The 230,245-nt window shown below is 44.4% G+C and carries 188 protein-coding genes and 9 pseudogenes; 95 read left to right on the forward strand and 102 right to left on the reverse strand.

The annotated features are described in order from the left end of the window. Window positions 1-38 precede the first annotated feature (38 nt). Complete coding sequence (locus AB4486_RS00755; RefSeq protein ID WP_004731883.1) at window positions 39-530, reverse strand: hypothetical protein; 492 nt, start codon at window positions 528-530, stop codon at window positions 39-41. Between the two features lie 22 nt (window positions 531-552). Next, a complete protein-coding gene (locus tag AB4486_RS00760; RefSeq protein WP_108192234.1) occupies window positions 553-1,074 on the reverse strand; it encodes a nicotinate-nicotinamide nucleotide adenylyltransferase in 522 nt (173 codons plus the stop codon). A gap of 109 nt (window positions 1,075-1,183) precedes the next feature. Here AB4486_RS00760 and nadE point away from each other — a divergent pair, with 109 nt between their 5' ends. Then, complete coding sequence (nadE, locus tag AB4486_RS00765) at window positions 1,184-2,014, forward strand: ammonia-dependent NAD(+) synthetase (RefSeq protein ID WP_372116182.1); 831 nt, start codon at window positions 1,184-1,186, stop codon at window positions 2,012-2,014. Between the two features lie 104 nt (window positions 2,015-2,118). On the opposite strand, the gene AB4486_RS00770 is transcribed toward nadE, so the two are convergent. Both AB4486_RS00770 and AB4486_RS00775 read right to left on the reverse strand, forming a co-directional pair. Further along, the gene (locus tag AB4486_RS00770; RefSeq protein ID WP_372116184.1) at window positions 2,119-3,990 is read right to left on the reverse strand and encodes an MOSC N-terminal beta barrel domain-containing protein; all 1,872 of its coding nucleotides are present in this window, start codon (window positions 3,988-3,990) and stop codon (window positions 2,119-2,121) included. Window positions 3,991-4,199: 209 nt separating this feature from the next. Further along, a complete protein-coding gene (locus AB4486_RS00775; RefSeq protein WP_102332685.1) occupies window positions 4,200-4,964 on the reverse strand; it encodes an EAL domain-containing protein in 765 nt (254 codons plus the stop codon). A gap of 269 nt (window positions 4,965-5,233) precedes the next feature. On the opposite strand from AB4486_RS00775, the gene AB4486_RS00780 reads away from it, so the two are divergent. After that, window positions 5,234-6,190, forward strand: a complete 957-nt coding sequence (locus AB4486_RS00780; protein WP_372116187.1) for a helix-turn-helix domain-containing protein — start codon at window positions 5,234-5,236, stop codon at window positions 6,188-6,190. A gap of 96 nt (window positions 6,191-6,286) precedes the next feature. Next, a complete protein-coding gene (locus AB4486_RS00785) occupies window positions 6,287-7,276 on the forward strand; it encodes a helix-turn-helix domain-containing protein (RefSeq protein WP_372116190.1) in 990 nt (329 codons plus the stop codon). Between the two features lie 276 nt (window positions 7,277-7,552). Here AB4486_RS00785 and AB4486_RS00790 read toward each other — a convergent pair whose 3' ends face one another. The 8 genes from AB4486_RS00790 to AB4486_RS00825 form a co-directional block, all read right to left on the reverse strand. Further along, complete coding sequence (locus AB4486_RS00790) at window positions 7,553-7,816, reverse strand: hypothetical protein (RefSeq protein ID WP_017062773.1); 264 nt, start codon at window positions 7,814-7,816, stop codon at window positions 7,553-7,555. A 533-nt stretch (window positions 7,817-8,349) separates the two neighbouring features. Beyond that, window positions 8,350-9,090: a LysM domain-containing protein gene (locus AB4486_RS00795; protein WP_017064302.1), complete on the reverse strand. Its 741-nt coding sequence runs from the start codon at window positions 9,088-9,090 to the stop codon at window positions 8,350-8,352. Then, window positions 9,087-10,214 (reverse strand): hypothetical protein, encoded by a 1,128-nt coding sequence (locus AB4486_RS00800; RefSeq protein WP_017059956.1) that lies wholly within the window; start codon window positions 10,212-10,214, stop codon window positions 9,087-9,089. The genes AB4486_RS00795 and AB4486_RS00800 overlap by 4 nt, the downstream gene beginning before the upstream one ends. Further along, window positions 10,171-10,875, reverse strand: a complete 705-nt coding sequence (locus AB4486_RS00805) for a hypothetical protein (protein ID WP_241910041.1) — start codon at window positions 10,873-10,875, stop codon at window positions 10,171-10,173. The genes AB4486_RS00800 and AB4486_RS00805 overlap by 44 nt, the downstream gene beginning before the upstream one ends. Window positions 10,876-10,888: 13 nt before the next feature. Continuing rightward, window positions 10,889-13,690, reverse strand: coding sequence for a CS1-pili formation C-terminal domain-containing protein (locus tag AB4486_RS00810; protein ID WP_372116194.1), 2,802 nt, complete (start codon window positions 13,688-13,690; stop codon window positions 10,889-10,891). Continuing rightward, on the reverse strand, window positions 13,690-14,217 hold the full coding sequence (locus AB4486_RS00815; RefSeq protein WP_240492705.1) for a hypothetical protein: 528 nt from the start codon (window positions 14,215-14,217) through the stop codon (window positions 13,690-13,692). The genes AB4486_RS00810 and AB4486_RS00815 overlap by 1 nt, the downstream gene beginning before the upstream one ends. 66 nt (window positions 14,218-14,283) lie before the next feature. Continuing rightward, on the reverse strand, window positions 14,284-14,814 hold the full coding sequence (locus tag AB4486_RS00820) for a hypothetical protein (RefSeq protein WP_372115245.1): 531 nt from the start codon (window positions 14,812-14,814) through the stop codon (window positions 14,284-14,286). 581 nt (window positions 14,815-15,395) lie between these two features. After that, a complete protein-coding gene (locus AB4486_RS00825; protein ID WP_372116197.1) occupies window positions 15,396-17,714 on the reverse strand; it encodes an adhesion domain-containing protein in 2,319 nt (772 codons plus the stop codon). 368 nt (window positions 17,715-18,082) lie between these two features. Between AB4486_RS00825 and AB4486_RS00830 the strand changes: the two genes are divergently transcribed. Both AB4486_RS00830 and pyrC read left to right on the forward strand, forming a co-directional pair. Next, complete coding sequence (locus AB4486_RS00830; RefSeq protein ID WP_017059962.1) at window positions 18,083-18,241, forward strand: YqaE/Pmp3 family membrane protein; 159 nt, start codon at window positions 18,083-18,085, stop codon at window positions 18,239-18,241. Between the two features lie 192 nt (window positions 18,242-18,433). Continuing rightward, window positions 18,434-19,462: a dihydroorotase gene (gene pyrC, locus AB4486_RS00835; protein ID WP_372116200.1), complete on the forward strand. Its 1,029-nt coding sequence runs from the start codon at window positions 18,434-18,436 to the stop codon at window positions 19,460-19,462. A 117-nt stretch (window positions 19,463-19,579) separates the two neighbouring features. Here the strand turns inward: pyrC and AB4486_RS00840 are convergent, their stop codons facing one another. Next, window positions 19,580-20,485, reverse strand: a complete 906-nt coding sequence (locus AB4486_RS00840) for a DUF808 domain-containing protein (RefSeq protein WP_017059964.1) — start codon at window positions 20,483-20,485, stop codon at window positions 19,580-19,582. 175 nt (window positions 20,486-20,660) lie between these two features. On the opposite strand from AB4486_RS00840, the gene AB4486_RS00845 reads away from it, so the two are divergent. After that, a complete protein-coding gene (locus AB4486_RS00845) occupies window positions 20,661-21,587 on the forward strand; it encodes a M14 family metallocarboxypeptidase (protein WP_372116202.1) in 927 nt (308 codons plus the stop codon). Window positions 21,588-21,790: 203 nt separating this feature from the next. Here AB4486_RS00845 and AB4486_RS00850 read toward each other — a convergent pair whose 3' ends face one another. The 6 genes and pseudogenes from AB4486_RS00850 to AB4486_RS00875 form a co-directional block, all read right to left on the reverse strand. Further along, on the reverse strand, window positions 21,791-23,398 hold the full coding sequence (locus tag AB4486_RS00850) for a BCCT family transporter (protein ID WP_372116204.1): 1,608 nt from the start codon (window positions 23,396-23,398) through the stop codon (window positions 21,791-21,793). Between the two features lie 486 nt (window positions 23,399-23,884). After that, window positions 23,885-24,457 (reverse strand): malate synthase, encoded by a 573-nt coding sequence (locus tag AB4486_RS00855; protein ID WP_017059967.1) that lies wholly within the window; start codon window positions 24,455-24,457, stop codon window positions 23,885-23,887. Between the two features lie 236 nt (window positions 24,458-24,693). After that, a pseudogene (locus tag AB4486_RS00860) lies at window positions 24,694-24,885 on the reverse strand (hypothetical protein); the annotation flags it as partial. After that, window positions 24,879-25,265, reverse strand: a complete 387-nt coding sequence (locus AB4486_RS00865; protein ID WP_372116206.1) for a nuclear transport factor 2 family protein — start codon at window positions 25,263-25,265, stop codon at window positions 24,879-24,881. The gene AB4486_RS00865 and the pseudogene AB4486_RS00860, both read right to left, overlap by 7 nt. 285 nt (window positions 25,266-25,550) lie before the next feature. Next, on the reverse strand, window positions 25,551-26,366 hold the full coding sequence (locus AB4486_RS00870; RefSeq protein ID WP_372116209.1) for an FRG domain-containing protein: 816 nt from the start codon (window positions 26,364-26,366) through the stop codon (window positions 25,551-25,553). Window positions 26,367-26,766: 400 nt separating this feature from the next. After that, window positions 26,767-28,034 (reverse strand): annotated as a pseudogene (locus AB4486_RS00875) (IS4 family transposase). A 99-nt stretch (window positions 28,035-28,133) separates the two neighbouring features. Here AB4486_RS00875 and AB4486_RS00880 point away from each other — a divergent pair. Next, window positions 28,134-28,775 (forward strand): annotated as a pseudogene (locus AB4486_RS00880) (aerobic cobaltochelatase subunit CobS); the annotation flags it as partial. A 3-nt stretch (window positions 28,776-28,778) separates the two neighbouring features. Then, window positions 28,779-30,500, forward strand: coding sequence for a cobaltochelatase CobT-related protein (locus AB4486_RS00885; protein ID WP_372116210.1), 1,722 nt, complete (start codon window positions 28,779-28,781; stop codon window positions 30,498-30,500). A gap of 51 nt (window positions 30,501-30,551) precedes the next feature. Here AB4486_RS00885 and AB4486_RS00890 read toward each other — a convergent pair whose 3' ends face one another. Further along, complete coding sequence (locus tag AB4486_RS00890; protein ID WP_372116213.1) at window positions 30,552-31,319, reverse strand: TSUP family transporter; 768 nt, start codon at window positions 31,317-31,319, stop codon at window positions 30,552-30,554. 71 nt (window positions 31,320-31,390) lie between these two features. Continuing rightward, window positions 31,391-32,464, reverse strand: a complete 1,074-nt coding sequence (gene pta, locus AB4486_RS00895) for a phosphate acetyltransferase (RefSeq protein ID WP_102332700.1) — start codon at window positions 32,462-32,464, stop codon at window positions 31,391-31,393. A gap of 154 nt (window positions 32,465-32,618) precedes the next feature. Here pta and AB4486_RS00900 point away from each other — a divergent pair, with 154 nt between their 5' ends. Together AB4486_RS00900 and AB4486_RS00905 are read left to right on the forward strand one after the other, a co-directional pair. Then, window positions 32,619-33,407: an IclR family transcriptional regulator gene (locus AB4486_RS00900; RefSeq protein ID WP_372116216.1), complete on the forward strand. Its 789-nt coding sequence runs from the start codon at window positions 32,619-32,621 to the stop codon at window positions 33,405-33,407. A 93-nt stretch (window positions 33,408-33,500) separates the two neighbouring features. Beyond that, on the forward strand, window positions 33,501-34,928 hold the full coding sequence (locus AB4486_RS00905) for an NAD-dependent succinate-semialdehyde dehydrogenase (RefSeq protein WP_136981764.1): 1,428 nt from the start codon (window positions 33,501-33,503) through the stop codon (window positions 34,926-34,928). 210 nt (window positions 34,929-35,138) lie between these two features. Here AB4486_RS00905 and AB4486_RS00910 read toward each other — a convergent pair whose 3' ends face one another. Both AB4486_RS00910 and AB4486_RS00915 read right to left on the reverse strand, forming a co-directional pair. Further along, window positions 35,139-37,322 (reverse strand): malate synthase G, encoded by a 2,184-nt coding sequence (locus tag AB4486_RS00910; RefSeq protein ID WP_065583554.1) that lies wholly within the window; start codon window positions 37,320-37,322, stop codon window positions 35,139-35,141. A 155-nt stretch (window positions 37,323-37,477) separates the two neighbouring features. Beyond that, window positions 37,478-38,431, reverse strand: a complete 954-nt coding sequence (locus AB4486_RS00915; protein ID WP_012600244.1) for a LysR family transcriptional regulator — start codon at window positions 38,429-38,431, stop codon at window positions 37,478-37,480. Window positions 38,432-38,572: 141 nt separating this feature from the next. On the opposite strand from AB4486_RS00915, the gene AB4486_RS00920 reads away from it, so the two are divergent. Together AB4486_RS00920 and AB4486_RS00925 are read left to right on the forward strand one after the other, a co-directional pair. After that, window positions 38,573-40,171 carry an isocitrate lyase gene (locus tag AB4486_RS00920; protein ID WP_012600243.1) on the forward strand — a complete coding sequence of 533 codons (1,599 nt, stop codon included), beginning with the start codon at window positions 38,573-38,575 and terminating at the stop codon, window positions 40,169-40,171. Window positions 40,172-40,383: 212 nt separating this feature from the next. Further along, the gene (locus AB4486_RS00925; protein WP_017059982.1) at window positions 40,384-40,962 is read left to right on the forward strand and encodes a hypothetical protein; all 579 of its coding nucleotides are present in this window, start codon (window positions 40,384-40,386) and stop codon (window positions 40,960-40,962) included. A 103-nt stretch (window positions 40,963-41,065) separates the two neighbouring features. Here AB4486_RS00925 and AB4486_RS00930 read toward each other — a convergent pair whose 3' ends face one another. Further along, complete coding sequence (locus tag AB4486_RS00930) at window positions 41,066-41,458, reverse strand: cystatin domain-containing protein (RefSeq protein ID WP_017066034.1); 393 nt, start codon at window positions 41,456-41,458, stop codon at window positions 41,066-41,068. Window positions 41,459-42,125: 667 nt separating this feature from the next. Here AB4486_RS00930 and AB4486_RS00935 point away from each other — a divergent pair. Then, window positions 42,126-43,355 (forward strand): acyl-homoserine-lactone synthase, encoded by a 1,230-nt coding sequence (locus tag AB4486_RS00935; RefSeq protein WP_017066033.1) that lies wholly within the window; start codon window positions 42,126-42,128, stop codon window positions 43,353-43,355. After that, window positions 43,348-45,957, forward strand: coding sequence for a response regulator (locus tag AB4486_RS00940; protein WP_372099882.1), 2,610 nt, complete (start codon window positions 43,348-43,350; stop codon window positions 45,955-45,957). The genes AB4486_RS00935 and AB4486_RS00940 overlap by 8 nt, the downstream gene beginning before the upstream one ends. 122 nt (window positions 45,958-46,079) lie before the next feature. Here AB4486_RS00940 and AB4486_RS00945 read toward each other — a convergent pair whose 3' ends face one another. Continuing rightward, window positions 46,080-46,718: an RpiB/LacA/LacB family sugar-phosphate isomerase gene (locus tag AB4486_RS00945; RefSeq protein ID WP_017059986.1), complete on the reverse strand. Its 639-nt coding sequence runs from the start codon at window positions 46,716-46,718 to the stop codon at window positions 46,080-46,082. 53 nt (window positions 46,719-46,771) lie between these two features. Continuing rightward, a complete protein-coding gene (gene kduD / locus AB4486_RS00950; RefSeq protein WP_017067926.1) occupies window positions 46,772-47,533 on the reverse strand; it encodes a 2-dehydro-3-deoxy-D-gluconate 5-dehydrogenase KduD in 762 nt (253 codons plus the stop codon). 317 nt (window positions 47,534-47,850) lie between these two features. Between kduD and AB4486_RS00955 the strand changes: the two genes are divergently transcribed. Both AB4486_RS00955 and AB4486_RS00960 read left to right on the forward strand, forming a co-directional pair. Then, entirely contained in the window at window positions 47,851-49,182 is a 1,332-nt protein-coding gene (locus AB4486_RS00955) for an MFS transporter (RefSeq protein WP_372116221.1), read from the forward strand. A 191-nt stretch (window positions 49,183-49,373) separates the two neighbouring features. Then, a complete protein-coding gene (locus AB4486_RS00960; RefSeq protein ID WP_371721016.1) occupies window positions 49,374-50,255 on the forward strand; it encodes a multidrug transporter in 882 nt (293 codons plus the stop codon). Here the strand turns inward: AB4486_RS00960 and AB4486_RS00965 are convergent. After that, the gene (locus AB4486_RS00965; protein WP_372116224.1) at window positions 50,242-51,432 is read right to left on the reverse strand and encodes a GGDEF domain-containing protein; all 1,191 of its coding nucleotides are present in this window, start codon (window positions 51,430-51,432) and stop codon (window positions 50,242-50,244) included. The two genes, AB4486_RS00960 and AB4486_RS00965, sit on opposite strands and share 14 nt — an antisense overlap. Before the next feature lie 321 nt (window positions 51,433-51,753). Between AB4486_RS00965 and AB4486_RS00970 the strand changes: the two genes are divergently transcribed. The 3 genes from AB4486_RS00970 to AB4486_RS00980 all read left to right on the forward strand — a co-directional run bounded on the left by AB4486_RS00970 (window position 51,754) and on the right by AB4486_RS00980 (window position 55,758). Next, window positions 51,754-52,542 carry a phytanoyl-CoA dioxygenase family protein gene (locus AB4486_RS00970; RefSeq protein ID WP_017059991.1) on the forward strand — a complete coding sequence of 263 codons (789 nt, stop codon included), beginning with the start codon at window positions 51,754-51,756 and terminating at the stop codon, window positions 52,540-52,542. A 20-nt stretch (window positions 52,543-52,562) separates the two neighbouring features. Next, window positions 52,563-53,552 carry a zinc-dependent alcohol dehydrogenase family protein gene (locus AB4486_RS00975; protein WP_372116227.1) on the forward strand — a complete coding sequence of 330 codons (990 nt, stop codon included), beginning with the start codon at window positions 52,563-52,565 and terminating at the stop codon, window positions 53,550-53,552. 301 nt (window positions 53,553-53,853) lie between these two features. Next, complete coding sequence (locus AB4486_RS00980) at window positions 53,854-55,758, forward strand: bifunctional UDP-sugar hydrolase/5'-nucleotidase (RefSeq protein WP_372116229.1); 1,905 nt, start codon at window positions 53,854-53,856, stop codon at window positions 55,756-55,758. Window positions 55,759-56,016: 258 nt separating this feature from the next. On the opposite strand, the gene AB4486_RS00985 is transcribed toward AB4486_RS00980, so the two are convergent. The 7 genes from AB4486_RS00985 to AB4486_RS01015 form a co-directional block, all read right to left on the reverse strand. After that, window positions 56,017-57,165, reverse strand: a complete 1,149-nt coding sequence (locus AB4486_RS00985; RefSeq protein ID WP_017059994.1) for an iron-containing alcohol dehydrogenase — start codon at window positions 57,163-57,165, stop codon at window positions 56,017-56,019. Between the two features lie 46 nt (window positions 57,166-57,211). Continuing rightward, a complete protein-coding gene (locus tag AB4486_RS00990) occupies window positions 57,212-57,859 on the reverse strand; it encodes an L-fuculose-phosphate aldolase (protein ID WP_029236427.1) in 648 nt (215 codons plus the stop codon). A gap of 18 nt (window positions 57,860-57,877) precedes the next feature. Beyond that, window positions 57,878-58,312 carry an L-fucose mutarotase gene (gene fucU / locus AB4486_RS00995; RefSeq protein WP_017059996.1) on the reverse strand — a complete coding sequence of 145 codons (435 nt, stop codon included), beginning with the start codon at window positions 58,310-58,312 and terminating at the stop codon, window positions 57,878-57,880. Then, window positions 58,305-59,753 (reverse strand): L-fuculokinase, encoded by a 1,449-nt coding sequence (gene fucK / locus AB4486_RS01000; protein ID WP_017059997.1) that lies wholly within the window; start codon window positions 59,751-59,753, stop codon window positions 58,305-58,307. Before fucK ends, fucU begins: the two co-directional genes overlap by 8 nt. Window positions 59,754-59,812: 59 nt before the next feature. Beyond that, a complete protein-coding gene (locus AB4486_RS01005; RefSeq protein ID WP_372116338.1) occupies window positions 59,813-61,561 on the reverse strand; it encodes an L-fucose isomerase in 1,749 nt (582 codons plus the stop codon). Window positions 61,562-61,627: 66 nt separating this feature from the next. Continuing rightward, entirely contained in the window at window positions 61,628-62,797 is a 1,170-nt protein-coding gene (gene fucP / locus AB4486_RS01010) for an L-fucose:H+ symporter permease (protein WP_017059999.1), read from the reverse strand. Between the two features lie 197 nt (window positions 62,798-62,994). Continuing rightward, window positions 62,995-63,681 (reverse strand): DeoR/GlpR family DNA-binding transcription regulator, encoded by a 687-nt coding sequence (locus AB4486_RS01015; RefSeq protein ID WP_048662208.1) that lies wholly within the window; start codon window positions 63,679-63,681, stop codon window positions 62,995-62,997. Between the two features lie 735 nt (window positions 63,682-64,416). On the opposite strand from AB4486_RS01015, the gene AB4486_RS01020 reads away from it, so the two are divergent. From AB4486_RS01020 to AB4486_RS01040, 5 genes are all read left to right on the forward strand, one after another. Continuing rightward, window positions 64,417-65,115 carry an ABC transporter ATP-binding protein gene (locus AB4486_RS01020; RefSeq protein WP_372115645.1) on the forward strand — a complete coding sequence of 233 codons (699 nt, stop codon included), beginning with the start codon at window positions 64,417-64,419 and terminating at the stop codon, window positions 65,113-65,115. Between the two features lie 8 nt (window positions 65,116-65,123). Further along, entirely contained in the window at window positions 65,124-67,658 is a 2,535-nt protein-coding gene (locus tag AB4486_RS01025) for an ABC transporter permease (protein WP_372116341.1), read from the forward strand. Further along, window positions 67,658-68,791, forward strand: a complete 1,134-nt coding sequence (locus AB4486_RS01030; RefSeq protein WP_372116233.1) for a lipocalin-like domain-containing protein — start codon at window positions 67,658-67,660, stop codon at window positions 68,789-68,791. Before AB4486_RS01025 ends, AB4486_RS01030 begins: the two co-directional genes overlap by 1 nt. Window positions 68,792-68,995: 204 nt before the next feature. Beyond that, window positions 68,996-69,205 carry a hypothetical protein gene (locus AB4486_RS01035; protein ID WP_048609786.1) on the forward strand — a complete coding sequence of 70 codons (210 nt, stop codon included), beginning with the start codon at window positions 68,996-68,998 and terminating at the stop codon, window positions 69,203-69,205. Continuing rightward, window positions 69,202-69,384, forward strand: a complete 183-nt coding sequence (locus AB4486_RS01040) for a hypothetical protein (protein ID WP_065583542.1) — start codon at window positions 69,202-69,204, stop codon at window positions 69,382-69,384. Before AB4486_RS01035 ends, AB4486_RS01040 begins: the two co-directional genes overlap by 4 nt. 100 nt (window positions 69,385-69,484) lie before the next feature. Here AB4486_RS01040 and AB4486_RS01045 read toward each other — a convergent pair whose 3' ends face one another. Beyond that, window positions 69,485-70,273 (reverse strand): helix-turn-helix domain-containing protein, encoded by a 789-nt coding sequence (locus AB4486_RS01045; protein WP_029235520.1) that lies wholly within the window; start codon window positions 70,271-70,273, stop codon window positions 69,485-69,487. A 98-nt stretch (window positions 70,274-70,371) separates the two neighbouring features. On the opposite strand from AB4486_RS01045, the gene AB4486_RS01050 reads away from it, so the two are divergent. The 4 genes and pseudogenes from AB4486_RS01050 (at window position 70,372) to AB4486_RS01065 (ending at window position 72,964) form a co-directional block, all read left to right on the forward strand. After that, complete coding sequence (locus AB4486_RS01050) at window positions 70,372-71,265, forward strand: DMT family transporter (protein WP_136981751.1); 894 nt, start codon at window positions 70,372-70,374, stop codon at window positions 71,263-71,265. 48 nt (window positions 71,266-71,313) lie between these two features. Beyond that, window positions 71,314-71,568: pseudogene (locus AB4486_RS01055) on the forward strand (peptide ABC transporter substrate-binding protein); the annotation flags it as partial. Window positions 71,569-71,950: 382 nt separating this feature from the next. Then, window positions 71,951-72,454, forward strand: a complete 504-nt coding sequence (locus AB4486_RS01060) for an acyl-CoA thioesterase (RefSeq protein WP_004737700.1) — start codon at window positions 71,951-71,953, stop codon at window positions 72,452-72,454. Window positions 72,455-72,691: 237 nt separating this feature from the next. Continuing rightward, the gene (locus AB4486_RS01065) at window positions 72,692-72,964 is read left to right on the forward strand and encodes a hypothetical protein (protein ID WP_019822928.1); all 273 of its coding nucleotides are present in this window, start codon (window positions 72,692-72,694) and stop codon (window positions 72,962-72,964) included. A 561-nt stretch (window positions 72,965-73,525) separates the two neighbouring features. Here the strand turns inward: AB4486_RS01065 and malG are convergent. The 3 genes from malG to malE form a co-directional block, all read right to left on the reverse strand. Beyond that, window positions 73,526-74,416 carry a maltose ABC transporter permease MalG gene (gene malG / locus AB4486_RS01070; RefSeq protein ID WP_017060050.1) on the reverse strand — a complete coding sequence of 297 codons (891 nt, stop codon included), beginning with the start codon at window positions 74,414-74,416 and terminating at the stop codon, window positions 73,526-73,528. 11 nt (window positions 74,417-74,427) lie between these two features. Further along, window positions 74,428-75,999 (reverse strand): maltose ABC transporter permease MalF, encoded by a 1,572-nt coding sequence (malF, locus tag AB4486_RS01075; RefSeq protein WP_017060049.1) that lies wholly within the window; start codon window positions 75,997-75,999, stop codon window positions 74,428-74,430. Between the two features lie 82 nt (window positions 76,000-76,081). Continuing rightward, window positions 76,082-77,266, reverse strand: coding sequence for a maltose/maltodextrin ABC transporter substrate-binding protein MalE (gene malE, locus AB4486_RS01080; RefSeq protein WP_017060048.1), 1,185 nt, complete (start codon window positions 77,264-77,266; stop codon window positions 76,082-76,084). A 664-nt stretch (window positions 77,267-77,930) separates the two neighbouring features. Here malE and malK point away from each other — a divergent pair. Beyond that, window positions 77,931-79,043: a maltose/maltodextrin ABC transporter ATP-binding protein MalK gene (malK, locus tag AB4486_RS01085; RefSeq protein WP_017060047.1), complete on the forward strand. Its 1,113-nt coding sequence runs from the start codon at window positions 77,931-77,933 to the stop codon at window positions 79,041-79,043. Window positions 79,044-79,301: 258 nt separating this feature from the next. On the opposite strand, the gene AB4486_RS01090 is transcribed toward malK, so the two are convergent. Further along, window positions 79,302-79,502 carry a hypothetical protein gene (locus AB4486_RS01090; RefSeq protein WP_010431457.1) on the reverse strand — a complete coding sequence of 67 codons (201 nt, stop codon included), beginning with the start codon at window positions 79,500-79,502 and terminating at the stop codon, window positions 79,302-79,304. Between the two features lie 208 nt (window positions 79,503-79,710). Beyond that, window positions 79,711-81,627: a methyl-accepting chemotaxis protein gene (locus tag AB4486_RS01095; protein WP_372116236.1), complete on the reverse strand. Its 1,917-nt coding sequence runs from the start codon at window positions 81,625-81,627 to the stop codon at window positions 79,711-79,713. A gap of 455 nt (window positions 81,628-82,082) precedes the next feature. Here AB4486_RS01095 and AB4486_RS01100 point away from each other — a divergent pair, with 455 nt between their 5' ends. From AB4486_RS01100 to AB4486_RS01125, 6 genes are read left to right on the forward strand one after another with little or no spacing between them, the layout of a single operon-like run. Continuing rightward, on the forward strand, window positions 82,083-83,039 hold the full coding sequence (locus AB4486_RS01100; RefSeq protein WP_372116239.1) for an AAA family ATPase: 957 nt from the start codon (window positions 82,083-82,085) through the stop codon (window positions 83,037-83,039). 11 nt (window positions 83,040-83,050) lie between these two features. Continuing rightward, window positions 83,051-83,977, forward strand: a complete 927-nt coding sequence (locus AB4486_RS01105; protein WP_372116241.1) for a DUF58 domain-containing protein — start codon at window positions 83,051-83,053, stop codon at window positions 83,975-83,977. Further along, on the forward strand, window positions 83,974-84,459 hold the full coding sequence (locus tag AB4486_RS01110) for a DUF4381 domain-containing protein (protein ID WP_372116244.1): 486 nt from the start codon (window positions 83,974-83,976) through the stop codon (window positions 84,457-84,459). Before AB4486_RS01105 ends, AB4486_RS01110 begins: the two co-directional genes overlap by 4 nt. Continuing rightward, complete coding sequence (locus AB4486_RS01115; protein ID WP_372116245.1) at window positions 84,452-85,444, forward strand: VWA domain-containing protein; 993 nt, start codon at window positions 84,452-84,454, stop codon at window positions 85,442-85,444. Before AB4486_RS01110 ends, AB4486_RS01115 begins: the two co-directional genes overlap by 8 nt. After that, window positions 85,437-87,314: a VWA domain-containing protein gene (locus AB4486_RS01120; protein ID WP_372116248.1), complete on the forward strand. Its 1,878-nt coding sequence runs from the start codon at window positions 85,437-85,439 to the stop codon at window positions 87,312-87,314. Before AB4486_RS01115 ends, AB4486_RS01120 begins: the two co-directional genes overlap by 8 nt. Before the next feature lie 2 nt (window positions 87,315-87,316). Next, a complete protein-coding gene (locus AB4486_RS01125) occupies window positions 87,317-88,999 on the forward strand; it encodes a BatD family protein (RefSeq protein WP_372116251.1) in 1,683 nt (560 codons plus the stop codon). Between the two features lie 136 nt (window positions 89,000-89,135). Here AB4486_RS01125 and AB4486_RS01130 read toward each other — a convergent pair whose 3' ends face one another. The 5 genes from AB4486_RS01130 to AB4486_RS01150 form a co-directional block, all read right to left on the reverse strand. Further along, window positions 89,136-91,280, reverse strand: a complete 2,145-nt coding sequence (locus tag AB4486_RS01130; RefSeq protein ID WP_372116253.1) for a GGDEF domain-containing protein — start codon at window positions 91,278-91,280, stop codon at window positions 89,136-89,138. Between the two features lie 336 nt (window positions 91,281-91,616). Further along, entirely contained in the window at window positions 91,617-92,366 is a 750-nt protein-coding gene (pstB, locus tag AB4486_RS01135) for a phosphate ABC transporter ATP-binding protein PstB (protein ID WP_004737715.1), read from the reverse strand. Window positions 92,367-92,456: 90 nt separating this feature from the next. After that, window positions 92,457-93,320, reverse strand: a complete 864-nt coding sequence (gene pstA / locus AB4486_RS01140) for a phosphate ABC transporter permease PstA (protein ID WP_017064256.1) — start codon at window positions 93,318-93,320, stop codon at window positions 92,457-92,459. Window positions 93,321-93,335: 15 nt separating this feature from the next. Continuing rightward, window positions 93,336-94,265 (reverse strand): phosphate ABC transporter permease subunit PstC, encoded by a 930-nt coding sequence (gene pstC, locus AB4486_RS01145; protein ID WP_372116254.1) that lies wholly within the window; start codon window positions 94,263-94,265, stop codon window positions 93,336-93,338. Between the two features lie 111 nt (window positions 94,266-94,376). After that, window positions 94,377-95,198 (reverse strand): phosphate ABC transporter substrate-binding protein, encoded by an 822-nt coding sequence (locus tag AB4486_RS01150; protein WP_017064254.1) that lies wholly within the window; start codon window positions 95,196-95,198, stop codon window positions 94,377-94,379. A 485-nt stretch (window positions 95,199-95,683) separates the two neighbouring features. Between AB4486_RS01150 and AB4486_RS01155 the strand changes: the two genes are divergently transcribed. Next, window positions 95,684-97,327, forward strand: a complete 1,644-nt coding sequence (locus tag AB4486_RS01155) for a methyl-accepting chemotaxis protein (RefSeq protein WP_372116256.1) — start codon at window positions 95,684-95,686, stop codon at window positions 97,325-97,327. A 107-nt stretch (window positions 97,328-97,434) separates the two neighbouring features. On the opposite strand, the gene AB4486_RS01160 is transcribed toward AB4486_RS01155, so the two are convergent. Next, the gene (locus tag AB4486_RS01160; protein WP_017064252.1) at window positions 97,435-98,322 is read right to left on the reverse strand and encodes a lipase secretion chaperone; all 888 of its coding nucleotides are present in this window, start codon (window positions 98,320-98,322) and stop codon (window positions 97,435-97,437) included. 38 nt (window positions 98,323-98,360) lie between these two features. Further along, window positions 98,361-99,302 (reverse strand): triacylglycerol lipase, encoded by a 942-nt coding sequence (locus AB4486_RS01165; RefSeq protein ID WP_050547032.1) that lies wholly within the window; start codon window positions 99,300-99,302, stop codon window positions 98,361-98,363. Window positions 99,303-99,814: 512 nt separating this feature from the next. Here AB4486_RS01165 and AB4486_RS01170 point away from each other — a divergent pair. Next, on the forward strand, window positions 99,815-101,062 hold the full coding sequence (locus AB4486_RS01170) for an SGNH/GDSL hydrolase family protein (protein WP_372116343.1): 1,248 nt from the start codon (window positions 99,815-99,817) through the stop codon (window positions 101,060-101,062). Between the two features lie 133 nt (window positions 101,063-101,195). On the opposite strand, the gene AB4486_RS01175 is transcribed toward AB4486_RS01170, so the two are convergent. Beyond that, entirely contained in the window at window positions 101,196-102,527 is a 1,332-nt protein-coding gene (locus AB4486_RS01175; protein ID WP_017061883.1) for a DEAD/DEAH box helicase, read from the reverse strand. 361 nt (window positions 102,528-102,888) lie between these two features. Here AB4486_RS01175 and AB4486_RS01180 point away from each other — a divergent pair, with 361 nt between their 5' ends. After that, on the forward strand, window positions 102,889-103,155 hold the full coding sequence (locus AB4486_RS01180; RefSeq protein ID WP_017064250.1) for an Lpp/OprI family alanine-zipper lipoprotein: 267 nt from the start codon (window positions 102,889-102,891) through the stop codon (window positions 103,153-103,155). 157 nt (window positions 103,156-103,312) lie between these two features. Here AB4486_RS01180 and AB4486_RS01185 read toward each other — a convergent pair whose 3' ends face one another. After that, the gene (locus AB4486_RS01185) at window positions 103,313-104,287 is read right to left on the reverse strand and encodes a L,D-transpeptidase family protein (protein WP_029235850.1); all 975 of its coding nucleotides are present in this window, start codon (window positions 104,285-104,287) and stop codon (window positions 103,313-103,315) included. Window positions 104,288-104,633: 346 nt separating this feature from the next. On the opposite strand from AB4486_RS01185, the gene deoD reads away from it, so the two are divergent. From deoD to AB4486_RS01205, 4 genes are all read left to right on the forward strand, one after another. After that, window positions 104,634-105,344, forward strand: coding sequence for a purine-nucleoside phosphorylase (gene deoD / locus AB4486_RS01190; RefSeq protein ID WP_017061880.1), 711 nt, complete (start codon window positions 104,634-104,636; stop codon window positions 105,342-105,344). A gap of 82 nt (window positions 105,345-105,426) precedes the next feature. Continuing rightward, window positions 105,427-106,896: a lactate dehydrogenase gene (locus tag AB4486_RS01195; protein ID WP_017064249.1), complete on the forward strand. Its 1,470-nt coding sequence runs from the start codon at window positions 105,427-105,429 to the stop codon at window positions 106,894-106,896. A gap of 186 nt (window positions 106,897-107,082) precedes the next feature. Further along, window positions 107,083-108,552: a hypothetical protein gene (locus AB4486_RS01200; protein WP_017061878.1), complete on the forward strand. Its 1,470-nt coding sequence runs from the start codon at window positions 107,083-107,085 to the stop codon at window positions 108,550-108,552. Continuing rightward, on the forward strand, window positions 108,552-110,132 hold the full coding sequence (locus AB4486_RS01205; protein ID WP_017072413.1) for a GGDEF domain-containing protein: 1,581 nt from the start codon (window positions 108,552-108,554) through the stop codon (window positions 110,130-110,132). Before AB4486_RS01200 ends, AB4486_RS01205 begins: the two co-directional genes overlap by 1 nt. A gap of 32 nt (window positions 110,133-110,164) precedes the next feature. Here AB4486_RS01205 and AB4486_RS01210 read toward each other — a convergent pair whose 3' ends face one another. Beyond that, window positions 110,165-111,067, reverse strand: coding sequence for a DMT family transporter (locus AB4486_RS01210; RefSeq protein ID WP_017061876.1), 903 nt, complete (start codon window positions 111,065-111,067; stop codon window positions 110,165-110,167). A gap of 250 nt (window positions 111,068-111,317) precedes the next feature. Between AB4486_RS01210 and AB4486_RS01215 the strand changes: the two genes are divergently transcribed. The 6 genes from AB4486_RS01215 to AB4486_RS01240 all read left to right on the forward strand — a co-directional run bounded on the left by AB4486_RS01215 (window position 111,318) and on the right by AB4486_RS01240 (window position 116,919). Then, window positions 111,318-111,713 carry a DUF3302 domain-containing protein gene (locus AB4486_RS01215; RefSeq protein WP_017064245.1) on the forward strand — a complete coding sequence of 132 codons (396 nt, stop codon included), beginning with the start codon at window positions 111,318-111,320 and terminating at the stop codon, window positions 111,711-111,713. Beyond that, window positions 111,713-112,843, forward strand: a complete 1,131-nt coding sequence (locus tag AB4486_RS01220) for an HlyD family secretion protein (protein WP_017064244.1) — start codon at window positions 111,713-111,715, stop codon at window positions 112,841-112,843. The genes AB4486_RS01215 and AB4486_RS01220 overlap by 1 nt, the downstream gene beginning before the upstream one ends. 302 nt (window positions 112,844-113,145) lie before the next feature. Further along, on the forward strand, window positions 113,146-113,694 hold the full coding sequence (locus AB4486_RS01225) for an ECF-type riboflavin transporter substrate-binding protein (protein ID WP_017066579.1): 549 nt from the start codon (window positions 113,146-113,148) through the stop codon (window positions 113,692-113,694). Between the two features lie 6 nt (window positions 113,695-113,700). Then, a complete protein-coding gene (locus tag AB4486_RS01230) occupies window positions 113,701-115,395 on the forward strand; it encodes an ABC transporter ATP-binding protein (RefSeq protein WP_017064242.1) in 1,695 nt (564 codons plus the stop codon). After that, a complete protein-coding gene (locus AB4486_RS01235; protein WP_017066577.1) occupies window positions 115,392-116,231 on the forward strand; it encodes an energy-coupling factor transporter transmembrane protein EcfT in 840 nt (279 codons plus the stop codon). The genes AB4486_RS01230 and AB4486_RS01235 overlap by 4 nt, the downstream gene beginning before the upstream one ends. A 223-nt stretch (window positions 116,232-116,454) precedes the next feature. Then, window positions 116,455-116,919 (forward strand): TetR/AcrR family transcriptional regulator, encoded by a 465-nt coding sequence (locus AB4486_RS01240; protein ID WP_017061871.1) that lies wholly within the window; start codon window positions 116,455-116,457, stop codon window positions 116,917-116,919. Between the two features lie 98 nt (window positions 116,920-117,017). On the opposite strand, the gene glgB is transcribed toward AB4486_RS01240, so the two are convergent. The 3 genes from glgB to AB4486_RS01255 form a co-directional block, all read right to left on the reverse strand. Next, window positions 117,018-119,198: a 1,4-alpha-glucan branching protein GlgB gene (glgB, locus tag AB4486_RS01245; RefSeq protein WP_017064240.1), complete on the reverse strand. Its 2,181-nt coding sequence runs from the start codon at window positions 119,196-119,198 to the stop codon at window positions 117,018-117,020. A gap of 174 nt (window positions 119,199-119,372) precedes the next feature. Beyond that, window positions 119,373-121,553, reverse strand: a complete 2,181-nt coding sequence (gene malQ, locus AB4486_RS01250; protein ID WP_017067441.1) for a 4-alpha-glucanotransferase — start codon at window positions 121,551-121,553, stop codon at window positions 119,373-119,375. Between the two features lie 185 nt (window positions 121,554-121,738). Further along, window positions 121,739-124,192, reverse strand: a complete 2,454-nt coding sequence (locus AB4486_RS01255; RefSeq protein WP_372116260.1) for a glycogen/starch/alpha-glucan phosphorylase — start codon at window positions 124,190-124,192, stop codon at window positions 121,739-121,741. 567 nt (window positions 124,193-124,759) lie between these two features. Here AB4486_RS01255 and malT point away from each other — a divergent pair. The 7 genes from malT to sstT all read left to right on the forward strand — a co-directional run bounded on the left by malT (window position 124,760) and on the right by sstT (window position 133,964). Further along, entirely contained in the window at window positions 124,760-127,468 is a 2,709-nt protein-coding gene (gene malT / locus AB4486_RS01260) for an HTH-type transcriptional regulator MalT (RefSeq protein WP_102428529.1), read from the forward strand. Between the two features lie 568 nt (window positions 127,469-128,036). Next, window positions 128,037-128,957, forward strand: coding sequence for a DUF368 domain-containing protein (locus AB4486_RS01265; protein ID WP_017064236.1), 921 nt, complete (start codon window positions 128,037-128,039; stop codon window positions 128,955-128,957). A gap of 203 nt (window positions 128,958-129,160) precedes the next feature. Further along, window positions 129,161-129,601 (forward strand): hypothetical protein, encoded by a 441-nt coding sequence (locus tag AB4486_RS01270; protein WP_372116263.1) that lies wholly within the window; start codon window positions 129,161-129,163, stop codon window positions 129,599-129,601. Then, window positions 129,598-130,194: an SCO family protein gene (locus AB4486_RS01275; protein ID WP_004732104.1), complete on the forward strand. Its 597-nt coding sequence runs from the start codon at window positions 129,598-129,600 to the stop codon at window positions 130,192-130,194. The genes AB4486_RS01270 and AB4486_RS01275 overlap by 4 nt, the downstream gene beginning before the upstream one ends. Window positions 130,195-130,279: 85 nt before the next feature. Further along, window positions 130,280-130,738, forward strand: coding sequence for a copper chaperone PCu(A)C (locus tag AB4486_RS01280; RefSeq protein WP_372116265.1), 459 nt, complete (start codon window positions 130,280-130,282; stop codon window positions 130,736-130,738). A gap of 507 nt (window positions 130,739-131,245) precedes the next feature. Continuing rightward, the gene (gene rsgA / locus AB4486_RS01285; RefSeq protein ID WP_372116267.1) at window positions 131,246-132,310 is read left to right on the forward strand and encodes a ribosome small subunit-dependent GTPase A; all 1,065 of its coding nucleotides are present in this window, start codon (window positions 131,246-131,248) and stop codon (window positions 132,308-132,310) included. 439 nt (window positions 132,311-132,749) lie between these two features. Further along, a complete protein-coding gene (gene sstT / locus AB4486_RS01290) occupies window positions 132,750-133,964 on the forward strand; it encodes a serine/threonine transporter SstT (protein WP_004732110.1) in 1,215 nt (404 codons plus the stop codon). A 237-nt stretch (window positions 133,965-134,201) separates the two neighbouring features. Here the strand turns inward: sstT and AB4486_RS01295 are convergent, their stop codons facing one another. From AB4486_RS01295 to AB4486_RS01305, 3 genes are all read right to left on the reverse strand, one after another. Then, window positions 134,202-135,446, reverse strand: coding sequence for a tetratricopeptide repeat protein (locus AB4486_RS01295; protein WP_102332388.1), 1,245 nt, complete (start codon window positions 135,444-135,446; stop codon window positions 134,202-134,204). A 352-nt stretch (window positions 135,447-135,798) separates the two neighbouring features. Further along, entirely contained in the window at window positions 135,799-136,401 is a 603-nt protein-coding gene (locus tag AB4486_RS01300) for a response regulator transcription factor (RefSeq protein ID WP_017064231.1), read from the reverse strand. Window positions 136,402-136,412: 11 nt separating this feature from the next. Beyond that, on the reverse strand, window positions 136,413-138,284 hold the full coding sequence (locus AB4486_RS01305) for a PhnD/SsuA/transferrin family substrate-binding protein (RefSeq protein WP_372116269.1): 1,872 nt from the start codon (window positions 138,282-138,284) through the stop codon (window positions 136,413-136,415). Between the two features lie 221 nt (window positions 138,285-138,505). On the opposite strand from AB4486_RS01305, the gene dsrO reads away from it, so the two are divergent. The 5 genes from dsrO (at window position 138,506) to AB4486_RS01330 (ending at window position 145,833) form a co-directional block, all read left to right on the forward strand. Next, window positions 138,506-139,342: a sulfate reduction electron transfer complex DsrMKJOP subunit DsrO gene (gene dsrO / locus AB4486_RS01310; RefSeq protein WP_372116272.1), complete on the forward strand. Its 837-nt coding sequence runs from the start codon at window positions 138,506-138,508 to the stop codon at window positions 139,340-139,342. Next, window positions 139,339-140,487, forward strand: a complete 1,149-nt coding sequence (gene nrfD / locus AB4486_RS01315) for an NrfD/PsrC family molybdoenzyme membrane anchor subunit (RefSeq protein WP_017078586.1) — start codon at window positions 139,339-139,341, stop codon at window positions 140,485-140,487. The genes dsrO and nrfD overlap by 4 nt, the downstream gene beginning before the upstream one ends. Before the next feature lie 14 nt (window positions 140,488-140,501). After that, window positions 140,502-143,594: a tetrathionate reductase subunit A gene (locus AB4486_RS01320; RefSeq protein ID WP_372116273.1), complete on the forward strand. Its 3,093-nt coding sequence runs from the start codon at window positions 140,502-140,504 to the stop codon at window positions 143,592-143,594. 526 nt (window positions 143,595-144,120) lie between these two features. Then, the gene (locus tag AB4486_RS01325) at window positions 144,121-144,762 is read left to right on the forward strand and encodes a c-type cytochrome (RefSeq protein WP_048610546.1); all 642 of its coding nucleotides are present in this window, start codon (window positions 144,121-144,123) and stop codon (window positions 144,760-144,762) included. Window positions 144,763-144,771: 9 nt separating this feature from the next. Then, window positions 144,772-145,833 (forward strand): c-type cytochrome, encoded by a 1,062-nt coding sequence (locus tag AB4486_RS01330; protein ID WP_065583779.1) that lies wholly within the window; start codon window positions 144,772-144,774, stop codon window positions 145,831-145,833. A gap of 142 nt (window positions 145,834-145,975) precedes the next feature. Here the strand turns inward: AB4486_RS01330 and AB4486_RS01335 are convergent, their stop codons facing one another. Further along, window positions 145,976-146,905, reverse strand: coding sequence for a LysR family transcriptional regulator (locus tag AB4486_RS01335; protein ID WP_065583778.1), 930 nt, complete (start codon window positions 146,903-146,905; stop codon window positions 145,976-145,978). A gap of 26 nt (window positions 146,906-146,931) precedes the next feature. Further along, on the reverse strand, window positions 146,932-147,372 hold the full coding sequence (locus AB4486_RS01340; protein WP_065583777.1) for an Lrp/AsnC family transcriptional regulator: 441 nt from the start codon (window positions 147,370-147,372) through the stop codon (window positions 146,932-146,934). 140 nt (window positions 147,373-147,512) lie between these two features. Between AB4486_RS01340 and AB4486_RS01345 the strand changes: the two genes are divergently transcribed. Further along, complete coding sequence (locus AB4486_RS01345; protein WP_017058847.1) at window positions 147,513-148,097, forward strand: LysE family translocator; 585 nt, start codon at window positions 147,513-147,515, stop codon at window positions 148,095-148,097. Window positions 148,098-148,152: 55 nt separating this feature from the next. Here the strand turns inward: AB4486_RS01345 and AB4486_RS01350 are convergent, their stop codons facing one another. Continuing rightward, window positions 148,153-148,542, reverse strand: coding sequence for a DUF1294 domain-containing protein (locus AB4486_RS01350; RefSeq protein ID WP_017064222.1), 390 nt, complete (start codon window positions 148,540-148,542; stop codon window positions 148,153-148,155). 156 nt (window positions 148,543-148,698) lie between these two features. Between AB4486_RS01350 and AB4486_RS01355 the strand changes: the two genes are divergently transcribed. Further along, window positions 148,699-150,468, forward strand: coding sequence for an alpha-amylase family glycosyl hydrolase (locus AB4486_RS01355; RefSeq protein WP_372116277.1), 1,770 nt, complete (start codon window positions 148,699-148,701; stop codon window positions 150,466-150,468). Between the two features lie 66 nt (window positions 150,469-150,534). Here AB4486_RS01355 and AB4486_RS01360 read toward each other — a convergent pair whose 3' ends face one another. Next, window positions 150,535-151,362, reverse strand: a complete 828-nt coding sequence (locus AB4486_RS01360; protein ID WP_069597277.1) for a MalM family protein — start codon at window positions 151,360-151,362, stop codon at window positions 150,535-150,537. 77 nt (window positions 151,363-151,439) lie between these two features. Beyond that, window positions 151,440-152,783: a maltoporin LamB gene (gene lamB / locus AB4486_RS01365; RefSeq protein WP_372098629.1), complete on the reverse strand. Its 1,344-nt coding sequence runs from the start codon at window positions 152,781-152,783 to the stop codon at window positions 151,440-151,442. Window positions 152,784-153,217: 434 nt separating this feature from the next. Between lamB and glgX the strand changes: the two genes are divergently transcribed. The 3 genes from glgX to AB4486_RS01380 all read left to right on the forward strand — a co-directional run bounded on the left by glgX (window position 153,218) and on the right by AB4486_RS01380 (window position 158,045). Continuing rightward, window positions 153,218-155,203, forward strand: a complete 1,986-nt coding sequence (gene glgX, locus AB4486_RS01370) for a glycogen debranching protein GlgX (protein WP_372116279.1) — start codon at window positions 153,218-153,220, stop codon at window positions 155,201-155,203. A 239-nt stretch (window positions 155,204-155,442) separates the two neighbouring features. Beyond that, window positions 155,443-157,185 (forward strand): diguanylate cyclase, encoded by a 1,743-nt coding sequence (locus tag AB4486_RS01375; RefSeq protein WP_065583771.1) that lies wholly within the window; start codon window positions 155,443-155,445, stop codon window positions 157,183-157,185. Window positions 157,186-157,316: 131 nt separating this feature from the next. Then, window positions 157,317-158,045, forward strand: a complete 729-nt coding sequence (locus tag AB4486_RS01380; RefSeq protein ID WP_017069730.1) for a tRNA (adenine(22)-N(1))-methyltransferase TrmK — start codon at window positions 157,317-157,319, stop codon at window positions 158,043-158,045. Window positions 158,046-158,150: 105 nt separating this feature from the next. Here the strand turns inward: AB4486_RS01380 and AB4486_RS01385 are convergent, their stop codons facing one another. After that, the gene (locus AB4486_RS01385) at window positions 158,151-159,095 is read right to left on the reverse strand and encodes an acyltransferase (RefSeq protein ID WP_017063993.1); all 945 of its coding nucleotides are present in this window, start codon (window positions 159,093-159,095) and stop codon (window positions 158,151-158,153) included. A gap of 332 nt (window positions 159,096-159,427) precedes the next feature. On the opposite strand from AB4486_RS01385, the gene AB4486_RS01390 reads away from it, so the two are divergent. The 3 genes and pseudogenes from AB4486_RS01390 to AB4486_RS01400 all read left to right on the forward strand — a co-directional run bounded on the left by AB4486_RS01390 (window position 159,428) and on the right by AB4486_RS01400 (window position 161,833). Beyond that, window positions 159,428-160,228: a ferredoxin--NADP reductase gene (locus AB4486_RS01390; RefSeq protein ID WP_372116282.1), complete on the forward strand. Its 801-nt coding sequence runs from the start codon at window positions 159,428-159,430 to the stop codon at window positions 160,226-160,228. A gap of 65 nt (window positions 160,229-160,293) precedes the next feature. Continuing rightward, window positions 160,294-160,374 (forward strand): annotated as a pseudogene (locus tag AB4486_RS01395) (cytoplasmic protein); the annotation flags it as partial. 466 nt (window positions 160,375-160,840) lie between these two features. Further along, on the forward strand, window positions 160,841-161,833 hold the full coding sequence (locus AB4486_RS01400) for a 2-hydroxyacid dehydrogenase (RefSeq protein ID WP_017058859.1): 993 nt from the start codon (window positions 160,841-160,843) through the stop codon (window positions 161,831-161,833). A 120-nt stretch (window positions 161,834-161,953) separates the two neighbouring features. Here AB4486_RS01400 and AB4486_RS01405 read toward each other — a convergent pair whose 3' ends face one another. The 8 genes from AB4486_RS01405 to ltnD form a co-directional block, all read right to left on the reverse strand. Further along, the gene (locus tag AB4486_RS01405) at window positions 161,954-162,826 is read right to left on the reverse strand and encodes a patatin family protein (RefSeq protein WP_017063996.1); all 873 of its coding nucleotides are present in this window, start codon (window positions 162,824-162,826) and stop codon (window positions 161,954-161,956) included. 217 nt (window positions 162,827-163,043) lie between these two features. After that, entirely contained in the window at window positions 163,044-164,495 is a 1,452-nt protein-coding gene (locus AB4486_RS01410) for a catalase (protein WP_017066332.1), read from the reverse strand. A 200-nt stretch (window positions 164,496-164,695) separates the two neighbouring features. Continuing rightward, window positions 164,696-165,880: a glycerate kinase gene (locus AB4486_RS01415; protein WP_372116284.1), complete on the reverse strand. Its 1,185-nt coding sequence runs from the start codon at window positions 165,878-165,880 to the stop codon at window positions 164,696-164,698. 113 nt (window positions 165,881-165,993) lie between these two features. After that, window positions 165,994-167,448 (reverse strand): GntP family permease, encoded by a 1,455-nt coding sequence (locus AB4486_RS01420; RefSeq protein WP_017086589.1) that lies wholly within the window; start codon window positions 167,446-167,448, stop codon window positions 165,994-165,996. Window positions 167,449-167,626: 178 nt separating this feature from the next. Beyond that, complete coding sequence (gene otnI / locus AB4486_RS01425) at window positions 167,627-168,403, reverse strand: 2-oxo-tetronate isomerase (RefSeq protein WP_371724882.1); 777 nt, start codon at window positions 168,401-168,403, stop codon at window positions 167,627-167,629. Then, window positions 168,403-169,050 (reverse strand): aldolase, encoded by a 648-nt coding sequence (locus AB4486_RS01430; RefSeq protein ID WP_171349682.1) that lies wholly within the window; start codon window positions 169,048-169,050, stop codon window positions 168,403-168,405. The genes otnI and AB4486_RS01430 overlap by 1 nt, the downstream gene beginning before the upstream one ends. Window positions 169,051-169,061: 11 nt before the next feature. Beyond that, complete coding sequence (gene otnK / locus AB4486_RS01435) at window positions 169,062-170,318, reverse strand: 3-oxo-tetronate kinase (RefSeq protein ID WP_136977419.1); 1,257 nt, start codon at window positions 170,316-170,318, stop codon at window positions 169,062-169,064. A gap of 2 nt (window positions 170,319-170,320) precedes the next feature. After that, on the reverse strand, window positions 170,321-171,235 hold the full coding sequence (gene ltnD / locus AB4486_RS01440; protein ID WP_371724880.1) for an L-threonate dehydrogenase: 915 nt from the start codon (window positions 171,233-171,235) through the stop codon (window positions 170,321-170,323). A gap of 280 nt (window positions 171,236-171,515) precedes the next feature. Between ltnD and AB4486_RS01445 the strand changes: the two genes are divergently transcribed. Together AB4486_RS01445 and AB4486_RS01450 are read left to right on the forward strand one after the other, a co-directional pair. Beyond that, window positions 171,516-172,274: a DeoR/GlpR family DNA-binding transcription regulator gene (locus AB4486_RS01445; protein WP_017072299.1), complete on the forward strand. Its 759-nt coding sequence runs from the start codon at window positions 171,516-171,518 to the stop codon at window positions 172,272-172,274. Window positions 172,275-172,454: 180 nt separating this feature from the next. After that, window positions 172,455-172,916, forward strand: coding sequence for a hypothetical protein (locus AB4486_RS01450; protein WP_017069722.1), 462 nt, complete (start codon window positions 172,455-172,457; stop codon window positions 172,914-172,916). Window positions 172,917-172,959: 43 nt separating this feature from the next. Here the strand turns inward: AB4486_RS01450 and AB4486_RS01455 are convergent, their stop codons facing one another. From AB4486_RS01455 to AB4486_RS01470, 4 genes and pseudogenes are all read right to left on the reverse strand, one after another. Then, window positions 172,960-175,191, reverse strand: coding sequence for a hypothetical protein (locus AB4486_RS01455; RefSeq protein ID WP_372116288.1), 2,232 nt, complete (start codon window positions 175,189-175,191; stop codon window positions 172,960-172,962). Between the two features lie 431 nt (window positions 175,192-175,622). Further along, window positions 175,623-175,961 carry a Fis family transcriptional regulator gene (locus AB4486_RS01460; protein WP_372116290.1) on the reverse strand — a complete coding sequence of 113 codons (339 nt, stop codon included), beginning with the start codon at window positions 175,959-175,961 and terminating at the stop codon, window positions 175,623-175,625. Between the two features lie 199 nt (window positions 175,962-176,160). After that, a pseudogene (locus AB4486_RS01465) lies at window positions 176,161-176,883 on the reverse strand (Gfo/Idh/MocA family protein); the annotation flags it as partial. Beyond that, window positions 176,864-177,034 (reverse strand): annotated as a pseudogene (locus tag AB4486_RS01470) (antibiotic biosynthesis monooxygenase); the annotation flags it as partial. The pseudogenes AB4486_RS01470 and AB4486_RS01465, both read right to left, overlap by 20 nt. A gap of 106 nt (window positions 177,035-177,140) precedes the next feature. On the opposite strand from AB4486_RS01470, the gene AB4486_RS01475 reads away from it, so the two are divergent. After that, complete coding sequence (locus AB4486_RS01475; protein ID WP_372116292.1) at window positions 177,141-177,998, forward strand: LysR family transcriptional regulator; 858 nt, start codon at window positions 177,141-177,143, stop codon at window positions 177,996-177,998. A gap of 28 nt (window positions 177,999-178,026) precedes the next feature. Here the strand turns inward: AB4486_RS01475 and AB4486_RS01480 are convergent, their stop codons facing one another. The 3 genes from AB4486_RS01480 to AB4486_RS01490 form a co-directional block, all read right to left on the reverse strand. Further along, window positions 178,027-179,235 (reverse strand): winged helix-turn-helix domain-containing protein, encoded by a 1,209-nt coding sequence (locus AB4486_RS01480; protein WP_372116294.1) that lies wholly within the window; start codon window positions 179,233-179,235, stop codon window positions 178,027-178,029. Between the two features lie 34 nt (window positions 179,236-179,269). Further along, window positions 179,270-179,917 carry a DsbA family oxidoreductase gene (locus AB4486_RS01485; RefSeq protein WP_017060931.1) on the reverse strand — a complete coding sequence of 216 codons (648 nt, stop codon included), beginning with the start codon at window positions 179,915-179,917 and terminating at the stop codon, window positions 179,270-179,272. Window positions 179,918-180,097: 180 nt separating this feature from the next. Beyond that, on the reverse strand, window positions 180,098-180,895 hold the full coding sequence (locus AB4486_RS01490) for a Cof-type HAD-IIB family hydrolase (RefSeq protein WP_017069716.1): 798 nt from the start codon (window positions 180,893-180,895) through the stop codon (window positions 180,098-180,100). A 262-nt stretch (window positions 180,896-181,157) separates the two neighbouring features. Here AB4486_RS01490 and AB4486_RS01495 point away from each other — a divergent pair, with 262 nt between their 5' ends. The 5 genes from AB4486_RS01495 (at window position 181,158) to arsB (ending at window position 185,110) form a co-directional block, all read left to right on the forward strand. Continuing rightward, window positions 181,158-182,321 carry a glycosyltransferase family 2 protein gene (locus AB4486_RS01495; RefSeq protein WP_017064013.1) on the forward strand — a complete coding sequence of 388 codons (1,164 nt, stop codon included), beginning with the start codon at window positions 181,158-181,160 and terminating at the stop codon, window positions 182,319-182,321. After that, window positions 182,318-182,980 carry an START domain-containing protein gene (locus AB4486_RS01500; RefSeq protein WP_017072305.1) on the forward strand — a complete coding sequence of 221 codons (663 nt, stop codon included), beginning with the start codon at window positions 182,318-182,320 and terminating at the stop codon, window positions 182,978-182,980. Before AB4486_RS01495 ends, AB4486_RS01500 begins: the two co-directional genes overlap by 4 nt. 31 nt (window positions 182,981-183,011) lie before the next feature. After that, window positions 183,012-183,419: a glycine zipper family protein gene (locus AB4486_RS01505; protein ID WP_029235181.1), complete on the forward strand. Its 408-nt coding sequence runs from the start codon at window positions 183,012-183,014 to the stop codon at window positions 183,417-183,419. A gap of 192 nt (window positions 183,420-183,611) precedes the next feature. Next, window positions 183,612-183,953, forward strand: a complete 342-nt coding sequence (locus AB4486_RS01510) for an ArsR/SmtB family transcription factor (RefSeq protein WP_372116296.1) — start codon at window positions 183,612-183,614, stop codon at window positions 183,951-183,953. 101 nt (window positions 183,954-184,054) lie between these two features. After that, window positions 184,055-185,110 (forward strand): ACR3 family arsenite efflux transporter, encoded by a 1,056-nt coding sequence (gene arsB / locus AB4486_RS01515; RefSeq protein WP_372116299.1) that lies wholly within the window; start codon window positions 184,055-184,057, stop codon window positions 185,108-185,110. Window positions 185,111-185,199: 89 nt separating this feature from the next. Here the strand turns inward: arsB and AB4486_RS01520 are convergent, their stop codons facing one another. Continuing rightward, window positions 185,200-186,090, reverse strand: coding sequence for a LysR family transcriptional regulator (locus tag AB4486_RS01520; protein WP_017066099.1), 891 nt, complete (start codon window positions 186,088-186,090; stop codon window positions 185,200-185,202). Window positions 186,091-186,220: 130 nt separating this feature from the next. Here AB4486_RS01520 and AB4486_RS01525 point away from each other — a divergent pair, with 130 nt between their 5' ends. The 5 genes from AB4486_RS01525 to glpD all read left to right on the forward strand — a co-directional run bounded on the left by AB4486_RS01525 (window position 186,221) and on the right by glpD (window position 192,411). Next, the gene (locus AB4486_RS01525) at window positions 186,221-186,652 is read left to right on the forward strand and encodes a PACE efflux transporter (protein WP_372116301.1); all 432 of its coding nucleotides are present in this window, start codon (window positions 186,221-186,223) and stop codon (window positions 186,650-186,652) included. Window positions 186,653-187,100: 448 nt separating this feature from the next. Continuing rightward, complete coding sequence (locus tag AB4486_RS01530) at window positions 187,101-187,955, forward strand: MIP/aquaporin family protein (RefSeq protein ID WP_004732234.1); 855 nt, start codon at window positions 187,101-187,103, stop codon at window positions 187,953-187,955. 59 nt (window positions 187,956-188,014) lie between these two features. Beyond that, window positions 188,015-189,535, forward strand: coding sequence for a glycerol kinase GlpK (gene glpK, locus AB4486_RS01535; RefSeq protein ID WP_102428456.1), 1,521 nt, complete (start codon window positions 188,015-188,017; stop codon window positions 189,533-189,535). Between the two features lie 260 nt (window positions 189,536-189,795). Beyond that, window positions 189,796-190,581: a DeoR/GlpR family transcriptional regulator gene (locus AB4486_RS01540; RefSeq protein WP_017066103.1), complete on the forward strand. Its 786-nt coding sequence runs from the start codon at window positions 189,796-189,798 to the stop codon at window positions 190,579-190,581. A 270-nt stretch (window positions 190,582-190,851) separates the two neighbouring features. Continuing rightward, entirely contained in the window at window positions 190,852-192,411 is a 1,560-nt protein-coding gene (gene glpD, locus AB4486_RS01545) for a glycerol-3-phosphate dehydrogenase (RefSeq protein WP_372116304.1), read from the forward strand. A gap of 291 nt (window positions 192,412-192,702) precedes the next feature. Here glpD and AB4486_RS01550 read toward each other — a convergent pair whose 3' ends face one another. The 5 genes from AB4486_RS01550 to AB4486_RS01570 form a co-directional block, all read right to left on the reverse strand. Further along, complete coding sequence (locus AB4486_RS01550; protein ID WP_372116307.1) at window positions 192,703-193,599, reverse strand: LysR family transcriptional regulator; 897 nt, start codon at window positions 193,597-193,599, stop codon at window positions 192,703-192,705. 192 nt (window positions 193,600-193,791) lie between these two features. After that, complete coding sequence (locus AB4486_RS01555) at window positions 193,792-194,028, reverse strand: YdcH family protein (protein ID WP_136975887.1); 237 nt, start codon at window positions 194,026-194,028, stop codon at window positions 193,792-193,794. A gap of 609 nt (window positions 194,029-194,637) precedes the next feature. After that, on the reverse strand, window positions 194,638-195,333 hold the full coding sequence (locus AB4486_RS01560; protein WP_102428073.1) for an aspartate/glutamate racemase family protein: 696 nt from the start codon (window positions 195,331-195,333) through the stop codon (window positions 194,638-194,640). Between the two features lie 208 nt (window positions 195,334-195,541). After that, window positions 195,542-196,525 (reverse strand): HAD family hydrolase, encoded by a 984-nt coding sequence (locus tag AB4486_RS01565; RefSeq protein ID WP_372116310.1) that lies wholly within the window; start codon window positions 196,523-196,525, stop codon window positions 195,542-195,544. 235 nt (window positions 196,526-196,760) lie between these two features. After that, window positions 196,761-198,005 carry an NADH:flavin oxidoreductase/NADH oxidase family protein gene (locus AB4486_RS01570; protein ID WP_372116313.1) on the reverse strand — a complete coding sequence of 415 codons (1,245 nt, stop codon included), beginning with the start codon at window positions 198,003-198,005 and terminating at the stop codon, window positions 196,761-196,763. A gap of 279 nt (window positions 198,006-198,284) precedes the next feature. Between AB4486_RS01570 and nfsA the strand changes: the two genes are divergently transcribed. Further along, window positions 198,285-199,007, forward strand: a complete 723-nt coding sequence (gene nfsA, locus AB4486_RS01575; protein ID WP_017066969.1) for an oxygen-insensitive NADPH nitroreductase — start codon at window positions 198,285-198,287, stop codon at window positions 199,005-199,007. Between the two features lie 107 nt (window positions 199,008-199,114). Here nfsA and AB4486_RS01580 read toward each other — a convergent pair whose 3' ends face one another. Then, window positions 199,115-200,647, reverse strand: coding sequence for a phospholipase D family protein (locus AB4486_RS01580; protein ID WP_372116316.1), 1,533 nt, complete (start codon window positions 200,645-200,647; stop codon window positions 199,115-199,117). A gap of 454 nt (window positions 200,648-201,101) precedes the next feature. Between AB4486_RS01580 and AB4486_RS01585 the strand changes: the two are divergent. Then, window positions 201,102-201,564: pseudogene (locus AB4486_RS01585) on the forward strand (hypothetical protein). Window positions 201,565-201,718: 154 nt separating this feature from the next. Here the strand turns inward: AB4486_RS01585 and AB4486_RS01590 are convergent. Then, window positions 201,719-202,600 carry a LysR family transcriptional regulator gene (locus tag AB4486_RS01590; RefSeq protein WP_017067576.1) on the reverse strand — a complete coding sequence of 294 codons (882 nt, stop codon included), beginning with the start codon at window positions 202,598-202,600 and terminating at the stop codon, window positions 201,719-201,721. Between the two features lie 281 nt (window positions 202,601-202,881). On the opposite strand from AB4486_RS01590, the gene AB4486_RS01595 reads away from it, so the two are divergent. After that, a complete protein-coding gene (locus AB4486_RS01595; protein ID WP_108176810.1) occupies window positions 202,882-204,069 on the forward strand; it encodes an MFS transporter in 1,188 nt (395 codons plus the stop codon). A 92-nt stretch (window positions 204,070-204,161) separates the two neighbouring features. Here the strand turns inward: AB4486_RS01595 and AB4486_RS01600 are convergent, their stop codons facing one another. The 5 genes from AB4486_RS01600 to AB4486_RS01620 all read right to left on the reverse strand — a co-directional run bounded on the left by AB4486_RS01600 (window position 204,162) and on the right by AB4486_RS01620 (window position 208,591). After that, window positions 204,162-204,725: a sugar O-acetyltransferase gene (locus tag AB4486_RS01600; protein WP_372116321.1), complete on the reverse strand. Its 564-nt coding sequence runs from the start codon at window positions 204,723-204,725 to the stop codon at window positions 204,162-204,164. 202 nt (window positions 204,726-204,927) lie between these two features. After that, window positions 204,928-205,926 carry a LacI family DNA-binding transcriptional regulator gene (locus tag AB4486_RS01605; protein WP_017064029.1) on the reverse strand — a complete coding sequence of 333 codons (999 nt, stop codon included), beginning with the start codon at window positions 205,924-205,926 and terminating at the stop codon, window positions 204,928-204,930. 99 nt (window positions 205,927-206,025) lie between these two features. Continuing rightward, window positions 206,026-207,456, reverse strand: a complete 1,431-nt coding sequence (locus AB4486_RS01610) for a 6-phospho-beta-glucosidase (protein ID WP_372116324.1) — start codon at window positions 207,454-207,456, stop codon at window positions 206,026-206,028. A gap of 169 nt (window positions 207,457-207,625) precedes the next feature. Further along, on the reverse strand, window positions 207,626-208,150 hold the full coding sequence (locus AB4486_RS01615) for a hypothetical protein (RefSeq protein WP_372116346.1): 525 nt from the start codon (window positions 208,148-208,150) through the stop codon (window positions 207,626-207,628). Between the two features lie 51 nt (window positions 208,151-208,201). Continuing rightward, entirely contained in the window at window positions 208,202-208,591 is a 390-nt protein-coding gene (locus AB4486_RS01620; protein WP_016794847.1) for a VOC family protein, read from the reverse strand. Between the two features lie 197 nt (window positions 208,592-208,788). Here AB4486_RS01620 and AB4486_RS01625 point away from each other — a divergent pair, with 197 nt between their 5' ends. Continuing rightward, window positions 208,789-209,688, forward strand: a complete 900-nt coding sequence (locus AB4486_RS01625) for a DMT family transporter (protein WP_017059463.1) — start codon at window positions 208,789-208,791, stop codon at window positions 209,686-209,688. Here the strand turns inward: AB4486_RS01625 and AB4486_RS01630 are convergent. Continuing rightward, window positions 209,685-210,587 (reverse strand): LysR family transcriptional regulator, encoded by a 903-nt coding sequence (locus AB4486_RS01630; RefSeq protein WP_017059462.1) that lies wholly within the window; start codon window positions 210,585-210,587, stop codon window positions 209,685-209,687. The two genes, AB4486_RS01625 and AB4486_RS01630, sit on opposite strands and share 4 nt — an antisense overlap. Before the next feature lie 188 nt (window positions 210,588-210,775). Between AB4486_RS01630 and AB4486_RS01635 the strand changes: the two genes are divergently transcribed. Beyond that, complete coding sequence (locus AB4486_RS01635; RefSeq protein ID WP_372116327.1) at window positions 210,776-212,848, forward strand: alkyl/aryl-sulfatase; 2,073 nt, start codon at window positions 210,776-210,778, stop codon at window positions 212,846-212,848. 127 nt (window positions 212,849-212,975) lie between these two features. Here the strand turns inward: AB4486_RS01635 and AB4486_RS01640 are convergent, their stop codons facing one another. Further along, on the reverse strand, window positions 212,976-213,386 hold the full coding sequence (locus AB4486_RS01640) for a LysR family transcriptional regulator (RefSeq protein WP_017059460.1): 411 nt from the start codon (window positions 213,384-213,386) through the stop codon (window positions 212,976-212,978). A gap of 9 nt (window positions 213,387-213,395) precedes the next feature. Continuing rightward, window positions 213,396-214,769 carry an MATE family efflux transporter gene (locus tag AB4486_RS01645; RefSeq protein ID WP_017064035.1) on the reverse strand — a complete coding sequence of 458 codons (1,374 nt, stop codon included), beginning with the start codon at window positions 214,767-214,769 and terminating at the stop codon, window positions 213,396-213,398. 446 nt (window positions 214,770-215,215) lie between these two features. Between AB4486_RS01645 and AB4486_RS01650 the strand changes: the two are divergent. The 4 genes and pseudogenes from AB4486_RS01650 to AB4486_RS01665 form a co-directional block, all read left to right on the forward strand. Then, window positions 215,216-215,374 (forward strand): annotated as a pseudogene (locus AB4486_RS01650) (enoyl-CoA hydratase/isomerase family protein); the annotation flags it as partial. Between the two features lie 210 nt (window positions 215,375-215,584). Then, window positions 215,585-216,406 carry an SDR family NAD(P)-dependent oxidoreductase gene (locus tag AB4486_RS01655; RefSeq protein ID WP_102320416.1) on the forward strand — a complete coding sequence of 274 codons (822 nt, stop codon included), beginning with the start codon at window positions 215,585-215,587 and terminating at the stop codon, window positions 216,404-216,406. Window positions 216,407-216,623: 217 nt separating this feature from the next. Then, window positions 216,624-216,776, forward strand: coding sequence for a hypothetical protein (locus AB4486_RS01660; RefSeq protein WP_372116330.1), 153 nt, complete (start codon window positions 216,624-216,626; stop codon window positions 216,774-216,776). Between the two features lie 3 nt (window positions 216,777-216,779). Beyond that, window positions 216,780-217,499, forward strand: coding sequence for a radical SAM protein (locus AB4486_RS01665; protein WP_372116349.1), 720 nt, complete (start codon window positions 216,780-216,782; stop codon window positions 217,497-217,499). Window positions 217,500-217,589: 90 nt separating this feature from the next. Here the strand turns inward: AB4486_RS01665 and AB4486_RS01670 are convergent, their stop codons facing one another. The 3 genes from AB4486_RS01670 to ascF form a co-directional block, all read right to left on the reverse strand. Beyond that, window positions 217,590-218,207: a bifunctional 4-hydroxy-2-oxoglutarate aldolase/2-dehydro-3-deoxy-phosphogluconate aldolase gene (locus AB4486_RS01670; RefSeq protein ID WP_065583747.1), complete on the reverse strand. Its 618-nt coding sequence runs from the start codon at window positions 218,205-218,207 to the stop codon at window positions 217,590-217,592. Window positions 218,208-218,238: 31 nt separating this feature from the next. Continuing rightward, entirely contained in the window at window positions 218,239-219,669 is a 1,431-nt protein-coding gene (ascB, locus tag AB4486_RS01675; RefSeq protein ID WP_372101129.1) for a 6-phospho-beta-glucosidase, read from the reverse strand. Window positions 219,670-219,740: 71 nt separating this feature from the next. Beyond that, complete coding sequence (gene ascF / locus AB4486_RS01680) at window positions 219,741-221,219, reverse strand: PTS cellobiose/arbutin/salicin transporter subunit IIBC (RefSeq protein WP_017064040.1); 1,479 nt, start codon at window positions 221,217-221,219, stop codon at window positions 219,741-219,743. Window positions 221,220-221,461: 242 nt separating this feature from the next. Between ascF and AB4486_RS01685 the strand changes: the two genes are divergently transcribed. Together AB4486_RS01685 and edd are read left to right on the forward strand one after the other, a co-directional pair. Continuing rightward, window positions 221,462-221,986, forward strand: coding sequence for a gluconokinase (locus tag AB4486_RS01685; protein WP_017059452.1), 525 nt, complete (start codon window positions 221,462-221,464; stop codon window positions 221,984-221,986). Further along, the gene (gene edd, locus AB4486_RS01690; protein ID WP_372116333.1) at window positions 221,983-223,779 is read left to right on the forward strand and encodes a phosphogluconate dehydratase; all 1,797 of its coding nucleotides are present in this window, start codon (window positions 221,983-221,985) and stop codon (window positions 223,777-223,779) included. The genes AB4486_RS01685 and edd overlap by 4 nt, the downstream gene beginning before the upstream one ends. Window positions 223,780-223,852: 73 nt before the next feature. Here edd and AB4486_RS01695 read toward each other — a convergent pair whose 3' ends face one another. Beyond that, window positions 223,853-224,860: a LacI family DNA-binding transcriptional regulator gene (locus AB4486_RS01695; protein ID WP_017059450.1), complete on the reverse strand. Its 1,008-nt coding sequence runs from the start codon at window positions 224,858-224,860 to the stop codon at window positions 223,853-223,855. A 144-nt stretch (window positions 224,861-225,004) separates the two neighbouring features. Next, window positions 225,005-225,706, reverse strand: coding sequence for a lipoyl protein ligase domain-containing protein (locus AB4486_RS01700; RefSeq protein WP_017059449.1), 702 nt, complete (start codon window positions 225,704-225,706; stop codon window positions 225,005-225,007). A 185-nt stretch (window positions 225,707-225,891) separates the two neighbouring features. Between AB4486_RS01700 and AB4486_RS01705 the strand changes: the two genes are divergently transcribed. Together AB4486_RS01705 and AB4486_RS01710 are read left to right on the forward strand one after the other, a co-directional pair. Further along, entirely contained in the window at window positions 225,892-226,176 is a 285-nt protein-coding gene (locus tag AB4486_RS01705) for a hypothetical protein (RefSeq protein ID WP_017059448.1), read from the forward strand. Next, window positions 226,173-226,451 carry a type II toxin-antitoxin system mRNA interferase toxin, RelE/StbE family gene (locus AB4486_RS01710; RefSeq protein ID WP_017064043.1) on the forward strand — a complete coding sequence of 93 codons (279 nt, stop codon included), beginning with the start codon at window positions 226,173-226,175 and terminating at the stop codon, window positions 226,449-226,451. The genes AB4486_RS01705 and AB4486_RS01710 overlap by 4 nt, the downstream gene beginning before the upstream one ends. Before the next feature lie 154 nt (window positions 226,452-226,605). Here AB4486_RS01710 and AB4486_RS01715 read toward each other — a convergent pair whose 3' ends face one another. The 4 genes from AB4486_RS01715 to AB4486_RS01730 all read right to left on the reverse strand — a co-directional run bounded on the left by AB4486_RS01715 (window position 226,606) and on the right by AB4486_RS01730 (window position 229,082). Next, the gene (locus AB4486_RS01715; RefSeq protein ID WP_017064044.1) at window positions 226,606-226,893 is read right to left on the reverse strand and encodes a type II toxin-antitoxin system RelE/ParE family toxin; all 288 of its coding nucleotides are present in this window, start codon (window positions 226,891-226,893) and stop codon (window positions 226,606-226,608) included. Beyond that, window positions 226,890-227,171 carry a type II toxin-antitoxin system Phd/YefM family antitoxin gene (locus AB4486_RS01720; protein ID WP_011080399.1) on the reverse strand — a complete coding sequence of 94 codons (282 nt, stop codon included), beginning with the start codon at window positions 227,169-227,171 and terminating at the stop codon, window positions 226,890-226,892. The genes AB4486_RS01715 and AB4486_RS01720 overlap by 4 nt, the downstream gene beginning before the upstream one ends. Before the next feature lie 199 nt (window positions 227,172-227,370). Next, window positions 227,371-228,000 (reverse strand): hypothetical protein, encoded by a 630-nt coding sequence (locus tag AB4486_RS01725; RefSeq protein WP_141707910.1) that lies wholly within the window; start codon window positions 227,998-228,000, stop codon window positions 227,371-227,373. 134 nt (window positions 228,001-228,134) lie between these two features. Next, on the reverse strand, window positions 228,135-229,082 hold the full coding sequence (locus AB4486_RS01730) for a hypothetical protein (RefSeq protein WP_141707911.1): 948 nt from the start codon (window positions 229,080-229,082) through the stop codon (window positions 228,135-228,137). Window positions 229,083-229,178: 96 nt separating this feature from the next. Between AB4486_RS01730 and AB4486_RS01735 the strand changes: the two genes are divergently transcribed. Then, window positions 229,179-230,204 carry an IS110-like element ISVisp6 family transposase gene (locus tag AB4486_RS01735; RefSeq protein ID WP_102332345.1) on the forward strand — a complete coding sequence of 342 codons (1,026 nt, stop codon included), beginning with the start codon at window positions 229,179-229,181 and terminating at the stop codon, window positions 230,202-230,204. Window positions 230,205-230,245: the final 41 nt, after the last annotated feature.

A 230,245-nucleotide genomic window follows, 5' to 3' on the forward strand; every position in this document is an offset into this window, starting at 1 on the left:
CATCTCAGCATCTCAGCATCAATTAGTAACCTAACGGTCTAGAACGGCAATTCAACCTGCATCATGAGGTCAGCGTCTCGTGAGTCATGCCAACGGTAATCAAATCGCATGCGTGGTTGCCCTTCTACTTTATCACCAAAGCCAATGCTTAATTGAAGGCCATGATTCATCAACCACTCTTCTGTCGACATATCATACTGATCATCTTCGAGATCTTCTGGGAACCACATACCTAATCCAACGTAGTTAGATTCAAGGCTTTGAGTTAATAGAGGCGCATCTTTGCTCTGAATAACCCAATCAGACCAATAGTCTGCCGTTGATTCAGGTTCATCTTCGCTTAATCCACTGAGCTCCATCATACGTTGACCGAAGGATTCAAGGCTCGTAGACAAGTCTAAACAGTTATTTTCATCGTCAGAAGTCAGCATGATCGAATCTAAGCTAAAGAAATCACAATCAGCGTGAGCAGGCATACTGCATGCTGCAATGATCATCGTCGCTGGTATCGCGCGCTTTAGCATAGTCATCAGACCTCTTAAATTAGTGAATCTACATTATTGTATACAGTTCACCATCTTGCAATATCTTTGTAACTGACTTTGTACTCAATTTCGCCACATTGCTCCCATTTTGCAAAGCAAGGCGGATATCGGTACTACGAATCTTTACTTTTTCAGGGCAAGCCATCACAGACCACTGCTTGGTAATCTCATCTGATTTATAGAAAGATGAGAATTTAAAGAAGTTATCTGGGCCAATAACAAACGTCAGTTCAGCGTCACGATGTAACTTTTGGAGTTCACTGAGCACTGCATAAGTCGTGACGCTTTCACCTGGAGTAAATAGGCTCTTTTCGATCAAAGAAAGCTCCACTTGATCCAGTGAAAGATCGCTAATAAATGCGTTAACTAACTGACATCTCGTATCAAAGTCTAGCATCTCTTTTCCCCAAGCATGGGAAATACTTGGAACAAGTAGAATTTTGTCAAAGTGAGCCAACGAATCAATCACACTTTTGTGCCCTAAGCTCGGCGGATTAAACGCACTACCGAAAATGGCTATTTTTTCCATTATTTATTACTGCCTTCTCTTTCTAAGCTTGTGCAAAGAGGTTTTTAAATCGGATGATTTAGGTATGATAACACTAGATTTTTAATTTGCTTGCAGGAAAGGAATACGAATGGAACAGTTAATTCGTGACGAAATGCGCGTACTACCTTCAATTGACCCTCACTTCGAAGTGACTCGTCGTGTGGACTTTATCAAAACGAAACTTCAGCAGTCAGGCTGCAAGTCTCTGATCCTTGGTATCAGTGGCGGTGTGGATTCGACAACTTGTGGCCGTTTAGCACAAATGGCAGTTAATAGCCTGAATGAAAGCGCTGGTAGCGACAACTACCAATTCATCGCCGTTCGCCTACCATACGGTGAACAAAAAGATGAAGACGAAGCACAACTTGCTCTCTCTTTCATCCAGCCTTCTCAATCTGTTTCTGTAAACATCAAAGCGGGTGTTGATGGGCTTCACGCAGCATCTCACGTTGCACTTGAAGGTACAGGTTTACTACCAACAGACTCAGCAAAAATCGACTTTGTTAAAGGTAATGTGAAAGCTCGCGCTCGCATGATCGCGCAATACGAAATTGCGGGTTACGTTGGTGGTCTTGTGATTGGTACTGACCACTCAGCAGAAAACATCACTGGCTTCTACACCAAACACGGTGACGGTGCATGTGATTTAGCGCCTTTGTTTGGCCTGAACAAGCGTCAAGTTCGTGAACTTGCAGCAACGCTAGGTGCGCCAGAGCTATTGGTTAAGAAAGTGCCTACTGCCGACCTAGAAGAGCTTGATCCACAGAAAGCCGACGAAGCAGCATTGAACCTTTCTTACGACCAAATCGATGATTTCCTTGAAGGTAAAGAAGTCCCTCAAGACGTGTCAGACCGCTTAGTAGGCATCTACAAAGCAACACAGCACAAGCGTCAACCGATCCCAACGATCTACGATTAATTGTTTGAATTAATCTTAGAATCAAAAAGGCCGGAAGTTCATTTCAGTGAACTTCCGGCCTTTTCTATTCAATGTGCTTTTCTTTCTGGCCTTCCGACACCGAGTTAGTCTACAACTTCGATATCAGTTTGAGGCACACTGCAACACGCCAGTATTTGCCCCATGTTGCGTTCATGCTCTTGCAACGCCGGTACATCAGGTTGATGAACTTGCCCAGACTCAAGGGTCACTTTACAAGCACCACAGAAACCCGCGCGACAGCTTGATGCGATAGACACACCTGCCGACTCAGCTTGCTCTAGTAGTGTTGATTGGTTGTTGCCTTCGAACAGGTAGCCGTTAACGCTCAACTGCAGTTGCTTCACCGCTTCTTCCGTTGATTGAGCAACACCAAACGCTTCTTGATGATAATGTTGAGGGTTAAGCCCCATTTGAATCAGTAGTTTCTTGGCATTGTCCATAAAGCCGTCAGGGCCACACACGAACGCTTGACGCTTGTGTAGCTCTTCAATTTTAGCGACATGCGACACGCTTAGACGCCCAGACAAACCATCCCACTCTTTGGTTGGTTGGCTTAATGAATAGATCACACGAAGACCCGCGTGCTCACTGGCGATCTTATCAATCTCAGCTTGATAAGGGATATCTTCTTCGCTGCTGCATTGATGATAGAAAACCACATCATCAATTTGACCATGGTCTGCCAAGTAACGAAGCATCGACAACATAGGGGTAATGCCGCTGCCTGCAGACAACAGCAGTAATGGGTGAGTTGGATTCGCTTCTAAGTAGAACGCACCATCTGGGTTTTGAGCAACTAGCGTATCGCCCACTTGGAAATGATCATTCAACCAATTAGAGATCTGGCCATCGTCCACTCGCTTCACGGAAATCGCCAAACGACCTGCGCGTGAAGGGCTAGAAGATAACGTGTAACGACGAGACACTTTCTCGCCATTAATCACCATTTCAATCGGTAGATGCTGCCCCGGCTGATAGCTTGGTAATAAATTGTTCTCTTTCGCTGGCTCTAGCCAAAAGGTTGTGAAGTCGCGAGCGATCTCTTCACGCTCGACGCAAGTTAAGTGCAGTGACTCGACCCAAGAGTCTTCGTAGTGTTCTTTCTCTTTGGTTTCAAGTACCTCAACAACGTCACCCGCTTTCACCAGACCTTCATTTTTCGCCACAAGGTTCTGACCAAAGAAAACGCCACCACGTTCATTGGCTCTGAACGTAGAAAAGGTATTGAGTGGCTCTTTTGTTGCTCTGAATTCGCCGCTCTCAACATCGACTGTCGTTAGGATACAGCGCTCACAAGGCTTCACCGCTTCGAATTCAACCTCACCAATTCGAATGCGCTTCCAACCATCTTCAGCAAACGCTTCAGTGTTTGAGACGACAAAATTGGTGCGGAACTGATCCATGGAATGCGTTTCAGGACTACGGCGATTCAACTCATCAAGCGAAGCTTGGCTGATGATTAACATCGGGTAACCATCGGCGAAACTGACATTCTGACCAAGCTTTTCTCGAACACGATTAGATTGCTCACCACAGAACAGAAGTTCTACGCGAACACCAAGCACATCGCTAAACCAATCATCCGCCTCGTCGTTGGTGGTATACGCAGTGAAGCTATCTTTCCACACTGTTGCAGGCGCTTCTTGCATCTTGAAGTTTGCATATTTTAGGCGCAGCGGTTCTTTGCCTTCGTAAGTAAAAATCAAACCGTCTGGCTGCAAGCTAGAAGACACATTGACCATTTTAGGGTACTTACGCGCCGTCACCATTGAGCCGTCAGCCAAGGCCAACATAAAACGTCTGTCGAAGGTAAGGCCCTGTTTTTCGACCCAAGCAGAAGAGAGTGCAATCCCACCTACTGATTTAACCGGAAACACATTAATTTGAGATAAGGAGGGCTGTTGACCTGAAAGCTCTTGCTCCAAAGCCTTTTGATCCAAAGGTGACTGCGACATAACGATTCCAATGTTTTGTTGTTTGTCCCAATGCTAACAAATGGTTATAAATAGATAAACTGGCAGGCATTAAACACTTGATACTAAGTAGGCATGATTAAACTAATAGAATGGCATTATGTTCCGGCAAACCTAAAACTCTTGAAACTAACGATGATGCTTTACACACTAAAAGTAACCCGAATTTATTCACGCTATTTTTAAGTAGATCAGCAATATGCTGCACCTTGTTTCGACAATTGACTCAATGAGCCAGGTTTGCCTAAGTGATAGCCCTGAAAATAATCTATGCCCTGCGATTGTGCAAAACGTAAATCTTCATGGTTTTCTATACCTTCAGATAACAATTCAATCTGATACTTCCGAGCTAAAAATCTAAGACGCTCCCAAAAGGTCGAATTATCACTCCGGTTTCTCATTAACGACCGATCTATTTTCACTATGTTCGGTTTAACAACCCTAATCAGTGCTTCACCAGTGTTATAACCACTGCCATAGTCGTCTATCGCGATTTTAATTCCAAGACCACGACATACTCCAAACTGGGACATCATCCTTTTCTCGTCAATGCCAACCGGGTATTGTTCATTCTCAGTAAGCTCAATCCATAAGGTTATACCCAACTTATTACATGCTTGCCAAATTGGGGAAATATCACGTAGAAAAGTGAAACTTAAAACGTGATCAGGGGAGATATTAATAGTCAGAAAATCAATCATTTTCTTCTGAGACAATAATTCCTCGGACACTCTTAACAAGAATATTTGAGTAAACCATGCAATCTTCTTAGAGTCTAACAGACAGCGAATTGACGATTCAACATCGTGCCCTTTTTCCCAACGTAACAAAACCTCAGCACCGACAGTTCCATTGCCATTAGTTATCGGTTGAAAAACAGGATAAAACAATCCCTGATTAACATCGTCAACAAGTGCTTCGGCTTGTAAATTTTCAGACAACATATTCGTATTCATAAACAAACCTCTTTTTGTGATTAATCCATACTACAGATCAATAACTAGCAAGGATTAGCATGAACAAATCATATGTAGCTTTACATGCCTACTTCTTAACCGTGAAGACAAACTGCATAAGTAGTTAAACGAACTCCTGTACAAATACACAATGCCGTTTCAAAACGGTAATCTCGAGTCTGTTACATTTAGATAGGTTATTAAAAATGCCATAAACTATCATAGATGCCTATACTTCAATTAGATCAAATTACGCTTAGGGATAATGTATGTTTGGTGACTATTTAAAGGAATTGAGAGTCTCACTAGGTCTTACTCAGAGTGAGCTTGCTGTTAAGTTAAACCTTGCAAATGAAGAGTTTCGCTCTGTAGACGTGGTAACTCTCAGTCGTTGGGAACGAGGAAAAACCAAACCAACACTTGCAAAATGCCTAAGAATCTTGCGTTGTTTACAGGTTGACCTGAGTGACTTTTATGAATTAATACCTAATCCAAACGAAACAAAGCTACTAGACGAGATTGAACAACTTCGTTTTAATAACAGGGTAACGAAGCTTTCATCATTAAGTTATGAAGAGCCACAAGAGCCACAATCAACTTTAATTACTGAGATGCCACTTCTTTTGAAAGATGATGACAAGATACTATCTAGCCTTAAAATCTTTTACGAAACAGCCATCCATACACCGAAGGGTTTTTTCGAAATTAATCTATATGACTACCAACAAAACAAACGAGCTATTTTAAAAAGATTTATAACAGAAAGCGGGCAGTTGGTAGGTCACTCAATTAGTTTTATATTCGAAAGTGACTATTTTGACAAAGTTACTCATTCAAAAATCATTGATATCGACCTGACAAAATCTGTCAGTTATAAAAATTCGACTAAGTTATCGGTTTGTAATTATAATCGTTACTCTTCTAATTTCCAGATATTTCGATGTATGTTAGTTTCTCAATTTATAAACCTAATTCACTATTCAAATGTTCAACGTTATTATTTCTTTACTGCATGGCCTGAAATCGGACAAATTTTAGAGCAACTTGGATTTAAGAAAATAGCATTTGATATTGAGTCAGAAAAAGGAGGTTTTAAATTAGGCAACCGCTCATTCGAACATTGCTTATACGAAATTGATACAGCGACACTTCTTTCTCAACCCGAAATAATAACCCTCATAAAAACAACCCAGTGGGATAACCAATACTCAATCAAAAATCATTAGGCATAGCCAAACAGACTTTAAATTAAGATGCCTACCATCTTAAGTTTCTACACATAATAATACTTCGCCTTATGCAAAAGATTGGAGAAAATTACTGTGTTTGGCGAATACTTAAAAAAATATCGAATCGCGAATAAACTAACACAAAGTCAAGCAGCTACAAAGCTCAACTTACTCGGAGGAGATCTATCGAACATTGATACCGTTACACTTAGTCGATGGGAAAGAGGAACAACTAAACCAACTCTTAGCCGTAGTATTCGTGTTTTGCGAGAATTTACCAACGATCTTGAGCCTTATCTATCTAAAGTTAGTCATTTACAACATCAAGACCCTAGTTCTAAAAATAGAGTTGATCAATTCAATACTCTGATGGAAGAGAAATACCGTAGTTTAAATAACTTGATCGCCAGAGCAAATTATCAGTCAACATCGATGATCGAACACAATCCTGTTTGTGAATATCCGATTGGAAATTCTAATGATAGTGAGATTGTAAATTCTGTACTTGTTTTTCATGAGAAAACCTCTGATGAGAATATTAAGCATGGACTCTATAAAATCGATTTTTTAAACTATTGCAATGAAAAACGTTTCATTGCCTATAAATATGTCGACAGCGTCACAGGGGAGCTATTAGGACATAACATAGGCACTATATTCACGACTGAAGGTATGATCTCCGAAATTGAAACACTTTCTCAAAAGTCGATTGATGAAATAGATTTAAGAAAAACCGTTCCTTATAATAAAAGCCGAAAATTAGCTTATTTTGCGGTGAGCCAGCATTCGCTGTACGAGCGACCTTTTCGTCTACAATTAAATAGAGAATTCAGGTTTCTAGCAAAACACGCTAACATTACCGACTACTACACAACAGTTGCTATAAAGAGCTCAGCAGAAGTACTCGAAAAAATGGGATTTTCTGTTGTTTCGTACGAGAAAAAATCAACCAACGGTGCAATCAAAATTGGTAAACACTATTATTCTAAAGCTTTAATGCACATAAAAACAAGCCAGCTATTTACTCAACCCGAGTTCTTGAACTTGCTTACAGGCTGTCAAACCTGTTCAAACCCATGCTAAATTAGCTCTCAGTGTTGCTAAGCGGTCTCTTTCCGCGCACATTAACAGGAGTACCAATCCATCGAAAGATAGTTCTGATGGATGAACTCCTGCTTGCTTCAATCTTTCAAAACACAGCTCTACAGTTTTGACATTCGTATTCGATATTATTGAACCAATATACCTCATTATTTTCCCACTTAAATTATCAGTACAATCTATATACTATGTAATTAAGCGATTGAGTATTAAAGCATATGGTAAAAAGTTAGAATCTAATATGCTATGTTCGCTTGACTACATGTCAACCTCACGAACAATTACATCATCTACTTCATTGTTTAGTAATGTTACATAACTGCTCTGAGTCATGCCTCTTACAGCTTTCGTGTTTTGCATGCCATCCACATTCGTTAGACTTTTGTCAGAATAAATTGCTCGTATATCTCCATCGACTCGGCCTGAAAACGTGACATCATCAGCACTAATAGAAGCAATCGCTGAGGTTGCAAAAAATAAAAACGAACATAAAACGACCTTAATATTGACAAACGACTTCATAAACACCTCAAATGTAATTGGTTACATATGAGAGTTTAGCTTATTCGCAGGAAAAAAGAAGTCTAATGCCTATCAGCCACTCTTGCATCCGTGATGTTAGATTTGTAAACATTAATTTGTTCAGAAAAGTCCATTCATAACGATCATGACATAGCATGGATACGGCCACATCAATTCACCAGACTTATGCATATTATGCACTGGTTAGCGATTTGATGGCAGTTAAACCTTAGGGAGAGACCGAAGAGTAAAACGCTAATACATATCTTGCAAGTCTTCATAGTAGTTTAATGGTTTTACATTAAGAGAATTAAATTTTATCTAACTTCGTAATATTTAATACCTGAACCTAAGATCTGGTATGTAAACCATGATTCTTGGCAACACTTGATTATTCACATCAACGTAAGCTATGTAAGATCATAGATGAATAGTTAGACAGATTTAATCGAGTGCAAAAAAAAAGCATCACCATACCTTATAAGAAATAGGTCTAGTAATACTTTAATATTGATCAGGTTACCGGTAAGAGCTTATTCTAATACTTGGCCAGGAATGAGCAAATCAGGATTTTCAATATCATTACTCTCAATGATCTCTTCTAAATCGAAGCCGAACTTTCTACGTAGTTCATATAACCAATCACCTTCTTGTACGACATAAGGTAATGTCGGCTTAACAGCAACTTCGGATATACTGTTAGACATAGTATCGAAGTCACAGTCCGTATCAGTTGGGTCAGATGTGCAATCCGGAGCTTTCGTAATTTCAAGTGACGAAGGGCGAGGTTCAACTTGGTCAGACTCAATCTTACGCTTGCTGTCATTGAAATAATAAGATAATCCAACCACGGCTTCTCGTTGATTTTGCCCAAAATCATCATTCAACGTTTGATTAAGTGCGATACTCGCACCGAAATATTCATTCAAAGCATACTCAGCAAGGTACTCTATTGTTGGATATTTATCTTCAAATCCGACTCCAACCTTTAAATCAATTTCTTCTCCATCATGTATACTATAAAGCAAACCTAAATCAGGTATGTACTCAGAATCATCTAATAATTTATAATGTTTGATACCTAGATTCAATTGAAGTCGGTTATATTGGTAGAGAAAATAAATAGATTGAGAATTCTCAAACATATCTCCATCAAAATTATAGCCATAGTTTGCCCCTACCCCCAAAATATGAGCAGTTGGCTTCTCAGCAACCGCTGCACCGCTGGTTAGTACTAGAAACATAAAAAAAATATTATTAATTAGTCGGTTCACAGGTTCACCTCATAAACAACATTAAACGACCCTTGGTAATTACCTGAACTGAGTGCATTTCCATCGACATCAAAACTAACATCGTATGCTACATCAACTTTGTTACTACCTTCTCCATTCACTGTAATCACTTCTGAATCAGGAAAAGATGCGGTATTAAGTACTCCGTCTTGGACAATCACCTTGTCAGGGCTTTCGCAGCCAATGGCACACGTGATTGTGTAGGGTATCTTTTCTAGCGAGTTATCAATATTTGTAAGCTCATAGTCACCTGACGTAGGGCTAAATGTCATAATAACGCCTGTAGGTAAAGTCCCTAACAAGCTAACATCATACCTCGTTGTACCAGAGATCCTTTTTGTTGCAGTATCATACTGGGGTTCAATATTCCCGTCTCCAAGTACCGTTAATGATTCAAGGATCGCAGCTTGATAATCAATCGTGATAATTAACGTCTCCGGCACTCTGGTATAAGTCATCGTACCGGTTTGACTTGTAAAAAAGTAAGTGGGTGAAAGGTTAATTGATGCCGTAAAAGTTCCAGATCCAACAGGGGCTGCGAACACATCATTACTGATATTAGGCAAAGCGAAAGCAGGTCGATAAAACTTAAAAGGCTCTATTCGGCTTGTTGCTGTGTAACCCATTCGCGACACACACAAAGTCGACTCTTGGCCCACTTTCGCACTCGAACCACTTATATTTGTAGCTGCACACTCATTGGCAACTCCCATTCCCACATTTGACCCGTAGTCTTTTGATGTGAAATAACTAGCCGAGCTACCCAAATTGTACTCAACGCCTAACAACTCCAGGCTGGTGTTAAAACTTTCGCCTGTAGAATGATTAACAAAGCTAACGTTATTAACGGGTTGGTTATCCATCGTTGCGGGATACCACTCTGCCGTTGGTTGCTCTTGCGCTATCGTCCATGCAGATGGAGATATAGCTTCACTACCGAAATAACTATTTGGCGCCGCATTGTTCCAAACCACAGAGTTGTTTGCTGTAATCGTTCCGTATACATCTGCAGCATGGCTACTATCTAAAGCCGTGAATAATAGCGCTATACTAATTAGGCTATTTCTTTTTAATAGTGATATTTTTGTTATAACTGTAATCATGGTTGGCTACCTTAACGGATAACGAATCGACATTTTGCAGGCCTTCTGCTAATTTTATGGTTTTCTTTCGACCAGATAGTATTGTATTAGTTTGTTTACATTTGTTACTAACAGAATTCGGTTTACAGTTATCAAACTGTATGTAGAAAAATGTGTTACCATTATTTTCCACATAAACTTCTGAACCGTTATATTTAACTTTGTAGTCAACATTGGTATTTTTTGCAGGTACAATATAATAAGGAGCATAACCATAATTAATACCAATTATACTTTCTTTTTTATCTCCATCGATAACGCTAGGCATGAAAGTCACTTGATAAACTTTGTCCTTCTCTAAATCATCACAATTAACCTGACATAAATTCTTTACTGATACACGACGTCTTTCCCCCGGATTTAATATCAGTTTATTGGGTAATAGCGCAAGATCCCATAAAGGTAAATTATCTTTTGTTAGCTCTACCTTTTCTAACTCTCCGTTTTCAACCTTTACTTGGCTAACGTTACCTTTTATATATTCAGGTTCAGTTTTCGAACTAGTCAGAGTAAAAACTTCATTACCATCTTCTCCAGCTATAAGAAGCATTTTATCTATGCTAAATGCATGGCTAAAAGAGGTCGTCATTAATAGTATCGAAGTAAATATTACACGTTGCATAATTTTCTCTATGTTAGTTATAAGCATATGGCGTCATCTCCATATGAACTGCATAATTAATGAGTTCATCAACATACAGTTTGTTTGCCGTAGTTAGTTGCTCAGGAGACTTAGCGAATATATACAAATAACCGCCAAGCTTTTTGTTTATAATTTCAACACCTGAGTTGTTCAGTTTGTTCTGATAGTTCAATACAATATTACTATCCTTGTATTGCCCTAAGTAGTAATAATAAACACCATCAACTAGGGCTATCTGATAACCTTCACTATTTTCTTCGAATGATGGCATACAGAAGTTATTACCTAAATTCAAATTATTAACCGATGATAACTCCGGTATTACACATTGGTTTTCCTTAGATATAATTTTGTAAGGTTGTTTATCTTTCACCTTAAATTGATACACACCTTCAACAAGCTTGTCAGTAGAAACACAACCTCCACCGATACATTCAACTCCGTCTATTGGATTTCCATTTATATCACTAAACGTCGATATAAATGATTTCAACTCAGACAACGACGTATCCAAACGGATAACAGTTCCTGGATAACTAGTAGCCGACGTATAAGACTCACCATTGTTGTAAAAATCAGAGGCTTCCGTATCAAGCTTGAATTCATATTCATAGAACTCTTTTAATGGATATACCGTCAAAGCATCTCCACTAACATAAGCATTGCTTTGTTTTCCATTCTGCTCGGAGTTAACTACCGCCAAGAATTTTCCATCCGAAGACAGTTCCCCTGTATCATTATTCGAAATAAAATAAGAAGATGACTTTTCACTCGTAAACTCTATTCCTTGAGAAGTTACGATATTACTTGTACCAATATATGCAGAAACACTTGTATTACTACTTGAATTGATATAGGCATAAGAGTTTGAGTCAATATATTTATTCTTATAATTTGCAGACAATGATAAATCGGCACTGCTTTGGTCTTCAGTAGAATCTTGATAATAAAGTCCCGCAGAGCTTGATACATTTAGATTGTTTCTGTTAATTAGACTACTTGAGACTGTATCTCTATGCGATAGCGCAACATCACCACTATCATCTATTTGTGCTTGTGTACTATGTGTGTATGTGTTTTCCTGGCCTATTGGAATAATTATTGAGGCCATAACACCATAATTTATATCACTCGATTCACTTGCTGATAACTCTAAGTTCACCTTTGAGTCAAGTGGTAATGATGATATCTGCACGCCACTTCTTGCAGACCAACTTTCTGATTCATTATTATAACCATTACTAAAATCTTTATATTGGTTTTTTGTTAATATACCCGATATATATGATGATATATTTCTCGTTAAGTACTTGTTGTAATTTACTGATAATGACGTATAGTTCGAGTTACTGAATAAAAGTTGAGACAAACTAATATCTCCAATACTATTATCATTTTCACTATCAAATTTTGTGTAAGATACACTTAAGTTATAAATCCCCACATCAAAATTATAAAAACTAGATCCATCGTCAAATAATCCTGTTACTGCCGATATTCTGGACACTTCCCCTAAAGATAAGTGACCACCAACATAATTATAATTATCTTCCCCTGTAATAAACGAACCTGCACCCAGTGCAAAAAAATCCGTAACTTGATAGCTCAATTTCCCATTGGTGAACATTGGACTTTCATAATTATCATAAGCAAAGTTGATGGATTTCTGGTCAAAATCGTCCTCTAGTCCCGTATTCGTCAGGTCTCTTGATAAATAACCGGCTGTAATATGATAATCTAGTTCGCCGGTTTTAATCGACGAAGAGCTTGTATTGACTATCAACCTATCTTCTGTGTAAAACTCTTCACTGCCATCAAATATTCGAATTGTCGCAGTATAAGTACCAAATGGTAGCTCGTTATAGTCAAAGTATTCTTGCCCTGCATCCACATTACGACTTAATAGAACACGGCCTCTATCATCATTAATTTCTAGTCGACCAGCTCTTGAAATGTTCAAATATACTCGTCTAGAATTAGGAGATGATTTTTTTACTAGCTCTCTCGTCGATCCAATCGACAACATGTAACCAGAAGTTTTGCTGCCATTTTCTAAAAACTGAGTACTATTCCAAGAGCGTTCTTGGTATTTATACCCGACAGAGAAACGAGTATTACCACCAACATAGTTATACGATGAGTCATCCGAACTGAAACCATTGACATCACTAAAGTTTAGATCATTATGCAAATAGCCATACTTGCCAAAACCTGCATAATTTTCATGTTGATAAGAATAAGACGATGTATAATCAGTGTTGTCGCTATAAGAACCAGATAGATTCAAACCATGTGACATAATGATCGCGTTTTGATCGATCTCTTCTTTTACAAATTTTATTTCTGACTCTTCTATTATCTCAGTTAAGAATTGTGAGTTAACATGAATAATCAATGATTGGCTATCTGGCACATAAACAAAATCATATAAATCAGGTAGTAGACCACATTCACTTCGATAACCTTTACAATCTAGGCTCGATTCAACCCCATTTACCAGTGTTGTTGCCATCGCATCGCTAACATCTTTCTCAATACCAAGTTCATTCGCCAATGCTTGTGCTACAAGTTGTTTTTGTGAAGTGGGAATTCTTACTTCATCACCCGAGATGAAAGCTTCCGAATAGAATAATTTGTTGTTATCAGCCGAGAGAATTAGTGGCATTCTTATCAACTTCTCTTCAAACATATCTTCAAATCCATCTGGAATATTTGCGACGGATTTTGAACTATATATTATGGCCAAGAAAAATATGATAATTAAGTTTAAACCAAACCAAAGTCTAATAAACATTATAGTTGAAGCTCCACATTGAACGTAATACGACCATTGCAATCTAATGGCTCATCACTCGGTATATTTTTATTTGTCACTAATTCAAATTCATTGGTAGAGTTTTCATATTCAGTATTTTTAATATTATTAAATTCAAAGTTTGGTATATCTAAAATATCAGAGTAATGTTTTCTATCGATATAGAGATCGACAAAATCATCATACATAGTCTCACCGCTATCGTTGAGAACACATTTAGAAGTGAACTCTGATATGTTATAACTGTATTCAAACGAATCCCCAGTGCTTGTTGGTATATTCGTTCTAATATAAGAATAAAAACGCCCATTTAGAAAGGTTTCGTTCTCACTATCATACTTCAGTGCAATAAACTCATCAGATAAATCTACACTTATAGAATAGTCATACAAATTCGCTCTATTTATTTGTGTATTTACTGGAAATGAATAGCTTTCATAGCCAAAGCTATTGAAACTAAAAATAACAAGCAATAATAGAAAGAAATAATTTATATAGATATTCATTTTCATCAGCCTCGAAAAACAAGGCACTCAATTAATTAAGTGCCTATCAAATAATGAGATTTTTTCTTATGGCAAAGTTGCAATCATATCAACGTTAACGATAACTTCTGTACCAGCAATATCATCTGGAGTTGAGTGTACTGTATCGTTAGCAACATACAGTTGAATCGTATCGCCTGGTGAAAGTAGAGTTGAAGCTAAGTAGTCAGCTGAAGTAAGTTCCGTCCCTGTAAGGTTATCGCCAACGACAATGTTAGGCTGTACTTCACCCATTGAAGCTGGAAGCACATTTACTTGTGATACCGTCCAGTTAGCTGGAGTTAAAGCCCCAAGCACAGCCCCCGTGTAGTCATGCGCTTCCAAAACAACTGGTTTAGTCGTTGCGAACGTACCGTCAGCGTTCACCTGTAACGTACCAACAAAAGAACTAGAGTCTTCACTACCGCCCGCACCAGTAACAATGATGTCACCGTTGGATACAAAACCAGGAACAAAGCCGCTGAATACTGCAGAACCAATAGAGGTATCGCCAGGTGCAGCAAAAGCCGGAACAACAGCAATTGCAGACAATAATGTAATGAGTGTTAATTTTTTCATGTTATTTCCTTTAATATAATATAAGCATTGCGTTAGCCTCTTGCTAAACAGCAGGCATATAATATTAAAATAACTACGTTTTAGGTTAGCACGTTGGAATTATTTATAGTTAAATATGCCTAGTCGATATATCGCCGACTAGTTCATTTATCTAGGGAATAAGATCTGTACAATAAATACTTTCAGTTACACTAAATTGGATATCATAATAACCATTATCAAACTTTGAGAAAGGTGTTTCAATTGGATATGAGAAGGGGTAACGCTGGTGACTATCTGAGTTATAAAAATGAGCATCATAACTATTTTATTATATTGCTTTATATAATATTAATTATGACCATCACAAGTTAAACTACCTAAATCGTGACCTAAGTTATTATAATCTAGCGTTTAATTTACAAGTGATGTCTTTAGTTGGGGAAATAGAGTGAGACGGAGAATTTACCTTTCGGTTATTAATTAATAAATATCAACATGACAATAACACGTAAATAATTCGCATTAAAAATGCCAGTAACATCGCTACTGGCTTACTAAAGATTTTCAACCTACTTTAAAGGAAGACAGACTCATAACTATCATCTATAGCATGATAAAAAAACGTGTACTTGGACACCAAGGTAATTATAGGTGGCCTCATAAGTATCTTCAGGACCTCTATAATACGTGATACCACCGTTTCCCCCACTTGGGTCCGAGTAATTATTAATGTAAAACTTATAGAGATAACCACCTCCTCGGAACCAAAACTCATCTAGGTAATCGGCATGTGAATATATACGACCTGCAGGTATGGCTTTATATGCAGGGTCTTCATTCCAAGCGCTAGCAAACCGAAGTGCAATAGTTGACGAGTCAAATTCTTTCCACCCACCACCATCGAAGTTTATTGATGAGCAGTAATATTGAGTCTGGCTGCTATTATATCCAGACTCTATAAAGTTCGTGTCATCTGCGTTATACCCATCACCTCCGATTATCGAATACGTAAAATCGGCAGTATCATTCGGAGCAAAAATCGAAGTATCATTATCACTATAGCGGAGTACTTGTTCTCTCGTAAGCAACGGAAGAAATTCACTTCCTTCATATGAGGTTATACCCAAAGGTGCGAGTAAAGTAACGTTCAAGTTATCACAAAATGAGGCATAGCAAGCTTCAATATTAACATTAAATTGATCTGTATTTGCGGTAGAATACGCTGTCAAGATACCTGTATGTTCATCAAAGGTAATAGCGTCCAACTCAGTTACTGTCCAATTGACATATTCGGCTGGAACTTGTTCCACTTCGCCAATTGAGTTAGTTATAGTCGCCTGATATAATTCATGTTTATCTGAATCTAAGTCAAGTTGAATCGAAGTCACACCATTTAAACTGATAGATACTGGGGTGATTTCTGGGATATAAAAAGCATTAGTACAAAGAACATAATTTACCTCTTCATTATTACTAGCAGTGACTGAACCATCAAATAGATTGACTAGTGTTGTGGTAGTTTCATCAACCTGGTCACGAGTCCAATACGGTTTGTCATTTGGATATCTATAGTCTGTAAATATTTGACCATCAGGCTTCCAAGCATAAAGTTCTTGCAAATCTGCTTGATCCGGTAAAAAAGCACCTCTTGCAGTACAAATTGCTTCAGCAACACCTTTCGAATGCGCTACGGTTGTTACATTATCGACGGCATTGGTGCCATCTCCTGTTCCTATTATTTCGAATTCAATACTCGCAGTTTCTGCCTGCTCCATAGTTAAAGGTGGAGTAACAGTAGCAGATTTGACTTCATTAAAATCAATTATCGGGTATAAGTCTTCGGATTTTAACTTTATTATCCCGGTGGCATAGCCTCCTTTGTTATCAGAGACAACGTAAGTGATATTGTGATAGCCAGAATTAGAAGTAGTAAACGTGAAAATAGTGTCATTGAACAGATTACCATCTAAGTTAGCATCTTCTATAATGGCAACATCAGCATCGTAAGCATAGACATCAATTAATTGTAATGAATCACCATTAGGATCAGAAATGAGACTCAAAACGTCAATTGTGACCGTTTTCCCGTATGGAACTTCTGACACTATTTTTAAGGTATCAGGATCGGTAAATGTCTGTATATATGTAGAGTTAGCTATTGGAGCACCATTTACTGTTGTTGAAACTGCAATATCCAGGCTACCACTAAGAACATTTACTCCATCGCTATAGCTATATAAAACCCTCTCAACTCCGGATTCAAGTCCAGCACCTGGAGTATACTCTATAACGTTATTCGCGGGATCAGATACTGCTGATGAAAGCGTTGAATCGCTATTAGGCAAAGTTACCGTCATACTAAGTGTATAGCGACTCGTGTCGACCTCGTACCCCAAATTTGCTAACTCGTCCTTCACGTTCACCGAAATGGGTGTTCCAGTTGAAGTTGCAGATGATATGGGTATTAATTGTTCACTGTTTTCAGCTATAGCGATTCGAGCTGTAGCCTCACTATAGCCATCATAAGATATCGCTGTTGACATTCTTGACACAGAGGATCCAACACGAAATCGGTAGTCACATAGGTTTACTTGCGTTGCTTTAATATAAAAACCATTTTGGTCGTTAGAAACCACATCGCAATGATAGTCAGAATTAAGGGATTCAACATTCAGCAGAGCAACAGGTGTCCCATCAGAACTTTCCATATTGTTGGAGAGATCAACATAAAAAGTTTCACGAGGTTTAGTGTGCTGCATGGTATCTTGAACGGAGTAAAGTACGTTCGATTGATCTGGGCTATCTGGGCTATCTGGGCTCGAAGTAGAACCAACTCCTGAATCACCATTACAACCTGAAACAGCCAAGATTAAAGCTACCTGTAACAAATTAGCCTTCTTTGGCAACACATCTAACATATCGTTTGACCTTTTTAAAATTTAACCTTGTAGCATACGAATTCTACATACGATTGCGATGTTATCTTTTTGCAACTGGATATGTTTAGCAAATATGCAAAATTGACTCTTGGAAATGCCTAGTCATAAAATCACGGCCAAACTTCAAATGATTAAATGTATATCTTGATGGGAATACTGATTATAAGCATTTGGTTATAAATAGATAAACTGGTAGGCATTAAACACTTGATACTAGGCTAGTATCTTGAGATGTTTAGCTTTCTATCTTGATACATTAAGGCAGCAATTCAGTAACACTCTCGAGACGTTCTATAATATGAACACGTTTACCGCATTGAACTTTCATTGAATAAAAAGGATTTATCATGAACAAACTCGTCATTATCATCTTATGTGTACTGCTTCCGCCTGTTGGCGTGTTCTTCGCTCGCGGCGCCGGGAAAGATTTGGTGATTAATATCATTCTTACTTTCTTCTTCTGGGTTCCAGGAATGATCCATGGTCTGTGGGTAGCCACCCGCTAACCCTTATTAACAAATAGATACCGAATAAAATATCCATAAAAACAAGCTCCTAGCCATGAAGAGTTAAAAATAGGATGAAATGAAAGTACTTTTCCACTATCATCCTGTCGCCTAAACGTAAGCGATTGCTTTCACAGATTTCGCTGAGTTTAGGCTCCAACTACATAACACTTCAAATGGTGGGAGCCTTCAATGACACAACTTACGATTACTCGTCCTGACGACTGGCACGTTCATCTACGCGATGGCGAAGTATTAAAAGATACAGTTCGCGATATCAGCCGTTACAATGGTCGAGCGTTAATCATGCCAAATACCATCCCACCGGTAACCGATACCGAAATGGCTCTTGCTTACCGTGAACGCATCATGGCAGAGCAGCCAAGTGAACAATTCCAGCCTCTAATGGCACTTTACCTGACAGACAACACAACACCTGATGAAATTCGTAAAGCGAAAGAATCTGGCGCTGTTGTAGCAGCGAAGCTATACCCTGCTGGCGCGACGACTAACTCTGATTCAGGTGTAACTTCAGCTCAAAAGATTTACCACATACTCGAAGCAATGCAAGAAGTGGGTATGTTGCTGCTGGTACACGGTGAAGTAACGGCTCACGATGTTGATATCTTTGACCGTGAAAAAGAGTTCCTAGACACAGTTCTAGCACCGATTGTTAACGACTTCCCTAACCTGAAGATCGTTCTAGAGCACATCACGACGGCAGATGCTGCGACTTTCGTTAAGAACGCTAACGAGAACGTAGCGGCAACCATTACTGCTCACCACTTGCTTTATAACCGCAACCACATGTTGGTTGGCGGCATTAAGCCACATTTCTACTGCCTACCTATCCTTAAGCGCAACACACACCAGTTAGCACTTATTGAAGCAGCAACAAGCGGTAGCAAGAAGTTCTTCTTGGGTACAGACTCTGCACCACACGCTAAAGGTGCAAAAGAGTCAGCGTGTGGTTGTGCAGGTTCTTACACAGCGCACGCTGCGGTTGAACTGTACGCTGAAGTATTCGATTTAGAAGGCAAGATTGAGAACCTAGAAGCATTCGCGAGCCACAATGGCCCAGACTTCTACGGCATGCCACGTAACTCAGATACAATTACGCTCGTTAAAGAAGAGTGGAATGTTGCTGAAACGATGCCTTTCGGTTCAGACATCGTTGTGCCAATCCGTGGCGGCGAGGCGATTGCTTGGTCTGTAAAATAAGCACTTGGGCTGTTAAATAAACACCCTCCATTTAGCGAAAAGGGTCACCATAGTAATTATGGTGACCCTTTTTTGTTTCGATAAAAGACTGTCTTATTCCCAGCAGTAATTTAACGATTACTTACCGCGAATTTTTCCGATAGCAGTCCAAATAGCAACGACAATCAATCCAGATAAAACCCCAATCACACCATTTAATAGCGTTGGTACCACCGCAGTCGCAATCGTATGTCCACTGAAGTCCATAATAATCGGTTCAATTAAGTGATGAATTGCTGGAACGTTGTGTACCACAATACCGCCGCCAACCAAGAACATCGCAGCCGTGCCGACAACCGCAAGCATCTTCATTAGCTTTGGTGCAAATGCGACTAACCCATTACCCAATCGGGTTTTAATGGCACTCCCATTTGATGTGCGCTGGAGATAAAAACCTAAATCATCCAGCTTAACGATCCCTGCCACTAAGCCATAAACACCAATCGTCATCACAACCGCTATCAAACTCACCACAAGAATCTGAGTCACGATACTTGTACCCGTTACGGTACCCAGCGCAATTACAATGATTTCCGCAGATAAGATGAAGTCGGTACGAATTGCGCCTGAGACCTTTCGCTTCTCATACTCTTCAACAGATTCACCCGAGCTGCTTTCCTCATCTTTCTCTTCGTGTTGATGAGCATGAGGAAAAAGCTTTTCTAAGATTTTCTCTGCCCCTTCAAAACAAAGAAACAGACCACCAATCACCAGTAGTGGCATGATCAACCAAGGAATGAATGCACTGATCAATAGTGCTGCCGGAACCAAAATCAGCTTGTTTTTAAATGAGCCTTTTGCGACCGCCCATACCACTGGGATTTCTCTTTCAGCAGAAACACCGGATACCTGCTGGGCGTTAAGGGCTAAATCGTCACCTAATACGCCTGCGGTTTTTTTAGCGGCTACCTTAGACATCAATGCGACATCATCCAACACGGTTGCAATGTCATCTAACAGTGTTAGTAAACTTGCTCCAGCCATTTTGTTGTCTCTTTATAAAGAATTGAACCATCAATAAAATGTAACACCATCAATTCACTCATCAAAGTTATGAGTCTGTAAAAAATAAAGTCACAAGTTGTGTTTTCTATTGCTGTCTCTGTTAGACAGGAATAATCTGTCTTAATCTTTCACGAACATAAAAGAAAAAGTATAGATGAAAAGTGAATCTACCTACCCGATTGGTAAGCCAGGGCAAAAATGGCAACAAGCAGAACGTGAAGCATGGTTAGCTCAACGAACGGTTAAGCGTGAATACCAGCAAGAAGTTGTACCAAAGATTAAAGCACTTGCAGACCGCTTTGACATCGAACAATACGGCGCACTGAGCTACGACGAAGCTCGCTTCCCACTCTTCGCTATCAAGAGCAAAAACTGGGACGAGTCAAAGCCGACGATTCTGGTGACAGGTGGTGTTCACGGTTACGAAACCAGTGGCGTGCATGGCGCGATCAAATTCGCTGCGACTCAAGCAGAAAAATACACGGCGCACTTCAACATTGTTGTCGCACCTTGTGTGAGCCCTTGGGGCTACGAAGTGATCAACCGCTGGAATCCAAATGCTGTTGATCCAAACCGCTCTTTCTACGACGGTACGCCAGCAGAAGAATCAGCAAACCTACGAGCTCTAGTAGCGTCTCTGCCAGAAGTATTGGTTCACGTTGACCTGCATGAGACGACTGACTCTGATGAAACTGAATTCCGACCTGCACTCGCAGCTCGTGATGGCATTGAGTACATCGAAGGTATGATCCCAGACGGTTTCTACACTGTTGGCGATACTGAAAACCCACAACCTGAATTCCAAGCTGCTGTCATCGCTTCAGTTGAAAAAGTAACCCACATTGCGCCTGCGGATGACGAAGGCAAGATCATTGGTTCAGACGTCACTCAACACGGCGTGATCAACTACCCAATGAAGAAGCTTGGCTTATGTGGCGGCGTGACTGCCTGTAAGTACGGTACAACCACAGAGGTTTACCCAGACAGTGACAAAGTAACAGACGAAGAGTGTAATGATGCTCAAGTTGCTGCTGTTGTTGGTGCTTTAGATTACGTTATTCAGCACGAATTGAACGCATAAGCTCATACCCGCTAATAACTAGAACCGAGCACCTAGAACTAAGAACGAAAAGAGCCACAAGTGATGATTCACTTGTGGCTCTTTTTTATCTGGTCTCTGATTTCTTCCTAGGCATAAAAAACTCTCTTGCACCAAGTACAAGAGAGCTTTGCATCATGCTGAGTAAAGTAAATCTCTATCTAGCGACTTACTTAATTCACGATTTATTTTGTAGTTTGAGTTACGGTTTCTTGCCCTTTACCGACTTCTGTCAGTAGGCCTTTCAACAAGCTCACACAACCAATCAAAAGAATGATCGTAAACGGCAGTGCTGCAATAATCGTAATAGATTGCAGAGCTTGGATTGATTGAGTACCACCAATCCACAGCATCACCATCGCGATAGCACCTGAGATAACCGCCCAAACGACTTTCTGTTTCACTGGCACTTCTAATTTACCACCCGCCGTCATGCCATCGATAACGATAGAACCTGAGTCCAACGTTGTAACGAAGAACACGATGATCAGCGCGACTGCGAGAACAGACAGAATGCTACCGAACGAGTAAGCATCTAGCATGTAAAACAAGCTTAGAGATACATCTGTAATGCCTTGGTCGAGGCCAAGTTGCCCCACCTGACTAATCACTTGCTCGATAGCTACGCCACCGAAGATAGACATCCAAGCTGAAGTCACCAATGTTGGGATAATCAATACGCAAAGTAGGAATTCACGAACCGTACGGCCTTTAGAAATACGCGCTACGAACATACCGAAGAAAGGTGCATACGCTACCCACCATGCCCAGTAGAACACAGTCCAACCATGCAGCCATGTTGTGTCTTCACGACCCGCACTTTGGCTCAAAGCTACGATATTTTTCACATAGCCCGTTGCCGCCGTTGCCATTGAATCAAGCACAGTTGTGAAATTCAATACAGCGATAAGACCAAGGAATATGAATGCAATAACCATGTTCAGGTTACTTAGGAACTTAACACCACCGTCCATACCACGTAGTACAGAGATGATCGCCAAGCCCATGATCAGAACGATGATAGATTGCTGAAGGAAGATGTTGTTTTCCAAGCCGAACACGTGGCTAATACCACTTGCTGCTTGTGTACCACCTAAGCCCAATGAAGTCGCAAGGCCAAACAGAGTAACCAGTACGGTTAGAACATCGATTACATCACCAGTTTTGCCCCACACACGCTCACCCAGAATTGGGTAAAACACAGAACGCATTGATAGCGGTAAGCCTTTGTTATAAACAAAGTACGCCAGACAAAGCGCCGTCATGCCATAGATAGCCCATGCATGAAAACCCCAGTGGAATACGGTTGCGCCTAGCGCCAGTTCACGACCAGCGGCTGTGAAAGGTTCTGCGTCTAATGGCGTTCCGAACCAGTTAGTGAAGAACGCAGTTGGCTCTGCAACACCCCAGAAGATAAGTCCAATACCCATACCTGCTGCGAATAACATCGCAATCCAAGATGACATTGAATAGTCCGCCGTCGCGTCTTCGCCACCTAAACGGATTTTACCCAACGGTGAAAAAGCAAGAACAACAGCAAACGCTAGCATTATGTTAGCTCCCCACATAAACAGGAAGTCAAACTTTGATAGAACAGCACCCTTAATAGAATCAATTGCAGCTTTAGCATCTGCAGGAGGAAGAGCAAGAAGAGTGATGATGAAGAGAAGAGATAAGCCAACTGAGGCTACGAAAACTGTGTTATGGACATCCATGCCCCATTTACTGACGTTGTCTTGACCAACTTGATAGTCAGTAGAATCAATACTGTACTTTTTTGATTTAAAACTCATAAATTATGATGTTCGCATATCCGATTCAACGAATATAAGGACGCTCTCCATATCCAACTACTACTTGATTGGCTCGCCGCATCGCCTAAATAAAAGGCAATAAAAATCACAATAGTTAGTGATAAATGGACTTACTGGCTCAATCCCAAGGCGAGTATTATAGCACAGCTCAAAGCATTTTGACTGAGATTTCGCTCAATAGTCGCCCAAACCACCGTTGACAATGATAGTTAACCTAATAAAAACAGAATAAAACAAAAGAACAAAATTATTTAAATACAACAACTTAAATCAAAACCACACACTGTAACGTCACATCCAAAATTTCTGCATATAATTTTGATAATCGCCCAATTTACTTATAGCTCTAATAAAAAAGCCCCGCTATAGGGGCGGGGAAAGTTACCAAAGGTAAAAGAGAAATCAGTGCTCAAATGTCAGTGCTGCGTCTCACAGATCAGCACTGCACATTTCAAAGACAGTTCGTTAGATTGCGAAGCAAAAACCTAGGTTATAGTCTTCACCATTTTTCGCCGTGAACTCTTTGTCTTCACTTGATGCATTCGGGCGGCCACTTTCATCGCCTTTTACTAAGCTCACCCAGTGACGGATGCCAGAAGAACGGCTCGCCTCAGTTTGACCAAACGTGGTGCACGTCTCTAATTGGATATCTTGAATATCAACCAACTCCAGGCGGCCAGTGCCTTTACGAGCACCGATTGTCACTTCAACGTGCGTACCGCTTTCATCACGGAATAGGATTGCTGAAGGCTTAGATTTATCACCTGTGTAAGCCACAAAGTGTTTAGCGCGTTTCAAACCTGTGTGTTCACCGTTTTTGAAATAAACCTGAACGTGTCGGTAATCGATCTCGTAGCTCACTACATCTTCGTGAGAACCAGACTCGAGAGGGAATAGAGTATCAAGCAACTGTTTCGCCATTTTCTGCTTTTCGAGTTGCTTGTCTGCTTTCACCATTTCGACGGCAAAGACAGCTTCAGCAATAAAAGTTGAATGGTTTCTGTGAAGTTCTGTTTTGTCTAGTGTCAGCATATTCATAGTCTATCCCTCGTACGGCTTTAAATTTCATTAAGGTCAAACATCCCAATTGACCCTTTTCAAAATTGTTCTTTACTGTGTGGTTTCCATGTTTTTCATACTACTGTTATTTTTGAAACAATTTCACAACAAAAATTACACAGTGTGAATTTTACTAAATTGCTTTTTTACACAAACCGGCATTTCGAGCCCCCAGCCCTTTATTTAACTGGGTTGAGGGTTCCGTAGAAACGCGTTTACGTGTTGTTTGAATTTGTGTAATAACCCACCCCAACCAACTTATTGTCGATAACTCGATAGTAAGTGTGCTTAGTTTCCACTTTGCTCGACAGCGGATTTAACCATCGATAGGTGTAAACGCCACGACCATTTTCTTTGGCTAGATTTAACATCTCAGTGAGAATCGGTTTATCGTCAGGACTTAGATTTTTACGCTGATTTTTCCATCTTTCAGAGTAAACACGTCGACCATGCGAGCTTCGATGATGCTGCCATCCGGGTTCGTAGCAGAAAACGTTGATTCACTCACCGCGCGGTCACCACACACAAAGTGGACAGGGTCGATCCAAGCTGCATCTGGAAAGTTCTGCCAAACCAATTCAAAGCTATTGCGAACGGCTTCGTACCCTTCAATAGTATTTCCAAGCAAGCCTTCACCTGCCACGGTGTGGAAGACACAGTCTTCAGTCATGAACGACATTAACGCTTCGATATCATGGTTATTCCAAGCATCACTGAATGACTGTAAAAAGGCGGTGTCGACTTGGTTTTCCAGCACGAACGTCGTTGCATTGGTTTGCATATTCATATTCCAGAATCCTTTATGTTTACGTTATTGGTTTAAATTTCAGTAGCTTTGCGCCACTTTTTTATTAGAGTTTTTAAACTAGAAACCTGATTAATTTAACAACTTGATAACAAGTCGCACAACTCTAACTTCGAGTAGTGTTATATACAATCTCTAAGCTCACAGATTTCGTATTTTTATAAATTTAATTAGTGTTCTAAGTTTATTTAAACAAGACTTCACTCTATTTAAACAATTAAAATCAGACTTGAGCGAAGCCTTAATTTTCAATAAAGATATTAATCGTTAGTCGAAGTCAAAATCTTGATGGTACTTTCGACCATATTGTTCCAAAGTTCGATTATGAGTATTAACTTGTAATTCGATGTTGCTTCCATCTTTACCCATAACCTTATTTCCATCGACGTGTGATTCATTTTTCAAATCAACCAGTGTCTCTTCGTTATACTCTGCAGGTTCATTTAACACATTCATGGATATTAACTCCTTTATCAGATTTACTTTGGCTGACGGAAGAACATGAACGGATACTAGACCGTTTGAATATTCTTTCTCATCGTACAAAGGCTGAATGGCATCATTACTGCCGTCCTTAAATGGATGAATGGAATACCACTTATCCGTTCGTTGCTCTTGCTTATCGCAGTCGGCTACTTTGAAGATCTGAGTTCTTTCAAGTTCATAGGGTGAGTTAAAAACACTAACCCTATGATAATTAATCGCTTTAACAATATTGATGCAGTCTTTACTTTGGCTATGGCACACAGACCACAACGCATTAATCAGGCTATCTGTCCATTCAAGTAAACGGGTGGGAAAGCCCTGCTTTTTGGCTAAACACATCAATAACCAATCATTTATGTCGTATGAGCTCAGCGAGTGACCACCGTAAACTCTCACTGTTGAAAGCAACTCTTGTTCGACACGGCGAATGTTTTTACGATTTGACCGGCCTAAGCTTGGCATCAGATTACGGTTGTCATAATCACACACGTTATAAATTAAACCACGCTCTCCACTACACCCCATGATAAGTGAATCGATTATTTCATACAGCTCTTCGAGTGAGCTTATATAACGTTTATTGTTCACAGCATGCATGTAATAGGTCACTTAATTTAAATTTATTACAATTAAAAATTAACTATCATGGTTAATCAGTATCGTTACGAATGATTTTAAAAATGACAATAGGTATATGTCTTTATCAATGGCCATATATCCTCATCAATAACTAACAGTTATAAAACCATTAACTAAGGAGCAATTAGCTAAGGGTCGATTAATAAGGAACGACAAAGTTTATATAACTAAAACCACTTATATGTACAACAGCCATTTAATTCATGTTCTAACGTTTGACTAAGGATTATTGAAATACGGGTTGCCGGTATTCACTTAAGTACATTGCCAATACCCGTTAATATTGCCCGACCACATTCTCGATTGCACTTTCTCTAACACTCTCGAAAATACCATGGCCGGACACATAGACAGAACCTTAAGCACTAAGCTCAGCGTAAATTCCGTCTAACGTAATGTTTTCTTTAGACTTCCTCTGCGCGGACTTTTGAGCGTTCCTTGATATATAACTGGTAGCCCATTCGATTTTATTGCTGATTTCTGACCATGCGCCGTGACTGATACATTCAAATATTGGTAACAGCCAGACATCCACATTTTTTGCCGCTTTAAACAATGAGACCGATGGCATTATCTGAAGCGCAATACTACGCCTAATGATCAGCGCAAGTAAACTGGCCCAGATGAGCCCATCAACGATGGCCTTTTGTGCGGTGACAAATCGTTGCCAGTTGGTGTGAGACTTTAACTCTTTAAAAAGCAGTTCCACCTGCCATCGACAGCGGTAGATCGCCATGATTCATCGGCAGTAGAGGTGTCTGAAGGTAAGTTAGTTATCCAAATGCAGAATCGTTTTTCTTCAGCAAACCATCGTCGCACGACTCTAAACTCTTGTTTACCTCGAAGGACTTTTAGGTCAAGGACCTGCGAACGGTTGGTACCTCGAGTAATGTCTTTCAGCTTCTTCCCTTCTAGCTTAGGCAGCAGTCGCCCCTTGCCATTCCTTGCCTCAATAATCATAGGGTTCAGAGACTTAGCACCTCGGACAATATAGAATCCGCCATGCTGTTCAAGCTCTCGAAAGAAGTGGAAATCAGGATACCCTGCGTCAGCTAACAGCAATTTGTTGTTCATCGTTTTGGGCTCAGGTAAAAAATCTCTTTCTGATGCCGTATCAGCGCTGATGTTCATCGCGACTGGAGAAAAGCTTTTCAACGACATTGTCATATGACATTCAACCGCTGCAGGGTTACGTTTAAATCGACTCGGATAAACATCCGCCAGGTCACGATGGATGTGGAAAGAGCTGCCATCTTGAAGCAGTACATCATCAAAGGTGTCGAGCTTATTTGGTAGACCGACATTCTGCTGGCGAGCAAATTGAGCTATTGCTCGCATAACAAGTTGCCGCATGAAATTAGGAAACTCATTTTTCCTCAACTGGTTATGGTAAGGCTTGTATGCCACGGCACCTTCAGGGCTCAAGCACATCCCATTGAATTGTCGCAGTAAATCCGCAATGGAAGTGCAGTTTCCTTTGCTTAACGCGGCCACTAAGCTAATGACTAGCTGCTCGGGTAATATCGCCCGACACCGTTTCATCAGGCCAGTACTTTTCGCCATTTTTTGGAGGGTGTCAGCATTAAAGAATTGCTTAAATTGCTTCTGTAAGGAGATAATCGTCATCGGCTTCACTATTGATGTAGGTAGTTTGTTTGGCGACGATTATCTGATCATAAATGAAGCCTTTTTTCTATCTAAATAAACAAGTTAGCTCTTAAGATCCTGTCTATGACAGAGTTTAAGGAAGGCATTCTTCCACAAAGTATCCAGCAACCCATCGCATTGGTATTGGACGAATACGACGCGGGTCGACCTGATGTGATGTTTGTGATTCAGCAACTCTTAGAGCAAGACGGCAAATACACTTCTCTCGAGCAAAACCGCGTGATCACTCCCCACCCTTCTTTCCGCCTGTTTGCTACGTGCAACACGCTTGGCTTGGGTAATTTTTCAGGTTTGTATTCGGGTACTCAAGTGCTTAACCACAGTCAGTTAGATAGATGGAACATCATCGCTACGCTCAACTATTTAGACCCACAACATGAAACCAAGATAGTGTTGTCAAAGCGCCCGGAGCTAAACGATGAAAGCGGTCAACAATTAGTAGAGAAAATGATCGCCACCGCTGGTTTAACGCGTAACGGGTTTCGGGCTGGCGACCTTTCGACTGTGATGTCTCCGCGTACAGTGCTCACTTGGGCTGAAAACATCCAAATATTCGACGATGTAGCGACGGCATTTAGGCTTTCATTCTTAAATCGCTGCGAAGACGAAGAGAAAGAACTGGTTAGCGAATACTATTTCCGTTGCTTTGGTGAAGCCTTGGAAGCGCATACTCAAAATTATTCGCACTCGGAGTCGTAAACCATGGCCAATATTTCTTCTCAGCAGAAAAAGATCCTCGATATTGGTGTGTCTGTCGCCAGAGCAATCAGTGGTGAACTCGATCTGAACTATCGGGGAGAACGACTCTATAAAGGCAATAAGCCCTGTTATTACCAGTCTGCCCACACCAACGATCTCACCTTTGTATCTCGCCACGAGCTGAAAAACAGTAAGCTTTCGATGCAAGGCAAGATCGATTCATCGGCATTACGACTCTTGCTTTCAGATGCTGATCTTCACTACTCATTGCGACCGAAAAACGAGGTCGAACGTCTGTTATATGACTTCTGCGAGCAGGTGCGAATTGAATCGCAAGTTCCATCTTATCTAAAAGGCGTTACCACCAGCATTCAGTTCAACTTTGCGTATTGGAGCGGCCAATATCATCAGAATGGCTTCACCGAATCACGAATCGGCATGTTGCTGTTTACTCTGATGCAAGTCATCCACACCCGTTTAACTGGTGTTCCCGTTTCTGAACCTATCGCTGAAACCATTGAATCGACTCGCGCCGGCATCGTGCCTACTTTTGGGCATAGCCTGAAGCACTTAAAGCAACATAGAACCGACCAAGAGTCATTTGTACACAGCGCCAACGAGTTGGCAGCCCTTGCACAAGAGCTCATCAACCAAGAGCAAGAGAGCGATAACTCGCCCACGCCAACCGTTGAAGAAGACATCAAGATCCTTGCACAGCTTGCCTTGATTGTTGATGGTGACATTCAAGATCAAGACGTCGATACCGACATCACAGGCAGTAGCAAGGTATTCGAGTTGTCGGGCGCCAATTATCAGGTCTTTAATTCAGAATTTGATCAAGTCATCGCCGCAGACAAACTCGTCAGGCGTACCCTATTACTCGAACTGAGACAAAAGCTAACCGATGACATCATGGCGAGACAAGTCAACACTCGCCGTTTAGCCGCTATGCTTACTAGCTTTGTTGCCACACCACAGAGGAACCGACGTCAGGACCATTTAGAAGAAGGCATTGTTAACGCCACCACCATCACCAAGCTCGTCACATCGCCATTGGATAGCACTGTCTTTTATCAACCTGACATCGGTACATCTCATCAATGTGCCACCACATTTTTGATGGACTGCTCTGGCTCAATGCAAAAGCACAGTCACAAGCTAAGCCTACTGATTGATACAATTCTCAAATCCGTTGGACTGGCCAACATCCCTTTCGAGATTATTGGCTTTACGACCAATAACTGGAACGGTGGCAAGGTCTATCGGCAGTGGCTTAAACAAGGCCAACCAAAGCACCCGGGCCGCTTAAACGAAGTTCGGCACATCGTGTTTAAGGATTTTGATACCCATTGGAGACGTTCTCGACTTGGCATTGCGAGTCTTCGTAAAGCCGACATCTTTAAAGAAGGGATTGATGGCGAAGCGGTTCAGTTCGCGAGTCATCGATTGCAGCAGCACACCGCCCAGCGAAAGGTTTTGATTGTGTTCTCAGACGGCTGCCCGATGGATACCGCTACCAGTACCGCCAACGATCAGTTCTATTTAGATAACCACCTCAAACAGGTGATTGAGCGCGAGTCGACCAAAAACGGTATTGAGATTCATGGCGTGGGAATGGGCGTCGATTTAAGCCCGTACTATCGCAGCAACATCACGTTAGATGTACAAGAGAGCTGCTTGTTTGGGCTATCTAGGAGCATATTTGAGATGCTAAAGCGTGTTTAAACAGGGAAGCTTAGGCTAGCGAATCACTAGCCTCCTTTGTCGAGAATGGTTTTACGAGGAGCCAAACAACGACCATGCAGAGACAGCCATCAAATATCCGCCTATCAGCATTAACACCGTAAACACCAGCTTTCTGAGTTGATCATTAGACAACGGCGATGGGAAACGCCGAGCAAACATTGTGACAAGCGCCACCAGAGGAACAGCAATAGCGGATAACCACAATATGCTCTGTTCCATGTCGCCCGCCGCATAGACATTGACCGTACGGGACATCGACGTACAAGCGAAAACCATCAGCAGTGTGCTTCGCACCAGATCGAGCGAAAAAGGTTGCCGATAGAGATGATAAACAATCGGTGGACCTGCCATCCCAAATAATCCCCCCGCTAACCCAGAGCTAAATCCTGAGACAAGGAAAGATACGGTTGTCGAACGGACCGTTCTAGTTTTAGGTTTAAACATAAAGCTCAAACCAGCGAACAACACCATGGCACCCAATAGCCCTCGTAGGATTTGGGTTGCCGACTCGCTCAACGCGTCCAGCAAGTACACGCCCATCGATACGCCGGGAAAAATACCGATGACTAACACCACCAGAATCTTGAGTTCCCCAAGCAGTGGCTTACCCATCAACGCCACCAAGCAATTGAACAAGGTCACAATACTGACCACAGCGGCTATAACGGGTAGGGATACCAAATTAAGGCTGACCGTTAGCCCAATCACAATGATACCGAGACCAAATCCAGTGACAGTTTGGAAATAAGTACCTACCGCAATGGTGGCAAGAATGGCGAGTAAAACAGGTAACTCCATTAGCTATCCTAATTAGGTTATTTGGGGGTAAATATGAGTGCAAGATTCCGCATTAGTTTAAGCAACGAGTGTTAATACCGGAATTCAAACTCCGACTCTTCTCTTTCTTCAACATCAGCTTCAGAGTCAGCCTTAGAGTCAGATGCTTTCCCTTGCTGCGCTTGTACCGCGGTAACGGCAATGACATTAAAGATATCTTCGGCACTACAGCCTCTGGACAAGTCATTCGCTGGTTGATTCAGCCCTTGCAGCAACGGGCCAATCGCAACAGCCCCACCTAGCCTTTCCGCAAGCTTATAACCGATATTACCGGCTTCTAAGTTAGGAAATATCAACACGTTAGATTGACCTTTGACCTCTGAATCAGGCAACTTTTTCGCCGCTATTTCAGTGACAATCGCCGCATCGAGTTGAACGTCCTGATCGACGGCGATTCCGGGACAACGTTGTTTCACGAGTTGAGCAGCATTACGAACCTTATCGACCGATTCGTGTTTGGCACTCCCGTTGGTCGAAAACGACAGCATCGCGACTTTAGGCTCTTCCATCAGTAGCGTTTGAGCACTGTTTGATGCGGCCACGGCAATCGATGCCAGCTCGGTTTCAGTGGGGTTAATCACCAAACCACAATCGCTGAAAATCATACCGCCTTTAAGATTATGGAAAGGCTCACACAGCATCATCAAGAAGAAACTTGACACCAATTCGCTGTCCGGTGCAGGGCCGATAATCTGCAGCGCAGCTCGCACCACATCAGACGTGGTATAAACCGCGCCATTAACTGTGCCGTCTACCAGTCCTTCCCTTACCATCAAATTGGCAAAAACAAGTGGATCTTGAACCAGCTCTAGGGCGTCATCATAAGTCATGCCTTTAGCTTTTCTTAATGTATACAGCCGCTCAGCGAGCACTTCTTTGAGTGACGACGCCTGTGGAGAAACAATATGAATGCCAGCGAGGTTAATGTGGTGAAGTTCTGCAGCAGCGATGATCGCCGATTCATCGCCCACAAGTGTGATGTGAGCGAGCTGTTTGTCGATTGCTATTCTTGCAGCAGCTAGCACTCGCGGGTCCTCCGCTTCACTCAAAACAACGCGCTTACGATCTAAATGAGCTTTATCAATAATCCGTTCAATCGCCTTCATCTTTAAATTCCATTTATTGAGATTAATTGTTCCATAATTTATATTTATATTATTGGAATAACAAAAAAGGTCAAATTTTATTCAGATAATTGAAGAATAATGATTTGGTATGTACACTCTTAGGCATAGACATATCGCAAGGATGAATCACTGTATGCAAACAGAAACACCGCAAGTTCAAGGGGATACACCGACCCTCCGACTTTTTGCACTATTAGAGGTGATAGCGCAAAAAGACGAGTTTATTTCTCTGCAAGGTTTAGTCGAAGAGACCGGATTGCCAAAACCCACGCTGCACCGAATGCTTCAACAGTTAGAAGCGGCGGGCATCATTCAAAGAGATGGCGACGAAAAGCACTACAGCTCAGGTATTCGACTCAGAAAACTTGCCGAAAACCTACTTTTGAATAGCACCATGCACAGCGCGCGACGCACTATCCTTGAGAACCTGAGAGCAGAAGTCGGTGAGAGTTGTAACCTGACCGCTCTTTCAAGTGGCGAAATCATCTATCTCGATCGTGCCGAAACTGAAGCCCCCCTTCGCTTTCACCTGCACCCCGGCTCTCGCGTTCCCGTGCACTGCTCAGCGACAGGTAAACTGTTTTTGGCTCACATGTCGAAATCACAGCGCAGAAGACTGATTGAAAACGTGCCACTGACTCAGTACACAGTCAAAACCATCACCGACTACTCAGTGTTAGAGCAAGACATCGAAGAAGCGAAGATCCAAGGCTTTGCGATTGATGACGAAGAGTTTCTGCCAGGTTTGGTGTGTATTGCGGTACTTATTCCATCGCCTACGGGCCAATCTAATCTCGGCTTAGCAATTCAAGCACCTGTAATTCGAGTGAAACCGGACGAAGCAATAAAATTCTTGCCCGCACTTCAAAAAGCAGCAAAAGCATTAGCGAAGATAGAAGCAGACAACTGGGCGCAAGAATAACCTTGGCAGGCTAAAGCGAATCATCAGCACTGCATAGACATCAACTCAATAACAGCACCAACACGTGTTAAGTAATCATCAAGAAGGAATCACATGCTAGAAATTAATAACCAGCGCTTACTCTCTTTTATGGTGACAGAAGCGAATAACGCGGTTGCCGTGACCAATCCAGCAACGGGTGAACTCATCGGGCACGCACCGGTATCATCAAAAACAGAGTTAGCGAGCGCGATTGAACGAGCTCATTTAGCACAGAAAGAGTGGGCAAAAATTCCTGCTAAATCTCGTGCTGCACTGCTTCATCGCTGGCACCAGCTGATCCTTGAAAACAAAGATGACCTTGCTCGAATCATGACAATGGAACAGGGTAAGCCGTTAGCCGAAGCGACAGGCGAAGTGGTGTATGGCGCGAGCTTCATTGAGTGGTTTGCAGAAGAAGCAAAGCGCACTTATGGTGATTCCATTCCTAGCACAGTCGCTGGCAAACGCTTGGTGACCATCAAGCAGCCTATTGGTGTCGCATGTGCGATTACGCCATGGAACTTCCCGATTGCAATGATCACTCGTAAAGCGGCTCCTGCCTTAGCTGCGGGTTGTAGCTTTGTCGTGAAACCTTCGGATGAGACACCGCTTTCTGCGTTTGCTGTGGTTGAACTGGCTTATCAAGCGGGTATCCCTAAGGATCTACTTCAAGTCGTTCTTGGTGAAAGCCCTGAACAAGTGGGCAACCTATTCACTTCGCATCCGTTGATCAAAAAAATCTCTTTCACTGGGTCGACCCGTGTGGGCAGCATTTTGATGGCTCAAGCTGCAAAAGGCATCAAACGCACCTCTATGGAGCTTGGTGGCAATGCACCTTTTATTGTGTTTGACGATGCTGACATCGACGCGGCCGTTCAAGGCGCAATGGCGTCGAAGTTCCGTAATGCAGGTCAAACATGTGTCTGTGCGAACCGATTCTACGTTCACAGTAAAGTGTACGATGAGTTTGTGGCTAAATTCGATCAAGCGGTTCAGCAGCTTAAGATTGGTAACGGTTTAGATGAGGGTGTCACGATTGGACCTGTTGTCAGCCTGAATGCGAAGAACAACATCCAAGCTTTGATAAACCGAGCGATTGAACAAGGTGCTGCGCCTGTCACGCCAACTCAGGAGCTTAATGGGCTTTTCATTCAGCCTGTTGTTCTTAAAGATGTAAAACACAGCATGGACATCGTTCAACAAGAGATCTTTGGCCCAGTCGCGCCTGTGATGAAATTCGACACGGACGAAGAGCTTATCGAGATGGCCAACGATACGATTTATGGTTTGGCGTCTTACTTCTACAGTCAGAACATCCACCGAGTGTGGAACATTGCAGAAGCGCTTGAGTACGGTATGGTCGGCATTAATGATGGTCTAATCTCAACCGAAGTCGCGCCTTTCGGTGGTGTGAAACAATCAGGTATTGGCCGTGAAGGTGCGAAAGAAGGCATCGATGAGTACATGGACATTAAGTATCTTTGCTTTGGCGGAAAATAAGGTTGGTAGTAACTAAGTTCTGGCAGTGATTAGGGCTCGGAAATAATTAAGTCTTAGTGAGCACTAACCTGCCCCATTCTCCCCCCTTCCCACCACAAAAATGAATCAAAAAAAAGCCGCGCTATAAAAGCGCGGCACCTTGGGCTCGGTTAAAGGGGGGTTCTTTTTTTAGTATTTTACATTCTCTGTTTTTGTTATTCGGTTGCTTCACTATCCCTGCGCTTTCAGTTTTAGACGCATCGCGTGCAGCACTGGCTCGGTGTAACCGCTCGGCTGAGCACAGCCTTCGAATACCAACTGACACGCCGCTGAAAATGCAATGCTGTTTTCAAAATCAGGCGCCATGTTACGGTAACTCGGGTCGCCAGCGTTTTGCTCATCCACCACTGCGGCCATACGCTTCATGGTTTTCATTACCTGAGCTTCCTCGCAAATGCCGTGACGTAACCAGTTCGCAATATGCTGGCTTGAAATACGCAGCGTCGCTCGGTCTTCCATTAACCCTACATCGTTAATATCAGGTACCTTCGAACAACCAACGCCTTGGTCAATCCAACGAACCACATAACCCAAAATACCTTGGGTGTTGTTATCCAGTTCACTTTGAATATCTTGCGCGGTAAGCTTTTGATCGCCCAGTAACGGGATAGTAAGAATATCATCGACATTGGCTCTCACTCGCTCACGAAGCTCTTTCTGACGGCTTGGTACACTCACCTTATGATAGTGCAGCGCGTGCAAAGTCGCGGCGGTTGGAGAAGGAACCCAAGCGGTATTGGCACCCGCTTGTGGATGTCCGATTTTCGCGTCCATCATCTTCGCCATATTATCCGGCTCTGGCCACATACCTTTACCAATCTGGGCTTTACCTTGCAGGCCACAAGCTAAGCCAAGATCAACGTTTTGATCTTCGTATGCGCCAATCCAAGTCATGGTTTTCAGCTGTGTTTTAGGAGCAAAAGGCCCCGCTTCCATACTGGTGTGAATCTCATCACCCGTTCGGTCTAAGAAACCTGTGTTGATAAACACAACACGATCTTTAGCTGCACGAATACATTCTTTAAGGTTAACCGAAGTACGACGCTCTTCGTCCATGATGCCGACTTTTATCGTGAATCGATCTAGCCCTAATGCATCTTCAATACGGCCAAACAATTCATTAGTAAAGGCGACTTCTTCAGGGCCATGCATCTTAGGTTTTACGATGTTGATACTGTTCGCAGTCGAGTTTTGGTACGCGCTGTTGCCTTTTAAATCATGCATCGCAATTAACGAAGTGATCATGCCATCCATAATGCCTTCAGGCACTTCATTACCTTCGGCATCAATAATCGCAGGGTTAGTCATCAAGTGGCCGACATTACGGATGAACAACATGCTGCGGCCTTTTAGTGAAATCTCACCACCCGTCACGCTGGTGTATTGGCGATCGGGATTAAGGTTACGAACAATAGTTTTGCCGTTTTTCTCTAGTGATTCTTGCAGATCACCTTTCATCAAGCCTAACCAGTTACGGTAAGCCAATGCTTTGTCTTCACCATCAACTGCAGCAACCGAGTCTTCGCAATCCATAATGGTTGTTAGGGCAGCTTCGACCAACACATCTTTAATACCCGCCACATCAACGCTACCAATCGGTGCGCTTGGGTCAATTTGAATTTCGATGTGCAGATTATTGTGTTTAAGAAGAATGCACGAAGGGGAACTTGCGTCACCTTGATAGCCAATGAACTGGTCGCTATCAATGAGAGTGACTTCTTCGCCGTTATCGAGTGTCGCTATGAGCTTATTGCCGATGCTAGCGTTACTGATGCTGTATTTGGTCACGTCTTTATGAGAGACACCGTTTAATGGCGCTGCATCATCAAGGAACTCACGAGCATAAGTCACTACTTTAGCGCCACGAGCAGGGTTAAAGCTTCCGCCCTTTTCCGCGCCATCACTTTCACTGATCACGTCCGTTCCGTAGAGCGCATCATATAGACTGCCCCAACGCGCATTGGCTGCGTTAAGTGCAAAGCGTGCGTTCATGATTGGCACCACAAGCTGCGGCCCTGCTTGTGTTGCGATCTCAGGTTCTACGCTGGCTGTCGTCACTTGAAAGTCATCGCCTTCAGGAACCAAATAACCGATCTGCTGTAAGAACTGTTTGTACTCTACAGGATCTAGCGTTTGCCCGGCACGCTCTTGGTGCCAAACGTCAATTTGATGTTGAAGATCTTCACGCTTGATAAGCAATGCGCGATTTTTTGGCGCCAAATCTTCAAGAATGGTTGCAAATGATTGCCAAAAGTCTTCAGCGACAATGCCTGTTCCAGGAATCACCTGCTCATTAATTAATTGGTAGAGGGTGCTATCAATGTTCAAGCTTCCCTGTTGAATACGACTGCTCATAAAATCTCTCTCAAACTAATTGATGGCTACTCAATAAATTTTCGTGACTAGCTCAAATTTACTTTACTGATTTAAACTTACTTAACGGACATGAATTTAGCTAATTTATGCCGGTTATATTGGATATTCATATAAAAAATACCCTACAAACTATGTTATTCCGTCACTCCACTCTCGATTTCGTTAGCGACACTTTTAATCAAACGACGCATCCACTGATGGTCTGGATTGGTTTGTAACAATGGACTCCACGCCATCTTCACCTCAAAGGGTTCAATCGCAAATGGCGCAGGCTTGATCAACAATCTAGGATTATTGCGCTGCAGTTGAGCTGCTTTGGTAGGAATAGTCAGGATAAGGTTCTTCTGCTGAGCGAAGAGAATCGCCGACAAATAGTGTCGAGTAAACACCGTGATGTTACGGGTTTTACCGATGCGCATTAATGCCTCATCTATCCAACCGAGCTTTTGCGCTTCGCTTGGGTTGATCCCAACTCCGGTTCCCATTCCGGTCTTACTTACCCAGATATGTTGCGCCTTTAGATAAGACAAAATATCGAAGTTGTCGGCTATTGGGTTATCACAACTAAATAGGCAAGAAAACCCGTCGTGCCAGAGGCTCATCTGGTGAAACGACTGAGGAATATCGTCAAATCGGTTGATAATTATATCAACGGTACCTTGCTCTACATCCTGATAACTCACGTCACTTGGCGTCATGATATCCAGTCGTATTTTCGGTGCTATCTCACTTAACCTTTTCAGAAGAGGTTGAATAATGGTCGACTCTGCATAGTCACTCGCCATGATACGAAACACGCGTTCACTGTCTTCTGCATTAAACTCTGTGGTCGGTTGCAGTGTCTTCTCTACATTCGCCAAGATGTTTCGAATCAGTGGCTGCAACTTATGCGCGCGTTCGGTCGGTATCATCCCTTCACTTGTTCTTACTAATAGCGGGTCTTCAAACAGATCACGCAATCGGCGAAGGCCATTACTCATGGCAGGCTGAGTAATACCCAATTGATTTGCTGCTCGTGTAACGTTTCTCTCACGTAGCAACATGTCTAAATACACAAGTAAATTAAGGTCTATACGAGCAATATTCATAAGAAAAATACCGAATATAATAACTATAAATTAACAAAATTATCACATACATGATTATTATTTGTCCATGGTTAGATTTAATCCAAATCAAATGACCTCGCCAAATTGGCCAACATGTCCACGTGAAACTAAGGAATAGTTATGTCGCAAATTACACAAGATATCGAAATGATTGAAGTTGCAAAAAGCGCTGCTGGTGCTCCATGGGATGCAATTAACCCTGAATCTGCTGCTCGTATGCGAGCTCAAAACAAATTCAAAACAGGTCTGGATATTGCGCAATACACGGCAGATATCATGCGTGCAGACATGGCGGCTTACGACGAAGACAGCTCTCAATACACTCAGTCTCTGGGTTGCTGGCATGGTTTCATCGGCCAACAAAAGCTGATTTCTATTAAGAAGCACTTTGATGGCAAGACTGACCGTCGTTACCTATACCTTTCTGGCTGGATGGTTGCTGCACTTCGCTCTGACTTTGGTCCACTTCCAGACCAATCTATGCATGAGAAAACATCCGTTGCTGGCCTAGTAGAAGAGCTATACACATTCCTACGCCAAGCCGATGCTCGTGAACTGGGTGGTTTATTCCGTGAGCTAGACGCTGCGCGTGAAGCAGGCGATGTGAACCTACAAGACCGTATTCAAGACAAAATCGACAACCACGTGACACACGTAGTGCCAATCATTGCCGATATCGATGCTGGTTTCGGTAACGCAGAAGCGACTTACCTAATGGCTAAGCAGATGATTGAAGCGGGAGCTTGTTGTCTACAAATCGAAAACCAAGTAGCCGATGAGAAACAATGTGGTCACCAAGACGGCAAAGTAACGGTTCCACACGCTGACTTCCACGCAAAACTTCGTGCGCTTCGTTACGCTTTCCTTGAGCTAGGCATCGACAACGGCATCATCGTTGCTCGTACCGATTCACAAGGTGCTGGCCTAACAAAAGAAATCGCCGTAGTGAAAGAGCCGGGCGACCAAGGTGACATCTACAACTCATACCTAGATGTTGAAGAGATTGATGTTGCTGATATGGCTGAAGGCGATGTTTGTTTCAACCGTGACGGCAAGCTAGTTCGACCTAAGCGTCTACCTTCAGGTTTATACCAATTCCGCCAAGGTACTGGTGAAGATCGTTGTGTATTTGACTGTATCGAAGCAATCAATGCAGGTGCTGACCTACTTTGGATTGAGACTGAGAAACCACACATCGGTCAAATCAAAGAGATGATGGACGGCGTACGTGAAGTACACCCTAATGCGAAACTGGTTTACAACAACTCTCCATCATTCAACTGGACGCTAAACTTCCGTCAGCAAGCTTACGATGCGATGGTAGCAGAAGGTAAAGATGTTTCAGCTTACGACCGTGCAAGCCTAATGAGCGCGGAATACGATGAAACTGAACTGTCTGCAAGCGCTGACGAGAAGATCCGTACATTCCAAGCAGACGCATCACGTGAAGCGGGTATTTTCCACCACTTGATTACGCTACCGACTTACCACACTGCTGCGCTGTCTACTGACAACCTAGCGAAAGAGTACTTCGGCGACCAAGGCATGTTAGGTTACGTTGCGAATGTTCAGCGTAAAGAAATCCGCCAAGGCATCGCATGTGTTAAACACCAAAACATGTCTGGTTCTGACATGGGTGATGACCACAAAGAGTACTTTGCTGGTGAGAACGCACTAAAAGCTGCAGGTGAAGCGAATACATCGAACCAATTTGATTAATCGCTAACGCTAAAGCCTCCCCCGTCCTTCTCTCTTACTTAGGTAAGATCCGGGGGAAGGCTTTGAGATAAAGCTTGTACTGCCAGCTTTATCTCAAAGCCTCAGATTTGTGTTCCACACCACGGTTAACCGAACAACTTCTGTTTAAGCTAACTGTATACGTATTTGTTCAGATTCCTATTTGTTAAGATTCTTATTTTTTGAGAGTGCCTATGACTTCAATACCTACACACCTACAAGATGCAAAAACACTGTTATCAGAGAATGGTTTCGCGACGGGTGATACTTGGTATCACGGCACATCTTCCGCTTTATTGGCTTCTATTCAAGGCCAAGGTTTAAAACGTTCTGGAGACAAAGCGCTCAACGAAGCAGCTTCAAAAACTATGGCAACCATCGGCAACAACTATACCGAATCGGTTGAGCCAGTGTTTCTCACTCAGAGTAAAGAACTGGCGTACTACTGGGCTCAACAAACCGTTCGTGAGCGAGGCGTTCGATTCGAAGGTGAAGAACAACCTATCGTACTAGCGGTAAACCTATCTGAAAAGCAACGCACCAAAGTAAGACCGGACGTAGGAGCAATGAGTCTATTGATGATGAGTGTGGGCGAGCAATTCATGTCTCACCTCACTGAAATTTATCAAGCCAATAACATTGCAGGCCCCGACATCGAGCTTCGCACTGCTGATCGCATGGACTACCTCAATAAACTCGGTATGGCCTACATTGATGAAGACATCAGCCGTGCTTGTGTTCAGGAGTTAGCTGAGCCCGAGTTGGCCGACTGAAAACGTTCAACAAATCAGTCTTCTTAAAAACAAAAATGGCTCCCAATACGGAGACATTTTTATTTGCTATAAGCCTATCTCACAAGATACAGACGCATCTAGATTATGAGCACAGAAGACCTTTCTGTGCAGGTTGCGTCATTTCGATGTCACCTTGTAGAGAACGGTAAACGATGGTGTTCCACACTTCACCATTATCCATTTCAAACTCAATAGCGTAATTCAAACCCGCGACAACCTGAGTTCGCACACTCAAGATCTGCTTGAGCTCAGCTGAAGTGTTCATTTGACCAAGAACTGCGTTTAAAGCTTGCTTAGCTTCTGGTGTAATCTCACTTTGCGACCAACCACCCGTCAGGTTTTTAGTACTGCAGATAGGGTTCGCATTCTCTTGCGGTTGAGTTGGTACTTCTGATTTCTGACTACACCCAGCTAACGCCACGACACTAAACAAGGTTGCTGTTCCAAGTAATGATGTTAATCGTACGTTCTTCATAAATTCTCTCTACCTCAATCATTTACGAGGGATTACTCGCAATAATGTTTCATATGCAGGCAAGCTTAAACCTCGAATGTCATCACTTCATCAGAGATTATGGTGTAACTACTCTATAAACACAGGAGATTGTCAGGAAAACAAGACGAGCACTGGAGCTCTGCTTTTATCCACCTGATATTTAAATCATTAAAATGAGTAGCGAGAGAATAAGCGAGTATAAGACAGATATAATGCATCAGTTAATTACATATCTTACACCAAATACATTCACGCCGTAATTAATAAGATGAGCTCATGTTGATTTGGATTATGATATTGGTTCAAAAAATAGATATTTGAGATTATTTTATAAATTCAAAAGTTTATGCTCGGCTTAATCATGTCTGATTTTAAAACTGTGAACCAGCCCTACAAGTTGTTGATAATAATGTACTTTGTTCATCTGTGAATTCATTCAAATATGGAAAATCTTTATTGTTAAGGGTGGGTGCAAGTAGTAAAATCTCACCCGATTATGCAACTTACTTCTCACAACATGGACACAAGTAAAGTTACGATTGGCTCTCTCAAAGTAACGTAACTTCAAACACATACCTAAAATCAGTGTCCTATAGATAGTGCAGATCAAATAAAAATAATTATATAAACCTAGGCTAGGTTAAACATGAAATTAACGTCGTCTTTAGGCTCACTGTTGGCTAGCAGTCTGTCTATCGAAATAAAACAGCGAGCGCTGATAGAGCTCGTCATCAACACTTATCAGCCACATGAGCGCACTGAGCTTTTTCAAAACGTGACTGAATATCGTAGAAGCCAGTTAGAATTGCTTTTCCCAGAGCATCAAAACAAAAGCTACTCTGTATTGTTTGAGGTGATGGACTACCGCGATCTGATTCTGCGCTATCCAAATACACTATCTGCAGAGATTGCTCTTCTAGAGCAGGCTGTAGGGCAGTGCTATATGCATTGGCTAGATTTCTGGTGTGAGTGTGAAATTGCTGCGATCAAAGCAAAATCTCCATTAAATCCAAGCTCCATTTCTCATGTCGACCTCCCTATCAATGACAGTGCTTATTACGGTGCGATCATCGAACAGATAGAACATGAGCCACTTTTGGTACAAACACCGAGTCACCCACAAGGAATGCCAATCAGCGATGCCATTGCTTTAAGCAATCTCGAGGTGTTCATCAAGGGCGAGAAATGGTTTGAGATGCTGCCTTTATTACACCTTTCTCAGGCAGGTAAGCATTTTATTCTGCTCAAGCATCCAGTCGATGAAGCCTTTCCAACACTGGTTTCCTCTGCGCTGATTCAAGACTGGTCTAAGAATGACACTTGGCTAAGTTACGCACCGCCGTTCAGCAATGAGCAATGGCAATACTGTTTACCCAATTACGGCTACGATGAACTCGCAGGGTTACAACTTTTCACACCGCCTACACTGTCAAAATGTTACTCTCTCCCAGAATTTGACCAACAATTCCAGTTACAATTGTCCGACAAAGATGCCCTGTGTGAGGTGTTACGTCTGACAGTCAGTGGCAATACCCAACAAAAGCTCTATTTCCTCTACCTTTCTCAAAAAGAGCTGATGAGTGTGTTACACCAAATAGGCTATAAGATTGGCTTCACTATTATCGAGCAACCTTTCATGCTTCAGTTTTATCAAACCATTGATTCCAATGCATACTTCCATTCTGGATATTGCGAATTAAATGACGATGGCACGACAATTTATCGTGGATTCTGGAATTTTGAGATGATGGTAAAAGCGTTCAATAATGTCGATTTTCGAAGCTACAAACGCGCAGTGCGAGAAAGCAGAAAGTCATTAGAAAAGTCGCGCTCGGCAGGAAAAACTAGCTCGGTGAAAAAGGATGAACATGTTTGATTTCGGCCTAGAGGCGATCATCTATGCAAAAGCAATCACACTGCTTGCAACCGTGGCTGTGGTTGTCATGTGGTTGTTCTATTACTGCTATCGCCTGAAACAGAAGAACGAAGTGATCGCAGGGACACACCATGCCCCTTACATCGCGTATTCGATCTGCATTGTTGCGTGGATCAGCAGTAACGCTTATTTCCATACCGACTTATTACCGGAACTTGGGGCCTCGGCCGCCGTGTTCGCCGCAAAGTTTGCCAACCTCGCCTCGTTCTTTGCGTTTGCCTTTGCCTATTACTTCTCGTGCAAACTCGCCGCTGAACAACGTAATGGTAAGGTTCATGTGTGGCAGCAAGCCATTTTCGTCACCCTGACCGTCTACTCCTTCTTTATCAATTTAAGTCCGGGGTTAACCGTTGAACACGTCACCATTGCAGGCCCAAGCCAGTTCGTGATTGAGTTTGGCCCGCATACGCCGTACTTCTTTATTGGGATGATTAGCTTTGTAGTGCTAACACTACTCAACCTGGTGGCCATGCGCGCCAACAGCAGCAAGCTAACTTTAGCCAAAACCAACTATATGATCGCCGGCATTTTAGTCTTTATGCTGTCTACTGCGACGATCCACCTAGGCATGACCTACTTCTTGCGTGATTTCTCGCTCACTTGGCTGCCACCAGCTTTGTCGATAAGTGAAATGTTGTTCGTTGGCTATGCCCTGCTGACCTCGCGCTTCTACAGCGTGAAATACCTGGCGTACATGAGCCTAAATGCGATGTTGGTTTGTGCTATTTTGGTGATCCCTTTTGGCGCGATATTTATCCCGCTGACAGACGACAGTCAATGGCTTGTTGCTATCCCAATCTGCGCGATTATCGGCATCACGTGGCATGTTCTCTACAAGCGCGTAAGCCACTACGCCTCGTTCTTTGTCTACGGAAACAAGAAAACGCCAGTACAACAGATCCTCTCACTAGAAGACGATTTCAAGCTGTCGATTGATGATGCAATGCGTCGATTAGGTAGCCTATTGCAGATTCCCGAAGACAAGTTGCGTCTGGTGAACAGCAACTACAACGAAACCTTCTACGAAGATTACCTGTCTACCAACAAGTCCGTTTTAGTGTTCGATGAGCTGTCTCAGGAGCTTGATTACACCGCACCAGCCAAGCGCTCGATAAAAGCCCTATATGACAAGATGAGCTCAAACGACACCGCTTTGGTGATGCCTTTATTTGGTCAGGGGAAATCGGTCACGCACTTATTGGTCTCATCACATAAGAGCAACGATAAGATGTTCTCTAACGAAGAGATCTCTGCACTGCAAACCTTGTTAACTCGTGTACAAAGCACCATTGAAGCCGATAGACGCATTCGCCAAAGTCGCGCGCTTGCTAATTCTATCGCACACGAAATGCGTAACCCGCTGGCTCAAGTGCAGCTGCATTTTGAGGTGTTAAAACAGCACATTGATAACCAAGCCCCAGCTAAACAAATCCTAAAGGATATTGAGAATGGCCAAGCGGCGATTCAACGCGGGCGACAACTGATTGATATCATCCTGCGCGAAGTCAGTGACAGTACGCCTGAACACGGCCCTGTGGCCATGACCTCTATCCACAAAGCCGTAGATCAAGCCGTAAGCCACTATGGTTTTGAGAATGAAAAGATCATTGAACGCATTCGTTTACCACAACACGCTGATTTTGTAGCAAAGCTCAATGAAACCTTATTCAATTTCGTTATTTTCAACCTGATACGTAATGCAATCTATTACTTTGATTCTTATCCAGAAAGCCAAATTGAGATCAGCACCAACACAGGGCCTTACGAGAACGTTCTGATATTCCGAGATACCGGCCCTGGCATTGACGAAGCCATTGCACATAAGATCTTTGATGACTTCTTCTCTTACCAAAAAAGCGGTGGTAGCGGCCTAGGGCTTGGCTATTGCCAACGTGTGATGCGTTCATTTGGCGGCCGAGTTGAGTGCCACTCTAAACTTGGGGAGTTTACTGAGTTCCACCTGTACTTCCCGGTAGTACCCAATGCACCCAAAGCAGACGCACTTCGTACGCCTTACTTCAATGATTGGAAAAGTAATCAAACCACAACTGAAAACAAACCCAACGCAGAAGTTAAGCCAGATAACCAAGCGGAAACGCAAAGTTCAGAGCCAACAAGTACGCTAACCCCAGAGAACCATTTGGCTCCAACCGTGCTTATCGTCGATGATAAAGAAGTGCAACGCACGCTTGTTCAGATGTACCTGAGTCGACTTGGCGTAAATAGCTTACAAGCTAAAAACGGCGAGAATGCCGTCGAGCTGTTCAAAACACACAAGGTCGATTTGATCTTAATGGACGTACAAATGCCGATAATGAATGGTTTTGACGCAAGCCAAATCATCAAGGCACGCTCTCCTCAAACGCCAATCATTGCTTTATCTGGCGAATCAGGACAACACGAGTTAGATATGATCAGCAAACTGATGGATGGTCGCCTAGAGAAGCCAACCTCTTTGAAGGCACTGCAACGCGTGCTCGATAACTGGCTAGAGAAAGGCTGTGCCTCAAATGCTTCCAAAGAAACCGAAGATGAAGAGTAGATGCAGGAAAACACGAATCGCAATTTAGCCAGTTGATTACTGTTTGTCTCATTACATTGCTTTAATTATTCATCAAAAAGCCAGCCGAACAAGGCTGGCTCTATCAGAACTAAACGCTCTAATTAATCTAAAAGTGAACGAACATAATCAGCGATTTCTTGGTTTTGGCAATGCTCAAAGAAGCATTGTTGGAAACGCTCGCTGCCAACCGCTGTTTTCACTAGATCTTGGTCGATAGCTCTCAGAGAATCAATAAAGTTATCTTTTACCACCGCCGCTTTCACTTCATTCAAAATTGCTGCATTACGTTGCTGTGGTTCTGCACGTTCTAGTGGATACCCATTACCACGCTCGCCTGTGAACGCTTTTTCAAAGATATAACGAATGTTGAGTTCACCTGCCCAGCCAAAGCCTTTAGCAAAAGCGAGAGCGAGAGCATTGCCGTTGTTGATTTGGTTAAACAAGAAAGCATCTGATGGCTCTAGGCAGTAACCACAAACCACACCCGGGTGCAGGTTCAGTGACATCAAAGCACCTTGCCCTGTTCCACATCCCGTCACAACAAAGTCCACAGCCTTTGAGTTGATCAGAATACTGGCCATGATACCTAAGTGGATATACGTTAAGTGGTGATCATTCTCGTCGGTCATACCTAAGTTGAAAACATCGTGACCAATGCCACCCGCCACTGACTCTAGCTCAGCTGCAACCATGGCATTTTTACCTGCCTGACTGTTTTCCATCATTAAAGCGATTTTCATTTATCTTCTCCTGCAAGATTGCTGCAAACTCAAAATTTAGAATAAAAAACCAACTAGCGTGCTAACCAACCACCGTCAACAGCAATGGTATAGCCATTAATGTAATCCGATGCTGATGATGCTAAGAACACACAAGGACCTGCGATATCTTGCGGTTTACCCCAACGCTCAGCCGGAATACGCTCAAGAATCGCTTGATTGCGCTCAGCATCTTCACGCAGAGCTTGAGTATTGTTCGTTTCCATATAACCGGGTGCTATCGCATTCACATTGATATTGTCGCGCGCCCATTCGTTCGCCATCGCACGTGTCACGCCCATCACAGCACTTTTTGAAGCCGTATAGGAAGGAACTCGAATGCCACCTTGGAATGAGAGCATCGATGCAATGTTAATGATCTTTCCGCCAGTACCTTGAGCCTTAAATTGCTTTGCAACAGCCTGAGACATAAAGAACACCGTCTTGGTGTTCACGTTCATTACGTCATCCCAATCTTGCTCTGAGAACTCAATAGCATCTTGGCGGCGAATAATTCCTGCATTGTTCACGAGAATGTCGACTTGGCCAAACTCAGCCAAAGTGCGCTCTATAACCCCTGGAATGCACGCTTGCTCGAGAAGATCAGCACTCACGTTTAGGAACGAATGACCTGCTGCACTCATTTTCTCAATAGTCTCTTCAGGCTCTGTTCGGTTAACACCGACAACCTTACAACCGGCTTCCGCTAGGCCTAATGCAATACCTTGCCCAAGCCCCGTGTTACAGCCCGTCACTATCGCTACTTTACCTTCCAGACTGAATGACTCTAAGATCATGCTCGCTTCCTCAATTACATTGGATTCATTGCGTATCGTTATTACCAATAATTAAATCATACAATAAGATGTAAATACGAGAGCGACGTTGTAGAAGTTCGATCTTGCACCAAAATCAGTCGAACAAGTGAAACGGCACCACAAACTAAATGAATAGGGGAAAGTGATTTGAAGACGAGAAACCTATAACCCACTATGAACAATGAGTTCGAAGATCACCCAAACCAGATATTTTAGGGATTTGGCAACAATTCCATGATTTAAAAGAGTAAAAGGGTTATACATAATAATGTGTTATCTAAATTACTGAAATTATCATGACGCTCAAAGAGATCCTTAACATTCCCAATGTCCGCTACTTCTTGATGTTTAGAAGCAGCTACTTTGCGCGTTTTTACTACCCTATATTCACCCTACTTTATTTAGATTACGGGTTAACCCTGTCTCAATTCGCGATGCTCAATGTAGTTTGGGCGGCCACCATTGTGCTTGCTGAAGTACCGTCGGGTGCATTCGCCGATACCTTAGGCCGCAAGAAACTGGTGGTGCTGTCTTCGATTGTGATGTTTGTTGAGATCGCCATGATAGCGCTCGTACCAACCGGAAACCCAGACTTGGTGTTCATTGTTTTTCTGATTAACCGGATTCTCAGTGGCTTAGCGATGGCACTGGCCAGCGGTGCTGACGAGGCATTGGCTTACGACACCTTAAAAGAACAAGGCAATGAAGAGTTGTGGCCGCGAGTGCTGCAAATCCAGCTTCGTGTCGCCTCAACGGTCGGTATCTTTGTCACACTAATTGGTGCGGCGATGTACGACGTGAATTTTATGACGAACATCTTTCATTTCCTTGGACTAGCCGAACCAGAAAGCACTAAAGACCTGATGCGTATTCCTGTGTTCGCCACCCTATTTGTAGCGATGATCGCCATCTATGCCGCGATTAATATGCGCGAAGAGAAAAAGGTGATGCCAAGCGACCAAACCAAATTGGCAACCACCATCTCAAGTCTTAAATTGACGATCGATGCGGGTAAATGGGTATTCGCTACGCCTTACGTGCTGTTCATCTTGCTCTACTACAGCCTATTCGAACACACCTCACGCATGTTCCTAACCATGAACAGCCAATACTATCTGGCCATTGATATTCCAATTATCTACTTTGGTTTTATTGGTGCGGGTATCAGCTTGCTTAAGATTATATTGGCAGGACAAAGCCGAAGATTAGCAGAGAGTATGGAGGCTAAAACCTTCATTGTGGTTATGGGATTGGCAAGCATGGCGACTTATTACTGGATCAGTTTAGGTTGGTCGATTTACGGAGTCATTCCGGCACTAGTATTAATCTTTATCATCATGACGATGAACATTTTCATCAGCTACCACCTGAATAAAAAAACCGAATCACACAACAGAGCCACCGTTCTTAGTTTCAAAGGTTTGATGTTTAACCTCGGATACGGTCTGATCGGTATCTTGTACGCTTACTACTATAAGTTGGTGTCTCAGGGCTACACCGAACAAGAAATAGAACAGAACCTTGCCTTCTTGGCCTCACTGTCTTCTTTTTTCTATTACTTCACCTTACTGTTCGTTTTGATCAGCGCGCTGTTCTACTTCAAGAACAGAAAAGAAGCGATTTTCTAAACAATCGATTGATGTCGAGTGACAAGTAAATGAAGCCGTTAAGGTTTACAGCGCAAGTTTTAAAGACCGAATATTCTTCAAAACCGAGCGATTCACGCAACTGACTATTGCTTATTAAAAGAACAAGTCGCTTCTTATATTGGTTTTATTTGTTAATATAATCAGCAAATTACATAACACATGGACGCGTCATGTCTTTTAGTTGGATAGCCTTTACTCTCCTTGCTGCCTTTAGCCAATCTTGGCGCAATGCCTTTCAAAGTAAATTAAGTGGCACCATGAGCGTGGCTGGCGTAACGTTAGCGCGATTTATTTGGGCTAGCCCTATCGCCCTTATTTACCTCTGCGCCCTCTATCAATGGCAGCCCGTATCCGCACCGGATTTTTCGGGTGAGTTTGTTTTCTATATTGTTGCTGCCGCCATCATGCAGATCCTCGCGACCGGCTTAATGGTGATGCTGTTCAAGCTCGAAAACTATGCGATAGGCGCAGGCTTAGCCAAGTGTGAAGCCCCCGTATCTGCTGTGCTATCCGTATTGTTTTTTGGTACTGCTTTGACACTAACAGGTTGGGTCGGCGTACTTATTGGTACTTTAGGCGTGCTAATCATGAGTAGCGCTTCTGGCTGGCGAAGCTTGTCCCCGAAAGTGTTCTTATTAGGTATGACGTGTAGCACCGCCTTTGCTTTAACATCTCTTTGGGTACGGGAAGCAAGTTTGAGCATAGGGTTGCCCTTCCCTCATAGCGCTGCTTGGGTGCTGTTCCTCGTCATTTCCCTTCAGACAGTGATTATCTGTACGTATCTCTTTTTCAGAGAACGCGACACGCTGCGCCTGATATTCAAGAAGTCGAAACTAGTCATCATGACAAGCTTAGCGAGTGTTATCGGTTCTCTGGGTTGGTTTAGCGCGATGTCGCTTCAAGCCGTGCCGTACGTAAAGACACTCGGGCAAGTCGAAGTGATCTTCATGGTGTTGATATCCTATTTCTGGTTAGGGCAAAGCATCGCGCGCAAAGACATTCTTGCGCTCATCTTGCTTTCTATCGCAGCAGTATTGGTTATGTGGCAGTGACGAGCTCGTTAATATGACTAGGACAAATTGAAGTCATATTGCGACCGTTTGTTTTCGCTTGATATAACGCTTTGTCGGCTCGGCTAATAAACCCATTCCAACTCTCATGCGGGTGAAGCTGAGCAACACCAAAACTCGATGTCAGAAACATCTCATGTTCTTGTACTGCTGATACCTCTGAAATAGATAATCGCAGCTTACAAGCAATAACCTGAGCTTGTTGGAAATCGACATTAGGCAATAAAATCATTATCTCGTCTCCGCCAAAACGAAACGCACTGGCTTTAGGCGATGTTTTTATCGCACTTTGAACCATTTCAGCAAAAGACTTGATCACGAGGTCACCTACAATGTGTCCGTGTTGGTCATTGATCGACTTAAAATTATCAATATCCATCATAATGGCACTAACAGGTGCAGTTTCCGCCTGCTTCATGATAACTGGAACCATCTCATCTAATGCTCTGCGGTTTCCCAGTACCGTTAGAGGATCGCTGTAGGACAGCTCGTGAATAGAACTAAGCAACCTTGCGTTAATCAGCCAAAGCATTGTAAAGCTCATCGACACAATAAGAACGATGCTCACTAAAAAGGCAAGTTGATGAATGAGAGTGGCCGCCATGAAATCCTGGAGCTCAGCGGAAAATAGTGTCACCACAACTCGAAAAACCATAAACCCGCCATATATCGTAAATGACAAGGCCATCATTCGAGTTGCTAGGGTCAAGTCATCACGTTGACCCTTTAACACCACAAAGGCAGTGCAAAGAGTAACAAAGGCCAAATATAAACTAATGAGGATAATTCGAGCCTTTATGGAAGGCTCATAGAACGTGAAGTAAATAAAACATGGCAAAAGAGCCAACATCATTAGACTACTGAGGTAGGTGCATTTGAGAGAGTATTCTCGAAACAGACATAAGCTATACAAGGCGAGATGAAAACCAAGCGCAATGACCATGTTGGCGCCAATAACAGTGATCCAATCAGGGAGTTCCCCTCTTAGGCTCAACATCAACGGCCCACTTCCGATAACAAATATTGAAATGGAAAAAATTGAAAGCCCTTTAATGGACTGTTGGGTAAATTGGAACAGCAACAAGCCAATGCAGTAAATGAAAGAGAACAAAATAATAATAAAATTAAGTGTTCTCATATCCAGCGAAAAACCATCCATGATTTTCTATCTTCCATACGCAACCAAATTTCAACATGGTCAATAATCATGCAAACCACAAAAACATTCACCATATGAATCTTTTCATTTTATAAAAAAAGGGGGTAGATCACATATGCGGAGATTTTTGTCGCATGAGTCCATGATGTGGATAGGCATGTAACACTCGCCCTCAATATTGCTTCATAACATCACCGAATCTACAGGCTTCTTCACTCGTTACTTGGTTGAATGACAACTGTCTGGCATTATGCGCCCAAGAAATCTCTAGGGGCTGTTGACCTTAGTTATTATACAGCAAAGAATGAACGAAGGTAGTCAGTGGTAGAAAACAGCCAACAATTAAGTGACCGTTACGACGAACATGGTTACTTTGTTATCAGAAATTATTTCAATGAAGCTCAAATTGCATCGCTTAGAAAAGTCGTGCTGAAATTTCATGAATCATGGAAAGCAGACAACGAAGAATTCTATAAAGAAGAAGCATTTAACTCGTCTTTAATTACGGGAAGCGAGTATTTGCCTGCCGACGATAGAAGCGTGCTTTTCGACTTCATCAGCTCGAAACAAGTGATGGATGTGGTTGATGCGGTGATTCCGAACAAGCCGGCATTCATGAATACACAGCTGTTCTTCAACCCAGTAAACCCGCAGCAAAAAGACTTCTGGCATCGTGACTGTCAATACGACTACGACATTGATGACCAGATGAAAGTCATCATGGAAACCCAGGTATTGCATCTGCGAGTGCCCCTTTTTGATGAGCCCGGCATGGAACTTATCCCTGGCACACACAAGCGTTGGGACAACGAAGAAGAGTACAATGTTCGCCAAGAAGAAAACGGCAAAGTGAGCAGCGATGACATCTCTGGTGGTAAGCAGATACCATTAGCCGCCGGTGACTTATTGGTGTTTTCAGCGGACATGATCCACCGAGGCCGATATGGCTTGGATCGTTTGGCTTTGGATATTTTAATCTTTGATTCGGCGGCAGACTATGTCGACTACGTTGATGACGATTGTCTGCCAACACCAGCCATGTTGAGCAACATTTCCGACCCAAGATTATTTATGAACACGCTACACTTAAAATCGATGCAGTACTCATAATCCATAAAGGTGCCCAAACTATGACTGACACTAAGCAAAATACCCGAATTAGCCAGTTCCGTTTCGGTCAGCCAAAAGAATCTCTCAAGTTAGAACATGTCGCTTTAGGGGTACTAGACAAAGATAAAGTTCGCGTACAAATTGAAGCGACTAACATCAACCCTAGTGATCTGTTGTCGATTTATGGTGTGGGCCAATACAAACATAGCCATCAGCCGCCGAGAGTACCGGGATTTGAAGCGGTAGGAAGGATTGTAGAATCCAGCAGTGCTGAGTTTATAGTGAATCAACGAGTGCTTGTGGCAACCAGTGGAACATGGCAGAACTATGTCGATGTATCACCAGATGATCTGTTCCACATTCCTCAACATTTAGACAATGGCTACGCCTGTCAGTTGTACATTAATGCGCTAACCGCATGGGTGCTAACGACAGAAATAGCCAAGCTGACCCAAGAGGATGTGTTGATCATCAACGCGGGCAGTTCAGCCATCGGTAAGATCTTCTCCCAGTTATCAGCATCACTCGGCTTCAACATCATTGTCGTTACATCACAGCAGACACAATACCCTGCCACTTCCTGTTGGGTGATAGATGCGAACTCTGATCTAGTTTCTCAAATTAAGGCATTAGGCTTGCCTATGCCAACCGTTGCCTTTGATGCGATTGGCGGCTCACCCGGAACCGATCTTGTTCACACCCTTGGCAACAACGGGCGCTTTATCAACTATGGGACGCTGTCGTTGGATTTTTACGAGCCACGCTTCTTTGAGTACGCGAAAAACCAACACATCGATTTCAGCACCTTCTTCTTGCGTTATTGGGAGGAAGCAGAAGGTAAAGATGTTCGCCGTGATAAGTTCACGACCATGCTAGATCACTTCATCACAAACGACATTCAGCTCGACGTTGACCGCTATCTACCATTCGATGAAGTGCAAACCGCGATTGATCTCATTGAATCGAAAACCACACGCCTAGAGGGCAAGATCATCTTACTGCCACAGTAAGTGAGAGTTGGACGATATATACCTTGTTTATTTCAACAGGCAAGACGTTCAACAGCTTACAAGCGTGCTTGTTAATACACCATCGCTTAGGAAGTTTGATTAAAGAAATCGAAGATTGAAAAGATAGCGAAGAGTTGTGGTGCATTTCTCCATAACTTAAGTGGTTACGAGATGGTCATGAATCACATTTATTTGAAACATCAATCAATTATATCATTAGAAATATGATACTGATCACCCATAAGATAACCTCGATTCTATATGGTAGCGTCATACTTAAAACCACGATGTGAACATACTTATGAAAAGACACATACTATCAAGCGCCATCCTACTCTCTCTAGCCTTTCCCACCTTTGCAGCTGATGGCGATATACACGATGTCACGATACTGGGTACTTCAGATATCCACGGTCATTTTATGGCGTGGGATTACGCGGCAGATAAACTCAACACTCGTGGTAGCTTGAGCCAAATCGCGACCAAAGTTGGTGAGATCCGCAAAGAGCAATCTAACATTATCCTTGTCGACGCTGGCGATACCATCCAAGGCAACTTCGTAGAAACCTTCAAAGACGAGCCCGTTGATCCAATGATGCTTGGCTTTAATCACATGAAATACGATGTGTGGGTTTTAGGTAACCACGAATTCGACTTTGGCCTCAAAACCCTCAACAGGGCCGTTACCCAATTTAAAGGGCAGTCTCTCGGTGGCAACATCAAGAACAAAAACGGAAACCCATTCCTGCCTGGTTACACCATCCTAGAACGCGGTAGCATTAAGATCGGCGTGATCGGAATGGATACCCCAATGACGGAGGTCTTTGCGCAAGGTACCAACCGTTTAGAAGGCGTCACTTTCACTAATCCAACCTTGGAAGTGAAGAAAATCGTCAAAGAGATTGATGATAAAGTGGATGCCATCATATTGGTTGCCCATATGGGAATTGAGAACGAGAATGACATTGCCGACACCGGTGTCACCGACATTGCCAATGCAAACCCAGAGCTTGATGCCATCGTCGCTGGCCACATGCACACTCGTATAGATAAGGCTGTTGTGAATGGCGTTATTATTACTGAGCCCGACAAATATGGCCGAGCCCTATCTCGTATTGATCTTCAATTTGAAGAGCGCGATGGTACATTCACTCTCGTCAACAAAGACAGCTTCACCTATAAAATTAAAGGTATAGATTCTGATGAGAATATGGACGAGTTATACCAGCCTTATCACAAACAACTCCGAGAAATGGCGAACAGACCTGTCGCTCAGCTTACCGGCGTTGATTTAGTCCCTGAAAATGAAATCCGCGGTATCCCTCAAGTCCACGTTCAAGACACAGGCATCAGTGCGCTATACCAAGAAGCGAGCTTCTTCTATGCACCCAAAGCCAATGTCATTGCACTTCAAATAGACAACGACAATGCAGAGCTCGATGTTGGCCCAATCAAAGCCAAAGACATCGCGTACAACTACCAATACGCAGGTGGCGAAATCACTGTCTACCAGATGACAGGCAAAGAGCTGAGAACCTACATGGAATGGTCTGCGGGCTACTTCAACTCAGTACAACCTGGCGATGTAACCTACAGCTTTAACCCTGAACGCAGAGCATCAAAATACTCGACCAATGACTTCTTCGCGGGCGTGACTTATACCATCGACCTCACTCAACCTGCAGGTACCCGCATCACCAACCTCGCGTTTGCTGATGGCACACCGGTTACTGATCAAACAGAGCTCCGTATTGGTATGAATAGCTATCGAATGGGTCATCTAACCAAGAAAGGCGGCGTGTTAGAAGGTGAATCATTCCCTGTACTCTTTGATACGGAAGCAGAGTATGGAGAAGAAGCAGGCACGATTCGTAACATGACTATCAAGTATCTTAAAGAAGAAAAGAACGGCCAGTATGAGGGTAAGCCTCAACAACGATGGGCACTTTCTGGTTTAGAGAGTCGTTACAATGAACAGCGTGAGATCGTAAAATCATTGATTAATGATAAAACCATATCAATCCCAACCAGTGACGATGGCCGCTACACAAACATCGCTTCTATCAACGTAAAAGAACTGATGTTCAAATCTGACGAAGCCAAACAAGCAGCCATAACCACACGCGAAAAGAAACTGGCGCAGGCGACTGAGCAAGAGAGTAAGCAAATCAAACGCGAAATCACTCTGATTGAAGCGCTCAATTAACCCCTGACCTCAACCAATAACGACTTAACAACGCTTGGAGCGTGGTTAGGTCGTTTTTGTTCCCATTTTCCAACACCACATCTGTACTGAGTAAAACGGTTAATATTGGATGAATGATCTGCAAAGGCCAACTCATAGTTGGACAAAATCTTCTCAGCGAGTTTCCTAAATTAGTGATTTATGAATCACTTCAAGTATTGCAAACCTCCAATCAAGTGGCCAAATTCACTCAGCCACTACAGTACCACTACACGGTTGCTATAACGCCAACTCGTAAAGGTGATAAACGTCTTCACTGGTCAACGTTCTTGGGTTGCCTCCCATACAAACATCATCCATGGCTTTTTGAACCCAACCATCAATATCCGCATGCTTAACCCCAAGATGAGCCAGCCCAGAAGGGATACCCACTTCACGAGACAACGTGCAAATCAGGTCCACCGCTAATAGGGCTGCATTAGTGTCGTCTAACTGAGACGTATCCCCACCCATCGCTTCAGCTACTTCTCTAAACGCACTTGGAATCGTTTGAGCATTGAATGCGCTCACCACAGGCAGCAAGATAGCATTACAAACGCCATGCGCTAGGTTGTGTGTTGCCGAAGGCTGATGTGACAACGCATGAACCGCGCCTAATCCGGCTGAGTTGAACGACATCCCCGCTAAAAATTGCGCATCAGCAAGTGCCGACCGAGCTTCTATGTTCGCTCCATCCTTTACTGCCATAGGCAGCCATTTGGCAATTAGCTTAACCGCCTCGAGTGCGGTCGGAAGTGTTAAACGATGGGCGCCAGGAGTCACAACCGACTCAATGGCATGGGTCAGCGCATCCATACCCGTTGCAGCGGTAACAGAGGCAGGCAAACCAACCATCAATGATGGGTCGTTAACCGCAACATCTGGAATCTGTTTGGTGTCGACGATCACCATCTTAACGAGATTCTTCTCATCGGTAATCACCGAATTGGACGTCATCTCCGCCGCTGTTCCCGCCGTTGTATTAATAGCAATAAAGAACGCACCGCTATTCTTAACCAGGCCGACCCCATTATAATCGGTGATTTCGCCTTCATTTGATGTGACAATACGAATCGCTTTCGCACAATCAATAGGGCTACCGCCACCAACCGCAATCAAACAATCGCACCCGCTCTGTTGGTAAAACTCAGCACCTTGATTAACCAAACTAACGGTCGGGTTAGGGGTGACCTTATCAAAGGTGACATAATCGAACCCTTTATCATCGAGTGCACAATAAAGAGAATCTAATATCCCCAATTCAATAAGGTTTTTATCTGTCACTATCATTGCTTTTTTTACGGGTCGACAGTCCAACACTGCAACAGATTCTGCCACCGCACCTACGCCGGATAATGATAGTTTTGGTAAATTTAATGCAAAAACCATAGTCATTCCTTTACGGTAAGAGCCCGACGGATCGGGCCGATATCAATTACTTCTCAACTCGCAATCCATACGTCTTGAACTTATCGAGTACATGATCCATCTCTTGGTTTGGAAGCACTGGAACGTCTGGCTGAATCGCTGCACACTTGAGATAAAGCTCAGCCAATACCTCGGTTTCATGTGCTAACCACAATGCTTTCTTCAGATTTTCACCAACGGTGATCATGCCATGATGTTGAAGAAGAATAGATTTACTTTGACGAATGCCAGCATCTACATAATCAGCCAACTTAGGAGAGCCAAAGGTAGCATAAGGTACACAAGGTATTTCTGCCGCGCCCGATGCTGCAACCATATAGTGGATCGCCTGGATTGGACGATTGAGTATAGACACTGCTGTCGCGTTAATGGCGTGGTTGTGAACAACGGCATGGCAATCCTCTCTCGCTTGGTAGCAGGTTAGGTGGAAAGCCCATTCGCTTGATGGAATTTTGCCTTCCTCAAATTCTCCGGATTCGCTTACAAAAACGATCTTTTCCGGTGTCAGATTCTCATATTCAATACCCGTTGGAGTGATCAATAAACCACCTTCATAGCGCACCGAGACATTACCTGCGGTGCCTTGGTTTAATCCCAGCTTAGTCATCTCTAAGCATGTATCGATAATGTCTTGTGCTAGTTCATTTCTTGTTATTGTCATCGTATTACTTCCTTAAGCTGGCGTTACGCCTTTCTTTAAAATGATGTTTCCGTATTTAGCGGTTTCGCCCGTCAGTACAACTGCAAAGCATTTTTCGGCGCGGTCGTAAAAATCAAAACGATCCATGTGTTCTAATGCAGGCTTGTCTTTCGTGGTCTTTGTGATTGCCGCCATGTATTTCGATTCAACTGTTGGGTCGAGCTGGTCACCCTCTACTGCTTGCATCATGATCAGCGGGCTTTGGCAGTACACATCGAGCTCAAATAGCGGTATTGTGCCCTCTAACAGCGTATCGATATTCACGCCATCGGCTCTTAGCACCACATGCGATCCAAACGTCTCCGCAGGAAAATGGGCGTCGGCAAACAGAATTTCATCGCCATGCCCCATTCGACTTAATACGGCAAGCAGTTCTGGGCTTATTGCCGGATGGATTCCTTTAAGCATTGTGTATTTCCTCCAATAACTGGGCGTATTGTTCACGGCTCTCAGACGGGGTGATGACTTGGTAAGCAGGCTTCATATTTTCTTGGGCATGATTGGCATCAATAAATACCCCAGCCCCTGCAAAGGCATACATCGCTGCCCCCGTCACTGTGGCTTCAGGCTGTTCAACCACATGGATAGGGATGCCAACAACGTCAGCTCTTATTTGGTTCCACAGTCTATTTTTAGACCCACCACCCACCACCATTAAACACTCGGTATTTAAGCGACAAGTCGTGGAAAGATAGTGCAGACTGCTCTTGAGTTTGAAGGCCAGTCCTTCTAGAGCGGCGCGGTATATCTCGCCCCTTGTGGCATTAATGGACAGGCCAGTAATCGCACCATTTCCTTTACCGTCACCACCAAGTAAAAAGGATGGATCGAACCTAACGCCATTTGCACCGATAGGGGCCGCTTCCCCTTCCGAAACCATCACCGCGTATTTACTGCTGCTCTCGGCAATATCCGTAAAGTAGGTGTTGGCGACCCATTCCATTACTGCACTAGAGAGCCATTGGATTGCTGGGTTAAACAAATCATTTTTAGCATCAAGCTCTGTTGTCATGCCCTCTTTGAGATAGTCAGGTTTTAACTGAGGACGTGGCGAACGAGCCATCAAGATCTCCCAAGTCCCTGAGCTTAAGAAAGACTGATTCTCTTTGGCACCAGAGCCGAACAAAGCAAACTGAGTGTCGTGACCTGCTGAAATCACTGGAACTCTGTTTGGAATGCCAAGCAGGAAGGCGACATCGTCTTTTAAACAACCCACTATTTCGCCCGCTTCAACCATGGGAGGAAAGTGCGCCTTCGTCAGCTCTAGGTACTGTAATACCCCTTCATTCCAGTCACCGCTGTCTAGGTCCGTCATCATCGACGTGCCAGCCATCGTTCGATCGGTTGTTAATTCGCCCGTCAGCTTTTGTGTCAACATCGACGAAATAAACACCCACTTATCCATATTGCTATAGACTTTTGGTTCGTTGTCTTTCAACCACTTAAGCTTGAATAAGGTATTGAACGAATAATCCCCGATGCCGTTGGTCAAATACAGTTCATCGCGGTCAATATCTTGCGAGATCTGGCTCATCACAGGCGCGGTACGAGCACATTTCCAAGAAATAATGGGATAGATCTGCTTTCCATCTTTATCGAAGGGCGCCCCGTCCACTCCAAAGGTAGTGACAGAAACGGCAACAATATCCGTCGAATTAATTTGAGCCGTTACCTGCTTTGAACACTCAACAAGCTTTTTCCAAATCTGTTGAAAATCCCAAACATGTTTAGTGCCATTCTGTAGCGTTTCATTAGCAATATAGTGCGACGCAACAATTTCACCTTGCTGGTTAATCGCAATAGAGCGGACGTTGGTGGCTCCGCAATCAAGAATAATAGCAATCGACATAACTCACCCCTTTAAGGCCTACCCCAAGTTGGGGCAGGCAAAATTAGTTACCTATTGAATTACTTATAGATAGGGCCGAAGTTCTGACAAGCGCGATAGTCCTGTCCCTCAACATCCTGACCAAATGCAGACCAAGTATGCGGACGAAAGATGTCTTGGCTATCCACGTTATGCATCGATACCGGAATACGCAGCATTGCAGCGAGAGAGATTAAATCGCCGCCAACGTGGCCTGAAGTGATAGCACAGTGGTTAGCGCCCCAGTTTGCCATAACGTCATAAACCGATTTAAATGCGCCTTGGCCAGTCAAGCGAGGGACGAACCAGGTCGTTGGCCAAGTCGCGTTAGTGCGCTCATTTAGGGTATTATGAACATCTTCTGGCAGTTCGATAGAGTGCCCCTCAGCAATTTGCAGCACTGGACCAATACCCGAGATAATGTTGATTCGATGCATAGTAAATGGCATGCCACCTTCAGTTAGGAACTGAGACGAGAAGCCGCCCCCACGGAAGTATTCTTCAATGGCTGGGCACCATTTCGTTGCATTTAGAGACGCTTCAACGTCGGCTTGTGTCAGTTCCCAGTGCGGTTTCATCGCCGGCTTACCATCAGCTGTTCTCGCTTTACCTGCCCCATCGAGCGCTGCTGAGCCAGAGTTAACCAGGTGCAAGAAACCGGAATCTGGGCGGGTCCCTGTCACACGCTCTACCGCATCTTCAGACCAGTAGGTACGAACATCATGGAAAACCTGAGCCTCACCCGTCAGTAGCTTACCAAACATCATATTTACGCCGTTCAACGCGTCGTTTTCTGTTGCCACACAGATTGGTTCACGAATGCCGTTCCAATCAAATGAGGAGTTCAAGATGGCCTCTGAAAAATCGCCATTGGGCAAATGATCGGTCCAATGACGCTGACCTTGGAAGCCAGCCAGAATAGCATTGTGTCCTAGCGATTCTTCACCAAAGCCTAGCTCTGCAAGTTTTGGGTTGCCTTGCATCAAATCGCGCATGATCATGGTCATCTTAATGACGGTATCCCAATCCTCTGCTTTACGCTCTTCGGTGAAAGGGGTGCCGTTATAATCTTTACCTTCTTTACACCAGTCTCGTACCCAAGCACGTGCCAGTTCAAACTCTTTCTTGTCATAGACTTCTCGATCCAAACGGCGTTTGATTTCTGTCATATCGACATATTCATTACGCATGCCCAGATACTTCTGGAAGAACTCAGGGTTAACCACAGAGCCCGCGATGCCCATAGATACAGAGCCCATCGAGAGATAAGATTTACCGCGCATTGACGCGACGGCTAAACCTGCACGGCAGAAGCGAAGAATCTTGTCCTGTACGTCACTTGGGATTGACTCGTCTCCTGCGTCTTGCACTTCTTTGCCGTAAATTGAGAATGCCGGTAAACCCACTTGTGAGTGGCCTGCCATCGCGGCGGCTAGGTATACTGCACCTGGACGCTCAGTACCATTGAAACCCCAGATGGCTTTTGGTGTATGCGGGTCCATATCAATGGTTTCTGTGCCATAACACCAACACGGTGTTACTGTCAGTATAAGGCCCACATTTTCACGTTTAAATTTGTCAGCCGTCGCAGCAGATTCTGCTACACCACCAATACAAGAGTCGGCAAGGACACACTCCACTTTCTCTCCGCTAGCATGGCGAATATTCTCTTGAATAAAATGAGCTGCGCGCTGAGCCATTCCCATAGTTTGATCTTCAAGAGATTCGCGTACACCCATTTGACGACCGTCGATGGTAGGACGAATACCGATTTTAACTAACTGTGACATCATTGATGTTCCTTATTATTTCTTTAATTCAGGGGGCAGGTTAATGCTGCCCCTGTGGATAATTCTTTACTTAACTTGGTAACCTTTTGCGCCGTAGTACACTAGGTAAACGAAGCCAATGAATGGGATAACAAATGCGGCACCAATGCCTGCTGCATCTGAGATTTGCCCCATGATGGCGGTTAGCAGTGCACCACCCAGGATTGCCATGATTAAGAAGCTTCCACCAAACTTTGAATCAGACCCTAAATCTCTCAGTGATAGCCCAAAAATAGTCGGGAACATCAGAGACATACATGCAGACACACCGACTAGTGCATAAGCTCCTGCTAACCCACCCACTACCATGATTACAGCGACTAAAATCGCAGCGATCGCAGCCAAAGCAGCAAGTAGTTTTTGTGGTTCAATGTGTTTCATCAGCGCGACACAAACCCAGCGCATGACAGAGAAAATCACAATAGATGTCAGTAGGTATGTTGATGCTTCTGCTTCTGTACCGCCGACTTCTTGCATCACGTAACGAATAGTCCATGACCAACAACCAATTTGCGCACCGACATAGAAAAACTGAGCTAACACGCCTTTGGTGAAGTGGCTTCGCTTGACAATACGGCGGTACGCCTGACCAAATGTAGACTCACCGGTAGTACTTGTGTCCTTTGCGGCCGGCATCTTAGTTTTAAGAATCAATAGCCAAATTAAAGCAATAACAACTGCTACGCCCATATAGGGCATCATTACTGCGTACAGTTCGTCAGATTGAATTTTCGCTAGTTCGTCAGCAGCCATGGCCGCACGTTCACTATCCGTTGCAGGGTTTAGTTGCGATAAGATGTAAAATTTGCCAATTAACACCCCAGTGATCGAACCAATAGGGTTACAAGCTTGAGCAATATTTAGACGTCGAGTTGCGGTTTCTTCAGGACCCATCGCTAATATGTATGGGTTGGCACTTGTTTCTAGAATGGAGAGACCGCCAGCTAGAACAAATAATGCCAGCAAGAAAGGTAAATATTCCATTGCTTGCGCGGCGGGATAAAATAGCAGTGCGCCGGTTGCAAACAATCCAAGGCCCAAAAGCACTCCGGCTTTATAACTGTATCGCTGTATGAAAAGCGCAGCGGGAAGAGCCAAACAAAAATAAGCGCCATAGAAAGCCGTTTGTACCAAACCGGATTGCATATCGGTTAAAGTAAATACTTTTCGAAACTGTGCAATAAGTACATCAGTCATGTTATTTGCCAAACCCCACATGGCAAAACAACAACATAGTAGCCAAAAAGCAAATTTAATTTCCTTTGGTATTACCTCTACTTTATTATTCCTCTGTGTTTCAGACGAACTTATATTGAGAGTATCATTCATAAGATATCCTTATTTATTAATTAAATTATTTATTTTTATTTTAAAGTTTATTTTGTTTCACGTTATTACAAATCAGTTATTACTACATCTACCGATTCGTTATCACATATTTTAAGAAGACTTCTTTTTTTGTATTTAGATTTATCGGCAATTAGAATAACTTGATCAGATATATCGATAAAACTTCTTTTTATTTGATAGTTATATTCATTTGAATCCCAAACTCCTGAGTCATAATCAAACCCAACGCAGGAAAAGAAGCAGACGTCCAAAGACATATTAGCCAGTGTCTCCACTGCTAGTGGACCATAGAAACTACTGTACTTCTCGGAATAACTGCCACCAGTACAAATTACATTAATATTACTTTTACCTTCAAGGGCAATAACATTCTGAAGAGAATTGGTAATAATAGTGCAACTGATATTTGGAATCTCTCGAGCGAGACACCAACTCGATGAACTTGCGTCTAAACCTATTACCATTTCTTCTTTAATATAATCTAACGCTTTGCTTACCAGTAATTCCTTTTCTTCTATATAGTCCTTAGAACGCGCATGAAAAGAAAGACCTTCATCAATTTCTTGAACACTAATAGCCCCACCATGAACTCTTTTAAGTGCGCCCGATTCATCAAGCTTTTTTAAATCTCGACGAATGGTTTCCACAGAAACATTAAAGGCTTCTGCTATTTCTTCGACGGTTGCACTTCTTTGATCATTTATTAGTTCAACAATTTGTAGGCTTCTCATAATGGTCTCCCGCTTGCTTGATTATTAATTTACCAATGAAAAAATGGCAAAACTGTGACGAAATCGCCATCAAGCCCGTTATTGACCGATTTGTGACTGATATTGTGGACTATTAAACACAAATGCCCGAAACTTATAAAAACAGTCATTCATTAATAAGGAATTATAATTATTAGAACAGCTTGTAATCACCACTTACATAGATTGAATGATATTGCGAATACTTGCCTATTTAGACCAAAGCGTATAACTCAGGAGAGGGGAGGACACGAAATGTCTGCACAGAGACAGTAATAAGAATCCACCAAGTAAACATGAAACAATGATTAGTTGAACTTGGCTAACTAAAGTGGGTAAAAACAAGAGAATTAATACTCTAAGAAACTTGGGGGCATTAACAAGTTAGAAAAACAGCACTATCCCCCTCCCCCAACACACTTTCATAAAGAAAACCTTTAACACGTTAAACCATGATTTATTGCACTTAAACGTGGTCACGAACCGTCTGACGATAAATTCGAAAGCCTCTGAGGTGACTCTAAGCTCCCACAAACACCTGTATTCCTCCTCACACTGATCTATTTCTCTCTTTTCGCAGTACAAGTTATTAATTATTCGATATAAATCGCTTTCTTTTTCAAATTGTTGTCTACAGTTTTATAGAGCTTGTCGCTTCAGTAATTGCCACAAGTAACGACACCTTTTGATGGTAGGTTTTGGTTATAAGGAAAGGAAATGGAAAGCCCAATTGTCACACTCACACATGCCAGCAAAAGCTTTGTTGATGGTAAAGACACTCATAGCGTGTTGGAAAATGTCGACTTCGCTTTGGCAACAGGGGCAAGCGTGGCTTTGACAGGGGCGAGTGGCAGTGGAAAGAGTACTCTGCTTAACATCATTGCGGGGTTTGAACCTCTATCCGGTGGAGAATTGTGGCTTGATGGCGAGAACACATCAAATTGGAAAGATCCACAATGGAGCCGATTTCGTCATCAAAAATTGGGCGTTATCTTTCAACAGTTCAACTTATTGACCCCACTCAACGTAAAACAAAACATCGCCTTCCCTCTTCATTTAAATCAACAGAAATGGAGCGACTGGTGCGATTATTTAGTTGATGCATTGGGCATCAGTGAGCTACTCGAAAGACATGTATCCGCACTCTCTGGCGGTCAGCAACAACGAGTCGCAATAGCGCGTGCGCTAGCCCATAAACCCAAACTATTGCTTGCCGACGAACCCACAGGTAACCTCGACCACAAAGCAGGCATTGAGGTAATGAAGCTGCTGAGTGAAATCACCACACAAGGCAACACTGCGGTGCTTTTGGTTACGCACAGCCCAGAATGCGCCAGCTTTATGCAGACAAAATTGGTGTTAGATGATGGTTGTTTAAGGAACGCGGATCTAACCCCAAGAGCAGCAGCGTTGTGAGTAATCCAATGAAGCAAACTGGCTTCGCTCAGAACCAGCTCACCCATACCAAACTGACTCTGAATCTATTCGCGGCACACTATCGTCAGTCACCATTGCAAGCCGCAGCGATTCTGATCGGCATTGTTCTTGCGGTCACCTTGTTTGTCGCGGTGCAAGCCATCAACCTCAATGCCAAGCGCAGTTATGCAGAATCGACCGAGCAACTTAGCGCTCAAGCGCAGAACCTTATCATTCCACCAGCAGGGCAAAACTATTTGCCGGAATCGCTCTACTTCAGCTTAAGACAAAGTGGATTAAGCGCAGCGCTACCTGTTATTGAAGGGCGAGTAAGAGACGAGCAAGGTCGACGTTGGTCAGTTCAAGGCAGTGAGTTGATCGCCGCCCTCACTTCAAGATCTCGTCACGCTCGCATCGACGAACAAAGCAACACTCAAACCAAAGAACCAAACATTTCCCTGTTCGACAATGCCTTACCTTTGCCGCAACTCTTAGCGGGTGAACCCATTGTGATGATGAGCCAGTCGCAACACCAGAACTTGGGAGGAGTAGACACACTCACTTTGGATGAAGTGCTCACTCAAGTGGTAGTGCTACCAGATGAATGGCAGCTAGGTAGCCGAATGTTGATGGATATTGGGTTCGCTCAGCAACTGCTTAACAAACAAGGGCAACTGAGCTACATCGCTATTTTTGACACTAAGAGCGACACTAACAGCAATGCTCAGGATAAATGGCAAAGCCTTATTGGCGAGCAAGGGCAATGGATATCCAACAACCAAAGCACGGATCTCGGTTCAATTACCGATAGCTTTCACCTTAACCTCACCGCCATGAGTCTGTTGGCGTTTTTGGTTGGCCTGTTCATCGCTTACAACGGTGTGAAGTACAGTTTGCTGAAACGTAATCGGCTGTTGGTACAAATTCAACAAGCTGGGATTGCGCCAAGCATCGTGTTTTCAGCTCTGTTAGTCGAGCTGACTCTTTTAGTCACACTAGGCGCGTCGCTTGGTTTCATTCTCGGCATTCAACTCAGCCATTGGCTACATCCCACCGTCGCGATAACGCTTGAGCAACTGTATGGTGCAACACTGCTTCCCGGCACATGGCAGTGGCAATGGTTAGTGCAGGCACTGCTGCTCACGCTGGCCGCAACGCTTGTCGCGTGTTGGCAGCACTTTAAACAGCGGGTGCGACAACCCCTCTCTTCCCATGGTGGTTTCTATCAAGCGCCGGAAGCGTCTAACGAAAATCAGCTGTTTGTTATAGGGTCAATATTAACCATTGTCGCGTTAGCAGGGTTATGGCTGAGCGAACATCACCGCTTCACCATGGTATGGCTCGGTGTGTTAGTGGTGTCGATTCCATTGTATTTGCCCAAAACGCTCAGCGTACTAGCGAACTGGAGCGAAAAACGCACCCAATCGGGGTTAATACAATATCTGTTCGCTGAGCTGCGTGAACTTATCTCCCCTCTCTCCCTTGCCATGATGGCGTTGCTTCTCGCTGTCACCGCCAATATCGGAATGAATACCTTAGTCGGCAGCTTTGAATCCACGTTAAAGCAATGGCTTGAACAGCGCTTACATGCCGATATTTACGTTAGCCCTGCCCAAGGTGAAATCGCGAATGTCGAACGTGCGTTAGAGCAGTTTGAAAATGTTGAAACCGTTTATAAGCAATATTATGTCGACGATAACTTGCAGGGTTTACCGACTTTGCTCGGCACTAAAGACAAAGACACACTTGAGCAAACCATGGTGTTCCAATCCCACCTTGATGATTTCTGGACGCGCTTTTACCAAGGTGAGTTCGTGGCAATCAGCGAACCTACGGCGGTGAAGCTCGGCTTGTCCCTTGGAAGCCAACTCAAGCTCGACGCGATCCAAGACAAAACACTCATCGTCGGGGCGATTTTCCACGATTACGGCTCACCGAATGGCGAAGTGTTACTTTCACCTAATTTATGGCTCGAAAACGGATTTACTGATTTACCCACCAGCTTGGGAATCAAAGTTTCTGGCGACCCACAAGTGGTGTACGAACAGCTACGCCAACAACTCAATCTGCACCCAAGTCAGCTTTACGATCAAGCACAGATCAAATCGATCGCTTTAGATATCTTCTCACAAACCTTTGCTATCACTCGGGCGCTTAATGGCGTCACTTTAATGGTGGCGGTGATAGGGTTGTTCTGCGCCTGTTTCATGTTGCTCGATGCACGTAAAGCCGCTATTGCAAGGTTGTACGCGCTCGGTGTTAGTCAGAAAAAATTGATGGCGATGGTGGTCGGGCAAATCGTTGTTCTGGTCGCCTTCACTCTGGTTATCGCCTTACCACTCGGCGCTATGGTCGGTTATGTGTTGACGGACATCGTTACCCTGCGCGCCTTTGGTTGGAGCTTAAATTACGTATGGAATTGGAGTGACGCACTCAGCATCGCAGCCATCACCATTTTAGTCGCTGTGTTTGCGACCTTAATTCCACTGTGGCGTTTGGTCAGTAAACCCGTGGTATCCAGTTTACAAAGTGAGGTGTTGTGATGAATCGATCAATGAGAGTTTTCGTTCTCACACTTGGCATCTTACTCCTTTTAGGGTGTGAGGAGTCCACTCAACCATCAGCTCAAAATATGGGTTCGATACTCGGTACTGAAACACAAACCGAGAATGAAACGGCAATCGATCAAGCGCAATTTTCTCCGGTAGTTAAAGGTATCGACATCGCCTTCCCTGCCGACCATCAAGCACATCCAGATTTTCGTCATGAATGGTGGTATTTAACCGCAAACTTAATTGATGAAGAAGACAATGTGTTAGGTGTGCAATGGACACAGTTCCGCTTTGCGGCTGCACCACATGAAAGTGGCAATAGCACCAAGGAAACTACGTGGCAAAGTCAGCAGATTTACATGGCGCACAGCGCTGTCACCACTAAAAATAAACACTATGCCGATGAAAAATGGTCACGTGACCAAGCTGAACTGGCGGGTGTAAGCGATTCGCCGTTTCGTGTTTACCTCGATGATTGGCAATGGACGTCGACGACCGATGACCTGTTCCCAGCTACATTGGTCGCTAACTCGGGTCAATTTGGATATTCGCTTAAGTTAACCAACAACGCGCCATATCAAAAGCAAGGTCAACAAGGCTACAGCACTAAAAGTAGCGATGGCAAAGTGGCTTCCTATTACTACAGCCAACCATTCATCAATGTATTGGGCGAGGTAACTATTGATGGCGTCACCCATCAAGTTTCCGGCAAAGGTTGGATAGACAGAGAATGGAGCTCGCAGTTTTTACTCGACTCGCAACAAGGTTGGGATTGGTTTGCGCTAAGGCTGAGTGATGAAACCAGCTTGGTGGTATTTCAACTTCGAAACTCAACTACAGGCAAAGCCAGCTATTCTCATGCGAGGTTGATGAATCAAGATGGCTCCGGCATCGCGATTAAGCAGCAAGACATCAGCTTAACCGCCATCAAGCAAACTAAAATCGACGTGAGTGACTACCCAACAAAGTGGCAAGTTTCGATTCCAACTCAACAGATCGAACTGACCGTCTCGGCACTCAATCCAAATGCCAAAATGCCGCTGTCGGTTCCTTATTGGGAGGGGCCAATTGAAATCAAAGGTTCTCATTCTGGGTCTGGCTATATGGAGTTGACTGGGTATTAGATTGTGTATTAATACAGGTGGAATCTAACAACAAATACATCGCGATAACCATCAACTAAAACACTTTCAACCAAAACCTCCACCACGGAGGTTTTTTGTTATTCCATATGTTCTATTTACCTTAACGCCTGTTGAAAAATATCTAATTTAACCAAACACTGGGCTCCCCTAAAATACCAATCAAATGGTTAGAGGAGATAGAACATGCTTAGCTCAGTGCACAATGACGAACTTAACAGATACATCGAGAAACTAGACTTAAACCTTACCAAGGATCAGGTTCGTGAACTTGGTTGGCAGCAAAGTAATGAAGAGGTAGGAAAAGAAAAAACAGTATTAGGCTCGTGGTTTTTCTTTTCTTTCTTTGGCTTATGTACGTCTGCATGTCTTGCGCTGCTAATGTATATCTCATGAAGATAAACAAAACAATGACCACGTATAACCAGCATGGAACCTTCAATTGGTTCGAGGTCGACGGAGAAACGTACATACTGTTCAAAGTGAGCAGCAACAGTGCTCTATTGAACCAACACTATGAGGATGTCACCGAACAACAGAGCGAAATATATGGGCTGTTAGGGGCGATTCCATAAGCTCATACTGCACGTATTCACTTATGGTCTATCTATTCACTTGTGGTCTATCTACGCACTAACTAGCGCAAACATCCGTTCTTTTGGCAACAAGACCGAGCTACAACAAACGGTTCTTATACTGCTCTGGCGTTTGGTTCGCGTAACGTTTGAACATGGTGATAAATGGGCTTGCTTGGTTATAACCCAATGTAAGAGCGACCTCTTTAACCGATTGGCCGTTTCTCAACAAGTCCATTGAGTATAGGTAGCGCACTCGCAGTCGCCACTCGGTAAAGCTCATTCCAAGCTCGGTCTGGCAGTGGCGAGAAAGGGTTCTTTCCGTGGTGTGGACACGTTCAGCCCAATCTTTCAGCGTCACTTCATCGGTTGGGTTCTCTTCAACAGAAGCCAATATAGGCGCTAGATACTTATTATCGGTTGAAGGCAAGAAGTGGTGTTCAACCTCACGCTGCGCAAGTTGGTCAAGCAGTACCTGAACGAGCCTTTGGTCTTGCTCGGTTTCCGCAACATTGATCCCACGATCGCGAAAATCATCGATAATAGAAGACACAATCGGCGTGATCTTTATAAGGCTAGTTTTATCTGGCAGGTGTTGCGTGAGTTCTGGGGCGATATTTAGTGAACAGTAGTCCAAAGGCTTACGGTTATAACTGCAATGCATCACCCCGGCCGGTACCCAAATCGCTAGATGTGGTGGCGCTAGAAATCGAGTGCTTTCCGCTTCCATCTCTAATATACCACCACTGATCAATTGAACCTGTCCCCATGAGTGGCTATGAACTCGGGTTTCAGTGTTCGAAAGAAACGCTTCAAAATTCATAAATACGTTGGATGGTGCCTTATCAATTAATAAGGATGGATGAAGGTTTCTGGAGTGTTTTTTCAAACTTGTCTTCCTATCGCGCTTAATGTCTTTCTAAAGATACTTGTAAGTATAACGACCTGTCAAACTAGCCGCACCAACTCATTCGCCACGGAATTCACATGCATTACCTATTACCATTTTTTACAGTCTGTATCTGGGGCGCCAATGCAATCGTCAACAAGCTTGCTGCAAGCACCATAGAACCTAGCGCAATGAGTTTTTACCGCTGGTTTTTTGCGATGTTAATTCTCACGCCTTTCTGTATTCGCCCAGTGATGAAACAGTGGGCTGTCATTAAGCCAAACTTATCTAAATTAGCGTTCCTCGGCTTTTTAGGCATGGTGTTGAATCAATCTCTAGGTTACTACGCCGGCTTAACCACAACCGCTTCCAACATGGCATTGATCACGTCTTTAGTCCCGTTGATCAGTGTATTTTTAAGCGTCCCTTTGCTGCACAAGTCGATTTCTAGTTTGAGTATTGTGGGTGGTGTATTGTCGCTGTCGGGCTTAGCCCTGATGTTAGGTAAAGGCGATCCGTTATTCTTCATGCATCAAGAATTGACTCAAGGCGATGGCTATATGCTAATTGCAGCCTTTGTTTATGCTTCGTACTGTGTACTACTGAAACGCTGGAAAATGCCAATCAGTAGCTGGGTGGTGATTTACATTCAGGGTCTGTTTGCTGTCGCGATGCTTACGCCACTTTGGCTTACCAGCAAACAGCTTTTACCACCACAACAAGCGCTCCCATTGATAGCTTACGCCGCGGTTGCCGCTTCAATTTTAGCGCCTTGGATGTGGGTGAAAGCGATTGACACCATTGGTGCTGACTCAAGCGCGATGTTCATGAACTTGCTTCCGGTTGTAGCGATCGTATTAGCCGCGACATGGCTTGGTGAAGAGATTAACCAGTTCCACATCATTGGTGGTGTGATGGTGATTTCAGGTGTCATCCTTGCTCAAATCAGAAGAAAACCAAGGCTTGAGGCTCCTCTCCCTCAACAAAGCTAAACGCATTACCCAACGCTCACATTAGGGTAAAAATTCAAACTCACGTTTCACACAGCAAATGAGAGTGGCTACTGTAATCCATACTATGATGAGCCCTTACAGCAAGCGAGTAAAACGGAAGATCAGGCTAAACGCTTTACTTTATATCAGCACGATGAGTCGTTACTCAACTATTCTTCAGCAGTTATACCTTTATATCATTACAATCACACTCGATTAGTGCGAAATACACTCAAAGGCTTCCCTAACAACAATCCGAAAGGAAATATCTACGCGAAGGATCTATACTTCATAAAAGAGTAAAAGTGAGCTGAAGAATAAATATTTTTAACTACCACTTTAGTGGTAATTGCGATAAAGTCACTTTAACTAAACCAAACAAGCAACGGTTAGTTGGCAAACAATAAAAGGTACCGACATGAGTACCTAAAGGCTTAGAAACACCTAGCATTACGCTAGGTGTTTTTTTTGCAATCTACCCTTTCTTTTAGCTTACTCTCGATTGTCTTTCCGTGTTTATCTCTCACCTTGAAACTCAATAACCATCAATATTCATCGGTTCGTCATCCGTTTGAAAAAAATAGTCTTAACCGTGAGATTATCCGCTTTAATTTCTATCATCTTATGTATATTGTTATTAGCAAGTAACAAGCATGTTATGCAGCATAATAATGAAGGAAGATAGATGAGCAGTAACAATAGCCGACAAGATGGTAAACGAGACGTTACTCTGCGTTTTTTAGCTGAACCCGGGGATGTGAACTTTGGTGGTAAAGTTCATGGTGGCGCAGCAATGAAATGGATCGATTTAGCAGCCTACGCTTGTTCCGCAGGTTGGAGCGGTAAATACTGTATAACAGCCTATGCAGGCGGAATTCGATTCGTTGCCCCAATTCATGTAGGCAACCTTGTGGAAGTAAGTGCAAAGGTCATTTACACAGGTTCATCTTCAATGCATATCGCTATCGACGTGCAAGCAAGCGACCCTAAAGAGCTCAATAACCGCCTAACAACTCACTGTATCGTTATTATGGTCGCTGTCGATGAGAATGGTAATCCGACTAAAGTGCCAGAGTGGATACCAGAGACGCCAGAAGACATCGAATTACGAGATTCGGCTATTCGCCTAATGAACATGCGAAAACAGATTGGTGAAGAGATGGAAGCTCACGTGAAGTACCTGAAATAAGGTCCACCAGCAGCCCTCCCCCTATAAAACTTTATTACAATGCCAAGCGCCTGCTTGGCATTGATCTATTTGATACCTTCGTGCTCTACACCGCCAAATCCGCTGCACACCCAATACAGACGATAAGAGCGTGATACCCAGCCAAAGGTTGAAATGAATCGGCACTTGTTCACTGATTTATTTTGACTGTAATAAAGTCGTCATTTTGCTCTGATTAAATACCGCCAATCATAATAGATGCATTTGAATTTCTTGGAGCCACTCTTGAGCGTCATACGCCCCACTCTTAGCGAGTCTACACTGAACAATTTAAAGGCTGTTGAGTACCAATGGGTTAGAACTTTGTACGTCGAAGGCTACGACAGCAATGAAATCAACCACTATATCCAAACGTGTTTCGGTGGAGATCCGACATTTGCCGATCTATTTCGTCGCGTGGCACTCGATCAAGAAAGTATCTATGTGTTGTTGCAACACTTAGGTTGTGCTCCTTCTAGTAAAGAGTTCTAACTTCTAAGTCCAACCAAAAACCAGAAGCATAAATAAACCTACCTCCATAATCCTCATGAATGTCACTTGAATATTTTGTAACTACCTCTCGCTTACCCATACATTTTCAGTGCAATTTCAGGTTTTGTTGCATACAAATCATTGAAGTATCACGCATTGGAATATTCACAACATATCAATAGTACAACAGCCACTTATACTGAGTGTCTGATTTGTGAGACTAGTTCATTTCTACAAGTAACCAAAATGAAGTGGTCGGTATTTAGGAGAGAAGTAACTCGAAACTTTGGGTTTTAAAGTAGATATGAGCGCGATAGTTAACGAGTAACGCTGACACAAAAAACAAAAAGTAGCAGGCATAAAAAAACCCAAGTAAATACCTGGGTTAGAGTTACAAAAACCACTAATCATTAATAGCGTAAGGAACCTGATTAGTAGCCAGCTATGCGTAACCTGAGGGTTATTTTTATTACTGATCGGCGGCCAAACCAAATGATGTAATAAAAATGCCAATATAGAGCGACCTAACGGTCGCTCTTTTTCTTTCTTATAGAGTACAGCTTATCCTTTTACACCACCTGCCGTCAAACCGCCAACTAACCAACGTTGAGCAAGTAAGAACACGATAGTAATCGGAAGTGCTGATAGTACAGCCGCTGCCGCAAAGTCACCCCATAGGTAGTTCTGAGGGTATAGGTACTGCTGCATACCTACTGCTAGCGTGTAAGAGTTCACATCTGTAAGTAGGATAGACGCTACTGGCACCTCACCCACTGTCGCGATGAAAGATAGGATAAACACAACCGCTAGGATTGGTACAGACAGCGGTAGTAGAACCAGTCTGAATGCTTGCCAAGGCGTTGCACCATCAAGGGCTGCTGCCTCTTCCAGAGAGTTATCAATCGTCTCAAAGTAACCCTTAATCGTCCATACGTGCAGTGCAATACCACCTAGGTAAGAGAAGATTAGACCACCGTGTGTGTTCAAGCCTAAGAACGGAATGTATTGACCAAGTTTGTCAAACAGCGCGTAGATTGCTACTAGAGCCAATACTGCTGGGAACATTTGGAAAATCATCATCGCTTTCAGGATTGTGTTCTTACCTTTAAAGCGCATACGAGCGAACGCGTAAGCCGATGTCGTAGACAGTGTCACAATCAGAATCGATGTGATACCTGCAACCTTCACTGAGTTCCATAACCAAGTTAGCACAGGGAACGGAGGTGACGTTACCGAGCCATCTGCGTTCGTTACTGACATACCCAATGCTAACTTCCAGTGTTCCAATGATGGGTTATCTGGAATCAAACTACCGGTTGCGAAGTTACCTTCACGGAACGAGATCGCGATGATCATCAGTAGTGGGAAGATAATCATTGCCAAGAAGCACCACAACACTGCATGCGTTGCCCACACTCGGTATTTAAGGCCTTTACCTTGTACCATAGCCATTGTCGTGCTCCTTAATCTTGAGACAGTTTAGTGAAACGAAGGTTTAGTAACGCTAGTGCACCAACCAATAGGAAGATAAGCGTTGCGATAGCACTTGCTAGACCGAAGTCTTGACCGCCGCCGCCTTCGAATGCAATTCGGTACGTGTAGCTTACAAGCAAGTCTGTGTAACCCGCTGGCTCAGAAGTACCAATCATGTTCGGGCCACCGTTCGTCAATAGTTGAATCATTACGAAGTTGTTGAAGTTAAAGGCAAACGCTGCAATCAATAGCGGTGTAAGCGGTTTAATCATCAATGGGAACGTAATGCGCTTGAAGTTATCAAGGAAGTTCGCACCATCGATTGCTGACGCTTCGTATAAATCATCAGGAATCGCTTTAAGCAGACCCATACATAGAATCATCATGTAAGGGAAACCTAGCCATGTGTTAACCATCAACACCATGGTTTTCGCTAAGATAGGGTCTGAGAACCAGTTCGGGCTTAAGCCGAAGATATTCTCGAGCACCATGTTGATCTCACCAAAGCTTTGGTTGAATAGACCCTTAAAGATAAGAATCGAGATAAACGCGGGTACGGCGTAAGGCAGAATCAGTAGAACACGATAAATAGAACGACCTTTCAACTCTTCCCATTGCACGATGTTAGCCAATACAAGGCCGATAACTAGCGTGAACGCTACGGTACATACCGAGAAGATAACCGTCCAAATAAAGATGCTGATAAACGGTTCTTTAATGCCGTCATCTTTCCATACACGCTCAAAGTTATGCGTACCAATGCTAACCACGAAACCTGGAGAGATGGTATTACCCGTAAACTCACCATTTGCATCAACAGGCTGGTAGAAACCCACATCCATATTTGGCTTGAGAACTTCACCCGTTTCATTGTTGATTAACGTTTCTTCATCGTCTTGTAGCGTGTAAAGCGGAGCAACAGAAGCAAACTTACGTAAGCCACTCATGCGGATGTCACCACCGTCAGGTAGATTGAAATCAACACCACTGATTGCTGCTCGGTTTTGAATGATCGCTTTGATCTTCTCTTTTTCACCTTGCGCAGACTCAATAACAGATAGGTCCATCTCTGTTTCTGTCATATTGTCTAGAGAAAATACGTCAGTCGCTAACAGTTGATCGCCATCTTTTACAACGATCTGGTGACCGTCATCTGTCTTGTACAAAGTAAATGGGTAGCTCTCACCGCTTTGGAAAGAACGGTCTAAAAGAACGGTTTGAGTACGCTCTAGAGAAAGTTGGTTTTTCGCGCTGTAGTTAGTAAACGCAAGCCCTACGGTGTATGCCAATGGGAAAAGAATGAACAAGATCATTCCGGCAATACCTGGGTAAATATAACGGTGGGCGTAAGTTTTTTTACTACCAAAAATGTAAAGTGCCAAAGCCGTTAAGATCACTGTAAGCAGCGCAAAAGCGAGCTCACCGCGAGAATACATTAGAATTGTAGCGTAGCCGTTTATTAAGCCAACGCTACCAAGCAACCCCCATTTAATGAAGACGCTTTTACTGCCTGGAAGGCTTGATGGTGCTGGGATAGCATCTGTACCTTGAACTGACTGCATAGAGGAACCTGCTAGCGATATAGATAAAAAAATAGAAAAGTAAGGAGAGGTTACCCTCTCCTTAAAAGGTAGTGCCTGGGTGTTACTTAACCATACGACCTTCAGCAGCTTTTAGTGCTTGGTCTACTGATTGACGGCCGTCAACTACGTTGCCGATCGCTTCTTCCATGCTGTACCAGAATGTTGTGAACTGAGGGATGTTAGGCATGATTTCACCGTTCATCGCGTTGTCCATTGTTGCTGCAATACGAGTATCGCTGTCTAGTTGACGTTGGAAAGAGTTAAGAGCAACAGCGCCTAGTGGCTTGTCGTCGTTCAGGCTCTTCATACCTTCATCTGTTAGTAGGTAGTTTTCCATGAACTCAACAGCTAGGTCGCGGTTTGGAGACGCAGTGCTGATACCACCTGCCCATACACCAACGAAAGGTTTAGACGCTTTACCGTTGAACTTAGGTAGTGTTGTTACGCCGTAATCTACGCCAGCTTTCTTGATGTTTTCCCAACCCCAAGGGCCGTTGATTGTCATTGCAACGTTACCCGCAACAAATTCAGACTCAGCAACTGAGTAATCCATGTCTGCAGAGATAACCTTGTCTTGTACCATCTTCTCGATGAAACCTAGAGACTTCTGAACACCATCAGTCGCTACGCCCGCATCTTTAATGTCGTAACCTTCTGCAGTCTGTTTGAATGCGTAACCGCCGTCAGCTGCAAGTAGAGGCCATGTGAAGTAAGCGCCGCCACGTAGAGGCCACATGATTGCTTTCTTGCCGTCTTTTTTAAGTTCAGCATCAAGTGCTGGGATTTCTTCCCAAGACTTAGGTGGGTTAGGAACAAGCGCTTTGTTGTAAATTAGCGAAACTGACTCAACAGCAACAGGGTATGCGATTGTTTTACCTTCGTATGAAACAGCGTCCCATGCGAAGTCTACGATACCTTCTTTAGTTTCTTTAGAAGGTTTGATATCAACAAGAAGTCCCGCTTCTGCATAGCCGCCAAAACGGTCATGTGCGTAGAAGATCATGTCTGGGCCATCGCCAGCTGCAGCTACTTGAGGGAATTTCTCTTCTAGCTTGTCAGGGAAAGCGACGGTTACTTTAACACCAGTATCTTCTTCGAAGCGTTTACCTACTTCAGCCATGCCTTCATAAGCTTTGTCACCACCTACCCAGATTGTTAGTTGTCCTTCTTCGATAGCAGCATTTGCACCAAAAGAACCCAGAGCAACTATTGTACCTAGAGCTACAGCGCTTAGAGCGTTTTTCATGTGAATATCCTTTTTATATTTATACGTAGGGCACATCTACCAAGACGAGCCAGTTTTCGGAGGTTATGATCTGAGAAAACAGACCCTAGCTCATCATCCTAGCCACTACGCCCTAGCTATTATGGCTTAAATTCGTGATCGCCATCCGGTCAGATTAGAGACTGCAATCACAAAACGTATACTCATCGTGATCAACATCACCGTTACGTGGTGGATTTATTTGAACTGGATCGCCAATTATTAATAACCCCATTTATCTACTCCTCCCCTCCTACTCCCCCTAGTTAATTTTCCATTAGGAGGATGTACCCTTACGCCAATTCACCGAAACTGCATTCATCCAAGAGTGGATAGTAAGAACCCTTTACCGGCAAGTGTTATGCGTTGACGCATTATTCATTTAGTTGGCTTCACTGCCCGCTGGTGTCTTATATTAGCATCGAGCTAAATCTGTGATTGAATCACGGGGGAGGTTTAGCTGGATGTGGGGGAAATGGGCATCAGTTTGGCTATGACGGGTGGGCTTGGTTAAAGAAGCCAAGTCTCACCCACTTTTTTCTTACTCACTCAATACTTACCAATTCCTACAGTTACTGCTGACCCAAAAATTTCTTATAATGATAAGCAGTAAAACTTAAAATTTGATCGATCGAGGACAAGCTAGATGGCGAGTGTCACGTTAAAAAACGTTTATAAATCATATGGTGATGTACAGATTTCTAAGGACGTAACCTTAGACATCAACGAAGGTGAATTCGTAGTATTCGTTGGACCATCAGGTTGTGGTAAATCGACGCTATTACGTTGTATCGCAGGTCTAGAAGACATTACGTCTGGTGATTTGTACATTGGCGACCAACGCATGAATGACGTTGAACCGTCAAAGCGTGGCGTAGGTATGGTATTCCAGTCTTATGCGCTTTACCCTCACCTTAACCTATACGACAACATGTCTTTCGGTCTTAAGCTAGCAAACGCAAATAAAGCTGAGATCGACAAACGCGTTGAACATGCGGCAGAAATCCTTCAGCTTGGTCACCTTCTTGAGCGCCAACCTAAAGCGCTTTCTGGTGGTCAACGTCAACGTGTTGCGATTGGTCGTACTCTGGTTTCTCAACCAAACGTATTCCTACTTGATGAGCCTCTATCAAACCTAGATGCCGCGCTACGTGTTCAAATGCGTTCGCAAATCACCAAGCTACAGCGTCAACTGGGTTGTACCATGATCTACGTTACCCACGACCAAGTGGAAGCGATGACAATGGCGGATAAGATCGTTGTTCTGGATGGTGGTTATGTATCTCAAGTCGGTAAGCCGCTTGACCTTTACCACTACCCTCAAAACCGTTTCGTTGCTGGCTTTATTGGCTCACCGAAGATGAACTTCATGTCGGTACACATTGAACAAGCTGAAGCAGAACGCGTATTGGTACAACTTTCTAATGGCATGACTTTCTGGATTCCTGTTGACGGGACGACGGTTAATGCTGGTGATCGTATGTCTCTGGGTATTCGCCCTGAACACTTGATGTCTGCTGAATCAGGTGACGCGACGATTGAAGCTGACGTGATGATGGTAGAGAAACTAGGTAACGAAACTCAGGTTTACCTAAACCTTGAAAGTGCCGATGCTGATGTTATCTATCGTCAGCCAGACACGTTGAAAATCGAATCAGGTGACAAGTTGGCGATTGGTATTCCAGCGCACCGTTGCCACCTGTTCCACAGCGATGGCCGCGCATGTCGTCGTTTGTACAAAGAATACGGCACAGACTAATCGCTTAGCCTTTTAGGATATAACTTGCCCATATCGAATCCCTCTTACTCAGTAAGGGGGATTTTTTTATGTGTTGGATATTTTTATGTGTTGGATACGAGTTTCACTTACATTGAATAGTTCATGAGTCAGCCACTCGGTCTTTCGCTAGCGGCAATAAAAAAGGTCTAGCAAGCGCTAGACCTTTATCTGTTAGTTAGGCTATGAACCCAACCGCTAATATCACTTCTTTCAGACATGAAACCTGTCTAAATCAACTTAGTGAATTGGCGTATCATTCTGTTTGTTGAACTGGCCAAAATGCTTCTCTAACACTTCAGGAGTCAGTTTGCCTTCCGCCTCTAGTCGCTTGAACTCAGCAACAATTGCTTTTTGCTCTTCAAGTGATGGCAGTTTCACCTCAGGCTCATCGCCCATCTCTTGAGTCATCTGCTCTAGTTCTTTTTCAAAATCGCTCATGATACTTACCTAAATATTAAACCTAACGAGATTTTACTCATTTACGCCCTATGATGCTAGGGTGATTAAAAGCAAAGCCCGAAACCAGATCAAGCTAAAGGCAGTTAGAGGCAAATTAGCGCACTAATAAAAAGAACCGGATTCACGATGAAATGACCCCAGCTCTTCGTCTATATCCCTTTCTAAGTCATGTTACAGCTTGAAAGAATTAAAGCTTAAATGAACCAACCATCTTATCTAGACGAGACGATAGATCACGAAGCTCTTGGCTCGCTTCAGCAAGTTGCTCAGCCGTGCCCGTTGTCACTTCGTTGATTGCGTTAATCTCTTCAATGTTCTGGTTGATGGTGTGAACTACGGTTGATTGCTCTTCCGTTGCCGTTGCCACTTGAGTGTTACGGTCTGTGATATCAACGATACGGTCTGAAATGCCACTCAGCACGTCTACCGCTTCATCCGAAGCCGATACACCTTCAAGGGTAATCACCTTACCCGCACTCATTGCCGTAACCGCATCTTTAGCATCGCTTTGCAGTTGGTTGATCATCTTTTGAATCTCTTCCGTTGAATCTGCGGTACGGCTTGCTAGGTTACGTACTTCATCCGCTACAACCGCAAAACCACGACCTTGCTCACCAGCACGGGCGGCTTCAATTGCTGCATTCAATGCAAGTAAATTGGTTTGCTCTGAAATATCACGGATAACACCCAGAATAGAACCAATGTCTTGAGTTGTAGAAGCCAGTTGCTCTACTACCTGACCCGTGCTTTCGATATCTTGCGCTAAACGGCTGATCGCGTCTTTTGCTTTATTTACCACAGAGCGACCGACTTCCGTATTGCCTGACGCTTGTGTTGCCGTTTCTGCTGCTGTTGCCGCGTTCGATGCAATCTCGCTGATGGTCATACCCATTTGGTTAATTGCAGCAACCACTTGAAGGGTTTGGTCGCGCTGTTCTTGGCTATTGTCGTGGGTGATGTGGGCTTTATTCGAAACACTCTCTGCTGCCACTTGAAGCGCTTGGCTTGTCGAGCATACTTCTTTCATAGACTCGTGAATCTTTTCAATAAATCCATTAAAGCCTTTTGAAAGCTGTGCAATTTCATCGTTGCCTTTCACTTCGATACGTTGCGCCAGATCGCCATCACCTTCGCCAAGGTCACCGAATCGCTTAGCCAAAAGTTTAATTGGTTGAGTAATGCTGTTTGCTAGCACTACGCCCATTAGGATAAACACTAATGCCACAACCGCCGTCATGATCAGCATCTTTTGCGCTGTCGCATCTAGCTCTGCAAACACTTCACCTGTTGGTACGACACCAATAACAAACCAGTCCATTGAAGACACATACAAGCTCGCCACAAACAACTCTTGGCCTTGGCTTTCAGTGGTAATTAGGTTAAAGCCCGATTTGTTCAGTAGTTGACTTGCTTGAGGACCGTAGAGTTGTTGAAGTGAAGAATCACTGCGAGAACGCTCACGGTGAATTTGAACATCACCTTGGCTATCGGTTAAGAATACGAAGCCTGTATTTTCAATCTTAAAGCCATTGAGTAGGTTAACCATGTCATCCATCGATTTTGATAGACCAGACATCGCCAAACCAGAAAGCTGCTGATAGTTAGCAAACATCTTCACTTCGCCATTCGCTTCTTGGAACATGCTCACCATGGTCGGCTGTCCAGATTGCGTAAAGCCAAAGAACCAACCGTCTTGTTGTTGGTTTAGCTGGCGTAAGAAACCATCTTGATTCCAGTAGTAAGCTGTTTGACGGTTCGCCACTGAGGCATCGTTCAACTGATATTGGTTGCGAACATTGTTCAGTTGTTTAACCAGCTTATTCTCTAGCGCGGCATCGCGCTCGGTCGATTCGATAGCATCAGAAATGAATTCATTTGAAGCAATTTGCTCCGCAGCTAGTAATAGCTGAGAGACTTCTCGGTCAATTTCACCATTGATTCGCTCTAGCATTCCTGGAAGTTCAATATCGATCAATCGATGACTTAATACATCTCTTGCTTGTTGTTGTGCCATTGCGCCGACAATCACTGTCGATGCAAGAACCGCAAAGGTAATTCCAAGTACAACTTTTTGCTTGATACTCAGAGAGTTAGTTTTAAACATATTTGGACCTTTAAAAAGAATCGCTCGTTATTGGTATACCCTGAACAGGACTTTTTAGTGCACTCCAACAAGCAATGCACAATCTGAGTGATGTATCGGCCACAACCAATAAAACTAGAGACTTTCTTCTCAAAAAACTGCAAATATGATGTAACAATTAGAAATATTCACCTTGAGCATGAATTAACTAAGCAAATACCGCATTGTCGAGAGTCAATTTTAGTTCTCACCCCCTGAGACCCAACCGAACTCAAACCACTCCCCACCGCCGAGCTTTTGTATATAAAAACCAATTGATATAGTAATAATCACAACCTAACGATTTTTTTAGCTAACCACTTGTAAATATTTCCAATTTTGAAAAAATAAATTACGCAAATGTACTGGAACTTTTTCCTCGAAATCAGTGACCAATACTCAAAATAAAAATCAAATGGATACCCAGAGAGTCCAAAATGCACAAAACAAATTTCGAAATCCTTCAAAACTACTTAGAGTCTCAAATCATTGGTCAGCAAGAGCTCGTTAAGCAACTGATGATCGCCTTACTGGCAGATGGTCATATCCTTGTTGAAGGGCCTCCAGGGTTGGCAAAAACCCGCGCCGTAAAGTCACTGGCTGACTGTGTTGAGGGAGATTTTCACCGTATTCAATTCACGCCAGATCTATTGCCTGCCGACCTAACTGGTACCGATATTTTCCGTCCAGAAACGGGAGAGTTCACCTTCCAATCTGGGCCGATTTTTAACTCGCTTATTCTAGCGGATGAGATCAACCGTGCTCCGGCGAAAGTACAAGCCGCTATGTTAGAAGCGATGGCGGAAAAACAGGTGACCGCAGGTCGAAAAACCTATGCTTTACCGGACCTGTTTTTGGTAATGGCAACGCAAAACCCGATTGAGCAAGAAGGTACCTACCCGCTACCAGAAGCTCAATTAGACCGTTTCTTGCTGCATTTAGAAGTGGCTTATCCAGACATGGAAAGTGAACTTGAGATCTTGCGCCTAAACAGAGGCGAAGCTCAAGGCAACCAACCTGTTCAACCAGAGCCTATTTCTCAACAAACTATCTTCGAAGCTCGCCAAGAAGTGCTCAACATTCACATGGCAGACACCATCGAGCAGTACATTATTCGACTGGTTATGGCGACTCGCCAACCTAAGCAATACAGCAACCAACTTGATCAATGGTTAGATATGGGTGTCAGCCCACGTGCAACTATTGCTTTAGACCGATGTGCCCGAGCGCACGCATGGCTAGCAGGCCGCGATTACGTAACACCGCAAGACGTTCAAGCTATGGCATTCCCTGTATTACGCCACCGTCTACTTCGCAGTTACCACGCACAAGCTGAAGGAGTTACGGCCAATCAAGTAATTACACACCTTATCTCACTGGTTGGCAGCGCATAGGTGATACGCGTATGAATAACCAACTACCCAACCATAGTGACGGTGTCACGTTAAATTTGGACGAACTGCTGCAATACAAAGCGCAGTCTGTTCGATGGTTGCCTCCAGCCAAGAGTCTTTGGTCGCAACTTAACGGTCAACACGAGAGCAACCGTAAAGGTCGCGGGATGAACTTCTCTGAGGTTCGTCAATATCAGGCGGGCGATGACATCCGCAGCATTGATTGGCGCGTAACGGCTCGAACAGGGAAGGCACACACCAAACTGTTTTCTGAAGAAAGAGAACGGCCTGTGATTTTGTTCTTAGATCTGTCGAGCAGTATGATTTTCGGCTCAACCTTGTTGCTTAAATCGGTTCAACTCGCGCACTTTGCCAGCCAGCTTTGTTGGTTAACCGTCGCTCAAAAAGACCGTATTGGCGCAGTGATAGATACTGGCCAAGAGATCATTGAGATTAAACCGAGTGCTAGCAACCATGCTCCACTGCGTATTTTACAAAAAGTCATAGAAATCAATAATACGGCACTGACTAATCACGACAATCATAATGACACGACCTTAGAGCATGGACTGAAATCTCTGCACCAGCTTTGCCCTAAAGGAAGCGATATTATTATGCTCAGTGACTTTGTGCGTTACCAAGAAAGTGACTACTCACTTATCAGTCAAATTCGCCGACACAACAGAGTACGTCTTGTGCATTTCTACGACCCGCTAGAGCAAGGTGAAACTACCTACAAAGGATCTAAACAGGTGACCGATGGCGACAAAACTCAGTGGTTCAACTTCTCTTCCAATAAAGAAAAGGAAAAGCTTAACCAAGCGTTTTCATTAAAGAAGCAGCAGTTGCAGAAACTTAGTTTATCTCTCGCGATACCTTATAGCTCTCTGTCTAGTGCGCAGTCACTAATGAGCCAGATATCAGGATCTCAGTCATGAATCAGTCCTTAGATTTAAGCCCAGTCATTGCACCAGATGCACCGACTTGGTGGCCTTTAGCGTGGGGCTGGTGGGCGGTAAGTATCACGGGCATCGTTCTGATCGTCTTCGTGTTTTTCATTGTAAAACGCAGACAAAAGAACCAATGCGCGAAGAACGAAGCACTTGCTTGCTTTCGTAATAGTCAGCCTTCAAATACCTTGTCTCCGAGTGCAGCTCAAGACATCGTTCGTCAGGCAGCACTAAGCTATTTCCCACGCGAAAAAGTGGCAGGCTTATCTGGTGATGATTGGTTGGCGTTCTTAGATGCGCAATTGGCGAAACCGTTGTTCGCCGCAAAACAATCGCAATGGCAACAAGCACTCTACCAAGATGCCCCCTTAATGAACGACGAACAGAAAAAGGCTCAACAGCAATTGGTTAATGACTGCGAAAACTGGCTTCGTAAAGCTCTTCCTCCAAAGCGAGGTCGTTATGACTGATCTTTTAAACACGAGCTTACTAAATATTGAATTCGTTTGGTGGTGGATGTTTTTCCTCGCGCCACTGCCGGTTCTCGTTTACTTGTTCTCTCCTAAGGCGGAATCGAACAATGCCCTAAGGCTTCCGTTTTTGCCCGAGGACAGTAATACCAAAACGCCGAGCAATCGCTTACCTAAAGCCTTGTCGGTCATCATCTGGCTTTTATTGGTAACGGCCATGGCACGCCCCGTTTGGTACGGTGAACCGGTTGAGTTTCAGCCGAAACACCGTGATTTGATGTTGGTTGTCGACCTCTCCTACTCGATGAGCCAAGAAGACATGCAGTTCAATGGCGAATACATCGATCGCTTATCTGCGGTGAAACATGTATTGAGTGACTTTATTGAGCGACGAAAAGGCGACCGAGTCGGATTGGTGCTATTTGCTGATCACGCCTACTTGCAGACGCCACTTACGTTAGATAGAGATACGCTTTCACAACAACTCAATCAGGCTGTGCTAAAGCTGATTGGTACTCAAACTGCGATCGGTGATGGAATTGGCCTCGCTACCAAAACCTTTGTCGATAGCGATGCGCCTCAGCGGGTAATGATTCTACTCAGTGACGGCAGTAATACGGCCGGGGTATTAGACCCACTAGAAGCCGCGGATATTGCAAAGAAATACGACGCGACGATTTACACCGTAGGTGTCGGTGCGGGTGAAATGATGGTCAAAGAGTTCTTCATGACTCGTAAGGTCAATACCGCTCAAGACCTAGATGAACGTACGTTAATTGAAATCGCCAAACGCACTGGCGGTCAATACTTCCGAGCGCGAGACAGCAAAGAACTGGCAACGATTTACGACACCATCAATCAGTTAGAGCCCGTGACGAACGCCACTAAGATATGGCGACCGCAACAAGAGTGGTTCGTATGGCCACTGTCTGCGGCAATGTTCTTCGCATTTATGCTGTTAGCCATTAGGAGAAACAATGTCTAACTTTACTTTTATCTACCCTTATTGGTTCTTGGCGCTTGCCGCGCTGCCCGCTATTTGGTGGCTTAGCAAAAGACAATCCAAGCAAGGGTTATTAGCGTCACACATCGCCCGCTATTTGGCTCCTGAATCGAGCAAGCCATCGAAAAACCGCAGTACTTATTTCGGTATTTGGTGGCTGGTCGGCGTTATTGCGTTAGCTGGACCAAGCTTTGAAAAAAACGAACAACCAAGCTTTGAAAAAACGCAGGCGCGAGTTGTGATAATGGATATGTCGATGTCTCTGTACGCCACAGATATTAAACCGAACCGTTTAACACAGGCACGATATAAAGCTTTGGACCTGCTTTCATTATGGAATGAAGGCCTAACAGGAATGGTGGCCTACGCTGGGGATGCTTACACCATTAGTCCGCTAACGTCTGACATCAACACCATCAAGAACTTAGTTCCTAACCTATCTCCGGAGATCATGCCATTCCAAGGCGGTGATGCTACGTCAGCAGTCAAACTCGCCATTGAGATGATGACTCGCGCTCATATCTACCACGGCGACTTGGTGTTGATTGCGGATGATATCGACGACCAAGAGAAGCAAGAGATCGATTCCCTACTCTCAGGTGGCAATTGGACATTGTCGATTCTAGCGGTAGGAACGAAAAGCGGTGCGCCGATCTCTCTACCAAGCGGCTCGATGCTGAAAACCGACTCGGGACAAACCGTGGTCGCAAGAACCAACTTAAATAACATGCGTGAGCTTACACGCAGCTATGGTGGCACTTTTACTGAGGTTCAATTTGATAACTCAGATGTTGAGCACATTGCGAATTATCTCGACCGAATTGCTACGACATTAGAAGTCACCAAGACCAATAACTCACTCAATACCAGAGTTAACAACGGTTTCTGGCTATTGCCGTTTCTGTTACTTCCTGCACTTGGGCTATTTCGAAAAGGGGTCATTTGGTGTGGCCTAGCTGTGCTTGTCTCGTTCAGCCAACCGAATACTGCGCTTGCGAGCCCTTGGAAAACCGATGACCAAGTGGGTTATCAGTTGTATCAAGATGAGGATTTTCAACAAGCCGCAGAACAGTTCGAACAGCAAGAATGGAAAGGTATTGCGCAATACAAAGCCGGTGATTTCGAAGCGGCCGAACAGACGCTGCAAGACCTTTCTGGCGAAGATGCTCGCTACAACCTCGCCAATGCACAAGCAAAGCAAGGCAAGTACGACCAAGCGATTGAAGAGTATCAACGTATTCTCGAAAGCAACCCTGACCATGCTTACGCGAAGAAGAACCTAGAAATCGTCGAACAGGCCCAGAAGCAACAGCAACAGCAACAGCAAAACGATTCTGAATCCAAAGACCAAAGTCAGCAAGGTCAGCAAGGTCAGCAAGGTCAGCAAGGTCAGCAAAATAATTCTTCGCAAAGCTCGCAGGATCAAAAACAAAGCTCAGCTGACAATGGGAAGTCGCAAGATCAAAGCGGCAACCAAGATCAAAGTGAAAGCCAAGCTCAGAATACTGACCAAAGCCAAGCTGATAACCGCTCTGATTCCAAAACGGATGAAGAAAATGACAAGCAAGCTGAGCAACAAAACAAACCGGATCAAGCAGATAAGCAGTCACAAGATAAAGATGACTCAGCATCTCAAATTGCTCAAGCGCAAGAGGCAGCTAAGGAAGACCGTGATAACAATGCTCAACAAGCCGCAACACAAGTGTCAGGTCAGCCTATATCGAGCGATCCTGATATGCGAAAACTTGAGCAAGTAGAAAGCGCCCGTGATCCGAGCCAACTGCTTAAAGCGCAAATGATTCTACAAGCACGACAAAAAAGTGCTCCTAACAACCAAAACAAAAAGTGGTAACCATGCGATTTTTAAACAAGCCATTTTTATCAATACTACTGACACTGTTAATCGGTGCTTTCTCGTCACATTCTGTATTCGCAGCAACCGCTGTTGCGAGCGTTTCGCAAAACAGTGTGACCAAAGATGAAGTCTTCCTACTTAGAGTGGCGACCGATGAAAAAGTATCGTCCGGTGCTTTAGATCTATCCCCCCTTCAGAAGGATTTCTACGTCAGCACCCCAAGATTTGGGTCGTCGATGCGAATCGTCAATGGCAGCCGTTCGGTGTCTAGCGAATGGAATATTACCCTTGCCCCACTTCGATTAGGCCGATTTGAGATACCTAGCTTTGATATTGACGGCGCAAAAACCCAACCGATCACCATCAACGTTGCGGTTAATAAAGCCGCTCCAAAGCAGAGTGATATGGCCGAGTTTCAACTTAATCTGAGTAAAGATTCGCTGTACCCTCAAGAGGTCGCAGAGCTTGATGTAAAACTCATTATTAAGGCTGATCCTAGAAGACTGCAAGATCCTAAAATCGCACCACCAAGTTCAGCGAAATTAGACGTAGAACCTATTGGAGAGTCTAAGCAATTTCAAGATGTTATCAACGGACAAGAAGTCACCGTTGTTCAGCAATCTTTCCATATATCGTCACAACAAGCAGGGCAATTTCAGCTTCAAGGGCCGAAGTTAACTGGTGCAGTTGTTTACTCAACCAACAACTCAAGCACAACGCGCCTTTTCCAACTCGACACGCCCGTTGAAACCTTAGATGTCACAGTGAATCCTGTACCAAAAGGCTATCAAGGTGAGTGGTTACCAACATCGAACTTCAAGTTGATTCAGAAATGGTCAGATAGCCAAGGCAACGAGCTGACAGGTAGCAATACTTTAGGTGGCGACAAGCAGAATATTGAGATGGAAGCCGGTGATTCGTTAACTCGTACCATCACAATGACAGCCAGCAACTTGACCCAACACCAGTTACCAAAACTGAACATCACCTACCCTAAATCGGTGCGCGTGTATGAAGAGAAACCGCAATTTGGTACTACCCAATCCGGTAATGCTATCGTTGTTTATAAGCAGGTTCTCATCCCTAAGGAATCTGGAAGCATCTCCCTGCCTGGTGTTTCTCAAACTTGGTTTAACACCGATTCGCAATCACAAAAAACCAGTAAGGCTCTTGGGCTTGAGTTGTCGGTTCAGGCAAGTGATCGCGCGATCTCAAGCACGCCGCCTCCTGTTATGGAAACACCAATTCAGCAAGCCAGCCCGACGATTGTTACCGTTGAAAACTCAGGAATGTGGCCTTATCTAACGGCGCTGTTTGCTGCGTTATGGTTAATCAGCTCGGCGCTTGCTTTCTACTTCTGGTCACGCCGCGGTACAGCAGTAAAACAAAAGCAAAAAGATGAACGTCAATCCGATACGGCAGAAGCGCTTATTGCCGCTCTGAAAATGAAAGACGGTGTGAAGACGAGAACTTTGTTCGAACAGTGGAAAACAGAAAATTCAGACTTGAGTGATGAGACGTTAGAAACAATCGAAGCTGAGCTCACCAAGCTAAATCAGAGCCTCTACGCTGAAGCTGGTTCACCAAGTCAGTCATGGGATCCAGCTCTAGCAATCAAAGCGGTTAAGAAACCAAAACGCATCTCGAACAAAACACACAAGAGCACATTAGAAAGGCTTTAATTAACCAGCGTTCTAAGTAAGCAGAAAGCTAGTTAAACAGAAAATCTAAGTAAACAAAAAAGAACGAAGCCGTGATGACCACATTGTGATCATCACGGCTTCAATCGTTTTGATATCAGAAAAAATAAACGCCAAACTAAATCAGTGGCGTCGCGACCTTTCTTCGCTTTAGAGCAGATACAATTTGATTTCGCCCTGAGTCTTTAGCTTGATACAAGGCTTTGTCTGCCTTGCCATACAGCAGATCGAAATCGAATTGATGTTGGTCTGAGGTTATCGAGGCATAGCCGACAGATGCGGTTAAATACTGGCTGGTACTGCTTTCACAATGAAGGATCTTTGCCTCTTCAATGCATTTTCTGATCGACTCTGCACGCTGTTTAGTTTCAGAGTGATGAGTGCCGATCATCAACAACATAAACTCTTCACCACCAATACGGCAGAAGGTTTCCTTATCGCTATGAACATGAGCATTAAGTATCTTGCCTATAGTGCGCAGAGCAGCGTCACCTTCCGTATGCCCGTAAACCGTGTTGTACAAACCAAAGTGATCAAGGTCAACAAGAATGAGCCCAAACGTGACTTCGTGCTCTGTGGCAAATGCCCCTTGATCATCACAATTGAGATCATCTAAAACCTGCGACAACATACGACGATTTCCAAGGCGTGTCAGAGGGTCAAGCTTAGAGATGATATCCAACTGCTCATTGGCTCGTTCAAGCTCTTGAGTGCGCTTACTGACCTCTTGCTCTAGCGTCTCATTGAGCTTTTTGAGCTCCTCTTGCGCCATAGTTCTCTGTAGCACCTCCGCTAAACTCGAAGCGAAGATACGTATCACTTCACGCAGTTGTGAGGTTAAAGGGCTGCGAGTTAACAAGTTATCTGCAGCGATAAACGCAATCGGTTCACCCGTATTGGTGGTGAGCATCGTCATTGCAGTCCAACCGACTCCCACAATATTGAAATCGTGATAGATAGGCACGGACTCTTCAAAGGCGACTTGATTAGGGCAAGCGCGAGCTGCGGCTACAATGTCACGCTCCACCAGCTCTGAGCGATAATAAGATTCATCGACAATATCGCCTTTTATGTCCGTGCCCCACGTACCTTGCATGTAACTGCAATTTTTATCGGTGAGGAAAACAGCCAGTCGGTCGATGCCTAAATGCTGAATCGCAAAGCTCACCGCCGATTTACACACTTCACTGACGCTATCGCAGCGAGACAACTCCACCATGCTTGAGTGCAACATCCGTATATTCTGTTCTTGGCGCTTACGAATGTAGATCTGAGAAAGCAGAGAACCAAAGGATTCAAGCATCTGCTTTTGATAATTAGTGATGGGTGAACGGTGAATGTAATTGTCCATTGCGATCCAACCGACGGGTTTATCCCCTTCACGTAAGATCAACATGCCATTCCAACCTTGCCCTACGACCTTGCCTTCGGTGTATAGCGGCGCTTTCTCAATAATAACTAGGTTGATGTGATTGTCAGACAACGCCTCAATATATTCGGCTTCAAGTTGATGTAAATCGTACTGAGTATGATGCTCGCTGTTAGTTTTTCCCCGCTCATCGGTGCCGTAAGTGCCACTAAAGCAGCGCTTTTTCATATCGAGTAACATGAAGATCGCACGGTCAAAGCCTAGACGGTCGCGCACTGCCTCAACAGAAGCCTTATACAAAGCATCCAAAGAGTCAGGATTAGAAAGCTCTAACGCGACCTGATGGACTAGTTTCATGTTCTCAACAAATAGCTCTCGCAGCTTAATTTCATCAAGGTACTGCGCTTCACGTGTGTCTCTGTGTTTGATCTCAAGTGCCGCGTTCTTTTCCGCACGAATACACTGCCAGCGAGCTGCGGCTAGTTGAAGGACATCAAGATCTTGGTCGAACGTTTGGTTGATCTGCTGAGCATTGCAATTTTGAACAATTAAATAAGTTCTGCAGGCAGGCGCGTTGTCTAGCATCATGATGAACGACTCCCCACCAAGCACTTTCATGTGTTCCCACTTGCAGGTGTTGATAGCCATTGGCAAAACCCCGTCTGCGGTATCAAACTGTGAGACCCACGGCCAAAATGTAGAGGGGTAGCTCGCCAATGAGGTTAGGTCGCCATAAGAAAAAAGCGGTAATGCGTCGCTCTCCGGCGTCGGTTCAGCAAATATTCCTATCCCTTTTGGAGTAAGTACCTTAACCAGATAGTCAAAAAGAGACTCAGCCAACAGACGATGGTCGCGTGTCGCAGATATTTGTTTTGCAAAGGCTTTAACAGGCACAGCTTCCTTCCATTGGCGATTAAGAATAAAGCAAAAATACAGAAGGCTTGATATGCAATCAATGTAAGTAAAAATGAGATGTTAAGCGGGTCGCAGTTTCACCTTTAACATTATCACAAGCATGAGAAGGACGACAAAAATGGGATTCTCTGCCCAAAATCACATCGACATTGGGGATTTTTTAGACACATAAAAAAGCCCCACCTATAGTGGGGCAAAACTTCCATCGCTTATAGTTATAGTGATAATTCTGTTGTTCTATTCGATTATCTAACCTGCGTTTCAGTTAGTGTGTAAAGGTATCTAATCGCTTAAATACCACACGTAAATCGTCGATTAACCGAAGTCACCGTTTACGTAACCTTTAGTACGATCATCTTTTGGTTCACTGAAGATAACGCTGGTTTCGTTATGCTCTACAAGCTCTCCCATTAGGAAGAAAGCCGTGCGGTCTGAGATACGACGCGCTTGCTGCATTGAGTGCGTTACGATAACGATAGTGAAGTCTTTCTTCAGATCTTCCATCAATTCTTCAATCTTGTGTGTCGCGATTGGGTCTAGAGCCGATGTTGGTTCATCCATCAGGATTACATCTGGTTCCATTGCAATGGTACGTGCGATACATAGACGCTGTTGTTGACCACCAGACAGACCAAATGCATGCGCTTTAAGACGGTCTTTTACTTCATCCCACAGTGCAGCACTGCGTAGCGAGCGCTCAACCACTTCATCGATGTGTTTTTTGTCTTTGATACCTTGAGCACGTAGGCCGTATGCCACGTTCTCGTAGATGCTCATTGGGAACGGGTTTGGCTTTTGGAATACCATGCCTACGCGGATACGTAGGTCAGCGACATCGATATTACCGTAGATGTCAGTGCCATCCATATCCAGCTTACCCTTAATCGTAACGCCTTCAATTAGGTCATTCATGCGGTTCAAACAACGCAATAGTGTTGATTTACCACAGCCAGACGGGCCAATCAGAGCAGTAACCTGGCGAGTTGGAATTGGCAGGTTGATAGATTTAAGCGCTTGGTTGTCGCCGTAAAACAGATCTAGGTTCTCAATATCAAATTTATTCATGTTCGTAATCTCTAAATTCTTAAATTCGTGTCTAACTTGATGCTTTCTTTATCACGGGGGCTCGCTTTATTTATGAGCCAGCTAATGAGCTTAGTAAGTTGCCGTGTTGAAGCGTCTCGCAATCAGTTTTGTAACCATGTTGATCAAGAGAACCAGTACGATTAGGACTGTCGCCGTGCCGTAGGCTTGGTTCCACTCATCGATAGTAAATAGCTCTGTTGTCAGCTTATATAGGTGAACCGTTAGTGTACGGCCAGAATCGAATACCGACTCAGGAACACGTGCCACCATACCTGCTGTTAAAAATACAGGTGCTGATTCGCCAATTACACGACCAATACTAAGAATGACCGAAGTTAAGATACCTGGCATTGCGCTTGGTAAGATCAAACGCCAGATAGTGTAGATTTTTGAAGCGCCAAGGCCGTATGAGCCTTCGCGGTAAGTTTGTGGCACTGCCATCAATGCTTCTTCTGTAGTACGAATGATTACAGGAAGAATCAGGATACTTAGCGTTAGTGCACCCGACAGAATCGAGAAGCCAAGACCAAGAATCGAAACAAAGAAGGTCATACCGAACAGACCAAAGATGATCGATGGGATACCAGCTAACGACTCAGTACAGAATCGAATCACTTTCACCAATCGGCTACCTACTTTCGCATATTCAGTTAAGTATATCGCCGTCATGATGCCCAGTGGCGCGGCTACCGCAATCGATGCGATTACCATGTAGATCGTGGCAATGATCATTGGGAAAATACCACGTTCTTCACCAGTACGAGTGTAATCGTCAGTGATGAAGTTCCAATCTACGTATTGCAGACCGTTCGATAGGATGTACCAAATAATCCAGAATAAGAAACCAACGGTTACAGCTGCAGCTGCCCAGATAAAACCTTTTAGGATGTTATCTTTGGTTTGACGTGCTTGTTTTAGTTTTACGCGATCCATATTACTTATCCTCGCCTACTTCGCTTTTTCACGGTTAAGATAAAGTAGAGCACCATTTAACATCATGATGAACACTAGAAGTACAACACCTGTTGCGTACAGTGCGTTAGCGTGAACGCCACTTGCGTAAGACATTTCAATTGCAATGTTTGCTGTTAGCGTACGAGCAGAGTCCAAAATGCCTTCTGGCATTGCTGGCGCGTTACCCATAACCATGATGATTGCCATCGTTTCGCCAAGTGCGCGGCCGATACCCAAAATCACACCAGTCATAATGCCTGAACGTGCAGCAGGAACGAGTAGCTTAAAAATCGTGTAGATTTTCGAAGCACCCAGTGCAAGTGAACCTTCTTTGTATGTGCGAGGTACAGCACGAATCGAAGTTTCAGAAACCGTGATAACGGTAGGAAGAATCATGATACCCAGAACAATGATACCCGCCAGGATAGTGTTACCCGCTGGTACTTGGAAAACGTTTTGAATCATTGGAACGATAATTACTAGACCGAAGAAGCCGTAAACTACCGACGGGATACCCGCTAGAAGCTCAACTGCTGGTCGAATAATATCTGCAAGACGCTTTGGAGCAATCTCAGCAATAAAAATAGCGGTTAATACACCAACTGGCACACCAACAACTACAGCTCCAAGTGTCGAAACAATCGATGCAACAATCATGGTTGCAACACCGAATAGAGCTGGAGGTAACCAGTCAACACCCATAACGATGCCAGAAACACCGGCCTCTTGGAATGCAGGGATACTCTCTGCAACGATAAAGTAAGCGATAACGGCTAGTGATACGATGCCGATTACAGCACTCGATAAGAACAAGCCGTGGAAGATTCTTTCTCTCCAGTCGATGCGCTTCTTAGCACGTAGACTTGGCTTGTTGATTTGAGTCGCTTCAGTATTCATAAGCTTTTCACTATTTGCGATGGTCATATATAAAATCTCAAACTTTGTGGCTCAATAAGAGCTCGAAATAAACAAAGTTGAAAGAAAAGGCTCAGCCTAAAGCAGGCTGAGCAATAATTAAGATTGAGTCAGTTAAGATTAGTTAACTGTGATGTAGCCTTTCTTACCAGCGATAGCTTGAGCTTCATCTGCAACCATCCAATCTAGGAATTGTTGAGTTTCAGCTGTTGGAGCGCCTGCTTTGTAAAGAACTAGGAATGGACGAGCAACTTTGTAAGAACCGTTCTTAACGTTGTCTACAGTCGCAGCAGCGCCGTCGATAGTTAGAGCTTGAACAGATTCGTCAACTGTACCTAGAGAGATAAAGCCGATAGCGTATGGGTTGCTTGCTACAGAAACTTTAAGTGCGCCGTTACCGTTTGCAACTTGTGCACGTTGAGAGATAGCCGATACTTTCTTATCGCCAATCTTCTTCTTAAGCTTCATGATGTCTTCGAATGCACCACGTGTACCTGATGCAGTATCACGAGTGATTGCTACGATTGGTTTATCAGCACCGCCAACATCTTTCCAGTTAGTGATGTCGCCTTTGTAGATTGAAGTGATTTGCTCAGCAGTAAGAGCAGATACTTCGTTGTTCGGGTTAACAACAACTGCGATACCGTCACGAGCGATAACTAGCTCTTTCAGGTCAGCTGTTTTCTCTTCTTCTTTTAGGTCACGAGAAGAGATACCAAGGTCAGCACTTCCATTTTTTGCTGCTTTGATGCCTGCAGAAGAACCTGGTGCTTGAATTTCGATGAACACTGGTTCGCCTTTATTCATGTAGGTTTCTGCAAAAACTTCAACCAGTGGAGAAGCACTGTTAGAGCCAACTACAGAGATAGTTTCTTTAGCTGAAGCTGTATTCACTGTTAGAGCGCCTAGTAGTGCGATTGCACCGATAACTGTCTTTTTCATCACAAATTTCCTTTAGTGGCGTTATTGCCGTAATGTTTTGCTTGAACGAGGCCTACTTTAGAATCCGAATGTGACAGTTGTGTTTCACTTAATTGAAGCCTATATGACAACTACAAATTAATGGCTAATTTCTCTCCTACTCGATGAATTGATAGTCGCGCCCCCATCAGATGCAGTTAGTGAATGCAGGTCTCACCATCGTTTGAGCACCAAAAAGCTAGATTTCCTTCCCTATTTATATCGAATACTAACCAATATATTTCTCTATTTATCAATCAATTAGCCCTAACACGATGGATAAAAAGATCCACCTTTATCGCCATTTAGAACAATAAACAACCATCTATATCAAATACCTATCGCATATAACGAAATCAAAGCCTTTACTGATTGAATTGTCAGTCTCATTAGTTAGAATCGCCAACTAATTCTAATAATAATAATAATAATTCTCATCTATTTGTTTTATTCAAGAAGGACATTACATGCGCCAACTTCTCAGTGGCTTATCAATCAAAATACAAATTCTTATACCCGTACTATTTTCCGTCGTTTTACTTTTAGCCGGTGTCATTATCGGTAGTGAAAAGCTAGAAAGTGCATTCAAAGATGTATCAGTAGCGACCGACCAATTAATCTTACATAAAGAAGAACTAAGCGAAATCGTCGACAACAGCTATGGCATGCGCATCAAAGCGATTTACAGTCTATTCAATGCTGATGACGTAAAAACATTGGTTGAAACACTAAACCAAAAACGCGATCAGAATACTCGCCTACTGAATTCATTAGACACAGTGCCAGGCATGCAAGATGAAGTGGCCGCGATGAACAAAGCGATGAATCACTATGTCGATTTTTCTCGTACCACCATGCTTCCGCTATTAAGAGCGAAACACGGCGATGCATCACTATCTTCAGATTTTGAAAACCGCTACCAGATCGCAATCGACCAATACCGACATGCGGGTAATGAAATGGTGCAAGCGATCAATACTCTGTCTAAAAAGCTGAACTTGCTTGCCACTCAAGAGGTCGACATCAACGGCCAGCAACACGCTAGCACGCTGACTACTGCGACCATTGCACTGTTGGTGATCCTGTCTGTAGCTCTAATTATCAGTTGGACGCTGGCTGGTATCATTGTTAAGCCGATCAGCAACATTCAAGAAACGATGCGGGAAGTAGCAAAAGGTAACTTGTTAGTTAAAGCAGAAGAGTATGGCGACAACGAAATCTCACGCCTAGCGCAAGACGTAAACCAGTCTGTTGAACAGCTGCGTGACACGGTAAGCTCGCTGTCTCGAATCAGTATCGAAGTGGCTTCTGCGTCGACAGAGCTAGCAGCAGTAATGACACAATCGAGCGTTAATTCAGACCAAGAAAAGCAAGAAGTAGAACAAGTTGCTTCTGCTGTAAACCAATTAGAAAGCACAGCAGCACACGTTAATGAGAACGCAGTACAAGCCGACTCAGCGTCTAAGCAAGCTGACGAAATGGCGACACACAGCATGAGCTTGTTTAATGAAAGCAACAAAGCTAACGAACAGATGGCGATTCAGCTAAGCGAAGCTGCAAATGTTGTGGGCACGCTAAAAGAGCACTCTGAACAGATTGGTAAAGTGATTGAGGTGATTCAAAGTATCTCTGAACAAACTAACCTGCTGGCGCTTAACGCAGCAATCGAAGCCGCTCGTGCAGGTGAAAGCGGTCGTGGTTTCGCAGTGGTTGCTGATGAAGTTCGAATGCTAGCGGCACGTACACAAGATTCAACCAAAGAGATCCAAACCATCATAGAAGGTTTGCAGGTTCAATCCGGTAACGCGAATGAAAGCATGAGCAGCTCATTATCTATGCTGGAACACAACCAAACTCTTGCAGGTGAAGTAAGCGCGGCGCTTTCAGGCATTGCTAACTCGGTAACGGACATGACTGAGATTAACACTCAGGTTGCCTCTGCCGCCGAAGAGCAAAGCCAAGTAACCTCAGACATCAACCGTAACATCTCAAACATCTACAGCCTAGTAAGCCAAAACGTTACCGGCATTACTCAAGCCGCTGCAGCAAGCCACGAGCTTTCTAACCTAGCAGAACAACAGAAGCAGCAGTTGGATTACTTTAAGGTATAGGCTTCAAGGTACGAAGTTCAAGGCAAACAGATTCAGGCTGTATGCTCTTTAGAACTCGCCGATAAACAAAAAGCCAGCCATCATGGCTGGTTTTTCGCTTTTAGACACTACTGACGAGATTCAGCCGCTCGAATTCTTTCAATCGCTTCTACCCTTCTAAGCTGTTCTGGTAGGAAATGTTCAGTCCTAAGTTGCGCAATCTTCTCTTGTTGTTCGGTTTTTGATAGGAATGAATCTTTCAAGACATCATTTCGTTCTGCGAAGTAGACCTCTAACGAGTCTTCAAAGGCCGCTCTTTGTTTATCAAGTGCTTCAAGTCTCTGGGTTACTTCTTCACCGACAAGTTCGCTTCTCTTTAAGTATTTACCCTGTTCATCGAGACCTTCAGAGCTAGAGAGCTGTTGGAGTAACACCTGATTCTGGTGACTCGACTGAACATAATCAGGTTGCTCAGATAGATAGGATTCGAGTCTTTGTTGGTATTCTTCATCCTCTAATCCCTCCTGTTTCAGAAGTAACTTTTCTAAGGCGATTTCTCTCATTCTGTTGTCGTGCGTAAACAGAATACTTATCTCGCTCTCACTGAAAAACTGAGCTTGGAGGTCAAGGAGCGCTTGATTGAGTGCACGTAGATCATCAGCGGAAATGGATGTGGTACCGAACTGCACGTCCAACGATGTCAGTGCCGACTTATACTCAAGATATTTGGCAAACAGTGCTTCATCAACCACGGTTGTTGATGATTGTTCGTGGTGTTTCGCCACGTTGTCTCGAATATCTTCAAGGGTTAATTCTGTATTACCTGACACGAAATATTCCATCATGTCTTTTGCTGATGCGTTATCGATGTCGGTATCTTGCTGAGAGGTGACTTTCAATGAGGAGACGCGTTGTTCGTCGTCAGTATGTGTATCTTGATTATTTAGATATAAAAAGACCGCCGCTGTGCTCATCAGGGCTATCGTGGTTATCGACAAAATGGCGGTCTTTTTCATCATACTTCCCTTGTTTTCTTATTAAACGGCTTTGCAGACTACAAGCCAGCCAACTTCAATCGATTGGCATGCTGACGATATAGAGTTACAGGATCTGTCTCAAACAAGTGGTGAATTCCCAATAACCCATTAATCTCATCTAGGTGGTTCATTTTGTAATCATCACCAATCACTTTGCCCAAATGCGCGCTGCATGCTCCTACTAAGCCATCATTAGGTTCGTTGAAGGCTAAGCCTAGGATTGTCATCGCTCCGTCGGTAGGATCAAGAAGGTTGGTAAAAGTGGAAGACCCTGTCCATGAATAGTAATAAACGCCGTTACTTGCTTGCCACTCACCATCGCCACACTCAGACGTCGGAACGCCCTCAGGGTAAAACTGGTTGAAGGCTAGCGAGCCTTCTGTGGTCAATGCTTCAAGAGAAGCGAGGCCGTCTTGGTCGAGATCCGTTCCACCAGATAAAAGGTTAATCAGTGTCGTTAATCCACCTGCTAATTTAACCGCGATACCTTCTGTGACAGAGCCTTCAGATACGTTCCCTCGAACGAGATCAGCGACCTTAGAACCTTTATGCACACCGCCAATACTGGTCACTGAAGCAACAAGATCAGGTCGAACTGACGCAACATAACGAGCCGTAGGCCCACCGTGGCTATGACCAACCAGATTCACCTTACTTGCTCCTGTTGCAGCTAACAGCGTTTCAACTTGGCTGAGTAACTGTTCACCACGGACCTCTGAACTGTTGGTTGCAGAGACCTGAGCGACATATACGTTCGCGCCATCTTTGGTTAGGGATTCAGGTACGCCATAGAAATAGTCAACGCCCGCTAATGTATCGAAACCAAACAGACCATGTACCAACATAATGGGGTATTTCGTTTCTGTGTATCCGCTGGCTTCTAATGCTGATGCGCTCGTTCCGGCATATACGCCAAAACTGGATAGGCAGGCTATCGTCCAAATTAATATCTTTTTCAATGCTCTTTCCTTAAACAGATTAGACCTCTGATGAGTAAAAGAACCGTAGATGATGATTTTATAAAACAGAAAGTAACGACTTCATATTTGTGATGGCGAACTTGAATTAAACAGGTGCGATGAACATCAGGCAAACAGAATCAGGAGAACAAAACATAAGCAATTGATTAAATTAACATTTAACTAAGGTTGATGAGATTGTTCTTTCAATATCCCGACTCAAATATCAATTCAACATTCTCAATAAACCAAAATTATTCGACAAATAACCGTTTGGAAACAGGTATTTTTCAACCAAAAACTCGTTGATAACTTGAGGCTTATTCCATTAACGACACACCACAACCCTGAATATATTGACGCTAATTATTGATTTTAGATATAGGTCGTACCAGTTATCCACTTATCCACTTATCCACTTATCCACTTATCCACTTATCAAGAAACAAGAAACAAGAAACAAGCAACAGCGTTTCTGTTTGGCTCATCTAAATATAAAAGAGAATACAGTGATGAAAAATACGGCTTTAATACTCACGTTAGCCCTGCCTTTTGGCGCTTATGCCGCTGAAGACTCAATACCAACACCTGAATCGATTACATCTGCACAAGTACTCAGTGCACAAGGCTCAGAGACCTATTCATATGTTAGATGTTGGTATCGAACCGATGCCTCTCATGATTCCCCAGCCACCGACTGGAAGTGGGCAAAGAAAGAGAGTGGTGATTACTACACGATCAACGGATATTGGTGGTCTTCCGTTTCATTCAAAAACATGTTCTACAGCGATGCCCCGCAATCGGAAATTAAACAACGTTGCGAACAGACGCTCGACATCCAACATGATGTCGGAGACATCACCTATTTTGCCGCAGATAATCGCTTCTCTTACAACCACTCAATCTGGACCAACGACAACGCTTTTCAAGCCAGTAGCATCAATCGTATTGTCACCTTTGGTGATAGCCTGTCCGACACTGGTAATCTATTTAATGGCTCACAATGGGTTTTTCCGAACGCAGATTCGTGGTTTTTAGGGCACTTTTCGAATGGTTTAGTCTGGACGGAGTATTTAGCAAAAGCGAAAGATGTCCCTCTGTATAACTGGGCTGTGGGTGGCGCCGCAGGTACCAACCAATACGTGGCATTGACTGGTGTTTATGATCAAGTCACCTCTTATCTGACCTACATGAAAGTCGCCAAAAACTATCGTCCGGAAAACTCACTGTTTACTTTAGAGTTTGGCCTCAATGACTTCATGAATTACAACCGAGAAGTCGCCGATGTAAAGGCTGACTTTAGCAGCGCGCTGATCCGCTTAACAGAATCTGGTGCGAACAATATCCTGCTGTTCACCTTACCCGATGCAACCAAAGCCCCTCAATTCAAATACTCTACCGAACAAGAGATAATAAAAGTTCGTGGCAAGATCTTAGAATTTAACCAGTTCATCAAAGCTCAAGCCGGGTATTACCAAGGTATGGGGAAAAATGTGGTGTTGTTCGATGCGAGTGCCTTGTTCGCCAGCATTACCGATAACCCAGAACAACATGGATTTCGAAACGCGAGTGACGCTTGTCTTGATATTAATCGAAGCTCAGCCGCGGACTACCTGAAAAGCCACAGCTTAACCAATGATTGTGCGACCTATGGTTCAGACAGTTATATATTCTGGGGCGTGACGCACCCAACCACCGCCACACACAAATACATTGCCGACCATATCCTAGCTTTTTCATTCTCAACATTTGATTTCTAAAGCCTTTAGAGCAACTCCGTAACCTGAGGCAGCACCTCTTAGGCACAAAAGTCAGATACAAAAAAACCGCCTAATATTGGCGGTTTTTATTTATGTCAGTTTTACTAGCAAACGCTTTAAAACTGGCTGGTGATTACTCGTCGTCCACTTTTGGTGCGACTTTCTTCTTAGGGATAAACACGGTATCACCCACGGCCACATTTTGGTGGAAGCTCTTATCGCGCTTAACTGGTTTCTTCGGCGTTTTCTTCGCTTGAGTGTTGGTCTTCTTCTTAGCAGGACCGCCTTTAGCAAACGCAGGTTTACGTGGCTTAATGCCTTTGAATTTACCTTTTAGGCCTTCAAGTACAGAGAAGGTCAAATCTTGTTGAAGGTAAAGTTCAACACGCTTGAAGCTGTCCCAGTCTTTTGGACCAACCAAAGAAATCGCATCGCCTTTGTTACCCGCACGGCCAGTACGACCTACACGGTGCACGTACTCTTCCGTATGCTTAGGCATATCAAAGTTGATAACGTGGCTCACGTTTGGAATATCAATACCACGTGAAGCAACATCGGTAGTTACCAAGATCTTGTAAACCGCACGCTCGAACTGGCTCATAATAGCATTACGTTGCGTTTGGTTTAGGTTACCACTCAGTGCTACCGCTTTAAGCTTCTTCTCGTTCAACTTATCTGTTAAACGGTCAGTATCAGCGCGTGTTGCTGTGAAGATCATTACCTGACGGTATTCAGCTTCTTCCAGTACACGGTCTAAAATCGCTTCTTTGTGATCTAGGTGATCACATAAGTAGAATTTCTGTGTGATATCTAAGTGTTGCTCGTTAGAAACACCAACAGAGATACGCTTAGGTGCGTCTAGCATTTCATTTGCAATGCCATTTACTTCAGCGTGATCTAACGTTGCAGAGAACATCAACGTTTGACGACGACGGTGTTTAGCTGCATTGGCAATGCGACGAAGTTCTGGAGCGAAACCCAGATCAAGCATACGGTCCGCTTCATCAAGGATTAGCGTTTCAACACCATCTAGGAACAATGAACGATGTTCTAGGTGGTCAGCAAGACGGCCTGGAGTCGCAACGATAAAACGAGGGTACTTACGCAGTGCTTTAACTTGGTCGTTAAAGTTCTCACCACCTAAGATAAGCGCCGCTTCATAAGACAGACCACCAAGCATGCTACGCAGTTCGCCGTAAACTTGCTTCGCTAGCTCACGAGTAGGAGCCAAAATTACACCACGAGGATCTTTAGCAGAAAACGCTTTTGTTTTTAATGCTTTATGTATCATTGGCAACACAAACGCCAATGTTTTTCCTGATCCCGTTTTTGATGAAGCCAATAGATCCTTACCAGCAATAGCAACAGGGATCGCTTTTGATTGGATCTCTGTCGCCTTCTTGAAGTCGTAATGTTTTAAGTTCTTCAGTAAGCGGTTATCTAAGCCTAAATCTTTAAAGTGCAAAGGACTCTCCAGTCATGATGGTATTGAATAAAATTAATTTAACGTGACATGATACCGCGAAAGTACTTTATAAGGATAGAGATCACAGTAAATTTATCCCTTTATCTATCTTTAGCTAGAACAACGTATGCATTGCTAGCAAAGGGATAGCTCTCCAAAAACACCTTCAAGTCGTCTCTAAATCCTTCATCTCATAAATGAGACACAACGTGATACTTAGCTAATTAACTCAAAAATTTAGCAATTTCTTTAGTTATTGTTTTTGCAGTTAAAAAATTAGTCGCTACAATCATTAATGAAGCGACTATATGATAAAGAATGTATAGCGCATCTTTTGATGATAAATAAGCAAGGAGTTCTTATGAATAAGACGTTAATCGCAGCTGCAGCATCAGTTTTCATTTTAGCCGGTTGTTCTTCAGAGCCAGAAGAAGCTGCAGTGTCAGAAATGGATCAACTAACTAACCAAGTCGCTCAACTAACAAGCGAAGTTGAAGCACTTAAGAGTGACAAAGCAGCCGCAGAAATGAAGGCTCAAGAAGCAGAAGCAGCCGCAATGGCAGCGAAAGAAGAAGCGGACCGTGCTAACGACCGTATCGACAACATCGCTGAGTCTTACACTAAGTAGTTTGAGATCTAATCGCGATTAAGCTGTAGATTAAATAAGTCGCAAAAAGCAGTATATAGACAGCACCACTTCTTATCGGATGTGGTGCTTTTTTTGGGTGACACTAATGCGAGTAAACAAGATAAAACCGCCCCTTGTTGCAGAAGAGGCAATCGAATTAAAACTCAATCACAGGTGGTGCTATCTCTACAGGTACGCCGTTTTGAGCAAAGATAACCGCTTTCGCCTTTGAATTTGGCAGTTCTGCGTCTTCAAGCCACCATTTTAGTTCCACAGGGATCTGTAATGATTTCTTTGAACCATCACTTCGAGTTAATGGCTCGTGCGCTTCTACAAACACACTTCTATCAGGCTCTAATGACACCTTAATCGGCTCATTGATAATGGTGACCTGTTCACCACGGTTCACTTGCTCAAACAGCCACTCAATGTCTTTAGGTTCCATTCGGATACAACCAGAGCTAACTCGTAAACCTATCCCGAAATCTTTGTTTGTACCATGGATCAAATAGTCGCCAGCGCCATAAGCAAGCCTCAAAGCGTACTCTCCCAATGGATTTTCCGGCCCGGCAGGAACCACTCTCGGTAATTCAATGCCCTTTTCAAGATACTCGTTGCGGATTGAATTTGGTGGCGTCCATGTTGGATTCGGTCTTTTTTGGCTTATCTTGGTGATCATCTCGGGAGTATCACGCCCCACTCGACCGATGCCGACAGGGAAAACATGCACCTGATTTTTCTCAGGCTCAAAGTAATACAACCTTAACTCAGCAAGATTGATGACAATCCCCTTTCTTGGGGTGTCAGGCAAAATCAAGCGGCTTGGAATGCTTAACACATAGCCTTCCGCGGGAAGAAAAGGATCCACCCCTTTGTTGGCTGCCATTAAAGAGAGAAAACCAATATCGTATTGCTTGGCAATGATGGCCAAGGTTTCGCCCGCCGCCACTTCATGCTGCTGGATTCTGCCCACAATGCGGCTTTCCGTTGGTGGCAATTCAAAGGTTGCAGCAGACACCCACGATGAAGCTATCCCGCTGGCAAGCAAAGTAGTTCTTACAACAAGCGACACCGCCCTGTGAAGTCGTGTTTTCATTGACGGCAAAGGCGTCGAGTTAGCGCAATGCGACATACAAATCCTTGGTTTGTCTTTTATCAAAGTTTAGATTATCTCTGATCAAACGTCTCTACAACGTATTGTTGTCTCGAAACTGATAGACAACAAGTTTATGTGTGGGCCTTTTCCTCTCATTCGCTTGCAATTAACCCATACAAAATCGATTGCCTTTACGCTTTCAACAGATTTAGTTATCAATATTAATAAAACTATAATGGCAGACCTGTTTTGTGACTAAAGTCTCATGGATCCACGTTCTAACTCGCTAATATTGCCTCAACAAAACGAATTCAATTCAACAGAATCGGTAATTGATTAAATCCTGTTCCTATAATTACCGTTTAAACTTTGGAGAACGACCATGGCTACACCTCATATTAATGCTCAAGCTGGTGATTTCGCAGAAACAGTACTTATGCCGGGCGACCCGCTTCGCGCAAAATACATTGCAGAAACATTCCTTGATGACGTGAAGCAAGTTTGTGACGTTCGCAACATGTTTGGCTACACAGGCACTTACAAAGGTAAGAAAGTTTCTGTAATGGGCCACGGTATGGGTATCCCATCATGCTGCATCTACGTACACGAGCTAATCGCTGAGTTCGGCGTGAAAAACGTTATTCGTGTAGGTAGCTGTGGCGCGGTACGTGACGACGTTAAACTAATGGACGTTGTTATCGGCATGGGTGCATCTACTGACTCAAAAGTAAACCGCATTCGTTTCAACAACCACGACTTCGCTGCTATAGCTGATTTCGGTCTTCTAGAAGAAGCAGTAAACCAAGCTCGTGCACAAGAAGTTCCAGTTAAAGTTGGTAACGTATTCTCTGCAGACCTTTTCTACACTCCAGAAGCTGACCTTTTCGAAAAAATGGAAAAGCTAGGCATCCTAGGTGTTGATATGGAAGCGGCTGGTATCTACGGCGTTGCTGCAGACCTTGGTGCTAAAGCACTAACTATCCTAACAGTATCTGACCACATCATCCGTGGTGAAAAACTAAGTTCTGAAGAGCGTCAAAAGTCTTTCAACGACATGATGAAAGTTGCTCTAGAGACAGCAATCAACATCTAACGATTTGATAAAAGATACATTGAAAAGCGTTACCCCGCAGCCAGGCTCGCTTGGCTGCTCAAATAATCCCGAGGGGGAGATCGTGTCTAACGACAAGCTGCCAAAAGATGCGGATGGTTTGCAACTCAACTTTTGTAAAACATTGGCGTGTGACAACTTTGGCTTGAGCGATGCAAAACGGTATGTTTTGCAACACGCGAACCCTAAGCGTCCAGCGATGGTTTGTCGTGAATGTGGAGCTTTCCCCCCCTTACTTAACAATCGTGAAGTGTTAAGCGAACTTCATCGCTTAAGACAACTTCACAGCGACGGGCTCCCTGCTTGTCGTAATGATGATTGCGATAACTTCGGCTTATCGGTTCATACCCATAAACATCTTTATCATGCCTTCGGCTACAGTGGCGACAGGCAGCGTTATCGATGCAAAGACTGCCAAACAACCTTCGTTGATAAATGGTCTGGATCCAATAAAAAACTCCAATTTCAAGAGAACCTCATGGGCTTACTGTTCATGGGCTATTCCGTACGTGAAATCTGCCGAAAATTAGAGATCAACCCAAAGACTTTCTATGATCATGTTGACCATATCGCGAGCCGTTGTCGTCGTAAATTAGCGATGATCGATGCACGATGGGTTAACCATGCGAAAGATTACGAGTTCGCATCTCACTACCAGCGTCTGCAACCACAAAGTAACAACGGTGTGGTGTGGATAGCGACGGGCGAGGCGCATTCTGGCTATATACTTTGCCAACACGTTAACTACTCTCAAAATGAAGAACCATCAGGAAACGTCGACCATAACCCTTATGATGATGTGGCACGCTTTGTATCCAAAGAGCACTCTTCAGAAGCAAATCTCGAACTGCCTCAGCCCTCTGACAAACTAAAAGAGCGCATTGAACAGCAGTACCAAGTGATTCTTGCGAGAGGTAACGTTGAGGACCCTATGGGTAACCTCACCACATTTAGTTACCCTTCAAAAGGCGCTCTCATTCGACCGCCTTATACCTCTTATGCTCACTTCTTACATGTGTTGGATATGTGTAACGAAGACAAGCATGTCGCCATCTATATGCCACAAGATCCATTACTAAGATCTGCCGCTTTAAGTGTATGTTTGCCGCGCATTCAGAGTCAAAATATTGACCTCATGTATGTCGAAGAAGATTCAGGCTGGCAAGACGACCAAAGTTTTGAAAAGATCGACATCGTTCACATGAGTTGGTGGCGAGATCGCTGGGCTATTGCCAATCAGGGTGATAACCAGAAAGGTATCTGCTACCTAACCGGTAACAATCCAGAACCAAAACAGTGGTTTAACACAGCCTCAATTCAACAAACTAAGTTCTATCAACAGCGCTTTCAGTTGTTATTTGATAGCTTTATTAATGAGCCCAGACGTAAGCTTCGTCCTGGGGGCATTCTTCCATTGCTCGACATATTTAGAGCTTGGCACAATCTGTGCTACCAAGATAAGCAAGGGCTCACGGCAGCACAACGCTTAGGCGTAGCGGAGCTGCCATTAACTCTAAAGCAACTACTTTCATAGCAACAAAGCCTCTAGGTAATTATTCGGGAACTCATTGATTTTAAAGCGACAACATGAGGTAACACCCATAATTAGAAAAGATCGATGTTCCTTTGACGCTCTACGAAAGATAATTGGTGCTTATCTCAAATTACACTCTTATAATGATTGTGTTATCAATATGTTCGATAATCATGGATGTAAGTCTTGGACAAAAATCAGTACCTTCTTGAAACAGAATTAGAAAAACTCAAAACTCGAGTCGACTCTGAGCCATCGGTGATCCTAGAGATTGCCCAACAGTGCCTAGTCCGATCAGAGCAAGTTCTGTTTGAAGAGGGTGCCATCCAGTCATTAATGTTAATGGCAAGATGTAGCTGGAACCTGATGGATTACCAAAAAGGTTTAAAATACATCAAGGAAGCCTACAAGCGCCAAAGCCGATTAGATACCGATCTTTTTCTGCCCGAAATCCTCCATTTACACGCGCTCCAGTTCTGGGGACAAGCCAAGTACTATTCCGCCCAACAGTTCTGGATCAATGCTTTAGAGCAGTCCGCGTTGGTTGATGAAGTCGAAATTCAAATTGAATGCCTCATTGGCCTTGGCAATATTTGGCGGATGACCCACGAATATAAACTTGCACGTTCTACCCACCAGCTTGCCGTTAAAGTTGCTAACAACAGCCGCATTGGTTGGTTAGAGGGTAAAGCCAGAATACTGCTCGCGTGGGATTACTACCTGCTCAACAACTATGTTGAAATGCTGTCGGTATTAGACGGTGCAGAAGAAGCATTAAAAGACCATAAAGATAACACTTGGCATGCTGAGGTGTGGGACTTCCGAGGCTTAGCACTTCTTGGTCTTGAACGCTTAGATGACGCGGAGCGCGCCACGGCCAAAGCGCACAATCTGGCAGTTGAACACAACCTAGTTTGGATGAAGGCGCACTCATACATCAGCCGAGCTAGATTGGAGCTCCTGAGAAAAAGACCAGAACAAGCGGCGGAATTACTGAGGCTCGCAGAACAATCCGCAAACGAGTTCGATAATGGCGAGTTGCTGAGCCAAATCTGTTACCAACAATCCTTGGTGGCGGAAGAAAACCAAGACTTCCAAGCCGCGCTCGTCGCCTTTAAAAAGTACCGTCAATATTCTATCGGCATGCTCAAAGAGCAAACGACACGTGTTGGGTTAGATAAAGCGCGCAGTTCAAAACGCCAGCTTGAACAGAGAGCACGAAAACTGATTAACCGTATTCGCGGTCAGCACGAGTACGATCCTGAAAAGCACCTCTCTTACGTTGTCTCTGAAACCTTTTGGTGGGAAAAGTTGGTGCTGTTCAAGACAGAGCTTAAACGTTCAAACCACAGCATCATTATGTTCCATCATGTCGATACTGATTACTTAGATGTCTGTACCGAGATTGCTCATGCTTTATGTAACCAGAATGACTTCATCGCAAGGCTAAGTTCTGAACGTGTGGCCCTTATGCTTTCCGAAAAAGGCGAAGCCGCAGAGCAAACCTTCCAAACTCTCAGCACCATGCTTGATATCTATCCATGGCATAGAAAAGGACTAAAGGGTTCGAAACCGACCGTCAGCCTCAATGATATTTTGACGTTCCCGTTCACGCTTGAACAATTAGAAGAAGACGATGCTGAGGTAATAGAATAATGGAAACTCTATTAAGCAAGATCACAGACGCCGGTTTAGACCCTTCATCAGTATCAGGTGAAGAAGCGATCATCTTCTGGAACCACATTCGTCAGCACGTTTCGACAACGCAAACAGAGCAAGCGCACTGCTATATCATTAGCTCTGAATACCGTGCCGAGTTACAACAAAATCAAACCAGTATCGAAGAGTTGAGACGAGCACTCGATCTGCTCCACCTTCCTGCCGATATCGAAGATATTCTGACAGTCAAAACCAGTTTAAGTGACCGCTTAGTTGAAACTGGTGATTACACCTCAGCACTCAATGAATTCGTCAGTTCATCGACTATCGCGGTTGAACACGGTCATATCGATGAGTATGTATTAGCTATTTTAGGCATGGGCAACCTGTGTGATTCCTATGGCGATCACAACAGAGCACTTCGTTACTACCAAAAAATCAGCAGCATAGACCATGCGATAAGCAGTCGCTCACTTCGCCTCAAATTCAAGCTGCATATGGTAGCAAGCCTACTTCTACTCAATCGCATTACAGCAGCCAGCGATTTACTGAATGAGTGCGAAGAACTGAGTATTTTGGTCAGTGACAAGTTGCTCACAGCTCAAATACTGCTTTACCAAGCAAAGGTGCTGCGCGCTAAGAAAAAACACCATGAAGCGCTACGCTGTCTGTCTAAGGTTCAATACCCAGCCAACAGCACTCAAGCAAGCTGGCTTGCAACCATGACTCGTCTAGAGCTCGCACATTGCCTAAGTGCAACCGGCAAGCAAGACTACGCGAGCATGATTTTGTCGAGCACAGACAAACGCGTGAAAGCCTACTCGTCGCCAGTACTTGCAAAACGATTCTACGATTCGCTGAGTGATGTGTGTATGAATCAAGGGCGTTTTCAAGAAGCGCTAAGCTATGAGAAAAAAGGCTACCGAATTGAAACCGATCTGATGAAGCAGATCCCGATCAGTGAACTCGGTGCAAGCCAGCTACGCCGACTGTCTCGTTTTGAGTTACAACTCAAACTCATTCTCTCTGAACAAGAGAACAAAGAGCTCAAAGAGACAACCGAACAACACAAGAATGCGGTGGCTCAGCTTCAACAAGACGTATTCACAGATCCATTAACAGGGTTGCACAACCGCCGCTGGTTAGATGTGAAACTGAAAGACATGCTGCTGCACGATACCTCTTTCGCGCTGATGGTTATTGATATTGACCACTTCAAGTCTATCAATGATGAACTGAGTCACTTAGTGGGCGATAAAGCGATTGTTAGTGTGTCTCAAGAGCTACGTTCATACTTTAAGTTTAGAGGCGCGTCATGTGTCAGATTTGGTGGAGAAGAGTTCCTCGTCATTCTAGAGAACACTGATCTTCCGAAGGCAGAAATGCACTCTGAAAATTATCGAGAGCGCATCTTCCAATTTGGATGGCATGAAATACTTGGGGAGCGCGGTTTGACCGTGAGTATTGGTATCACTTTGCATCGTGACGGAGAGAATACTCAACGCACCTTCTACCGTGCGGATAAAGCGCTATACCGAGCTAAAGCCAACGGCCGTAATCAAGTGTGTACAGAGTAGTGGCATATAGCTCTGTAGCTTAGGCCAACTGCTTATTGATAAAAGAACAGAGAAATACCAGCAAGGGCGGCAAGTGTGCCTATGATACTTTGCTTTGACACCTTCTCCCCTTTCAGCGCATAAATCACCAAAATAAAGACCGGGCTGGTCGCTATCAACGTTTGTGCAATCGCAGGGTTAGCATTCTTCAACGCCACTTGTTGAAGCCATAGAGCGAGAAACGTCCCGACAAAGATTGCTCCTAATAACCACAGTTTATCGAGCTTGGTCATTTCCCATAAATCTCTTTTTATCGATGAATACGGCTTCTTTTCAACGAAAGGGATAATCAGCATCACAGCAAACACGCCAATCGTCAGGCGAATCAAAGCACCTAACAATGGTGGAATATCACCCGCCACTAACGCGTAATGAGAAATAACCACACCAGATGCCTGACAGACACTCGCCACAAGCCCATAACCAATGCCACCCCACTGCGCTTTGTTATTCGATTCACCGCTCGCCGATTTTGATGGCTGGAAGACAACGAAGGTCACCGCTAGTGTTGTAATCACGACACCGAGCCAACTTTGCACTGTCAATACAGCGCCCAGGAACATTAATGCCAGCACACCAGAAAGAGGCGGGGCTAAAGATTCCAGTAACAGCGTCTTATTGGCACCGATTCTTTTCAACGCCGCAAAATAGGCGCTATCTCCAATCGCAATGCCAATCACACCTGAAATTGCCAATATCAGAAAATGGTTGGTACTCAGTTCAAACTCCGGCATCGGAATAAGAGGCATCACCAGCAACATCATCCCTGACGCCACTACACCCTTAACAATGTTCAATTGCATCGCAGAGAAGCGATGTCCAAATTGCCCATAGATCCATGTCGCACATGCCCACACAATTGCAGCGCCAATGGCCGCCAATTCACCTATATACATCCGTATTTATCCCTTGTGGTTATGCACGTCATTTAGAATCGTAGCTGTCATCATTTCAGCTGAAATACCAACCAGAAAGCCGAAATAGCCTCTTCAAACGCGATGAGATTTTATAAGATTCATCAATGCTTTTATTCGCATTAGAAGCGACAACACATTATTTTCAACTCGGTAAATCATTTTTATAACAATTACTTGGATGATAGCGTAGTATATTTATAACTAATATCTAACATTACAAGGATCTGTTATGTTTTTAGACTACTTTGCGCTCGGCTTACTTATTTTCGTAGCATTAGTAATCTTTTACGGCATCATCGTTATTCACGATATTCCCTATGAAATTGCGAAAGAACGCAATCACCCTCATCAAGATGCTATTCACGTCTCAGGCTGGGTTAGCCTATTCACTTTACATACTATTTGGCCATTTCTTTGGATTTGGGCAACATTATGGCGCAAAGATCGTGGTTGGGGCTTCGCTAAATTAGAAGAAGAACAACACGATATTCATCATCGCGTCGATATTCTCATCGATCAAGTGAGTACTCTTCAGGAAGAAATCGCACAGCTCAAGCAAGCAGGTGCTGAACAAAGCAGTCCAGAGAAAGAGACAAACAACGTTCAAGATCAGGAGGCTAAGTAATGGATTTACTGCTGATAATGACCTATGCGGCACTTTGTATCACCATTTTCAAGGTGTTCAATATACCGCTAAATAAATGGACAGTACCTACTGCCGTACTTGGAGGTGTGATCATAGTAGGTACCCTAATTCTACTAATGAACTACAACCATCCATTTACACAAATCGGTAACCAAGTTTACTCAACAACGCCAGTCGTTTCAGGCGTTAGGGGTAAAGTTATCGAAGTGCCTGTAGAAGCAAACAAACCACTGAAGCAAGGGGATATTCTTTTCAAAATCGACCCAGTTCCATTCGAAGCTGAAGTCGCAAGGTTAGAAGCTAAGGTAAAAGAAGCAAGCCAAGGTGCGCTTGGAATGGAATCTGAAGTGGTTGAAGCAGAGGCTGCAAAAATCAAAGCCATCGCGGAAAGAGATAAAGCTCAACGTGAGTTTTCTCGTTACAAGCGCGGTTACGACAGTGGCGCTTTTACCGAGCAGCAATTGGATACTCGCAGACAAGCTTACAAAGCATCGGAAGCGGCCGTGAAAGTTGCAGATGCAAACCTAGAACAAACAAAGATCGCCTTGGACTCTGAAATAGGTGGCGAGAATACAGCGGTTTTAAGCTTATTAGCTGAATTACGTAAAGCTCAGTTTGATTTAGAACAAACCGTGGTTCGAGCTCCCACTGACGGATACGTTACGCAACTAGCATTACGCCCAGGTGTAATGGCAGTACCACTTCCTTTAGCTCCCGTGATGACGTTTGTTCACACTGAAGCTCAGTTCTATACCGCTGCATTTAGACAGAACTCCTTACAACGCCTACAACCGGGTTACGAAGCTGAGTTCCTGTTTAGAGCATTGCCAGGAAAAATATTTAAAGGACGTATTGATGAAGTGATTCCAGCTATTGGTGAGAGCCAATTCCAAGCTAGAGGCGCGCTTCTAGGTACTGATGCGTTGCGTACTAGTGGTCGTGTGTTTGTTAAATTGAGCATCACTGATGACCTGTCTGACTACCATTTACCTATGGGTACCGCGGTTGAAGTTGCCGTTTATTCTGACAGCTTCACCCACGTTTCAATCATGCGCAAGGTCCTTATTCGCATGAAGAGTTGGCAAAACTATCTATACCTAGACCACTAAACGGTCAAAGGTACGTGACGAACCCGCTTAACACATTGTTAAGACGAATGAAAAAGTCAGACTCGCTCTGGCTTTTTTGTTGCTGGATTAACCGTAAAATTACGCTTTTTACACGATATTTAGGTGTTCAGATGGAATTTTAGACATCTAGACACTTACCTTCCCTTATGGAAGGGTTCTACTGTATAATGCGCGCCTTATTTTTTATATTTGCCCAAAAAACGTTCTCATTGAGACGCATATTAATAATGGCGAATATTTATTCTTTATTTTGCTTTATTTTTCAGAATTCGAGGTTATCTATGAACTTTTCAGCTAAAACAGTGGTCGTTATCGCCATTGGCGCGGCACTGTACGGCATTGGTGGTTTACCTATGTTTGGTGTCCCAGTGTTTGCTAACACGACATTGAAACCAGCAATGGCAGTTCTAGCACTGTTTTCTGTTTTGTTCGGCCCTATTGTTGGCTTCTTAGTTGGCTTTATCGGTCACTGGGTAACGGATCTGTTCGCAGGCTGGGGTGTGTGGTTAACTTGGGTTTTAGGCTCAGGTATCGTAGGCATGGTTATCGGCTTATTCCCGATGTTGACCAAGAACCGCCTTCAGCAAGGTGAGTTGCCTATGAAGGACTTCGCGCTGTTTGTGGTACTTGCCCTTGCCGGTAATGTGGTTGGTTACGGCTGCTCTGCATTCCTAGATACCATCCTTTATGCAGAACCGTTTACTAAAGTCTTCACTCAACTCTCTATCATTGCTGCGGGTAACACCGTTCTGATCGCTGTTGTTGGCTTACTGATCCTAAAATCAGTCGCTAAACGCAACAAACAAAGCCGTAACCTGACTGAGGCATAAGCGATAATGACTATAGCATTTTCGAACTTCTCTTTTAGATATGAGTCGCTGGATAAACCGACGCTAAAAAATATCAATCTAAGGATAGAGAAAGGAGAGAAAATCGTCATTATTGGACCAAGCGGTAGTGGTAAATCTACCCTAGGTCAATGCCTTAACGGTCTGATTCCTCATGCTATCAAAGGTGAGGTGACTGGCTCTCTAGAGATCAACGGTAAGAACATTTCTGATTTTTCTATGCACGACTATACCGAGCAGGTTGGCACAGTATTACAAGATACTGATAGCCAATTTGTCGGTTTGAGTATTGGCGAAGACATCGCATTCGCACTGGAAAATCAGTTAGTGTCGAACATTGATATGTACCCTCTGGTTAAGTCGACAGCAAAAATGGTCGACTTAGCAGATATGCTTGATCGCTCGCCACATGATTTATCCGGCGGCCAGAAACAACGCGTGTCATTAGCGGGCATCTTAGTTGATGACGTTGACATCCTGTTGTTTGATGAACCTTTGGCTAGCCTTGACCCGAAAACGGGTAAAGCGACTATCGAAATCATCGACCAACTTCATAAAGAAACCAACAAGACTATAGTCATCATCGAGCATCGCCTTGAAGATGTACTACATCGCGATATCGATCGAGTGATCTTGATGGAGCGCGGTGAAATTGTCGCGGACATGACACCCGATGAAATCTTAGCTTCTGAACTGCTTGAAACACACGGTATTCGTGAACCACTTTATTTATCTGCTCTGAAGGCAGCGAAAGCACCTTTGACCAGTGAAGATAAGCTATCAAACCTCAAAGCTCTCGATTACAAAAGATTCCGCCCTGCGGTTCAGGCTTGGTTTGCAGAGCGCCCGACTCCAGTTGCTGAGAAGCAGTACCAACCTTTGCTTGAGGTCCACGGCCTGACTTACTCTTACGATGGTGAAAAGAACGCTCTCGAAGATGTCAGCTTTAAGATTGGTAAGGGTGAGTTCGTTTCAATCTTAGGCAAAAACGGTTCAGGCAAATCTACCATCACTAAACTCATCATGGGTGTGATCGATGCCGATTCAGGCTCTTCCTATCTAAATGGTGAAGACCTATCTGAGCTTTCTATCTTTGAAAGAAGCCAGAAAGTCGGTGTCGTGATGCAGAACCCAAATCATATGATCTCTCATCATATGATTTTTGATGAAGTTGCATTCGGTCTGCGTAATCGTGGGGTTGCAGAGCAGGAAATCAAAGAGAAGGTGGAAAACGTTCTTGAGCTGTGTGGCTTGAGCAAGTTCCGCCACTGGCCAATCGAAGCGCTAAGCTACGGTCAGAAAAAACGCGTAACGATCGCTTCTATCTTAGTATTGGAGCCAGAGCTTCTGATCTTGGATGAACCAACAGCGGGTCAAGATTACCGCAACTACACCTCAATGCTGGCGTTTATCCAAAAGCTTAACCGCGAGTTAGGTATCACCGTCGTGATCATTTCACACGACATGCACCTTGTTCTAGAGTACACCACACGCTCAATTGTCATTGCTGACAGCAAGCTGATTGCCAATGCCGCGATGACGGAAGTATTCAGTCAGCCATCGCTGTTAGAACGCGCAAATCTTTGTACCACCAGCATTTATGAACTCGCGACTATGATGAAAATCGACGACACCAATGCGTTTATGCAGTACTTCATCGACTACGAGAGAAGCGCTCAATGAACGCATCAAAAGTAAAATTCGGCATCAATTACATTGATACAAAATCACCGCTTCATGCACTTAACGGCATCACCAAATTTGCGCTCTTCTTAGCTTGGGTAACCGTGGTCTTAACTACGTTCGACCTAAGATTGATTGCACTGCTTATTGTGACTGGTTTATACCTGCTAAAGCTGACCAATGTGCCTGTACGCGTGTACAAGCCTTTGTTATTAGGAACGGCGAGTGTATTAAGCCTAAATGCTCTGTTCATGTACCTACTGGCTCCACAGCAAGGTACTGAGCTCATCGGCAGCGAGACCTTATTGCTGACATTGCCGGGTAACTACTCGTTGAGCCAAGAGACTCTGTTTTACTTAGTCACTGTTACGCTCAAATACATGAGCATGTTCCCGATAGCGTTGATTTTTGTCTTCACAACGCATCCAACGGAGTTTGCTGCGAGCCTCAACCGTATCGGTGTTCCCTACAAGATCGCCTATGCGGTCAGCTTAACACTGCGTTACTTGCCAGAAGTTAAGAAAGACTTCATCAATATCATGCATGCTCAACAGGCTCGTGGTGTAGAGCTCTCAAAGAAAGCGCCTCTAATTACTCGAATCAAAAATGTGGCTAAGGTTCTAGGCCCGCTCATTTTCTCTAGCTTGGACCGAGCAGACGAGATCTCTAACGCAATGACGTTACGAGGTTTTGGCCGACACAAAGCTCGCACTTGGTATAGCTATGCACCTTTGAAACGTATCGACTTTGTTTGTTTAGGTGTCATCGCTTTTATCGTGGTGTTAGCCATTGCGAAACGCATTCTAGAGCCGCAGTTATTTTGGTATCCGTTCTAGTCATCTGAATTAGCATAGATAAACAAAGACTTTAAATAACACACCGCTCAATAGGGCGGTGTTTTTGTTTATGCCAAAATCTGATTGATAATTGAACCAATGACACAATACTGACTATATTTAACGATAAATTGACCAGTTATTTACCCTTGGAGTTTGAGATTTAATTCAGAAGCTCTTAATATACTCGTTTACAGAATGTTACACTCAATAGAGATTTGTAATGGCTCGAATTACTCAAGTACAGAAACTAGAAAATCAAAAAAACTACGATGAGATCGTACTAAACCTTTTTCTGGCTGAAGGACATGAAGCACTAACTTATGCAAGGATTGCTCAAGAGATTGGCATTAGTTTAACGACGCTTCAGGGCTATTATCCGTCGACCCGCGCTATTCGCTCAGTACTTCACGAACACATGCTATCGATCGTTATAGACAGTCTAGACTTTTCATCGGAAGCGCTTTTTATCCAATCTTGGCAAGCCGCTCTAGATAATGAGCAGTTTCGATACGTGATTAAATTGATGTTTTTCCATGCTTCGCAAATCAAGAATCCTGAGCAATTTAACCTCAGCTCGAACGGCGAATTTCGTGAAAAGATGTTGGACAGTTTCGGCAACAACTCAGTTCGAATCCTTGAAATGGTAGTCGGACGCTCAATGTTCTATCTCACCAACTTCAAGTAACGCTAACCAGCTTACTGAAATAGAAAAAGGGAACCCTAGGGTTCCCTTTTTTAGACTTTCAGAAAAGTGAGCAGCGATGACCTGCTCAACTTATAGACCTAATTTAGCTTGTAAAAAACGGTCGATAACGGCGGCAAACGCAGCTCAATCGATGTGTCTAGCCCTTCGCTTTCTACAGATTCAATCTCAGCAGTCTGCTTCACTTCAAAACCGCTGCCTGCATAGTCGACAGAGTCTGTATTCAACAACAATGCGTATTCACCTTTTGCAGGAACACCTAAGCGGAAATGCTCGTGAGGCACTGGCGTAAAGTTAGACACTATCAATACTCGCTCACCAGATTCACTGATGCGCTCGTGCGCAAGAATGCTCGCTTCAGCAGAGTCCTGTAGACGCCATTCAAAGCCTTTCGGATCAAAATCAAGATCGTGCATTGCAGCTTCAGAGCGGTACAGATTGTTCAGGTCTTTCGTTAAACGCTGAACACCTTGATGACGCTCGTAATCCAGCAAAAACCATTGCAGCTGGTCGTCATGGTTCCATTCAGCCGTCTGACCAAATTCTGCACCCATGAAGTTCAGCTTCTTACCTGGTTGCGCATACATGTAACCCATATAAGCACGTAGGTTTGCCGTTTGCTGCCATTCATCACCAGGCATCTTGTTGTGGATAGAACCTTTACCGTAAACCACCTCATCGTGAGACAGAGACAATACATAATTCTCACTGTGTGCGTAAACCAGTGGGAAGGTAATCGTATCGTGGTGATATTTACGGTTGATTGGGTCTTCTTGAATGTAAGACAAGCTGTCGTGCATCCAACCCATGTTCCACTTAAAGCCAAAACCTAAGCCGCCCATAAAAGTCGGTGCTGAAACACCAGGGAAAGCCGTTGATTCTTCAGCAATCGTCATCGCATTCGGAAAGTGTTTATACACTTCTTCGTTCATCCACTTAAGGGTTGCGATAGCGTCGTAGTTTTCGTTGCCGCCATCCGCATTCGGGATCCATTGGTCATGGCTACGCGAATAGTCGAGGTACAACATCGAAGCAACCGCATCAACACGGATGCCATCAATGTGGAATTGCTCGAACCAGTACAGTGCATTAGAAACTAAGAAACGACGAACATGCTCTTTGCCTAAATCGTAAATGTACGAGTTCCAATCTTGATGCCAACCACGACGTGGATCTGGATCATGGAATAATGGCGTACCATCGAAGTTTGCTAGGCCGTGATCATCACTTGGGAAGTGAGCAGGAACCCAGTCCAGAACAACGCCAAGACCCGCTTGGTGACATTGATCGACGAAGTATTTGAAATCATCTGGAGAGCCAAAACGGCTAGTCGGTGCAAATAGACCTACAGGCTGATAGCCCCAAGAACCGTAGAATGGATGTTCTGAAACTGGCATTAGTTCAACGTGCGTGTAGCCAAGATCCGTTAGGTATGGGATCAGCTCTGCCGCAAGCTCGCGATAATTTAAGAATTCACCTTCAGCGTTACGCTTCCAAGAACCTGCATGCAATTCATAGAACGAAAGCGCTTCTTTGCGCTTTTGCGTTACCGGGCGATTTTGCCATTGAGTATCTTGCCACTGGTAACGAGCGTGATCGTAAGTTACAGATGAGAACGATGGGTATTGCTCAGAGTAGAAACCCCATGGGTCAGCTTTGTGTGGTAAGCCTTCGCCATTTGGTCCTTTTAATTCAAACTTGTATTGAGCGCCTTCTTCCAGTTCAGGAATGAATAAGCCCCACATACCGTAATCTAGGCGTTGCATTGGGTGGCGGCGACCATCCCAAGCGTTGAAGTTACCCACCAAGCTTACCGCAGTTGCATGCGGTGCGTACACCAAGAAACGCGTACCTGAAATCGTCTGTCCATCACGCTCTAGCGTAATAAACTGAGCCCCCATGTGATGATACATATCTTTCGGTGTATGAAGATCTTCATAACTCGCGTACAGATCGTGGTACTGGTAAGGATCATCGATGATCTGTTCTACGCCAGCCCAATCAACCGCAAGCTTATAGTGAGTAAAACGTAAGTCTCTCTCTTGCTTAAGAATGAAACCACTTTCACCCTCTCGCGCTAACTCAATACGAGGTTCCTTTCCAACAATCAACTCGACTTTATCTGCCCCAGGAATCCACACACGTAATGCACCTTGCTCAGAAGGTAGGTATGGCCCTAAAAACGCGAATGGGTCTGTGAAACAAGCCTGTGATAGTTGGGTATATATTTGTTTTTGCTTTGAAATCGAACTTAGTTCCAAAACGTTTCTCCCTAACCAAACATCCAAAAAACATAATACAAAAATGCCCGCTATTAGTGCGGGCAATATAACGACGGTTTATTCTACCAGATGAGCATTCATTATTGAGTGACCGAGGTTGTAGTTTCGTACGGCGTAAGCAAAAAACCACCTAATTTCAAGTCACTCACGTCATTACTTACCGGCTTTTTCTCGAACGTCAGTCAGCTTAGAAGCGATACGATTAACGCCTTCGTGAGCAAATATTTCGTCCAAGTTCATTGATAGTTTACGACGCCAGTTAGGGTATTCATCAACCGTGCCAGGAATGTTTACTGGCTTGTCCATCTCTAGCCAATCTTCTAGCTGAACGCTCAGTAGTGTTGAACCACCAGCCGCTACGTGCAGTTGAAGTGCCTCAGCAAGGTAAGAGTCCATCGGTACTTGGCTCGCATCGCGGCCCACACCTTCTGGTAGGAAACCATGCCATGCTACTGAATCTAAGATACCTTGCTTGCACTCTAGGCGGTCATCGAACAAGGTTTCTAATTGTTCTGCATCTGGGTATAAGCCAATCTCTTGGCCCATTTTCAGGTCATCACAGTGCCAGAAGCCACGAAGCGTTGGCATATCGTGAGTACACAGTGCCGCCATCGATTGTGATGCGTAGTGTTTTGGTGAGATGAAACCACCGTCATCTTCTGATGTTTCGAAGAAGAACACTTTGTAAGAGTGCACGCCAGCATCTGCAAGGATGTCGACAATCTCATCCGGTACCGTTCCTAAATCTTCACCGATAACGCTACATTGGTAACGGTGAGATTCAAGCGCCAGAATAGACAGCATATCTTGTACTGGGTAGTAGATGTACGCGCCCTTAGTTGCGTTCTCACCCTTTGGAATCCACCACAAGCGCAGTAGACCTAAAACGTGGTCGATACGCAGTGCACCACAGTGCTTCATGTTGGCACGAAGTAGCTTGATGTAAGCGTCGTAGCTTGTTTCTTGAAGCACTTCTGGGTTTAACGGAGGTAGACCCCAGTTCTGACCCAAAGGACCAAGAATATCAGGTGGAGCACCAATGCTCGCATCCATCACTAGGTTGCCTTCGTCAGCCCAAGTCTCGCTGCCTGAATCTGCAACACCTACCGCTAAGTCACGGTACAGGCCAACAGCCATGCCCTTCTCTTCTGCAAGAGACTGTGCATCGTTGATCTGGCAATCTGCTAGCCATTGCAGGTACATGTACAGATGAACGTTTTCTAAGTTCTCTTTGATGTATTTCTGTGTCGCTGGGCTGTCGAATGTACGGTACTTCTCAGGGAATACCGGCCATCCCCACATGCCAGAATCTTCTGCATGCAGTTCACCATGTAGAGCATCAAACGCCGCTTGATGCATCAGGCTATCGCCACCCTCTTCTACGAAGGCTAAGAACGCTTGTGCACGGTCGCTGTTTTTGTCTAGATGACGAGTCTTAAATTCTGCGAATAGCAGAGGCAAGATGCTCATCTTAAGCTCAGACACTTCGGTGTAGTTTACCCAGTGTGCTTCACGCGCTTTTTGTAGACGCTGTTGGAACTCTGCGCTGCCGACTGTTTGTTGTGCTTCTGCACTTAGTGCAAATTCAGGAACTGAACTCACATCAATGTATAAGATGTTCAACCAGCGACGAGAAGATGGGCTATATGGGCTCGCACCTTCAGGGTTCGCAGGGAACAATGAGTGAATTGGGTTTAGACCAACGAAGTCACCACCACGAGAAGCGATATCCGCAACAAGCTGTTTTAGGTCTCCGAAATCACCAATACCCCAGTTATGCTGAGTTCTTAGGGTATAAAGTTGAACACTGGGTCCCCAAAGCTTTTTGCCTTGCTCGATTGGTGACTGCTTGAAACACGCTTTTGGCGTAATAATCAGTGTCATCTCGTAAGGCTTCTTACGGCGCTTACGGCTCACAATGAGCTTGTGATAACCCCATGCCAAATCACTTGGCAATGCAAACACTAAAGGGCCACCCTCGGCACGCTCGTCACGAATGACTTGAGATTGAAGATAGCCTTCAAGTACCTCTCCTTGCTCGGTTTCTAAGCGCCAGCTGAACTCACTTTCACGAGCACTTACACCTAGATTAAGCGCCACTTCTACTGGCTCACCGTCACGCAAGACAAGAACTGGGTCTAGTACATCTTTTTTGTGTTTTCTTTCTGCTGACTTAAGCAGTGCATCATCGCTGCTTGTATCGTAGCCCAACGAAGCCAATAGAGACGTGATCGTCTCGTCTGATACTTGTGCTTCATCGCCCCACGCACTAACGTAACTGTCGGCAATGTTTGCCATTTCTGCGACTTGTTTTAATACGGTCTGTTCTTTCATCGCTCTCTCCGAAAACGTTCTGACGCTTTCTATTTTGTAGGGTTGTTAATTTAATTTTTACTAATCAATTAGCTTGTGACAATCGGTTTGTAAGCAGCTTGTTTATAAACGAAACCTTTAAGCCTTTCGTTTGCTCACAAGCTAATTGAGCCAAGGCAGAAACTGCCTTGGCTACTTTGGAAGTATTAACGGTTAACCGCTTCAAGTTTCCAGATGTTGTTCACGTAGTCGCGGATAGAGCGGTCTGATGTGAACTTACCAACCAATGCTGTGTTAAGAATTGCTTTCTTAGCCCAACCTGCTTGGTCGTTGTATTGCGTGCCCATGTCTTCGTGCGCTTTCACGTAAGATGCGAAGTCAGCAAGACATAGGTAAGGGTCACCACCGTCTAGCAGGCTATCAAACGTTGCACGTAGAAGGCCTGGTTGACCTGGAGTGAACTCATCGCCAGTCAGTAGGTCTAGAGATGCTTTCAGTAGTGGGTCTGCATTGTAGTAGTCGTATGGGTTGTAGCCTTGAGCTTTCAGAGCTTGAACACCATCAACGTCTAGGCCGAAGATGTAGATGTTTTCATCACCCACTTCTTCACGAATCTCAACGTTTGCACCATCCATCGTACCGATAGTTAGCGCGCCGTTTAGAGCCATCTTCATGTTGCCCGTACCAGATGCTTCTTTACCCGCTAGTGAGATTTGCTGAGAAACGTCTGCTGCAGGGATGATGATTTCAGCCATGCTTACACGGTAATCAGGGATGAATACCACTTTCAGTTTGTTGCCAATGCGAGGGTCGTTGTTGATCTTCTCTGCAATCTTGTTAACCGCGAAGATGATCTCTTTCGCTAGGTGGTAACCCGGTGCTGCTTTCGCTGCGAAGAAACATACGCGTGGCTCACACTCGAAACCAGGTTCGTTAAGAATACGGTGGTACAGAGATAGAATGTGTAGCAAATCTAGGTGCTGACGCTTGTATTCGTGAAGACGTTTGATTTGCACGTCGAAGATAGCGTTAGTATCTAGCTCGATACCCATGTTCTCTTGAACCCAATCAGCAAGGCGCTGTTTGTTTTCTTTCTTAACAGCCATGAATTCTTTTTGGAATTTCGCGTCTGTTGCAAACTTAGCGATGCCTTCAAGCTGCTCTAGTTTTGCTGGCCACTCAGTGCCGATCTTGCCAGTAATTAGCGTAGATAGGCCTGGGTTACAGAACTTCAACCAACGACGTGGCGTGATGCCGTTCGTTACGTTAGTCAGTTTGCCAGGGAAGATTTCGTTGAACTCTGGGAACAAGTCTTTCTTAACCAGTTGAGAGTGAAGCGCAGCTACACCGTTTACTTTGTAAGAGCCAATCACACATAGGTTTGCCATGCGAACCATGCGGTGGAAACCTTCTTGGATGATAGAAAGCTTCGCTTGCTTCTCACCGTCACCAGGCCACATCTTGCGAACTTCTTGCATGAAGCGGTGGTTGATTTCAAAAATGATTTCCATGTGACGTGGAAGAAGACGTTTGATCAAAGATTCAGACCAAGTCTCTAATGCTTCTGGAAGTAGTGTGTGGTTCGTGTATGCGAACGTATGAGCACTGATTTCCCATGCTTGATCCCAAGTTAAACCTTTTTCATCGATCAGAATGCGCATCAATTCAGGGATAGCGATAGTTGGGTGCGTATCGTTCAGTTGAATCGTTTCTTGCTTAGGCAGATCTTCTAGAGAGAAACCTGCTGCTTCGTGACGACGTAGAATATCGCGAACCGATGCTGCTGAATGGAAGTACTGCTGCATTAGACGCAGTGTCTTACCTTTCTCGTGGTTATCGTTCGGGTAAAGAACCTTAGTGATGTTACCTGCATCGATTAGCGAGTGTTGCGCTTCGAAGTAATCACCGTTGTTAAAGCTTGCTAGTGAGAATGGTGCAATTGCCTGACATTCCCAAAGACGCAGCGGGTAAACCGTGCTTGACTCGTAACCTACGATTGGTAGATCCCAAGGCATTGCTTTTACTTCCATACCTGGAACCCAAGTACGTACTTCTTTACCGTCGATGAATTCAACGTCTACATGACCGTAAAAACCAATGTGTTGTGCTAGTTCTGGACGAGCTACTTCCCATGGGTAACCTTCAACACCACGCCATGCGTCAGGTGCTTCTTGCTGACGACCGTCTTGGAAAGACTGCTTGAATAAACCGTATTCGTAGTGAAGACCGTAGCCTACTGTTGGGTATTCTTGAGCGGCACAAGAATCCATGAAACAAGCAGCTAGACGACCAAGACCACCATTACCTAGTGATGGATCGCGTTCTTCTTCTAGAAGGTCAGTTAGGTTTTGACCTAGCTCTTCCATTGCATGAGTGATCTGTTCGTATAGACCCATGCTGATCAGGTTGTTACCTGTTAGACGGCCAATCAAAAACTCAAGTGATAGGTAGTTAACGCTCTTAGCGTTCTTAATTTTTTCATCATTTTCAGTTTCTAGCAGGTCAAAAGTCGTTAGCTCTGCAAGAGCACGACCCATTGCTAGATACCATGAACGGCTGTCTGCTGTTTCAACGGTTGTTGCGTAGGTTGCAGATAAATGTTTCTTAACACTCTCTTGGAATGACACTTTATCGAAAGTTTTTTGCTGAGTTGGTTTCATTTCAGAAATCTCGCTTTTAATAGTTCTAATTCATCTGTGACATATCGTGCATGGTCACCATAAACTAAACATCCTCCCGCTAATGCAACTGACTAGGAGTAGATGGGAGGGCGTAGGGGGCGTACCGACTTAGGGTTAGTGATCTGACTCTCATGTTCTGACTGAGAACAAAAACTTGGAGTGACTAAGATCACAAGCTCCCGTTCGATAACTTAACTTCAATTGATGTGACTTTTATTTAACCAGATTAAAGTCATTGTCAAATCTGATACTCAGATCACGAAAATAATTTCCAACTCTCATCTTTTGCATAGATTCCCGTGTAGGGATGAACGAAGTCACATTCACAAACCAACCCGCAACGTGAGCAAAGTCTCAAATAAAGGGCGTAGACACCCAAAAACATGCAGGAGCGCAAGGTTTCTGAGGAGGATCATAGTCGGTGACGTTTGGCTTCACGTAATATGAGTAAAGACTTAAGTAATTAGGCTAATGTCATTGGAGTGCACTCAACGATAGATTGGGATATTCCAGAACATAGCCACGGAATAGGTGTAAAACTTCGATATGTGGATCCCTTCGAAACTGACTCGTCCCGGCCGCTTACATAATGCAATCCTACGACCTAGGGTTCTCGATCTGCTTCACAATGCAGATTGCTATAAGCTTGTGTTGTTCCGCTCTCCAGCGGGCTACGGCAAAACCACCATGGCTGCACAATGGTTGGTAGATAAACCCAATGTGGGTTGGTACAGCATTGATGATAGCGACAACGATGCCTTCCGCTTTATCAACTACCTACTTCAATCACTTAATAAAGCGACTCAAAATGCCTGTCCGAATGCCCAAAAGCTGGCAGAAAAACGACAGTTTTCATCGCTGCATTCTTTATTAAGTGAAGTATTTGCCGAGATGTCGGAATTCCATCACGAGTGTTTTCTGGTGTTGGATGACTATCACTTGGTCAACAATGACGACATCCACGAAGCCATGCGCTTCTTCCTCAAACACATGCCCGATAACCTAACGTTGGTTGTCACCAGTCGTGGTACGCCACCACTTGGTACAGCAAACCTGCGCGTTCGTGACTTAATGATCGAATTAGGTAATGACTCGTTGGCGTTTGATACCGAAGAAACCACACGCTTTTTCAACCAACGCGTAGCCGACGGCATTGATGACACGACGGCAGATAGCATTTGTAGTTATGTAGAAGGTTGGCCTTCTGCACTGCAACTTATCGCGCTACAAGCACAACACCAAAAACGCACTCTTGCACAGTCCGCAGAGTCGTTCTCTCACTTTAATCACGCCCATCTTTGGGACTACTTGGTTGAAGAAGTATTCGACCTGCTAGACAAAGAAACCCGACAGTTCTTGATGCAATGTTCCGTGCTTGATCACTTCAACGATGAACTTGTGTGTGCACTTACACAGCGTGAAGATGCGTTAGGTATGATCGAATCACTCAACCGTTTTGGTTTGTTCATCTACCCGCTTGAAGGTGAAAAAAACTGGTATCGCTTCCATAACCTGTTTGGTGAATTCCTCGCACATGAGCGCCAAGCTCGAATTCCTCAGCAAGAAGCAGAACTGCATCGAAGTGCTGCAAAAGCGTGGATCAAACAGAAAACGCCTCATCAAGCACTACGTCACGCACAGCGCGCTGAAGATCCAGAACTGATCATTCAAATCCTGACTGAACACGGTTGGCCGATGTTCAACCAAGGTGAGCTGTCGTCACTAGAGATGGCGATCAAGCAACTGACTACCGACCAACTTTACAGTGAGCCAAAGCTTTCGATGTTGCGTGCTTGGCTTGCACAAAGTCAGCACCGTTATGACCAAGTGGGTACTTTGTTGGAAGAGGCTGAGACTCAATATCAAGCTCGAAACATTGAGCTCGATACTCAGCAGCAAGGCCAATACAACGCCTTGCGCGCCCAAGTTGCCATCAACAGCAATGAGCCTGAGAAAGCATTGGAATTGGCTGAGCTTTCGTTAAGCCAGCTTAACACAACCGTTTATCGTAGCCGCATTGTTGCGACCTCTGTTGTCGGTGAAGTAAACCACGTAATGGGCAACCTGAGCCGTGCTTTGCCTATGATGCAGCAAACTGAAAAGCTTGCACGTCAGTATCAAGTTTACCATCAAGCTCTGTGGGCGATTCTGCAACAGAGCGAAATCCTGATTGCTCAAGGTTATGTTCAAGCTGCGTTTGAGCTACAAGACAGTGCATTCAAATTGATCGAAGAGCATCAGCTGCAATACGTACCTCTGCACGAATTCTTGCTGCGTGTTCGCGCTCAGATCTTCTGGTGTTGGAACCGACTAGATGAAGCGGAAGAGTGTTGCTACAAAGGCTTAGATATCCTTGGTCACCACTCTCCGAGTAAACACCTGCACAGCTATTCTATGTTGGCTCGTATTTCATTGAGCCGTGGTGAGATTGATAAAGCGTCGAAATTTATCGACCAGATTCAGCACCTATTGCGTCAATCGACTTACCACGTAGATTGGACGGCAAATGCTTCTCTTTCTTTGATTCTGTTCTGGCAAGTAAAAGGCGATAAAGAGGCGATACGTGATTGGCTGAGTGTGGCGGTTCGACCTGAATCGGCAAGTAACCACTTCTGCCAACTTCAGTGGCGAAACATCGTTCGTGCTCACATCATCCTTGAGCAGTATGAAGACGCAGAAGAAGCGCTAACTTTCCTTAAGAGTGAAGCCCAGCGTTCGCACCTGATTACAGACACCAACCGCAACTTGATCGTTGAAGCCGTGTTACGTACACAAATTAACGATGAAGACAGCGCACGAGTACTGCTTGAAGAAGCGCTTCATATGACTAACCAAACCGGTATGGTCGGTAACTTCTTAGTCGACGGTGGGACTATCGGGCATATCTTGGATAAGTTGAGCAACAAGCCTGGCTTAGGTGATTTAGAACGTCACCGCGCGCAACAAATCATGAAGGATATCTCCACGACCCAACGCAGTCGTTCGGTGCATTTCGATGAAGACTTTGTTGAGAACTTGGTTAATCACCCGAATATCCCTGAGCTGGTGCGCACTAGCCCACTCACTCAGCGTGAATGGCAAGTGCTTGGTCTGATCTATTCAGGATTCAGTAATGAGCAGATCGCTCAAGAACTCGATGTAGCGGGTACCACGATCAAGACTCACATCCGTAACCTTTACCAAAAACTCAATATTGCTAACCGTAAAGAAGCAATCAGCACAGCGGAAAACTTGCTGCAGTTGATGGGGTACTAAAACGGATTCGAGATTGATTCGAGAAAACATAAGCTAGTCACCGATGGTGGCTGGCTTTTTTTTCATCTGAAGTTTAGAACCTAAAAATGTAGGAATGGGAAAAGTAAAAAGACGATCACCAAACGGCAGGCAAAAAAATAGCCAACCGCAATAATCGCGATTGGCTCTATATATTTGTGAACAAATCATAGGTTCACTAACAACGTCAGTTGGCTAGGTGACCCTCGGCTTAAGAAGGGTCAATGTATATAATGCAGTTAGCGTGCCAACTTTTATTCGACGTTTTATAAGCCCTGCATCGCATAAAAACCATGAATTTGTCATGCGAATTGCAAAGTGCATTTGCATAATGCAACCAAGATGCAATATCGATAAGAGATCAGTTTCATCGCTGCTCTTAATGACAAATCATTAAGTGGTTGTTATCTAAATGTTAGGCAAATATTCACTTCAACTTATTGCCTTACAATTAATAGAGTAATAAAAGCCCTTCCCCAAAAGCATATTCATACTTTTTTTACACTAAAGTTTGTATACTGCACAAAATCATCCTCAACTCTATGAAGCAATGAACTACTTAAGTACTTTTTTCAAAGGCATGGCTATGGGCGCAGCAGACGTTGTTCCTGGCGTGTCGGGCGGAACCATCGCATTCATCACTGGTATCTACGATACGCTGCTAGAAAGCATTCGCAGAATTAACCCTAGCGTACTTGGCTTATGGAAACGCGAAGGCTTCAAAGCCGCGTTTAATCACATCAATGGTTTCTTCCTAATTTCACTGTTCGCGGGCGTATTCACGAGCATTGCGACATTCGCAAAATTGATTTCTTGGTTATTAGTCACCCACCCTGTTCCACTGTGGTCTTTCTTCTTCGGCCTGATCTTGGTCTCGGTTTTCCATATTCTTAAGCAAGTAGAGAAACGCGATATGATTCGCTTCGTGTTTTTGCTGCTTGGCGTTGCTTTCGCTTATAGCATTACCGTGCTTAAACCGCTGCAAATGGAACCAACCAGCATCAACGTATTGATTGCGGGTGCGATTGCTATCTGCGCGATGATTTTACCCGGTATTTCAGGCAGCTTTATTCTGCTCCTGATTGGCATGTATGGCCCCGTGCTTGGCGCCGTTAAATCATTTCAAGTCGATGTACTTGCGCTATTCCTTGCGGGCTGTGTGATCGGACTGCTGACTTTCTCACATGTACTGTCTTGGCTATTGCGTTCATTCCGCGACTTCACATTGGTATTCTTAACCGGTTTGATGATCGGTACGCTGCCTAAGATCTGGCCTTGGAAAGAGACCATCAGCTGGCGCACAAACTCAAAAGGTGAACAAGTTCCTCTGATTCAAGAAAACCTATCACCGTTTGATTTTGAAGCGGTAACCTCTCAGCCTTCTCAGTTGGTCATGGCGATTGTGATGATGTTTGCTGCGATTGCATTGGTTTTAGGCCTGGAGAAGTTCGCAGAGCGTAACGCTGACTAATCATTCAACGTATTTCTGGAACATGTTCAGAATGGATAGAACTTAGAAATACTAAGCTCACATATCTATTAAACAGACAAAAGCGAAGCCAATGGCTTCGCTTTTTTAGTTCTACCATACGCACAAAATTGCTTTTTGATACAAGCACGTATTGAGTGGTGTGATACCATCGCCGTTCTTATAAAATCAAATGAGAACACGACATGCACCCAGCATTAAAGGTTGCTGCGCTCGGTATTGCGCTGGTCGCTGGCTTTTATGGACCACAGGCAGTCGAGCAATTTAAATCGGTAGTAGAGAGCCACTCTCCTGACGTCAACTTAGATGACTACTGCATGCTTTCAACAACATGGTGTGAGCAAGACAGCGTTGCTATGACCCTTGAGCATGAAACAGCTCAACCTCTAGTCCCAACAAAAATCAAAGTGGTGTGGGAAGGCGCGGCCTCTGAAACCTTGATGCTATCGCTGACCGGTTTAGAAATGGAAATGGGATCAGCGCGTTTTCAATTAAAGAGCATTGGCAACAATACCTATGAAGGTGATGTGATTTTACCTGTATGTACTTTAGATAAAATGACATGGATCGGTGAACTCACTGATGGTGTCGATACTGTAAACCCTGCAATAAGGATGGCAAGATGAGTAGAAATTGGTCGTTAGCATTGGTTGTCGCTTTTGTACTTGGCTTTGGTGTCAAAAGCTATCTTGATGGGCAAAACGAAGTTCAAGAACAACACGCTGCAAAACAAGAGTTCTCCGCAACGACTCTTTTCGGCAAAGACAACCAACCAACGGAAATCTTTGACCAAACCGATGACAGAATTCGTATCGTTTACTTCGGTTTCACACGCTGCCCAGATGTGTGCCCCACTTCTTTGGCTATGTTGGCCGGAGCACTTAACCAAGTCTCTGATGAAGCAAAAGCCAAGATTCGCCCGATGTTTGTCTCTCTCGACCCTGAGCGTGATGCAGCAGAGGCCTCATACGAATACGCACAATACTTCCACCCAATGATGGAAGGATTAAGTGGTCCTTTGGATGTGACAACCACGCTTGCACACAACTACGGTGTTATTTTCAGAAAGACCAAGCTGGAAGGTTCAGAGTTGGAATACACCCTTGACCACAGCTCATATTTTTATTTTTTAAAGCCCGACGGTACCTTGATTACCAAAGTGCCGCATACGTTAACGCCAGCACCAATTGTTGAGGCTATCAACAAGCTGACGCAGTAAAACGTAAAAACAAAGAACTTAACTAATAAAGTTCGAACAAAAAGTCAGGTCCCAGACCAAAAACATAAAAATTAAGGACAACAACATGAAGTTAAAAGCACTTGCTCTAGCAGGCTTATTGCTAACCCCTTTTGCTCAGGCTAGTAGCGATATTATGGTTCATGACGCGTACGCTCGTGCAACCCCGCCTTCAGCAGTGAACAGCGCGGTGTTCACGACTCTGATAAACCACAGCGATAAAGATCGCGCTATTGTTTCTGCAACAACACCTGCAGCAGGTAAAGTAGAACTTCATGATGTAATCATTGATGGCGATGTTATGAAAATGCGCCAAGTTCAAGAAATCACCATCCCTGCAAACGGTGAAGCGTTACTTAAACCTGGCAGCCTACACATCATGTTGTTCGACCTAAAAAGTAGCCTAAAAGAAGGTGAGCAAATCGAGATGATACTGACCTTTGCCAATGGTGAAACACAGACCTTCGACGCACCAGTGAAGAAAGTGATGAGCGGCATGAAAAAGATGAATCACGACCATCATTAATCGTATTCACAATTGATAAAATAATTTAAGCCACGATGACTTCTCGCCATCGTGGCTTTTTGTTAAACTGAGCGCGCTTTTTATTCAAAGCCTGAACACATTAATAAACCAAGGAGAATAGAAGATGATTGTAATGAAAACACTAAAACTGGCAGTAAAAGTAACGCGTTAATTTGTTTGGTTAATCAAACTTTAATCTCGAACTACCAACATTAAGCCATCAGCTGGCTACCGCACACTTTTACCCGGTTTACTGTTGATCGTAAGTGATCAATATCTGCATGCCTGTAAAGCATGACTCAAATCCGGGGTCCTATCGATTTTGAATTCGACCCAAGCTCAAACATTTTTGACGTCTCGACGCTTTTTGAACTGACCAACGCTTTTCGATCTCATCGACAACCTGAGATCTTACAAGACGTTAATGCTCTCATAAGACTTTAATGCACTGATAAGACTTTAATGCTCTCACAAGAAAAGAAAGCTCGCACGTCTGGGTAAATAGACATGAATTCACAAAACGCATTTTCTCATCCAATGTCACTTCAACAACTTGGATGGCAACCTGTATTCCAACAACAACTGACACTCGAAGACTATGACCAATCCGTCATTGCTCGCATTACCGCGCACCATCGCAGCGGATATACGCTTGCGTCAGAACAAGGCGAAATCGTTCTACCCGTTCATCAAAACCAACCGGCAATGACGGTTGGTGATTGGGTGATGTTGAACTCTGATCTGCAATTCGACCGCTTACTTGAGCGTCAGTCGCTCTTCAGCCGTAAAGCAGCAGGCAGTCGCGTAGCTGAACAATATATTTCAGCCAATATCGACACCGTGTTTATCGTGGTCTCGCTAAATAATGACTTTAATCTGAGCCGCATCGAACGCTATCTAGCACTCGCCAATGAAGCACAGGTTGAAGCGGTTATCGTACTTACCAAGAAAGATTTGTGTGACGACTACCAAGACAAAGTACAGCAAGTGCAAAGCCTAGATCCGATGCTGATGATCGAAGCCGTTAATAGCCTAGACCAAGACTCTACTCAAGTATTGTCACCTTGGTGTAAAACAGGCAAAACCGTCGCTTTGATGGGTTCGTCTGGTGTCGGTAAATCGACACTCGTGAACTCGCTACTTGGTGAAACTCAACAAGAAACGGGCGGTATTCGTGAAGACGACAGCAAAGGCCGTCATACAACCACGTCACGATCTCTCCACTTGCTAACGTCGGGCGGTTTATTGCTCGATACTCCTGGTATGCGAGAGTTACAACTCGCCGATTGTGCTGAAGGAGTAAGTGAAACCTTTTCTGATGTGGAAGAGTTAGCGATGCATTGTCGCTTTTCTGATTGCAGCCATGAGTCAGAACCAGGATGCACAATACGCAAGGCCATTGAAAGCGGTGAGCTTTCTGAAAGACGATTCTCTAACTATGAGAAGCTACTCAGAGAGCAAGCAAGAAATGGAGCCTCATTGGCAGAACAGAGAGCGAACAGTAAACAGCTTTCTAAAATGTACAAAACCGTGCAATCAGAGAGCCGTAATATCAAGAAATCGTCTAAATAGCCGATTATTGGATTAGGTTTACAACACGTAAATAAGCCCCATGTCCCTATCGCGTATTAGCTCATTAACTCATGAGCTCTTTAACGCATTGGGCTGGGGCTTTTTGTATCAACAGGTCTTCTTTATATCAACAGGAACCCAATGGGATCATTTCTGCACACAATGATCTTGCTAATCGACTCTGACGGCACCAGAACCAGAACATTGACCCGAATGAGTATTATCATGCAGATTTATATCTCAACAAGAGTACAAAAATTTAACATTTAGCTCTAAAAACACCACGTAGCGCAAACAATCACCCTAAAAGTAAACTATTCCTAGACACCCTCTTAGATCCCGCTAATATGACCGCCCATTCCACTAGTGTATAGTTGGATTTGGTACAACTTTATAAAAAAATACATCACTATAATAAATTAACAATTGCAGGTATTTTATGCAAAATCACAACATGCTCGCCCGCATCGCTCGTGGAAATCTCGTTCTACAGATCCTTGCTGGTATTGTTTTCGGTGTCGTTCTCGCCATGGTTTCTCCTTCAGCAGCTCAAGATGCAGGCCTATTAGGTAGTCTGTTTGTTGGTGCTCTGAAAGCTGTTGCCCCAATTTTAGTATTCATTCTTGTTGCAGCTTCTATCGCAAACCAAAAGAAAGGTCAGCATACTCATATGCGTCCAATCATTGTGCTTTACCTGATTGGTACGTTCTCAGCTGCACTGACTGCTGTAGTACTGAGCTTCATGTTCCCAACCACTTTGACACTGGTTGCTGGCGCTGAAGGTGCTAACCCTCCTCAAGGTATTGCAGAAGTTCTTCATACGCTTCTATTCAAGCTTGTAGATAACCCAGTTAGCGCACTAATGAACGCGAACTACATCGGTATTCTTGCTTGGGCTATCGGTCTTGGTCTTGCACTGCACCACGCATCTGCAACAACCAAAGCGGTTTTCGAAGACCTTAGCCACAGTGTTTCACACATTGTTCGCTTCATTATTCGTCTTGCGCCATTCGGTATCTTCGGCCTTGTTTCGACTACATTCGCAACAACGGGCTTCGATGCACTAGCAAGCTACGGTCAACTGCTAGCGGTTCTACTAAGCTCAATGCTGATCATTGCTCTTGTCGTTAACCCACTGCTTGTCTTTGTAAAGACAAAACAGAACCCATACCCACTTGTACTGCAATGTATTCGTGAATCTGGTGTAACGGCATTCTTCACTCGTTCAAGCGCTGCAAACATCCCAGTGAACATGAACCTTTGTAAGAAGCTAGAGCTAGATGAAGATACTTACTCTGTATCAATCCCTCTAGGCGCAACCATCAACATGGCGGGTGCTGCAATCACCATCACTGTGTTAACGCTTGCAGCTGTACACACAATGGGTATTGAGATTGATATCTTCACTGCGATTCTACTAAGCCTTGTTGCTGCAATTTCAGCATGTGGCGCATCAGGCGTTGCCGGTGGTTCACTGCTACTGATTCCTCTAGCTTGTGGCCTATTCGGTATCTCAAACGATGTAGCGATGCAGGTTGTAGCGGTTGGTTTCATCATTGGTGTGATTCAAGATTCTGCTGAAACAGCGCTTAACAGCTCAACTGACGTCGTGTTCACTGCGGCTGTATGTAAAGCTGAGCAAAACAAAGCTTAACAGCTCTTGGTATTAGGCTTTAGCTCTAAGCTCTAAGCTCTAAGCTCTAAGCTCTAAAAGCAAATAGCACACAAATAAAAAGGGAAGCATTCGCTTCCCTTTTTTGTTGTCTTGGTTTTCTAGATTACGGCTAGGAGCTATATAGATTTATAGCTTTATAGCTTTATAGCTTTATAGATTTATAGATTTATAGCTTCAGTCATTCTTGTCTAACTCATCAAAGCTAACCAACACGTTTTAGTGGTTGCTTTTCCAGCTTGGATCCACTGCTGCCTGACTGAAGTCTAGAGAGTTAGGGCTTGCTTCTTTGTTATGCGTTGCTTGATCGCTGGGTGACCCTTGATTCGCAGCACCGCTATCATGGTTTGGCGTCGCCTGCTGGCTGTAATCGACGTTAGCACCTTGCTCACTCGACGCTTTGGTCTCTAAATGACTACCATCGACATTTAACTCTTCGCCTTCTTCATCGGACGCTTCTTTCACTTTCTTAGGGATCGGTATATTGCGCTTGTAGAGCTTATTGAGCGCTTTAATGATTGAATGCTTAGTGATCGCTTCTTGAGTCAACTTAGTCATGATCGGCTTAGTCAGAGCTTGTAAGCCCACGACGGCATCGACACCCAGTTCACCACCAACTTTATCCCGCAAATGCTTCGCTTCTGAGTAGCCAAAATGAGCAGACAAAAATAGCCAGATATAAGCAATCGCGTTGCCGTGTTCACCATGGTCAATCCAAGCTTCGCCAGCTCTAAACATGGCTTCTGCACTGTTCTTTTCTGCGGCAGTTTCAAACCAGTACACCGCTTCGCCGTGATTCGGTTCAACACCAACACCGTTCAAATAGCTCATACCCAGTTTGATCTTGCCGTCTAGGTTGTTTTTTTCAGCGGCCTTTTGGTACCACTCGACAGAGCTTTCAGCCGAGTAATCTGGATTCTCTTTATCTAGACACCAGTCACCGATAAACAGCATCGCTTCGGTATTACCACCAGCCGCAGACTCTTCAATATAGGTATAACCCTTAGGGATGTTCTTATCGGTTCCACGACCAAAGACGAGCGCTTTGCCCATCTCGAATTTCGCCGATACGTCATTGTCTAAAGCAGAGATTGCTAGCTGCCAAAAGTTGGCTTTCTCTCTTAAAATGAGGTCTTCTTTACGCTTCATGCTTAGGCGCACAATGCCGTACATGCCATTGATATTATCGAGTTGCGCCGCTTTGTCGTACCAATACAGAGCTTCCTTTATATTGTTACGTTCAGCTTCTTTTGCCAAATACAGAATCGACGGTACATGACCGGTTTCGGCTTTGAAGTGACGCTCTTTTTGCTCTTGTATGCGCGCTTTTTCAATCGCTTTTCGGTAAGCGACAGCACGAGCCTTACGTTCTTGTTCCAAGCGCTGCTTTCTTAGCGATAAAGAGATCAGCCACACGGCGACAAGTATTAACGAAAGAGCCGTCGCACCAATTGCGATTCCCATTGTACTCATAAAATATTTAACCTAACTCGGCAGATACAAGACTCGACGTTGAGAGTGTGTTCTACCCATAGTGAATGTTATGTTTCGAATTACAGGGAAAAGTGCAGTTACTGGCACGTTCCGCCTTAAAATGAACTTAGTTCAGTATCTCAGGATTACATTGCGATAAGAAGCCTAGGAGGTTCAATCCGTATGCAGTCCATAGACGATGTGATCTTGCTTCAATATAGATAAATTATGAAGTCTGCCTTTCATCAGGAAAGTCCTAAAGCTTGGTGACGAAATTGATGTTTTTCCCATCAACAATTTCGTGCAACTGCCGTACAACTCTCTTACAGGAATAGCTCTATACCTAGGTCAATTGACCGTATATGTAAGCCAACTCGGCAACCGTCTTCGCTGAGAATTTCTTCATCAAGCTTGCTCGGTGTACTTCCACTGTTCTCATGGCAATGCACAATTCATCGGCTATTTTCTGGTTACGCTTACCGTCGATAATTTGTTTGAGGATGTCTATCTCACGCTCGGTTAACGACGCGTACGCTTGGCGATACACATTCATGTGTAAGTGCTTTTCTGAAGCCTTTAATCCTTGCTTGATTGCCTCGGCCAATTCCCCTCCTTTAACCGGCTTTTGGAAGAAGTTCATCGCACCTGCTTGCAAAGCTTCCACCGCCATTGGCACATCGCCATGCCCTGTGAGATAGATAACCGACAGCGGACTCTGCGCTTTCACCATTAACTCATGAACTTGTTGCCCTCTCATCTCTGGCATTCTGCTGTCTAGCACTACACAGCCCGACTTTGTGAGATCCACAGAGTCTAAAAAGCTTGGACCATCTTCATAAGCTGACACCGTGAAATCATGCTCTTCCAATAAGAACACCAGCGAGTCACGCATCGACTCATCGTCATCAACCACATAAACCGGCAACGTTTGATGAAGTTCAGGCATAACAAGATTCCTTATGAATCATTTGAAAGAGAAAAAGGTAACGTCACTGCAACGTGACAGCCATGAGGAATCAGTGACTTAATGGTCATTTGACCGCTGTGGTCTTCAATCACGTCCTGGCAAATCGCAAGCCCTAACCCCAAACCGTTTTCTTTGCTACTCACAAAGGATTGAGTGACTTGCTGCTCAGTGAAATCTAAGCCCGTGCCGTTATCGATAACCGACAGCATCATTTTATCCGGTTGATACTCGGTAATCACTTTAATTGTTGGTGGTTCGCTGTTTTTGTTATCAATATCAGACGTAGCGCTTTGTTCGCGATGCTGTTGTGCGTTACACGCGTCCGTCGCATTGTTGATCAAATTTACAACCACCTGCTGCAATCCGACAGGGTCAACATGTAGCGTGATAGGTTTACCCACGACATAACGTTCAATGGTTATCTTGTGTTTCTCTAATCGAAATTGCAGTAGCTCGATGGTATCTGTAAGAAGCACTTCTATATCAGTTTGAGATTTATCTGATGAGCGTTTTTTGATCATGTTTCTTAATCGCTGGATAATCGCATCAGCACGGTCCACTTGCGACTGGATCTTCTCAAATACGGGCTCTATGTCAGTCAGTGGTTTGTTCTTCGAAATCCGCAGTAAACCGCCTTCGCTATAATTCCGAATAGCTGCCAAAGGCTGATTAATCTCGTGTGCCAAGCTACTTCCCAGTTCACCAACTACCGCGATTCGTTGTGAGTGCTCTAGCTGTTCACTCTTACTTTTCAGCTTATACAGCGTCGCTTCTAGTTGCTTTTTGCTGCGACTGAATTTGTATTCTAGCCAGAAGTGGTAAGCATTCAGAGACACGACAAGAATAAAGAACGCCCATGCCCACTGTTGGTTGTACTTGAGCCAGATTAACGCTTCTTTCCACCAAGGTTGTTGCAGTGGATGCATGTCGAGTTGTTGATATAGCTTGTCGATCGACAGCAAGCTTGTCGGTGAAGTCCAGCCCGATGCATTCGCTGCAATGGCCGGTGCGCTGCTCTTAGGCATCGCAAATAATACCTGACTCATCTGTTTGGCCAGTGCCGAAGAAGCCCGCTCTGTTTTGGCGAACGACCAGTTGGGGTACAACGGCGTAGACACTTGGCATCGGAATCCTTCTGGCGCTTGATTCTCGATAATTCGATATTGCCCCGCCACCAGCAAACCTTCACTGATCATGTTCTCAACTAAACAGCTTGGTACGACAGCCGCTTCAATGTGCCCTTCACGTAGTTGATACAAGCTGGCGTCGATCGGGAAACCTAAAAATTGGGTGTTAGAGAAAAAGTGGTTGGGATTAAGCCCTTGTTGCATCACTTGGTAACGCATAGTGAGGTAACCACCAAAAGCATTTTCAGATACTGCCGCAATCGGCTTACCGCTGAGTTGTTCGAGAGAGATATAAGGCGACATTCTTCTCACCACCAAGGCGGAACCAATGCTGCGTGTATTACTTGAGCCTTGAGCTTCAAAGTTATGACTGGTCATGGTTGCCATCCAAGAAAGCGCATACTGGCGTCCTAATCGAACCGCCTGACCGGGGTTGGTGATGACAAAGTCGACCTCAACACCTTTTACCGCATCAGCCATCTCTTCTAAGTTGAAAGGCTTGAGAACAAAGTGTTTGCCGGGAATGCGCTCCGACAACCAATCCATCGTCGGCTGCCAACGCTGCTGCGCGGAAAGCTTGCCTCGAATAGCCAGCACACCGACCTCAATCACCTGTTCCGACTCAACAGTGTTTGATGTTGTAATCTCTTGCTCCGCTTGAGCGGCTAAACAGATTCCTGCAGTTAGACTCAACCAACAAAGGCTAACGATTGATATTAGGTTTCGGACTGTCACTAAAATCTCTTTCTCCACACTGATGGCATGTTCACACTCGAATAACGCATTGACGACACGTTAAATAGAGCCTTTAAACAAAGCATAACAGCTAGATTGGTAAAACCACATTTGTTCTAGATCAACTTTGATCTGGGTATGTGGAAATCCACAATACCCCGCGTACGCCCAAAATCTGACAATGAGCCCAACAGATAGAATACCCATTTATAGGTACCAACATGGACTCATTGAAAAGACGGTTTCTCAGCCAATTCGGCAAGGTTTCCGCTGGTGCTGCGCTCATTCCCATCACCGGAATCAACACCGTAGTCGCAAGCACAGCCATTCGCAATAACAACCAACCTGACCGCAAAGGCGAAGTAGGTAAACGCTACGCCATGGCGGTTGATTTACGTAAGTGCGTTGGCTGTCAGGCGTGCACTGTTGGCTGTAGCGTTGAAAACCAAGCACCAATTGGCCAGTTCAGAACCACCGTAAAACAGTATGAAGTCTCCCTTGATGATGGTTCGACTGCTCAACAAGACGTGAAATCTTTCATGTTACCTCGCCTCTGTAATCACTGTGACAACGCTCCCTGCATCAAGGTTTGTCCAGTTCAAGCGACCTTCCAACGCGAAGACGGCATTGTCATGGTCGACAACGAACGCTGCGTAGCCTGTGCTTACTGTGTTCAAGCTTGTCCTTACGATGCTCGTTTCATTAATAACGACACCCTTACCGCAGACAAATGCACCTTCTGTGCACACCGCCTTGAAGACGGCTTACTGCCTGCTTGTGTAGAAACCTGTGTCGGTGGCGCGCGTGTCATTGGCGACCTTAAAGATCCAAACAGCGAGATCAACCGTCTGCTCAATGAAAACCAAGACGACATCAAGGTGCTCAAGCCAGAGCAGAATACCAACCCCCATGTTTTCTATATCGGCATGAACGAGCGTTTCGTTAGCCACATCGAAGGCCAACCTGCGATTTATGATCCAGCCGCCATAGATAACTCATCCTCTAGCCAACAAGAATTGGCAATCGCGACACAAAGCAAACAAGGAGAGACAGCATGAATATCACTGAGGTGTTAGTTCCCGCTCAAGAGATCGCTTGGCTACCGTGGGCGGTTCAATATTTCTTCTACATTGGTTCAGCTTACGCGGCGGCTATTCTGTTTTTGATTGCACTGATATTCAAAAACTCAACCAGCCACCAATTTCGTTCTGCCCTTGTGCTTGTGATGGCCATCGGCGCGATTGTTGGGCCATTAGCATTAACCGGTGATTTGCACCAACCGGGACGAGCTTGGCACTTCTACGCCCACATCTCGCCTTGGTCATGGATGTCATTAGGCTCTTTGTTTCTACCTCTATTCTCTGGTCTGGCTGTCGCGACTGCTTGGGTTTACCTACGTGACGACATCGCACAGCTTAAGGAAAGTGAAAACCCACTTCTAAAACGTTTGGCTTGGCTGACGCTAGGTCAATGGCAAATATCGTCAAAGCTGATGATTGCGCTCGCTGCTGTGACGGCTATTTCGGGCCTAAGCATCGCGCTTTACACAGGCGCAGAAATTGCGATTTTGGCGAGCCGACCGCTTTGGCATCAACCGGCTTCTCCGCTGCTTTGGTTTACGACAGCGTTCTTTGCTGCAACGGGTTTAACCCTATTGATTTGGGCTCTACTGCCATCCACCAAGCCAAGCTTAAAACCAACAGACCTCGCTCTGGTACAAAGAACGATTACCCTAACCGGTGGCCTTGCCATCATTCTTACGTCGATTTGGGCATCTAATCATGGTCACTTCAGCCTGTATGAGAACGATGCTTGGGGCATCAATTTAGGCATCATGACCACCAGCATTTTGCTGTGCATGATCTTAGTGCTGCCACTACAACGCCTATCGCAAAGCAAGTTAGGAATTGTCTGTGTTGCGCTTGCGACCATAGTTTCAGCATGGGCGGTACGTTGGGTCACCATGATGGAAGTTCAAACCATTCCTCGTTTTGATGTGGGTCCATTCCCTTATGAATTACCAATGGGTAGTGCTGGGTTACTTGGCATCGTTGGCATGTGCGGCCTGTGGCTAGCACTTGCGTTGTTCGCCTCTGAAATCGTGTCTGCTGGATCGTCAAGATCAACTGGCTCTGCGACAAAGACAGCATCTAAGCCAAACCAAAACACATCATCACCACTTAACCGCTCACATAGCTTGTAGTCTGAGGAATCATCATGGATAACAAACGTCGTCAATTTTTGAAAACAGGCCTTGCTGCCGGTGGTGTTGGAGCTTTTGCTGCAGGTTATGCGACAACCACAAAGCACATGGTTCACGGTGCTATCGATGGCACCGCAGGTAAGAAAACCAATCACATCCATCACGGTAATTCGTTAGAGACGGAATACAGTGTCGATGAGCAAGGTAAGATTTCGCCGAATCCAAACCAACGCGTTGCACCCTCAATGTGTTTTGGCTGCTGGACACTGTGTGGCTTGCGTGTACGTATCGATAATCGCAATGATGAGATTTTACGTATCTCAGGTAACCCATATCACCCGCTTTCAAGTGATCAGCAGATCCCGTTCAAAACACCGGTAAAAGACGCCTACATTGGCTTGTCTGGTGAGTCAGGCATCAATAACCGCTCGACAGCCTGTGCCCGTGGTAACGGCATGTTGGAGATTCAAAACAGCCCATACCGAATCACTCAACCGCTCAAACGCGTTGGTAAGCGTGGTGGAGGCAAGTGGGAACCAATCAGCTACGAACAACTTATCTCTGAGATCACCGAGGGTGGTGACTTATTCGGTGAAGGTGAAGTTGAGGGCTTACGATCGATTCGTGACATCGAAACACCACTCGATCCAAACAACCCTGAATACGGACCAAAAGCCAACCAACTGCTTGTGACCAATGCCGGTAATGAAGGCCGTGACGACATCTTGAAGCGCTTTGCATTTAACAGCTACGGCACTCGTAACTTTGGTCATCACGGCTCTTACTGTGGCTACGCATTCCGTGCAGGTTCTGGCGCGATCATGAATGACTTAGATAAGTTCTCGCACTTAAAGCCCGACTTCAACAACGCAGAATTCATTCTTTTCATCGGTATGTCTCCGGCTCAAGCGGGTAACCCGTTTAAGCGCCAAGCAAGACAATTGGCTGAAGCTCGTACCAATGGAAAACTGAGCTACACCATAGTGACACCAAGCCTACCTGCCGGGTCTTCAAGCCTTGCGGCGGGCGATCGCAATAACTGGCTGCCGATCAAACCGGGCACCGATTCAGCATTAGTTCTGGGTATGATCCAGTGGATCATCGAAAACCAGCGCTACAATCACGACTTCTTGTCTCGCCCAAGTGCGCAAGCGATGAAGAAAGCAGGCACCACACACTGGTGTAATGCATCTCACCTTGTGATCAGTGACGAATCGCACCCACAAAATGGGCGTATGCTTCGCGCATCAGATATGGGTTTGCTAGAAACAGGCGAACCGATGTCTGACGATGACGGATTTATCGCACTAGATGTGACAACGTCACTATTGGCGTCACATATTCAGGTGAATGAAGCGGCTCTGTTCGTCGATCAAGACGTAGAAATCAATGGTCAGACTGTTCGTGTTAAATCTTCTCTACAAAGATTGAAAGAAGAAGCCTTCAAATATGATCTTGCTTACTACAGTGAGCAGTGTGAAATCCCACAAGACCAGATTATTGCGTTGGCAAAACGCTTCACCAGCTACGGGACGAAAGCAGTCGTGGATACTCACGGTGGCAACATGCACACCAACGGCTTCTACAACTCGTTCTCTATCCTAATGCTGAACGCGCTGATCGGTAACATCAATGCAAAAGGCGGGGCGATGGCGAAAGCAGGTGGCTACCCAACTTCTGTTGCAGGTCCACGTTACGACTTTACCAAGTTCAAGGGTAAGACTAAGCCGCAAGGTGTGTTCTTGTCTCGCAGCAAATTCCCGTATCACAAGACCAGCGAATACAAACGTCGCGTTGCCGCAGGCGAGTCATTCTACCCAACACGTGCTCCGTGGTACCCAATCTCTGCGCCGCTTTTAACCGAGCATTTATCAGCTGCGATTGATGGCTACCCTTATCGCGCAAAAGCGTGGATCAACCACATGGCGAACCCACTTTATGGCGTTCCGGGTTTAGATAACTTACTAGGCGATAAGCTGAAGGATCCAAAGCAGCTTGGTTTGATCGTGTCTATCGATGCCTTCATCAATGAGACCACAGCCTTATCGGATTACCTAGTGCCAGACACAGTGACCTACGAGAGCTGGGGCATGGCAACACCTTGGCATGGTGTCGCGACCAAAGCGATCACCGCTCGTTGGCCGATTGTTGAGCCTAAAACTTCCCGCACTCAAGACGGACGTGCCATCAACCTAGAGAACTTCTTTATTGATCTAGCGAAAACGCTTGGCCTAGGTGGCTTCGGCGACAACGTAATCAAAGACAATCAAGGTAACTGGCACGGTATTCATAGCGCTGAAGACTTCTACCTGCGCTCGGCTGCTAACTTAGCGTTCGTAAAAGGTGGCGTGCCGAATGTCGATGCGGAAGATATTGTTTGGTCTGGTCTAGAACGCCTAGTGCCTGTGATGAACAAAACACTCAAGCCTGAAGAGATGCTCAAGGTAGCGTATATCTTTGCGCGTGGCGGTCGTTTCGAAGACGCCACCAATGCCTACACCAATGAAACCATGAAGTACAAATGGACCAAACCACTGGCAATCTGGAATGAAAAGCTCGGTACTTCTCGCAACACCATCAGTGGTGAGCAGTACATGGGTTGCCCGACATGGTATCCACAGAAGCTGGCAGACGGCACACCTTTAGCAGAGCAGTTCCCGACCAAAGATTGGCCATTTACTCTGACCAACTTTAAATCCAACATTCACAGTGCGGTGTCTAACTTATCACCACGCTTAGAGTCGATCAAAGGAATGAACCCAGTTTACATTCACCCGCAAGACGCCTCTTCTGCTGGTATCAAAACAGGCGACGTATTTGCCATTGAAACACCGAGTTCAACCACACACGCGTTGGCGATGGTGATTGATGGCATCAAACAAGGCACATTAGGCTTTGAACACGGCTTTGGACACAAAGAGCTCGGTGAACGCGCACACTGGATTGGTGACGCACAACAACCAGTGAAGATGAAGTCGAACGATGGCGTTAACATCAATGATATAGGCTTGATTGACCCGACGAGAGAAGGCAAAGGCGTCATGTTAGATTGGGTTGTAGGAGCAGCAGCCAGACAAGCGCTTCCGGCTAAGATCTACAAGGTCTAGCTTAAACTCAGCAAGCTATAACTTAATCACTGATCAAAACTCTTCCTTATCTGATTTGCAGATGAGAACACAACAGGGCAACTTCGTCATTCGAGGTTACCCTGTTTTTTCGTCCCCTTGATCTAGAAAAGCACCCTATTTGGATAAAACATCCAATCTACATAAAGTACCCAATCTACATAAAGCATCCGCTCTAGATAGAGTAATCAACCCAAAGCCATTAGGTAATCTTCATTTCACCACAACTTTTTTAGCCCGCATCCATAAAGCAGCTATGCTTATACAATCGGTGCCATAAAAGAGCCTTAACAAGCAGTTATACCGAGGCGAACATGGCAGTTCCCTTGCACTTCGTTAACGGCAGTTGGATTCGCCTATCGAAATCCACATCAATACCACTATGGTGATTGAGGTTATTAATGTGAGACTCACCTCAAGTTCCAAGTGAATTAATGTGGAAAACCACAATAGCGCGAGCAACCAATTATGTCGAAAATGCGTGCATTACAACCAATAGCGACGCCTCATGATTAAGCTGAACATAAAAACTCAAACTCTAACGCTTTGCATCGCTGCTCTGGGAAGCCTTTCTTTATCCGGTTTTGCACAAGCAGCACCCAATCCAATGCCAGAAGCCGCAGAAACCTGTAGCGGTTGCCACCAAGCCGACGGGAAAGGCATGCCCAACATCGCACCTATGCTTGCAGGGCTCAATGCTGACTACCTAGAACATCAACTAGTCTTATTCTCAAGTGGTGAGCGTCAAAGCGCGATCATGAAAGGCATGGCTGATGGTGTGTCTGATCCTGCGATTCGTCGTGAAGTTGCAGAATACTTCGCTTCATTACCTTCATACGACTTCACCGATTTAGAACAACGCGGCTCACAAGCCGATATCGATAACCCGTATCGTAAACTTGTATTCCAAGGTGATTGGGATCGAAACATTCCTGCTTGTGCTACCTGTCATGGACCAAGTGGTATGGGCGTAGACAAATTTCCTCGCCTAGCGAGTCAGCATGCCGACTACATTCAGACTCAGCTCAACGCTTGGAAAAACGGCACTCGTAAGGGTGATGATTTAAACATGATGGGCAATATCGCCGGCAAGTTGACCGACGATGAGATCAAAAACCTCTCTTACTATTTCGCATCTTTCCGATACTAAAGGGCTCGCATGAAAACATTACTTCTAATTACCGCAACCCTTGCCTCTGGAATCGCTTATGCCGAAGGTGAGTTGCCCGATCGCCAAACCGAACTGCCCGCCGTTGAAAAACCACAAGATAATAAATATCTGGTGCCACGCGACTTGGTAGATATTCCTGATGGGGAATTTGGTGACAAAGTAAAACTGGGCTATTCCCTGTTTGTCGATTCACAACAGATGCGTGGTACGTTCGTCGGCAATGAACAAAACTGTGTCAACTGCCACATGCAAGCGGGCATGAAGCCTAACGCTGCCCCTCTTTGGGGTGCGTACATGGCCTACCCTGCGTACCGTTCTAAGAATGACAAGGTAAACAGCTACGCAGAACGTATCCAAGGTTGCTTCACCTACTCAATGAATGGTCTGCCACCGGCTGAGGGTTCAAAAGAGATGGTCGCACTGACGGCGTATTCATACTGGCTGGCGATGGGCGGCATCTTAGACAAGAACGGCATGCAAGATACACCCGTTCCTGAGATTAGCGATGCCGACTTACAAGTCGGTGGTAAAGCGGAAAGCTTCCCTCTCCCTGAAGAGCTGTTAAGCAAATACCCAATCGATGGCCGCAGTAAGTTGGCAGGGCGTGGCTATCCTAAGATTGATAATCCTGAACAAGAGCCATCGATAGCGCGTGGTGAAAAGGTTTACCAAACCAACTGCCAAACCTGTCATGGTCAAAATGGTGAAGGTATTAAAGGGGCTGACGGACGTTCATACTTTCCACCATTGTGGGGCGAAAACGCGTATAACTGGGGCGCGGGTATGCACCGGGTGAACACCGCTGCCTATTTCATCTATGAAAACATGCCGCTAGGGAAGAGCCAGCAACTTTCAATTCAGGATGCATGGGATGTAGCCGCATTTGTGAACAGTCATGAACGCCCACAAGACCCACGATACAAGGGTGATGTTGCAGGTAATGCTAAGCGTTACCACAACCACCAAGGTTATTATGGTAAAGAAGTCGACGGTGATGTGCTGGGTTCCAAAGCCTACCCAAGTGGTAAAGAAGTGATTCATGAGCATTGATAGGCATTAGTGCACAAGAGCCGTTCACGTCAGCTATAGCTAAGCTTTACATTGTAAATCAGTTATAGCTGGAAGAATAAAAAGGAGCCAGAGCGTTCGACGTTCTGGCTCCTTTTTTATGTTTGAACGATTAGAGATCCAGCTAACCTTGCTGCATCTTCTCCCAAATGGTTGGAGAGCCGATATAGTCTTGAACCGTGGTAATGAACTCTTTGACCAGTTTGGTCTGTTTACGGTGCGGATACACAGCGTAGATTGCGGTATCAATCGTAGAGATCGGATAATCCGGCAGTAAAGTGACCAAGCCAAGTTCTTTCATTGAGGCATACAGGTTTGATTGATCAAGCAAGCCATAACCTAGACCATCTTTCACACAAGACACCATAGTACGAACATCACTCACCTTATAGTTGCCACGAATCGTTAGGCTCTGGAAGGTATTACCTCCCGGCTCTTCACTAATGCGCAGATGGTCGACCGTCATATCACCATTGGTATAAATCACCGCAGGTAGAGCGAGTAGATCTTGTGGCGTTTTCGGTTCACCGTGCTGCTTCACAAAATCGTTTGACGCGACCAACATGAAATTACTGTCGGCAATCTTCTTCGCAATCAAATTCGATTCAACAAGCTTACTGAAGCGAAACGCGATATCAAACTGCCCTGCAATGATATTGGCGATCTTATCGTCTAGTGAAAGTACGATCTGAACATCTGGGTACTTTCTCATGAACTGAGTGATGATAGGTTGCAGATATTGCTGCCCAAAATAGATCGGTGAAGTAATTCGTAGCACGCCTTTTGGCTCTGACTGGTATGAATCTGCAATGCCTTGAATCTGATTGATGGTGTCTTTCAGTACATAGGTTTGTGCGAGAATATCTTCCCCTGCCGACGTCAACGAAAACGAGCGTGTAGAGCGGTTCAGCAGCTGAACACCTAAATCTTGCTCGAGCTTTTTGATCTGTTTAGAGAGTGATGAGTTGTCCATATCATGTAAGGTTGCCGCTTTGGTAAACGACCCTTGTTGAACCACATCTAAGAACAATAACAACTGATTGGTATTTGGCACTGCGCCTCTCCTGAAATAAAACTCGACTAGCGTTCGTCTTTAGGGGTGTCCATCACAACCATAGTCGTAATAGATTTCACCTGAGCACATTCCCCAAGCACATCGGCATGAAACTTCTTATAGCCCGGTAGGTCTTTGGTTTCTACCCTTAGCAAGTACTCGTTGGCACCGGTAATGTTGTGACACTCCACCACCTCTTTTTCCATACTGACGTGCTGTTCAAACTCCAGCTGAGCCGCTTTGCTGTGGCTTGATAAACCAATCGAAACATAAGCAATAAAACCTACCCCCATCAGCCCATTATCCAGAACCGCACGGTAACCTTGAATGATACCTTTACGCTCAAGATCCTGGACGCGCCTTAAGGTCGCAGAAGCCGACAAGCCAATCCGTTCTGAAAGCTCAATGTTGGAGATTCTGCCGTCCAATTTAAGCTCTTGCAATATCCTTTCGTCAAATCTATCCATAAGTACTTATTATTGTGCATTAAGTGATAATAGAGGAAATAAAAGCACATAATTGCCTCACTTTCCACCTACTATGTTTCTCAACACGTGAAAGTCATGACCGGTCAGTCACTTCGTTCATTTTTTGCTGGAGAACCATAATGCCTTTAGAACAACTTAGCGCACTTGCCTTGTTTGCGTTCGTCTCGACCTTCACACCAGGTCCAAATAACATCATGCTCATGACATCAGGAGCAAATGTTGGCTTTGCCCGTACTATTCCGCACATGCTTGGCATTGCTCTAGGGTTTGCAGCCATGTTGCTGCTAGTTGGCTTCGGTTTAATGGGCATTTTCAACGCTTATCCGGTTACTCACCAAATCTTGAAATACCTAAGCCTTGCTTACCTCGTGTACCTTGCAATTAAGATAGCATTGAGCGGCAAAGCCAAAAGCACCGAGGCTTATAAGCCAATGACCTTCATCGGCGCGGCAAGTTTTCAGTGGGTGAACCCGAAAGGTTGGTCGATGGCGCTGACGGCAATTTCAGTCTATAGCAGCGGCAGTTCATGGTGGGAGCTTGCGATCATCGCAGGTATCTTCACGCTCGCCAACTTACCATCCGTGACATTCTGGACAGCGGCAGGTAAACAACTGCAACACTGGTTAACAACACCAGTCCGTATCAAAAGCTTCAACTACGGTATGGCAGGCTTGCTTCTAGCATCGACCATTCCGATGCTCTAGTCGAATAACTTCTGTATTTTAACGGTTGGTACTCCTGTGCTAACCGTTATTCTCTTTATAAATAACCCACAAGTTCACTAAGCCAACGACCAAACATCGTCTGCCCGCTCGGCGTTAACGTCCACACAAACGCCGCAACATTCACTGCCACTGTCACCCAATATATGGCTCTGAACGGCTGCTTCTGCGTTTTATGACGCAGCTTATCTTGAGCAATCAACGCCCCTAGCCAGCCACCAGCAACAGAAAAAATATGCAGAGTTTTCTCTGGCACACGCCAATTGCCATTGATCGCTGCTCGCTTGTCCTTCGCGTACACAAAAAACGTCACGAAACCGATAACCAAATACCACACCAACAGCGCTTTAGAACTTTCCGCAAACAACACAGACACCGCCACCAGAACCAAATAAGTGATAACGATTTGAATAGATGAAGACAACATGACTCCTTTTGAGCAACAGCTCACATACTGTAGCAATTACGCCCTGTAGATTTTGATAAGGATGAGTAAGGCATATTGTAATTCGGTTAGCCTGCAAAGAATAAACAAGCCCTTTCATCCCTACATAACATGATGGAAGTTAAAGGAATTATAAATATGTACAACCAAAAGTACGCCATCTACCAAGTTTTTACGCGTTTATTTGGCAATAAAAACACCCAACATGTTCCATGGGGCACAATCGAGCAAAATGGCGTCGGTAAGTTCAGTGATTTTACCGACAAAGCGCTGTCTGAAATCCGCAAACTCGGTATGACTCATATTTGGTATACCGGAGTACCACATCATGCGCTCATCAATGACTACAAGCACCTTGGTATTTCAGACGATCACCCTAGCGTGGTAAAAGGCCGTGCGGGATCACCATATGCCGTCAAAGACTACTATTCCGTAAACCCAGATCTCGCAGACAACCCTGAATGCCGACTAGAGGAGTTCGAGGCACTAATCAAAAGAAGTCACGACAATGGTTTAAAAGTGATTATCGATATCGTACCGAATCACGTTGCGCGTCATTATAAAGGCTTAAACAACCCAGAAGGTGTCAGTGACTTCGGCGCTCAAGATGACACAACGCTGGAATACCACAAAGACAATAACTTCTACTACATTCCCAACAGCACCTTTGAATTGCCAGACATAGAGCCCGCCTTTACGCCGCTAGGTGGTGAACAGCATCCCAACCTAAACTCCCCGTTTATAGAGACGCCCGCCAAATGGACAGGTAACGGCTCACGTTTAGCCAAGCCTAGTTTCGATGATTGGTATGAAACGGTGAAAATCAATTATGGCATGCGACCAGACGGTTCAAAAGACTTCCCTGAACTACCGAGTGACTATGCTCAACGCAATTACATGGATCATTTCCGTTTCTGGGAATCTGTTTATGTGCCTAACTCTTGGGCTAAATTCCGAGATATCGTCTTGTTTTGGTTGAATAAAGGTGTTGATGGGTTTCGCTACGACATGGCTGAAATGGTGCCAGTTGAGTTTTGGAGCTACCTCAACTCATCAATAAAGATGAAAAACCACGATGCCTTTCTGATGGCAGAGGTGTATCAGCCGGACTTGTACCGTGAATACATTCACTTAGGCAAGATGGACTACCTCTATGACAAGGTAGATCTGTACGACGGCCTCAAAGCCATCATGCAAGGCAAGGCTTCAACGGCAATCATCCCTGAAATCCAACATCAAATGCACGACATTGAACATCATATGCTGCATTTTTTGGATAACCATGACGAGCAACGAATCGCCTCACCAGAGTTTGTAGGCAATCCACATATCGCAAAGCCTGCGATGCTAGTTAGCGCTCTATTGAGCAGCTCTCCAACCATGATCTACTTTGGGCAAGAAGTCGGCGAACCCGGTGCGGAGAATGCAGGCTTTGGACAGCCCTCACGAACTTCCATATTTGACTACATCGGAGTCCCACAACACCAAAAGTGGATGAACCACGGCGCATTCGATGGCGGGCTATTAGACGAAAACGAAAAGCAGCTGCGTCACTTCTATCAAAAGGTAATGAACTTTTCGCTAGAGCATACTTCAATGACGGGGCAGTACCTAGACTTACACCAGAGCAATAATTTGAGTGATTCGGTTTACGCATTTCTGCGCTATGACAACCAAGAGTTGACAATAGTTGCTGCGAATTTCAACCAACATGTCACCGAGAATATTCACTTAACCGTTCCAAGTGATGTTATACAAACGCTCACAATCGCTGATGACAGTTACTTGTTAGATGAACATATTGAAGGCATTCAACAACAGGTATTAAAAGTTGAGGAAAGTATTGGCCGTTTTAGTCTTGATCTAAAGCCACTAGCTTCGTTGGTTTGGGTACTAAAAACTGAATAAAAGAAGAAGGGAAACACCCGAAGTTAGCCAAAATCTATAATTGCTTCGGGTGTTAGGGGTCTATTGCTACTTTTTATTAACGGCTTTTACAAATACTTCTTGTGCGCCTTCAATATTAAGAGCTTTAGCTTCTTCTAACAAAGCTAATGCCTTCGGTATATCATTTTTAGCGACGGCTTGTTCAATCGAACTAAAATAGTAAGTTTTGGTATCACTATTTGCTTCAACTGGTTTTAGTTGACTTAGATTTTCTTCTTTGTTTTTTGAATTCAACCCGAAAAAAGAGCCTGATGTATACGGATGGATATCAACCAACAGCTCACCTGTTTTTACATGAGGCACGGGTATATCTTTTGCTTCTGGGAAATAATTCCCTCTAGCTTCTGCATCCAAGCGAGCTGGATGAATAATATCAGTTACTTTTTCTAGCTCGCTGTGGTCCGTATAAACCAATAGGTAAGCATTTTCTATATTACTTGGCGGGAAAAAAGAGAACTCTGAAATTAAGCGATTTCCTTGCCCTAAATGCGGCTTTTCATAGTTAAAGCTAGAAGCCGGAACTGTAAGTATTTCATGCCCTTCTCCATCAACAATCTTAGCTAGAGGAGAGAAAACACTCTCCTCAATATAGCTGGTCAATTCAACGCTCAGAGGTCCTTGATAAATTGGTAACTCAATTTTAATTGTTGGACTTTTTATATCATTCGTATCTAGGTTCTGAGTTGAATCAGAGATAATAATCTTTGTTGAACTAGGCAAGTTTAATTTTTGAGATTGCAGTTGTTCGATACTGCTAACAGTCATCATATCAGGCTGTGAAAAATCTACTACTTGGGTACTTTGACAGCCAGTTACCAATAAGCTGCATAGTAATGCGATACTATTAATCTTCATGAACACTCCAATCGAAATATGGAAAAGCCGACACTTACGCGTCGGCTATAAATTAATTTTCTAACTTAGGTTATACATTACCACCAAGCTTCGAATTGTGCGCCAATACTAACTTCAGAATCTTCACCAGAAAAAGCTGTACCTTCATGGTCTACGAAGTAAGAAGCAAACAAGCGAATCTCAGGACGAGCCCAGAAGCTTGAGCCAGCACCCCATGCTTGTGCAACTGTATATTTAGAAGCTGCATAGTCTACGTTATCTTTTTCTTCAGCGTAGTAACCAACTTCAAATATAGTTTTCATGTTGTTGTCCCATTTGTACTCAGGACGAACAACGATATTAGCTAAAGTGTGGTCAAACTTAGTTCCAGCCACTGTTGTTGTATCAACATATGCGCCAGTAGCAGAGTCGTAGTTATTCTTGAATGAGTCAGAAGTACCTACATCAGATGCTGATGCAAACATGATTTGGTGGCCAACTTCCCAGTTAGCCCCCATTCCAACTACACCCCAGTTGATAATACGGAAACCGTCTGCATCATTATTAGCACCAGAACGGTCGTAGTTATTACCACCACCTAAACCTGGCATTTGGGCTGCGTAAGAATTTGTACCATATTGGAATACAGTTTGGTTAAAGCCGTTATCTAAGCCTTGATGAACGATTGCAGAAAGTAATGCGCCATCGTCACCAACAGCATTTTGGTCTTTCTTCTCGTGAGCGAAGTTATACGCAGCTGCTAGTTCCAAACTCGCGTCACTCCAAAGATCGATCCCAGCATAGCGAACGTCTAAAATATATGCACTTACATCTTCAGATCCGTAGCCAGTTTGAGCCCAAACCTGACCAGGGTCTTGGTCTGGATTAACTTTGTCATTTCCAGCGACGTAACCATAAGTTGCCGCACCAGCTTGAGAGCCTTCATCAGTAATTAAAGCTGTCGATAGTTTACCACCACCTAAAGATAAATTTTCGACACCAACACCTGCACCACTTGAAGTATTCAAGTAGTAGAAATCCGTAATATGGACATCACGACGTTGGTAGTAGCGCTTACCAACCCACATAGTAGCGTCAGCATCAGACTTAATTAAGCCTTTTGCTTGAACATTGATCACACGAAGTGCAGAGTCACTTGCTTCCCAATCGTTATCACCATCGACTGCGTGTGCAATTAGAGAATCTAGATAAAAGCTCACACCATCTTCGTTGTATAGCTCTTGACCTAGGCCTACTTCGAAAAATGTATCATTCTCGTTACCCAAACGACCTAATTTACTTTTTTCGTAACCTAGGTTTTCCCCATCATTACCACTAAGACCAATACCAGAACGTACGTAGCCACTAAAATCAACAGCGAACGCAGAACCAGCAGCTAGCGAAGTTGCCACTGCTGCAGCAATCAAACTTACTTTTTTCATTCTTAACTCCATTAAGGACGATTTATTTTAGGTTTTTATATTTTTGCTCTCTTGCGGCAACCAAAGGCAGTAATGGTAGTCGTAAGATAGAGAGGTTTAGGGTTTCCCCTGATTCGTTTCAACGGGGTCAATATTAAGAGGGGATGACAAGTTTGACTTCCTCCGCCCCTAAGTTAATTAAGGGGGACTAGAGGGGAGTAGAAAATATACAGAATGGTGTTTTAAAGAGGTAGATCACTTAATATAGGAGGAGTAGACAGCACACAGATCTAATTATTCAACATAAGTGAGATCTAGCTCAAATATATAATTTGAACTTCATCGATGAATTATTTTTTTTACCGTAATTAATCTGTGAAGTTGCTTGACCTTACTGTGACAAAGCTTTTTACTTATAGTTCACTGATGTCGATAAACGAACAAGAAATCAAGCAATGACTAGAACGCTCGCTCGCCCTTATCCGCTAGGCGCAACGCTAGGTAACACTGGCTGCAACTTCTCTATTTATTCTCCTGACTGTAAATCTCTTTCACTCGCTCTTTTTGACGAGAACGACGAATTCACCACTTATAAATTGGAAAATGAATACGCTGATATCAGATATGTCTTTATTGATGGTATTAAAGCGGGGCAAAAATACGGCTTCATTGCCGAAACGGACAATGGCCCTATCCTGCTTTCAGACCCGTATGCCAAAGCAATAAGCGAACTGCTCGATTACGTCACGCCATATACCAATGAAAAAAGCTTTGCTATGGCGAAATGTGTCGTTGTTGATGACACCTTCGATTGGCAAGATGTAGAAAAGCCACGCATTAGCCGCGAAGATACCGTTCTTTTTGAAACGCATGTAAAAGGTCTATCTCAACTGCACCCAGAAGTGGCTGCCAATACTAAAGGACGCTACTTAGGGTTAGTGAGCCCTGAAATGCTTGCGTTCTACAAACAGCAAAATATCAACTCTCTACAGCTTTTGCCCATTGCCGCATGTATGCATGAGCCTCATCTCTTGGACATGGATAAAGTGAACTATTGGGGTTACAACCCATATTTGTTCATGGTGCCAGACCCTCGCTACGCAGAAAAAGACGCTGTTAATGAACTCAAAACTGCAATTCGTGAGCTGCATCGCAATGGCATCGAAGTCATTCTAGATGTCGTGTACAACCACACAGCAGAAGGTGGGGAAGGCGGAACCACCTTCAACCTAAAAGCACTCGATAGCCGCTACTACATTAAACATGGCTGCCATTATGCGAATTTCACGGGTTGTGGAAACACAGTAGATCTCACCCACCAGCCCGCACTCAACTTAGTGATGGATACGCTTCGTTACTGGGTGAGTGAATTCAAAGTCGACGGCTTCCGTTTTGATTTGGCCGCGACGCTGGGACGTGAAGGCGATAATTACAACCCTGAAGCTGCTTTTTTCAAAGCCGTTGCTCAAGATCCTGTGCTCAAAGAGACCAAGTTGATTGCAGAACCGTGGGATATTGGCCCTAACGGTTATCAAGTAGGTAACTTTCCACTAGGCTGGAATGAATGTAACGACAAACTGCGTGATATCACACGTAGCTTCTGGCGCGGTGATCAAGGCTATCTAAAAGAGTTTGCGACGCGCTTAATGGGATCTCGCGATATCTACAGTGCAGCGCACTGGCCTTACAAACTCACCGTCAACTACATCACTTACCATGATGGCTTCACCATGCAGGACCTTGTCTCGTACAAACACAAGCACAATGAAGAAAATGGTGAGAATAACCGCGATGGGCATGGTGATAACCGTTCTGAAAACTACGGTGTTGAAGGTGAAACCGAAAACCTGTTAGTTATCGCAACACGTGAAAAGCAGAAACGCAACTTCATGGCGAGCCTGCTGTTTGCTTTTGGTATTCCTCATATTTTGACGGCCGATGTGTTATCTCATACTCAAAAAGGTAACAACAACGCTTACTGCCAAGATGGCGTGACCAGCTGGCTTAACTGGGAAGATTCAGAGCGCAAGACTTACTTCAAGACTTGGTTATCTGAAATGATCTCTGCTCGTCAGCAATACATGGTGCCGTTTATTAAGGCATTCAGTGGCGAAAAGCGTAACTCTAACCGCATCTTCTGGAGCCGTGTCGATGGCACACTTATGGAGCATGACGACTGGAACCGCTTAAGCTCAGTCGCTTTGCATTTAGGTATTGGTAAAGATGGCGACGAGTTAATTTATCTTATCAACCAAACCAATGCGCCAGCACGTTTCTCGTTACCGAATGACCGTGAACAAAACTGGGTAACCATCTGTGATACCAACTCGCGAAACGTTAAACTCGGTCATGCAGAAGGTGAAATGTTGTTGTCGCCAACTTCGATGGCAATTTTGCACTATTCGCCAGATCAGGCTGATTTGATTAAAGCAAAAGCTTAGTCAGCTTAATAAAACACCGAAAACCATAGAAGCCAGTTATATTTACAGCTGGTTTTTTTATTAGCTGAATATCACATAAATCATTCTTTTATATGGAATCATTTGCATTGATGTGATGGATGAAACTGTTTAGTATTGCCGTACTATAAAAATGAATCTATAACGTCTTGGATATCATGGCTTTACCTAAAACACTTATTCGGCTTTTCAAACCATACATACTCTTACTAACCGGAGGAATGCTTTATTTAGCTATCGCTCAACTAGAGAAAGTTGAAACTACAGCAACTAACCAATCATCATCAAATATTCGTATCGCTAGTTCCACTATTCGCTCAAATATCGAAGCCGTTTTCGGCAAGCTTTACTTTCTTGAGACCAGTTTAGGCTTACCTAAGGCATCCAGCTTTGATGACAAAAAATTTCGCGAAATCAGTGATAATATCCTAAAAAGAACACCCAATTTCTCAGATATCGTTCGATACAAACCGCAATCTCAAAATTATATTTCCACTCGAGGTCTTCCACTTTCGAGCGAACAAATCGCCGTAATACAATGGCATTCAATAGACAACGTCGTTGAGGATTTCTACATTTCTTCCGTTTATCAAAAGCCTGATGGGCGTTGGGTATTTGCGGTAAAACACACGGTAGAAAGATTGAACGAGGAAATATGGATTGAATTTGACTTGTTGCACACCACGCAGGGTTTAAGAGATTTAAAAACGCTTAATAATGGCTATGTATTTGTTGTAGACAGAGCAACAGAGCGACTGGTATTCCACCCGGATCCACAGCGTATCGGTTCTAAATCCATCAGCTTCCATGCAGGGATCAGCCACCAACTCTCACAAGGTGAAACCGTTGGTAAGCACGAATATTACTATCAAGATAACTTCAAAATATCGGTATTTGACGCAGACAACAGCTTAAATTGGGTGTTCATTGCGGGCACTGACCGCCATGACATCTTAACCAGCTCACATCAATTTACGTTGACGGGCTTAGTACTGGGCTCACTCCTGCTATTGTGGATTGGTGCCAACTATCTGGCTTATCGTTTGAACGTGTCCTTGTCGCAACTGAATAAAGTCGATGACCTTGTAAGCTTTAAGCGAGAGTTAAAATCCATACTGGATAGTTTCACCTACCAAAAAGGCATTCAATTCTGTCTCTATCAGCTTGAGAACCACGCATTCAGTACCATCGACTATCACGGAAACAAATCCACGGTACATTGTGACAAAGCCCTTGCAGAGCGATTTACACCGGACACTATGGCTTACCGAAGTGGTAAGTACGCCGATCCACTGGCGTGTAAACTCAAAATACACCAACGTCATTACTGTATTCCTTTGCACTCTCGTCAGCAGTTGATCGCAGTGTTGTACGTAAACGTAAACTTACCGATCAGCCAGAGTATTCTACGAATGATCCGTGATTACACTGAAGTCTCTTTGTCTAACTTACTGCTTCAACATCAATTGAGCAGCAAAGATCTGATGACGCAGTTAGACAATAAGAGCAGTTTCAGCATCGCCATCGAAAACTACGTGAGCGAGCCCGATACCTATGTCGCTCTGCTTGATATCGATAACTTCGACCACGTAAACCGAGCCTACGGTGAAGCGGTGGGCGACAAGATGATCAAGCTGACTGCAGAATCGATACGCAGTTACTTCCCCAAGCCAAAGGGACTTTGCTTGGCTCGTGTTGGAGGAAAGGAGTTCGCAGTATTATTCAAAGCCAATGATGTGAAAGATGCCAAATTCCAGCTAGACCAGTGCAGAGTCGCAATCGCGGAGAAAACCATCGTCACTCCAGATATCACCTTATCGCTAGGGGTTAGCGTGGGATACTCGCAAATAGAGGGTGAAACAGACTCAGCTTTAGCGCTGGCGGAACAAGCGAAACTTATCGCGCAACAACTTGGTAAGAACCGAGTGGAAGGCCATATCAGAGCCGTTGCCAAAGCATCGTAAACCTATACTTACATTTCTGTAGCCACTACAAAGCACCTAGGATTCACACCCTAGGTGCTTTTGTTTTTCTAGAAAGTCATTACAATGCGCCTTCGATAAGACAACATCCCTTTTCTAACGACACGAGCCTTATGAAGCTAAGTAACCGACTGCAAACTCTCCATTCCCTTGTCAGCAATGACTACCAACATATTTGGGACTGTTGTTGTGATCACGGCTTCTTGGGTGTTCAACTGTTGTCGGATAACAAAGCACCTCAGCTTCACTTTGTCGATATTGTCCCGTCTCTTATGAGCGATTTGGAAAGCAAACTTACGCGTTACTTTCCGCAAGGTGCAATAGCAGAACAGAAAGTGACTAGCCAATGGCAAGTCTACTGTATGGATGTCGCCGCTATCCCGCTTGAGAAACATACTGGCAAACACCTGGTGATTATTGCGGGCGTCGGTGGCGATCTTACTCAAAAGCTCGTCGATGATATTCATCGTCAACACCCAGACAAAGCGATCGATTTCTTGCTTTGTCCGGTGCATCAGCAATTCGAGTTGAGAAGCCATTTAAAGGCGATCCATTTTGGTCTTATTGATGAAGTGTTGATTGAAGAGAACCGTCGTTACTACGAGATTTTATTGGTGAGTAATAGTCGCGGTGATTCAGAAAAGAGCCAAACCGTTAGCGAGATATCAAACGTCGGTGACAAGATCTGGACACCAAGTTGTGATGAACAAGTGAAGGTATCACAGCAATACAAAGCCAAAACATTGCAGCACTACTTACGTATCCATCAAGGACAAGAGAAGCAAGGCAAACCTAGCCAAGTAAAGCATATTATTGATGCTTACCAGGCGGTTAAGCCATAGTAAGTACTAACTTAATGGTTTGAATATTAAGAAAGTCAAATTAATAAAAAAGCCGATAGTTCAATGAGCTATCGGCTTTATTAATGCTATCGATTCAGTTTTAGCTTACTGTTCTTGTTTCTTATAAGCCACATCAGGCTCGTCAACTGTCTCTACCTCAGAAGGCTTATCAACCCCATAAACCGTATCAAGGTAGACGTCTTTCTCTTTCCACGTGCTGTTCAACCAATTGTGGAAGCGACGTTTAAAAGCCTTATCTTCAAAGTAATTACCGTTCACGTTCTCATCCATTGGATGCAATTTAATACGCACAACGACCTTAGTCATTTTGCCCTTCAGCATATCTTCAAACGGAGAGGTTTGGTTTTCAGGGTAAGCTAAGGTCACATCCACGATGCCATCCAAAATTGGGCCCATTGCAGATAAAGCAAATGCCACGCCCCCAGTTTTCGGCTTCAATAAGTGGCGATAAGGGGTCTTTGCTGACGCCAGTTTCTCGTGGTTTGCACGAGTCCCTTCAACAAAATTAACCAATGTTGTCGGTGCTAATTTGAACTTAGTACACGCTTTATTGATTGCATTAAAATCATCATTACGGCGTTCTGGGTTGCGTAATAGGAACTCACGAGAGTGGCGTCTCATGAATGGCATATCTAAGCCCCAGCAGGCCAAGCCAACAAATGGTACGTACAACAATTCATGTTTCAAGAAGTACTTCGTCATCGGCATTTTGTCTTTTAGGATTGAAGACAAAATCACAATATCTGCCCAGCTTAGGTGGTTAGACATCATCAAATACCACTGCTTGGTCGAAATATCTTCCCCCCCTTCCACTTGCCATTCGATATCGTTATTGGCGTTCAACATCCATAAATTAAGAGAAGCCCAACACCAGAATGTGAAGTTAGCTAAGCGAGTGCATGATTTTTGAACGACAGAAATTGGCAAAATAAGTTTGATTAGGGCAAACAGGCTCACAGCCAATGCGGTGAATGCAGTATTAATGGTCACGAACAATACGTTCAAGGCCATACGAAGATTATCAAGCATAAAACACAGTTATATTGAGAACGAAAGCCGCCATTATACGCATCTATAAATTATTCTCTTCAGTAATTGATTGAATATCCTAGGGGTCAAACCACTCAACCTATGTTAACGATGTTCAACCAGCTAAAGTCTATTAAAACGAAACCAAAAACACATGTACGAGTCATTTGGACTCAAATAGTATATTGTCTTTTTGACAACATTCGACCCAATAATTAACCTCCAATCAGTATTGATAAGCATTCTCATTATTGGCGTGGTACATGCAACTCTAAAGTGTAAATAGTTGAGTATCCTTAATGAGATAACTTCTCTTCTTAAAGGTGGATGATATGACAGATATTCCTCATGGTTTAGTTACAGGCAAAGTCCTAAACAAAACAGAATGGACAGATCAATTGTTCTCACTCCAGGTTAGTGCACCTGTCTCTTCTTATCAGGCAGGTCAGTTTACTAAGCTTGGCTTGCTCAATAACGAAGGTGAGTTTGTGAGACGCGCTTATTCTATGGTGAATGCACCAGAGCATGAGCAAGGACATCAGCATCTAGAGTTTTTGATTATTAAGGATCAGAACGGTCAGCTCTCGCCTCAACTTCACGAATTGCAAGCTGGTGATGACATCTTTGTCGGGAAAGACCCAAGTGGCTTTATGACCTTAGATGAGATCCCAGAGATCGCCGACGATCTATGGATGCTTTCAACCGGAACCGCGGTAGGCCCATTTATCTCAATACTTGAGAGCATGCAGATACAGCAAAATGAGTTGGCTTCAGACAAAGCCTCTTCATTCAAGAATCTGGTTCTAGTGCATGCCGTAAGAACAGAACAAGACCTGACTTATCGAGACCGTATCGCTCAACTCGTTCATCACTTCCAAGGGAAACTACAATATGTGCCAATTATTTCTAGAGAATCAGTCACCGGAACTTTGCGCGGACGAATCCCAAGCTTGTTACTTGGAGGCGACCTTGAGCAAACCGCGTCTGTCGCTTTCAATCAAACCCGCAGTTTTTTCTACCTTTGCGGCAATCCGCAAATGGTTCGCGACACAAGTGAAGCGCTAACTAGCTTAGGTTTCGAAAAGCACTTACGCAGAAAACCCGGTCAATTCAGCAGTGAGAACTACTGGTAAATAACAACCGCCACTCGTTAGACAGAAGCACAACTTTCAAAGAACAGTTAGAGAAGAGGTTTTATATGAGTCATTTACGTATTCCGTCACACTGGAAAATTCAACGTTCCACACCCGAAAGTAATATTCATTCAATATTGATGAACTTATAAGCAAGCAACCTCGTAATGTGATTTTTAATGTTCAATAAGTGAAGACAAAAGATCAAATAACCATAGTAATTACAATGACTAATGGTGATAGACAAGAGAAAAAAACTCTAGCACACTGAACAGAGTTGTAGGGCATGTTGACCTATCGAGCTGATTTTTGCAGCCGTTTGTGGGTTATTTATACAAGGCAGAGAATTCGACGTGTAGCTCGCCTACATGAGAATTCGATAACGCTGTAGAAAGGAACCACAAACACTGCCCGAAGGGTTCGGCTAAAATCGTTTTACTCTTTGTTGAGAGGGTTTTGCTTAGAATGACTAGGCGGCAAACCTCTCGTCGCGATTAAAACGATTTTATCTCGAACAAAACTTAACCGCGAAAGGTCAACATGCCCTTGTTTTAATCCCGTTTCAGAGAATGAATCAGTGGGTTATTTATATTTTAGGTAAGAGAGGAAGCCATGCTCAACATTGCTTTTTTTAGCTCAAAATCATACGACGAAAAATCATTCGAACTGGCAAAAGGCGAACTCAACGCTGAGTTTCATTTTCACGATTTTCGACTCACCACAACAACAGCAAAAATGGCGCACGACAACGAAGTGGTTTGTGCGTTTGTAAACGATGACCTATCGCGAGACGTGTTAGAGATTCTTGCTCAAGGCCGCACCAAGTTAATCGCGATGCGCTGTGCGGGCTTTGACAAGGTCGACCTAGACGCAGCCAAAGAGTTTGGTCTGCAAGTGGTTCGCGTTCCGGCTTACTCACCAGAATCGGTAGCAGAACACACGGTTGGCATGATGATGTGTTTGAACCGTAAACTACACAAGGCATACCAACGCACTCGTGATGCGAACTTCTCTCTTGAGGGGTTAGTTGGCTTTAACTTCCACGGTAAAACGGTCGGTGTGATTGGCTCGGGTAAGATTGGCCTAGCGACGATGCGAATTCTGAAGGGTTTAGGCATGAATATCCTATGCTATGACCCATATCCAAACCCGTTAGCTGTTGAGTTAGGCGCTAAATACGTTGAACTCGACGAACTTTACCAAGAGTCTGATGTGATTTCTCTACACTGCCCAATGAGTAAAGAGAACTACCACCTATTAGATGCGACTGCGTTTGAGAAGATGAAAGACGGCGTGATGATTGTCAACACCAGCCGTGGTGAACTACTGGATTCCACAGCTGCTATCGAAGCGCTTAAACAGAGTAAGATTGGCGCACTTGGTCTTGATGTGTATGACAACGAGAAAGAGCTGTTCTTCCAAGACAAATCAAATGACGTGATTGTCGATGATGTGTTCCGCCGTCTATCTGCTTGTCACAACGTGCTGTTCACAGGTCACCAAGCTTTTTTAACCAAAGATGCTCTGTTCAATATCGCGAACACAACACTCACCAGTGTTGATGCTTTCTTTGCTGGCAACACCAGCGGCAACGAACTCGTTTAATAACAGATTGAGTTAACAGCAGGCTGAGTTAAAAACAAACTAGGTCTACAGATACAAAGCCACGCTATTCTGAAGTGAACAGCGTGGCTTTGTCGTTTATCCAGTATCCTAAAAACGTTCCTAGACGCAGAAATGACAATCTTCGGTGTCTAAACCATACACGCCTTTTCGAATGGCAAGGTGCTCTTCACCCGCTTTAATGCCCATCTCATAACCTGCATTAAGAGTACTTTGATCCATAGTTAAACGCTTTACTGCGAACGCTTCTGGCGGCGCTATCACTTTAATGGTCGCATCTTTGGGTGGGTTACGAATGAACTCCAGAGACTGGTTGTAGTTTTCAGCACGTACCGCCATCGACTCAGCAATATTCGGGAATTTCTTTAATAGTTTCTTCAGCATCCATTGGTGCTTTTGAGGCTTCATTCGGTAGCTCAATGGGTGAGACAGAATCACGGTAATATCGCGTGCGCCACGGCGATATGCTTCACGAACCGGAATCGAATCGGCTACACCGCCATCGGTATAACAGCCACCAGAGAAACACGGAGTTTCACGGTAAGCGATAGGTAAAGCCGTTGTTGCTTCAACAACATTAGAAAGGTTTTCTGGCTTAATATGGTAGTAGTCTGCACTGCCCGTATCGACATTTGTGACAGCAGCAATGAGTGGGATACTTGAAAACAACTCACCACAATCGAGCGGATAACGTTGATTGGATTCGTTCCATAACCATTTAACATCTACCAAGTTACCGCCTTTGGCAAAGCGAGCAGGATTAAAGAAAGTTTTATCCGTCGCCATCGTGGTGATCACATCATAACTGCGTTTTGGTGCATGAGATAAGTAGCCAACCAGATTCGACACACCTGCAGATACGCCGATGGCAAAATCATAAGGACGGAAATCGTCTTGCATGAAGGCGTCTAAAACTCCAGCAGCAAAAATACCTCTCATTGCTCCACCTTCAACGATTAATGCGCTCTTATTCATCTCAAACTCTTCTACTTTATAAACTGATAGTCGTAGAATAATCCCATCACTCTTACAAAGATAATGGGATAGATTTATCAATTCGATAGGTAAAAACTATCAATGTGGATTATTAAATTTTTCAATGATTTAGGGTTGCTTAATAAACAGCGAGATCAAAAAAGGCCGTTGAGTGATTCACTCAACGGCCTTTCAATTAACGAATCAAGATGATTGATTACGACTTAAATTCGCTCACGTCGATTTCAAGCAGTTTACCAATGCCTTCACCGTATGCAGGGTCAGCTTTGTAACAGTGTCTTAGGTGACGCAATTGAATCTCTTTTGGCACGCCGCCTAGGTTGCGAGCAGTGTTATCAAAAAGAATCGCTTGCTTCTCTGGTGTCATTAGGCGGAACAAGTCACCCGGTTGCGAGAAGTAATCTTCATCTTCGCGGTGATCCCAGTGTGCTGCTGCGCCATCTAGGTTCAGTGCTGGTTCAGCGAAATCTGGTTGCTCAGCCCATTGACCTTCGTTGTTTGGCTCATAACCTAATGTGCCACCGAAGTTACCATCGACACGCATCGCGCCATCACGGTGGTAGCTGTGTACTGGGCAACGAGGCGCATTCACTGGAATGTGCTGATGGTTTACACCCAAACGGTAACGTTGTGCATCACCGTAAGCAAACAGACGACCTTGCAGCATCTTGTCTGGCGAGAAGCTGATACCTGGAACTACGTTCGCAGGATTGAATGCCGACTGCTCTACTTCTGCGAAGAAGTTTTGCGGGTTACGATTTAGCTCAAATTCGCCCACTTCGATCAACGGGTAATCTGCATGAGGCCAGATCTTAGTCAAATCGAACGGGTTGTATGGAACCTTCGCTGCATCCGCTTCTGGCATCACTTGTACTTTCAACGTCCATTTCGGGAAATCTTGGTTATCGATGCTGTCTAGCAAATCACGTTGGTGGCTTTCGCGATCATCACCGATCACTTGTGCCGCTTCTGCATCAGAAAGGTTCTTAATACCTTGCTGAGATTTGAAGTGGAATTTCACCCAGAAACGTTCGTTATCAGCGTTGATGAAGCTGAACGTGTGGCTACCAAAGCCGTGCATGTGACGGTAAGTCGCAGGGATACCACGGTCACTCATTACGATAGTAATTTGGTGCAGAGCTTCCGGCAAAGAAGTCCAGAAATCCCAGTTGTTTTTCGCGCTACGCATGTTGGTGCGTGGGTCACGTTTCACCGCGTGGTTTAAGTCAGGGAACTTAAGAGGATCACGAAGGAAGAATACTGGCGTGTTGTTGCCCACCATATCCCAGTTGCCTTCTTCAGTATAAAACTTCAATGCAAAGCCACGAATATCACGTTCAGCATCGGCAGCACCGCGCTCACCCGCAACTGTTGTGAAACGTGCAAACAAGTCGGTTTTTTTACCTATTTCAGAGAACAATTTTGCCTTGGTGTATTTTGTGATGTCGTGTGTAACGGTAAATGTGCCGTAAGCACCTGAGCCTTTCGCGTGCATACGACGCTCTGGAATCACTTCACGATCAAAATGGGCCAATTTCTCCAAAAACCAAACGTCTTGAAGAAGTTGTGGACCGCGTTTACCCGCAGTTTGAACATTCTGGTTATGAGCAACAGGACAACCCGCAGCTGTAGTTAGTTTTTTACTCATGATCTATTCCTTAAGGTCCAAAGGTGCAGCAATAGTGAGTGCACCTTGATATTTATACTGGATCCCTTTCAAAAGCCCCTAAAATACTATGGATATAGAATAGACCTCTAATGGCATAAAATATAATCGTTTGTATTTATCGTTATAATCTATAAAACCTATTAAACGACTGATTTAGGAATCATATTCTAAGGCACTGACTAATCGAGCATTTTCCTTCCTAGTTTAAGCGTCGCTGCAATATTCCTAGCCGTTCTGGTTAGATTTTTTTCCGCCTCCTGCAGAACTTGGTCAAGTGACTGAGGAGAACGAACAGTCCCGAACAAGCTGCTCATTTCTCCATAGAGAGCTTCTACTTCAGTTCCCAATGAGCCAGCAATACCTATGGTTGGAATACCTTGTAAACTCGCACGTTTAGCAATGCCGTAAGGTGTTTTGCCTTGCAGAGTTTGGTTGTCCATTTGCCCTTCGCCAGTAATCACAAGGTCAGCACCTTTCAGTACTTCATCGGCTTGGAGAACATCAAGCACCATCTCAATACCCGGTTTGATCTGCATATTAAATAGCAAACCAAGTCCCATCGGCGTGCCACCAGCCGCGCCATAACCAGCACGCTCTTGAACGGGTTCATCGCTGCCAACACAACCTTGCGATTCAGCGATTTGAGCAAAATTCGCTAGCGCCTTATCAAGCATCAAGACTTGTTCGGGTGTCGCCCCTTTTTGTGGGCCGAATACGTGGCTAGCACCGTTGTCACCACACAGTGGATTATCAACATCGCATGCCACAATCAGTTCGACATCTGCGCAGCGCGAATCTAAGCCGGTAAGATCTATTGATGCAAGTTCTGCAAGTGCAGCACCACCTCGGTTAAGCTCGTGTCCTTTGCCATCTTGCCCGTTACTATCTAACAAGCGCCCACCTAGAGCTTGAACGATACCCGCGCCACCATCATTGGTCGCACTGCCACCCAATCCAAGAATGATGGTTTGAGCCCCCTGCTCTATCGCTTCCAAAATCAATTGCCCTGTGCCAAATGAAGAAGCAATCAACGGATCACGCTGCTCTGGTTTCAATAAATCCAAGCCCGATGCTGCAGCTATTTCAATCAATGCCGTTTTGTTCGGGTTGCTATCGGATGGCTCAAGCATCGCCCATTCAGCATTAACCAATGCGCCCAATGGCCCTTCCACTTGATGGATTCGCTTTTGTCCTGCTAGACCTTGTAGCAATACATCTACCGTACCTTCGCCACCATCAGCCAAAGGCAAGGTCACGTAGTCAGCGTCAGGGAAGATTTCACGAAAGCCCTTTTCAATACAAGCCGCCACAGATACAGCCGATAGAGATTCTTTAAACGAGTCTGGTGCAATAACAATTTTCATACTGAGAGATCCAAAAGATTAGTAATTTTGATGAGTGCCCGATCCAAAAATGCCCCTATTGAAGATCAGCAAGCTAATCACTTAATAGGGGCAGTATATAAAGGTAAGTAGTATTAGTTAGTAACGGCTGTCTTTACTTGTGATTTCTCTTTGCTTTTTAGCCACACGAATACAGCACCTAGAACCGCAATTGGAATCAGTGGGTCGATCAACGTACCGCCTTTACCAAACACTAAGTTTAGAATCATGATGATGCTTGCACCAATCGCCCATGCGATAGTTGAAGACACAGACCAGATCTTAATTTGATCAGCAAGTTCAGTAATACCTAACGTACGGTTAATGATGTGGAAGTATGAATCGTTCAAATGAGAGAAGCCAACCGGACCTACCGCACATGCAAGTGCTACGAATACTGGGTCTAGACCTAACGTTTCAACCAATGGCAGCGTCATCGTTGCTGCAACCATCATTGATGCCGTTGCTGAACCTTGGATTAGACGAAGCATTGAAGCAATTGCTAGTGGTACAAGTAGAGGTGGAATACCGCTGCTCGCGATAGCTTCGGCTACTTGAGGGCCAGCACCTGATGCTTTAAGTACTGCACCCATTGCGCCACCACAGCCAGTTACCACAAGAATTAGACCTGTAGTAGACAGAGCATCATCCATAGAGCTAACCATGTCTTTGCGCTCAATATGACGAGTAAGACCGTATAGCGCCATAAGAACACCGATACCAACAGCAACCACTGGGTTACCAATCAACGAAATAACGTTGTGCATTGCAGTGTCACCTTGACCAACAAGCGTGTTGATTAGGATGAATGCGATTGGCAGCAGAATTGGACCGAATGATAAAAAGTTACTTGGTAGCTCTCTGTCATCTGTTTCTTTTACTTTCTCAAGGTTTGCCCAATCAGCTTGGTTAGTAATCCATGTCTCACCGTTTGGTACGCGGTAGTACTCGTTACCTACTCGGCGAATATAAATCATAGAAAGAAGCATCATAGGGATAGAAACCATCAAACCCCATAACATGTATTCACCTAGATCTACACCCAGAATTCCAGCCACAGCAACTGGACCCGGTGTTGGTGGCACAAGCGCATGAGTGATCAGTAGGCCAAGCGCCAGAGTCACACCTAAGCCAACCGCTGATTTACCTGTGTCACGTGAAATTGCGCGAACAAGAGAGTGTAAAATAATGTACGCAGAGTCACAGAAAACTGGGATAGCGACAAGTACACCTGTAAAACCTAGTGCTAAGTCTTCACGACCTTTACCACACAGCTTTACAAACGTTTTTGCCATTCTAACAGCCGCACCAGAACGCTCGAAACACGCGCCCATGATAACGCCGAACGCGATAATCAAACCAATACCACCAAGCACGCCACCAAAGCCGGCTTTAATTGCGTTGATCAGCTCTGTTGGTGCCATACCAGCGAATAGCCCCATGATGATACTTGCAATAATCATCGCAAGCGCCACTGGGATTCTTGTTTTAATGATCATGCCCATCATGGCTAAAATGCCAATTACGATGCCTATCAGTGCTCCATCCATTTTTATATTCCTTTTGTCTCTTTCTTCATTTTTAGAAAATTTGTAGGGTGGTGCATATGGGTGATACCGGGTCACCCATTGCACTTTATCGTTATGTGTTGGCTTACCTGTAAGCCGTGTTATCTAAATCAGTTTTTACTTTTATGATTCGTTACATATAAACGCCATTCACACCGCGCTATAAATAACTTTTTACCCAGCTAAGCCCCTCTTCTGTCGTGCTTCTTGGGTTATATTCACAGCCAATCCAACCTTGGTAACCTGAATCATCCAAAACACTAAATAAATGTGGGTAGTTCAGTTCGCCTTCCGATGGTTCATGCCTCTCTGGTACAGAAGCAATTTGGATATGACCGGTATAAGCAGCAACTTCACGAATCAAAGTACTTAAATCACCATCCATGATTTGCGCGTGATAAAGGTCGAGTTGAAGTTTCACATTTGGTCTATCGACCAACTTAATCAGTTCGACAGCTTCACGTTGATGCGCCACAAAATAGTTCGGAACATCACGGCTATTAAGAGGTTCAATCATCAATTCGATGCCTTGCTCAGCAAACTTATCAGCCGCAAAACGAATGTTTGAGATGAAGGTTTCAACGTGTTGTTGCTTAGTAAAGTTCTCATTCAATATGCCTGACATTGCATGGACTTTTTTACAGCCCAGAGCTGTCGCGTACATAAGCGCCGTATCAACACTAGCTTTAAATTCCTCTTCACGATCTGGAATAGCGGCAAAACCACGCTCACCCGCATCCCAATTACCTGGAGGCATGTTAAAAAGCGCCTGCTCAAAACCAAATCTCTGCATTTTTGCTGCAAGCTCTTCGGCCTCAAATGCATAAGGGAATAGGTATTCAACAGCTTTGAAACCGGCTTGGTGTGCTTTTTCAAAACGCTCTAGAAATGGTACTTCTGTGAATAACATCGTTAAGTTTGCTGCGAACTTAGCCATTATTTGCCTCTCCCTTTTAAATCCATCACTTCTTCGTCCGTTAGGTAACGGATATCATTCCCTTTCAATAAGAATGCTAATTTGGCGGTCTCTTCTAGCTCTTCAGCGTTATCAACGGCATCAACAAAGTCAGTGCCTGTTACTACTGGGCCGTGGTTTGCTAACAAAAATGCTCGATAATCACCTGCTCGTTTTGCCAACTCTTCAGCGATTTGTGGGTCACCCGGACGTAGGTAAGGAATCACTGGTAACTCACCAATTCGCATCACGAAATACGGTGTGAAAGCCTTAATCGCGTTATTACGATCCAACCCTTCAAGGCAAGACAACGCGGTAAGGTAAGTAGAATGCAAATGAACAATCGCATTGCATTCTGCATTATTTCTATAAATCGCTAAGTGGAATGCCGCTTCTTTAGAAGGCTTCTTACCTGAGATGTGGTTGCCATCGATATCAACAACCGACAATTCCTCAGCGACAAGGCGACCAAATGAAGAGCCTGTTGGTGTTGCTAGAAAATGCCCATTAGGTAATTTGATAGACAGGTTACCTGCACCACCAGTGGCGTAACCTCGTTCGAACATTGAACGAGCGAGCGTGACCATTTGCTCTCTTAACTGCTGCTCGTTCATCAAAACTTTACTCATTTGAATCTCGCTTATGAAAAGAATGATTGAGCTTTAGCGAAGAAGTTTTTATCACCAAAATTGCCCGATTTTAGCGCTAGTGATAGCTCACCTTCGACCGATTTAACCCAAGGCACACCTGGTGCGATTTGAGGGCCAATATGAAAACCTTTCACGGCTAGACTTTGCGTCACTACGCCTGATGTTTCACCACCAGCAACAATGAAGTTTTTCACACCATGTTGGTGCAGTTTGATAGCGAGTTGACTAAAAAACTGTTCAACGACGTGGCTTGAAGCTTGTGCGCCGTATTCTTCTTGAATGGCTTTCAGTGCGGCGGCATCTGCGGTTGCATAAACCAAAGGAGCAAACTCGCCTTGGTTATTGGTCATCACCCAATCGAACACATCATTGGCGTATTGATCATTGGTTAAGCAAGCCTTCACATCGATAGCAAAGTGAGGAGCAAGCTGCTTGTATACCGCAACTTGTTGGTTAGTCATCACTGAACAAGAACCAGAGAACACAACGGTTGGTGCTTTGACTGGGCTGCCGGCATGTTTTGCATCACTTTGGTCAGCAAGATGTCCTGTCCAATTTTTAGCGATACCAGCAGCTAGGCCTGAGCCACCTGTGATTAGTTTCAGAGATTTAGCCGCTTGACCTAACGTCACCAAGTGCTCTGCATTAAATGCGTCTACCACGGCGTAGCGACTACCTTGAGCTTTGAGTTCGTTAAAACGAGCGGTAACCGCATCAGCGCCCTGTTCAATCGTTTGAAAGTTAACTAAACCGGAAACACCTTCTGATTGTGCGTCCATCATTCGAACCACACTTGAATCCGTCATTGGTGTAACAGGGTGATTACGCATACCTGAATCACTGAGCAACTCACCAAAAACAAACAAGTGACCGTTGTAAACCGTGCGACCATTTACTGGCAATGCAGGGCAAACCATAGTGAAAGATTCTCCAAGTTCCGCCAAAAGTGCATCTGTTACGGGACCAATATTGCCCTCAGCGGTACTGTCGAACGTTGAGCAGTATTTAAAGTAAAACTGTTGGCAACCTTGAGATTGAAGCCATTTAAGCGCAGTAACCGAATCCGTCACCGCTTGGTCAACTGGGCAAGAGCGAGATTTAAGGCTGATCACCACAGCATCTGCTGATGTGTCAAACTCTCCCGTTGGAATCCCATTCAGTTGAACAGTGCGCATACCGTTTTCAACCAAGAAACCAGCAATGTCTGTTGCACCTGTAAAGTCGTCTGCAATAACACCTAATAACATGATTATTTCTCCGCCTTTGACGTGTTTACACCCGGCAGGTCAATACCTTGGAAGACTTTTATCACTGCACTGTCGTCTTCTTGACCAAATCCAGCATTACTCGCGCTAACGAACATGTTCAGTGCAGCACTTGATAATGGGAGTGGGAATTTCAGGTTTTGAGCGGTATCTGATACCAAGTTCAAATCCTTCACAAAGATATCAACCATAGATTTTGGAGAGTAATCACCATCGACTACGTGCTTCATGCGGTTCTCGAACATCCAAGAGTTGCCCGCTGCATTCGTAACAACGTCGTACATCAAATCAAGCGGAATGTTTGCGCGTGCGGCTAGTGCCATCGCTTCAGCGCCCGCAGCAATATGAACACCTGCTAGTAACTGGTGGATAATCTTAACGGTCGCACCAAGGCCAATGGTCTCGCCGATGTTGTAGACTTTAGCTGCAGTTGCATCAAGTACCGGAGCCAGTGCTTCAAATGTGGTCACCGCACCTGAAGCCATAATCGTCATTTCACCCGCTTCTGCTTTTACTGCACCGCCGGACACTGGCGCATCCAGCATCACAAGATCATGTTCAGCAAGCTGAGCTTCGATTTGTTTCGCGTCTTCTGCTGAGATCGTTGCCGAGACCATAACTGGCGTGTTAGGTCTCAGTGCCGCCGCAAGACCAGTCTTAAACAGTACCGTGTTAACTTGAGCTGCATTCACAACCAATACCAAAACTGAATCAAGTTTGTCGGCAAACTCAACCGCGCTTGTAGAGACCGCTTTTGCGCCATATTCACCCAAGTTTTCAATCGCTTGCGGATTCAAATCGAAACCATATACATCAAGGCCTGCACGCACGCATGACTTCGCTGCGCCCATGCCCATAGAACCTAAACCGATAACACCAACAGATTGAACTTCTTTCATAGCAAGATGCCTTTCACGTAATTATTGAATTCTAGATTTGTTAATTATTGTTTATATTTGTGATTATATGTGAAGCAATCGAATGCGACTTAGTGACAAGTCACACATTTAACAAAAATTAACATTAATGAGTAATTTAACCCTTTAGAGGCATTAGATAAGGGTAATTTCGGCAGCAATCACAGTTCTAATTGCTATTTCACAACAGATATTCACAGATATTCACAAAACAACCAAAGATTGATAGGATGATGAAAAATAAGAACATAGAAGAAGAATCATGATTCCAGCGGAACGTCAGAGAACCATTTTGTCACTATTATCACACCAAGAAGTGATCAGTATTTCTGAGCTTGTTGAGCACTTAGAGGTGTCTCATATGACTATTCGTCGAGATATCGTAAAGCTAGAGACATCAGGGAAAGTGATTTCAGTTTCGGGTGGCGTTCAGCTGACTAAAGCACTTCACAGCGAATTGTCACACGACATCAAGGTAGAACAGCAAGCAAGCGAAAAAGCTCAAATAGGTCAACTAGCTGCTCAATTGGTTCCTGAGTATTCGACTATCTACTTAGACGCTGGAACAACCTCTTTGGAGATCGCTCACCAACTTGCAGGGCGAGATGATCTGCTTATCATCACCAATGACTTCGCGATTGCCGCATACCTAATGAACAGCACACAATCTGAGATTTACCATACTGGTGGCAAGATTGACCGTGAAAATCAATCGAGTATTGGGGGAAAAGTAGCTGAGTTCTTGGCAGGGATGAATATTGATATTGCGTTTATCTCTTCTTCATCTTGGAATCTAAAAGGGCTCTCGACACCTTGTGAAAATAAGGTATTAGTCAAACAAGCCATTGTTCAAGCAGCTCATTCAAACTATCTGATTTCAGACTCAACCAAATACGGACGTATCGCTACTTTCCACGCCTTAGATTTAAGTGCGCTTGATGGCGTGATCACCGACATTGATCTTTCGAGTAGTGTGATTGATGAGCTTCAAGACAAAGGCATCAAGGTCATTAATTCGTAACGGATCCCTCATCAAATTTCAGGCTCACCAACCAAACATTCAGAGCCTGAATACCACAACTCCAAAATCATCTATTTATCCACTCGATAAAAATAATTCTTACAATTAAGCGTGTTTATTCGTTAATAATATTGTTACTCAACGGCATAATAGTCATGAATCCATTCAAAGAGTTAGGTTATGTTCTACAAGCGTCTTTTGGTATTGGCTTTACCGCTTACTTTTGTGTTTTCCACCCATGCTGAAACGTTTGGTGAACGAATGGCGCGCATCGAACAAGAGAATGTACTGGCGAAAACCATGAGTGAAGAACAAGTTGAATTGATACAAAAAGTCGTACAGACCAATCACTGCGCTAAAGTGGCGTTAACCCATCACCAACGCATTTTGGGCCAATATAAGGTTGAGACATCTTCTTCTGAGTTATTCGTAAAATGGCGTCAACTCGGTAAGCAGTTAGACGCTCAATACGAGATGGATTACCCCGGCTACCCTAAGCACGCTTTTCAAGAATATCCTGCGGCTTCAGGCAAAGTCGATGGCTACCTTTTTGCTCTAATCGACAATGGTTTAAACGAGCAATCGTGGATCGCCAAAGAATTTAAGCAGTGTAAAAAGAATAAGCTCATATCCCGAACCTAAGCTCTAGTCTGCTCTGGTTCGAGAGTGCTCACTCGCATTAGTTCTAATAAAGTAAGAACAGCCCTTCATAACCGCCAATTTCTATTTCACTCACATAGTCACCAACGTTACCGTTAGCATCAACAGGTTTCATTGGAACATCCAGCGCGATGGTGAGTTTTGCCGCGTCATAAAAGCTCGGATTCTTACCGTGGAAATCCGTGCGATACAACACACGACCATTGCTGAACTCTCTCGCTAACACCATGTCCTCAGGGCCACCAGCAACCACCTGATTTTCAGATTGATACATAAAGTACGTGAACGTCGGTAGAACGTGAGTGATACCATTGGGCAGATCAGCATGCACCATTTCGTTCATCGAGGAATCGCCAACGATGGTGTAGTCAGCAGGCTGAGGTGTCGTTGTCGAAAGCATCAAAGGAATCGGCGCAAAGCCATGTGGGATTTGATGACTCGGCTCTCCCAAGTCAACGGCCAATAACGAACTGGGTTGGTAGGCGATGTTTTTAGGGACACCACTTTGCCAGAAAGTGTCAGCCGTCGTATTGCCACTTCCATAGACGTAACCATTGTTCCACTGATTAAAGTAGCTATGTTGAGCGTGTCGATTGAGGTGGTAGATCGCTAGGGTCGAGTATTGGTCTTGCTTCCAATTATCTTCACTATTTCCAAGAAACTGAACTCGCCCATAACGCGTTGTCGCCTGAAAAATAACACTTTGCCCATTGTAGGCGAGCGCAGAATTATCCCAGAATTTTGAGATCCCCGAGTAACCACTAAACCCAGTAGACGGAAAAATGTAGTGCTCGCGTAAATACAGAGATCCCGCCTCGCTAAGATGAGACTGTCCATTTCGACCCAGCAAGTTCGCAGTTCCGATATTCAACCCAATCGACGCATCACTTTCTAAAGCAGATAGATTTTTGAGAAACTCTGAAAATTGTTGTTTGTAGAGATCATCCGCTTGATTCGAACCCACAACAGCTCCTAATTCTTGAACATGCCCGCCAGAGTGAACATAGAACTGGTTCGAACCAATGAGTTTATTTGTGTCGTCGTTGTACGCACCATTCAAACCTTGGCTTGCCCAACTTTGCTTGTAGTAGCGATGAATGGCAGATAGATAATCCGCGTTTGCGACGTTCGTTAGCGACCAAGATGAGTTAGCGCTCCACATTCGACCAAATGGCACAACTCTTGATTCCCAACGAAAACGCGCTGTCGCGTTCTTATTGGTTCGATTTCTATACTCACTTGGCGACAAGTAGTTATCGCCATCTAGGTCTGCAGACACATCAAAGCCGCGGATTTTTCGCCATTGGCTGATAGCATTGCCGTCCGGGGTTGAAGTCGGAGCATCGGTTAACTTGACGGTTGGAAAACTGTTTTTGAGTTTTACTTCTTTTAAACGCGGCCTGTCGTCGGCGTTCTCACTTTGCCAACGAACTCTCACAACGTATAAGCGCCCACCATCTCTCAAAAAGGTTGAACCAAAATACTGGCCGCCACCATAGTTCGCACCGCTCCCATCATGAGTTGTGGCTCTTACCCAATCATTAGGAAGGTTCCAGATCACCGATTGGTTTTTGGTCATGCTGAGCGTTTTGTCTTTCTTTACATCGAGTCTTTCCCACTGTGAAACCCTTCCCTGAGAATCAATAGCCGTTGGGTATTCAATCCAAAACTCACCGCTGCCAGCAAACTGTGAGAACTTAAAGGTCAGCCGTTCGAACTGTTCAGCATGATAGACATACAAAGCCCCACCCTGTTCGAAATTCTCAAACACATCGGCATCCCACGGAGGCTCTTGATACAGCCAAAAGCCAGCATGGTCTTCATTGGCTGTATAACCCAAGATCATAGGTTTTCGGTTTAAAAGGGTCTTTTCGCCGTGAGTTTTATCAACTTCGGCAATGACAGTATCTTCAGAAAAGTGCAGGAAATAGTCTTCGAAATTGAGGCCTTCTAACTCAGCTTGGTTACGGAGATCGTTCTCCAACCAACCCGAGTTCATCGCCATGACTTGGTTGTACATATAACCAATTGTCGTGGCCCGCTCATTGTCGGCTTTGTCGGCATACGCTCCGAACACAATGTCACTGTTGGTAATTTCCCAATCAATGACAGCATTCGCAGATAGTGGGGAGCCCGAAAGATCAACACCCGCTTCATGTTGCCCTGGCAGCACAACTGCTGTACCAACAGCAAAAGCGTAGCCAGCGATTAAACATGACGGTATGAGTGCGAGCAGCCCAGAAATGTAGGTTTTCATGATTCAAATTTCCTAATCGATACTGTCATGCCTTAAATCACAAGACGAAAAGTCAGCCAACTTACGTGTCAATTTAGGAATCAAAATACGAAAAAAGTATCGACTACATGGCTCTATTGTTCAAGTGCTCGTCTGTCTTGTTTCATCGGTGGCAAGTAAAACGAGCAAATGCCGATTCAAAATCAATGCATTAAGGAAAATATAAGTTTTTGTGATTTTAATTTTATTTGGAAACCAAGTATCTCCGGCTAACGAGAAATCAGCTCAGATTTTCTCAAAATGAGAATAATACGGTTTGGAAGATGAGAAGTTATCAGAGCCTAGAACTCAGAATAGGACTTGGATTTGCTGTATCGAATCTCAGTTTGAGCGCCACACTATTGAAACTCAATTTGGATAGGCTGTCTAAACAAGAACGATGACAACGCACCTTAAAGCCTCTTGTTCCACTTCCCTTGGTGGTCACGGTCGCAATTTTCTTGTGTATCGTAACTAACATGCTTATCGATATTCTTCAGTTGAATCCCAACTTGATTGAACGCGTGTTGGATAGCCCCAGAGGCACTCTGTTGACCTTCGCCATTTAAGAAATTCGCTCTATCCTGATTGGTATCGAATACACAGACGATTTTCAAACTTTGCGGAAATGAAGAGAAGTTGACCGAGTGAGTCACCCACAAAAAACCATCGAAGCCTTTCAGCGTGTCTTCACAAACGTCAGTTAACACGTCTCTGATTTGATTCTCGATTTTCTTATCTGATTTACGCATGCGGCAAAGGTCCTATTTAACACCTTAAAAAATAAGGTTTTTCGGTCAGTTTCGTACTACCTGATATTGGACACTGTGGCGGTTTCAAATGCAAAGTATTTATTGGGGAGAGTCGACTGGAAGATATAGAGGAAACGCCTCATGTTTGATAGCTTACGAGGCGATCAAACATGAGACGAGTATAGAATTTACTAAAACATTAGCTCGCCGCTTGTTCCCAATCAGTTAATAACTTCATGATTACGCGAGAGTCTTGGTGGGTTGCCATTGGCGCAGCAAGTTGTGTATCACCTTGCTCAACCGCTTGGCGGATATTGCGCACTTGATAATGGAAACCATCACCTTGCGCTTCGACTTTCACTTCACGTGTCGACGTTTCATAGATCTCTACCGTAAACGTGTTTTCTGCCGTCGGTAGCCATGGATTAGTATCTAGCGTGATACAGCCTTTGCTGCCTAGGATCGTAAAACCATGCTTTAAACCGTGGTCTTCAGCAGTGTGGATTTGTGCGGTAAAACGGTCGTTGAAATGCATCATCGCCGACGATTCACAGATATTGCCATCTTCGCCTCGTCGACCGATTGCTGAGATCTGCACGTCATCGAACACGCTCTCACCAAATTGCTGCTGCGCAACAGAGTGAATCAGCGACATTGGGTAACAGCCAAGGTTGTATAGCGCGCCTTTGCTCGCAGGATTCACGAACTGATCAATCGCCGCAACGTAGGAACCTTGAATTGAACGCACTTCGCCAATCTCACCAGTTGCCAGTTCTTGATGAAGCTTGGTGATAAGTGGATGGTTTAAATACATCAAACCTTCAGCAAAGAATACGCCCGCTTCTTTCACGGCTAGTAAAGCTTGCTCGGTTTTTTCCATATCAACCGATAACGATTTTTCACACAAGATCGCTTTGGCTTTGATCATAGGTTGCAATTGCTTGTAGGCAGCCCGGTTCGCTTTGCATGTCTAAACAAAACTGTTCGATAGCTTCGAGCGCAGCTGCTCGTTCTATGTTGGTTTTGATCTTAAGTTCGGCAGTAACAAAGATAGTTTCATTCGTTTGAGGCATTGCACACTCTTATTTTAGTTAATTATCGGTTTGCCATTAATATAATTAACCCCTAATAATTGATAAACTCACGTTTTGTTTATTGTTTATCAACCAAAAGTGTTCAATGGATAAGTTAACCAGCATGAAAGTCTTCGTCTATGTGGTGGAACAAGGTAGCTTTCGCAGCGCCGCAAACCACTTCAACCTGTCGGCGACTATGATAAGCAAACATGTCCATTCCTTAGAAGCCAGTTTGAAGTCTCAGCTGATCCACCGCACCACGCGTAAGCAATCGTTAACCGATTCAGGACAACTTTACTATCGTGAGTGTAAGCGAATTCACGAAGACATCAGCAATGCAGAGAACCTGATTCAAACCTTGGAAAATCAACCACAAGGCACGGTAAAAATAAACTGCCCTGTCACCTATGGAAACAAGGTACTCGCCCCTATCGTAGCTAAGTTTCTCGCGCATCACCCAACCATTAACGTTGAGCTGATGTTGAATAATGACCTTGTTGATCCTTATTCATCTGACATTGACCTGATTGTGCGAATTGGTGACCTATCCGATTCAAGCTTGGTCGCAAGGTATTTAGGGGATTATGAGATGTGTTACTGCGCGGCGCCCGCTTACCTAAACCAACATGCTGAAATCAGAGTATTGGAAGACTTGGCGCAGCACCCATCGCTTGGATTCAGTTACAGCAGCCAAGCTCCTCACGCCACACCGAATAAAGAACGTGTGCGCTTGATGTCGAATAATGGTGATGTGTTGCGGTATGCCGCCCTGCAGGGTGTGGGCGTGTTGTTGCAACCGACTATCTTAGTCGCAGAAGAGATTGATCGTGGAGCGCTGTTGGAAATCCTACCCGGCATGGCGCCGTTACCAAAGCCGATTCACTTGCTCTACAAAACCAAGCAACTGTCGTTGAAGAACAGAACCTTTGTCGAGTTCTTGTTAGCTGCGTTTGCTGAGTAACTAAGCGCTTTCTAAACAACAAAGACCGCTAGACTGTTTGCCATTGGCTCATCAAGCGCTTGCCAAGATCAGAGGGCGTGGTGTTATGGACGATCATCTCATCACATTGGTTGAACACCATGAAGTGTTTTAGTTCATCGCATAAAGCATGAACCAACAACTCATGGTTTTTAATTCGCTCTTCCACAACCAAGTTACGGATATTGAGCAAACCACTCTTCCTGTCGACCTTGCAATCCATTCGTGCCACCAGCTCACCTTGCCACAGAATCGGTAAGCTAAAATAACCAAACTGACGCTTGGCCTCTGGAACATAGCATTCTAGGAGGTAATCAAAGTTGAACAATGATTGCATTCGCTTTCGTTGAATCAGCAGGTTATCAAACGGAGACAGTATCTTAAGCTTGGTTCTGGAAAGAGGTTGATTCAGCAGTTCAAAAGCACCTGGCAGGACATAGTAATCAGAGCCTTGAATATCTACTTTCAGAACCTGCTTATCTTCAAGCATCTGTTGGAGTGCTCTCTGAATCAAAGGCTTTGTGTTCTTGAGTAGGTAGCTCATTTCCGACGCTATTCCAACTCCGTTAGCCTCTAAATAACGTGTTATCAGATGCTCGATGTACTCTTGTTCTGTCGGCTCAGAGGTATCAATTCCGCTCGGTAAAACTCGCTCGGTTAGGTCATACACCTTATGAAAGTTAACTCGGCTTGGCACCATTAAGTCGCCTTGCATGAACAATGTTTCTAATGCTTGCTTGGCCGGTTTACCGCCCCAACCGCCGGGGTTTGGCCTATCCCCTTCAAAATCTTTCGCCATCAACGGCCCTTCATTCTCAATACGTTTGAGAACATGAGCCATCAGTGCGTCATTCTTTTTATACCAATGCTTGAGCTTACCGCTCGCAAAGCCATTCTTGCGGTGTAGGCTGAATCGGAAGTCACGCATGGGTAAATACGCGGCGGCATGCGACCAATACTCAAATACTTCTCGACGCTCTAACAGCTTATCAAGATGGTTCAGTTGGTAATCTTGATTGCGATTCCAAAGCGTGTGGTGGTGAGCTCGCTGAATCACAGAGATGGTATCAATTTGCACATAGCCAAGGTTTTTAATCGCAGACAACGTGTTCGCCAAAGCGCCCCCATTGCGTTGCTTTTTAGGTGGCAACTTCTTAGGCTGCAGCTTTTGCGAAAGCAATACCAGTTTTTGCGCTTGAGCGAGTGACAGTGATTCCATGAAATTCAGACTCTAATTGATAGCAATGATCCGTTTATGATTCAGCAATAAGCTCTTGAAGAATCTGCTTGTAGGTTTCTACCGTCTGCGCGCCCGTTACTGCACTCTTACGGTTGAACACCACAGTAGGAACCGCAGAGATCCCCATGCGTTGCCATTCAAACTCTTGCGCTTCAATTTGCTTCAAGTTGTCGGTGTTCTTTAGGCGCTTCAGTGCCTTCGTTGAGTCTAAGCCAACCGCTTCAAGCTCTTGTGCAATGACTTCAAGATCGGACAGGTCTTTTTGCTCTGTGAAGTGAGCAGCAAAGAAGCGTAGCTTTAACTCAGTCTGTTTGCCGTGCGCTAGTGCAAAATCGAGAAGTACATGTAGATGACGTGAATTGACCATTCTCATACTGTCATAGAAATTGAAATCGAAACCAACCGCTTGGCCGCGAGCCGAAAGCTGTTCTCGTGAACGTTGGCTCTCTTCTGCGCTAGAACCGTATTTTCTCATGATATGGGCACGCAGGTTTTCGCCCTCTTGCGGCATGTCAGGGTTAAGCTCAAACGGCTGCCATTCAAGTTCAATCTGGTCTTCTAAACCAAGTTCCGCAACGGCTAGCTCTAAGTTTTTGTAACCGACTACGCACCACGGGCACATTACGTCAGAAATAATATCAAGTTGAAGTTTCTTGCTCATAATCATTCCAAATATCGTTACTAAGGCGTATCCAATTCAAAGTGAATACCCATCTTTCTGGTTAGACTACAACAAGCTGAACACTCGTTCAAATTTAACTCAATACAACAGCAGCCAACAAAAAAGCCAACTCATTTTCACGAGTTGGCTTTGATAAAAATCGAATCTAGCTTAAGAGCGTTACGCTAGCAACTTCTCAAGTACTTGGAACACACCCGCGTCAACGTTACTTGGCGCGCCAAAACGCGCGATCTCTTTTAACTTTGGATGCGCGTTTTCCATCGCGTAAGAGTGGTAGCTCTCTTTAAGCATTTCCAAGTCATTTAGGTAATCACCAAAGCTCATGGTCTGCTCGTAAGTGAAACCTAATGTGTTCTGTAGATGTTTAATCGCCGCACCTTTTGACGCTTCAGCGTTCATCACATCTAACCAAATTTTTGCGCTTACAACCACTTGGTAGTTCTCACCGAATTTGGCATCAATAGTTGGGTTCACTTTCTCTTGTGAACCGTCGAAGTGACAGATAGCCACCTTGATGAAATCGTCTTCTACCGCCAGTAAGTCTTCTACTTGCTCACGGCGATGGTAGTACTTAGAGATCTCCGCCAGAGCACGCTCATCTTTGGTTTCGATGTATGCCGATTTCTTACCGCATAGCACCACATGCGCGCCTTCAATAGCTCGAGCTTCTTTAATGATCTCTTTAATGGCATCGGTATCAAGCAAGCAGCTGTAAAGTTCTTGGCCTTTGTGCATCACTAATGTGCCGTTTTCAGCAATAAACATCATGCGATCTTTAAGCGGGGAAAATGTTTCTAGCAAGCTGTAATACTGGCGGCCAGACGCGGCAGCAAAAATAATATCTTGCGCTTCTAAGCGCTCATAAAGATTGAAAAACTCAGGGTCGAGCTTTCCATGCTCATCGAGTAAGGTGCCATCCATATCAGTCGCGATAAATTTGATGTTTTGTTGGGGCATGTCGGGCGTACCTATTATTGGATTATGATCATTCGTTATCTTGAGTAACGGTTCTGGGTTCGATTATATCGCTAGAGTCGCTGGTGAATACAATGCTTATTTTACCGCCTGTCAGTCACTGTTTCACATCTTTCCAAGGCAAACGCTAACAGAAGCGCATTCCAGTTTGAAGGGTTAAGTCCTACATACAAGATGTGCGTTAGGTCACACTCCACTATATTCTTTCCTGTCTCTCCATCACTTTATTCCGACCACAGTCATTATGATTTTAGCTATTATTACGACCTTGCTTTGCATCGTTACCGTCAAGTTTCTAATCACACTTGCGAACTTAGAGCGCCATCGTATTCACATTGAACCTAAAATATCGTTCAAAAGAACTGAGTGGCCGACTGTTTCCGTCATTATTCCTGCGCGAAATGAAGAAGACAATATTGAAATCAGCCTTGGCTCTCTATTGAAGCAGAGCTACCCAAAAGACAAGTTTGAAGTCATTGTTGTTGATGACTTTTCTACTGACTCAACCCGTGCAAAAGTAGAAGCATTGATCAGTAAGTTCGACGTTAACGCGCGCTGTATTTCAGGTAGAACGTTACCGACCGGATGGCTTGGTAAGAGCAATGCATGTATGGCTGGCGCACTCAACGCGAGCGGTGAATATGTGTATTTCATTGATGCAGATACCGATTCAGCACCCGCGATGCTACAGAGCGTTATCGACTTTGCTATCCAACAAAAAACTGATCTCTTATCGTTTAATCCAAAACAAACTTTTGCGTCTGTGGCAGAAAAAGCGACCTTGCCGGGCATCTTTCTATCGATCGCATCTTATATGAACTTTAAAAACTCGAACGACATGACTAAGGAAGAAGCGATTGCTAACGGTCAGGCGATGTTGTTTACCCGAAAATCCTACGACGCAGTCGGTGGACACGCCGCAGTAGCAAACGCGATATCGGAAGACATCGCCTTTGCAAAAGTCATGAAGGTCAATGGATTTAAGATTTTCTGGGCATTTGCAGACAAACTAATGAGTACGCACATGTATTCAGACTTCAACTCAATCTGGGCTGGCTTTTCCAAAAACATGAATCTTATTGTGAATTGTCAATCGCAAGCACAAGCTTTAAAAGTCTTCATCAAAGCCAACATCATCGCATGGGCGGGACCGCTTTTGATGCTGGTATCGGCGAACGCCTTCATCAGTGACATGTCTGCCATTCATGCTTATTCGCTCATTGTCAGCTCTGTGATGCTCTTGGTGTCGATCGTCACCTACTTCATTTTGGTTAAGGAACTGTTTGTTCCCGCAAAATTTGCGTTAACCGTACCCTTCGGTATTTGTGTTCAAAGCCTACTCGTGCTGAACAGTTACCGCTTATCTAAAACCAATAAAATCAGCTGGAAAGGGCGCTCATTAACATGATGAATAAGATTATTACTTTGCTTCTTCTTGCTTGTTCAGTTTCGGTGTTTGCATCAGACACCGATGGCTGGTCACTGGCACGCGATAAAAAAGGCATCGAGGTTTATAACCGTAAAATTGAAGGCAGTCACTTTAAAGAATTTCGAGCAGAAGGCGACATCAACGCGTCCCTCACTTCTATTATCGCACTCTTTATCGATACCTCTGTTGGCACGCAATGGGTAGAAAACATCGATGACATGGAAGAAATAGAGCATTTTAGTGCGGCGCACACGATCACCAAAACCTATACCAAGGCACCTTGGCCAGTTGCCGATCGTGAAGCTATCGTAGAGAACGTCATCACTCAAGATCCAAAGACGATGGTTGTCACCATTGATCAGCATGGTAGGCCTGATTACCTGCCAAACAATAATAAAAAAATCATCAGAGTGGCTGAATTAGAGGCGAGTTGGATCCTGACACCAATCGACGAAAACACCACCCATATCTCTTATCGAGTATTGAGTGATCCAGGTGGCGATATTCCGTATTGGCTCATTAACATGGTGGCCGTTTCTCAGCCTTACAACACGCTTCGCGGGTTATCTAAGATGTTGGATTCTGGTGAGTACACCGATCGTCGCCTTGATTTCATCGAGAACTACACGTCACTTTAACAATGCAATGAATACTCTAGAGGTCTATATTGTGAAATTTCCATTCTCTCCAATCGCAGCGATATTGCTTGTAGCATCAAGTTCAGTATTTGCTAATCAAATTATTGTCGATACTAAAGGTGTTGATGAAACACAGTATCACGCCGATCTGTATGAATGTGAGCAATACGCTCAACAAGTGAAGCCTGAAGAGGTCGATTCTCTTGGCAGCGATATTGTCGGTTCAACCGCTAAGGGTGCAGCGCTGGGTGCGGTTGGTGGAGCCGTCTCTGGCGGGAGTGGTCATGATGGTGCAAAAATTGGTGCTGGCATCGGTATTATCAGCGGCGCTTTAAAGCACGGTGCTCAAAAAAGACAATCCGCCGAGCTATCTGAGCAGCAGAAGTTTCAAGTGAATCGTAACTGTATGATCAACCGAGGCTATACCGTTCTTAACTAGCGGATAACCGAGCAAAATGGCGTTTAATCGATGTTCACGCCATTTTGCGTAGCTGAGTCAAAGCAGAGTTCAACTATAGTTCCTGAATCGCCACCTTAAAGTTCGTTCAAATAGACAGTGAGCATTGACCCCTATTTAAAATAGGCTTATCATTAATCGTCTTTTAACGATTAATGAAAGTGAGACGTCAATATGAACTCAACTTGCTCGACATCTGGTGGCTGTTCTCTGCCCATCGAACACGGTGATGCTAAAGCAGAAAAGCAAATGGCCGCACTGGCGAAAGCGCTCGCTCACCCGGCAAGAGTTCGTATATTGAGTATCCTTTCAACGTTAGAAAAATCGGGCGGCTGTTTGAACAGTGACTTGGTGAGTGAATTAGGTTTGGCTCAATCAACAGTATCAGAGCACCTAAGAATCTTGAAAACCTCAGGCTTCATCACTGCTGAATCGATACCACCGAAGATGTGCTATCGCATTAACCGAGATAATATTCAGCAATTTGAATCGCTTATCGACACCATTTTAAAATAGATTAACCACGCTTAGTTTGTCGAACACAATAAACTAAGCGTATTTTTTGCCTTTAAATATCGCTTTTCGACGATTAACGATATCAACAAAGAGAGATTATCATGAAACCAAAGTTAGGTTTTCTAGATCGCTACTTAACACTGTGGATTTTTATTGCCATGGGCCTTGGTGTACTACTCGGCACCCTATTCCCACAGATCGAACAGTGGAACGATTTAATGTCTGTTGGCACCACTAACATTCCGCTTGCGGTTGGCCTTATCTTAATGATGTACCCACCTCTGGCTAAGGTTAACTACAACCTATTAGGCACTGTGGTAAAAGATAAGAAAGCCATCAAACTATCTTTGATCATGAACTGGCTTGTTGGTCCGATTCTGATGTTTGTATTGGCACTGACTTTCTTGGGTGACCACCCAGGTTACATGGTCGGCGTGATTCTGATTGGTCTTGCTCGTTGTGTGGCAATGGTTCTGGTTTGGAACGACATCGGCGGCGGCAACAAAGAGTACGGCGCGGCATTGGTTGCTCTAAACAGTGCATTCCAAGTGGTGAGCTACAGCTTTATGGCGTGGCTATTCATCAGCGTTCTTCCACCAGTATTTGGTTACGAAGGCATGATGGTTGATATCTCGATGATCGACATTGCACACAGTGTACTTATCTACCTAGGTATCCCATTCCTAGCGGGCTTCCTAAGCCGTAAGATCCTTGTGTCGATGAAAGGCGAGCAGTGGTACAACGACGTATTTATTCCACGCATCTCTCCAATCACACTGATTGCACTACTGGCAACCATCGTTCTGATGTTCAGCCTGAAAGGTGAAATGATTGTTGAACTGCCAATGGACGTTCTATTAATTGCGGTTCCACTGACTATCTACTTCACTGCGATGTTCTTCATCAGTTTCTTCATCGGTAAAAAGATGGGCATCGAGTACGACAAGAACGCATCAATTGCATTTACAGCAACAGGTAACAACTTCGAGCTAGCGATTGCCGTGGCTATCTCAGTATTCGGTATCAACTCAGACCAAGCGTTTGCAGGCGTTATCGGTCCACTGATTGAAGTCCCTGTGCTGATTTACCTTGTGAACGTGGCGCTTAAGATGAAAGACAAGTACTACAACGGTCAGACGGTTAAACCTAGCGTATAGCATCTACGTCTACACCTAGAACTAGAACTAACAAAAAGCAGCATCACTTTGAACAGAAAGGCTCACACGTTAAACGGTGAGCCTTTTCTTTATTCAGTTTCGTCTAATAGGCCTTTCAATGCTTGTTCAAGCCAAAGTAATGCAGGACCTTTTGAGCGTGTTTTAGACAGAACAAGATCAACCGGAGGCGACCAAGTTTTATGGTCAAATGACACATTCACCTCTACCAAGCGCTGTTTAATAAGCTCTTCTTCAACAAGGTGTTTCGGTAAGTATGCCCAACCGATATCGCTACCAAGAATCATCTCTTTAATGACGATAAAGCTGTTTGACCACCATACCTTTCCGGCAATCAGCGGAAACTGATCCATCACCTTACCTTTGTCTCCCCTCAACATTAACTGACGATGCGGGAGTAAGTCAGAGAGTTTCGCCACACCTGTTTTTGCGAGCGCATGACTTGGATGACACACAGCAATAAACGGTAAGTGACCGATAAAGCAAGGCTCAGAACCGACATCAAAAGCCAAGTTGGTAAACATCAATCCAATGTCGGCCCTCTCTTCGATAATTAACGGATTGACCTCTGTCGTGGTACACGCAACCAGTTCCACTTCAGTCGCAGGGAATTGTTGACTGAACTGACTAAGGATCTTAGATAGATTCGGGACCAATAGTGAATCATCTAATGCAATTTTGATGAGCCCCTCTTCACCACTGCCCATCGCACTAACCGTCACATTCAGATCTTCAACCTGAAGCACGATCGCTTTCACCTGTTTAAATAACTGCTCGCCCGCTTTGGTTAGTGAAGGCTTTCGAGTCGAACGATCAAAAAGCTCAACATTAAAATCGATTTCAAGATTACTGATGCCTTGGCTCACCGCCGACTGCACCTTCCCCAAATGACGAGCACTGGCAGAAAATGACCCTAATTCAACGGCATACACAAACATTTTTAGTTGTTCAATGTTGTACATTCGGTGTCTCCCAAAACTTACTATCACCGTATGTGATACTAACCATCTTTATATTATCACTTAAGTGGATATTATCTAGCCAAGTCATTAGCCCATCGGCGGCTATTTAATCGTAAAGAGAGTTAGAAAAATGTCACATAAAGAACGCATGTTGCACATGGTGCTATTTGAATTGGTTGCTTTGGTTTTAATGGCAGGGCTTGCAACCTATGTTACAGGAAATGGCGCAGGTGAAATGGCAGGCTTAGCGCTCGCAATATCATTGATAGCGATGGCTTGGAACTACGTTTACAACTATGGCTACGACAAAATTTACGGAGCAGACCGAAGCAAAAGAACCAAGAAAACACGTGTTCTGCACGGATTAGGTTTTGAGCTTGGCTTAATGACAGTGACTCTACCTGTCTTGATGTGGGTGTTGAAGCTGGATTTCCTAACCGTATTGATTATGGACATCGGCCTAGTTATTTTCTTCGTACTTTACGCGATTGCGTTCAACTGGGCGTATGACTCGGTTCGATATCAATTGGTTGCGAAAGGAAAAGTGGCAGCTCTGGTTTAGAGCGGTAAGTTCGTCTCGTATAACAAGAACATACACCCAAATGAAAACTGCCAAACTACAACATAGTTGGCAGTTTATTCATTTATGCATATAAGCTCATTTGTTAACGCACTTGTTACATAGCAAAAACATCACACAGCCCTCCCTAATTAAGTCTAATAATCCGCCACTCACGAAGTAGCATCACAAATCCAAACATAAACTCCTCGTACCAGTTGCGCATTCATTTACATATAGGTAGTTTGAGCGGCTTCGCAACCTATCAATTCGAGCAATGACGTTCATGCGAGCATCTTTTTCGAGCAAAAGTGTTCGGATTAACATTTTAAGTGACTTTAATTAACAATTTTATGCTCAAACGCTCACTTTTGATGTTCGTTTATTTTCGAGTTCGCAAATATATGCACAATACACGTGCTAGATAAGCAAAACTAAAAAGGACTCGAACATGACAACAAACAAACACCCTTCTTTATTTGGGCAATGCTTGGCTGAATTTATCGGTACAGGATTACTCATATTCTTTGGCGTTGGCTGTGTGGCCGCTCTGGTATTAACTGGTGCGACATTCGGACAATGGGAAATCAGCATCATCTGGGGCTTCGGTGTTGCGATTGCAATTTACTGTACTGCCGGCGTTTCAGGCGCACACATCAACCCAGCCGTAACGATTGCACTGGCCATGTTCCATGGTTTTGATAAAGCGAAAGTGGTGCCTTACATCATTTCGCAACTGCTTGGCGCTTTCTGCTCTGCAGCATTGGTTTACAGCCTGTACAGCAACCTATTTACTGACTACGAAATCGCACATAACTTTGTTCGTAGCAGCCAAGACGCACTATCAACTGCTGGTATCTTCTCGACTTACCCACATGCTTCACTTTCTTTCTTCGGCGCTTTTGCTGTGGAATTCGTGATTACTGCAGTGTTGATGTTTGCCATTTTAGCGTTAGGTGATGAGAACAACGGCGCATCTCGCGGTGCAATGAACCCTCTACTGATCGGTATTCTTATCGCGGTTATCGGTGGTTCTTTAGGTCCACTGACGGGCTTTGCAATGAACCCTGCTCGTGACTTCGGACCAAAACTGTTCGCTTACTTTGCAGGTTGGGATTTCGCACTAAGCGGTGCACGTGATATTCCTTACTTCATCGTTCCAATTCTTGCTCCAATTGCTGGTGCGTGTTTTGGTGGTTGGTTGTACCCACGTGTTATCGGTGCTTACCTACCAGTAGAAGGCCAAGGCTGCACAATTCCAAACCAATGTGAAACAGAAGAAGAAGCTGAACAAGCTCAAGCTTAATCCCTAAGCGACCTTACATTTACTAAAATATAAATAACGAAAGAAAAAGGATTCTTACCATGACCGAGCAAAAATACATTGTTGCCCTAGACCAAGGCACCACAAGTTCTCGCGCTGTAATCCTCGATCACGATGCAAACATCGTTAGTTCTTCTCAACGAGAATTCACTCAGATTTACCCGAAAGCGGGTTGGGTTGAGCATGATCCAATGGAAATCTGGGCGACTCAAAGCTCTACATTGGTTGAAGCTCTTGCTAAAGCAGGCATCCGCAGCGATGAGCTAGCGGGCATTGGTATCACGAACCAACGTGAAACCACCATTGTTTGGAACAAAGAGACAGGCAAGCCTGTTTATAACGCAATCGTATGGCAGTGTCGCCGTACTGCAGACATCTGTGAAGACCTAAAAGCGCGTGGCCTAGAAGACTACGTACGTGACAATACAGGCTTAGTCCTTGACCCGTATTTCTCAGGTACAAAAGTAAAATGGATTCTAGACAACGTTGAAGGCGCTCGCGAAGACGCTGAAGCTGGCAAACTATTGTTCGGTACCGTTGATACTTGGTTGGTTTGGAAGATGACTCAAGGACGTGTACACGTTACGGATTACACCAACGCGTCACGTACTATGTTGTTCAACATCAACGACCTATGCTGGGATCAGAAGCTACTTGATGAAATGGGCATTCCAGCAATCATGATGCCTGAAGTGAAGCGCTCTTCTGAGGTTTACGGTCAAACGAACCTTGGTGGTAAAGGCGGTACTCGTATCCCAATCGCGGGTATTGCAGGTGACCAACAAGCAGCGCTTTACGGTCAAATGTGTGTTGAAGCTGGTCAAGCGAAAAACACATACGGCACGGGCTGTTTCCTACTGATGAACACAGGCCAAGAGAAAGTAACATCGAAGAACGGCCTATTAACGACATTAGCATGTGGTCCTACAGGCGAACCAGCTTATGCACTTGAAGGTGCGGTATTCATGGGTGGCGCATCTATCCAATGGTTACGTGATGAAATGAAGCTACTGGCTGGCGCAGAAGACTCTGAGTACTTCGCAACTAAAGTAGATACGTCAAACGGTGTTTACGTTGTTCCAGCCTTTACTGGTCTGGGCGCACCATACTGGGATGCTTACGCTCGCGGTACGATTGTTGGCTTAACACGTGGCGTTAACTCTAACCACATCATCCGTGCAACACTGGAAGGTATTGCTTACCAAACTCGTGACGTATTGGATGCGATGCAAGCGGACTCTGGCATCAAGCTAGCAAACCTACGTGTTGATGGTGGTGCAGTAGCGAACAACTTCCTAATGCAATTCCAATCAGACGTACTAGATACAGAAGTTCACCGTCCTGAAGTAACTGAAGTAACGGCTCTGGGTGCAGCATACCTTGCTGGTCTAGCAGTTGGTTTCTGGGACAGCATCGATGAGCTTCAAGACAAAGCAGTACTAGACCGTACGTTCTTGCCACACCACGATGAAGAAAAGCGTAACCGCCGTTACAAAGGTTGGAAGCGTGCTATCAAGTGTGCACAAGTTTGGTCTGAACTGCACGATGACGACGAAGAGTAAAATCGAGCGTTCGAATAATCACTCTCTTATCGATTGAATTGTTCGTTCCTCAGTAAACGAAACTAAAAAGAGCACTATTTTGTGCTCTTTTTTGCGTTTGGAGCCAATTTTTCATGTTTTGATCAACGTTTTTGCGGTTTGGACATAATTCCTTACTATCATTACTTCTCTCTCCTCATCAATTCGAGCACAATAGCGCGAGTTAATATTTTCGATTGTGACGCGCTAGAGCCCATAGCGTGCAGGGAGTGGTAAGTTAAGTGAAGCAGATACCAAGACACCAGCAGATTGTAGACCTGGTAAAAACACAAGGATATGTGAGCACCGAAGAGCTCGTAGAGAAGTTCGATGTCAGCCCACAAACCATCAGACGAGACCTCAATGAACTTGCCGATAGAAACAAAATTCGTCGCTATCATGGTGGTGCAACCATTCCTTTAAGCTCGGAAAACACCTCTTACAACACGCGTAAAGCGCTTAACTTCAATGAAAAAGATGTGATTGCCGACGAGCTGGTAAAACACATTCCAGATGGTGCAACCTTGTTCGTTGATATCGGCACTACGCCAGAATCGGTGGCGCGCGCGCTGAACAAGAACCACAAACAACTCAGAGTCGTGACTAACAACATCAACGTTGCCAGTATCCTGCTACCAAACCCAGAGATAAAGGTTATCTTGGCGGGTGGCGAGGTAAGAAACCGTGATGGCGGTATCGTGGGTGAAGCAACACTCGATTTCGTGAAGCAGTTCCGCCTCGACTTCGGCATTCTAGGGATCAGCGGTATCGACTTTGACGGCTCACTGCTTGATTTTGACTACCATGAAGTTCGAGTGAAGCAAGCCATCATCGAAAACAGCCGCAGCATCTTCCTGGCAGTTGACCACAGTAAGTTTGGTCGTAACGCAATGGTTAAGCTGGGTAACATCTCTCAAGCACACATGGTGTTCACCAATAAACAGCCACCAGAAGAGATCCTGAACATCCTTAAAGATTCGGCAATACCATTAGAAGTGATCGATACCGCTCGTCCTATGAGCGAATAACTAAACATAAGAGCTCAGTGACGCCACTTTCTTAAATGGATCACCATTCTTTATAGAAAAGTTAATAAAGTAAAACTTGCTCGCTGTCACTGTCGCTTCTATGCTCGAATTAGTCTTATTTGAACCTCTGCTTTCATAAGCAGAGGTTTTTTTATGCCCAAATCACATAAAACGCGCATAAACGAAAATAATAAATGACCGCAAACGAAAGTTCATATAGGATTCAATTATGTTCTAAAATGCTCGTTCGCTCAGAAAGAGGTCAAAACCATGAGTGCTCAACAAAATAATTCAAACAACAGTACATCTTCCACTTTAGACTTGATCGTGATTGGCGGCGGCATCAATGGTGCAGGCATCGCGGCAGATGCAGCAGGTCGTGGTCTAAACGTTGGCTTATACGAAGCAAATGATTTCGCGTCTGCGACGTCTTCTGCAAGTTCAAAGCTAATCCACGGTGGCCTACGCTACCTTGAACATTACGAATTTCGTTTGGTTTCGGAAGCACTCGCTGAACGTGAAGTCTTGTTAAGAAAAGCACCTCACGTTGCACAACCAATGCGTTTCCGTTTACCGCACCGACCATTTTTACGCCCGGCTTGGATGATCCGCTGTGGCCTATTCCTTTACGATAACTTAGGTAAACGTACGACGCTTCCTGGAAGTAAAACGGTGAACTTGGCTCAATCAGGTTTGCTTAAACCAGAAATGAAAACAGGTTTCGAATACTCAGACTGCTGGGTAGATGATGCGCGTATGGTATTGCTGAACGTGTTGGCGGCGAAAGAAAACAACGCAGAAGTACGCAACTACTGCCGAGTTGAAAAAGCGCACCGCGAAGGCGACATTTGGCATGTAACGATTCTTGATGTGATGACAAACCAACGTTTTGAACGTAAAGCGAAAGCGCTGGTTAACGCGGCTGGCCCTTGGGTTAAGCAGTTCTTTGATGATGGGTTAGAGCAGGCTTCGCCTCGTAATATTCGTCTGATCAAAGGCTCGCACATTGTTGTGCCACGCATTCACGACGAACCACAAGCGTACATTCTGCAAAACAAAGACAATCGTATTGTGTTCATGATCCCTTACCTAGATAAGTTCTCGATCATCGGCACTACCGACCTTGAATACAAAGGCGACCCACGTAACGTCGCAATTGATGATGTCGAAGTAGATTACTTGATTGATATCGTTAACCAGCACTTTGTTAAGCAACTAGAGCGTGACGATGTTGTGTGGACATACAGTGGCGTAAGACCGCTTTGTGATGATGAATCTGACTCGCCACAAGCGATCACTCGTGACTACACACTGGAGCTGGATGCAGAAATGGATCAAGCACCACTGCTATCTATCTTTGGTGGCAAGTTAACCACTTATCGTAAACTCGGTGAAGCGGCACTGAACAAGCTAGAACCTTACCTGAAACACATGGGCGCACCTTGGACAGCTAACGACACGCTACCGGGTGGCAACTTTAGCTGTAGCCGCGAACAGCTTGCAGCAATGATGCACACGAAATACCCTTGGGCATCTGAAGCTCTGCTACTTCGTTACGTGACCCAATTTGGTACTTACACATGGGACCTGCTTGAAGGCGCTACATGTGAGGCGGACCTTGGCATCCAGTTCTCAAGCGAAGCACACGGTGTTTACCAAGCTGAGATTGATTACTTGATCAACCAAGAGATGGCAATGACAGACGAAGACATCTTATGGCGCAGAACCAAGCTTGGCTTGTACATGAGTGAATCAGAGCAACAAGCATTGTCTGATTACTTAAAAGAGAAGCTACAACGTAAAGTGGTAAGCTTTTCTCAAGTAGGCTAATCCACCAGCCAACAAGCACAGTTCAACAACCTGATTAATAAACAAGCTTAGCGTCCCCCGTGCTAAGCTTGTTTATTATTTGCCTCCACTATTTGCGTTCAATTCCTTGCACTTCAGTAGTTGTCACTCGACCAAATCGCCCTATTACCCTCTTCTATTTTCAACAAAAGCTAAATAGTGTTTTATCAAATGGGTTAATTATCAATTTTACGAAAGGTTGCTATTCTTTATCTCAACGAAACAACACATTTAAAAACGCTCACCATGTCAGCGCTTTAATAACGTTTGTCTCTATGTTTTCTCCCAATACGGCGGATTACCATAATATTCAGAGAAGTAGTCAATGAAGGCTCTCACCTTTGGTGCAAGTAACCTTGTGCTTGGGTACACAGCCCAAATTGCAGGCTCTGATGTTAATGGGTAATCTTCTAATATTTGAACCAGCTGACCGCTTTTCAGTTGTTCATAGGCACACCAATTCGATGTCACCGTGATCCCCATACCACCTGAGGCTGCGTCACGCAGTGCTTCCCCGTTATCTGCCCTGAACGACCCAGATGCCTTAATCGTCTTAGGCCCGCTTTCAGCATTGAAGGTCCAGTTTTCTAAACCAATTAAGCTAATACATTGATGATCGTTAAGATCTCGAGGTGTGGCTGGCTTACCATATTTGATTAAGTAATCAGGCGATGCACACACAATACGCTTGTCTGTCGCAAGTTTTCGGGCAATCAGAGTCGAGTCTTTCAGATCCGAGATACGAATCGCGATATCAAAGCCACCCTCAACAACATCCACCATCGAATCTGATAGCCTGAGATCGACTTTTAACCCAGAGTAGCGCTCTAAGAATCCAGGTAAGGCAGGAACAAGATGCAAACGTCCAAAAGACGCAGATGCGGTAACTCGCAACGTTCCGGTTGGAGAATCACAACCCACACCGACCGCCGATTTGGCAGCATCCACGCTCGATAGCACTTCTTCAGCATGAGGTAAGAATGCTTCCCCCTCTTCGGTTAAAGAGACCTTACGAGTGGTTCGGTGGACCAAGCGAACGCCTAAATTGTCTTCCAGTTTACTGATGTGCGAGCTTGCAACAGCAGGAGACAAACCAAGCTCTTGCCCAGCCATGCTGATGTTATGTGTGGAAGCTAAACGAACAAACAATTTGAGGTGTTCAATATTCATGAGATTACCAATAAAATCTTAAAAATCGTGTACCAGTAACCCTCATTATGCGTCATTCACATAACAATACAACGTATTAACTCAGTTGAATTGTGAAGATGTTATTGTGCCAAAACGAAAAAACTCCCAAAGGAGTTTTTTTGTCTAAGTCTGCAATTCGCCATTTAGCTAATCAGCAAAATTACTAGCTCACTAGCCAGTTAAACGTGCATGCAGTGCATCTTTCAGTACAGAACGATCATGTTTCAGTTGGTGCATCGAGCCGTCATCAATGGGTGAATCTTTCAGCTCTAGTTTACGAATCTCTTTATCAAGGTTGTCGTATGTCTTCATATCTGCTGCAAAGCCATCGTCAGTTTTAGCAAGCTCAGCAATTTTGTCTTTCATTTCAGGAAATTCGTGAACAAGAGAGTGATTTTCACCTAGCATAGAAACCTCTTAAGTTGAGTAAAGTGATTGGTAGTACACATTCATTATTTACCTTAGCAAGGGACTCAAATAACAAATGAGATCCAGTACACAGCCTAGAATATAGACAGTTCAGATTCACAAATTTACAACATCCACCTAGAAAAATAAGATGCTTTACATAGAAGAAAGCCTTGTAAGAACACAAGGCTTTATAAGGTAGATCTATATACAAGTAGAGTTAACAATCGTTATCGAAGCAGCTGAAAAATGTTTCTACAAAGAGATTAGCTACTGCACCCGCTTGTATCTACTTTATTCATTTGATCATGTGAAGATGTTTCAGAGCCTGTTGATTGGCATCCCGCCACAAACAATAGCGTTACAGATAAGACAAGCCATTTCATAATTAATCCTCTTTTAGTCATGACTAAAGCATAGTGCTTAAAAGCGCGAATACCTCAGTCATTAACTAAAACCTTACCTACCGATAAGGCCTTGGTTAATGAACAAAGCATCGCTTCTTTAACTAACGACCTGCTTTTGTACAAAAAACTTTCACTTCAACGAATGAAAATCGTACAAGAGCGAAAATAGGACAGCTATGGAACTAAGAATAAGAACTAGAAGTTAGTCACTCGTCGCCAAACGTACAGCCGCTTCTGCATGAATGGCTGTGGTATCAAACAAGGGAACATCAGTGTGTTGCTGCTGAATCAGGAGGGCGATTTCAGTACAGCCCAGAATAACGGCTTCTGCACCTTGTTGGCCTAGCTTCTCAATGATTTGACGGTATACATCTCGAGATTCTTCTTTTACTTGGCCTCGACACAGCTCTTGATAAATGATGTTGTGGACTTTCTCTCGGTCACTCTCATCAGGAATCACCACATCGATACCGAATTTGTTAGTCAGACGGCCTTTATAGAAATCTTGTTCCATGGTGAAAGCGGTACCGAGTAATCCAACTTTCTTTACACCCTGTTCAAGCAACTTCTGCGCTGTGGTATCAGCGATGTGCAAGATAGGAATCGTGACCTTCTCTTCGATCTCAGGAACGACCTTATGCATGGTATTGGTACAAATCAGAATGAAATCAGCCCCGCCCTTCTCTACCGATAAAGCCGCGTCCGATAAGATATCCGCCGTCTCAGCCCAGCGACCTTGATGTTGAAGCTTTTCTATCTCATCGAAGTTCACGCTGTACATACAAACCTTTGCAGAATTGAGCCCGCCGAGTGTGGCTTTAACGCCCTCGTTGATGGATTTGTAGTAGCTCACTGTCGACTCCCAACTCATACCGCCGAGCAAACCGATCGTTTTCATTTTTCTATTCCTTTAATTTCCGACTAACTCGATTAAACCGTCATGCATTGAAAATTTATAGTACGTTCTTGCTTAAAGCGAACCCATAACACCTTATTCCTTTCAAACGATTGCTTTCAAACCGTTCATTCCCAAAACCTCCGCTCACAAAAAAGGCTCGAATTTAAAATCCGAGCCTTTGAAGTTTTGACCAAGGGTATACTTGGCGTTAGTACACCTCACACCAATCGGATTTCATGTCGATCAGTGTCCAATCCTCTCTGGAATTCGCCTCATCTAGCGCTTTATCAAGCTTGCCAACGTGAGACTCACGATCGTACTGCCACTCGCGCTCAGCGTCAGTGTGATGAACAATCATCGCCATTGAATTGGGTTGGCTCGTTGCCCATTGCATCATCGCTTGGTCACCGTCTGAGTTGCCGACCGCTAGAATAGGTTTCTTGCCGATAATATGCTGAATGTTAGTGACCTTTCCGGCTTTGTCATCAATGGTCAAAATCAACGAATCTTTGGTCACCGTTGGTTTGCCATCGTTGTAGCTGTAGTTGTATTTAAGCGCACTACCGATGATTTGCTCTGTAGGAATATTGTAAGCTTGTGGAGCCCACGCCCTCATGAAGTTAACGCCTCCGCCCGACACAATATAAGTCTTAAAGTCATGATCTTGCAGGTAAGTCAGCATCTCTTTCATTGGCTGATAAGTAAGGTCTGTGTAGGCTTTGTTGAAGCGTTTATCTTTTGTTACCGTCAGCCATTGCTCAACGTCTTGCTGGTATTGCTCAACAGTCATACCAGAATGTGTCGCCATGATGATTTTCAATAGCCCTTCTTCACCGCTGCCCAGAACGCTCTCAATATCATCTTCGAGTACAAACTTAAACGGTGCTTCGGTTTTCCATTCAGGGTGATCAGGCGCCATCTCTTTTACACGATCTAGTGCAAAGGCTAATTGGAAGTAATAAGGCTTTTCCGACCAAAGCGTACCGTCGTTATCGAACACGGCAATGCGATCTTCAATTGCCACGAACGTATCAGACTCAGCTTTAGTGGCTTGCCCAACAAAGTCGACGATAGCGGATTTGCTCTCGCTGTCCTTCCAAGAAGGCAGCAAGTTGGGATCACAATCCTTTGCAAAAGATGAGAAAGAGATGCTAGATAAAATCGCAACTGACAAAAGGGTTATTTTCTTCATAGCACTACCATGTTGTTGAATTAATTGTAGGGTTTAATTCAATTCATCCTAGTTGGTCTACTCTGATTTTCCACTTATGGACACTATAACCAATGCTCATGTTGGTATTAGATTAGTACCACAGCTAAGCTGGCTGAGGGTGCTCTGCGATGTATTTATCGAGAACTTAAAAGGAGACAAACAAAAAAGCAGAACTTCAATTCCTCAAAGTTCTGCTTTATCAATCCATGACTGCTTACACTCTGCGCTTTTTGAAAGCGTGCCAGCCAGCGCTGAGAATTGTTTTTACCACCACGCTTAATGCGCTAAGTTTAGGGTCAGCATTCTTGCCAGAGGCAATGCGCCACATTTGATGTTCATACCAAACCAGCCCGACCATCGCCATCTTGTCTAATGCGGGCTTTCCTGTGGTTGGCACGGTTAGTGGCATGCCGTGGCTAGGGTCTTCAATTAACTTGTTAGGGAAATCAGGATCAACCGCCATTGTGCGTGCAATACCAATAAAATCGGTCGCCGAGGTGTTTAATGCTTCATTCATTGCTTGCGCGGTTCGAAAACCACCCGTGACCACCAGCGGTGTGCTGACGAGTTTTCTCGCCTTCACCATGTAATCCATAAAATACGCTTCACGCTTTACCGTGCTGGCCTTGATTGGTTCAGCTTTGCTTTTCGAACCCATCATTGATGGACTTTCATAGGTGCCGCCGGAGATCTCAATCAGGTCGATACCGTTATCACTCAGTGTTTGCACAACCTGCATCGACTCTTCTTCAGTGAAGCCACCTTTCATGAAATCAGCACTATTGAGCTTAATTCCGACAGGGAAATCGTCACCGACCTCTTTTCGAATCGCGCGATAAACCTCAAGCACGAAACGAAGTCTGTTTTCGAGTGAGCCACCCCATTTGTCTTGGCGTTGATTATGTCTTGAAGACAAAAACTGACTCACGAGATAACCATGAGCACCGTGGATCTGCACACCGGTAAAACCCGCTTGTTTTGATAGCTTTGCACTCAGCGCAAATTTATCAATGATTGCGATTATTTCCTTCTCAGTCAGAGCTCGTGGCGTATTAAAGCCTTTTTCTAATCCACGCTCTAAAGAGATAGCCGAAGGAGCAACCGGGCTATCACATAAGAATTTAGGAATTTGCTTACCTGGGTGATTCAGCTGCATCCATATCTGCGAACCATTCTGTGTTCCGGCACTCGCCCACTCACGAAATACGCTTAAATCACTGTGCTCATCCAACACCACGTTTTTAGGTTCACCAAGCGCACCTCTATCGACCATCACGTTACCCGTCATGGATAGACCAATTCCTCCTTGAGCCCAACGCTGGTAAAGCGTGACTAAACCTTGCTTAGGGTTATGATGTTTATCACCTAGCTGTTCACTCATTGCCGATTTGAACAGGCGATTTTTGATCACTTGGCCATTAGGAAGAAAAAAAGGGTCGTTGAGGCAGATTGGATTCATGCGCGTGGTTACTTTCTTGGGTTTATATATTGAGTCCAGTATGCCCTATTTTATCCGACAGTTCTGAGCATTTGGTGCCTATTTCGAAGCAAGTTTCACTCAATAATAAAATGCCAGCGGCATAGCAGCTGGCATTAATCGATTATAAATAGAATCTCAAAAACTGGGCTGACGCTGCTGAAATATGTCAACCAGAAAGGCTCTAATGCCCTTTACGCTCATGGTAATTGTCGTTATTGTGATTCTCTACGCCATCATCACAAGGACTGTCTGAGAGTTATGAACAGCACGATTGAAACTATTCTGGGGCACCGCTCCATTCGTCAATATACAAATCAACCGATTGAAAAAGCACAACTTGATGTGATTATTCAGGCTGGTCTCGCGGCTTCGTCATCGAGCTTACTGCAGGCTGTTTCTATCGTGAGAGTGACAAACAAAGAGAAGCGTAAACTGCTAGCCGAATACGCAGGCAATCAAGCTTACGTGGAGAACGCGGCTGAGTTTTTGGTGTTCTGTATCGACTATCAACGCCACGCTCAAATCAACCCTGAAGTGAAAACCGACTTTACTGAACTGACCCTGATTGGCGCTGTCGATTCTGGCATCATGGCGCAAAACTGCATGTTGGCTGCTGAGTCTCTAGGTTTAGGTGGCGTGTACATTGGCGGGCTGCGTAACAGCGCACAACAAGTCGATGAACTGTTAGAACTACCACAACATACCGCCGTGTTGTTTGGGATGTGCTTAGGTCATCCGGCACAGCAACCAGAGGTCAAGCCTCGCCTTCCAGCTCACGTGGTGATGCACGAAAACCAATACCAACCGCTGAGCCTAGATGACATTGCCAGCTACGATGATTCGATGCAAAGCTACTACGCAAGCCGTTCAAGCAACCAAAAACAGAGCAGTTGGTCACAGCAGATCACGCAAAAGCTGTCTGGCGAATCTCGCCCGCATATCCTGCCTTACTTGAACAGCAAGCAGCTGACCAAGCGTTAAGCCGTTAAGCCGTTAAGAGCTTGCAACAAACCACAGCAAACAGCAGTACAAACAAAAATGTCAGCGTAATATACGCTGACATTTTTATTTATCCGGAGGCGGCTAGCTTACAGATATTTCTCAATCGGTAACAACTGTAGGAAACCTGATTGCATGCGTTCCCACTTACCCGTTTCTGGTTCGCTGTCCCAGCTTTGATCGCCTGAATACCAATACACATCACCGTCTTCCAGTTCCAAACGCCAGCTATTGTCGTCACTCATTGCTTGCTCAATAGTTTTTGCTAACGTTTCAGCAATCTCTTTATTCTCGATGATCAAAACCGATTCAGTATTGAGGTAGGTAGAACGCAAGTTGAAGTTAAATGAACCGATGCTCGCGATGCTGCGGTCGAATACGACTGATTTTGCGTGCAAGCCATAGGCCGTCTCAGGTGCACATTTCGACAAGTCCTGAGTCGATGCTTCACAAAGCTTAGATTCTGGTTTTAGCTCAAACAGGTCGATACCATGCTCCAACATATCGTAACGTCTGCCCGCATAAGCGGAGTGATTGGTCACCAGATCATTAGACGCCATAGAGTTCGTTAGCGCTTTTATCTCAACGCCCTTGTTGTTCAATACCTGCCACTCTTCAAGCTGACCATCATCGAATACAAGGTAAGCCGATTCCAATAAGATCTCTTGTTTCGATTCGCTCGCTAACTTACCTAGAAGAATCGCGGTCGCTTTTGGTTCATCAGTATTATCGGAGTCATCAGGGACGGGTTGATCATAAACAAAACGCGCATTCACCCAAGTCATCTCACCAACCACCTCTTTCAGTAAACTATCAGCAGCCTTACGATCTAATGGTAATTCAGGATAATTTTGATAATGCGGAACGACAATATTATCTATCTTCGAGAGATCAGGTTGTTCGTCATCACCCAGCATATCGACAGGGTAAGACCAACGGCTGTTCCAGTATTCAACAAAACTGGTTTGGATGGTGTTAACTACCGAGCCCATAACTAATACATCGCGGTCTCGGAAATTGATTTCATCAGAAAGGTCAAAGTATTCATCACCGATATTACGGCCACCCACCACAGACAAGGTACCATCTACGGTAAACGACTTATTGTGCATACGGCGATTTAAACGAGAAAAGTCACCGACAAAGCTCAACCATTTACTGAAACCACGGCGTGTTGGCGTTGGATTGAAGATACGAATCTCGACATTAGGGTGCGCATCCAGTGCCGACAACAAACCTTCACGTTCGTTGAGGTTGATATCATCCAGCATTACGCGAACCTTCACTCCGCGCTCAGCCGCGGCTAACAAACGGCTGGCTAGGTAGCTGCCCGATTCATCAGAGTTCCAGATGTAGTATTGAATGTCGATGGTGTGCTCAGCACTTTCGACCAGTGCTAATCGCTGTGCCAAGGCATCCCAACCAGACTCTTGCAGACGAACCGCGGTGGTGCCTTGATCTAAAGCTTCAGGCTGAAATTCATTGGTTAGAACCGATAAAGTGCTGGGTGCAGGAGAGGTTGGCGGTTCTGTTGGGTGGTCGATGCCTTCAGGAAGTGAAGAACACCCACCTAAAACGGCGATTAAGATTAGCGTTAAACTGATGCGTTGGAGCACAGGCATGTATCTGACTTCCTTTTCACGATGACGTCTTTAGAAACTTTTCGTACAGCTTTTCAATGAACAAGCTATTCCGATCTATTCATTGATTATTACTGCTAAATCCTGAAATTTATAGGTAATTATCCAGTATAAATTTAAAGGTCAGTAAATTGCCTACAGATCACTTAAGTTGAGTGAGCGCCAAACAGTATAAACTCAGCGGCTTTTCGACCATGTCAATGGTGAGCTCTATTCGGTCTGGGTGATGCTTCACCATTGTTTGGAGATCTAGTTTCACCGCTTGATTTCACACTAACAGGCGTGTCGACTTACTTATATGAGATTGTGCAAACGCATTACTTACGTAAGCGCTAAAGCTGTTGTTGATCTAAGGGCATGTAAGGATCAACACCGAAAACATTGTTCACGCTACGTACCCTTTATCGTCTCTCATTCTTGATGGTAGCTGGATATTATGAAGCTCTTGGTCGATCGCACTGGTGAACAGCTTTTAGAAATTCTGGAAGAGTCAGGAGATAAACTAACAGTTCAATTCATTAGTAATGAAGGCAATCGAATAGGTAAACCATTCCAAGATAGCTTGAGTGGATTATTCCTCGCGGGTTGGAAGCCTCGCACGACCTCAACTGCAAGACCCTAAAGTCAGCTTTGCGCTACACCAACTCTACCCGCTCGGCCGAGATGTAAAATTACCCTCTGGAGATATTGCGACAGTCGCAAGTTACGCCAATACTCACGCTGATGGTTACTATATGTTTGTACGCCTCAACGATGAGTTAACACGACTCAAGATTACACCCGATTGGGAACTGCAACCTTCCGCTCAAAGGTTAGCACTGCCTTATTACCCAGCCCCAAGAACTAAAGAAGAGCTCGACAACATTGACGATTTTGATGCATGGGCGGGCGGCTTCTAAACAGTAAAAGTTGGTAAACAATATTGAGATCACATCCACCTATCGAATCTCAATACAACAATATGTGCTCTCTAAACATTGATACGAATACCCGCTCTCAAACGATTCAAATAACGGTTTGGCTGTGTGCTGCTAAAGAGTATTTCATTCTTCCCTACAAGCTCAAACGGGGCTGAATAAAGTCGATAAACGCCGAGATACGTTTAGAGACCGATGACGACTTGTAGTAAACCGCATTCACTCGCTCTCGGTCTGTGTTGGCAAGTTTGTCTTGTTCCAGAATAGGGATTAGGCGACCCGCAGCCATATCTTCCTGCACCATAAACCCCGATAAACAAGCAATCCCATTTCCAGCTAAGACTAGTTGACGCACGGTTTCACCATTACTGGCTGTCACAGTAGGCGCGACATCACTTTGATTTGGTAAAGGCCAATGGTTAAGCACTTTGTTACCCGCAAACCCCACAATTTGATGCGAACTCAAATCTTCAGGTTTGGTGGGCAACCCACGCTTAGCGAGATAACCAGGTGACGCCACAATATGGAGTAAGCTTTTACCTAACGGTCGAGCGTGCAGTGTTGAATCGGACAGCTTACCGATTCGAATCGCAACATCAGTTCTCTTTTCGAGAAGATCAACGAAGCCTTCGTTGGAAGTGAGTTCCAACTCAATGTCTGGGTAAGCCTCTTTGAATGACTGCACCAACGGCACTAGCTGATGGAATACGAATGGACTGGCGGCATCGACTCTTAAACGACCTTTTGGCAACTCTCCGCGCGACACGATTTCTTCTTCCGCGCTCTGAATCATCTGTAATCCCACCCTGACTGAATCGACAAACTGCCGTCCTTCCTCCGTCAATTCCACGCGTCTCGTTGTTCGGTTGAATATTGAGACGCCGAGTTGCGACTCAACCTTACTCACCGAACGAGACACCTTGGCGACCTGCACATCCAGCGCCTCTGCCGCCGCAGAAAAACCACCAGCATCGACAACGGTGAGTACCATTTCTAAATCATCTGAACGGGTTAACATGAGGCTCCTTCGCTATCTTCATTTTGTTTAATGTCATCTCGCTTGTGCTCATCACAGCTCAAATCATCTATGTCTTTTCGATCTCATCAGCTTAACCCTATGATCGGTTAACTCTTCAATTATTGCAAATTTAACAAAGGTTATTTGTTAATAAGGGCATTTTTCACAAATATATTTTGCTAGATAATCCTCGCCATCAAACGAAGCGCACCTATTGCAGTCACAAGCTGCCCCATTTTATCGCGCTCGGTATTTAACAAAGAACAGTAAGAGAGATGATTATGCCACTAGCATTACTTGCATTGACGCTCAGCGCCTTTGCCATCGGAACCACAGAATTTGTCATCGTAGGCTTGATTCCTACCATGGCGAGCGACTTGAATGTATCTCTGCCATCGGCGGGCCTATTAGTCAGTTTATATGCGCTTGGCGTTGCTATTGGTGCGCCAGTGTTAACGGCATTAACCGGTAAATGGAATCGTAAAGCGGTGTTACTGACTGTGATGGCATTGTTTGTCATTGGTAACTTATTGGCGTGGCAAGCTCCAGGCTATAACACGCTGATCGCCGCACGAATTTTGACCGGCCTTGCCCATGGTGTGTTCTTCTCGATTGGATCGACCATCGCGACAGGTTTGGTTTCAAAAGATAAAGCAGCCAGTGCCATTGCGATCATGTTTACGGGTTTAACGGTTGCATTGGTGACCGGCGTACCACTGGGCACTTACATCGGCCAAACCTTTGGCTGGCAAGCAACCTTCTTGATCGTTGCCTTGCTTGGTCTTATTGCTCTTATCGGTAGCGCTATCTTGGTTCCAAGCAACCTTAAGCAACCACCAGCGGCGAAGATTTCGGCACAGCTAAAGGTTCTAACTCAACCACGCTTACTGCTGGTTTACGCTATCACGGCACTAGGTTATGGCGGCACATTCACAGCCTTTACCTTCCTTGCTCCAATACTGGAAAACGTATCAGGGTTTGATTCGAGCTCAATCAGCTTAATCATGTTGGTTTACGGTGTGTCAGTTGCGGTCGGTAACATCTGGGGCGGAAAAATGGCCGACAAGATGGGCCCAATTAAAGCATTGACCGTTATCTTCTCTGGTTTAGCCGTGGTACTGGTGGTGTTCAACTTTACCGCAGTAAACCCTTACGCAGCTGTTGCTACCATTTTGGTTTGGGGTGCATTTGCATTCGGTAACGTTCCGGGGCTACAAGTGTATGTTGTGAAACTGGCTGAGAAATACACACCAGACGCCGTCGATGTCGCTTCTGGGTTGAACATTGCCGCCTTCAACGTCGGTATTGCATTGGGCTCATGGGGCGGTGGTTTGATTGTCGCGAAATCTGGATTAATGAACACCCCTTGGGTAGGTGCTGTGATTGTTTTGATCGCTCTTGTTCTGACTCGATTCAGTGGTGCGTTAGATAAGAAGCAAGCACAACAAGCTGTTCCATCTAGCATCTAGCATCTAGCATCTAGCATCTAGCATCTAGCATCTAGCAAGGATAGAAAAAACAAAGCCCGAACCTAGGTTCGGGCTTCGTCATTTAAATCTGATTATTGTCCGTTATCGATCGCTTTCAGCACTTTACATGGGTTACCGACTGCAACCACATTGGCTGGGATGTCTTTAGTTACCACACTGCCTGCGCCAATCACGCTGTTTTCGCCAATGGTGACACCGGGGCAAATGATTACACCGCCGCCAAGCCAAACATTGTTGCCGACGTTAATCGGTGTGCCAAACTCAACGCCTTCTTCTACACGGCCTTTCACATCGAGTGGATGACCTGCGGTCAGGATTTGAACGTTCGGACCAAGCAGCACATTGTCGCCAATGGTCACTTCAGCCACATCCAAAATCACGCAGTTAAAGTTAGCGTAGAAGTTCTTGCCCAGCTTGATGTTCGAGCCGTAATCACAACGAAATGGGGGCTCTAGGTGCGCGTTCTCACAACCCGGAATAAGCTCTTGCGTCGCCGCTTCCCACTCATGTGTGTCAGGAATACTATTGTTGAGTTTTTGAAGTACCTTACGACACTCGATACGAGCGGCATAAAGTTCTTTATCCCAAGCCTGATAAGGTTCGCCTGCTAGCATTTTTTGTTTTTCTGTTTTCACGTTACTTACCTGTTCTCACATCACTTGGCTATTTTCATATTACTTATCTAGCTTCACATTACTTAACTAATGGTGGTCAATTCATCGACCAAAAACGCAATATCGCACATCTAAATAACAGTGAATAAGGAGTGTTTGAGCTTGGTTTAAGAGATGCGCAGCTCGTCACTTTTTGTAGGTAAAATATGAAATTCGAACAGTGCTAATTTAGCTTCGCTATCGAATCACGTAACACCAAACTACCAGTGGTATTGATGGTGGTCGCTTGCTCTGTTTCACCGACAATTTGCAGGATCGCCTTTTGCGTCATTTGCTCTAATGGCACACTCACAGACGTTAAGCTTGGCGTTAAAAACGCCCCCACTTTGCTGTTATCAAAGCCGACGATCGAAACATCTTGAGGCAATGAGTACCCAAGTTCGGTTAACGCCTTAATCGCACCAATCGCCATATCATCGTTTTCAGACAAGATAGCAGTGAATGTGGTTCTGCTTTTTGCCAAAGCCTGAGCCGCGTGATAACCGCTCTCCATCGTCCAATCACCTTGAACAACGTTGGACTCATCCAATGCAACACCATGTTTAGTTAACACATCTTGATAGGCTTGGTAACGCAGCTCATCGGTCGAAGAACCGGCTTTACCACGAATCACTGCAATATCGGTATGACCCTGCTCGATGATGTGTTCAACCATCAAACAAGCGCTCTGATAATGGTCGGTGGTAATAGCATGATTGGGCTTCGACGGCATTTCTCGGTTGAGTACCAGAATCGGAGTGTCAGTGCTTTCGATGATCTGAGCTATCTCGCTTTCGGTTAAACATTGCGGATAGATGATGATGCCCGCGCACTTCATATCCAGCAGGAAATTGATCGCCTTTCTTTCGTCTTCAGCGCTGTGTTTGCCATCGGTGATCACCAATTGGTGATTCGACTTTTCGCTATAAGAAGCCGCGTGATACATCAAGGAAGAGAAGTAAGGGCCATTGAACAACTCATTGGTAATTACAAAGCCGATGAAATTGGTCTTCTTGGTCGCCAATTGCTGAGCCAACAAGTTCGGTCGATAACCTGTTTCTTGAATCGCATCAAATACCTTTTTCACCACATCTGGGCGCACGATGTTCTTGCCATTTAAGACACGAGAAACGGTCGATTTAGATACGCCTGCGCGGTTTGCGACATCAAGCATGGTTACCATTCGCTTCTTTTCCTTTATAAAAAATTAGCCGACATAGGCCGACTAATTCATTGCAAAATGACAGCTCACAGTTCACATAACTGCGCTGGGGAATGCATTCTAAATAGTGGCACCGTTAGATGCAATCACACCTTTATACCACTCGAAAGACTTCTTGCGCTTGCGTTCTAGTGAGCCAGATTGATCGTTGTGCTTATCTACGTAAATGAATCCGTAGCGTTTTTTCATCTCGCCCGTGGTGAACGAAACTAAGTCGATACAGCCCCAAGGGGTGTAACCCATCAAGTCAACGCCATCAATCGCAACAGCTTTTTTCATCTCTTTGATGTGATCTCCAAGGTAAGCAATACGATAGTCATCATTAATGCTGCCATCTTCTTCGATGGTATCAACTGCGCCAAAACCATTTTCAACGATGAACAACGGCACTTCATAGCGCTCATAAAGAGATGCTAAACAGTAACGTAGGCCTGTTGGGTCAATCGGCCAGCCCCAATCGCTCGACTTGATGAACGGGTTCTCGACCGAATTTTCATGACCACCGTCCATTGCTTCTTCAGTCGACTGATGCGAAGAAGAATCCAAGGTATTCGACATGTAGTAGCTAAAACCAAGGTAGTCCGCTTTGCCTTCTTTTAGGATTTGCTCATCTTCAGGCTGTATTTCGATATTGAAGCCTTTGATTGCCCAGTCACGCGTAGCGTAATTTGGGTAATGACCGCGAACCATCACATCTGAGAAGAAGTAACGGTCACGCATCGCTTGTTGTGCCACCATAATGTCTTCCGGTTTAGAAGAACGAGGATAGAAAGGCACCATCGCACACATTGCGCCGATTTGAAGATCTGGATTGATCTCGTGACCTTTCTTAACCACCAAAGCACTTGCAACAAACTGATGGTGAACCGCTTGATACATCGCCTCTTGCGGCTTTTCGCATTGTGGAAACTTCACGCCTGAGCATAACCAACCGAAAATATCTGCCGAGGTGTTCATCTGGTTGTTGATCTCGTTAAACGTCATCCAGTATTTCACTTTGTGTTGGTATCGTTCCATCACTGCAGTTGAATACTTAACGAAGAAGTCGATCACTTTGCGGTTCATCCAGCCGCCATATTCCTTAGCTAGATGGTAAGGCATTTCAAAGTGGCTCAGTGTTACCACAGGCTGAATGTCGTATTTCAACAGCTCGTCAAACAGATCATCGTAAAACGCTAAACCCGCTTCAGCTTCATCGCCATTTGGGAAGATACGCGTCCACGCGATACTGGTACGGAAACACTTAAAGCCCATCTCAGCGAATAACTTAATGTCTTCTTTGTAGCGATGGTAGAAATCCACTGCGACTTGGTTAGGATAGTTTTCGCCATCAATCACGCCATCGGTGATTCGACGTTGTACACCATGAGCGCCCGCTGTTAATACATCAACAACACTGACACCTTTACCATTCGCATCCCAGCCGCCTTCTAGTTGATGCGCTGCTACTGCACCGCCCCATAAAAAATCGTTCGAAAATTCGTTGTTCATACCATTACTCACTACAAGTTATTCGTGAAAAAGATCAGAATTTGAGCTGCAATTACAACTCTGAAATCGATTTCAATAAAAGCAAAGATACAGATTGAAACCGGTTTCAGCAACAGTTAAAAGATCTTTTTTGATCGATCTAAAGACTAATCAACAGTCAGCATTACGATCAATGCTGTTCAAAATACTGATCATGCAGTGATTTGCCGGATAGGTCTTGAGTTCCCGGGTAGAACTGGACGAGTGTCTGATCGGCTAAAGTGAGGTGAATCCAACCCTCTTTGACTTTCAACCAGTTGGTGCCGTTGGTCTCATAGACGGCAGGAAACTTGCCCCAGCCAGACTCTGATACCTGCAGCTCTTGAAATAGGTTAATCGGGGCTAGCTTATTGCTGTCGAAGTTTGCGTCGGCATAGACAGATAAAGGCTCGATGGCATCGTTTGGCTTAAACGTATAACAGCTCACAGAGGCTGAAGTGCGATCAAACCACTGGTAAGGTTGTGCACCGATTAAATCGTAGACCGTGCAATCATTGAATTGAATCGCCCACTCTTGGTGAGCTTTAAAACCGAGGTAACCTATGGGTTGTGATGGTTCAAGCTTTGAGTCCGCCTCCTGCTCATACACCGGTTCTGAGGTAGCACATCCCATAAGCCCAAGACTAAAAAGGAAAGTCACAGCAAGCTTCATCATTGTCATACCTCAGTTCCGTTAGTAGATGAGTAACTCAATTAAGTCTCTACATTAAACGGTAAGTTCCAAGCGATTACCATCCGGATCGAGTACACAGCTCTCATAATAGCCATCACCTGTTCTTCTTGGGCCATCTAAGCGCTCATAGCCATCTTCGACCAAACTTTGAGTCAGTGAATCGACCGCTTGTTCAGACCCTAGTGAAATCGCCATATGAATGAAGCCTGTGAACTGATCATAGATGTCGTCTTTCGATTCAGGGACAGAATCCATTTCCATAATCTCTAAACGACTTCCAGTTTCAAATGAGAGGAAGTAGGAAGAAAACCCTTTAGTTGGGTTGTGATATTTTGAGTTCGATGTCGCGCCGAAATAATCTTCATAAAATAGCTTCAGAACTTCAAGTTGTTTGGTCCAAATTGCGATGTGTTCAATCTTCATTTTGTTTGCCTAAGTTTGATGTCTAACGCTAGATTACTCATCAAATAAGGAACTATAAACAGAACGAAATTCATCGAAATTGTTCCTGATTAACGGGCTCGATTTTATGTCCATAACTGCACAGTATTGGCATCTATGTTTGTGTAATAGTTATCTTTCCTCCATAGTCAGGTTTTACACAATCTGAGATTCAAACTGTGAGCTTTTTAAAACTGATACTACTTGCGGCTATATGGGGAGGCTCGTTTCTTTTCATGAGAATGGCCGCCAATCCATTAGGGCCCGCAGTCTTAATTGAAGCGCGAGTTCTGTTTGCAGCACTTACTCTGCTTTTAGTTTCTTTCTATTTAAAAAAGAAGCTCTCTTTTCATGATCACGCAAAACACTTCTTCATTCTCGGCCTGTTTAACACCACACTTCCTTTTTTGCTTTTCGCTTATGCCGCGCAGACACTTAACGCCTCGACACTCGCCATCTTGAACTCTACCGCGCCAATATGGGCGGCAATCATTGGTGCAATATGGACCAAAACAGCACTCGAGGCGAAAGTTCTATTGGGACTTGGGATTGGGGTAACAGGAGTTGGCGTGTTAGTCGGTTGGGATGCGATGAACATTGGCCGTGAGGCTATGCTTCCTATCTTTGCAGCAGTGATGGCGGCCTTTAGCTACGGAATAGCGTCAAACTATACCAAACAAGCCCCTAAAGTTGAGGCATTCAACAATGCTCATGGCAGCATGTGGGCTGCGGTATTGCTGGTTTTGCCGTTTGTATTCTTTATTCCGATGAGAGAAACACCCGACGTTACGATCACTACATCGGTTGTCTTATTAGGCGCGGTATGTACTGGGTTAGCGTATCTACTTTACTTCAATCTCGTCTCTGAACTCGGCGCACCTTCAGCCCTGTCCGTGACCTTCATCATTCCGGTATTTGGTATTCTATGGGGTAACTTATTCTTAGATGAAGCAATTGGCATCAATACGATTGTTGGTTCAATTCTGGTTATCACCGGCACCATGTTGGTGACAGGAATGACGCCTTCTAAGATGATAGAGAGCGCCAAACAGAAACGAGCAGCAAGAGCGGCTCGTTAATCAGCCATATATTGCTGAATCTTGTTTCTCAGCCACTGATGAGCAGGGTTCAAATCGGTTCTTTTATGCCAAATCATGTATTGCTGCATAGGTAAGATTTCAAACGGCTGATCAAGGACTTGAAGCTGGAAGGATTCGGAAAATTGATTGGCAAAATCACGCGATGTACTGCCGACACAATCTGAGCCCGATACCAGCACACACATGGTCATCAGCGAGTCACACTCGGCACTCACTTTTCTCTGTTTCAGTGGCGACTTGGTAAAATAATCTGCCGTGTATAAACGGGTTCGACGCATTCTAAAAGTAACATGCTTTTCGTTGTAATATTGCTCTTGCGTCACAGAGCCATTGATTCTCGGATGCCCCTTTCGAGCTATCAGCACCAACTCATCTTCAATCATCGGCTGCTTCATGTAGCCGTTAACTTGCGGGTAATGGATATCAATCGCTAAATCAGCTTGTTGCATGCTCAAGCCTTGCAATAATTCTTCTTCGTTGTTCGGCACCATATTGAATTCAATCGAGATATTGCCCAACGTCTCATCTTGCTCGACGAGAGGTTGAAGCTTGGTTAATCCAATCTCATTCACCAGGATACGAAACACATGATGCTGCTGATTATCAAATGTCTTTAAAGTGCTTACTGCGCTGCTTATCCCTTCTAGAGCAGGCTCTACTCGGTCTGCCAATTGCACCGCAGCGTTAGTCGGAATAATCCCACGCCCTTCACGAATAAACAGGTCGGTATCAAGCTGAGATTGCAATCGCTTCAATGCCCCGCTAACCCCAGGCTGAGTCATACCAAGCGATTCTGATGCAAGCGTGATCGACTTTAATCGATACACTTCTAAGAACACGCTCAATAGATTTAAATCCAACTTTTCCACGTCGCTCACCGTTACTCTCCCTGTCAATGTGGTCTTAATCAATCATAGGTCAGGATTCGCCTTCGTTCCCCAACCATTGCATGACTCAATACATAGCCAATCGTGATGTATTAAATAAAGCTTACTTTATTTTTTGCTATATGTCTTATTCCTATAATCGCCTCAACGAAACAAAATTCTGAAATGAAGAGGCTCTTATGACGACTTCACGCACGTTCAAAAATGCATCACTGTTCCTAGCTATCTCGCTCGCATTCCCTGCAGTTGCAGCTAACCATGACCACGCACACTTCAGCGAAATTGGCGACCAAGGTGGCAAAAGCGCAACCGAGATGACGACTAAGGCAAACCAAGAGTTCGCAAAAACACTTAACTTTGCCGACACTCGCGCTTTCGACAATAACAACAAGGGTCTTATTGCTAGCTTCGACCAAGAGACGGGCGACATCATTCGCAATAGCTTTAACTTTATCGACCCAAGTGTGACGAATGCAGACCAAGCACCAGATTCAGTAAACCCTTCACTGTGGCGCCAAGCGGTACTGAACCAAGCAGCAGAAGGCTTATATGAAGTTGTTCCGGGTAAAGTTTACCAAGTTCGAGGTGCTGACTTAGCGTCTATCTCTTTCATTCGTAGTGACAACGGTTGGATCGCTTACGACGTTCTTCTTACCAAAGAAGCGGCCGCTAAATCACTCAAATTCTTCAAGAGCAATGTGCCTGATGGCGGCGAACTTCCCGTCGTTGCTATGATTTACTCTCACTCGCACGCTGATCACTTTGGTGGCGCAAGAGCAATCAAAGACGCATACCCAGATGTAAAAGTGTACGGTTCGAAAAACATTACTAAAGAGATCGTCGACGAAAACGTATTGGCGGGTAATGCAATGTCTCGTCGTACCGCTTATCAGTATGGTGCAACCCTGAACCGACACGAGCACGGTATTGTTGATGCTGCACTGTCGAAAGGCCTATCAACCGGTAGCATTACTTACGTACTGCCAGACTACGAGCTGAACCATAACGAAGAGATTGAAACTCTGGTTATTGACGGCCTAGAAATGCAATTCATGGATGCTTCAGGTACCGAAGCGGCCTCTGAAATGGTGACGTATATTCCAAGCATGAAAGCACTTTGGACTGGCGAGCTGACTTACCAAGGCATGCATAACCTGTACACGCTGCGTGGCGCTAAAGTACGTGACGGCTTGAAATGGTCTAAGAAGATCAACGAGATGTTAGTCACTTGGGGCGAAGAAACAGAGGTGTTGTTTGCGTCTCACTCATCGCCAATCTGGGGCGAACAAGAGATCTCTGATTACCTAAAAATGCAGCGTGACGCTTACGGTTTTACTCATAACCAAACGCTTCGCTTAGCCAATAACGGCGTGGTTCTGCAAGACATCGGTGACGAGATTTACAAGGTCATGCCAGACAGCATCCAACAGTCTTGGCACACCAACGGTTACCACGGTACTTACTCTCACAACGCTCGCGCTGTGTACAACATGTATCTTGGTTACTTCGACATGAACCCAGCTAATCTTAATCCATTACCAATCGAGTCAGAATCGGTGAAGTTTGTTGAGTACATGGGCGGCAGCGATGCTGTGATTGAAAAAGCGCAGCAAGATTTCCAAGAAGGTGAATACCGCTTCGTTGCAACAGCACTGAATAAGGTGATTCAAGCTGAGCCAGAGAACAAAGTTGCACGTGGCTTATTGGCAGATACATACGAGCAGTTGGGTTATCAATCAGAAGGTGCAGGTTGGAGAAACATCTACCTAACCGGCGCTCAAGAGCTTCGTATTGGCACACAACCGGGCGCACCGAAAACTGCATCTCCGGATGTGTTAGCGAACATGACGATTGAAAACCTACTCGATTACTTAGCCGTAAAAGTGGATTCGCTAAAAGCACAAGAAACACCATTTACATTGAATATTCAGTTGCCTGATGTAAAAGAGTTCTACTACGTTGAGATGTCTAACGGCAACCTGAACAACATCCAAGTATCAGAGCTGCAAGATGCGGATACGACACTGATCATCAATAAGTCTGACGTGTCTGACATCGTGCTTAAGAAAACAAGCCTTGGAAAACTGTTAGAAGACGGACAAGCAGGCGTGAAAGGTGATAAGACATCACTTAACAAACTGCTGTCTTCACTGACAGAAGCTGACACCTCTTTTGAGATTGTACCGCGCCCAAGTAAAGGCGAAGAAGTTGATGCAGAGCTATACCAAGATTCAGCGGTACACGCTCATTAAACGCCGGATACACTAAATAAAAACAACAGCAGTTAGCTAGAAAAACGTTCTATAAAGAACATAAAAACAAGCCCCTCCCTTTTGGTTGGGGCTTTCTTATTTGTTCTCAATATATGCTTCTGAATCGCTATTGAGTTTGCCCGTTTACGTCGCAATCCCAATAAGAAGGTGAACCATAATATTGAACAAAGTAATCGATAAATACGCGCACCTTTGGTGCAAGTAACTGAGCACTCGGGTATACCGCCCAGATAGCCGCCTCATCCTTTAAAGGGTAATCCGGCAACACCTCAACCAGCGAACCTTCCGCGAGCTGCTTGTATGCTATCCAACTCGCGCACATGGCAATGCCCAAGCCATCGACACATACATCCCTTACCGCTTCACCGTGATCGACGCGGATAGCACCTAGGCTCTCTTCGAGTTTTCCGATATGAATACTGGCTACCGGAGGTGACAACCCAAGCTCTTGTCCTGCTTGACCTATATTGTGCGTAGACGCGAGTCGCACAAACAATTTTAGATGTTCAATGTTCATCAATAATGGCTAGCCTGCGCTGAGTACACGCTGCTTATTGGCCGCAGCGGCACGGGGAATAATGTGAGTTTTAATATAGGCATTAAGCTTAAACCATGCAAAAGCGCCCGCTAAAACATTGGCGACTGTCGCAGCAATAACCGCATTGACCATGTCTCCGGTTATCGAGCCGATCCATAAAGCGGGAATGTAGAAAACAAACAAGCGTAGGAAAGAGACATTCAAAGCTTTACGCGGCACACCCAAGGCATTAAAGACCGACGCAACCAACATGCAAAGCCCAAGCGGCCCATAGCTGAACGGTATAAATAACAAGGTCACTTCAAACCAGCTGCGTATGCTTTGTTCTTCCGAGATAACAGGAATAATCCAGCCACTAAACAGCGCCAACAATGTTGCCATCACGGTGTGGAAAACCAATAAGAACTTCGCTGTTGTATTCAATAGCTCAGGGATTTTGCATCGCTGCTGCGCCCCTAGGTAACGACCAATCATAGGCGGGATAGACATCGTCAGAGCAAGAGAAAACACCAGCATAAAACTTTCAACACGGGCGAGTAAGCTCCAAAAAGCCATCTCATCGGTTCCGATTCTCGCAATCAATAGCATTGAGAAGAACGCGCTGACCGCAGGTAATATCTGATTCGCAGTGGTTGGCATTACCGTCTTGAATAACTCAAAACTGTAGCCTTTGATTCGGTTACTGCACGCGCCATTGAAGCCAAACCAACCTTTGCCGCGAGACTTGATTAGCATGTAGATTGCGCCGAAAGCGTAGCCAATGCTCGATGCGATCGCCGCCCCTGCGATGCCCATATCCAATCCAAAGATCAGAATAGGGTCGAGAATTAGGTTAATCACGCTAGCAGCCAAGAACATGCTTCCGGTTGTTTTGGTATCGCCATTGGCACGATAAACGCAGGTGGCCAGATAAAGCACCGCCACCATCAATGCACTGAACAACCACAGTGGCCAGTACACATTAAAAATAGACAGCATGGATTGGTATTGAGCGTCAGAGACATCATTCACAAACGACGCAAAAACAGAATCGCTAAAAACAATCAGCCCTATGCAGATCAAAGCAATCACCAACACTCCAAATCCAACCGACAGCGTCGCAATTGAAGTAGATTTACGTTGTTCTTTTGCCCCTACCGCTTGAGAAATAATGGACGTTGCCGCCACACCGATGCCCACTTGAACACCGGTAAACGCTGCTTGAAATGGCAAGGTGATACCGTGAACCGCCAATTCATTCACCCCTAGCTGACCAATAAAGATCGAATCGACCAATTGAACCATCATGATCGCAAACACACCCAGCGTCAGTGGCAGCGTTTTCTCAATAATGGTTTTCAAAGTCGCGGATCTCATCTGCATAAGTCGGTTCACTCTTGTCTGTACCTTGGGGCTAATTACCTAGTTGAGCAGTATACGAAGCTAAATGAAAAGGATAAGAGCGCCAGACAAGGAATGAGTTTTTAGATTTCGTTGACAATCGAATTAGCAAGATACCTTCAACGTTAAAATATCCATCTAAGACACTGAATAAATTGAAATTATCAAACGCGCCAACACTCTTAATAATTCGTTAATAGTGTTTCGTTTAATGGTTAATTGTTGGTTCGAACATTCCTCGCTAGCCTGAATTTAGGTCGCATTCACACTGAATAGGCTGAAATGAAATCTCTCAGAAGGAATATGGAAATGGTATATCAAGGTTATACAACGTTTAAAGCTCAAGCCGAGGATGGAATTCTTACCGTCACTTTTGACTTCGGTACTGTGAATGTTCAAGGGCAAGAGACTTTGATGCTGACGAAGCCGAAGCACTCAAAGCGGAAGCTTATTGGTTGTATCAAGCTACGAGCAAAACCCCTGCGGTTAAGCGCTTCCAAATTGCCGATGAGCAAGGCCTAGAGCACGATATGGAAAACCAACGTAACTGGGAAACTCTGGTTATGAACGTTCAAGACATCAAATAACTCGGTCACTTCTCTTAATTTGGGTCAGTCACAAACTGACCCATTGTCTTACTTAATCGTTAAACGCCAACGGTTAACCACCAAGTGTTAAAATGGTCATTATTTGCCCCATAGACTCACATTTGAGTCTTCAGCTTGTGAGCCAAATGCAACTATGTGTCATTAATCTTTGTTATAACGTTGTTCAAACTATTTTTTGAAGGACGGAATATGCAAAAAATAATTCTGATCACAGGTGCCACGGATGGCATTGGTTTAGAGACCGCAAAAGCACTAACGCAGCAAGGGCACCATGTTCTAATTCATGGCCGCAACCCAGCTAAGGTCAATAAAGTCGTGACCGCTCTGTCTCGCCTGTCTAAGAATGCAATCATCGAAAGCTACATCGCAGACCTATCGACGCTCTCTGAAGTTGAGGCGCTCGCAACCCAAATCAAAAGCGATCACAAACGACTCGATATACTCATTAACAACGCAGGTGTGTATAAGGTGTCGGACATCACCACTCCAGACAATCTTGATGTGCGTTTTGTCGTAAACACCATTGCGCCGTATCTACTGACACAAAAGCTGCTTCCTCTTTTTGATGCGACAGGTCGTATCGTCAACCTATCTTCAGCAGCCCAAGCACCCGTAGATCTAGATGCATTAATCAGTCCGAATGCGGGCGAACTTGATGGTCCGGTTTACGCGCAAAGTAAGCTGGCGCTAACGATGTGGTCCATCGAATTAGCCAATACTCTTTTAGACAAAGGCACCGCAATTATCCCTGTAAACCCAGCTTCTTTCCTTGGTAGTAAATTAGTGAAAGATGCTTATGGCGTTGATGGCAACGACCTTGCGATTGGAGCCGATATTCTTTGTCGTGCTGCGCTCAGTGATGAGTTTGCCAACGCTTCTGGTCAATATTTTGATAATGATTCTGGGTTGTTCAAAGACCCGCACGCCGACGCATTAGACAACACTAAGAACCACAAGCTGGTGACAGTGCTTAATCAATTACTCGAAGAAAAGCTGTGCGTTACGCACTGATCATTCATTAGTAAAAAACGACCACTAACACTCCCCCCCACCACCACACACACAATCCAAGCCGCAGTTCTATCTATACAGACAAAGAACTGCGCGCTCTTTCGATTATTAAGATTTCTTTAATACTGATTCCCCGCTTTGCCCAATTATCACCCAAGATGCAGATTGCTAAACTTGCCCCCGTCGAAACAACACAGGCTACGGCCGAGGAGCATTTATGCGTTTTGAAGGTAAAGTTTATCGTCCTTGGATGGAAGCAGAGAGCGTACTCATCCAGACAACATTGGGGTGCAGTAATAACCAGTGTACCTTCTGCACGATGTTTGATGATAAGCGTTTCAAAGTAAGAGACATCAAAGACATCTTTTAAGATATTGATGCGGCGAGAAAAATCTACCCGCATGTTGAATCTATCTTTTTGGTCGATGGTAATGTGATGGCGATTAGAACCGAGATGCTGATTTCGATTCTGGATTACATCAAGATCACCTTCCCAGAGATCAAGAACATCTCTCTGTATTCAGGGTTCAATGACTTCCGTCGTAAGAGCTTGTCTGAATTAAAAGAGATTAAGTCGGCAGGTTTAAGCATGGCCTATTCAGGCTTGGAGTCCGGTGACCCAATTTTGCTTGAACGCATTCAAAAGCGCATGACGCGTGAGCATGCGATTGAAGGAATGAACCTAGCCCGTGAAGCAGACATCAAGGTACTGGCTTCTTTCATCTTTGGCCTTGGCGGCAAAGAGCGTTCTATAGAGCATGCGATTAATACCACCAGCTTGTTGAACATCATGCAGCCAGATGCGATTGCACCGATGGCTTTAGCCGTTCAACCGGGATCGGTATTGGAAAAAGAAGTAAACCGTGGCGAGTTTGTTTTACCAACGCCATTGCAGATTCTGGAAGAAGAAAAATACTTGCTCGAAAACCTAGAAGATTTCGATTGCTACTACTGGGGTGACCACGGCAATAACATCTCACCAATGCGTGGCATGTTGCCTCAGGCTCGTAAGCCGTTTCTTGATAAGATAAATCAAGACATCGCGCATAACCCAATCACTAAGCAAAACGTCATTAAAACCTTTGCTTGGTAACGAGTAACCTCTACATCGTTTGAAGCAGCCACAAAAAGGGCCAGTGTCAGCTGGCCCTTTCATTTTCTAGCTATGTATCTCTCTATCGAACTATCTGGAGCCGACCGCTCGGACTAATTCTGCGATTCCATCCCAATCACCCTTGTCCATTTTGTCTGTCGGTACCATCCAAGTTCCACCGCAGGCAACGACTGATTTCAGTGCTAAGTAAGACTCAACGTTCGCTGGGCTTACACCGCCTGTAGGCATAAAGTTAACCGGGTAAACAGCCGTCAACGCTTTCAACATTGCGACACCGCCAGATGGCTCGGCAGGGAAGAACTTTAGTGTCTTAAGCCCCATTTCCATTGCTTGTTCAACCAAGCTTGGGTTACTCACTCCAGGAACAATCGTAACCCCTCTTTGCTGACAGTATTTGACTGTGGTTGGATTCAAACCTGGGCTGACAATGAAATCAACACCCGCATTAATGGCAGTATCCACCTGCTCTGTAGTCAGCACAGTACCTGCGCCAATCAGTAACTCAGGGTAAGCTTCACGCATCAAACGAATCGACTCTGCTGCCGCTTCTGTACGAAATGTCACTTCAGCACAAGGCAAGCCATTTTCAACCAGTACTTTCGCAAGCGGCACAGCCTGAGCAACGTCATTAATGGCGATCACCGGAACGATGCGAATATCTCTGAGTCGCTGTTCAATTGTTTTCATTGTTCATTTCTCTCATTATCAAACAGACAAATTAAGCCAAGTCGCTGCCGTTGCTTGCGATCACTTTTTTGTACCAGTGGAATGACTTTTTAGGAATACGATTTAACGTACCATTGCCTAGGTTGTCTCTGTCCACGTAGATAAACCCATAGCGCTTGCTCATCTCTCCGGTCGACGCCGCAACAAGATCGATACAACCCCAAGGTGTGTAACCCATCAATGGTACACCGTCTTCCATTGCTTCATGCATCGCAACAATGTGCTGACGAAGGTAATCAATGCGGTAATCATCGTTCACTTCTCCAGTGTCATCCAAGGTATCACGAGCACCTAAGCCATTTTCTACCAAGAAAAGTGGTTTCTGGTAACGGTCATAGAGTGTGTTCATCGTAATTCGAAGACCTGTAGGGTCAATGACCCAGCCCCAATCACTTGCTGGAAGATGAGGGTTTTTGATGGACTTAACGACGTTCGCTGCACTCGTATTTCCTGCATTCATATCAGCGGAAGCACAGCGTGAAGCGTAATAACTGAAAGAAATGAAATCGACAGTATTTTTCAGAATCTCGAAATCTTCTTCTTGTGTTTCAAGCACCACACCTTTGTTATCAAACACTTTTTGAGCATAAGATGGGTAGTAACCACGCGATTGAACATCGATAAAGAACAGGTTCTCGCGGTCTTTTTCCATAGCCATCAGCACATCTTCTGGCTTACATGAATATGGATAGAAGTTACCGCCCGCCAGCATACAACCCACTTGGTTTTGCTCATCAACTTCATGGGCAATCTTGGTTACCAAAGCGCTTGCTACTAGCTCATGGTGAGCTGCTTGGTACTTCACTTGATCGTGATTTTCGCCTTCCTGAAACAACAATCCAGCACCAGAAAACGGGCTCGCTAGTAAAATATTGATTTCGTTGAAAGTTAACCAGTATTTCACCAAGCCTTTGTAGTTTTCGAAACAGGTTCTCGCGTAACGGCTAAAGAACTCAATCATCTTACGATTACGCCACGAACCATACTCGTTGACCAAGTGCATAGGCACATCGAAATGGCACAAGGTAACGAGCGGCTCAATACCGTATTTCTTACACTCTTCAAAAACATCACGGTAAAAATCTAAGCCAGCTTGGTTCGGCTCTAGCTCGTCACCTTTTGGAAAGATTCGGCTCCAAGCGATGGATACGCGGAAGACTTTAAATCCCATCTCTGCCAGCAAGGCGATGTCTTCTTTGTAACGGTGATAAAAGTCTATCGCGTTATGGCTTGGGTAGAACTCGTCTTCGCTGAGCGTCACCTTATCAACCTGACCAAGCTTAATTGGCATGCGGTTCTCACCATAAGGGATCATATCTACGGTTGTTAGGCCTTTACCACCCGCTAAGTGAGCGCCTTCAGACTGGTTTGCAGCAATAGCGCCGCCCCATAAGAAATCTTCGGGAAATTGAATGTTTGACATCGAATACCTCGGAAACAATAAAAGTCACCTTACGCTGAAGTAAGGTGACTGAATAAATTAATCAATTCTAATTAAGACGCGGACACTACTGTCGGCTTGTCTTCTGCCTTACCAGCTTCTTTGTTTGCTGACTCTGAAGTTGCTTTCTCATCGGCATCATCTTCTGGAACATCTTCAAAGCCTAAAACTAGGGTTAGAACAAATGACAGAACAATAGACAATGCGATCAGACCGAACACCCAAACGATACTCATTGGGTCATTCACATCGAAGAACTGAACACTCGTAAACAAGCTTGGTGCTGCCATCGAGTGACTCGCAAGGCCACCCATGCCCGCTAATGCACCTACGATAAAACCAGTAATCATTGTTGCGATAAGTGGACGTTTCAGACGAACAAGCACGCCGTACAATGCAGGCTCAGAGATACCGGCGAAGATAGCTGAAGCACCTGCGGCTAATGATGTCTGCTTTAGTGCGCTGTTTTTGGTTTTGTAAGCAACAGCCAGGCACGCACCACCCATACCGAGGTTGGCACCGATTTCTGAAGGCATAACCATACCTTCACGACCCGTCTCAGCAATGGTTTGAATAATCGTTGGAGTAAATACACGGTGCATACCAGTAAGAACAAGTAGAGGCCACAGTGCGCCCATGATAGCAACCGACAACCAACCTAATGTGTCATGAATTGTGTAAACAAGCGCTGAAAGTGCAGTACCAACCCAAATACCAAATGGACCGATAAGTACGATAGCAACCGGAGCTGCAATCAATACGATAAGCATAGGTTTCAGGAAGTTTTTAGTCACAGCAGGGGTAATGCTATCTACCCAACGTTCTATGTAAGAAAGAGCCCAAGTCATCACAAGTACAGGAATAACCGTGTAGGTGTATTTCACTGACGTGATTGGGATACCGAAGAAATCAACGTGCTTGCCTTCTGCTGCTTGCGCCATCAATTCCATAAAGTTCGGGTGGATTAAGACACCGGCAATCGCAATGGAAAGAGACATATTGGTCTTGAATTTGATCGATGCGGAAGCGGCAACCATAACCGGTAGGAAGAAGAAGGCGCCATCGCCAATCGCTTTCAAGATAATCAAGGTAGGTGCATTTGGCTCAACCCAGCCCAGCATCTCAAGTACCATGGCGAGCAGTTTGACCATTGAAGCGCCAATGATTGCTGGGATAAGAGGCGACATGGTACCAACCAGTGCGTCCAACATTTTCGCACCAATTGACTTAGCCGTTAGCTTCTCTTTTTTAGCAGGAACCTCTGACTCAGATACAGTGGATAGCTCACAAAGCGCCATCACTTCTTTGTATGCATACGATACCTCGTTACCAATGATAACTTGTACTTTGTCTCCATTATCAACAACACCCATCACACCTTTCAGTGCTTTTAGCTTGTTAATATCGACGCCATCTTGGCTGTGTAAAACGAATCGTAGTCGAGTCATACAGTGTGTTAGGGCAGCCACATTTGTCTTGCCCCCAAGATGCTCAACAACAGATTTCGCAATTGCGCGGTAATCGTTGGCCATTTTATCCCCCAAAGATCTCTTTCCAGTGATTTTTAAACGCGAATATAGTGAGATGTGACTAATTTTCCGTCAGTAGGATGCAAAAACAATCACAATTGTTGTGAATTGTTGTTTTGTGTCCTTCATCACACTTCCTTAAGTTACCGGTAACATGTTACCGGTAACGCTTATAAGATAAAGCCATATTTACAAGCGATGTTCAAAATTGAGATCACGCGCAAATTTGTTAAGAGGATTGAGTTATGGCTGGTAGTAGTGTCATCGTCATGGGTGTCAGTGCTTGTGGGAAAAGCACGATAGGCGAGCAGTTGGCAAAAAAACTTGGGCGTAAGTTCATTGATGGTGACGACCTTCATCCTCGAGCAAACATTCAAAAAATGGCGTCAGGCCAACCTCTTAATGATGATGATCGCATTCCATGGCTGGAACGCGTTCGTGATGCAGCGTACAGCCTAGAAAGTAAAAATGAGCACGGCATTATTGTGTGTTCTGCGTTGAAGAAGAAGTACCGCGACCAAATTCGCGAAGGGAACAAAAACCTCACCTTTCTCTTTTTAGATGGCAACATTGACCTGATCTTGCATCGAATGCGTCAGCGCCAAGGCCACTTCATGAAAGAGAACATGATTAAAAGCCAGTTCGAAACATTAGAAAGACCCGATCACGAGCCAGATACGGTTGTCATCAGCATTGATGGCGATATTGATGACGTTGTGGACTGTGCTGCGATTGTGCTTTCAATGACTGATGAGGCAGAAACAGCATGACCCTTCCAACCATCCAAGCGGTGACTCAACGATTAATTGAACGAAGCAAAGAGACTCATGAAGCGTTTCTAAACCGAACCCAACACCAAGCCTCTGCTGGCAAAGGTGGTAAAGGGCTTTCTTGCGGCAACTTGGCTCATGCTGTCGCAGCTTCTTGCTCCGATGAGAAACGCTCGATTCTTGATCTCACTAAATCCAATGTGGCGTTAATCAGCTCTTACAACGATATGTTAAGCGCTCACCAGCCGTATCAACACTATCCAGATCAGATCAAAAAGGCGTTAGCTAAGTTCGGCCACACCTCTCAAGTAGCGGGCTGTGTTCCCGCGATGTGCGATGGGGTAACTCAAGGCCAACCAGGCATGGATATGTCTTTGTTTTCAAGGGACTTGATTGCTCAATCGACCGCTCTTTCACTGAGTCACAACGTGTTTGATTCAACCCTATTACTTGGTATTTGCGACAAGATAGCTCCAGGACAACTGATGGGCGCGCTCTCTTTTGCACATCTACCCACCGCTTTTGTTCCGGCGGGCTTGATGGCAACGGGCATCAGCAATGATGAGAAAGTACATATTCGCCAAGAATACGCGGCTGGTAAGGTAGGAAAAAGTGCCTTACTGGATATGGAGTGCAACGCTTATCACTCAGCGGGCACCTGCACTTTTTACGGCACAGCCAATACCAATCAGCTGGTATTTGAAGCGATGGGGCTGATGCTTCCGGGCTCAGCGTTTATTCACCCTGACTCTGAATTGCGCGCATCACTCACTCAGCATGCCGCCATTGAAATTGCTTCAATGACACCACAAGCCGCAAACTTCCGCCCACTTTCTGAAGTCTTTACCGCTAAAAGCTTAATCAATGGCATTGTTGCCCTACTCGCATCAGGTGGCAGTACCAACCACAGCATTCACATGGTCGCGGTAGCACGCGCAGCAGGATTTATTCTGACTTGGCAAGACATCAGCGATCTATCCTATGTGGTGCCTTTACTTGCTCGAGTTTATCCCAACGGTCCAGCAGATATGAATGCGTTCCAAGCGGCAGGAGGAGTTCCCGCGCTGTTACGCCGTTTAGATCAAGCCAACTTACTGCACCGAGATGTCACACCTACCTTTGGCTCGTTTGAAGATCAAATGAGTATTCCAGAACTTGAAAATGGAAAGCTAACGTGGAAAAAGTGCAAACAGTCGGCAGATGCAGAGGTAATTGCAGGCCAAGAACAGGTATTCCAAAGCACAGGCGGAACGCGAGTCCTTTCAGGGAACCTTGGCAACGCAGTGATTAAAGTGTCAGCGGTTGCAGAAGAGCAACGTGTAATAGAAGCACCTGCGGTAGTTTTTGATTGCCAACATAAGGTAGAAGCTGCGTATCAACGAGGTGAACTCAACAAAGATTGCATTGTTGTGGTAATAAACAATGGCCCAGCTGCGAACGGTATGCCTGAACTGCACAAGCTTATGCCGATTCTAGGTAATGTTCAGAAACAAGGGTTTAAAGTGGCTCTGGTTACTGATGGGCGCCTTTCTGGAGCCTCAGGAAAGATCCCATCCGCGATTCATGTCTCACCAGAGGCCATTCGAGGAGGAACTATTGGGCTTGTTCGCGAAGGCGATATCCTGCGCTTAGATTGCGCGAGTGGCGAACTCAATAACCTCAACGACATGCAGTCTCGCCAAGCGAAGGTGTTTGAGGTAGACGCTAACCAGCAAACCATGGGGCGCAACCTATTTAGCGTGATGCGCCAAAGCGTTTCGAGTGCAGAACAAGGGGCGAGTTTTATCGTCTAACTGTGTCATCGCTTAAATGTAAAAGCAAAAGGGGCATCATTTCGATGCCCCTTTCCGTTTCCACCATACTTGGTTAAACGCTTTCGCCATCCGTGATGCGATAGCCCATATCCACTACCGTTTCCGTGACTGGCTCACCTTTCAATCGGGCAAGCAGTAGCTCGGCACTTTTCTTACCTATTTCATAACGTGGCGTATCCACGCTAGTCAGTTTTGGGCGTATGGTTTGACCGATATCTAACGCGTTATAGCCCACCACAGATAGCTGTTGCGGCACTTGGATTCCACGTTGCTGGGCAATGAGCAAGGTACCTATCGCGATGTCATCATTGGTGCAGAACACGCCATCTAGATCTGGGTAATCCGCAAGAGCGCGATCAAGCAGATCTTCAGCCAAAGAGAAGTTAGAGTGCTGTTCAGTCAACACGTGTTTAGGCTCTAATCCAGCCTCATACATCGCTTTGTCATAGCCTTGCAAACGCAACTTGGTTCGCGCATCCAATCGAGCGCCAAAGTAAGCAATAGAGCGTTTACCAGCTTCAATCATTCGCTTCACGACATGGTAAGAAGCATCAATATGGTCCAAGCCAACAACCATATCGATCGGATTGGTTGGGAGTTCCATCGTTTCAACAACAGAAACACCTGAATTCTTGATCATCTGTAACGTGCGGGGGGTGTGGTGGCTTTCCGTCAATATCAACCCATCAACTTGATACGAAAGCAGCGAAGCAATCTTTTCCTCTTCTTCCACAGCATCATAGCTAAAGTGAGCAAGCAACGTCTCGTAGCCATTCTCTTTAGTAACCGTTTCGATACCTTGAACAAACGCGGCAAAGATTTGGTTTGATAACGAAGGGAGCAAGATACCGATCGCTTTACTCGACGATTTAGAGAGCATAGCTGGCGCTTTGTTTTCGATGTATCCCATCTCTTCAATAACCGCTGCAATTTTAACGCGAGTTTTGGCTGCGACTGAATCGGGATTGCGCATGTAACGAGAGACGGTCATCTTTGTGACCCCCACTTTGTCTGCAACATCTTGAAGTGTGGTTCGAGTTTTCTTCTGCTGTTCTGTCATAACTATTTGAACTCTTTATTATGTTACAAGTAACATTATAAAGTTCTCACCGCCTCAAGTTCAACCCATTCGTTGTCATCGACACATAGTATTGAAATCGTTCTACCATCGGCAAATTAGTTTGGCGTTAACGAAAGGTTGGTATCACGCATGCTTGATGAAAGCTTGGCTTAACTGCTGAAAGAGTGAGTCTACGTTGGGTAGAGTTGTCAGATGTGCGGACAACGGAGTATGAACTTGCGCGTCCACCACGGTTGGATTGCCACAAACTTGATTATAAAAATTTACGGGTGCAACGATGTTCTCTAGGTCGACATCCAACAAGATACAAGCTTGCGAAAGTACGATTTGGCCGCCCCCTTGTTTAAGCAAAACACGCTGCGCCGTGCCCACTATTTTTTGTTTATTGATATTGAGGTTGTAGTCACCATCACAATAAGAACCGGGAGTCGCGTGTACATCCACATCGATGCCCAGTTCTTTAAAAAACAGGGTTAAGACATTGCACAGATGTAGATACGCTTTTTGGATGTTGTAGGCTTCATCACGAGGCCAATGGTAAATGTGCGATAAGTTAATGATCCCCGGCAGTTGGGGAACGGGAGCGCCGCCTGTTTTACGTGAGGTGAGTTGCCAACCTTGTGCCGCGAGTTGTTTTCTAGACTCTACGGTCACAGGCCACTTTTTACCTGCGGGCAAAACAAGTGTCGGCGCTTTTGCTTGCCACAACATTAAGGCTTGCCCAATCTCACCCGCCTGAATTTGCTGCAATAATTCAGCTTCTTTTTCAAACGCACGATCAACATCAATGTGCGGATAACGTACGAGTTTATTGGTTAACTTCAATGCACTTTCCTCTACAGATTGTGGTGACCTATCATTTAACGTTCTGCAATGGTTGATGAGATATGGGACTATGTGCGATGAAACATAGCACCAAAAGTTAGTTATTGGCGCCATAGTAGCTTGTCAGTTGCCCATCTCAAAGGTGAGTGCTAACATTTGTACACACACCAATAAAGGAATATATCATGGACACTAGAATTCAATTTCGTGTTGATGAAGAAACAAAACGCCTAGCTCAACAGATGGCTGAGAGCCAAGGTCGCACACTGAGTGGTGCTTGCCGTGAGCTTACTGAGCAACTCGCTGAGCAACAAAGACAGACATTATCTCACGATGCATGGCTAACTGAACAAGTAAACCTAGCATTTGAGAAGTTTGACTCAGGAGAATCCGTTTTCGTTGAACACCAAACTGCTAAATCTCGAATGGAAGAACGCAAAGCCAGAATACGTAATCGAGGTAAGCAATGATTTTATGGGAAGAAGAATCACTCAATGATCGTGAAAGGATCTTTGAGTTTATCTATGACTTCAACCCTGATGCGGCAGAAAACGCTGACAACCTCATTGAAACAAAAGTAGAAAACTTGCTTGAGCAGCCTCTAATGGGTGTACAGAGAGACGGCATTCGTGGGCAATTACTTATAATTCCTGAGATTTCAATGATCGTCTCCTATTGGATCGAAGGCGACATTATCCGAATTATGCGCGTACTCCACCAGAAACAAAAGTTCCCAATGGATTGATTACTTCCTCTGGGCAACTAACTAGCCCAATTAAGGGGTGAACAACGCCTCCACCCAAACCTAACGCATTGTGCCATAAACACTTAACTTGAAGTAGGAGCAAAAGTGCCAAGCGTTGTGAATCCCTCTTAAATTGCTTGTTATAACACAATTGCTACACGTCACTTTCCGTTAGTATCTGACGACAATTTCGTACTGTAAGGACGCGAATTTCATGGCTGAGGCTATATATGATTCGATAGTGACCAAACAAAATTTCACGGTAATTGGTATGAGGCAGCTCAGGAACCATTCGCCCCATGTCAGGCATACTTGAGAGTAAATCAGTTTTATCAAAAACCTCATTAACCCAGTTTTCTGCCGCCACTGGATTATCCAGTGAAATAAACTCGGCTGCATCACCTAACTTTTGTAATGCTAGTGGTGACCAGACTACTTTCATTTCTTAATGCGCCCCAATACTTGAGCACGAGCGTCTTCATTGGAAACACCTAAACCTGAAGCTAATTGTGCTTCAGCAGTACGCATTTCTTCCAGTAACTCGATCTTCTCTTGCATTGCTTCATATTCTGCAACATCAAGGACAACCGCAACACCCTTACCACGTTGTGTGATAACTAGTGGTCTGCGAGTTTCGTTAATCTGTTTAATAAATGACGTCACGCCAGCACGAAATTCAGACAAAGGCTGAATATCTTGATCAAAATGGATGCGGCTCATGTTGAACTCCCTATGGTACAATTTAATGTACAAATAATAGTTCAAATAGCAATTTTGAGCAATAGCCTGATTTTGTGTTATAGCCCTGTTAAGGTGTGAGCAACGCCACCACGAAACCTAACCATACCACCGTAAACACAAAACCCAACGATGGAATAAAAAATGCCATGCGTTGGAAATCTGTCTTAAACAGTTAGCATTATTCTCCAAAGATATCAGAGTGACTTAAAGCTTTATCCCACGGAGCTTTAAATCTAATATCTGAACCAAAAATATTCACCGAACCATCTAAATTACAAGAGCCTTTTTGACGTTCCACGTTGGAGGTTTTAGTAAAGAACAGGTCACCATATATAGAGCGGTAACAAAATGATGGCTTTAAGTAGTTAAAGTAACTCGCTGCAAAACCAACACTATCGTTACTCACATGCTTCTCATCAATGGACAACAATACAAACTCTTCTCCAGCAGAAAGGAGAATTTTTCCCGTCATACCATAAAACATTACTGGATAATCTTTCGTACTATGACCTGTCGATTTTTCAAACGTTGAAGCTACTTGTTTCCAATTCAGTTCATTTCGTTGAGTTAGCATGTCATCATTAAAATGAAAGTCGATGCCAGTGATAATTGCAGGTCCTAACCCATCATTACGAATAGCTAAGGAAACGCTCCCATCCTCATTCAATTCTGGTTGTTCCACAACAATATACGGAACGACACTTCTACGATTGTGCTCTTCTGAAATATCTGCTTGCCAAAATGTCGCTATCATTGCCATTGCCGCTATAAACAATGAGCAGCCTTCGATTATTGATATTTTCTTCAAGTATTTCTCCAATAATGCAACGCCTGCATAACACGTTTACTACTATGCAATTGTACTTAAAAATTGACACCTTAAAACGAGAAACACCCGACAACCTGAGATGCCGAGTGTAGTAAATCGTGTTGATGCGATTGTTAGGTGCGTGCGAAACATTTCGTTGAAAGCTCTCGTGCTAGCATTGACTCTTCTTTTGTTGCTTCAAATTTCAAGTCAAACCGACCTCCTACATAGTACGGCAACTCTTTTTGAGCGTAATAATTAAGTTTATCTGGTGCATAGAGAAAGTATGAAACAAGGTCATTTTCATATAATCCCGTTAACGCTCTAGGCAAAATTAGTTCCATTTCACGTTCTAGATAACTTATCGCATCGTATAACGCCAAAGCTGAAATGTTCGGAATTTCTTTAAGCTTTTTAATATCTTTGAGATTGTCTCTCGCTATATGGACACAAGCATCCTGTAGCGTTTGCACATCGTAACCGATAACATTTATTTCCCTGTTCTTGATAGCTATGGCTAACGGAGGAGTGAGCGTATAATAAACTGATTTTCCGTTATTCCCACAGGATTCTGTCCTATAACCATTTGCTTTTCTTAGCATTTCAATTATTTCAGAAAATTTCTCTTTTGAAAGGAATCGATTTGCTTCTGTAAAGAAATTCACATCAAAAAACTCACTGTACAGCCAAGCTCTACGTTTTCGGATGTTTGAGATTAATAGATACGCCTGTTTAGCCGACCGAAAGTTCTGCTTTACCTCTGGATACAAATTAAAAACAATATAAAAAATACCTGCTGCATTTATTGATATATACAATGAAACCAAAGGATATTGAAGACTTTCGCTGGACATAAAAACTGTAGGAAACAACGAAAACATGATAAGCCAAAATCTTTTTTTTGTTAGGCATATAACACAAGCAGCAACTTCTTGATTGCGAAAAGTATAGCTATGATGATTTTCGTATAACAACTTACTGTATAAATTCAGAAGCCTATCTATAACAACAGGCTTAAATACTTTATATCTCTCGCACGCCATTTGACTAAATTTATTCATCTTTAATAATAACCACTTCAACTTACAACTACCCCTAAAGCACCTAACGAATGACATGGATTCCCCCTACCGAGGATCTGCCACACTTATGTGGTACTTAAATGCATCGGAGGCACCATGTCTGATTATTCTTATTTCTGCGGTATCGACCTAGCTAAAAACCACTTCAGTCTTCATGCCGTAGACCAAAATGGTAAGGTCATACTTCATAAATCGGTAACTCGCTCTAAACTACTGACTACAATAGCAAATATGCCACTCATGCGTATAGGCGTTGAAGCGTGTGGTGGTGCACATTATTGGGCAAGAACACTCAATAAACTTGGGCACGACGCCCGTATCATGGCCGTTAAATACGTGGTTCCTTATCGAACTAAAGGGAAGAACGACCTTAATGATGCAGTCGCTATCTGCGAAGCTGTTCAGCGTCCATCAACTCGCTTTGTGCCCGTAAAATCCCCCGAGCAACAAGCCATCTTATCGGTACATAGAATGAGAGAGCATTGGGTTCGTGAACGCACCGCGCTTATGAATCGCATGCGCGCCCTACTTTCTGAGTTCGGGTTGATCATTCCCGTTGGTCGCTCTTCATTGATGAAACACGTTCCCTTAATGCTTGAAGATGCAGAAAATGAACTGCCACATCTCGCAAGAACGGTGATTGCCGATGCTTATCACCACCTTGGAGAGTTGAATCAACGTATCGCCGATACTGAACAAGTCTTCGACTCTTTTGCTAAGGTCAGCGCTAATGTTCAACGAGTGATGAAAGTTCGAGGTATTGGGCCGCAAACCGCTACTGCGATACTTGCTTCGATAGGCAATGGTTCTCAATTTGATAAAAGCCGTGATTTCTCTGCTTGGCTAGGACTCGTACCAAAGCAATATTCCACAGGAGGAAAACCTCGCTTAGGCCGAATAACCAAACACGGTGATAAATACTTACGAACACTATTAGTTCATGGCGCAAGGACCGTGATTGCCAACCTTGGCGACAAGCAAGATAAGTTAAGTCAGTGGTGTCGCGGCGTTCTAGAACGAAGAGGAATGAACCGAGCAATAGTGGCACTGGCCGCGAAGAACGCACGAATTATATGGTCGCTTTTACACAATCAAACCGAATATGAAAACTATGCTGCTTAAGTAGAAACCTAAGCAGCATAGAGAGTTAAACCCACCGGGTC

Source organism: Vibrio sp. 10N.222.55.C6 (assembly GCF_041473395.1).
GTDB lineage: Bacteria > Pseudomonadota > Gammaproteobacteria > Enterobacterales > Vibrionaceae > Vibrio > Vibrio crassostreae_C.

Bases quoted from the DNA above. Each gene is read 5' to 3' on its own strand.
- AB4486_RS00755 (WP_004731883.1), bottom strand. From the start codon at position 530: ATGACTATGCTAAAGCGCGCGATACCAGCGACGATGATCATTGCAGCA.
- AB4486_RS00760 (WP_108192234.1), bottom strand. From the start codon at position 1,074: ATGGAAAAAATAGCCATTTTCGGTAGTGCGTTTAATCCGCCGAGCTTA.
- nadE (WP_372116182.1), top strand. From the start codon at position 1,184: ATGGAACAGTTAATTCGTGACGAAATGCGCGTACTACCTTCAATTGAC.
- AB4486_RS00770 (WP_372116184.1), bottom strand. From the start codon at position 3,990: ATGTCGCAGTCACCTTTGGATCAAAAGGCTTTGGAGCAAGAGCTTTCA.
- AB4486_RS00775 (WP_102332685.1), bottom strand. From the start codon at position 4,964: ATGAATACGAATATGTTGTCTGAAAATTTACAAGCCGAAGCACTTGTT.
- AB4486_RS00780 (WP_372116187.1), top strand. From the start codon at position 5,234: ATGTTTGGTGACTATTTAAAGGAATTGAGAGTCTCACTAGGTCTTACT.
- AB4486_RS00790 (WP_017062773.1), bottom strand. From the start codon at position 7,816: ATGAAGTCGTTTGTCAATATTAAGGTCGTTTTATGTTCGTTTTTATTT.
- AB4486_RS00800 (WP_017059956.1), bottom strand. From the start codon at position 10,214: ATGATTACAGTTATAACAAAAATATCACTATTAAAAAGAAATAGCCTA.
- AB4486_RS00805 (WP_241910041.1), bottom strand. From the start codon at position 10,875: ATGCAACGTGTAATATTTACTTCGATACTATTAATGACGACCTCTTTT.
- AB4486_RS00810 (WP_372116194.1), bottom strand. From the start codon at position 13,690: ATGTTTATTAGACTTTGGTTTGGTTTAAACTTAATTATCATATTTTTC.
- AB4486_RS00815 (WP_240492705.1), bottom strand. From the start codon at position 14,217: ATGAATATCTATATAAATTATTTCTTTCTATTATTGCTTGTTATTTTT.
- AB4486_RS00820 (WP_372115245.1), bottom strand. From the start codon at position 14,814: ATGAAAAAATTAACACTCATTACATTATTGTCTGCAATTGCTGTTGTT.
- AB4486_RS00825 (WP_372116197.1), bottom strand. From the start codon at position 17,714: ATGTTAGATGTGTTGCCAAAGAAGGCTAATTTGTTACAGGTAGCTTTA.
- AB4486_RS00830 (WP_017059962.1), top strand. From the start codon at position 18,083: ATGAACAAACTCGTCATTATCATCTTATGTGTACTGCTTCCGCCTGTT.
- pyrC (WP_372116200.1), top strand. From the start codon at position 18,434: ATGACACAACTTACGATTACTCGTCCTGACGACTGGCACGTTCATCTA.
- AB4486_RS00840 (WP_017059964.1), bottom strand. From the start codon at position 20,485: ATGGCTGGAGCAAGTTTACTAACACTGTTAGATGACATTGCAACCGTG.
- AB4486_RS00845 (WP_372116202.1), top strand. From the start codon at position 20,661: ATGAAAAGTGAATCTACCTACCCGATTGGTAAGCCAGGGCAAAAATGG.
- AB4486_RS00850 (WP_372116204.1), bottom strand. From the start codon at position 23,398: ATGAGTTTTAAATCAAAAAAGTACAGTATTGATTCTACTGACTATCAA.
- AB4486_RS00855 (WP_017059967.1), bottom strand. From the start codon at position 24,457: ATGAATATGCTGACACTAGACAAAACAGAACTTCACAGAAACCATTCA.
- AB4486_RS00865 (WP_372116206.1), bottom strand. From the start codon at position 25,265: ATGAATATGCAAACCAATGCAACGACGTTCGTGCTGGAAAACCAAGTC.
- AB4486_RS00870 (WP_372116209.1), bottom strand. From the start codon at position 26,366: ATGCATGCTGTGAACAATAAACGTTATATAAGCTCACTCGAAGAGCTG.
- AB4486_RS00885 (WP_372116210.1), top strand. From the start codon at position 28,779: ATGGCCAATATTTCTTCTCAGCAGAAAAAGATCCTCGATATTGGTGTG.
- AB4486_RS00890 (WP_372116213.1), bottom strand. From the start codon at position 31,319: ATGGAGTTACCTGTTTTACTCGCCATTCTTGCCACCATTGCGGTAGGT.
- pta (WP_102332700.1), bottom strand. From the start codon at position 32,464: ATGAAGGCGATTGAACGGATTATTGATAAAGCTCATTTAGATCGTAAG.
- AB4486_RS00900 (WP_372116216.1), top strand. From the start codon at position 32,619: ATGCAAACAGAAACACCGCAAGTTCAAGGGGATACACCGACCCTCCGA.
- AB4486_RS00905 (WP_136981764.1), top strand. From the start codon at position 33,501: ATGCTAGAAATTAATAACCAGCGCTTACTCTCTTTTATGGTGACAGAA.
- AB4486_RS00910 (WP_065583554.1), bottom strand. From the start codon at position 37,322: ATGAGCAGTCGTATTCAACAGGGAAGCTTGAACATTGATAGCACCCTC.
- AB4486_RS00915 (WP_012600244.1), bottom strand. From the start codon at position 38,431: ATGAATATTGCTCGTATAGACCTTAATTTACTTGTGTATTTAGACATG.
- AB4486_RS00920 (WP_012600243.1), top strand. From the start codon at position 38,573: ATGTCGCAAATTACACAAGATATCGAAATGATTGAAGTTGCAAAAAGC.
- AB4486_RS00925 (WP_017059982.1), top strand. From the start codon at position 40,384: ATGACTTCAATACCTACACACCTACAAGATGCAAAAACACTGTTATCA.
- AB4486_RS00930 (WP_017066034.1), bottom strand. From the start codon at position 41,458: ATGAAGAACGTACGATTAACATCATTACTTGGAACAGCAACCTTGTTT.
- AB4486_RS00935 (WP_017066033.1), top strand. From the start codon at position 42,126: ATGAAATTAACGTCGTCTTTAGGCTCACTGTTGGCTAGCAGTCTGTCT.
- AB4486_RS00940 (WP_372099882.1), top strand. From the start codon at position 43,348: ATGTTTGATTTCGGCCTAGAGGCGATCATCTATGCAAAAGCAATCACA.
- AB4486_RS00945 (WP_017059986.1), bottom strand. From the start codon at position 46,718: ATGAAAATCGCTTTAATGATGGAAAACAGTCAGGCAGGTAAAAATGCC.
- kduD (WP_017067926.1), bottom strand. From the start codon at position 47,533: ATGATCTTAGAGTCATTCAGTCTGGAAGGTAAAGTAGCGATAGTGACG.
- AB4486_RS00955 (WP_372116221.1), top strand. From the start codon at position 47,851: ATGACGCTCAAAGAGATCCTTAACATTCCCAATGTCCGCTACTTCTTG.
- AB4486_RS00960 (WP_371721016.1), top strand. From the start codon at position 49,374: ATGTCTTTTAGTTGGATAGCCTTTACTCTCCTTGCTGCCTTTAGCCAA.
- AB4486_RS00965 (WP_372116224.1), bottom strand. From the start codon at position 51,432: ATGGATGGTTTTTCGCTGGATATGAGAACACTTAATTTTATTATTATT.
- AB4486_RS00975 (WP_372116227.1), top strand. From the start codon at position 52,563: ATGACTGACACTAAGCAAAATACCCGAATTAGCCAGTTCCGTTTCGGT.
- AB4486_RS00980 (WP_372116229.1), top strand. From the start codon at position 53,854: ATGAAAAGACACATACTATCAAGCGCCATCCTACTCTCTCTAGCCTTT.
- AB4486_RS00985 (WP_017059994.1), bottom strand. From the start codon at position 57,165: ATGGTTTTTGCATTAAATTTACCAAAACTATCATTATCCGGCGTAGGT.
- fucU (WP_017059996.1), bottom strand. From the start codon at position 58,312: ATGCTTAAAGGAATCCATCCGGCAATAAGCCCAGAACTGCTTGCCGTA.
- fucK (WP_017059997.1), bottom strand. From the start codon at position 59,753: ATGTCGATTGCTATTATTCTTGATTGCGGAGCCACCAACGTCCGCTCT.
- AB4486_RS01005 (WP_372116338.1), bottom strand. From the start codon at position 61,561: ATGTCACAGTTAGTTAAAATCGGTATTCGTCCTACCATCGACGGTCGT.
- fucP (WP_017059999.1), bottom strand. From the start codon at position 62,797: ATGACTGATGTACTTATTGCACAGTTTCGAAAAGTATTTACTTTAACC.
- AB4486_RS01015 (WP_048662208.1), bottom strand. From the start codon at position 63,681: ATGAGAAGCCTACAAATTGTTGAACTAATAAATGATCAAAGAAGTGCA.
- AB4486_RS01020 (WP_372115645.1), top strand. From the start codon at position 64,417: ATGGAAAGCCCAATTGTCACACTCACACATGCCAGCAAAAGCTTTGTT.
- AB4486_RS01025 (WP_372116341.1), top strand. From the start codon at position 65,124: ATGAAGCAAACTGGCTTCGCTCAGAACCAGCTCACCCATACCAAACTG.
- AB4486_RS01030 (WP_372116233.1), top strand. From the start codon at position 67,658: ATGAATCGATCAATGAGAGTTTTCGTTCTCACACTTGGCATCTTACTC.
- AB4486_RS01035 (WP_048609786.1), top strand. From the start codon at position 68,996: ATGCTTAGCTCAGTGCACAATGACGAACTTAACAGATACATCGAGAAA.
- AB4486_RS01040 (WP_065583542.1), top strand. From the start codon at position 69,202: ATGAAGATAAACAAAACAATGACCACGTATAACCAGCATGGAACCTTC.
- AB4486_RS01050 (WP_136981751.1), top strand. From the start codon at position 70,372: ATGCATTACCTATTACCATTTTTTACAGTCTGTATCTGGGGCGCCAAT.
- AB4486_RS01060 (WP_004737700.1), top strand. From the start codon at position 71,951: ATGAGCAGTAACAATAGCCGACAAGATGGTAAACGAGACGTTACTCTG.
- AB4486_RS01065 (WP_019822928.1), top strand. From the start codon at position 72,692: ATGCATTTGAATTTCTTGGAGCCACTCTTGAGCGTCATACGCCCCACT.
- malG (WP_017060050.1), bottom strand. From the start codon at position 74,416: ATGGCTATGGTACAAGGTAAAGGCCTTAAATACCGAGTGTGGGCAACG.
- malF (WP_017060049.1), bottom strand. From the start codon at position 75,999: ATGCAGTCAGTTCAAGGTACAGATGCTATCCCAGCACCATCAAGCCTT.
- malE (WP_017060048.1), bottom strand. From the start codon at position 77,266: ATGAAAAACGCTCTAAGCGCTGTAGCTCTAGGTACAATAGTTGCTCTG.
- malK (WP_017060047.1), top strand. From the start codon at position 77,931: ATGGCGAGTGTCACGTTAAAAAACGTTTATAAATCATATGGTGATGTA.
- AB4486_RS01090 (WP_010431457.1), bottom strand. From the start codon at position 79,502: ATGAGCGATTTTGAAAAAGAACTAGAGCAGATGACTCAAGAGATGGGC.
- AB4486_RS01095 (WP_372116236.1), bottom strand. From the start codon at position 81,627: ATGTTTAAAACTAACTCTCTGAGTATCAAGCAAAAAGTTGTACTTGGA.
- AB4486_RS01100 (WP_372116239.1), top strand. From the start codon at position 82,083: ATGCACAAAACAAATTTCGAAATCCTTCAAAACTACTTAGAGTCTCAA.
- AB4486_RS01105 (WP_372116241.1), top strand. From the start codon at position 83,051: ATGAATAACCAACTACCCAACCATAGTGACGGTGTCACGTTAAATTTG.
- AB4486_RS01110 (WP_372116244.1), top strand. From the start codon at position 83,974: ATGAATCAGTCCTTAGATTTAAGCCCAGTCATTGCACCAGATGCACCG.
- AB4486_RS01115 (WP_372116245.1), top strand. From the start codon at position 84,452: ATGACTGATCTTTTAAACACGAGCTTACTAAATATTGAATTCGTTTGG.
- AB4486_RS01120 (WP_372116248.1), top strand. From the start codon at position 85,437: ATGTCTAACTTTACTTTTATCTACCCTTATTGGTTCTTGGCGCTTGCC.
- AB4486_RS01125 (WP_372116251.1), top strand. From the start codon at position 87,317: ATGCGATTTTTAAACAAGCCATTTTTATCAATACTACTGACACTGTTA.
- pstB (WP_004737715.1), bottom strand. From the start codon at position 92,366: ATGAATAAATTTGATATTGAGAACCTAGATCTGTTTTACGGCGACAAC.
- pstA (WP_017064256.1), bottom strand. From the start codon at position 93,320: ATGGATCGCGTAAAACTAAAACAAGCACGTCAAACCAAAGATAACATC.
- pstC (WP_372116254.1), bottom strand. From the start codon at position 94,265: ATGACCATCGCAAATAGTGAAAAGCTTATGAATACTGAAGCGACTCAA.
- AB4486_RS01150 (WP_017064254.1), bottom strand. From the start codon at position 95,198: ATGAAAAAGACAGTTATCGGTGCAATCGCACTACTAGGCGCTCTAACA.
- AB4486_RS01155 (WP_372116256.1), top strand. From the start codon at position 95,684: ATGCGCCAACTTCTCAGTGGCTTATCAATCAAAATACAAATTCTTATA.
- AB4486_RS01160 (WP_017064252.1), bottom strand. From the start codon at position 98,322: ATGAAAAAGACCGCCATTTTGTCGATAACCACGATAGCCCTGATGAGC.
- AB4486_RS01170 (WP_372116343.1), top strand. From the start codon at position 99,815: ATGAAAAATACGGCTTTAATACTCACGTTAGCCCTGCCTTTTGGCGCT.
- AB4486_RS01180 (WP_017064250.1), top strand. From the start codon at position 102,889: ATGAATAAGACGTTAATCGCAGCTGCAGCATCAGTTTTCATTTTAGCC.
- AB4486_RS01185 (WP_029235850.1), bottom strand. From the start codon at position 104,287: ATGTCGCATTGCGCTAACTCGACGCCTTTGCCGTCAATGAAAACACGA.
- deoD (WP_017061880.1), top strand. From the start codon at position 104,634: ATGGCTACACCTCATATTAATGCTCAAGCTGGTGATTTCGCAGAAACA.
- AB4486_RS01205 (WP_017072413.1), top strand. From the start codon at position 108,552: ATGGAAACTCTATTAAGCAAGATCACAGACGCCGGTTTAGACCCTTCA.
- AB4486_RS01210 (WP_017061876.1), bottom strand. From the start codon at position 111,067: ATGTATATAGGTGAATTGGCGGCCATTGGCGCTGCAATTGTGTGGGCA.
- AB4486_RS01215 (WP_017064245.1), top strand. From the start codon at position 111,318: ATGTTTTTAGACTACTTTGCGCTCGGCTTACTTATTTTCGTAGCATTA.
- AB4486_RS01220 (WP_017064244.1), top strand. From the start codon at position 111,713: ATGGATTTACTGCTGATAATGACCTATGCGGCACTTTGTATCACCATT.
- AB4486_RS01225 (WP_017066579.1), top strand. From the start codon at position 113,146: ATGAACTTTTCAGCTAAAACAGTGGTCGTTATCGCCATTGGCGCGGCA.
- AB4486_RS01230 (WP_017064242.1), top strand. From the start codon at position 113,701: ATGACTATAGCATTTTCGAACTTCTCTTTTAGATATGAGTCGCTGGAT.
- AB4486_RS01235 (WP_017066577.1), top strand. From the start codon at position 115,392: ATGAACGCATCAAAAGTAAAATTCGGCATCAATTACATTGATACAAAA.
- AB4486_RS01240 (WP_017061871.1), top strand. From the start codon at position 116,455: ATGGCTCGAATTACTCAAGTACAGAAACTAGAAAATCAAAAAAACTAC.
- malQ (WP_017067441.1), bottom strand. From the start codon at position 121,553: ATGAAAGAACAGACCGTATTAAAACAAGTCGCAGAAATGGCAAACATT.
- AB4486_RS01255 (WP_372116260.1), bottom strand. From the start codon at position 124,192: ATGAAACCAACTCAGCAAAAAACTTTCGATAAAGTGTCATTCCAAGAG.
- malT (WP_102428529.1), top strand. From the start codon at position 124,760: ATGTGGATCCCTTCGAAACTGACTCGTCCCGGCCGCTTACATAATGCA.
- AB4486_RS01265 (WP_017064236.1), top strand. From the start codon at position 128,037: ATGAACTACTTAAGTACTTTTTTCAAAGGCATGGCTATGGGCGCAGCA.
- AB4486_RS01270 (WP_372116263.1), top strand. From the start codon at position 129,161: ATGCACCCAGCATTAAAGGTTGCTGCGCTCGGTATTGCGCTGGTCGCT.
- AB4486_RS01275 (WP_004732104.1), top strand. From the start codon at position 129,598: ATGAGTAGAAATTGGTCGTTAGCATTGGTTGTCGCTTTTGTACTTGGC.
- AB4486_RS01280 (WP_372116265.1), top strand. From the start codon at position 130,280: ATGAAGTTAAAAGCACTTGCTCTAGCAGGCTTATTGCTAACCCCTTTT.
- rsgA (WP_372116267.1), top strand. From the start codon at position 131,246: ATGAATTCACAAAACGCATTTTCTCATCCAATGTCACTTCAACAACTT.
- sstT (WP_004732110.1), top strand. From the start codon at position 132,750: ATGCAAAATCACAACATGCTCGCCCGCATCGCTCGTGGAAATCTCGTT.
- AB4486_RS01295 (WP_102332388.1), bottom strand. From the start codon at position 135,446: ATGGGAATCGCAATTGGTGCGACGGCTCTTTCGTTAATACTTGTCGCC.
- AB4486_RS01300 (WP_017064231.1), bottom strand. From the start codon at position 136,401: ATGCCTGAACTTCATCAAACGTTGCCGGTTTATGTGGTTGATGACGAT.
- dsrO (WP_372116272.1), top strand. From the start codon at position 138,506: ATGGACTCATTGAAAAGACGGTTTCTCAGCCAATTCGGCAAGGTTTCC.
- nrfD (WP_017078586.1), top strand. From the start codon at position 139,339: ATGAATATCACTGAGGTGTTAGTTCCCGCTCAAGAGATCGCTTGGCTA.
- AB4486_RS01320 (WP_372116273.1), top strand. From the start codon at position 140,502: ATGGATAACAAACGTCGTCAATTTTTGAAAACAGGCCTTGCTGCCGGT.
- AB4486_RS01325 (WP_048610546.1), top strand. From the start codon at position 144,121: ATGATTAAGCTGAACATAAAAACTCAAACTCTAACGCTTTGCATCGCT.
- AB4486_RS01330 (WP_065583779.1), top strand. From the start codon at position 144,772: ATGAAAACATTACTTCTAATTACCGCAACCCTTGCCTCTGGAATCGCT.
- AB4486_RS01340 (WP_065583777.1), bottom strand. From the start codon at position 147,372: ATGGATAGATTTGACGAAAGGATATTGCAAGAGCTTAAATTGGACGGC.
- AB4486_RS01345 (WP_017058847.1), top strand. From the start codon at position 147,513: ATGCCTTTAGAACAACTTAGCGCACTTGCCTTGTTTGCGTTCGTCTCG.
- AB4486_RS01350 (WP_017064222.1), bottom strand. From the start codon at position 148,542: ATGTTGTCTTCATCTATTCAAATCGTTATCACTTATTTGGTTCTGGTG.
- AB4486_RS01355 (WP_372116277.1), top strand. From the start codon at position 148,699: ATGTACAACCAAAAGTACGCCATCTACCAAGTTTTTACGCGTTTATTT.
- AB4486_RS01360 (WP_069597277.1), bottom strand. From the start codon at position 151,362: ATGAAGATTAATAGTATCGCATTACTATGCAGCTTATTGGTAACTGGC.
- lamB (WP_372098629.1), bottom strand. From the start codon at position 152,783: ATGAAAAAAGTAAGTTTGATTGCTGCAGCAGTGGCAACTTCGCTAGCT.
- glgX (WP_372116279.1), top strand. From the start codon at position 153,218: ATGACTAGAACGCTCGCTCGCCCTTATCCGCTAGGCGCAACGCTAGGT.
- AB4486_RS01375 (WP_065583771.1), top strand. From the start codon at position 155,443: ATGCTTTATTTAGCTATCGCTCAACTAGAGAAAGTTGAAACTACAGCA.
- AB4486_RS01380 (WP_017069730.1), top strand. From the start codon at position 157,317: ATGAAGCTAAGTAACCGACTGCAAACTCTCCATTCCCTTGTCAGCAAT.
- AB4486_RS01385 (WP_017063993.1), bottom strand. From the start codon at position 159,095: ATGCTTGATAATCTTCGTATGGCCTTGAACGTATTGTTCGTGACCATT.
- AB4486_RS01390 (WP_372116282.1), top strand. From the start codon at position 159,428: ATGACAGATATTCCTCATGGTTTAGTTACAGGCAAAGTCCTAAACAAA.
- AB4486_RS01400 (WP_017058859.1), top strand. From the start codon at position 160,841: ATGCTCAACATTGCTTTTTTTAGCTCAAAATCATACGACGAAAAATCA.
- AB4486_RS01405 (WP_017063996.1), bottom strand. From the start codon at position 162,826: ATGAATAAGAGCGCATTAATCGTTGAAGGTGGAGCAATGAGAGGTATT.
- AB4486_RS01410 (WP_017066332.1), bottom strand. From the start codon at position 164,495: ATGAGTAAAAAACTAACTACAGCTGCGGGTTGTCCTGTTGCTCATAAC.
- AB4486_RS01415 (WP_372116284.1), bottom strand. From the start codon at position 165,880: ATGAAAATTGTTATTGCACCAGACTCGTTTAAAGAATCTCTATCGGCT.
- AB4486_RS01420 (WP_017086589.1), bottom strand. From the start codon at position 167,448: ATGGATGGAGCACTGATAGGCATCGTAATTGGCATTTTAGCCATGATG.
- otnI (WP_371724882.1), bottom strand. From the start codon at position 168,403: ATGGCTAAGTTCGCAGCAAACTTAACGATGTTATTCACAGAAGTACCA.
- AB4486_RS01430 (WP_171349682.1), bottom strand. From the start codon at position 169,050: ATGAGTAAAGTTTTGATGAACGAGCAGCAGTTAAGAGAGCAAATGGTC.
- otnK (WP_136977419.1), bottom strand. From the start codon at position 170,318: ATGTTATTAGGTGTTATTGCAGACGACTTTACAGGTGCAACAGACATT.
- ltnD (WP_371724880.1), bottom strand. From the start codon at position 171,235: ATGAAAGAAGTTCAATCTGTTGGTGTTATCGGTTTAGGTTCTATGGGC.
- AB4486_RS01445 (WP_017072299.1), top strand. From the start codon at position 171,516: ATGATTCCAGCGGAACGTCAGAGAACCATTTTGTCACTATTATCACAC.
- AB4486_RS01450 (WP_017069722.1), top strand. From the start codon at position 172,455: ATGTTCTACAAGCGTCTTTTGGTATTGGCTTTACCGCTTACTTTTGTG.
- AB4486_RS01455 (WP_372116288.1), bottom strand. From the start codon at position 175,191: ATGAAAACCTACATTTCTGGGCTGCTCGCACTCATACCGTCATGTTTA.
- AB4486_RS01460 (WP_372116290.1), bottom strand. From the start codon at position 175,961: ATGCGTAAATCAGATAAGAAAATCGAGAATCAAATCAGAGACGTGTTA.
- AB4486_RS01475 (WP_372116292.1), top strand. From the start codon at position 177,141: ATGGATAAGTTAACCAGCATGAAAGTCTTCGTCTATGTGGTGGAACAA.
- AB4486_RS01480 (WP_372116294.1), bottom strand. From the start codon at position 179,235: ATGGAATCACTGTCACTCGCTCAAGCGCAAAAACTGGTATTGCTTTCG.
- AB4486_RS01485 (WP_017060931.1), bottom strand. From the start codon at position 179,917: ATGAGCAAGAAACTTCAACTTGATATTATTTCTGACGTAATGTGCCCG.
- AB4486_RS01490 (WP_017069716.1), bottom strand. From the start codon at position 180,895: ATGCCCCAACAAAACATCAAATTTATCGCGACTGATATGGATGGCACC.
- AB4486_RS01495 (WP_017064013.1), top strand. From the start codon at position 181,158: ATGATTTTAGCTATTATTACGACCTTGCTTTGCATCGTTACCGTCAAG.
- AB4486_RS01500 (WP_017072305.1), top strand. From the start codon at position 182,318: ATGATGAATAAGATTATTACTTTGCTTCTTCTTGCTTGTTCAGTTTCG.
- AB4486_RS01510 (WP_372116296.1), top strand. From the start codon at position 183,612: ATGAACTCAACTTGCTCGACATCTGGTGGCTGTTCTCTGCCCATCGAA.
- arsB (WP_372116299.1), top strand. From the start codon at position 184,055: ATGAAACCAAAGTTAGGTTTTCTAGATCGCTACTTAACACTGTGGATT.
- AB4486_RS01520 (WP_017066099.1), bottom strand. From the start codon at position 186,090: ATGTACAACATTGAACAACTAAAAATGTTTGTGTATGCCGTTGAATTA.
- AB4486_RS01525 (WP_372116301.1), top strand. From the start codon at position 186,221: ATGTCACATAAAGAACGCATGTTGCACATGGTGCTATTTGAATTGGTT.
- AB4486_RS01530 (WP_004732234.1), top strand. From the start codon at position 187,101: ATGACAACAAACAAACACCCTTCTTTATTTGGGCAATGCTTGGCTGAA.
- glpK (WP_102428456.1), top strand. From the start codon at position 188,015: ATGACCGAGCAAAAATACATTGTTGCCCTAGACCAAGGCACCACAAGT.
- glpD (WP_372116304.1), top strand. From the start codon at position 190,852: ATGAGTGCTCAACAAAATAATTCAAACAACAGTACATCTTCCACTTTA.
- AB4486_RS01550 (WP_372116307.1), bottom strand. From the start codon at position 193,599: ATGAATATTGAACACCTCAAATTGTTTGTTCGTTTAGCTTCCACACAT.
- AB4486_RS01555 (WP_136975887.1), bottom strand. From the start codon at position 194,028: ATGCTAGGTGAAAATCACTCTCTTGTTCACGAATTTCCTGAAATGAAA.
- AB4486_RS01560 (WP_102428073.1), bottom strand. From the start codon at position 195,333: ATGAAAACGATCGGTTTGCTCGGCGGTATGAGTTGGGAGTCGACAGTG.
- AB4486_RS01565 (WP_372116310.1), bottom strand. From the start codon at position 196,525: ATGAAGAAAATAACCCTTTTGTCAGTTGCGATTTTATCTAGCATCTCT.
- AB4486_RS01570 (WP_372116313.1), bottom strand. From the start codon at position 198,005: ATGAATCCAATCTGCCTCAACGACCCTTTTTTTCTTCCTAATGGCCAA.
- nfsA (WP_017066969.1), top strand. From the start codon at position 198,285: ATGAACAGCACGATTGAAACTATTCTGGGGCACCGCTCCATTCGTCAA.
- AB4486_RS01580 (WP_372116316.1), bottom strand. From the start codon at position 200,647: ATGCCTGTGCTCCAACGCATCAGTTTAACGCTAATCTTAATCGCCGTT.
- AB4486_RS01590 (WP_017067576.1), bottom strand. From the start codon at position 202,600: ATGTTAACCCGTTCAGATGATTTAGAAATGGTACTCACCGTTGTCGAT.
- AB4486_RS01595 (WP_108176810.1), top strand. From the start codon at position 202,882: ATGCCACTAGCATTACTTGCATTGACGCTCAGCGCCTTTGCCATCGGA.
- AB4486_RS01605 (WP_017064029.1), bottom strand. From the start codon at position 205,926: ATGGTAACCATGCTTGATGTCGCAAACCGCGCAGGCGTATCTAAATCG.
- AB4486_RS01610 (WP_372116324.1), bottom strand. From the start codon at position 207,456: ATGAACAACGAATTTTCGAACGATTTTTTATGGGGCGGTGCAGTAGCA.
- AB4486_RS01615 (WP_372116346.1), bottom strand. From the start codon at position 208,150: ATGATGAAGCTTGCTGTGACTTTCCTTTTTAGTCTTGGGCTTATGGGA.
- AB4486_RS01620 (WP_016794847.1), bottom strand. From the start codon at position 208,591: ATGAAGATTGAACACATCGCAATTTGGACCAAACAACTTGAAGTTCTG.
- AB4486_RS01635 (WP_372116327.1), top strand. From the start codon at position 210,776: ATGACGACTTCACGCACGTTCAAAAATGCATCACTGTTCCTAGCTATC.
- AB4486_RS01640 (WP_017059460.1), bottom strand. From the start codon at position 213,386: ATGAACATTGAACATCTAAAATTGTTTGTGCGACTCGCGTCTACGCAC.
- AB4486_RS01645 (WP_017064035.1), bottom strand. From the start codon at position 214,769: ATGCAGATGAGATCCGCGACTTTGAAAACCATTATTGAGAAAACGCTG.
- AB4486_RS01655 (WP_102320416.1), top strand. From the start codon at position 215,585: ATGCAAAAAATAATTCTGATCACAGGTGCCACGGATGGCATTGGTTTA.
- AB4486_RS01660 (WP_372116330.1), top strand. From the start codon at position 216,624: ATGCGTTTTGAAGGTAAAGTTTATCGTCCTTGGATGGAAGCAGAGAGC.
- AB4486_RS01670 (WP_065583747.1), bottom strand. From the start codon at position 218,207: ATGAAAACAATTGAACAGCGACTCAGAGATATTCGCATCGTTCCGGTG.
- ascB (WP_372101129.1), bottom strand. From the start codon at position 219,669: ATGTCAAACATTCAATTTCCCGAAGATTTCTTATGGGGCGGCGCTATT.
- ascF (WP_017064040.1), bottom strand. From the start codon at position 221,219: ATGGCCAACGATTACCGCGCAATTGCGAAATCTGTTGTTGAGCATCTT.
- AB4486_RS01685 (WP_017059452.1), top strand. From the start codon at position 221,462: ATGGCTGGTAGTAGTGTCATCGTCATGGGTGTCAGTGCTTGTGGGAAA.
- edd (WP_372116333.1), top strand. From the start codon at position 221,983: ATGACCCTTCCAACCATCCAAGCGGTGACTCAACGATTAATTGAACGA.
- AB4486_RS01695 (WP_017059450.1), bottom strand. From the start codon at position 224,860: ATGACAGAACAGCAGAAGAAAACTCGAACCACACTTCAAGATGTTGCA.
- AB4486_RS01705 (WP_017059448.1), top strand. From the start codon at position 225,892: ATGGACACTAGAATTCAATTTCGTGTTGATGAAGAAACAAAACGCCTA.
- AB4486_RS01710 (WP_017064043.1), top strand. From the start codon at position 226,173: ATGATTTTATGGGAAGAAGAATCACTCAATGATCGTGAAAGGATCTTT.
- AB4486_RS01715 (WP_017064044.1), bottom strand. From the start codon at position 226,893: ATGAAAGTAGTCTGGTCACCACTAGCATTACAAAAGTTAGGTGATGCA.
- AB4486_RS01720 (WP_011080399.1), bottom strand. From the start codon at position 227,171: ATGAGCCGCATCCATTTTGATCAAGATATTCAGCCTTTGTCTGAATTT.
- AB4486_RS01735 (WP_102332345.1), top strand. From the start codon at position 229,179: ATGTCTGATTATTCTTATTTCTGCGGTATCGACCTAGCTAAAAACCAC.